This is a genomic window from Christiangramia forsetii KT0803 (genome assembly GCF_000060345.1).
GTDB lineage: Bacteria > Bacteroidota > Bacteroidia > Flavobacteriales > Flavobacteriaceae > Christiangramia > Christiangramia forsetii.
The window spans coordinates 2,075,542-2,306,227 of sequence record NC_008571.1 but is presented as its reverse complement, the minus strand read 5'-3'; the positions used below and the strand labels follow the sequence as shown (position 1 = coordinate 2,306,227).

The window sequence follows — 230,686 nt, the reverse complement described above, 5'->3', positions numbered from 1 at the left end:
TATTTTGAATAACTACTTCTTCGTTCGAATAGGATTCGATATAGTCTATAGCTATTATAAAAGAACGGTGGACTCTTAAAAATTTAGTTTCCGGAAGTTTTGTTTCAATAGAAGAAATTGTTTCCCGGGTAACTTTTGTGCCTTCCGATGTTTCAATTTTAAGATAATCGCTCAGGCTTTCTATCCATAGGATTCCGGAGAAATCTATCTTATGCATTTTCCGGTCTATCTTCACGAAGATAAAGTCGCCTGATTTTTTATTTTGAACTTCCAGGTCGTTTTGATCTAAATGCACTTCCTGAAAATTATGTACAGCATCCAGTAAACGATCAAAAGAAATAGGCTTCAAAAGATAATCTACGGCATGCAGGTCAAAACCATCAATAGCATATTCCCGATAGGCTGTTGTAAAGATGATCTTAATATTTTTATTGATCGACTTCGCGAATGATATGCCGGAAATACCGGGCATATTGATATCCAGAAATACAAGGTCGGTTTTATTCGAACTGATCATGTTAAAAGCCTCGGTAGCGTTTTTACAACGCCCAACAAGCTCGATATTATCAATTTTTGAAAGATGATTTTCCATGATATCCAGGGCAACATTTTCATCATCAACAATTACACATCTTATTTTATTTGACATCGGTTGGTAATTTGGAGGTATTTAAAATTAATTTAGCCTGGAAAAATTCACTATCATTTTCAAGCTTTAATTCATAATCTTTTTCATAAAGAATGTTTAATCGACGTTTTATATTATCCAGACCAATTCCTTCTGTTTCCGAGTTTTCTGTGCTTTCTGAAACCGAATTAATAATTTCAAACTTTAGATATTCTTCTTCTAATTTAATATGAATTGATATTTTGAGTTTTCCATCATTTCCTTTCCCATGTTTAAAACTATTTTCAACAAAGGGAAGTAAAAGCATTGGTGCAATTTTTATTTTTTCCGGGATCGGTTCACAATGAAATTCAATCTTTAAATCTTCCTGGAAACGTTTCATTTCAAGCTCTATATAATTCTGAATATGCTTAACCTCGTCTTCCAGTCTAACCAATGGCTTTTTTGTTTGATAGAGTATATAATCCAGGAGGTTGGATAGTTGCAGAATCATTTCTGGCGTAGATGGATTGTTAGCGAGACTTAAACCATAAATAGTATTCAGGGTATTAAAAAGGAAATGCGGATGGATCTGCATTTTTAGATACTGAAGCTCCTGTTCTTTTAGTTTTAGTTGTGCCTCCAGGATCCGGTTCTGTAATTCTTTATTTTTAGCAGAAGTTGCATAGTTATATTTCAGCAAACTAAATGCTGAAGCAATCGCGACCACCAGGTAGATCGTGATCATAATGTAAAAAATGCTTTTAGAAATCGGGAAATTATCGTTCCATTTTAGCCCAAAAGAAAGGACAAAACCATAGAAGGCAGAGACAATAATGAAAACTGCCGATATGATTAGTGTATACACTGAATAGAAGACGAATTTCAAATATTTTTCTGGAAGCAGGAATTTAGGAATGAGGTGGTAAATAAAAATATAAGTCGTAGAAATCGTAACCGGTAGAAAAAATGCCGAAAAAGTAAATTTGGTAGGATTGTTTGCACTTTCAATTCCAATAAAAAAGCTGAAGAAAATCAGAACGAAGATCCATAAAATTAAATGGATCAAAAGACGTTTTGCAGCCTGGATAATACTTTTCTTCGGTTTCATTAATGAATAAAAATGCGATTAATATTTTAAAGTTGAAAGTTTTTGCGACAGATTGCCATATTTGAAAGGTGGAAAGCATGAATTAAACGTAGTGGAATAAAAACTGGGTGAACACAGTGTTTTTTCAGTATGCCGGCGCATTTTAATAAAGCTACTTATATTATATTCTAGTTTTGCTCCTGTGTTAAAACCAAAATTATCAACCTGTACTAAAACAAATAGACTCAAAATGAAAAATCAGTTATCACTATTAATTGGAATTTTATTATTTAACTATGGAATTGGACAATCTAATAGTTCCATTAATGATCTAGAGGTTTCAGGAGCTCAAATTTCGGAAAAACAAGCTGATATAATTTTTGAGAAAACAAAAATTTTTCCAGACAATACGCAATTATCAATAGGTATTATTAAAAATGGCAAAATTTTATATTATGGAGTTAAGCGATCTGGGGACACGCTTCAGAAGGTTGATAATTATCATGATATATTTGAAATTGGCTCTTTAACGAAACTATTTACTTCTACTTTGCTGGCAAATTTTGTATTAGAAGATAAGATAAAACTAAAGGATCCTATACAGAAATATTTCAATTTTCAAGTAGCTAATGATCAGGTTACGGTATTGCAGCTGGCAAATCATACCTCAGGCCTTCCTAAGTTGCCTTCAAATTTAAATTTAGCAGCAGTTGATCAATCAAATCCCTATAAAGATTATGACGAGCAAAAATTAATAAAATATCTAACTAGCGAATTAGAAATCATTACAACTCCAGGGACTAAATATGAGTATTCCAATATTGGGGCAGGAATATTGGGATATCTTTTGGAAGTACAATCCCATTTAACCTACGAGGAATTACTTCAGAAGTATATCCTTTCCAAATACAATATGCATAATACCACTACAAATAATGATAAAATCAACTTGAAATTAGTGTATGGGCTTGACCTCAATGGAAAGAAAACTTCAAACTGGAATTTAAATTCTTTGGTAGCAGCCGGCGGCATCCTTTCAAATATAGAAGATCTTTCGAAATTCGCAGTTGCTCAGTTCAGCGATACGAATGAAGAACTTCATCTAACCAGACGTCCTACTTTTGAGCAACAGGAATATAAAATGGAAACCGGATTGGCCTGGAAAATCATTAAACCTGATGCCAACATAAATATATATGCTCATAATGGTGGAACAGGCGGTTATTCTTCCATGATCACTCTGGATACTAGGAATAAAAAAGGGGTGATTATATTATCCAATGTTTCAGCTTTTCATAATGATGCTAGGAATATAGATCAACTTTGTATCCAACTATTGAAAACACTTTATACAAAATAATTAAACAGAAAAACTTCAGATTATGATCTCATTATTTCTTTTTTTATTTCAGGGTCAGGGATTCTTTGGGCAACTTACATCTAGAATCCAGGAAGGAGGCTCATTTCAGATGACGCTTATTTTAATTTTATTTCTATTAATTATCTTTTTGATTGTTCGCTCAGTGATGAAATTAAAAGCTCCCTCTAATGTTTTTAAAAAATCGGTTTCCCTTGTTAATCAGGCAGCGCTTCTGGCAGTAGTTATAGGATTATTTAGTCAGTTAATAGGCCTTATTGGAGTATTTGATGCTTTTGAATCTTTAGGTAACATAAACCCGAGTCTCTTTGCAGGCGGTTTAAAATTGACATTATTGCCCCCGGTCTTTGGAGGATTTACTTTTATAATAGGCCGTACTGCAACATTTATACTGAATTGGCTCAGGGACGAAGAGCTGGATAAGGTGGCGATCCGGGCATAGATTCAATAGTTGGATTAACATGGCTCAAAATTTTTGTCCGTCGAGCGAAATTCTCTAGTTTACATTTAATAGCATAAAAGTTTTTACAGGAATCAAGCAATAGGCGTAGCCTTCTAGAAAGAGCGGGGAAATCACCGGCAACAAATGTGGCCGTGGCATTAGATACTATTTTTTATAGCCTATTTGCTTGCGGGGCTCTGAGTCTTTTTTCTTTTTAATGAGTTCGTCCAAATAGCTAAACACCAGTTCAATATTCTTGCCGTGGTTTGATAGTTTCTTTTTGATCTGCTCGATCTCTAATTTCAGGCTCAGGTGATCCACAAGCACTTCACGAATTTTGGTAAAAACACGAATAATTTGGATATTTACCTTGATGGCAGTGGGGCTATTCAACACGCTCGACAACATAGCAACTCCCTGTTCCGTAAATGCCATTGGTGCATATCGAGTCCCGCCCCATCTTGAGGTGCCAAATTGACTCCTCAAGTTATTGATTTCCTCTTCGTTCAGTTCAAACATAAAATCATCCGGGAAGCGTTCTATATTCCTGCGAACCTGTCTTTTTAGGTGCTTCGTCTCTACCTGATAAAGTTCAGCTAAGTCCCTATCCAACATCACTTTTTGATCCCTAATCAAATAAATTTTACTGCTAATGATTTCCTCTGGTATGCTAATATCTTTACCCATAAATGATAGTTCTGATTTCAAATATAATTACTTGATTCCATACATTTTCAGTTAAGTTAATCTACTGATAATATTTATTAAAATATTCTTCCTATAAATTATCGAGGTCATTCACAAAATAATTTTATGTATAAATGCCTACCTATAAAATTTATAGCTTTTATATCATTACATTCACTACATTTAAAAGTTAATTCTAAATACTAGAAATCATGGCAAAAGAAAAATCGCCTTCAAAGAATTCGGCTAAAAAAGAGCCGGTATTGAGTTTAAAAGAAAAGAGAGCTGCGAAAGCGGCTAAGAAGAAAAATAGAAGTTAAGTCGGATACTATTTAATTTTTCGTCAAGCTGAACTTGTTTCAGCTTCTCATTATACATAGAAATAAAGTAGAGATCCTGAAACAGGTTCAGGATGACGTATTTTAAGGAAAAGGTCATATTAAACCAAAAAGGAGCGCTTTTGCACTCCTTTTTTCTATTTCTTCCTTCTACGATTGGCGTTCTTATCACCCCGCGTTTTTGGTTTTTTATATTTTTGAGCAATCTCTCTTCTATAGGAACCGCCAAGATTTACCTTCTTATTTTTATCTTTTTTCTCATGAAAAGCAGGACCGGCTTCTTCAGTGACATTATGAGGATTATTGATTTCAATTGCCCTTGGTTTTTCTTCGGGGATCAATTCAGTAGCGATTTCTACTTCTTCCGGAAGATCATATTTAGGAACTTCAGTTTGCATTAATTCTTCAATAGCATCCAGATATTCCTGTTCCGCTTCCGTAGTAAATAACAACGACTGACCTTTTTTCTCGGCACGTCCAGTTCTACCAATCCTATGCATATAATTTTCAGGATATTGTGGGGTATCAAAATTCACCACATGAGAAACATTCTCTATATCCAGACCGCGGGCCATCACATCTGTAGCAATTAAAATCCGGGATAATCCTTCATCAAAATCACCCACGCTTTTTAATCTGTAATTCTGACTTTTTCCGGTATGTACAAGGCTTGTGTCGCCGGGAAATTCTTCACCAAGATTTTCATATAACCTGTCTGCAATCCGTTTATCTCCAATAAATATAAGCACCTTCTGATAGGTTTCCGTATCTGCGAGCAGGTGTTTCAGTAAATTCGCTTTCGTATAGAAATTCGGAATTTTATATCCTCGCTGGTCTATGTTTTCCAATGGAGTACCGCTTACGGCTACAGAGATCTTTTCCGGAGCTTTAAAATTGGTATCGATCATTTCCTCAACCGTTTCTGTCATGGTAGCCGAAAACATGATACTCTGCCTGTTTTTAGGAAGTAGTTCGATGATATTATTTACCTGAAATTTGAATCCGAGATCCAACATCACATCCACTTCATCAATCACAAATTTCTGGATAGACTTTAATTGAACAGCTCTTCTAAGCACAAGATCGTACAACCTTCTTGGAGTGGCTACCACAATATCGAGTCCCTGCATTAAATCCTGATGTTGCGTATTGATATTTACTCCACCATAGACTCCGGCAACTCTAAGATTGATATACTTTGCCAGTTTTTCGATCTCTTCAACTACCTGAACCACTAGTTCCCTGGTGGGAACCATGATAAGAATACGTGGATTCTTCTGTTCCGAATATTTAAGCATTCTTAATAATGGCAAAAGATAGGCGAAGGTTTTTCCTGTTCCCGTTTGTGCAATTCCAACCACATCTCTTCCAGACATGATAGAGGAGAATGCCTGTTCCTGAATTGGCGTTGGAGTCTGAAAATTCAGATCTTCCAGAGCATTGCGTAAGGGAGTATTTAAATTTAGGTCCTGAAAACTCAAAGTGTGAAGTTTTATTTTCTGCAAAGGTACGTTATGAAACTCAAAGTCTTACCTGCTTTTGTTAAGTAAACTAAATCGGGGCAAGCTCAGCTCATTTAAATCTCGATTATCGAGTAGAATTATTCGATGCTTATCGTATAGCCTGCGTTGAATTCATCTGCGGTGGTTAGTTCAATAATTCCTTCCTTATTTGTAAGGTTTTGATCGGTTCCTTCAATATCGGCAATTCCCAGCCAGGGTTCAATACATACATAGGGAGCACCGGGTTTTGCCCAGATTCCAAGATTTTTGAAATCTTCATATTTCACCGATAAAATTTTTCCACATTTCGCACTTACTAGATCCACCTTTTTAGACTTGATATTCTTGAAGATCAAGGCATCTTTATTAAAAATATCTTCAGTAAGTCTTATTTGATGTTCATTATCGAGAATCCCTTTAGTCCTGGAAGTTACGAGGCCTTGGTCATTAAGCAGATAAGTGCTTAAATCCATTTCCTGATCAAAAACCAGCGAATAATCTTCGATCTTCTCATTTTCAAAAAGCTGAATATTAAGGGCTGGATGTCCGCCTAAAGAGAAATAGATCGGTTTTTCGTCGAGATTGATAATATGATGATTTACCTCCAGGGATTTTTTATTCAGGGTAAAAGCAATTTTAAAATCGAATTTGAAGGGATACATTTTTAAAGTTTCATCAGAATATAACAGTTCAAAGACGAGCTGATTTTCTGATTTTTCTTTTAGTCGAATATTCTCATTGTGCCGAATGAATCCATGTTTTGGCATTTCATATTCTTTATTCTCAAAATGATATTTCCCATTTTGTAGTACACCGATCACGGGAAATAGGTTAGGTGCATGGCTTCCCCAAATTTCAGGATTGGCCTGCCATATATATTCTTTATGATTCTCTTTATTTAGAATACTGCAGAGTTCAGCACCGGTTTCTTTTACAGTAATTTTCAGGAATTCATTTTCAATAGTGTGTTTCTTCAAAACTGTCAATTTTTATTGAATATCCGTAAAGATTCTTAGAAATAAAAACAAGTTTAAAATTTCATATCGAGCGCAGTCGAGATACTTTTGTCTATTCTTCGACTGCACTCAGGATAACAAAACCACAAAAAGTCGGAAAAGACTAATATCCCTACTTATTTATTTTCGGTATTTTAGGCGAAAATAACCGAATGAAAAAAGTTTTAGCCTTCGCCGGCTCTAATAGCAGTACCTCTATCAACCAGCAATTATTAGATCATGTAGTTGATAGAATCCAGAGTCACGAGATTAAAATAATCAAACTAACCGATTACCCGTTACCTATTTTTAGTGAGGATATTGAAAAAAATGAAGGTTATCCCATCCACGCCACGATTATAAAGAATTTGATAGCTGAAAGTGATGCTTTAATTATTGCTGTAAATGAACATAATGGTGGTCCCTCAGCTTTTTTTAAAAACATAATTGACTGGCTTTCCAGGGTGAACAGGAATTTTCTGGAGCATAAAAAGATCCTTTTGATAAGTACTTCTCCCGGAAAACGAGGAGCTAGTTCCTCGCTGGAATACACGAAAAATATCTTCGGAAGATTTGGTGGGGAAGTGATAGAAAGCTTTAGTCTGCCATCTTTTAAGGACAATTTTCAGGATAGGAAAGTGACAAATGAAGTGCTGGATATGGGAATTGAAGAAGTGCTTACTACCTTTGCACATCAAATTGAAAATTAAGTGCGTACTTCCAGAATTTTTTCAGTTAAAGATCCTAAAAAGTTAAAAGAGCAGTTATTATCATGGAGCAGGCAGTTCAAGGAAATTGCCTGGCTGGATAGTAATGAATACGATTCCAAAACCGGAGAATATGAAGCTATTCTGGCAGTTGAAGCCTTCACGGCTATAAAGACCGACTATGTAAATGCTTTTGATAAACTTAAGGAATACCAGGAAACCACTGCCGACTGGATATTTGGCTATTTGAGCTATGATCTTAAAAATGATGTGGAAAATCTGAAATCTTCAAATTACGACGGACTACACTTTCCTGATCTTTACTTTTTTCAGCCGCAAAAACTGGTGTTTATAAAACAGGGTAAGATAGAGTTTCATTATTTACGAATGGTAGATGATGAAATTGAAGATGATCTTTATGATATTCAGAATTTTAAGGTTGAATCTGACTCTAAAAATATACCCGTAAAAGTGGAGGCCAGGATTTCCAAAGAAGAATACCTTGACAAGATAAGGTTGATGCTGAATCATATTCATCGCGGTGATATTTATGAAGCCAATTTCTGCCAGGAATTTTATGCTGAAAATGTAGAAATAGATGCTTTCAATATTTACAAATCTCTCAATGAGATTTCGAGTCCGCCGTTTGCAGCTTATCTGAAACTTGAAAATTTCAATCTTATTTCAGCTTCGCCCGAAAGGTATTTAAGAAAACGCGGCCAGGCATTACTATCTCAACCTATCAAAGGAACAGCCCGAAGAGCAGATAATATCGAAGAAGATCGTAAAATAGCCTTAGAATTAGCCGATGATCCCAAAGAACAATCTGAAAATGTGATGATCGTGGATCTTGTGAGAAATGACCTTTCAAGGATCGCTAGGAAAGGCAGTGTTAAAGTAGAGGAGCTTTGCAAAGTGTATGCCTTTAAACAAGTGCATCAGTTGATTTCCAGCGTTACTGCTGAGATTGCAGACGACATTCCGCCGGTAGAAGCTTTAAGGACCAGTTTTCCCATGGGAAGCATGACCGGTGCCCCTAAAATTTCGGCAATGAAGATCATTGAGAAACTGGAAGAATCTAAACGCGGACTGTATAGTGGCGCGGTTGGTTATTTTACCCCCAATGGAGATTTCGATTTTAACGTGGTTATACGCAGTATTATCTATAATTCAGAAAACAACTATTTGTCATTTTCAGTAGGCGGTGCGATCACTGCAAAATCTGATCCTGAAAAAGAATATGAGGAATGTTTGCTGAAAGCCAGGGCTATGCGTAAGGTACTTACCAATTTATAAAAGATTTCAGGGTTTAAAAATCTTTTATCTCTGGGGAATATTTAGGATAGGCATTTGTATCTTTGGGAAACAATGGAAAAAACCTTCAAGAATCTTGTTAAGACTGACTATCCTTATTTATGCGGAAGTAAGTTATTGCTTGCGGTAAGCGGAGGAGTTGACAGCGTGGTGCTGGCTCATTTATGTCTTTCGGCGAAACTGGATTTTACCATTGCTCACTGTAATTTTAATTTAAGAGGTGATGAAAGCGATGACGATGAAAAGTTTGTAGTAGATCTGGCTGATTTTCTTGAGGTTGAGGTGTACACCGAAAGTTTTAATACGCTTAAATTTGCTGAGAATAATAAAATATCTGTGCAAATGGCCGCCCGTGAACTCAGGTATGAATGGTTTGCTGAACTTAGTAATTCTGTTCAATTTGATTATACCCTCACGGCACATCATGCCAATGATAACCTTGAAACTTTCCTGATCAATCTTATCCGCGGAACCGGACCAGAAGGATTAACCGGTATAAAAAAAGAGAAAAATGAGATCGTTAGACCTTTACTTCCCTTTACCAGATCTGAAATTGAAGATTTCGCCAGGAAAAAGAATCTTAAATGGCGCGAAGACAGCAGTAATGCTTCAGATAAATATATGCGGAATAAGATTAGGCATCAGATAGTCCCTGTAATGGAGGAATTAAACCCTCAATTACTCGATGTTTTTTCAAGGACTCAGGAGCACCTTCAGGAGGGCCTGGACCTGGTAGAAGATTATATAAGTCTTTTATATCCAAAATTGGTGCAAAAAGACAAGTTTGGTTATGCTATAAATATTGAATTCCTTAAAAAAGTCCCGAACCAGAAACAGATCCTTTACCAGCTTCTTAAGTCCTTTGGTTTTACCGAGTGGAATGATGTTTATGATCTTATGGACGCCCAATCTGGTAAAATGGTGCTTTCAGATTCACATAGGCTCATTAAAGACAGGAAAAAGTTGTTGCTTACAGAACATTACGAAAAATCTGGTAATAATGAATATAATCTTTGTAAAGAAGAAGACCTGGTGATGATCCCTGGAATGGGGACTTTTCATATACACAAGGTTGAAAAAATAAGTAAAATTTCAGCAAGCTGTATTTATGTTCCGGAACGAAAACTGGATTTTCCATTGACCATCAGGAAATGGAAAAAAGGTGATTTCTTTTATCCCTTCGGAATGAATGGCAAAAAGAAACTAAGTGATTTCTTTAAAGATGAAAAATTCTCGTTGCCAGAAAAAGAACATACCTGGATCCTGTGCTCGGGGAAAGAGATAGTTTGGATCATTAACCATCGTGCCGATAATCGCTTTGCTGTAGAAAAATCAGATACTAAGATCCTGAAGATCTGTATTACTTAAATTCTAGTAATTATAGACCCTGAAACAAGTTCAGGGCGACGATCGTTGTTTTAGTTTGGAGATTTGAAATTGAAGGTTTCGTCATGCTGAACTCGTTTCAGCTTAATCTGTGGTGTGTGGCTGTCATTTCGACGAAGCACGGCGAAGGAGAAATCTCCTATTTTGATCTCAATTCTAAATGAGATCTCTCCTGTTGGTCGAGATGACAAATTCGACAAAAATTAGTGCATTCGTGGCATTTGATATTTAGTTGTTTCAGATCTATATACTGAAGAATTGAGCTTTAACCTTTATTTTCCTTTAGGTTTAAAAGGCGAATTTCTATCTTTAGGGACTTTAAAAAAAATCTGATAAATGAAAATCTTCAAATGCCCTCTGTTTTCAATACTTCTGCTGTTTGTGATGAATCCGGTTTTAGCCCAGTCGGAAACTGAATATGATGTAAAAACAAACTATAATAAGATGGAAGTGGACATCCCGATGCGGGATGGTGTAAAACTTCACACCACTATCTACACTCCAAAAGATACTTCACAGGAATACCCAATATTAATGCAGAGAACTCCATATAGTTCAAGGCCTTATGGAGAAGATCAGTTTAGGTCTAAAATTGGTCCTAACGAGATCATGATGAAAGAAGGGAATATCATTGTGTACCAGGATGTTCGTGGAAGATGGATGAGCGAGGGGAGTTATGATAACATGCGGGCTTATATTCCGAATAAAAAAGGAAAAGAGTTTGATGAAGCCAGTGATACCTATGATACGATAGAATGGCTAATCAATAATGTGGAGAATAATAATGGAAAAGTTGGAACCTGGGGAATTTCTTATCCGGGATTTTATGCAACCTATTCTTTACTGAGTGGACACCCGGCATTAAAAGCGGCTTCTCCACAGGCTAGTATCGGGGACTTCTTTTTTGATGATTTTCATCATAATGGAGCTTACCTTTTAAGTTACTGGAGAGCAACCGCAGTATTTGGATATCAAAAAGATAAACCAACAGATTCGGCCTGGTATGATTTCCCGAAATTAGGAACTGAAGATCAGTATCAATTTTTTATGGATGAAGGTCCGCTGAGTAATCTGGACAAGTATTACAAAGAAGACAATGAGTTCTGGCAACAATTGAAAGACCATCCCAATTATGATGAATTCTGGCAAAAACGAGGGATCGTTCAGCATATGAAGGATATTAAACCTGCTGTGATGATCGTAGGAGGATTATTTGACGCGGAAGATCTTTACGGCCCATTTGCCCTCTATAAAAGTATAGAAGAGAATAGTGATAACTACAATAGCATCGTTTTTGGACCCTGGAGTCATGGCGATTGGGCAAGAGAATCTGGTAGACAAGGTGTTGGGAATGTATATTTTGGTGATAGTATTTCTTCTCACTTTCAGAGGGATTATGAAACCGAATTTTTCAATCATTTTCTTAAGAAGAAAACTAAAGATATGCTAAGACTTCCGGAAGCACATATCTATGATACCGGCCTTAGACAATGGAATGATTATGCCGAATGGCCTCCGAAGAATACAACTTCAAAAACCTGGTATTTAGGGGATAACCAGGAATTTACGCAAACTCCAACCCAAAATAAAGAGGAGTTTGTAAGTGATCCTGAAAAGCCTGTTTCTTATAACAATGAAATAAAGATGGTATTTACTCCGCGTGAGTATATGACCGGCGATCAGCGTTTTGCTGCACGAAGACCTGACGTGCTGGTTTTTGAGACCGAAGTGCTGGAAGAAGACATGAAAATTTCAGGCCCGATTCAAGCGATGTTAAAAGTAGCAACTACAGGAACCGCCGCAGACTGGATTGTAAAAGTGGTGGACGTTTACCCTTCAGATGCAGAAAATTATGAGGAAACTATGCCTCATCTCAAAATGAGCAATTATCATATGATGGTAAGAAGCGAAGTGATGCGTGGAAGATTTAGAGATAGTTTTGAAGATCCGAAAGCTTTTGAAGCTAACAAAAAGACCGATGTAAATATCAAATTGCAGGGAATTAATCATACGTTTAAGAAGGGACATAAGCTGCAGGTGCAAATTCAGAGTACATGGTTCCCGTTGATTGATAGAAATCCGCAGACTTATGTAGATAATATTTTTGAAGCTGAAAAAGAAGATTTTCAGAAACAGACTCATACGGTTTATGGAGATTCAGCGATTAAATTTTCAGTAGTAAAATAAGATTAATAGGCTTTTAATGCATAGGTGAATACAAAAACATTCATTTGTAGAATGCTAAGCAATTAAAATGATAGTTAGATGAAATTGAATAATATATATATCCTCTTTCTTGGACTTTTCATTATTTCCTGTGGAAATGATCAAAAAGAGGGGAGTTATTCCGCAGAAGAAATGGAGAAAACTTCAAACGAACTGAATACTTATTTTGATAAAGAATTTCAAAAGGAAGTTGAAGAGTCTCCTATGATGCAGACTCGTTTTGGAATGAAAACCGATTATGGTAAATGGGATGATTTTTCTAATCTTAAATATGCCGAAGATCTTGAACAGGCCAAAGAACGCCTGGACTATCTTGATAAAGTAAATGTCGAAGCTTTAGACGACGAGACTAAATTAAGTTATGAGCTTTATCGAAGAGGGGTGAAAAATGAAATTGATGATTATAAATATCGGTTTTATGATTACCCTGTAAACCAAATGCACGGGTATCATGCAGAATTACCTGCATTTTTAATTAATATGCACCGCATAGATTCCATCCCAGATGCGAAGGCCTATATCTCGAGACTGGTTGGCATGGAAAAAGTGATGGGTGATATTATTGAACAACTTAAATTAAGGGAGCAGAATGGGATTGTACCTCCAAAATTTGTTTTCGATAGAACCTTAGATGCCTCCAGAAATATCATTAAAGGAAAGCCGTTTACGAAATCGGCTGAAGCAAGTACTTTAATGGAAGACTTTAATGCTAAGGTTGAAAAGCTCGATATCACAAAAGAACAAAAAACCGGACTCATCAGTGAAGCCGAAACTGCTTTGGTAGATCATGTTCAACCCGCATATAAAAACCTTGTAGAGTTTCTGGCCAATCAACAGCAGAGGGCTACAGAGGAGGCTGGAGTATGGAAATTTCCCAAGGGTGATGAATTCTACAACAACGCATTACAAAGGGTTACAACTACAAACCTTTCAGCAGATGAGATCCATGAGATCGGGTTGAGCGAAGTAGCGAGAATTCATGGGGAAATGGAAAAAATCATGGAAGAAGTTGCTTTTGAAGGCTCCCTGCAGGATTTCTTTGAATTTATGAAAACCGATGAACAGTTTTATTATGAAAATACTGACGAAGGCAAAGCGGCATACCTAAAGGAAGCTAAGAATGTTATTAATGGGATGAAGGCTAAACTTCCTGAACTCTTTAATACGATGCCGGAAGCAGATATCGTGGTTAAAGCGGTAGAGCCTTTCCGGGAAAAAAGTGCCGGAAAAGCATTTTATCAGCAACCAGCAATTGATGGCTCCAGACCTGGGACTTATTATGCAAACCTGTATGATATGAAAGCAATGCCAAAATATGAAATGGAAGCACTGGCTTATCACGAAGGGATTCCCGGTCATCACATGCAAATCGCCATTGCTCAGGAACTGGATAGTATACCAGAATTCAGAAAGTTCAGCTTTTTTACCGCTTATGTGGAAGGCTGGGGACTGTATAGCGAATATATTCCAAAAGAAGTGGGTTTTTATAAAGATCCATATTCAGATTTTGGAAGATTGGCCATGGAGCTATGGAGATCCTGTAGATTGGTAGTAGATACCGGAATCCATTCAAAAAAATGGACAAGGCAGGAAGGGATAGATTATTATAAAAAGAATACTCCCGCAGCTGAAAGTGCTTGTGTGAAAATGGTAGAAAGACATATTGTAATGCCGGGACAGGCAACAGCTTATAAGATTGGGATGAATAAGATTCTGGATCTTAGAGAAAAAGCAAAGAAACAGCTGGAGGATAAATTTGATATTAAAGAATTTCATGATGTCGTTCTAACAGACGGAGCTTTACCACTTACAATCCTGGAGTCTAGAGTAGATTCCTGGGTGAAATCAAAAAATAAATAATTTTGAGCGAGATCCAAAAATCTGATCTTAAGGTAATAGACCTTATCAATTCAAATAAATCCCGACTACAGATCCTGAATTACGGTGCAACTATCTTCAGTTTTAAGATGCATGATAAAAATGCAGATCTTATAGATCTGGTTGTTGGGCCAAGGCAGCCCGAAGATTATTTAACTACGGAGTATCGCGAGGAAAATAAATGTTTTGGAGCTACTATTGGAAGATTTGCCGGAAGAATTTCTGAAGGAAAATTTAAAATTGATGAAGATGAATATGAACTAGATCAAAAGAAAGAAGGGGTTCATTTACATGGAGGAGAGTCTGGGTTTCAGTATAAATTATGGGAAGTTGAGAGGCAAACAGAAGGAGAAAATCCTTCTGTAACTTTATCTTATACTAGTGAACATTTAGAGGAAGGATATCCTGGAAGACTTCAGGTTAAAGCGAAGTATACCCTTACTGAAAATGATGAAATAAAAATTTCCTATTCTGCCAAGAGCGATAAAGCTACAATTGTAAATATTACCAACCATTCTTATTTTAATCTGAATGGAGGCGGAAGCGTAAGTGATCATTTTATGCAGGTAAATGCATCCAAGATCTTAGAGCTGGATGAGAAGAACTTACCAACCGGAAACCTTACCAAGCTAAAAGAGAATCCTAAAGATTATAGAGAGAATAAACTTTTAGGCAATAGGGAGCTTGATGACGTATATGTATTGGATGTTATGGAAAATGAAGTACATGCACAATTATTTTCATCGTTAAGCGGTATTAAGATGAAATTGAGTAGTAATCAGTCAGTTTTAGTTATTTATTCACCAGAAGCTTTACCAGATTCCTGGACGTATTTAAGTCCTATAGATAACAAGTATCCCGCTGTGGCCATGGAGGCTCAAAATTATCCTGATGCGCCAAATTTCAGAAATTTCCCTTCAAGTTTGCTAAAGCCCGGTGAATTGTATGAAAACAACATCACTTTTACTTTTTCTGTAAAATAATAATTCTATATTTAAACGAAATTTTAAGAAATCATTATGATTGGAATTCTATCCTTTGTAGGTTTTACTGCCCTTGTTGCTATAATAGCTTATTTTGCAACTAGAAAAACTGATGAATCCACTAGTGACGGTTATTTCTTAGGAGGTAGAAGTTTAACTGCAGGGGTAATTGCGGGTTCCTTATTACTTACCAATCTATCTACAGAGCAAATTGTAGGATTAAATGGGAGCTCTTATGCCAACGGACTTTCAGTTATGGCATGGGAAACCTTGGCGGCAATAGCAATTGTTGTTACAGCCATTTTTCTTTTACCAAGATATCTAAAAGGAGGCCTCACCACGGTGCCTCAATTCCTGGCAGAACGATATGATGTGACTACTAAAACATTGACATCAGCATTATTTCTTACAGGTTATGTAGTGGTTCTTTTGCCAATTATTCTTTATTCAGGATCTGTAGCCATAAGTGGGATGTTTGACGTTCCTACCTTATTAGGCGTTTCTGATGATGCAGCCATTAAAATTTGTGTTTGGGGTATAGGTATTATAGGATCTATTTACGCTGTATTTGGAGGCTTAAAAGCCGTAGCAGTTTCTGATAGTATTAATGCTATTGGATTATTGATCGGGGGAATTTTAGTCCCGGTTTTCGGTTTGATCATTATTGGTGATGGAGCATTTTTTGAAGGTGTCACAACGCTGATGGAATCTAATCCTGAGAAATTCCAGTCTATGGGAGACGAGACCAGCCCCGTACCTTTTCATACTTTATTTACAGGAATGATGCTTGTACAGTTATTCTACTGGGGTACAAATCAGCAAATCATACAAAGGGCACTCGCAGCTAAGAATTTAAAGGAAGGTCAAAAAGGATTAATGCTTGCATCTTTCATTAAAATTTTAGGGCCACTTATCGTAGTGCTACCAGGTATTATTGCATTTCATATTTTCGGCGCCGATCTGGAAAACGGGGATGAAGCTTACCCATTACTGGTTAATAGGGTGCTTCCTGGATACCTGATAGGTTTTTTTGCAGCGGTAATTTTTGGAGCGATCCTGAGTTCATTCAATAGTGTTTTAAATAGTTCTGTTACTTTATTCGGAATAGATATTTACAAGCAGCATATAAATAAGGATGCAAACGAAAAGACCATTGTAAAATATGGTAAAATGTTCGGGATTTTTCTGGCGATAGCGGCAATGTTCATAGCACCATTTATTGCAGATGCTGGTAGTTTGTTTGAATATTTACAGGAAGTTAACGGTATTTACAGTATTCCTATCCTAACCATTATTGTAGTGGGTTATTTAACGAAATATGTTCCTGCAATTGCTGCCAAAATCGGACTTATATCTGGTTCTCTACTATATATTATTAGTCAGTTTGGACTTAAACCATACCTTATATCTAATGCTCTTGAGCATGCAAATGCTAGTGGAATCACTGATGTTGCAGAGTTAGCGGCAATAGAAGCAAGTGCATATCCTCACTTTCTGGATGTTATGGCGATATTATTTGCTTTGAACGTTGTGATAATGCTTGTTATAGGTAAGATATGGCCAAGAGAAACTCCATACTTACAGGAGCACACCAAACAGGTGGATATTACGCCATGGAGATTTGTTAAGCCTGTAGGTATTGCAATTGTGGTTATAGTTATAGGAGTTTATGCTTATTTTGCTTAAGCTCTTTTTAAAAAATCTCTAAGCTTTTTAAGACTACAAAAGTGCTTAGAGGTGTATCATACTTCTGAATAGTTTATTTCTTAGAAATTTCTTCTGGTAGAATCACGGTGTATAATGGAGGTTTCCAATGTATAATTGCTGAACTTTTCAGAAAGTTTTCCCTCTATTCGATCTACCATAGTTTCCAGTGCTAATTTGCCCTGATCCTGCGCATGCTGATCTACAGTGCTTAAAGAAGGGCGAAAGTGTTTGCTCATGGTACCATTGGTGAAGCCAATTACAGAAAGATCTTTGGGGATTTTATAACCTGCATCTAATGCACTTTTCATTACCAGTATCGCTCCCAGTTCATCTGAAGCCAATACGCTGTCAATTTCTTTTCTGGAAATAAGGCCTACCAGTTTTTTTTCTGGAAATTTTTCGGGATCAAAACTGATGACCTTCTCTTTGATATCCAGGTTTTTAAGGGCAGCCAGATACCCCTGTTTTCTTTCATTACTTACACTGGTATTTGATATACCTGAAAAGAAAGCTATTTTTTTACACCCTGAGTTGTATAGCTCCATGGTAGCCAATTCAGCCTGGAGCGAATCGTTAATTTGTATTTTATCACAAGAGATTTGATCCAAAACCCTGTCAAAAAGAACCAGCGGAACTTTATGATTGAAAAGAGTTTTAATATGATCTATATCCATTTTTGCCTGAGTTTCCTTTGAAAGAGACATGATAAGGCCATCTACCTGCCCGTTGATAAGCGTTTTAATACTTTCGGCTTCTTTTTGAATAGATTCGTTAGAAATACAAATAATAATACGATAGCCAAGCTCACTAGCCTTGGTTTCAATTCCATGAAGGGCTTCCGCGAAAAAATGAGGAAGAATTGCAGGAATAATAACCCCAATGGTCTTGGTATGGCTTGTTTTTAGATTTTGTGCCAGGACATTAGGAACATAATAGTTCAAATCTGCAAGTTCCTTTACCTTTTTACGAGTTTGAGGGCTTATCTCCGGACTATCATTTAAAGCTTTTGAAACCGTGCTAATTGAAACATTCAACTGTTTCGCGAGCTCTTTTAGAGTTACCTTTTTTTCCATCCCTTTATTTAAAATTATTTAGAATAATGCACAGGAGATAGCTCATTTAGCCTTTTTGCTGCTTGTTCTGCAGTAATATCTCGTTGTGGTCCCGCAAACATCTCGTAGCCCACCATAAATTTCTTAACCGTTGCCGAACGTAATAATGGGGGATAGAAACTCATGTGAAAATGCCATTCGGGATAGTCTTTTCCATCGGTTGGAATTTGGTGTATTCCGGAAGAATAAGGGAATGATGTTTCAAAGAGATTATCATATTTTATGGTAAGCTTTTTTAGAATTTCAGCATAGGCTTTTTCTTCTTCAGAATTTAATTGACCAATATGCTGAAGATGCCTTTTGGGAATGATCATCGCTTCAAATGGCCATACTGCCCAATATGGGATAAGGGCTACAAAATGCTCATTTTCTTCGAGAATTCTTTCATCTGCATCCAGTTCCTGTTTCAGATAATCTGAAAGCAGACTTTTTTTATTTTGATCCCAATATTCCTTGAATTTCACCGATTTCTTTAGTACTTCAGTGGGCACAGAGGACTGAGACCAAATCTGGCCGTGCGGATGAGGATTGCTACATCCCATGATCGCTCCCTTATTCTCGAATATCTGAACATAATTAATATTCTCTACAGCCCCCAATTCTTTATATTCCTTTTTCCACATTTTTACCACCCTGGTAATATCTTCAACTTCCATAAGCGGTAGGGTAAGCGAATGATCTGGAGAGAAGCATACAACTTTACAAATACCTTTTTCACTTTCGGCTTTTAATAATCCATCCTGAAAATCGATCTCCGGAGCGTCTGGCAGCAAGGAAGAAAAGTCGTTGATAAAAGAATACGGTTCCTTATAATCTGGGTTGGTGTCACCACTGGCACGTGTGTTTCCAGGACATAAATAACAGGAAGCGTCGTGAGTTTCTTTTTTTATAACTTTGGTTTCTTCGGTTTTACCCTGCCACGGCCTTTTTGTTCTATGTGGTGAAACCAGGATCCATTCTCCCGTTAAAATATTATATCTCCTATGTGGTGTATTATTCAGTTCAGTTTTCATTACTTATTTTTTAAAAATTTTAGTGCCTTCATCGGGATGAACGCTTATAGCATCTAATTTTATATTGAATTTATTGAAATATGCTGAAGACACCTCTTCGATATAATCATCGATTTTGTCTTTTTCAATAAGGTTGATTGTACAGCCTCCAAAGCCGCCACCCATCATTCTGGATCCATAGATAAACTCTTTATCTCTTGAATAGTCCACTAGAAAGTCCAGTTCCGGGCAACTAACTTCATAATTATGTTGAAGGCCTTCATGCGAAGAATACATTAAATCCCCGAAACTTTTTAAACTACCAGATTTTAATGTTTTTACAGCAGAGAGCACACGTTCATTCTCTTTTAAGACATAAAGGCATCTTTCGTACATTTTCCCGGTGAGTTGATCTTTAAATCGATTTAGTATCTCAAAGCTGAGGTCCCTAACCGATTTTATTTCCGGCATTTCTTTCTGTATAATAGCCACAGCAGCTTCACATTCTTCTCTTCGTGAATTATAATCGCTATCTGCCAGATTATGAGAAACATTGGTGTTTAACAGCAGTAGTTTGCAATCTTTAAAGTCGGCAGGAATAAATTCTGATTTCAGGCTTCTGCAGTCTAACAATATAATATGGTCTTCTTTGCTCATTACAGAGGAATACTGATCCATAATTCCGCAATTGGAGCCTACAAATTCATTTTCTGCCTTCTGAGATAATTTTACGATGTCCAGCTTATCGAGGCCAAGATCAAAGAGTTCATTAAGTCCACTTGCAATTCCACATTCCAAAGCGGCAGAAGAACTAATGCCGGCACCCACAGGAAGCCTGCTTTCTATTAAACAGTCAAAACCTTCCAGTTTGGAACTATGATATTGAAGTTCTTTTACCACACCTAAAATATAGTTTTCCCAGTCAGACCCTTTTTCAAAGGCTTTATCTAATTGAAATTCAAATCCCGTATTAAAAGTTTCGCTATAAATACGACAGAAATTTTCTGTATGATTTTTTTGAAATTTGAGTATAATCTTTTTATCGATAGCTGTCGGCAGGACAAAGCCTTCATTGTAATCTGTATGCTCCCCAATTAGATTGATACGTCCTGGTGATTCTACAACAACTTCCGATTTAAAATTGTCAAAAACATTTGGTTTTTCCTTAAAAGATCTAATGCTGCTCAACACGTTATTTTTTAATTTAATATCTTCAAATATAATAAACGTATAAAATACATTCATTATTATTTCAATAAAATTTTAGATTATCTATCTTTATCAAAATTAAAACTGAGAATGACTCAAGATAACAGTGATCTCTATCAGGTTAAAGAGAAAATGTATGTAGCGACCGACTGTATTATATTCGGATTCCACGAAGGAAAGTTGAAGCTGCTGGTATTCAAAAGGCGGGTAGAGCCATTAAAAGGGGAATGGTCTTTAATTGGAAGCTTTGTTCGCTTAGATGAAGATTTGGACGTTGCAGGACAAAGAGTTTTAAGTGAAATTACCGGGCTTGAAAATGTATTTATGCAACAGCTAAAAAGCTATGGAAAAAAGGATAGGGATCCCGGATATCGCTGTATTTCGGTGGCTCAATATGCTCTTATAAGAATAGACGAATATGATGAAAAACTAGTGGAAGAGCATGGCGCACACTGGTATGAAATAGATCTGTTACCTACATTAATATTAGATCATAATGAAATGGTACAGGATGCTTTGCTACAGCTAAAACAAAATGCAAGATACAAACCGATTGGTTTTGAGCTGTTGCCTGAAAAGTTCACCATTCCACAACTACAAAACCTATACGAAACTATTTATCAGCGTGAACTTGACGCAAGGAATTTCAGAAAAAAAGTTTTGTCGCTCAATGTTTTAGAAAAGTTGGAGGAAAAAGATAAAACTACCAGTAAAAGGGGAGCGTTCCTCTATAAATTCAATTACAAGAATTATCAGAAACTTTTAAAGTCCGGTTATAATTTTGAAATAGCTTAATCTGGCGTGAGAAATAATTTTTCTGAATAATAATTGTAATATTTACATTTATTATTAATTTTAGAAAAATAAATTTTATGGCAGACAAGATCAATAGGCGGAAATTACTAAAAAACCTGGGGCTTGGCGCAGGATTGCTAAGTTTTACAGGAGTTTCAGGTGTGTTTGCTTCCAATTTGGAACAAAAAAATAAATCTTCTGAAAAGATTTTTGGCTCCGGAAAAATAAATCATGCGGTATGCCGGTGGTGTTACCAGGATATTCCACTTCAGAAATTTGCCAAAGCTTGTGCAGCAATGGGAATCCAGGCGATTGATCTTTTAAAGCCATCTGAATGGGATATTGTTGAAAAAGAAGGACTTGAATGTTCTATGGCGACCGACGATTTTGCCAGTATCACAGAAGGTTTTAATGATCTGACGAACCATGCGCAGCTTCAGGAAAAATATAAAGGTCTTATAAGAAAAGCTTCGGAACATAACATAAAAAATGTGATCTGTTTTTCGGGAAACCGAAACGGAATGGATGATAAAACCGGAATTATAAACTGCGTAAAAGGCCTTACGCCGTTATTGGATTATGCAGAAAGCATGAACGTAAATCTGGTAATGGAATTACTTAATAGTAAAGTAGACCATCCAGATTATATGTGTGATCACACCGCATGGGGTGTTAATCTAGCTAAAGCTCTGGATAAACCAAATTTCAAATTATTGTATGATATCTACCATATGCAGATCATGGAAGGCGATGTGATTAGAACTATCAGAGAAAATCACGAATATATAAATCATTATCATACAGGCGGAAACCCCGGGAGAAATGAAATTAATGACTCACAGGAGCTTTATTATCCTGCAATAATGCGAGCAATTCACGCAACAGGGTTTGATGGATTTGTAGCCCAGGAATTTATTCCGACTTATGATGATAAACTTGCCGCACTTAGAGAAGGAATAGAAATCTGCGATATATAATTAGAAAAATTTTGAAGATGAAAAACCTAAAAGTGAATTTTAGATACTTATTTATTGCTTTTCTATTCTTTTCTTCAGGAATGATAGCCCAGAATGATGCTAAAGAAGATGTGTATGTAGATGAAGAAGGAATTATGCGATGGGGTGGAAGTAATGAGGAAGTTTATGGCTTTGGGGTGAACTACTCGGTGCCATTTGCCCATGCGTATCGTTCTGCAGAAAAGAAAGGACTGGATATCAAGGCTGAAATAGATAAGGATATTTATCATTTTTCAAGGTTGGGTTTTGATTTATATCGTTTGCATGTCTGGGATACCGAGATTAGCGATACTGAAGGAAATCTTATTGAAAACGAACATTTAGAAACTTTTGATTACTTATTGAATGAATTAAAGAAGCGAAATATCAATTTTGTGATCACACCTATAGCTTACTGGGGAAATGGCTGGCCGGAGCCGGATGAAGATACTCCGGGATTTTCCAATAAATATGGTAAAGAAGGAAGCTTAACAAATCCTGAAGCGATTAAAGCTCAACAGAATTATTTGGCTCAATTTCTTAATCATGTAAATCCTTATACGGGTGTGGCTTATAAGAGCGAGCCCAATCTAATCGCTTTTGAGGTTAGTAATGAACCACATCACAGGGGTACTCCGGAAGAAGTGAAGTCATTTATCAATAGAATGGTTTCGGCAATGCGTAAAAGCGGAACTGAGAAGCCCATTTTTTATAATGTAAGCCATAGCATTCAGCTTGCTGAAACTTATTTTACTTCAAATATTGATGGAGGAACTTTCCAGTGGTATCCAACCGGCCTTGGATTTCAGAAAGAATTAGAAGGGAATTTATTGCCAAATGTAAATGATTATAATATTCCATTTAATGATGTAATCGAAAAGAATAATAAAACGAAGCTGGTATATGAATTTGATGCGGCAGACGTGAACAAGTCTTATATGTATCCGGCGATGGCCAGAAGTTTCAGGGAGGCCGGAATCCAGATCGCTACCCACTTTGCGTATGATCCAACTTTTTTAGCCTATGCGAATACCGAGTATAACACGCATTATATGAACCTGAATTATACTCCGCATAAAGCCCTGGCCCTCATGATCGCTTCGGAGATCTTTCACGAAGTTCCAATGCGAAAAGATTTGGGAACCTATCCTGAAAGCCTTGAATTTGGAGATTTTAAGATCAGTTATGAGGGAGATGTAGCGTCATATAATTCAGGTGAAACTTTTATTTATACTAATACCAATACCATAAAACCGAAGAATATTTCTGAATTAAAGAAAATTGCCGGCCATGGCAGTTCGGAAATCATAAAATATCAAGGGAAAGGAGCTTATTTTCTGGATAAGCTGGAAGACGGAGTCTGGAGGTTGGAAGTAATGCCAGATCCTATTCTTATCAGGAATCCATTTGGGAGTAATAGTCTTGAAAAAACGGTTTCGGTAATTAGCTGGAAGGAGAATACGATGGAATTGAAATTGAATGATTTAGGTGAAAATTTTAAGATTTCTGGGCTAAATAAAGGAAATAATGTTTCTATGGAATCTGAAGGGCAAAAGTTTAAAGTTTCTCCTGGAACTTATTTAATTAAATCTGGCGGAAAAGATTTCGATATCGCTGACTATCAGCATGAATTAAATTTCGATCCTAAAGCATTTAAAGCCAAAGAAAGCACCGTAGATAAAACTTATTTAGTTCATGAAGCAACCAATATAGCAACGGCTGGCAGTGAACTGAAAATAGAAGCAACTGTGGTTTCAAATAACAAAGTGGAAAAAGTGGAAGCCTGGTTCCAAAATGGAAGTACTTACGAGTCTGTTGAATTAAAAGCAGCCAATAATTATGATTACTCCGCTAAAGTTCCAGAAAATCTTTTAAAGAACGGATTTTTGGAATATCGAATTATTGTTTCTACAGAGGAAAATAAAACTACTTTTCCGGGTGGGGTAGCGGGAAGTCCTGAAAACTGGGATTTTTATTCAGAAAAGCAATTCCAAACAAAAATTTTGAATGAAGACACTTCAATTAATCTTTTTAATGCCGCCAAAGATTCAGATAAAATGGTGATCAATTGGTCTCCGAAAAACAATCTGGTACCGATTAATGAAAATGAAGCTGAATTCCAGGTTGTTATTGATAGTTTATTTAAAGAAGATGTAGAGAATACCAATGCCGAGCCTATTTATGATTATTCTTTCAGATATAATTTTCAGGAAAAACTAGGAAGTAGATCAATTTTAGATAAACAGAAATTAGTGCTTACCGGAAGATCCCTTGGCGAAAATTCAGAAAAAGTGATGATTGCTTTGGTAATGGATAATGGCGCTTCCTTCGGGAAAATGATTCAATTAACCAATGAAATTCAGGATATAGAGATCAATATAGAAGATTTAAAACCGGTGAAAACAGTTACGTTACCAAGACCATATCCGGGATTTTTGCCTTATTATTTTGATCATTCTTATTCGGGTAAGCTGAAAATGGAAAACGTGGAAAGTATTCAATTTTCTATTGGTCCTGGAATAGAAAAGGATAAACTTCAGAAACCACATTCAGTTGGAATTAGAAGTGTAAGGTTGGAATAATTTCAATGATTAATAAACAACAGTAACCAATTAGGAATTAAAGATTTCTCACTCCGCTTCGCTACGAATCGAAATGACCTAGTTTAATGTGTTTTTGATTATAGAATCAATGTCATCTCGCCCCAAGGGAGAGATCTCTTTTGAGTTAGAATTGATCAAGAGATTTCTCACTCCGCTATGCTACGTATCTAAATGACAATTTTTAATAATAAAAAAGGCCCTCATATTGAGAGCCTTTTTTATCAGTTATAACAGTCCGGACGATTAACCACACTTAGAAGAACCACAGTCCTTACAGGTTAAACATCCTTCCTGGTAAATTAAGTTTGAAGAATTACAGTTGGTACATTTTTCCTTCTTGGCAACAGTACCATCAGCAATAAAACGCTTAAGAGCTCTTACCACACCATTTTTCCAGGTGTTGATAGACTCACTGTTTAATTGCAAACTATTAATAAGGTCTACCACATTATCTATAGACATTCCGTGACGCAGTGTACTGGAAATTAGTTTCGCGTAGTTCCAGAATTCTGGATTGAACTTGTGCGAAAGCCCTTCAATAGTTGTCTTATATCCTCGTTTATTTTCATATTGGAAATCATAACGAGAGGTGCCATCTTCATTTCTATTCTTAATAATAAGACCTTCGTTTACCCAACGCGGAATTAAAATTCCTTCTTCATCATCTGCAAATCCAGTAAAGATCTCATAAGGACGCCCATCCACTAAACCGATAAAGGCAATCCATTTATCTTTATTATTTTGGAAACGCACCACATCTGCGGTAAGTGTTTCAGGTCTTTTTAGAGGAAAATCTCCGGCAGTCTGTTCGTTTTCTTCCTTTTTCTCTTCGTTTGAAATCAATACTCCAGAACGCGATCCATCACGATAAACGGTGACTCCTTTGCAACCCGCTTCCCATGCTTCCAGATATAATTTTCCAACAAGGTCTTCGCTAGCATCATTAGGAAGGTTAATAGTTACACTAATGGAATGATCTATCCATTTTTGAACGGCTCCCTGCATTTTCACTTTGCTTAGCCAATCTACATCGTTAGAGGTTGCTTGATAATATGGAGATAATTTAACCAATTTGTCAAGCTCTTCCTGAGTATAATTTTCATTCGTATCATGACCATTGGCTCTCATCCACTCTTTAAATCTATGGTGGAAAACAACATATTCTTCCCAGGAATCCCCAACTTCATCCACGAAATCTACCCGGGCATTTTTATCATTAGGATTTACTTTTCTTCTTCTTTTATAAACAGGTAAGAATACAGGCTCAATTCCAGAACTTGTTTGCGTCATTAAGCTGGTAGTTCCTGTTGGGGCGATGGTTAGAAGCGCAATATTTCTTCTTCCATATTCCAGCATATCATAATAAAGCTTTTCATCTGCCTCTTTAAGTCTTAAGATGAACGGATTGTCTTTTTCTCTTTCTGAATCAAAAATAGAGAAAGCTCCTCTTTCTTTCGCTGTATCTACAGAAGCACGGTATGCTGCTAGTGCAATCTTTTTGTGAATATCTACTGAAAAATCAATTCCTTCCTTGCTACCGTATCTAATTCCAAGTCCGGCAAGCATATCTCCTTCAGCAGTAATTCCAATTCCGGTTCTTCTTCCTTCATCAGCTTTTTTGCGGATATTAAGCCACAGATTCTTTTCTACTGCTTTTACCTCTTCATTTTCCGGATCGGCATCGATTTTGGCAATGATTTTATCTATCTTTTCCAATTCAAGGTCAATAATATCATCCATGATCCTTTGAGCGGCACCAATATGTTTTTTGAAGAGCTCATAGTTAAAATGTGCTTTTTCAGTAAATGGTTCTTCTACATAAGAGAAAAGATTGATCGCTAGTAAACGACAGGAATCATAAGGACATAATGGAATTTCTCCGCATGGATTTGTAGAAACCGTTTTATAACCAAGATCATCATAACAATCTGGAACCGACTCATTAATTACGGTATCCCAGAAAAGAATTCCTGGCTCGGCAGATTTCCAGGCATTATGCACGATCTTTTTCCAAAGCTTATCTGCTTCAATATCTTTTGAAAACTTAGGGTCTTTACTGAAGACTGGATACGTCTGTGTGTAATTGCCGTTATTCTTAACAGCTTTCATGAAATTATCGTCGATTCTAACTGAAACATTGGCACCTGTAACTTTGCCCTGTTCCATTTTAGCATCGATAAAATCTTCAGCATCGGGATGGTTGATAGATACTGATAGCATCAAAGCTCCACGACGACCGTCCTGAGCAACTTCTCTGGTAGAATTTGAATAACGCTCCATAAAAGGAACAATTCCGGTAGAGGTTAAAGCGGAATTCTTAACCGCAGATCCCTTTGGGCGTATGTGCGAAAGGTCATGACCAACTCCGCCACGGCGTTTCATCAACTGTACCTGCTCCTGATCAATCTTCATAATCCCTCCATAAGAATCTGAAACTCCATCATTTCCAATTACGAAACAATTGGAAAGAGAGCCAACCTGGTAAGGATTCCCAATTCCAGCCATCGGGCTGCCCTGAGGTACAATATATTTAAAGTTCTTAATAAGGTCAAAAACTTCATCTTCACTCATGGAGTTCGGATACTTTTTTTCAACCCTGGCAATTTCTTTTGCGATACGCCTGTGCATATCATCTGGGGTTTGTTCGTAAATATTCCCATCAGAATCTTTAAGGGCATATTTATTTACCCAAACTCTGGCGGCGAGGTCGTCACCTTTGAAATATTTAAGCGAAGCTTCATAAGCCTGTTCCTGGGTATATGTTTGTGGAACGACTGATTTTTCTTGTACAGGCATATAAATGAGATTTTTAGGTTAGAAATTCGTTATTCGAGTGGTATAAAACTACACAAAGAATTGAGATAATTAACAATGGGTTTAAAAAAAGTTATCAATAAAAACATGTTAATATATTGATAATCAAACAACTAAAAAATTACTAACAATTAAAAGTTGACAAATAATGAAAATAATAAATTTACTTCCATAGATTTTATGTTTCATCTATAGTGAGGGATTAAGATTGAAATTCCAAACGAAAACTTCGAAAATATTATAAAAGAATAATAAATGTCAGGATGGAGAGGTAGACGGCATAGAAAAAAAGAGGCTCCGCATAGAGCGGAGCCTTCTTTGAATTAACACCTATGAAAATTCAAAATAAAAAGGTTTATTTCGTAATCGAGTAAATTGCATATCCGTTAGACGGAGCCTCGATCTGAACCATCCCATTTTCATCGGAGGTAGGGTTGTATGATGAATTACCGCTATAATCCATAAGGGTAATATTATTCCAGTTTGAACTAACAGTTCTTCTTTTTGTGTTATTACTGATGCTAATATATAGAATTAATCCAGGATTTGTACCTGTACCACTTCTTTTCATAACATATTCATCATTATCAACATAAAGAATTTCAGTTTCTCCTGTCGCGATACTATTATGAATAGCGATCATTTGTTTTATTTCATCCTGAAAATCAGCATTTTCGTAATCTGAATAAAAGATGGTTGGATATCCTGGATGGGTTAGAATATATGCGTAGGCTTTCAGTTTATTTTGAGAAGCGATATAATTATCTACATTATCATCTTTTTCGGTATCATGGTTTGCTGTAAAAGTAACGGCATTCTCTGGATCTGTTTTCCATAGCATATCTTTTTCAAGATTGGTAAGATCTTTAAATCTGTCCAAACTTTCTTCCAGTTTATAAAAAGTAGAAAAATCAAAAGCAGCTGAACCAGATGCTTCAATCCAATCTCGGAGAACATCTGGGTTTCCATCAAAATTTTCTCCTACAGAAAAGCCACCAACTTCAGCAAGCCATTCTTTTACTACCCAGGGTTCGAAACCTTTTACATAATCAAAACGCCAGCCATCAAAGCCCATTACATTCTTGTAGTATTTAGCTACAGAGTTTTCATCTTTCCAAAGCCAGTTTTGTACTCTGTCCAGGTGGTGATCTAAATTGGTTTCAGGATAAAATAAACTTCCTGGATCATACTCACTAACGCTATTAGGATAAAAATCTTCGTAAGTTCTATTGAACATACCAGAAGCATTCCCATTTTCTTCATTAAATAGGGTGTAAGTTTCATAGTCACGGTACGGATTATATTGAAGTCCGCCACCAGAGTTATGGTTAATTACAATATCTGCAATTACTTCCAGATCGTTATCATGGGCCGTAGCGATGAGATTTTCCAGTTCTTCACGAGATCCAAATCGGGTTTCCACGGTTCCCTGTTGTTCATAATTTCCAAAATCATAATAATCTGAAGGATCATATCCCATAGAAAATGGACCTGATTGCCCTTTGGATGCTACCGGAAGCCAGATGCGATCAACACCCGCATCTGCCCAGCCAGGTACTTTTTCTGAAAGGAGATCCCACCACTCAAAGCGAGGTTCTACGTCCCAGTAAAAAGCCTGCATCATTACTCTTTGATCATTATCAAAGGCAGCAAGATCTATCGCTTCGGGTTCTGCTGGAGTAGGTTGTTCTGTTCCTATTCCGTCATCTGTTGGATCTAAAGGATCGTTGTTATCATCGTCTGTAGAGCAGGAACTAAAAATTAAAGTTACTGCAAGCATGAAAACATTAAAATATTTTATTTTTTTCATTTTATAGAATTTTAGAAAAAAAAGGCTGTCTAAAAAAATGATTTTTCGTCATGCTAAACTCGGTTCAGCTTCTAAATTCGATTGACAATCAATCTCTTAAGATCCTGAAATAAATTCAGGATGACGATATTTTCACTTTTTGACAGCCTCTTTTAAAATTATGTTTTTTACGGTTCTAATGGAATGAATATATATCTTCCAGTCAGGTCATTAAACCATACTTCATAAGTTCCTGCAGAAGCCATAATGTCATCACCGGTGGCCTGACCGCTAGGGAAATTCTCTCCACCGCCCCAGCTAGTGTCCCATGCAAGATTTGCTCTGAATTTTAGAGGTCCATCTGTTAGTGTTACGCTTTCAGCATACCAAATATGAGAATCAAAATTTAATTGAGTGAGTTGAATATCTGGAGTAGGATTATCATCACCTGGCCAGCCAACAGAAGTTCCTGCTCCTACAAGACCAATTACATCATAAGAAGCTGCAGAACTTGCGTCAACCTCTTCAAAAGTATAGGTCATATCTTCTGTATTTACAGAGAAACTATAGTAAGCATCTGAATCTACAGGAAAAGCACTAGGATCTTCACCTAAAATTTCGCTGTTGGTAAAATTACCATCAGAAAGTCCCCATTGTGGTTGCCATGCTCCACGCATACTCAGTAATTTAAAGCCTTCAACCGCTGCTCCACCAGCAAAACGTCCTTGGAAATAAAATACATTATCATTCTCAGAGTCTCTGAAAAGAGGCATGTTATTATTGTTATTATCCCAGCCTGCTGCCGTTGCATCACCTACTAAAAATAAATTCATTTTAGTTTCCTCTTCCTCTTCAGAAGCTTCAGGTAGTGTAACATTTAAAGAAGCGGCATCAGAGATTTCTTCAAGAGCATTTCCACCATCAGTTCCGGCAAAAGCACGAACCCTGAAATAAATAACTCCTGTATTAGGCATCTCTTCTGTGGCAGGATCATTATCAAGTCCAGCATCTACAGCAAGAGACATCATTTGTGCAATGGTCACTCCAAGATTTGTTTCTGAAGTGGTTCCGATAACATCAAAACTTGAAAAATCCTGAGTTGCTGAACCCTGAAGTTCATAAGTAACCGTAGTTGGAGCTCCAAAATCTACTTCATTCCAAACGAACCTTTCAGCTAAATTAGTAGAAGAGGCTGCATTTAAGGTGTAGTTAGAAGCAAATGATGTTGTAAAATTAACACCTTCTGGATCTGGTTGCGCTGTAAATACCACATCATCATCATGTTCACAGGATGAAAATCCAATTACAGCGATCATCGTTAGTAAGAATATTGAAAGTTTTTTCATTGTTGTATTATTAATATTAGTAACCTGGGTTCTGTGTTAAATTTGTGTTTACTCCTAAATCTGCAGCCGGAATAGGCATAAGGTTTCTGAAAGATTGCGTAGTCGCTCCCTGAGGGACACCACCTTTGTAAGGCCAGATTCCATTTTCTGAAAATTGGTTGAAACGGATTAAATCTGTTCTTCTATGTGCTTCCCAGTATAATTCCCTTGCTCTTTCACTAAGTATGAAATCCAGGGTAAGATCTGAACCCGAAATAGTTTCAGCTCCTACACGTTCACGTAAATCGTTAATATAACCTACGGCTGTGCTCTGGCTTCCACCACCACCTCTTACAACAGCTTCAGCATACATCAGGTAAGCATCTCCAAGACGGAATAATGGAAAGTCTGTGTCTGGAAATTCTCCAGTAGCATCAGAGCCCTGGTTCCCGTCAACATCCACATTTTTATACTTGGTGACAGCATAACCATCAGTGAAACTTGAAATATCATTGATCTCTTTACTCTGTCCTTCTGAAAAGAACAGTGCTCTTTGATCTGCTACTTCTTCAATAGGATTATCGTTGTTGTCTAAAAACTTGTTTACCAAAGCAGAAGTGGTTCTAAGTCCTGCCCATCCACTATTTACTCCAAAGCTTTCCGGATCCATATCCCCACCAATGGATGCATGGATAATAAAAGTCATTCCCCCGTAAGATTGTGTCTTCTGACCATCAAAAGCAACTGGAAAAATAATTTCATTTTGAGCTCCATTCGAATTATTATCGGCAAGGAAAAGTTTTTGATAAGAATCTGATAGTTGGTAACTAGCATTGATCACCTTTTCAGTATATGTAATTACATCGCTATTTCTATCTTCACCAATATAGACTGGTGCATTTAAATAAAGCTTAGATAATAACATCCAGGCTGCACCTTGATCTGCTCGTGCATATTCATTTTGACCCGCAGCTATAAGATCGTCTTCGATATCTAATAATTCAGATTCTATATAATCAAACAAGGCCGGGCGTTCAATTTGTTCAGGCAAAAAGGCTCCAATAGGATCTTCTTCTGTAACAAAAGGTGGATTTCCGAAGAGATCCAGCGTATGATAATAAGATAGGGCTCTTAAGAAACGTGCTTCTGCACGATAATCCTGAATATTTGCTCTTGTCTCATCGTCTACGCCTCTGGAGTCAAGTAACTCTGGAGTAGTTTGTCTTAAGAACTCATTGGTTAATGCAACCTGATACAATAACCTGGAATACATGGTTCTTATAAATTCATTTCCAGAGGTCCAGTTTTGGGAATGTAGATCTTTAATCGTTCCATCATTCCATCCAATAACAGCCTCATCTGTAGTTAATTCCTGCATCATGAAGTATAACCTCATATATTGCGAAAATCCTTCATCAAGTCCTTCAAGATCGGGATCTCCAGCAGGTCCTTCCTGACCGCTTATCGCAAGTCCGGCATATAGTTTTGCCAGGAACTGCTTATAAGACTCGGAATCTTTGAATACTGTCTCTGCGGATTGCCTGTTATCTTCAGGCTGCAATTCCAGTTCACTTTCGCAGGACCAAACCATGATCGCCGCGAAGAGTGTTAGAAGAATTGGTTTTAATTTATGGTACATAGCTTATTTATTTTTATGTTACTTAAATTGAAAATTTACACCAAGAACGAAGGTTCTTGATCTTGGATAGAAGTTGTTATCTATCCCATTTGAAATTTCAGGGTCCAGGCCTTCGTAATCTGTAATAGTCAATATGTTTGATACAGTAACAGAAGGTCTAATGTCTATCTTTTCTCCAGGTATGAAGTATCCTAAAGAAAGATTATCCAGTTTCACGAAATCTGCGCTTTGCACATAGTAATCTGAGAAAAACTGACTATTCTGAAAGTTTGTTTCTAAAACATTGCTGTTAAGGTTTGAGTAATAGTCCTGCGGAGTTACCGTTCCTGCAGTAATAAATCCATTACTGGACTGTGCATTGTTATAAACATAGTTTCCAAAACTTCCTCTAAAGGTAAAGCTTAAATCAAAGTTCTTATAATTAAGCGTGTTAGTTAATCCCATAAAATAGTCTGGGGTCGCTTTTTTATAAGGTTGTCTATCTGCTTCTGTAATTTCATTATCTCCATTAACATCTACATAAGCCCCTTCAATAGGTTGTCCCTGATCATTATAAACCTGTCTGAAAACAAAGAATGTAGAAGGATCGTACCCGGCTTTCCATAACTGAATGTTGTTACCAACACCACCACCAATTCCTCCCTGAGGAATAAAGTAATCTGGATCATCGCCAAGAGAAAGCTTGGTGATTTCAAGATCCTGAAAAGATATATTATAATTTACACTCCAGTTAAAATCCTGGCTTCTTACCAAATCTCCATTTATGCCTACTTCAACACCGCGACTTACAGTTTCACCAACATTGGTCACCAGTAGATCTGAAAGGTTAGCACCTGCCGGAACAGGAACAGTAGCTAGAAGGTCGTTGGTTTCACGATAATAAGCATCTACGCTACCACTTAATCTATTGTCGAAAAAGCCAAAATCAATCCCTGCATTATAGGTCTCAAGTTCTTCCCATTTCAAATCCTCATCAAAATCTTCTGGTCTCAACGTATTAAAAAATTGATTTCCAAATTGATACTGAGCTCCGGAAATACTTGGGGTATAAACTCCGAAATAACCGTAGTTAGGGCCAATCTCCTGGTTACCGGTGATTCCATATCCAGCTCTTAATTTCAACTGGTTTAAAGTTTCAGAATCCTTTAAGAAATTTTCTTCATGAAGCTTCCATCCAATAGAGGCAGATGGAAAACTACTCCAACGATTGTCTGGAGAGAACCTCGAAGAACCATCCCTTCTATAACTAGCAGAAATCAGGTATTTATTGGCAATATCAAAACTTGCTCTGGCAAAATATGATTCTAAAGAGTTTCTGTTAATGTCAAAGGTTTCGGTAATGATATCGTTCGGATTTTCCCTGGTTTGACTTTGGATATAAAATTCCTGATACGAATGTCCTGCAGTCAAGTCTACCTCGGTATTTAGGAAATTTACTTCATCTTTAAAATTCAAATAGAAATCGAATAAGGTATTTCTATTAATTCCCGAGTAATCTTCATTATAAGGAGATTCTACATTGGTTACTGCTGCAGATGTAAATGGCCTGCGATTGTAACCATCATTTTCAGCGTAATCAAAACCTGCATTAGCATTAAATTTTAATTCCCTTAAAAATGGAAATCTATATTCCACATTTAAATTGGTGATATTACGCCTAGTCTCTCCTTGTGAGTCACGTAAATACAATAATGCTAGCGGATTTCTGGTAGCCTGATTTAAAGGAACTATATCTCCGTTGTCATTGGTTCTGTTGAATTCAAAATACCCTCCAAAAGGAAGACTGCTGTCATTTACAGACTGTGTTGGATCAAATCCAACGGCAGCACCAATTGCACCATCATCGGCAAATTCATTTTCATCAATAATACCTTTTGAAGTAAGGCTCAATTTAAGGCTGTTATCAAAAAGATCCTGGTTCAATGAGATATTTACAGCATTCCGTTTGTATAGATCTGTTCTAAGTACTCCTGTTTGTACGGTGTTGTTATAATTAACTCTAAAAGCAAAATTTTCAAAACCTTTAGAAATGGTAAAGTTTGAAATGGTTCCTACGGAAGTTTGATAAATCCTGTCCTGCCAATTTGTATTATCATCTCCAAGAAGAGAAGGATCTGTTCCTGGCTGATTTTCGATAAGTTCTCTAAACTGTGCAGCATCCAGAACATCTACTTTATCTGTGATGCTTCCTACAGATGCTTTAACATCTACTTCTACACTTAGATCGGTATTTTTCTTTCCAGATTTAGTGGTGATAAGTATTACCCCGTTGGAAGCTCTCGAACCATAAATAGAAGTTGCAGCAGCATCTTTAAGAATTACGAAGTCTTCAATTTCGCTTGGGTTAATAGAGTTTAATTGGTTTCTTACTCCCTGTACACCTCTTTGGTCTAATGGAATCCCATCTACCACAATAAGTGGTGAGTTATCTCCGGAAAGGGAAGAACCCCCACGAATTCTAATTTCAGAACCTGAACCGGGTGCACCCCCACTGGAGGTAATCCTAACTCCGGCAGATTTACCTGAAATTAATTGTTCTGGTGATACCACAGCTCCCTGATTGAATTCTTCAGGAGATATCTTTTCTACCGCTCCGGTAGCATCCTGTTCTGAAGTAGATCCATATCCTATTAGAACAACTTCATCCAGAGTAGCCTGATCTTCATCAAGCTGCACATCTAAAGTTGCCTGTCCCTCATAAGGGATCTCCTGACTAGCGAATCCTAGAAAGGAAAACTGTAGAATATCATCGGTTGCAACGTTTTCAATAGTATAATTACCATCAAAATCTGTGGTAGTACCATTGGAGGTACCTTTAACTATAACATTCACACCTGGAATTGGCAGGCCGGTCGAAGTCTCGATCACATTACCACTAACAGTGTTTTGGGCAAAAAAGCTCATCGGTAGCATGAACAGCAAAAACAATGTGCTTTTAATTAAAGTTCTCATAAATTTTCTATTGGTTTTTACTAAAAATTAACCTTATATTTTTACTTCCTGAGGTTAAATGTATGTAAATTCTGCAGCAAAAATCGGCGAGTCTCCACTATTACTGCGACGAAAACGTTTTCGTGTTGAAAACTTTTTTCAGTTAAGGAGTTCATAATTAAATTATAGTAATTTTGCTGAATTATAATTACTTGCCTATTTCAAAAAAGAATACTGAAACTAAATGAAGCCAAAACTTACTTTAAAAAAAATTGCGAAAGAATTGGATGTGTCAATTTCCACTGTTTCAAAAGCTCTAAGGGATAGTCATGAAATTGGAGAAGAAACTCGAGAAAAGATCAAAGCTTTCGCAAAGCACTATAATTATAAGCCTAATAATATAGCGCTTAGCCTTAAAAACAGAAAAACTAAAACAATTGGTATCATTATTCCTGAGATCGTCCATCATTTCTTTACAACGGTTATTAGCGGAGTAGAGAAGGTAGCTAATGAAATGGGGTATAACGTTTTTGTATGTCTATCAGATAACTCCTTTGATAAGGAAGTCCTGAATATGGAGATGCTCGCCAATGGTAGCACAGATGGTTTTATTCTTTCCCTTGCAAAGGAAACTATGCAAAAAGGGGATTATCATCATCTTGTAGAGGCAATTAACCAGGGAATGCCCTTAGTGTTGTTTGATAGGGTTGTAGATGATATTGCCTGTGACAAAGTGATCATAGATGATGTTACGGGTGGAAAAAAGGCGGTACAATATTTAATAAACTGCGGATGCCAGAATATTGCATTGATTTCTACCGTTGATTATGTAAGTGTTGGTAAACTGCGGACTCACGGGTATAAGCAGGCATTAGTCGAAAATAATATTGAAATTAATGAAGATCTTATTTTAAAGATCGAAGAAATAGAAGACAGTGAGGCTGAAATTGAAGAATTTCTAAAGAATAAAAAGGTTGATGGCGTTTTTGCTGTAAATGAGCATTTTGCCATTTCGGCTATTAAAACTATTCAGGAACAGGGAAAAAAGGTGCCCGAAGATGTTTCAGTAGTAGGTTTTACAGATGGAGAACTTTCCAAGCGATTTATTCCAAGTTTAACCACGGTAAGTCAGCATGGAATGAAGATGGGAGAAGAATCTGCCCGGCTTTTAATTGAAAAACTGGAGCGAACTCCAAGTGAAGATGATTACTACAAAACCATTATTGTAGAGACTGAATTGGTGACTCGAAATTCAACAAAATCAAAGAAATAAGTTGTTCGTTTCAAAAAAACTATATATTTGCCTTAGTTAAAATTTTATCAGAACTTATATTTTTACTTCCTACCTATTATAAGTTTTGATAAGTCTTAGTGCTTATCGTAGACCATTTAAAATCACGATATGCAAAAACCCCGTTTAAAGTTTTGGGATATCTGGAACATGAGTTTTGGATTCCTGGGTATTCAGTTTGGTTTTGCTCTTCAGGGCTCTACCATGTCCCGTATTTTCGAAACTCTGGGAGCAGAGAAAGATAATATTCCTTTATTATGGATCGCCGCGCCTCTTGCAGGTTTGATAGTGCAACCTATCATTGGTTATCTAAGTGATAACACCTGGCATAAAAACCTTGGTAGAAGAAGACCTTTTTTTCTACTTGGAGCGATATTGAGTTCCATAGCTTTGCTTTTAATGCCGTATTCTTCAGCCGTTTGGATGGCCGCCGGACTTTTATTAGTACTGGATGCTTCCATCAATATTTCCATGGAGCCTTTCCGAGCTTTGGTTGCCGATAAATTGCCAGATTCACAACGTAGCTACGGTTTTGTGATTCAAACACTAATTATTGGGATAGGTACCTGGATAGCGAGCAACCTGCCAAAATTCATGAATAACGTATTGGATATTAGTAATGAAGCCGCTCCGGGAGTTGTTCCGGAATCGGTAAAGGTTGCTTTTATTGTTGGAGCCGTAGTGTTTATAGGTTCAATTCTGGTTACCATTTTTACTACGAAGGAATATACTCCTGAAGAGATGAAAAAATTCGATCCGGATTCCGAAGAAGAAAAGGATGAAGGCATGCTGAAGACCATTCTTGGTACGTATGCTTTAATGCCTAAGATCATGAAAAAATTGGGAGTGGTACAATTCTTCTCCTGGTTTGCATTTTTTGCAATGTGGACTTTGGCTAATCCTGCATTAACCAGTCATATTTATAATGCACCAAAACCTCAAATTGAAGAATTTGCGCAACTGGATGCTGAAGGAAATATTCAATATGATGCAGACCGTGTGATCCTTTTTCAGGATGACCAGACAAGATTAGAATACTCTGAACGAGATAAAAGTTATAACGAGGCCAGTGATGATGTAGGTTCCAAAATGGGAATTTACGGACTGTCTTCCATGGCTTTTGCACTTCTGCTTACCTTCTATACTTCCAGATTTGCGATCAACAGAAAGATCGTACACATGGGAAGTTTGATTTTAGGAGGGATTGGCTTTCTGCTGATGTTCTTTATTCCCGGAGAACCAGATATGCTTTATATATGCTTCGGCCTGATCGGTTTTGCGTGGGGAAGTATTCTTTCCATGCCTTATGCTATGCTGTCAAGCTCCGTAGAATCTTCAAAAATGGGGTTAATGATGGGGGTATTTAATATGTTTATTGTGGTTCCACAAATTATAGCAGCATTGGGCGGTGTAGTTTTCCTTCAGAAATTAATTGGAGAAGAATCTATACATGCGATGAGCGTGGCCGGTATTTTTCTTTTACTGGCGGCATTTTCAAATTTATTAATAACTGATAGAAAAGCGATAAAATATGACCCAGCATAGAATGAATAATCATAAAGCATTCATATTCGATCTGGATGGAGTGATCGTAGATACGGCTAAATTTCATTTTCTAGCCTGGAGAAAACTTGCTAATGATCTTGGTTTTGATTTTACCGAAGAACAAAATGAACAGTTAAAAGGTGTTAGCCGGGTAGAATCCTTAAAAAAGATCCTCAAGTGGGGAGATAGGCAACTTTCCGAAGAAGAATTTAATAGACAAATGGCGCTTAAGAATGAAAATTATCTGTCTTATGTAGAAGAGATGGATCAGAAAGAAATTCTTCCGGGAGTCGAAAAAGTATTGAATTATTTAATAGAACATAATATTCCCTTTGCACTTGGTTCGGCCAGTAAAAATGCCAGAACCATTCTGAAGAAAATTGATCTGTACGACAAATTTGACGCTATTGTGGATGGTACAGATGTAAGTAAAGCCAAGCCAGATCCTGAAGTCTTCCTGATCGCCGCGGAAAAATTAAATACAGAACCTCAGAATTGTGTGGTGTTTGAAGATTCGGTGGCCGGAGTACAGGCAGCCAATAATGGGGAAATGACCAGTATTGGAATTGGTAATAAGAAAGTACTGGATGAAGCAGATTATATTTTTGCTGATTTTAGGGAGATTGAAATAGAGTTTATTGAAAAATTATTGAGAAACGAGAAGTAATGAATCAAGATTATATAAAACCTGATGCGTGGTCTATTATAGAAGAAGAGTTTGACCAGGGGAGAGTAAAATCTTCAGAAAGTCTATTCAGTATCGGGAATGGAGCCATGGGCCAGAGGGCCAATTTTGAAGAACAATATTCCGGTCCCAGTTTTCAGGGAAGCTATATAGGCGGAGTTTATTATCCGGATAAAACTAAAGTGGGCTGGTGGAAAAATGGTTATCCTGAATATTTTGCAAAAGTATTGAACGCTCCAAACTGGATCGGGATCAATGTTTTTGTGAATGAAGAAGCTTTAGATCTTAGTACCTGTGAGAAAGTGACAAATTTCCGCAGGGAATTGAATATGAAAGAAGGTTTTCTTGCCAGAAGTTTTGAAGCAACCTTGCCTAACGGAGTGGAAATTGAAGTGAAAGCCCTTCGTTTTCTTTCTATCGTGGATGATGAATTGGGTTCGATAAAGTTTGAAGTAAAACCTTTAAATGCAGATGTTACGGTCCGTTTTGATCCTTATCTGGACGGAAGTATTACCAATACGGATGCCAATTGGGAAGAACGTTTCTGGGAAACTCTGGAAGTGAAATCTGAACAGGAACGGGGATTTATAGTTTCAAAAACGCTAAAAACCGAGTTTCATGTAGGCACTTTTATGCAGTCCGAAATTCTTCTGAATGGAAATAAAGAGAAACTAACTCCTGAAGTGAAAACAGATGAAGACAGGCTTTCTTTCTCTTATTCGGTAGCCGCTAAAAAAGGTGAAACTGCTGCAATTATTAAGTATGCCGGATATGTAACCGATATGAACCATAAAAAAGCTGATCTTATTTCAGCTTCCGGAGGGGTTCTGGAAAAAGCTTTAGATAAAGGTTTTGATCAGCTTAAAAAGGAACAAAAAGAAGCCTGGGCTGCGATCTGGGAGATGGCAGATATCACCATTTCCGGAGATGTAAAAGCACAGCAGGGAATTCGTTTTAATATTTTTCAGTTGAATCAGACTTATTTAGGTAAAGATGAACGCCTGAATATTGGACCTAAAGGATTTACCGGGGAAAAGTATGGAGGAAGCACTTATTGGGATACCGAAGCTTACTGTATTCCTTTTTATATGGCGACCAAAGATCAAAATGTAGCCAGGAAATTGCTTACCTACAGGCATCATCATTTAGAGAAAGCAAAGGAAAATGCCAGTAAACTTGGATTTACTAATGGCGCCGCTTTATACCCGATGGTAACCATGAATGGCGAAGAAAGCCATAACGAGTGGGAGATCACTTTTGAGGAGATTCATCGTAACGGAGCCATGGTTTTTGCCATTTATAATTATGTGCGCTATACAGGTGACTTCAGTTATATTCCTGAAAAAGGATTGGAAGTGATGATCGCGATTGCCAGGTTCTGGCATCAAAGAGCAAATTTCAGCAAAAACAATAATAAATATGTGATTCTTGGGGTTACCGGACCTAATGAATATGAAAACAATGTTCATAATAACTGGTATACTAATTATATCGCAAAATGGTGTATCGAGTACTGTCTGCAAATGATAGATAAGGTAAAAGATGGCCATGAGGATGATTACCATCGCGTGATGGGACTCACTTCATTGAATGAAGGAGAATTGTCTAAATGGAAAGAAGTAGCTGAAGAAATGTATTTCCCCTATTCAGAAGAATATGGAGTGTACCTACAGCAGGACGGATTTTTGGATAAAGAGATCATTCCGGTTGCCGAAATGGATAAGAAACAACGACCTATCAACCAGAAATGGAGTTGGGACAGGATTTTGAGATCTTGTTATATCAAACAGGCTGATGTGCTGCAAGGTTTTTACTTTTTCGAAGATCATTTCAGCAAAGAAGATCTGGAGAAGCATTTTGATTTTTACGAGCCGCTTACGGTTCATGAATCTTCGCTTTCGCCCTGTGTTCACAGTATCCAGGCTGCAGGTTTAGGGAGAATGGAGCAGGCTTATGAATTTTATGTAAGAACTTCACGGCTGGATCTGGACGATTATAACAAGGAAGTAGAAGAGGGTTGTCATATCACCAGTATGGCCGGAACCTGGATGAGTATCGTAGAAGGTTTCGGCGGAATGCGTGTGGAGAATGACCAACTGTCTTTTAAACCTCAAATTCCTGAACAATGGAAAGCTTACTCGTTCAAAGTGAATTTCCGCGATAGAATTTTAAAAGTTGATGTCACTTCAGGTAAAACTGAATTTACACTGGAAGGAGAGGATTCTCTGGAAATTTTGGTTAACGGGAAACTGGTGGAGGTTTTACCGAATATACCTGTAAGTGCTTAAATTTTTTAAAGATTGCTTGTGTATCCGCAAAGTATCATAAAATCATAAATAGCGTCATTCTGTCCCGATAACTATCGGGATTGTTTCAGAACCTCATAAAACTAAGAATCAATAAGGTAGATTGAGACCCTGAAATCGAAGATTGGACAGCGTGAAATAAATTCAGGGTGACGAAACAACTATAGGACAAAAACCGGATATACAAAAAATTTTAAAATCTCTGTCAAACTGAGCCTAGTCGAAGTTTAAGGTAATTGAACTATAGGCCTTCGACTGCGCTCAGGCTGACAAATATTAATAGCTTTTAACGCAACCTCTTTTATTTATAAATTGAAATTAAGATGAAACAACTTTTGTATTTCGTATTTTTCATATTGAGTCTGAATGCTTTTTCGCAAGTAGAAAAAGTAGAACCGCCAAACTGGTGGGTTGGATTTGAAGATTCGAGTCTTCAATTAATGGTCTATGGCGATAATATCGGGAAAGCAACTCCTGCTATTGATTATAATGGAGTGAGTATAGAGAAAGTAAGCAAGGCTGATAGTCCGAATTACTTATTTATAGACCTCAAAATTTCTAAAGAAGCCAAACCCGGAAATTTTGATCTGATTTTTGAAATGCCTGACGGTTCTAAAGAAACCTATGATTATGAATTGGAAGCTCGTTCAAAACCTGCTGAGGATTATGTAGGATTTGACAATTCTGATGCTATTTATTTGATCACTCCAGATCGTTTTGCGAATGGCGATTCTTCCAACGATACGGATGAATCTTTAAATGAAAAAAGTATAGATCGCAATGATGATTATGCCCGTCATGGAGGCGATATTCGGGGAATTATAGATCATTTAGATTATATAGATGAAATGGGATTTACCGCCTTATGGTCTTCGCCTTTATTGATCAATGATATGAAGTCTGGTTCTTACCACGGTTATGCCATGACAGATTTTTATAAGGTAGATCCTCGTTTTGGAACTCTGGAAGAGTATAAAGAACTGGCCGAGAAAGCTGAAGAAAGGGGGATTAAGCTAATTATGGATCAGGTGGCCAATCATGCCGGGGTAGAGCACTGGTGGATGGAAGATCTTCCGTTTAGTGACTGGGTGAATTACCAGGAGCAATATGAGAATGGAGAGAAAATACCACATTCCAACCATCAAAGAACCGCAAATATGGATCTTTATGCTTCAAAAGTTGATAAAAATAGATTAAGCCAGGGCTGGTTTGTAGATACGATGCCAGATCTGAATCAGCGTAATCCCTATATGGCGAAGTATCTTATTCAGAATAATATCTGGTGGATAGAAACTTTAGGGCTTGGCGGGATTCGCCAGGATACTTATCCTTATCCCGATAAAGCATTTATGAGTGATTGGGCTGGAGCTATCATGACCGAATATCCAAATTTTAATATTGTTGGTGAAGAATGGAGCAATAATCCGTTATTGATAAGATATTGGCAGGATGGAGTGGATAATGGATATGATTCCAATTTAAGAAGCACCATGGATTTTGCTATGCAATCGAAAATCGTTGAAGGTTTAAATGAAGCGGAAGGATGGGAAAAAGGACTACACCAATTATATGCCGGTCTTTCCAATGATTTTGTATATGCTTCTCCCGAAAATATTATGATCTTTCCTGATAATCATGATATGAGCAGGATCTTTACTCAGCTAAAGGAAGATATTCCAAATACGAAGATGGCTTTGAGCTATTTACTGGTACTTCCCAGGATTCCTCAAATTTACTACGGAACAGAAATTCTAATGGAAAACACTGCCAAACCTGGAGATCATGGTTTAATTAGAACAGAATTTCCGGGTGGCTGGGAAGATAGTGAAGCCAATGCTTTTACCCGTGAAGGACTTTCCGAAGATCAAAAAGATATGCAGTCTTTTTTGAAGACGATTCTTAACTATCGTAAGAACAGTGATGCGATCCAAAATGGAAAAACCATTCATTTTGCCCCTGAAAATCAAGTGTACTTAATATCTAGAATTTCAGAAAATGAAAAAGTGGTATTGATCCTGAATAAGAATGAGAAATCTATAGAACTGGATCTGGAAAGATTTCAGGAATTAGGACTCGAAGGTTCTTCGATGAAAAATTTAATTTCAGGAGAAAAAATTCAGTGGGACGATTCGCTTCAAATACCTGAAAGAGGTCCGTATTTATTTTCTACCAAAATCAACTAAGAATTTATTAAAACGAAAAACAATTATCAATGAAAAAATTTGCGTTGTTAATCATGATATTCGGTTTGCTGATATCGTGTAAAAATGAAACTAATAAAAAAGATTCTTCTACGGAAGAAGTTAAGAAAGATAGTCTGGCACCGGTAAGTGACGAGATGATGGAAAGTGCGGTGATCTATGAAGCTAATATTCGTCAATATTCTCCCGAAGGCACTTTTGATGCGTTCACCAAAGATATTCCACAGTTAAAAGATTTGGGCGTAAAAGTGATCTGGCTAATGCCAATGTATCCAATTTCTGAAAAAAACAGAAAAGCTACCGGCGGGAAAGATGTTGAAGATATTGAAGATCCCGAAGAGCGCAAGAAATACCTGGGGAGTTATTATTCTATTTCAGATTATTCAGCGGTGAATCCGGAGCACGGAACGATGGAAGATTTTGACGAACTGGTACAAACGGCTCATGAAAATGGGATGTATGTGATCCTGGATTGGGTTGCAAACCATACCGGCTGGGATCATGCCTGGATCACGGAACATCCGGAATATTATACCAAAGGGAAGGACGGACAGATTACAGATCCCATAAATGACGAAACTGGAGAACCATGGGGCTGGACAGACGTGGCCGATCTAAATTTCGACAATGAAGAAATGCGTCAAAAAATGACTGATGAAATGTTGTTCTGGGTAAAAGAACACGATATTGATGGTTTTAGAGCAGATGCAGCGCATTCAGTTCCTACAGATTACTGGGAGTCGGCAGCAAAGACTTTAAACGAAGTGAAGCCATTAATTATGCTGGCGGAAGCTCAGGATCCCAAAGATCTTTTTCATAATGCCTTTGAAATGGGTTATAACTGGGAAGGTCATCATTTAATGAATGAGATCGCCCAGGGGAAGAAAAACGCGAAAGACTGGGATGATTATATGAAAAAGGTCGACACTACTTTTCAGAAAGATGACTTTTTAATGAACTTTATAACCAATCATGATGAAAATTCCTGGGCTGGAACGGTTAGAGAACGAATGGGAGATGCTTCAGAAGCTATGTTGGCAATGAGCTATACCATTCCGGGAATGCCTTTGATCTATAGCGGACAGGAATATGATATGGATAAGAGATTACTATTTTTCGAAAAAGACACGATTCCGAAGAAAAAAGGGAAAGTATATCCACTTCTTGAAAAACTGGGAGCATTAAAGAATACGCATACGGCTTTAAATGGCGGAAAAAATAAAGCGTCTTACACTGCTGTGAAAAATTCTGCTGAAGAGAAGGTTCTTTTATTTAAAAGGGAAAAAGACGGAGAAAGTCTCTATTATGTAGCAAATATGACCGATAAACCTGTTGCGTTTACTGCTGAAATGCAAGGTGATTTTATGGATTATATGAAGGACTCTGAACTATCAATTTCAAAAGATCAGAAAATGCAATTTGAGCCCTGGCAGTACAAAATTTTGATAAATAAGTAATTAAAGTCCTAAATAATTGAAAAAAGCCACTCGAAAGTGGCTTTTTTCATTAGTTATTAACCGAAAACGTTTTAGTTTTTTCCGAAATTAGGTTATCGGTTTGAAAGAGATTAGTTTTGAGTTCAATGGTTAAAAATATTAGAAACATCGCAGTTCTAACCTCCGGAGGAGATGCCCCGGGAATGAATGCTGCTATTAGAGCAGTAGTTCGTGCCTGTTCATTTTATAAATTGGAATGTACAGGTATTTTTAGAGGTTATCAGGGGCTTATAGAAGCCGACTTTGAACCTCTGGATGCACGTTCGGTTAGGAACATCATTAATAAAGGTGGAACTTTTCTGAAATCCACCCGTTCAAAAGAATTTCAAACAAAAGAAGGAAGAAAAAAAGCTTTCGAAAATCTAAAAGCTAATAATGTTGATGCATTAATAGTGATTGGTGGAGATGGAACCTTTACCGGTGCACAGCTTTTCAGTAAAGAATTTGGTTTTCCTACGGTAGGTATCCCTGCTACCATCGATAACGATATCAATGGTACAGATTATACTCTTGGGTATGATACCGCGCTGAATACGGTGGTAGAAGCGATTGATAAGATTCGTGATACCGCCAGTTCGCATAACAGGCTTTTCCTAGTGGAAGTAATGGGGCGCGATGCAGGAGATATTGCATTAAATAGTGGTATTGGTGCTGGCGCTGAAGAAATCCTTATTCCTGAAGAGAACCTTGGAGTGGAACGATTGCTGGATTCACTAAGAAAAAGTAAAAAATCAGGAAAGACCTCCAGCATTATAGTTGTTGCTGAGGGAGATAAAAGTGGAAAGAATATTTTTGAACTGGCTTCGTATATTGAAGAAAATATGGATGAGTACGAAGTGAGAGTTTCGGTTTTAGGCCATATTCAACGTGGTGGTGCACCAAGTTGTTTTGATCGTGTGCTGGCTAGCAAACTTGGAGTTGGAGCCGTTGAAGCACTCATGAAAAACAAGTCTGAAATTATGTTAGGAGTACATCATCAAAAGGTAGTTCATGTAGACTTGATTACCGCTATTAAAGGTGATGCCAAAATAGATAAAGAATTACGAAGGGTGGCAGACATCACTTCAGTATAATTAAAAACCAAAGAAAATGAGTACAAAAATTGGAATTAACGGATTTGGGCGTATCGGAAGAATTGCTTTTCGAATAGCAGCTCAAAATGAGAATGTAGAAGTGGTAGCTATTAACGATCTTCTTGATGTAGATCATTTGGCTTATTTGCTAAAATATGATTCAGTACATGGTAAATATAAAGGTTCTGTTGAGGTTAAAGACGGAAATCTTTTCGTTGACGGAAGCAAAATAAGAGTGACATCAGAAAAAAATCCTGCAGATCTTAAGTGGGGTGATGCTGGTGTTGAAGTAGTCATGGATTGTACAGGGATATTTACAGATCTTGACAATGCAAAAGCTCATCTTGATGCAGGAGCTAGAAAAGTAGTGATCTCTGCACCTTCTAAAACGGCACCAATGTTTGTAATGGGTGTTAATCATAAGGATGTAAAAGCAGATCAGAATATCGTTTCTAACGCTTCATGTACCACTAACTGTCTGGCACCACTTGCTAAAGTAATCGATGATGAGTTTGGTCTTGTTGAAGGGTTGATGACTACAGTACACGCAACAACTTCTACTCAGTTTACAGTAGATTCTCCTTCTAAGAAAAACTTTAGATTAGGAAGAAGTGCAATGGCAAATATTATCCCAAGTTCAACAGGAGCTGCAGTAGCGGTGACTAAAGTTATTCCTTCACTGAAAGGCAAGCTTACCGGAATGGCATTTAGAGTTCCAACTACAGATGTATCTGTGGTAGATCTTACGGTTAAAACTGAAAAGTCCACGAGCTATGATGAAATAAAAGCTGCTTTCAAAAAAGCTGCCGATGGAGATTACAAAGGTGTGATCTCTTATACTGAAGAAGAAGTGGTGAGCCAGGATTATGTATCAGATCCACATACCTGTAATTTCGATGCAGGCGCAGGAATTGAATTGAACGATAAGTTCTTCAAATTAATCGCCTGGTATGATAACGAATACGGATATTCGTCTAAATTGGTAGATCTTGCTGCTCACGTAGCAACTTTATAATATTTTTTAAATCTGCAACATATAGTTTGGATATATTTCCAGCTTTGTGTTGCAGATTTAAACTAATCATCTGAACACATGATATTAATTGCTGATGGGGGTTCCACCAAATGTGACTGGATACTTCTAAATAATGAAGGAGAACAGGTCTTTAAGACCAGAAGCAAAGGTTTGAATCCTGCTGTTTTTAAGGAAGTTATATTAGAAGAAAGGCTTGCTGAAAACCCTGAACTCGCCGAAGTAAGAGACACTATTGAGAAAGTTCATTTCTATGGTGCCGGTTGTGGCACTCCAACTCCAAGAGAATTACTTAAAAGTATTATAGCAAACTATTTTACCAATGCCGATGAGGTTTTAGTAATGGAAGATACTGTAGCTGCTGTACACGCTGCTACTAGTGAGCCTGGAATTGTATGTATTCTGGGGACGGGTTCCAATAGCTGCTATTTTGATGGAAAGCAGGTGATCCAGGCTGTAGATTCCCTTGGTTATATTTTGATGGACGAAGCCAGCGGGAATTATTTCGGAAAAAGACTTATCAGGGATTATTACTATAAAAGAATGCCTCCTGAAATCGCTGAAAAATTTGAGAAAGAATTTGATCTCAATTCTGATACCATCAAAATGCATTTGTACAGAAAGGATAATCCAAATACCTATCTGGCTAATTTTGCTGAATTCATTTTTACCAACGAACGGAATGGATATTTTTATAAACTACTGCATGAGGGATTAACCGATTTTGTACATTCACGGGTGATGATTTATCCGCAAGTCAATTCTGTTCCAGTACATTTTATCGGTTCTATTGCATTCTTTAGTGAAGATATTATTCGAGCGGTATTACAACCTTACGGGATTCAATTGGGAAATATTGTAAGAAGACCAATCGATGCATTAATAGAATATTATAGAAAGAACGTGCTAAAAATTTCATAAGCTCATTTTTCAATATTTATAGAAGCTCGCTAATTAGCGGGCTTTTTTTATTTAACGCTAATCCCACAAAAATTGCAACAATTAGGTTTAAACGTTAAATAATCAAAAATTTATGTTAAATTTCATGGCTAAAAATTGTGAAATGAAAAGTGCTTCAGAAGTAATTAATGTAAACAGCCCCCAAATAATGGAAGAGTGGGAGCGTCGTGTGGTAAAAGAAATTCCCGCGGCATCTATTTCCAGTAACCTGGCATTAAGAAATCAATTACCAAATGTTCTTGAAGATATTGCGGAAATTATAGAGAGATATGATGGTTCTATAGATATGGAAAGCCATGAAGAGTATGACGAAATTATTAAGAATAGTCTGGATCATGGCAGGCATCGGGCAACCTCTTCGAATTACACGGTAAAACAGATTCTAAGGGAATATGTGATTTTTCATAGAGTTCTTACTGAAACACTTATAGAGAAAGAGGTCTATACCAAGGAAGTTGGTATTATTCTCAAATATACTATGGAAACGGCCATGCTCACATCAGCAAGTTCTTTCACCGATTCTCTACAGGAAATGAGGGAAAAGCTTATTGGTACGCTTGCTCATGATATACGAAACCCGATTTCAGCCGCGTATTTTGCGCTGGATGTAATTGGGCTGGATGATGACAAAGAACGCATTGAAAATTTAAAAGCTATGGGATTGAGAAGTCTTAAAAAGTCGCTGGATCTTGTGGAGGGCTTGCTAGATGCCATTAGCGTAAAAGCAGGAGAAGGGATTACACTAAATTTTGAGGAAATAGACATATTAAAAGAAATCAAATGGGTTTCTAATGAGGCATCTGAGATTTATACGAATGAGATTATTCTTGAAAGCAAAGAAGATGAAATAAGAGGAGTATTTGATGGAACTGCAATTAGAAGGGTTGTTGAAAATCTTGTTACTAATGCAGTAAAATATGGTTCCCGAAAACACGCGATAGTAATTAGCCTTGAAAATAGCGAAAGTGAAGTTGTGATCAAAGTTCATAATGATGGAAATCCGATCACAGAAGAAAATCAGGCTGATATATTTAAATTCCTGAATAGAGGAAAAGAACCTCAAAATGTCGGATTGGAAAGCTGGGGAATGGGATTAACACTTGTGAAAAGCGTAGCTCAAGCACATGGGGGTAGCGTTGATCTGGAAAGCAATGAAGATCATGGAACTACTTTTTCTATCCTGTTGAAGAAGCACGAGAATAAGCCCGGTAAAATTCGTACTGAATTGAACTATTCTGAAAATTAAATCTATTTAAATAAATAATAAAGTGTAAATTTCCTACCAAGAGAAATTCAAAAAGACCCTGCCGTTTCTCATAAAAAAGATAATATGCTTATTAAGGTATATGGCAGTGCAGTGTATGGGGTGGATGCAACGACCATTACTGTTGAGGTGAATATTGCTTCTGGTATTGGTTATCATTTGGTAGGATTGCCCGATAATGCCGTAAAGGAATCCAGTTATCGTATTGCCGCCGCCCTTCAAAATAACAAGTTTAAACTTCCCGGAAAAAAGATCATTATTAATATGGCACCAGCCGATCTTCGTAAAGAGGGTTCTGCCTACGACCTCACTTTTGCCCTGGGAATCCTCGCGGCATCAAATCAGATTAAAGCAGAGAATATTTCTGAATATCTCATTATGGGTGAGCTTTCGCTGGATGGAAGTCTTCAGCCTATAAAAGGAGCTTTACCTATCGCTATTCAGGCTAAGAAAGAAGGTTTTAAAGGCTTTATTCTTCCCGAGCAGAATGCCCGTGAAGCAGGAATAGTTTCAGGACTGGAAGTTTATGGTGTAAATAATATCACACAGGTAATAGATTTTTTTAATAGTGGTCTGGAACTGGAAAGAACCGAGATTAACACCCGGGAAATTTTCTATGATAGTCTGAACGACTTCGATTTTGATTTTGCAGATGTAAAGGGTCAGGAGTCTATTAAAAGATGCATGGAGATTGCTGCTGCAGGAGGACATAATATTATTTTGATAGGTCCACCGGGGGCGGGAAAAACCATGTTGGCGAAAAGGCTGCCCAGTATTTTACCTCCTATGACTTTGCAGGAAGCTTTGGAGACTACTAAAATTCATAGTGTAGCGGGAAGAATAAAAGAGAATGTAGGATTAATGTCTCACAGACCTTTTAGAAGTCCGCACCACACCATTTCAGACGTAGCGCTTGTTGGCGGTGGCGCTTATCCTCAACCAGGTGAAATTTCCCTGTCGCATAATGGCGTATTGTTTTTAGATGAATTACCTGAGTTTAAACGGGGAGTTCTGGAAGTAATGCGGCAGCCACTTGAAGATAGGGAAGTGACGATCTCCAGGGCTAAATTTACGGTAACCTATCCCTCCAGTTTTATGCTGGTGGCAAGTATGAATCCAAGTCCTGGTGGATATTTCAATGATCCCGATACTCCGGGAACTTCTTCAGCATACGAGATGCAGCGATATTTAAGTAAAATTAGCGGCCCGTTGCTGGACCGCATAGATATTCATATTGAAGTTACTCCGGTTCCATTTGAAAAACTGAGTGAGGACAGAAAAGGAGAGAGTAGTGTTGAAATACGGGAACGGGTTACGGTAGCAAGAGAGATTCAGTCTAATCGTTTTCAGGATTTTGATAATATCCATTATAATGCGCAAATGGGCCCTAAACAGATCCGGGAATATTGCAAACTTAGTGATCCATCCAAAAAATTATTGAAAACAGCCATGGAGAGATTAAATCTTTCAGCCAGGGCTTATGACCGTATTCTTAAAGTCTCTAGAACCATTGCAGATATTGAAGGAGCAGAAAATATTCTTGAGAATCACATTAGCGAGGCAATTCAGTACAGAAGCCTGGACAGGGAAGGCTGGTTGGGTTAAACTATTTATAATAACACCAGGTTGTATCAAAATCAGTATCCTCACCAGCGGCGTAAACCATTATGTTTAACTGTAGACGTACATTCTTTTCTCAGTTAAAATTATAATGTCTCAGCGATATTCTGCTTCCATTCTGTAGTATTTAATTTTCGGCGTTTTCCAATAGGGGTTATAATTCCTGGAAGGGTCTGGATGTTTTACCAAAACTGCCTCCGAAGCATTTTTAAGAACGCTCAGTGAATCAATAACTAACTACGGTCCAATTTTTTATTCTATCAATCAGACTTAGCATTTCTATATACTGGTCGGTTGCTCTACCTCTTTGAACCTGGTCGATATTAGGAATATTAGTGTAAACAAAATCCTTTCTTAAAGTACAGGTAGAATTTGCCATTTTTGCGCATGCTGCGGCATTCTCCCTATTTGCCGAAATTTTTAAATTTTCAGCTTCCTTAAAATAATTAGCTAGTTCCATATTAAAATTATTATCTGCTGAATCTGGTTTTGTTAACGGATTTTCCTCCAATTTCAGAGCGGCTTCTAGGTTATTCAACCTAATAAATTCCCCCTACGGCTTGCCTCAGGGATAGTCGGTTTTAATAAATTTTTTATTTTATTCCTTTTCAGAATAAACCAAAGAGGGTTTTATTAATTTAAAACACTGGTAAGGACTCATCTTTCCAGCTGAGCATCACTAATAGAAGAAAAGAACTACACGAAAGACTCAAATAGCATAAAGCGACCGGCAAATTGAATTTAAATTCATAAGATACTTTTTAGTTTCTCTAAAGATATATTAGAATTACAACTAACTGTAGATCAGTTAAATGATAGTTTTGGGTTTTTCTGAAATCTCTATTCCAATTTTAAAATTAATTGAAACATGAATAATTAGTTGATACTTTATTAACTTAGATGTTTATCCTAAATTTCTATTTTTGAGTTATCTGAAATATCACAGCCAATAAATCGCCTAAATGAAAAGAATTATTTTACTTGCTATTACCTTGCTCGCAATTTCCTGTAAAGGTGATGTTAATAAGGATCCAGAGAAGAAAACAAATAATAATGACACGCTGAGTACGAAAGATATTCTTCCCGACGGCTTGATTCCTGCTGAGATGGTGGTTTTGGGTGAAAAAGAAGCGAATAGGCTCGTTGAACTTCCTCTAGGGTGCATAAATACAGAATACCCAAACAAGCTAGGACAAACACTTGAAAATAAAGAAGCAATGGGAGAGCCTCATGAGCTTCATCCTGCTTTTTACGGGTGTTTCGACTGGCATTCTTCGGTTCATGCACACTGGTCATTGGTGAGCCTTTTAAAGCAGTTTCCAGATTTAGAAAAGAAAGAAGCAGTTAGAGAGGCTCTTACCAAATCTCTTTCTGCTGAAAATATTCAAGGTGAGATTGCCTATTTTAAAAGAGAAGAAAGCACTTCTTACGAGCGTACGTACGGTTGGGCATGGTTATTAAAACTTTCTGAGGAATTAATAACCTGGGAAGATCCTCTTGGTACAGAATTATCTCAAAATTTGCAGCCGCTAACAAATTTAATTGTTCAAAAATATACTGAATTTCTTCCCAAACTGAACTATCCAATTAGGGTTGGGGAGCATACCAACAGCGCTTTTGCACTGGCATTTGCATATGATTATGCTAAAACTACAGAAAACTCTGAATTTTTAGAATTGGTGAAAAAGCGATCGCAGGATTTCTACCTAAAAGATGATGACTGTCCGGTATCGTGGGAGCCAGGAGGCTATGATTTTCTTTCACCATGTCTTTCTGAAATTGATATTATGAGGAGGGTTTTACCTAAAAATGCATTCAGCCTGTGGGTTGATGATTTTATGCCTCAAATAAAAGAGGAGGATTTTGAAATGGAAGTGGGGGAAGTATCAGACCGTACTGATGGTAAACTGGTTCACCTCGACGGACTTAATTTTAGCCGGGCCTGGATCTTTTACGGTCTTGCTAATCAATATCCAGATTCATTTGGACATCTTAAATCACTTGCTAATGAGCATGTCTCTTATTCATTCCCGAATGTTGTCGGGGATAGTTATGAAGGCGGCCATTGGTTAGGAACATTTGCAATTTACGCTTTACAGGAATCTGGGAACAAGGTTAAAGAGTGAAAAGTTTCTTCAGGAACTTAGGTCCGGGAATCTTGGTTTCAGCGGCATTCATTGGTCCGGGAACGGTAACCGTATGTAGTCTTGCCGGGGTTAATTTTGGATATGCACTACTCTGGGCTTTATTTATTTCCATTTTCGCATGTATCGTTCTTCAGGAAATGTCTGCAAGGCTTGGCCTTATTACCGGGAAAGGTTTAAGTGAATGTATACGTGGGGAACTCAAGAATCCTATACTTCGATTAATTATTTTAAGCCTGATTTTTTCAGCAATTGTCATTGGTAATGCGGCCTATGAGGCTGGTAATATCACTGGTGCGGTTTTAGGTATGGAAGCTGTATTTACCTCGGCCAGTTTTAAAATAGGAGCTTTAGATATTAATATTTGGAGTGTGCTAATTGGAGGAATAGCTTCTATATTATTGTTTTTAGGAAGTTATAAGAAACTTGAAAAAGTCTTTATTGCACTTGTTTTATTAATGAGTGTCGCTTTTATATTTACCGCCTTTCTTACCAAACCGGATCTTTCAGAAATTCTGAAAGGATTTATACCGGGTTCTTTTGGTGATGGCTTGCTAACTATCATAGCTTTGGTGGGAACTACGGTAGTACCTTATAATCTTTTTCTACATGCTTCCCTGGTGAGTGAGAAATGGAGTGGTTCAGAATACCTGGGTACGGTTAGGAAAGAACTGGTTTTTTCCCTGATGTTAGGAGGACTCGTTTCAATGGCTATTGTTATTTGTGCTGCAGCTTCCAATATTGAGAATATAGAGGATGTAGCAGATCTGGCGGCAGGATTAGAACCTTTATTTGGAAGTTCAGCAACTGTTTTCCTTGCTATCGGTCTTCTGGCAGCTGGAATCACTTCGTCTATAACCGCGCCTCTGGCAGCTGCTTTTGTAGTTAAAGGTTGTATGGGATGGAAAGGCGGAATGCAGTCGAAGAAATTTAAATCGGTTTGGATGACTATCATTCTTTTAGGGGTTATATTCTCATCTTTAGGAATAAAACCTGTTGAAATAATTCAGTTTGCTCAAATTGCCAACGGACTTGTACTGCCAATCATTGCAATTTTCTTATTTTGGATTGTGAACCAACGATCTGTTTTAGGAGAGAATAAAAATAACCTTATTCAGAATATTACTGGTTTTACAGTAATCGCCCTTTCAGTGTTTCTTGGGGCAAAATCTATTTTTAATGTAATTCAGAATTTATAGATGGAAAAGACAATTCATATTAATTGTGATCTTGGAGAAGGGAGGAAGTTTGATGAGCAGCTTATGCCGCTAATTTCTGCCTGCAATATTGCCTGTGGAGGTCATGCAGGTAATTTGGAAACCATGCATAGAACGGTAAGGCTTGCAATGGAAAATGATGTTGAAATTGGAGCTCACCCATCCTATCCCGATCGGCAGAATTTTGGCAGAAATCATCTGGAAATGTCTGAGGAGGATCTTAAACTTTCTATTGAAGGACAAGTGTTGAGTTTAAAACAGATTACGGAATCTGAAGGTGGAAAAATGTCACATATAAAACTTCATGGGGCACTTTATAATGATGCTGCCAAAGATGAAAATATTGCCAGGATGATCATTGAATGTCTTGAAGATTTAGATGAAAACTTCAAACTTTATGTGCCTTTAAAATCCAAAATATCGGAGCTGGCAATGGGGAAGTTTGAATTGATTTTTGAGGCATTTGCAGACCGTAATTATAACAAGAATTACAGCCTGGTCTCGAGGTCTGAAAATGATGCTTTAATTACTGAGAAAGAAGAAGTTTTTAAGCATGTTTTTTCCATGTATAATAATAGAAAAATCAGTACAGTTTCCGGCTTGGAATTGGAAGCAAAAGCAGATACCTTTTGCGTGCATAGTGACACCCCTTCTTCAGTTGAAATCATACGTTTTCTACATAAAAAATTTGCTGAAAAAGGAATAGGGGTAAAGAAGAATTAATGGTAGAGTTTCCAAAAATATCACTTCTGGGGGATCGTGGAATTTTGATTAATTTCGGTGGAAATATCAGTTCAGAAAACCTGAAAAAAGTCCTTTTTTATAAAAATAAAATTGAAAATTTAAGATTTAAACAAAAGGTTGAAGTAACCAACACATATAACTCGATATTAATAAGTTATATGTTTGGTATAGAAGATGTCTATAGTGAATTTTCGGAACTAAAAAAGGTATTAGAAGAAGCTAATATATCAAAAAAAAGCCAGTCTAAAATCTATAGGCTTCCGGTGTGTTATGATCAGAAATTTGGTCTTGATCTGAATTATATTTCCGAAGTAAAAAATATAACTCAACAAGAAATAATACGACTTCATACCACTCCTGTTTACCAGGTTTATTTTATTGGTTTTTTACCCGGATTTTTATATCTCGGGGGCCTTGACCCAAGACTTGAAATAGCACGAAAAAATACACCTCGTAGATCGGTTGAAAAAGGTGCAGTAGGGATAGGTGAAAATCAAACTGGAATCTATCCGAAAACCAGTCCCGGTGGGTGGCAAATTTTAGGCAATTGTCCCGTCAATCTATTCGATAAAAATTTGGACATACCGAGCCCATTTTCAGCCGGTGATAAAATTAAATTTGTGGCTGTTTCGACGGAAGAGTATTTAGAGATTAAAGAGGAAATTGAAACTGAAAATTATACGCTGAAAACTGAAAATTATGAAGGCTGAAATTGAAGTTTTACAACCAGGATTATTTTCAAGTATTCAGGATTTGGGAAGGTTCGGATTTCAAAAATTTGGGGTTCCGCATAGTGGAGTGATGGACAGATATGCTATGCGAATTTGTAATTTGATTTTGGGAAATCCTGAAGAAACCTCCGTTTTGGAAATTACCATGCAGGGTCCTCAGCTAAAATTTAATGCTCCTACAGCAATTTGTATTAGTGGTGCAAATCTTTCCGCTCAGTTAAATGAAAATCCTATTGAACAAAATTCTCTTATAGAAATTCAAAAAGGAGATATTCTGAAATTTGGAATACGAAAATCTGGTTTTCGATGTTATTTGGGAATTCTTGACGGTTTCCAATCAGAAGAATTAATGGGCAGTAAAAGTTGGTATGAAGGGCTTACTAATGATTTTCGATTAAAAAAGGGCATGAGATTATTTTACTCCTCGAAAATTTCTTCAGAAAGTAATACTCATTCCTCACTAAAAATTGATGTGAATTATCTAAATGATAATAAAGTGGAGGTTTATCCGGGACCTGAATTTGAAAAACTTACCGCCGAACAGCAAAAGCTTTTATTTGAAAACAATTTTAAAACGGATGAAAGCAGTAATAGAATGGCGGTACAAATGAAGGAAGAACTTCAGAATAATTTAGAGTCTATAACAACCAGTCCGGTTATGCCCGGGACAGTTCAGCTCACTCCATCAGGTAAGATTATCGTTCTTATGAGGGATTGTCAAACTACCGGTGGATATCCCAGAATACTTCAGCTTTCAGAAAAAGGAATACAGGTATTATCTCAAAAACTTCCCGGAGAGAAAATAAAGTTTATCAAGAAAGAATATCCTTTGTTGGAAAACAAATAAAAAAGTGCCAACTCGATTTGGCGTTATAGAAAAGACCCTACTCAGAACTATAACAAATCTCGTTAACACTTTTTTGCCCCAAAACACTTTAGCTTTACTAAAATGACTGAGACAAATATAGTTTAGAAGATCCCTTGTCAAAAGGGGAATTTTCCCCTTTATGATTTTTAGGGATGCATTTTATTCTTAATAATTCTATTTTTAACACCAGTACTATAGAAATACTAACCAAAATTTTTCAATGATGGAAAAACCAAACAAGTGTATTACCCGTGCAAGGGCCAGAGAGCTTTCTGTAAAATGGTGGGAAACCAGGGGGAGAGTTATTGAACAGTCTGAAAAGCATCCTGATGTTTGTGCGGTGAATTTTAGTATTGCCGAACTTGAGGAGTACCTGGCCTATGTAAAAGAAAATTCTCAAAATGTGAATGATCCCGGGATTACTATCTGGATGGGATCGTACGCAAAGAAAGAAGATAAGCCCAGCTTAAGCACCGTATTCCTTTCACCAACCAAAAAGAAAGCACCCGGAACTTATGAGGGGGACGAAAATAATTTTGAGGAAAATGAAGAAATAGATCCTTATAACCATGGGCAGGGAATGTGGCCTCCGGGAGTCTATTAAAATCATTGTGTTTATCTAAAGATTAATTATACTCCTACCTATTTAAATGCAGGAATACTTTGATTTTCTTATAACTAGAAAAGTCTATGTCACCCTTTTAATGGAATTACTGGCTGCCCTGGCGGGCAGTCTTTATCTCTATAAAAAGCAAAGAAATGAACAGCTTAAAAAACAGTTTGTCTGGTTCCTATTCTCGGTGTTCATTATTGATCTGCTAGGAGGCTATTCTATCTGGGCGTATTTTGATGATTATCAAAGCTTTCCTTTTCTAAAGGATTCCCTGTTTACCAGGAATTTTTGGTGGTTTAACATTGCTAGGACATATTTTATAGCGGCTTATTGCTATTTTTTACGTAAAAGGATTGCGAATAAACAAATCGCTTTTTATTTAAAGTGGGCGTTGGGGATTTTTATCGTATACGCGATTTTTAATATGGTCTTTAGCGGGCAGTTTTTTATTCGTTATATAACCGGAACGTTTACGATTGGAACCTTTCTTGTTGTAACCAGTGTTTTTGCTTATTTCTATGATATTCTTATAAGTGACAGACTTGTCGGTTTCTACGGAAACCTGTTTTTTTACATTGCTGTAGGTGTGCTTCTATGGTATCTTGTAATTCCCCCAATAGAGCTATATGTGAATTATTTTACAGAAGAGAATCAATTTTTTATAGAAGTTTTTGCTGCTGTACTACGCTACGCCAATATATTCATGTATTCCATGTTTGCACTTGGTTTTTACATAGATTATAGATATCGACGAAACACTGAGAATCCCTTGCCTAAAGATTAGTTTTTCAGTTTCTAAATCGTATTAGATAAATTATGTATACTTGTTAGCTTAATCCACTCCCAGAATGCTTCGTAAGGAAGAAATATTACTAATTATATACTTTATCCTGGTTATTCTTTTTCTGGCAGGATTTACAATATTATTCTTTGTCACTTATCAAAGAAGAAAAAATAAGCTGCTTCAGGAAAAATTTCAGGCTGAACAAAATTTTAAATCAGAACTTACCAATGCCCGTTTAGAAATACAGGAAACTACTTTAAAAAATGTTAGCTGGGAACTGCACGATAATATTGGGCAGTTATTGGCGGTAGCCAGCATTCAGTTAAATGTATTAAACAAGAAAGTTTCTGAAGAAAACCAAAGTGGGTTTAAGGAAGTAAAAGAGCTGGTAGCGAGTTCTCTTAAAGAGATCAGGGCTCTTTCAAGATCCTTAAATAATGAGGTGATCGACTATGTTGGTCTGGAAGCTTCAGTAAAAAATGAAATTGAACGTTTTAACAGGCTCGAGGTTGTTGAAGCGAAACTGGATATAGTAGGGGAGACTTATAACATTCCGCAGGAAGACAGTATCATACTTTTTAGAATATTACAGGAATTCTTTTCCAATGTTATTAAATATGCCGCAGCTTCTAAACTTGAGGTGAAATTTAGCTACGCTGCCAATTTACTTGAAATTACTGCTTTTGATAATGGAAAAGGTTTTGATATGGAGCATCAGGCAACAGGTTCGGGATTGTTGAACATGCGTAGCCGTGCAGAATTGATAAATGCCAATTTCTCTCTGAATTCTTCTATAGGAAAAGGAACTTCGTTATCTTTACAATATCCAACCAAGACCAATATAAATGAACAAAACGATCATAATCGTTGACGATCATAAACTTTTTGCGCAATCCCTTCAAATTCTGGTCAATTCGTTTGATGGTTTTGAAGTTATAGAAGTTTGTAAAAATGGAGAAGAGCTTGTGAATTATTTTCAGGCAGGAAATATGAAGCCAGACCTGGTTCTGCTAGATATGCGCATGCCAGTTATGGACGGCATGGCAACGATGCACTGGTTAAAAAAAAACCGTCCAGATCAAAAAGTACTTACACTCACCGTAGATCAGGAAGATGAAACCATCATTAAAATGTTGAGGCTTGGTTGCAGGGGCTATCTTCTGAAAGATATAGATCCTGAAGAATTTGAACATGCATTAAACGCTATAGATCGTAGCGGTTATTATTCCAATAAAACAATTTCAGAAGCCCTGAGCAAGGAAGAACAGAAGCAGAAATATGAAGAACTTACCGCACGGGAAATGGAGTTTTTAAACCATGCGTGCAGTGAACTTACTTATAAGGCAATTGCCGGTGAAATGAACCTAAGTCCAAAGACCGTAGAAAACTATCGCGAAAGTCTTTTTAGTAAGCTTCGCGTCAAAAGTAGGGTAGGCCTGGTAATCTTTGCCATTAAGGAAGGTATTTGTGAAGTTTGATAAATTAATTCAAATCTTTTAGAGACATTCAAAAAACTGCTAATTCTGCAGTATCTTCGTGACCAGAAAATATAAATTGTCGTGATAGATTCAGCAAAAATTGAACTTAGAAATTTACGTGTAAAAGACTATGAGGAGTTAAAGATTTCCATGGTGAAAAGTTATCAGGCCATGCCTGACGAATATTGGAGCAAGGGAGAGATCAAGACACTTGTAAATAAATTTCCAGAGGGTCAACTGTGTATCGTAATAGACAATCGAATTGCCGGTTGTGCCCTTTCTATTATTGTAGATTATGATAAGTTCGACGATACGCACAATTATGAAGAGATTCTAGGAGGGGAAAATTTCTCTACACATACAAAGAATGGAAATGTGCTGTATGGAATAGATGTTTTTATTCATCCTGAATTCCGAGGAATGCGTCTTGGAAGAAGACTTTATGAGGCCCGGAAAGAATTATGCGAGCATTTAAATTTAAAAGCCATCATTTTTGGAGGTAGAATTCCAAATTATGGAAAATATTCAGAAGAGCTTACTACGAAAAAATATATCGAGAAAGTAAAATTACAGGAGATCCATGATCCCGTACTTTCTTTTCAATTAAACAATGATTTTCATGTCAAGAAAGTGATCAAGGGCTATCTGCCGGGAGATCATGAAAGTAAAGAATTCGCCACCTTGATGGAATGGAATAATATCTATTATACCAAACCGCAAAAACTGGTAAATACTACTAAAACTGTAGTGAGGTTAGGATTGGTACAATGGCAAATGCGTCTTTTCAAAGATTATGATGCACTGGTTTCCCAAATTGAATTCTTTGTGGATGCAGTAAGTAATTATCAGAGTGATTTTATACTTTTTCCTGAATTGTTCAATGCGCCGCTTATGGCCCAGTTCAATCATTTATCTGAACCAGAGGCCATACGTGGACTTTCAGATTATACGGAAAGACTTTTAGAAACTTTCAGGGAATTTGCCATCAATTACAATATCAATATTATTACGGGAAGTATGCCCCAGGCAATTGGCGAGCATATGTATAACGTTGGATATTTATGTAGAAGGGATGGTAGTTATGAGCGTTATGAAAAATTGCATATCACTCCTGCGGAAGAAACTGCCTGGGGTATGAAAGGTGGCAATAAACTGGAAACTTTTGATACAGATTGTGGAAAGATTGGAGTTTTGATCTGCTACGATGTAGAGTTTCCTGAAGTTTCAAGACTTCTGGCGGAAGAAGGGATGAATATTCTTTTTGTACCTTTTATGACCGATACCCAGAATGGATATTCCCGTGTTAAGATCTGCGCACAGGCTCGGGCTGTAGAAAATGAATGTTATGTGGCTATGGCTGGATCTGTAGGAAATCTTCCCAAAGTTGATAATATGGATATTCAATATTCCCAAAGTGCAGTGCTAACTCCTTCAGACTTTGCTTTTCCGGTAAATGGGATAAAAGCTGAAGCGACGCCAAATACTGAAAGTACTTTGCTGGTAGATGTAGATCTCGATCTTTTAAAGGAACTGCATAACTTCGGAAGTGTACGTAATATGAAGGATCGCAGGAAGGATCTTTATTCTTTAAAGAAGAAAAAGTAAAGCATCTATTTATCATTCTTGTTAGGTTGTCATTCCGACGCAGGAGGAATCCAATCTATAATATAACAAGCTGTCATCTCGACCAACGGGAGAGATCTATTCTAAGTTAGAATCATGTTTCAGAGATTTCTCACTTCACTGCGCTTCGTATCGAAATGACAACTCTCTAAAATTTGTTATTTGAGCCATTGTTATTGACTGAAATATGTAATAATATTTTATGCTATTAAATCTTTTCCCGCTTTGCTTGTCGAAGTGCGCTTTGTCATCCAACCAACTTGCGTGAAAAATCTAATCTTAATCTGTAATATTTCAGAGATTTCTCACTCCGCTGCGCTTCGTATCAAAATGACCTGTGCTTTTCATTCTGACGAAAGGAGGAATCTTTTTCTCCTTTGATCATAAGCTTTAATATAATCCTACCGTAAAGATACCAAAATACGAAATCTTATACATTTTATGTCACATTGAGCGCAGTCGAAATGCCTTTTGTCTATCCTTCGACTGCGCTCAGGATGACAAAATTTATCGCAGGTGTTGAACCGGACAAGCTTTCTAATATTTCAGAATTCATCCTACGTAATTCCTACCTCTCCCATCCGGTTATTAGATCATAAAAAAAAGTCCCGTTTAGATTCACAGAAAAACATAATTATCGAAAATTCACTAAATGGCTTTTTGAAATATGAAAATCCTATTGAATCCGTAGAATTCTACATTTAAAAGAAAAACGACCCTCTCTGAAATACCATTATTAAATAATTGATATCTGGCTGACTATTCTCTCAAAAAATTTCAGCTATCGTAATTAAAAATTATATAAAATACTGAATATCAACCACTTAAACTGTAAATAATAAAGTTGAAAGTAATCTAACTATCTATTCCTATTACGTACTGCTGCCCCAAGACATTAATTTTAATAATTAGTTATGGATAAAACAGCAATGAACAACAAATATAGTAGTACAATAACACAAAGTGATTCTCAACCTGCCTCACAGGCGATGCTTCACGCTATAGGATTAAATAAAGAAGATCTCAAAAAACCTTTTGTGGGAATTGGGAGTACCGGTTACGAAGGGAATCCCTGTAATATGCACCTTAATGACCTTGCTAAAGAGGTGAAAAAAGGAACTCAGAATGCCGATTTAAACGGACTTATTTTCAATACAATAGGCGTTAGTGATGGGATTTCCATGGGAACGCCGGGAATGCGATTCTCACTGCCTTCCAGAGATCTAATCGCAGATTCTATGGAAACTGTTGTAGGAGGAATGTCTTACGATGGCCTGGTTACTGTAGTGGGTTGCGATAAGAATATGCCCGGTGCCTTAATGGCTATGTTGAGACTGAACAGGCCTTCTGTGCTGGTGTATGGCGGAACGATCGCTTCCGGTTGCCATAATGGTAAAAAACTGGATGTGGTGTCTGCATTTGAAGCCTGGGGCTCAAAAGTTTCAGGGGATATGCAGGAAGAAGAATATCAGCAGGTAATTGAAAAAGCCTGTCCGGGGGCAGGAGCCTGTGGAGGGATGTATACTGCAAATACAATGGCCTCCTCTATCGAAGCTTTAGGGATGAGTCTGCCGTTCAACAGTTCCAATCCTGCAACCGGACCTGAGAAAACTCAGGAAAGTGTAAAAGCAGGGGAGGCGATGAAATATTTGCTGGAGAATGATCTAAAACCAAAAGATATAGTGACCGCAAAATCACTGGAGAATGCAATTCGACTATTAACGGTGCTTGGTGGTTCTACCAATGCCGTACTTCATTTTCTTGCGATAGCAAAAGCTGCAGAGATCAATTTTGGATTAAAAGATTTTACAAGAATATGTGAGGAAACGCCTTTCCTGGCAGATTTGAAGCCTAGCGGGAAATACCTGATGGAAGATATTCACAGGATTGGAGGAATCCCGGCTGTGATGAAATATATGCTTGAAAAAGGACTGCTTCATGGCGAATGTATGACAGTTACCGGAAAAACGATTGCCGAAAATCTTGAAAATGTAAAGCCATTACCTGACGATCAGGATGTAATTCACCCTGTCGAAAAACCTATCAAAGCTACCGGACACATCAGAATTTTATACGGAAATCTGGCTTCTGAAGGCTCCGTTGCCAAAATAACGGGAAAAGAAGGATTGGAATTTCAAGGAAAAGCAAGAGTGTTTAATGGTGAATTTGAAGCTAACGAAGGGATTTCTTCGGGCAAGGTTCAAAAAGGGGATGTGGTCGTCATTCGCTATGAGGGTCCTAAAGGAGGACCTGGAATGCCAGAAATGCTGAAACCAACTTCGGCCATTATGGGCGCCGGACTAGGGAAAAGTGTAGCCCTTATCACCGACGGAAGGTTCTCGGGAGGAACTCATGGCTTTGTGGTGGGACACATTACTCCTGAGGCTCAGCAAGGCGGACTCATTGGTCTGTTGAAGGATGGTGACGAGATAAGTATTAATGCCGAGAAAAATACTATTGAGGCACATCTTTCAGCAGAAGAAATAAATAGAAGAAAAGAAGCCTGGAAAGCTCCCGCTTTAAAGGTGAACGGAGGAGTACTCTATAAATACGCAAAAACGGTAGCATCAGCTTCAGAAGGCTGCGTAACAGATGAATTTTAATACGGTGAATTATGCAGGTTAAAACAGCAAGTTTCGAGAAAATAAGCACAAAGGAAACCACCACGGTTTCTGGAGCCGAAGCAGTGATCAAATGTTTGCTTGAGGAAGGTGTAGAGACTATTTACGGTTATCCCGGAGGGGCGATTATGCCTGTCTATGATGAACTGTACAAATATCAGAAAGAAATTCACCACGTCCTTACCAGGCATGAACAGGGAGCTACACATGCAGCACAGGGTTACGCCAGGGTTTCAGGGAAAGTGGGTGTTGCGATTGCAACCTCCGGACCGGGAGCCACCAATCTGGTTACGGGAATTGCCGATGCGCAAATAGATTCTACGCCAATGGTATGTATCACCGGGCAGGTGGGATCTCATTTGTTAGGGAGCGATGCCTTCCAGGAAACCGATATTGTTGGTATTTCCACACCTATTACAAAATGGAACTATCAGGTTACAAAAGCAGAGGAAATTCCTGAAGTGATCGCCAAGGCATTTTATATTGCAAAATCCGGGAGACCGGGTCCTGTTCTGGTAGATATTACTAAAGATGCGCAGTTTGCCTCTCTTGAATTCAGTTATAAGAAATGTTCGGGAATTAGGAGCTATAAACCCTATCCTGATTTGAATCTTTTGGAAGTAGAACGAGCTGCAGAGGTGATCAATAATGCCAAAAAACCTATGATCGTTTGGGGTCAGGGAGTGATCCTTGGCGGGGCTGAAGAGCTTTTAAAAGCGGTTGTTGAAAAAGCTGGAATTCCGGCAGCCTGGACGATATTAGGACTTTCCGCATTGCCCACAGACCATCCGTTGAATGTTGGAATGGTAGGAATGCATGGGAACTACGGCCCTAATATGCTGACGAACGAATGTGATGTTTTGATCGCCATCGGGATGCGTTTTGATGATAGGGTTACTGGAAATTTAGAGAAATACGCAAAACAGGCAAAAGTGATCCATTTTGAAATTGATCCAGCCGAAATAAATAAAAACGTAAAGGCAGATTATCCTGTTTTAGGAGATGTAAAAGAAAGCCTGAAAGCATTGCTTGAACTTTTAGAGCAGAATTCTCATAAGGAGTGGCATCAAAAGTTCAAAGACCTGTATAAAACTGAATTTGAAAAGGTCATTAAAGGAAATCTTGATGTCAACAAGAAAGACCTGGGCATGGCTGAGGTAATTCAGCAGATCAATAATCAATCTAATGGAGATGCCATAATCGTTTCAGATGTTGGTCAGCATCAAATGTCAGCCTGTCGTTATTCTAAATTCAATAGCACGCGAAGCAATGTCACTTCCGGGGGATTGGGAACCATGGGCTTCGCCTTGCCAGCAGCTATCGGGGCCAAAATGGCCAAACCGGAAAGCGAGGTTGTGGCAGTGATAGGGGACGGTGGTTATCAAATGACCATTCAGGAATTAGGAACTATTTTTCAGACTAAAGTTCCGGTGAAAATCGTCCTTTTAAATAATGGTTTCCTGGGAATGGTAAGACAGTGGCAGCAGATGTTTTTTGATAAACGCTATGCTTCAACCACCATGGTAAACCCGGACTTTATAACCATTGCCAAAGGTTATCATATTCAGGCTAAACAGGTTACCGAAAGAAGTCAGTTAAAGGATGCAGTTGAGGAAATGATGGAAAGCGACGAAGCTTATTTCCTGGAAGTGAAAGTTGAACAGGAAGAAAATGTATTCCCAATGATCCCAACGGGAGCTGCAGTTTCAGATATATTATTAGAGTAATGGAAAAGAAAAATTATACAGTTTCAATTTATACCGAGAATAATCTTGGATTACTTTCCAGGATTGCAGCTATATTTTTGAAAAGACATATCAATATTGAAAGTATTACTGCTTCACCAAGTGAGGTGAATGAAGTAATGCGGTTTATTATTGTTGTTAATGTAACTGAAGAGCAGATCAAAAAGATCGTAGGCCAGATAGAAAAACAGATAGAAGTGATCAAAGCTTTTTATCATACAGATGTGGAAACTATATATCAGGAGACCGCACTTTATAAAATCAAATCTGAAGATTTTCTGGACGATCATAATATTCAGGATTTTATAAAAGAAACGAATGCACGAATCGTAACTGTGACCAAGAAATTCTTTGTAATAGAAAAAACAGGAAAACGGAGCGAGGTAGATGCGCTTTACGAAAAACTCAAACCTTACGGATTAATGCAATTTGTAAGATCGGGAACCATAGCGGTAACCAAAAACGAAATGCCAATATCAGGAATACTAGAAAAATTTAATACCACAAATTCATTATCATGACCAACTATTTTAACAGCCTTTCTTTACGTGATCAATTAGCTCAGCTTGGAACCTGCAGGTTTATGGAGCTGGATGAATTCAGCAACGAGGTGGCTGTCCTAAAAGATAAAAAAATTGTGATCGTAGGCTGTGGAGCCCAGGGTCTTAATCAGGGGCTCAATATGCGCGATAGCGGACTCGATATCTCATATGCGTTAAGGGAAGGAGCGATTAAAGAAAAGCGACAGTCCTGGAAAAATGCTACGGAAAATAATTTTAACGTAGGAACTTATGAGGAGCTTATTCCAAAGGCTGATCTTGTTATCAATCTTACGCCAGATAAACAACATACTTCGGTGATCAAGGCGATTCAACCTCATATCAAAAAAGATGCGGTACTTTCTTACTCTCATGGTTTCAACATTGTGGAAGAAGGAACGAAGATACGTGAAGATATAACGGTAATTATGGTCGCGCCAAAATGTCCCGGAACTGAGGTGAGGGAAGAATATAAAAGAGGTTTTGGAGTGCCGACTCTTATCGCGGTTCATCCGGAAAATGATCCTCATGGAATTGGCCTGGATTGGGCAAAAGCTTATGCGTATGCTACAGGTGGTCACAGGGCCGGAGTACTGGAATCTTCTTTTGTTGCTGAAGTAAAATCTGACCTAATGGGGGAACAAACAATGCTTTGTGGAGTTCTTCAAACAGGATCGATCTTAACTTTCGATAAAATGGTTGCAGATGGTGTGGAGCCAAATTATGCTGCAAAACTTATCCAGTATGGATGGGAAACAATTACTGAAGCCCTGAAACATGGTGGAATAACCAATATGATGGACAGGCTTTCAAATCCTGCAAAGCTTAGAGCGAATGAAATTGCTGAAGAACTTAAAGAGAAAATGCGTCCGCTTTTTCAGAAACATATGGATGATATAATTTCAGGAGAATTCAGCAGTCGAATGATGCGTGACTGGGCAAATGATGATAAAGAATTACTCACCTGGCGTGCCGAAACAGAGAATACCGCTTTTGAAAAAACTGAAGCCACTTCAGAAGAGATCAAAGAGCAGGAATATTTTGATAAAGGTGTGCTGATGGTGGCCTTTGTAAGGGCAGGTGTAGAGCTGGCCTTTGAAACGATGGTGGAAGCCGGGATAATTGAAGAATCGGCTTATTATGAATCACTTCATGAAACTCCGCTTATAGCCAATACCATTGCCAGAAAGAAATTATACGAGATGAATCGTGTGATTTCAGATACTGCTGAATACGGTTGTTATTTATTTGATCATGCTGCAAAACCATTGGTGAAAGATTATGTAAACTCACTTGAACCGGAAGTTGCCGGGAAGAAATTTGGAACAGATTGTAATGGTGTGGATAACCAGAAATTGATACACGTGAATGATGATCTTAGAAGTCATCCGGTTGAAAAAGTTGGAGCGAGATTAAGAACTGCAATGACCGCAATGAAGAAAATATACGCATAATGGATACGCTGCTGGAAAAGGATAAAATATATAAACCCACTGTAGAAGCAGTTAAACAAGCTGCTGAAAGAATTTCGAAAGTTGTTTTAAAAACTCCTTTGGCCGAATCTTTTACCTATAGTAATCGCTTTCAGGCAAACGTTATGCTTAAAAGAGAGGACCTCCAGCAGGTAAGGTCGTATAAAATTCGAGGGGCATATAATAAGATTTCCAGTTTGCCACCAGAACAACTCAAAAAAGGGGTTATTTGCGCCAGTGCCGGTAACCACGCCCAGGGAGTGGCTTTTGCCTGCAATAAACTAAAGGTAAAAGGGGTGATTTATATGCCTGGTACCACGCCAAAGCAAAAGGTAGAACAAACGGAGATGTTTGGTGGAGAGTGGGTTGAGGTAGTTCTTAAAGGAGATACTTACGATGATTCTTTTAAGAGTGCCATGAAGCAAATGCATGAACAGGGGATGGTCTTTATCCATCCTTTTGATGACGAGAAAGTGATAGAAGGACAGGCGACTATCGCTCTGGAAATTCTGGAGCAGGCTGCCACACCTGTAGATTATATTTTTGCACCCCTGGGTGGTGGCGGATTGCTAGCTGGTATTTCTTCAATGTTTAAAAAACTCTCACCAAATACGAAAATCATCGGGATAGAACCTGAGGGCGCTCCTTCCATGAAAACTTCTTTAAAAGAGGGTAGAGTGGTGGAGTTAGATAGCATTGAAAGGTTTGTTGATGGCGCTTCAGTTCAAAAAGTCGGGGCTCGTAATTTTGCTATTTGTAGAGAAAATCTGGATGAAATGATCACGGTGCCTGAAGGCAAGATCTGCCAGACCATTCTGGATCTTTATAACCAGGATGCGATCGTAGTGGAACCGGCTGGAGCAATGTCTATTTGCGCCTTAGACTTCTATGCTGAAGAGATCAAAGGAAAAAATGTAGTGTGCATCGTAAGCGGAAGTAATAACGATATAACAAGGACTGCTGAAATAAAAGAAAGAGCGCTGCTTTATGCAGGATTGAAACATTATTTTATAATCACTTTTCCACAAAGAGCAGGCGCTTTAAAAGAATTTGTGGCTAAAGTTTTGGGTCCGAATGATGATATCACCCATTTTGAATATTCCAAGAAGCACCATAGAGAAAATGGTCCGGCAGTAGTTGGGATCGAATTAAAAGATCCAAATGATTTTAATCCGCTGGTAGAGCGAATGAAAAAGAAAAACTTTTACGGAGAATATTTAAATGATAATCCAAACTTATTTCAATTTTTAATCTAGTAAACGCTTGTAAATTAAAAAATTATGTACATTTGGAATATGTTTTCGATAAAACAAATAATATTACCCCGTTTCAATTTTAGGCCCCGCCGCTTCTAGGCAGTGACCCAGAAACCCTTTTCCTTTTAATATTATTTGATTTTCCCATTTTGAATTACTTAAATAGCATAGCATATAAAATTATTATCAGAACCTCTTCTGATATCGCTCCTATGCGCCGCCGTTTCCCCCGTCGCACGTAAGTGTGTCTATATATCTATAGAACTTAGGTGAGTCCGGTTCTGCTCTCGAAAACCCAAATCAAAATAATTTAATTCAACATAAATTTTTAGCAGATGAAAATTCTCATTGCTAACAAATCTCATGCTTTTTATGCAGAGATTATTTGTAACACTATAGAAGAATCGGCTAAAGTCCGTGGGACAGGTATTGCCCGAAGAACTCCTGAATATATCATTGATAAGATGGAGAAAGGAAATGCTGTGATCGCTCTGGAAGGCGAGAAATTCGCCGGTTTCTGTTATATAGAAACCTGGAGTCATGAAAAATATGTGGCAAATTCCGGACTTATAGTGCATCCTGATTATAGAAATCATGGGCTTGCTAAAGAAATTAAAGAAGTGATTTTTGAACATTCCAGAACTAAATATCCGGGCTCGAAAATCTTTGGTATCACTACCGGTTTAGCCGTGATGAAGATCAATTATGAATTGGGTTATCAACCGGTGACTTTTTCAGAACTGACCGATGACGAAACATTCTGGAAGGGTTGTCAGGGCTGTAAGAATTATGATATTCTTACCAGGACTGAACGTAAAATGTGCCTTTGTACAGGTATGTTGTACGATCCCGATAAGAAGAAAGAAACTAAAAAGGAGAGAAAGCCAAAAAGTAGTTTTAATGACAAGGCTTTTAAAAGGTTAAAACACATTAAGCAAACGCTTTTTTATAAAAAGGAAAAGTGACCACTGAGTAAAAATAAAAGTTATTAGTGCATTCGTGGCAAAAAAATATAAAAATGAAAAAAGTAGTTATAGCATATAGCGGAGGATTGGACACCTCCTATTGCGCAAAATATTTATCTGAAGAAGAGAAATTTGAAGTTCATGCGGTCAGTGTAAACACCGGAGGATTTTCAGAAGAAGAAATTAAAAATATCGGTGAAAATGCAAAAAAGATCGGAGCAACCAGTTATAAGAATATCGATGCGGTCACTTCTTTTTATCAGAAGGTAGTGAAATACCTGATCTTCGGAAATGTGCTGAAAAATGATACCTATCCATTATCGGTTAGTGCAGAAAGGATTATCCAGGCGATAGAGATCGTGAATTATGCTAAAAAGATTGGAGCAGGTTATATAGCTCACGGGAGTACCGGTGCAGGAAATGACCAGGTGAGATTTGACATGATTTTCCAGATCATCGCACCTGAAATTGAAATAATAACTCCAATTAGGGATAAGCAACTCACCAGACAGGAAGAAATTGAATATCTTAAAAGTAAAGGTGTGCAGATGAATTGGGACAAGGCGAAATATTCAGTAAATAAAGGACTTTGGGGCACCAGCGTTGGGGGAGCCGAAACACTGACTTCAGAAAAAGCATTGCCGGAAGAAGCTTATCCTTCTCAGCTAAAAGATAAAGAACCTAAGCAGCTCAAATTAAGTTTTACTAAAGGAGAACTTACCGCGATTGAGGGAAAAGAAAATGCTCCAGAAAAAAATATAGAAATTTTTGAAAATATTGCTTCAAAATATGCCATTGGAAGGGATATTCACGTAGGGGATACCATTATAGGAATTAAAGGTAGGGTTGGATTTGAAGCTGCGGCCGCCTTGATCACCATTAAAGCACACCATCTTCTTGAAAAGCATACGCTAAGTAAATGGCAGCTGCAGCATAAGGATTATACTTCTACCTGGTACGGGATGCATTTGCACGAAGGCCTTTATCTGGACCCTGTAATGCGTGATTTTGAAGCTCAGTTACAGAGTTCACAAGACAAAGTGACCGGGGATGTATTTGTAACACTTAAACCTTATCATTTCTCATTGGATGGAATTAGTTCTCCAAATGATTTGATGAACAGCAACTTCGGAAATTATGGAGAGGAGAACAAAGCCTGGACCGCAGATGATGCGAAAGGATTTATCAAAATACTTTCCAACTCAGGAAAGATCTATCAACATGTAAATCAGGATTCATGATAGAAGCAGGAATTATAGGAGGCGCAGGGTATACCGCCGGAGAATTGATCAGGATCTTGTTACATCACCCGGAAGTAAACCTGAATTTTGTTTACAGTACTTCTCAACTTGGGAAATCGCTGTATAGTATTCACCAGGATCTTATTGGAGATACTGAAATTGAGTTTACCAGTAAGATCAACAAAGAAGCGGATGTTGTTTTTCTTTGTCTGGGACATGGGAATTCGAAAAGGTTCCTTTCGGAAAATAAGTTTTCAGAAAAGACGAAAATTGTAGATCTCAGCACCGATTTCAGGATGAAAGCTAATGATCATTCCTTTGTTTACGGAATGCCAGAACTGAACCAGGAAGAGATCAAAAATGCAAATTTTATCGCAAATCCTGGTTGTTTTGCCACCGCGATCACTTTCGCGGTTCTTCCTTTGGCTAAAAATGGATTGTTGAATGATGATGTTCATGTAAATGCGGTTACCGGGGCAACCGGGGCAGGAACTTCACTTTCAGCAACCACACATTTTACCTGGAGGGATAACAATTTTTCAGCCTATAAATCTTTTGAGCATCAGCATTTACAGGAAATTGGTCAGAGTTTTAAGCAACTGCAATCAGATCATACATCAGAAATCAATTTTATTCCAAATAGGGGAAATTTCTCCAGAGGGATCCATGCTACCGCTTATACCAAATTTTCGGGAGAACTTGAGGATGCAAAAAAGCTTTATAGCGAATTCTATAAGGATGCGGCATTTACTTTTTTAACCGACGAAGAATTGCATTTGAAACAGGTGGTAAATACCAATAAATGTTTGTTGAGGTTACAGAAGTTCGGTAACAAATTATTGATCACTAGCGTGATCGACAATTTACTGAAAGGCGCCTCGGGGCAGGCCGTACAGAACATGAATTTGATGTTCGGGCTGGAAGAGAAAATGGGCTTGAATTTAAAAGCGGGTTATTTTTAAGAGTGAAAAGTGAAGAGTGAGGAGTGAAAAGTAAAAAGAGGAAAGTGAAGAGTGAAAAAAAATGAAGAAAAATTCATTCTAGAGGGTCTCTGCGAGCGAAACGCAGTGTAGCGAAGTAGTCTCAGGTTGAGTAGTTTCAATCATGAGATTGCGTCGCTCCGTTTACACTTCGCTCGCAATGATATTTTAATAATTGAAAAGTAAAGTTAACAAGTCTCTGCGAAGGAGTGCAGCGACTGAAGCAGTCTCAAAATTAAGAGTTTCAATAAGGATGTTGCCGTGCCTGCTTAATGCAGGTTTGCAATGATATACAAAAATTGAATTATGAAAATAGCAATTATCGGTGCCGGAAATTTGGGAATTTCCATTGCGAAGGGATTAATCTTTAGCAATGCTTTTACCACCCTTTATCTGAGCAAGAGAAAAGTTGAGGATATTCAGGATTATTCCGAATATTCAAAGGTAACGGTAACTTCAGATAATCTGGAAGCTGTAAGAAATTCAGATATTTTGATCTTTGCAGTTCAACCCACTCAATTTGAGAAGATCCTTAAGGAAATTAAAGGAGAATTGACCGATAAGCATGTTTTGATCTCTACAGTAACCGGATTTAAAATTCCGAGGATGGAAAGTATTGTGGGGGAAGAGCATTTTATTATCAGATCTATGCCCAATACCGCGATTGCTGTAGGTAAATCAATGACCTGTTTATGCAGCAATGAAATTGGGCAAAAAAGGATCGCTATTGCTGAAGCTATTTTTAACCGACTTGGAAACAGTATCATTATTCCTGAAAATAAAATGCAGGCAGCAACGGTGATTTGTGCCAGTGGAGTAGCATTCTGGATGCGTTTGATACGTGCCACTACTCAGGGAGCAGTTCAACTAGGTTTTGATGCGAAGGACGCTCAGGAGCTCTCTATGCAAACCTGTCTGGGTGCGGCGAGTCTCTTAATTGAATCTGGCAAACATCCCGAAGAAGAAATTGATAAAGTGACCACACCTCGAGGATGTACTATTGAAGGACTGAATGAGATGGAACATAACGGACTCAGTTCTTCGCTTATCAAAGGAATTCAGGCCTCATTCAAAAAAATTAATAATATCTCAGATCAGTAAATATGGAATTATTTGACGTTTATCCACTCTACGATATCACGCCGGTAAAAGGAGAAGGCTGTTATGTTTTTGACCAGGCGGGGAAGAAATATCTTGATCTTTACGGTGGTCATGCTGTTATTTCAGTTGGTCATTCTCATCCGGAATATGTGAAATCGATACAGGATCAGGTCAGTAAACTGGCCTTTTATTCAAATTCAATTAAAAACCCATTACAGCAAGTTCTGGCAGATAAACTTGAAAAAGTTTCCGGGGTAAAGGATTATAGCCTTTTTCTATGCAGTTCCGGCGCCGAAGCGAATGAAAATGCCTTAAAAGTGGCTTCTTTTGAAACCGGAAAAGAGAGAGTTATTTATTTTGAAAATGCTTTCCACGGAAGGACTTCCGGAGTGGTTTCTATCACAGACAATGAGAATATCAAAGCACCATTTAATCTGAATCATAATGTTAAAAAACTAGCTTTTAATGACGCGGAATCCTTAAAAAGTGAAATTGAAAAAGGCGATGTAGCTGCAGTTATTTTTGAAGTGATCCAGGGAGTTGGCGGACTTGATGAAGCAGATTCAGAGTTTTACAAAAAGGCAGCTGATCTGTGTCAGAAAAACCAGGTCATGTTGATTGCTGATGAAGTTCAATCGGGTTATGGAAGAACCGGTGATTTCTTTGCTTTTCAGAAACACGGAATTAGGCCCGATATAATTTCTATGGCTAAAGGAATGGGTAACGGGTTTCCTATCGGCGGAATTTTGATCGATAATAAAATTCAGGCGAAATACGGAATGCTGGGAACTACTTTTGGCGGGAATCACCTTGCCTGTGCTGCAGGAATTTCAGTATTGGATATTATAACTAAGGAAAATTTGATGCAGAATGCTTCAGAAGTTTCTGAATTTGTAAAAGCTGAAGCTGCAAAAATTCCGCAGATCAAAAAGATAAAGGGTAGAGGATTAATGATCGGGCTGGAGTTTGATTTTGAAATTGCCGCTTTACGAAAAGAACTTTTGTTTGAACATCAGATCTTTACGGGAGCTTCTTCAAATAAAAAACTCCTTCGTATTCTTCCGCCATTGAATATTAGAACAGAACATTTCGAGGTCTTTTTTGATAGTTTGAAATCTGTTCTGTAAAACAATTAGGGAATGTCACATTGAGCGCAGTCGAAATGCTCTGGGCTTCGACTGCGCTCAGCCTGACAAAAAAGTAAATATAAGAATAACTATATCACATTATCAGAGATACACAACCTTAAAACTAGGGGTAATGTTTTGGGAAAATAATAAATGAATGTCACATTGAGTATTTCGACTTTGCTTAATACAGGCTAAATTCAAAATGCCTTGAAGCTTCGACTGCGCTCAGCCTGACAAAAAGTAAAAATATGAAGAACTACATCACCTTATCAGATATAGATAATCTGGAAAATCTAATTTCCGAAGCAAGAAGTCTGAAATCTAAAAATACAGTTCCCGATCTGGGAAAAGGAAAAACCCTTGGGATGCTTTTTTTTAATTCCAGTCTGCGTACCAGGTTAAGTACAGAAAAAGCGGCAAAACTATTGGGAATGGAGGTAATGACGATGAATGTAGATAAGGATGGCTGGACCCTTGAGTTCGAGGATGGGGCGGTGATGAATTCAGATAAGGCAGAGCATATAAAAGAAGCTGCTGCGGTGCTTTCTCAATATTGCGATATCATCGCGGTTAGAGCTTTTCCCGGATTAAAGAATAAAGAAAAAGACGAATCTGAACAGGTGCTGAATAGTTTTAAGAAATATGCATCCGTTCCGGTTATTAATCTGGAGAGCGCGACGGGACACCCGTTGCAGGCATTGACCGATGCAATTACTATTCAGGAATTAAAGAAGAAAGATAAACCGAAAATAGTTTTAAGCTGGGCTCCACATCCAAAGGCTTTACCACAATCTGTTCCGAATTCTTTTACTGAAATGATGCAGAAGTTGGATGTGGAATTTGTGATCACGAATCCCGAAGGTTATGATTTAAATCCGGAGATCAGGAAAGAAACACGGGTGGAGCATGACCAGGAAAAAGCTTTTGAAAATGCAGATTTTATCTACGTGAAAAACTGGAGCAGTTATGAGAATTACGGTCAGGTTTTGAATGTTGAAAAAAACTGGACGGTGAATCAGAAGAAATTGGAACCGTCTAACAATGCAAAAGTGATGCATTGCCTACCAGTTAGACGAAATATGGTTATTGCTGATGATGTTTTGGATTCTGAAAATTCAATCGTTATTCATCAGGCTAATAATCGAACATTTGCGGCACAAGCGGTATTGAAGCAATTGTTAAAAGATGAAGATTAATAATAGAAAGGTATCTAGTGGGAAAGTTTGTTGCACAAAAAAGAGTTGGGAGAAGAATAGGTAGGAATATTAGAATCTCCAGATATGTAATTTATAAGGAAACCTTAATAGACTTTGAAGAGCAAGCCTGGTCTTTTTTTGGAGCACTTTTCGGAATAGGTCTAATAGCTTTTGTCCAGTCACAATCTCTTTTCAGAATAGAAAATGTTCTTTTAATTGGTTCTTTTGGTGCTTCAAGCGTATTAGTTTTTGGAGCTATCCAGAGTCCACTGGCCCAACCACGAAATTTAATTGGTGGGCAGATTTTATCAGCGTTTATCGGGGTTTGTGTCTTTAAACTTATACCGAATATTATTTGGTTAACAGCTCCTTTGGCTGTTGCTGCCTCTATTGTCCTTATGCAGGTGACAAAAACATTGCATCCTCCTGGTGGTGCTACCGCATTAATTGCCGTAATAGGCACGCCCAATATTAAAGCTCTGGGATTTACTTATGTATTATCTCCTGTATTAACCGGAACACTTATATTATTTATAACTGCCTTAATTTTCAATAATCTGACTTCTAATCGAAAATATCCTACGAATTCGAGACTTACGAGGGTTTTTAAAAGTGCCAGATTGAGAATAGGTAAAAGTCCTAATAGTACTCACAGGGAATTAAAAAAAAAGTGTAGAAAACCAGAATCTTTAAAAATTCATTAAAAAGGAAATATGGGGAATAAGATACTTAAGGTTGTAAAAATAGGAGGAAAACTCATTGAAAATCCTGTCTTTCTGAATTCATTTTTAGAAGATTTCGTGGAAATGAGGGGCCCAAAGATCCTTGTTCACGGAGGCGGAAACAAAGCAACCGCAGTTGCCGGTAAACTTGGCTTTGAAACGAAAATGATCGATGGAAGAAGGATCACCGATAAAGATTCTATGGAGGTGATCACCATGGTTTATGGCGGACTTATAAATAAAAGTATCGTTGCAAAACTTCAGTCTAAAAAGCAAAATGCGATTGGCCTTTGCGGGGCAGATGGGAATGTTCTGATCTCGAAAAGGAGAGAGGTAAAAGAGATTGATTATGGCTTTGTAGGTGATATAGAAAAGGTGAATTCAGGTTTTATAGAGTCAATACTCAATCAAAATATGATACCTGTTTTTTCAGCAATATCATGTACCGAAGATGGAGTGTTATTAAATACGAACGGCGACTCGGTAGCTTCGGAAATTGCCATTGCCATGAGCAAATCATTCGAAACTCAGTTATATTATTGCTCAGAGAAAAAAGGGGTTTTAACCGATATGGAAAATGATCGTTCTGTGATTTCTGAATTAAATTCAACGTATTATAAGGAATTGGTGGAAACCAAAGTCATTAAAGACGGAATGCTGCCCAAACTACATAATTGCTTTGAGGCGATAAACAAAGGAGTTGCCACGGTTTTCCTGGGTGATTCAGAATTATTAAAAAAGAATGCTATTCATACCAAAATTGTAAAATGATGCAATTAGAGAAACTTCAGCAAGAAGCCATAGAATTACTTAAAAACCTGATTAAGACTCAGTCATTTTCGGGGGAAGAAGACAAGACTGCAGAACTGCTTGAAATTTGGTTTAAAAAGCATGAAATTCCTTATCAGCGCTATTTAAATAATGTGTGGGCAGTAAACAAAAATAACGACAAAGCTAAGCCAACATTATTACTTAATTCCCATCATGATACGGTAAAACCAAATTCGGCTTACACGAGAGATCCTTTTAAGGCAGAAATTGAAGATGGAAAATTATTTGGTTTAGGCAGTAATGATGCAGGAGGTTGCCTGGTGTCCCTGTTGGCGACTTTTACTTATTTATATTCGGAAGAAAACCTGAACCATAATATTCTTTTTGCAGGAACTGCGGAAGAGGAGATCAATGGAAAAAATGGGATTGCAGCCCTTCTTTCCAAGATACCTGAAATTGATGTAGCTATAGTAGGAGAACCCACATTGATGAATCTGGCTGTTGCTGAAAAAGGCTTAGTGGTTTTTGATGCCGTGGTAAAAGGAACTCCTTCGCATGCAGCCCACCCGAATTCAGATAATTCTATCTATAAGACGGCAAAGGTGTTGGAATGGTTTGAAAACTTTAAATTGGATAAAGTTTCAGAAAACCTGGGAGAAGTTAAAGTGACGGTCACTCAGATTCAAGCTGGCAGTCAGCATAATGTAGTGCCTGCGAGGGTTCACCTGGTAATAGACGTTCGGGTAAATGATAAGTATAGCAATGAGGAAATTGAGCAGATCTTAAAAGAAAAAGCTCCGGTAGATGAGATCAATGCGAGAAGTTTAAGGCTGAATTCATCATCAATTCCACTAGATCATGAATTGGTAAAAGCGGGAATTGACCTGAAAATGGAAACCTATGGTTCTCCAACTCTGAGTGATCAGGCGATGCTGAGCTGTTCATCTTTAAAATTAGGTCCGGGTGACTCTACCAGATCTCATTCGGCAGATGAGTTTATTTATGTAAAGGAGATTGAAGAAGGAATTGAAAAATATATAAGATTGCTGGAAAAGGCGCTAAAATAAACATTGCCACGGATGCACTAATAAATTTTTATGCGTGCATTAGTGGCAACATAAATGCACTTCGACAGGCTCAGTGCGACAGAGTTTATACTAAATAAGCTTGAAAATGGTCATTTCGAACGAAGAGAGAAATCTGAGATTCCTCAGTCGTCATCTCCTTCGGAATGACAATGAATGAAATAACAGTTTGATAATTGGATAGTTTATCGGAATAAGATTTTAATAAAATAGCCCGGATGCACTAATAAATGAGTATTCGTGCATTAGTGGCAAAGAATTTAAAAGCACTTCGACAGGCTCAGTGCGACAAAAATAAAAAGTACGTCAAGCTGAACTTGATTCAGCTTCTTTAGAGATCCTGGAACATACCGATAGTTATCGGGAAAGGATGACGAAATTGTATAGATAAGAATTAATTAATAGTTGTTATTTTCAACCGTAGTGAGAAATCTAAGATTCCTCAGCCGTAAATTCCTTCGGAATGACAAACAAAATAGAAAAATATGAAACTCTGGGATAAAGGTATTTCAATAGACAAACAGATAGAAAAGTTCACCGTTGGAAATGACCGTGAGTTGGATATGCATCTGGCTGAGTACGATATCCAGGCATCTAAAGCACATGCAAAAATGCTTGGAAAAGTCGGAATATTGGAAAAGGATGAGGTTGAAACAATTTTGACGGAATTAGAGGTTTTGAAGAAACAACTTGAAAATGGACTATTTCATATTGAAGAGGATTTCGAGGATGTTCATTCCAAGATAGAATTTGAACTGACTAAGAAACTTGGAGATACCGGAAAGAAGATCCATACGGCACGTTCGAGAAATGATCAGGTTTTGGTAGCTCAGCAATTGTATTTCAAAGAGAACCTACAGCAAATTTCAGAAAAGGCCAAAGAACTTATTGAGGTACTTTTAGGTCTGGCTGATGAACATAAAGAAAAACTGCTTCCCGGTTATACGCATCTTCAGGTAGCCATGCCATCTTCCTTCGGATTATGGTTTTCAGCTTACGCCGAACTGCTTATAGATGACCTTTACCTTTTGGAAGCGGGCTTAAAGATCGTGGATCAGAATCCGCTCGGTTCGGCAGCTGGTTATGGTTCCTCATTTCCGATAGACAGAGAATTCACAACTAGAGAATTAGGTTTTTCAACTCAGAAATTCAATGTGGTCGCTGCCCAGATGAGCAGGGGGAAGTGTGAGAGAACAGTTACTTCCAATATCGCTTCTCTGGCGAATACGCTTTCAAGATTGGCGATGGATATCTGTTTGTATATGAGTCAGAATTTTGATTTTATTACTTTTCCCGATGAACTGACTACGGGATCGAGTATTATGCCCCACAAGAAAAATCCCGATGTTTTTGAGCTGGTGAGAGGAAAATGTAATAAACTTCAGGCTATTGCCAATGAAATGATATTAATCACCAACAATTTACCTAGTGGTTACCACAGGGATTTTCAGCTAATTAAAGAGAATAGTATCTATTCGGTGGAAAATATGAAAGAAATACTGGATGTTTTCACTCATTCCATTGCGCAGATCAAAGTGAAGAATGTTGATCTGAAAGATGAAAAATATAAATATTTGTTTACTGTAGATAGCATCAATGAACTGGTGATCAATGGAAAGTCGTTCAGGGATGCTTATAAAATAATCGGGGAGCAGGTCCAGGATGGATCTTATAAAGCTACGGAAGGAATGCAGCATTCGCATTCCGGGAGCAAGGATAACCTGTCTTTAGAGAAAATCAGGGAGAAGAAGGAGGAGATTAATTTGAAAATTTGATAATTCGAAAATTCCAATTATCATTCCGACGATAGTAGGAATCCCATTGTCCAGGCTGAGATTCTTCACTTTGCTATCGCTTCGTTCTGAATGCCATACGATTGTCATTCCGACGAAAGGAGGAATCTTTTGTTAATGCGGAGATTCTTCGCTTCACTGCGTTTCGCTCTGAATGCCACATGATTCTCATATCGATGGATAAAGGAGTCTTTTATTAATTCAGAAATTCTTCATTCCGCTACCGCTGTGTTCTGAATGACACAAGATTGTCATTCCGACGAAAGGAGGAATCTCTTTGAAACTGGAAACATTCTTTACTCCGCTACCGCTGCGTTCTGAATGACGAGGCGGTTTCAACTATTTTTATAAAAAGCAAACCTCCTGAAGATAAAATCTTGCAGGAGGCAGCTCTCTAAACAAACATGAACTAATCTTTATATTATTGTCATCTGGCCAAGGTTGAGGTTTTCATTATTAATAATATGACCTTCAGTATCGCTGATCACACTTTCGAGAAAATCCCCAACTCTTTCGGTAGAGTAATGATTATCGGAGTTGAGATCATTAGTACAAACATTTAATTTGATACTTAATTCAACTGCCATCCTTACCGTTTCTGCTTCTTTCTTAAGGTTTAGATGATCCAGTAACATTGCTGCAGAAAGCACTGAGGCCAGAGGATTGGCAATTCCTTTCCCGGTAGCTTGTGGATATGATCCGTGGATTGGTTCGAACATCGCATTATCGGCTCCAATAGATGCAGATTCGAGCAAACCAATACTTCCGCCAATTACGCTGGCTTCATCAGAAATGATATCGCCAAACATATTTTCTGTAAGTATAACATCAAACTGTTTTGGATTTACGATCATTTGCATGGCGGCGTTATCCACAAATAAATAATCGACTTTTACTCCCGGGTAATCTTTTGCAATTTCAGTAACCGTTTTTCGCCAGAGACGAGAAGTTTCCAGAACATTCGCTTTATCTACAAGGGTTAATTTTTTCCTTCTCTTTTCAGCAGCTTTAAATGCCAGATGCGCAATACGTTCAATTTCTTCTACCGAGTAGGTACAAAGATCTGAGGCGCTTTTTCCATCTTCAGCAGTACTTTTTTCCCCGAAATAAATCCCACCAGTTAATTCCCGGTAAATTACCATGTCTGCACCTTCAATATTTTCAGATTTTAAAGGTGATTTATGAATGAGGTTTTCATATACTTTAACCGGCCTGATATTGGCAAAAAGGCCTAATTCTTTTCGTAGTTTCAGAAGCCCCTGTTCCGGTCTCACTTTTGCCGAAGGATCATTATCATACTTTGGATCTCCAATTGCCCCGAATAGCACAGCGTCAGATTTTTTACATAGTTCGAGTGTGGATTCAGGCAATGGATCCCCCAATAAATCTATTGCGACTGCACCCACTTCAGCTTCTTCAAAATTGAACTCATGATCAAATCTATCTGCAACGGCCTTCAGCACTTTAACTGACTGCTGCGTTATCTCAGGACCAATCCCGTCTCCGGGAAGTACGGCTATATTAAATTTCATTTTTTTCGGTTTAAATAGTTTCTTGCGGAACGTTCTCTTTTCCACGTCTTTTCTGTTCAAATTTTTTAATGGCTTCCAGTTTGCTTGTTAAAAAGTCTATATCGTCATAACCATTAATTAGGCAGGTTTTTTTATAGGAATCAATGTCGAAACTTTCAGATTCTCCAGAACTTTCAATTTTGATCTTTTGTGCTTCCAGATCGATACTGATCTTTTCATTTTGGTCTTTTTCTATGGCAACAAATAACTTAGTAAGAAATTCAGGGCATACCTGTACTGGTAGCAAACCATTGTTCAAAGCATTTCCTTTGAATATATCTGCAAAATAGCTGGATACCACCGCTTTAAATCCGTAAGCTTTTATTGCCCAGGCAGCATGTTCCCGGCTGGAACCACAACCAAAGTTATTTCCTGCCAAAAGTATGGAGCCGGAATATTTATCCTGATTCAATACGAAATCTTCAATAGGGTCACCATTTTTATCAAAGCGCCAGTCACGAAAAAGATTTTCGCCGAAACCTTCTTTGTCTGTTGCTTTTAGAAAACGAGCCGGGATGATCTGGTCTGTATCCACATTTTCTGCATCCAACGGTACCACAGTATCTTTAAGGGTTATAAACTTTTCCATTAGTTCAAGTTTTGTGTGTAGTCTGAAATTTTTCCTGAAATAGCAGTAGCTGCGGCAGTCAGAGGGCTTGCCAGAATAGTTCTGGAACCAGGTCCCTGTCTTCCTTCAAAATTTCTATTACTGGTGGAGACACAATATTCACCTTCAGGTATCTTATCATCATTCATAGCCAGACAAGCTGAACATCCCGGCTGTCTTAAAGTGAATCCCGCTTCTTCAAAAACCTTATCTAAACCTTCATCCTTTATTTGTTTTGCAACCTGCTGACTACCGGGAACAATTAAAGCATTCACATTTTCGGCTTTTTTCTTTCCTTTAATATAAGAGGCAGCCACTCTAAAATCTTCAATTCTGGAGTTCGTACAGCTTCCAATAAAAATATAATTAATGGGTTTTTCCAGTAAAATCTCTCCAGGTTTAAAATTCATATAAGCCAGCGCTTTTGCATCGCTCTTATTTCCTTCCACTGGAATAGCTCCTGTAAGTTTTATCCCCATTCCCGGATTGGTTCCGTAGGTGATCATAGGTTCTATATCTTCAGCTTCAAAAGAATACTCCTGATCAAATTCAGCACCTTTATCGGTTTTTAAAGTTTCCCAATAGACCTTCATTTTTTTAAATTCTGAACCTTTGGGAGCAAATTCCCGATCCTCCACATAATCAATCGTGGTTTGGTCTGGTGCTATGAGTCCGCCCCGGGCGCCCATTTCAATACTCATGTTACAAACCGTCATTCGACCTTCCATAGACATTTCTTCAAAAACATTTCCTGCATATTCGCAGAAATAACCTGTTCCTGAATTGGTTCCCAGTTTACTGATGATATACAGAATTACATCTTTTGGTAATACTCCATTTTTCAGTTTTCCATTTACATTTACTCTAAGTTTCTTAGGTTTTTCAACTAAAAGACACTGACTGGCGAATACCTGGGTAACCTGGCTGGTTCCTATTCCGAAAGCAATAGTTCCAAAAGCGCCATGAGTAGAGGTGTGGCTATCCCCGCACACAATGGTCATTCCCGGTTGAGTGATCCCAAGTTCCGGGGCCATCACGTGAACGATCCCGTTATAAGGATGCCCCAAACCATAAAGAGTAATATTGTTTTCTTCACAATTTTGGCTCAGTTCCTTCAGTTGTTTTCTGGATAATAGGTCCTTAACCGGAAGATGTTGATCCTGGGTAGGCGTATTATGATCGGCCGTGGCCACGATCTGTTCCGGACGAAAAACCGGAACATTTCTCTCCTTTAATTCATTAAAGGCCTGCGGGCTGGTCACTTCATGTATCAAATGTTTATCGATATATAAAATGTCTGGTCCGTTAGGGATGCTTTCTACCACATGGGAGTCCCATATTTTATCAAAAAGTGTTTTCTTCATGTTATGCAATCGCTCTGGAATTTCTTCTATAAAGTTCCATGATAATATGAATATCATTATCAGCAACTTCTTTCTTTTCGTCAGCAAAATTTAAAAATTCGCTATACACAATATCTAATTCCAGTTTAGTTAAATTATAACCCATTTTTTTCGCTTTATAAGCTAAAGCCGCTCTACCACTACGGGCAGTTAAAACAATAGCCGACTCGGTTACCCCGACATCGGCTGGATCTATAATTTCGTATGTTTCTCTATTCTTGATGACGCCATCCTGGTGGATGCCTGAACTATGCGCAAAGGCATTGGCACCGACGATCGCCTTATTTGGCTGGACGAACATTCCCATTTCCCTGGAGACCATTAAACTGGTATCATATAACAACTGAGGATTAATATCTGTATTCAACTGCAAATATGGATGCTGTTTTAAGATCATGACGACTTCCTCTAAAGCGGTATTTCCAGCACGTTCCCCAATTCCATTAATAGTACATTCAATCTGTCTTGCGCCATTTGTAATACCGGCAATCGCATTTGCGGTAGCAAGACCAAGGTCGTTATGACAGTGACAGGAAATAATTACATTTTCGATCCCCACCACATTCTCTTTTAAATATTTTATCTTTTTTCCATATTCCTCCGGAAGACAATAGCCTGTAGTATCCGGAATATTAAGCACCGTAGCACCATTTTTTACCGCTTCAGTACAAACTTTAGCTAAAAATTCATTCTCTGTTCTTCCGGCATCTTCCGCATAAAACTCAACATCGTCTACAAAAGTCTTTGCGTAGGCAACAGCTTCTCCAGCCCTTTCGATAATTTCAGGCCTGCTGGATTTGAATTTATATTTTATGTGAGAATCAGAAGTTCCTATTCCCGTATGGATTCTCGGCTTCCTGGCATATTTCAATGCATCGGCAGCTACTTTGATGTCGTTTTTAACGGCACGTGTTAATCCACAAACGCTGGCATTCTTAACCAGTTTAGAAATCTCGGTTACCGATTTAAAATCGCCGGGACTTGATACTGGAAAACCAGCTTCAATCACATCAACACCCAGCTCATCCAGTCGTGCAGCTATTTTTAATTTTTGTTCTGTATTCAGTTTGCAGCCGGGAACTTGTTCTCCGTCCCTCAATGTAGTGTCAAAAATTTCTACCTTTTCAGTACGCATATGAGATTTATTTTACTTTATCTTTATCTAAAGTATTGGAATCATAATGCTTTGATGCTCTATTAATAAATGGTGTTACGATACTAAAAGCTGATAATTAACCTTGCAAAGCCTTTGTTTGCAGTGTCTTATAAAATATTCATTTACAATGACCAATGACTTAACCGAAAACTTGTTTTCTTTAATAAAATCTTTATCGGCCTCAGAAAAGAGACAGTTTTCTCTTTATGTTGGAAGGGTTGGGGTGAATTCAGATTCTAAATTTCTGAATTTATATAAAGTCATGTTGCGTCAGAAAAAGTATGATGAAGCTGAAATTCTTAAGAGTACAAAAATCACCAAGCTTCAACTTTCTAATGTAAAAACGCATCTTTATAAACAGCTTTTAATATCTCTTCGGCTAAATCCTGCCCATCAGAGTATTCCTGTTCAAATAAGGGAACAGGTAGATTTTGCTTATATCCTTTATCATAAAGGATTATATCAACAGAGCCTGAAATTACTGGATAAGGTGAAAACCCTGGCACTTAATTATGAAGAAAAGAATCTCACCTATGAAATATTAGAGCTGGAAAAGATCATTGAGTCACAATATATCACCAGGAGTATGAGTAACAGGGCAGATATATTAATTAAGGAAACAGAAGAAATTAGCAAACTGAACACGTTGTGGGGCCAGTTGTCTAATTTGTCGTTAGAACTGTATTCAATTTTTTTAAAAAAAGGATATTGTAAAAGTCAGGAAGAGGCTGATGAGATTAAGGCTTACTTCAAAAAGAAATTACCAAATTATCATTATAAAGAATTAGGTTTCAGGGAGCGTCTTTGGCTCTATAAGGTGCATTTGTGGTATAGCTTTTTGACCCAGGATTTTCTCGGGTGTTATCGATATTCCATGAAATGGAAGGATCTTTTTATTGAATATAAACGTTTGATTCCCATCCACCCGGTATCTTATCTAAAAGGAAGTCATTATTTGTTAGAGTCTTTGTTCTATTTAAATCATACAGAACTTTTTGAACAAACCTTAAAACAGCTGGAAGATTCATTACGAGATCCTAAAATCCCTCATAATGATAATATTTCGGCACTCTCTTTTTTATATGTTTATTCGAATAAACTCAACCTTAGGTTTATGAAAGGGGAGTTCAGCAATTCAGAAGAACTTATAAATAAGATCATAGAAAAAATTGCAAAATTCCAGGACAGGCTGGATGCTCACCATATTATGGTTTTCTATTATAAAATTGCGTGTTTATATTTTGGGGATGGAAACCATAAAAAATGTATTGAATTCCTGAAAAAGATCATTAATAATAAATCGCTGGAAATGCGCCAGGATTTGATGTGTTTCGCCAGGATATTAAATTTAGTAGCACATTATGAAGCAGGCCTGGATTACCATTTAGACAGGCTGGTGAAATCTACCTACAAGTTCCTTATCAAGATGGACGATATGCATGGAGTACAAATAGCCATGATTAAATTCCTGAGAAAGTTACCTGATGTTTCTCCATTAGATATTAAAGATGAATTTAAAAAGCTACATGGCACTTTAAAGAAATTTGAAGATCACCCGTATGAAAGAAGAGCTTTTCTCTATCTGGATATTATCTCGTGGCTTGAAAGCAATATAGAGAACAGACCGGTGAAAGATATTATTATGGAAAAGAGTCAGGAATACTCAAGATAAAATTCAGGATTTGTCAGAAAGACGTCAGAACTTAACCAATATCCTTCAACTAAATTTTGCGGTTTTACTCATTAGTACTTCCGGAGTATTAGGCAGGTATATCACCCTACATCCGGTTATCACCATATTTTATAGATGCCTGATTGCCGTGATCGTTTTTTACCTTTTTTGTAGGTGGAAAGGGATCGACCTGAAAATTGAAAATAAACGCGACCTTTTAAAAATGATTTTGGGTGGAATATTAATGGGTGCCCATTGGATCACTTATTTCTTTTCCCTTCAATTCTCCAGTGTGGCGATCGCTTTATTATCCTTATTTACCTACCCTGTGATTACGGCTTTTTTAGAGCCTGTTTTGTTTAAGACCCGGTTCAATAAGGTTCATATCGCTTTAGGACTATTGGTTCTGGCCGGGATCTATTTTTTAAGTCCTGAGTTTGATCTTGAAAATGACTCCTTTCTTGCTATTATATTAGGAGTGACTTCAGCCGTTTTTTATGCCCTTCGGAATCTCTTAATGAAACGGGAAGTAGAAAGGTATAATGGGTCTGCACTTATGTTCTATCAGATCCTGGTGGTTTCATTCCTTCTGTTTCCTTCTGTTTTCTTCAGCGATATTGAAGCAATTGCGGGCCAATGGAAGCCATTGGTTATTCTTGCAGTTCTTACCACTTGTATTGGTCACACTTTATTTTTAAAAAGCTTTAAAAATTTCAGTATTACTGCGGCCAGTATTATGAGTAGTATTCAGCCGGTTTACGGGATAGGATTGGGAGCGATATTTTTAAGTGAAATACCATCTTTGAAAACACTGGTTGGAGGAACTTTAATAATTAGTGCTGTGATTATTGAAAGTTTACTTGCTGTTAGAAAGAAGTAGTTACTAATATAGATTTAAAACCTAATTTAAAACTTCACTGAAAGTGTCACCCTGGCTAATATCCCCAGATCTATAACCTTTCATAAACCATTTCATACGCTGTTCTGAAGTTCCATGGGTGAAAGAGTCCGGATTTACCCTTCCGCTAGTTCTTTTCTGAATTGCATCGTCGCCAACCGCATTTGCTGCACTTAGCGCTTCTTCGATATCACCTTCACTCAGATATTGCTGATTTTCTTTGGTCCAAACCCCAGCGTAAAAATCGGCTTGAAGTTCGAGTGCTACAGATAGTTCATTCGCTTCAGTTTTACTGGATTGCTGCTGAAGTCTTCGAACTTTAGTGGCAGTTCCCATTAAATTCTGAACATGGTGGCCAACCTCGTGAGCCATTACATAGACTACTGCATAATCACCACCCTGTGCACCAAATCGTTGTCTTAACTGGTCGAAAAAGCTAAGGTCCATATATATTTTCTGATCCGCAGGGCAGTAGAATGGTCCGCTGGCTGAAGATGCACCTCCGCATGCCGTTTGTACAGCGTCACTAAAAAGCACAAGGCCAGGTTCCTGATAATTCATATTATTTTCCGCGAAAACCTCATTCCAGACATCTTCAGTATCAGCAAGAACGGTAGCAACAAATTCTCCCATTTCCTCTTCTTCCGCCGTAAGCTCACGGGATTCAGTTTGAGAACTGCCGGAACCTTCCAGTTGTTGTAGAACCGACACGTCTCCATCGCTCAAAATAAACTGCGCAATGACGAAAATTACTCCTATAATTCCACCACCTGCAATTAGTTTTCCCTTGCCCGAACTTCCTCTTCGATCTTCTACATTACCACTTTGTCTTCTGCCACGCCATTTCATATGCTGATATTTTGCATTAAAAATACTAATTAAAACCTATGTGTGGAGGATTTTTTTAAACCGCGTCCCAGATAGGATCCGAAGGGGGAGGGGCAATGATATGAATAAACTCTTTTTTGACCGGATGTGTGAATTTTAGCTCTCTTGAATGTAAATGAATGCTGGCATCTTTATTACTTCGGTTAAAACCGTATTTTAGATCACCTTTTATAGGAGAACCAATAGCTGATAACTGACTTCTTATTTGATGATGTCTTCCGGTATGAAGATCTATTTCCAGTAAATAGTAATTGTCAAGCTTCTTTAGTAGTCTGTAATCCAGCATCGCTTTTTTGCTGTCTGGAACTTCGTTTTTATGAGCGTAAGATTTATTCTGCTTGGAGTTCCTTTTCATGAAATGCACAAGTTCCCCGGATTTTTCCTGCGGTGCATTTTTCACAATGGCCCAATAAGTCTTTTTTGCTTTTTTATCCTGAAATAATTTATTGAGTCTTGGTAAAGCTTTTGAAGTTTTTGAAAATAGCACAATTCCGCTGGTGGGTCTGTCCAGACGATGCACCACTCCCAGGTACACATTTCCGGGCTTTTTATATTTCTCTTTTAGATAAGATTTAACTACTTCGCTCAGGGGTTTGTCCCCGGTTTTATCTCCCTGAACAATATCTCCGGGACGTTTATTCACGATGATGATATGGTTATCCTCGTGTAGAACCTGAAGATTGTCCCTATTTGATAAAATTTTTTCTGAACCCAATATTTTGATAAGTTTTTAGAAGTTTTGTATAGATTCCGCAGAATCCAAATCAGATTTTTCTTACTTCTTACTTCTAACTTTGCCTTCGACTACGCTCAGGCTTACAGTATTGTAAATTCCACTTTTTTAATATTGTTCATCATCTGATGGAAATTTTCTACTCTTCACATCATCTCTGTAATTTTGAAAAGCTTTGGTCATTTCTCCATGTAGATCGGCGTAACGTCTCAAAAATCTGGGATTAAATTCATGGGTCATTCCCAGCATATCATGTACTACCAAAACCTGACCATCGACACCATTTCCGGCACCAATTCCTATAACCGGAATAGTGATACTTTCGGCTACTTCTTTAGCAAGTTCAGCCGGTACTTTTTCGAGCACAATAGCAAAACAGCCCATTTTCTCCAACAATTTAGCGTCAGACTTTAATTTTTCAGCTTCCTGTTCTTCTTTAGCTCTTACAGTATAAGTTCCGAATTTATAGATAGATTGCGGGGTAAGTCCCAAATGCCCCATTACCGGGATGCCGGCATGAATTATTCGTTTGATACTTTCCTTCACTTCCTTGCCACCTTCAAGCTTTACAGCGTGTCCGCCACTTTCTTTCATGATCCTTATCGCAGATCTAAGAGCTTCTTTTGGATCACTCTGGTAACTTCCGAAGGGCAGATCTACAACCACTAAAGACCGAGTGATCGCTCTAACCACACTGGTGGCATGATAGATCATTTGATCCAGCGTAATAGGTAAGGTAGTTTCATGCCCAGCCATTACATTACTGGCAGAGTCACCAACAAGGATTACGTCTATTCCTGCGCCATCAACAATTTGAGCCATAGTGAAATCGTATGCCGTAAGCATACTTATTTTTTCACCATTAGACTTCATGTCTACCAGAGACTTTACAGTGATACGCTTGTACTCCTTTTTTGCAACAGACATTTATTCAGATTTTAATTTGAGTAAAAGTAGTAAATTCGTTAACCACATTCAAAACTACTTCCTGATGAAAAAAATAATATTTGCCGTTATCATTCTATTGAATTTAACTGCATTTTCTCAGACCGAAGATTCTTTAAATTCCCCTAAAAGATTAGTACAGGATTTCTTTGAAGCTTTCCATGCTCAGGATACGGTGAAGCTGAAAAGTTTTGCTACAGATGGTGTTAAAATGGAATCGGTTTCTATGGATGCAGAAGGAAATACAAAATTAATTTCAGAAGATTATTCTAACTTTATTAAGAGTATCGCTTCAATCCCTTCTGAAGTATCTTTTGAAGAGAAACTTCATGAATTCAGAATAGAGGAAAATGGACTCCTGGCAACTGTTACAACACCATATTCATTTTATTATAACGGTAATTTTTCCCACTCCGGAGTGAACAGTTTTCAGCTGGTAAATTTTAATGGAAAATGGAAAATTGTTTATCTAATAGATACCCGATTAAAACAAAAATTATGAGAACAACAATCGTTAAAATTAAAACGCTAGCATTTTCAATTTTGTTTGTTGTTGTAGTTATTGGTTGTACCTCAAAAAATAAAGACTCAACTAAAGATACACAAAAGGTAACTTCTCAAAACCTCATTTCCACTGTAATTGATTCTATTAATTCAGAAATAAATAATGGAGACTATGGATTAATTGACCGTTTTATAGTCATACAAAATGACGAGGTTTTGGCAGATTTCAGATATAAGCAGGACTATGAAACTATTGCTCAAAAGTATGACACAACCAATCATCAATACAATTTCAATAGCACTGATTGGCATCCATACTACAAACAAAGTGAATTGCATACACTTCAATCTGTAACAAAAAGTATTACCTCAATCCTTTTTGGGATTGCCTTGGATTTAAATGAAGATTACAATGTTGATAATAAAGCAATGCCTTTGTTGACTGGTTATGATACTGACTTTCTAGATAAAAGAAAGCAAAATATATCTATTGAAGATTTGTTGACTATGAGAAGTGGCTTAAAGTGGAATGAGGAGACTGATCATAATGACAATACTAATGACTGTTTTTTATTAGAGTCAAGTGACCACTGGATAGAATATGTTTTAAGCAAACCTATGGATACCATACCAGGAACAAGATTTGTATATAATGGTGGCGGAACTGTTCTTTTAGGTAAAATTATTAGAACAATTACAGGCAAACGAATTGACGATTGGGCAGAAGAAAAATTATTCAAGCCACTCGGTATTACAGATTACTATTGGAAAGAAACACCTGATGGAGAAATTGATACAGAAGGAGGTTTATATCTTAAGGCAGAAGACCTGGCTAAAATTGGTTCATTGTTTTTGAACAAAGGGAAATGGAACAATAAGCAAATTGTATCTGAAAGTTGGGTCACAACATCCACAAGCCCTTTACTTAAAAACGTAAAACCTCAATGGCGAAGTGTTACAGGATACGGGTATCAATGGTGGATTCCTGAATATACGGATAATGGCAAAACCAGTATTTATTCCGCCAATGGATATGGAGGTCAGTATTTAATGGTAGCACCAGAACATAAATTAATAATTGTCTTTAATGGTTGGAATATAAATGATGAGCCAGAAAAGTCAACTTATAGAGCTTTGCAAGACAGAATAATTCCGACACTTAAAAAATAACTGGGTATAAGAACGCGTCTAAAACATAGCTAATAAGTGCTAAAACAAGGTTTGTGCTTACATGCAAAGACCAGCAAATTTTTAAATTCTGCTCTGTGTTTAATTCGAAAATCTAGCGTCTTTTTATGCGCTACGTTTCATGCACAAACCGATACCCGAACCAAAAAAGATTGTAATTAAATCAGAGTTGTCCGGTTAAAAAATTGAAGGTTACCGTTAGGCGGGAAATAACGGACATTTGAACTGGTTTCACCATTCAGGAGCATGCTATTGGAGTATAGGAATGTTTTTTCCTTTTCGAAAAATTAACACCAATATAAAATTCATTTTCAATTAGTTAAGATCAAGTCTAACTTCTTAAATCTATCAGCGAAGCGGTCTTACATCTTTTGTCGGACGACAATGCAATTAAATATCTTTAACACATCTAAAACCGGTATGTTCTAAGCCTGTGTCTGGTGCTGAACTCATTCTTGCTGAATTTCTATAGCCGGTACAATAGCTTTCGCTGCAAAGAAAAGATCCTCCACGAATCACTTTTTGCTGTTGCATATTGACGAATTCTTTAAAATAACCATTGGTTTGTTGATCTCTTATTGAATAGGCGTCCGGATAATAGGTATCCAGGCACCATTCCCATACATTTCCGGAAGTTTCATATAATCCGAAATCATTTGCAGGAAAACTTTTTACAGAAGCTTTTTTCTCAAATTCATCTTCAGTTGAATTCTGCCTGGGAAAGTCGCCCTGGAAGAAATTGACCATTTCTGAAGCTTTTTCAAAATCGTTGCCCCAGTGATAAATAAGGGTATCATTACCCGCACGATTGAAATATTCAAATTCCGCTTCGGTGGGTAGTCTTTTTCCAGCCCATTTCGCATAAGCCATAGCATCGTACCAGGAAACCTGAACTACAGGGTAAGTGTCTTTTCCGTCAATAGTACTATCGGGACCTGTTGGATTTTTCCAATTGGCGCCTTTTACAAACTTCCACCACCATTCAGGATTATATGGGTCAAAAACCAGGGCGCCGGCCTCATATTTTTTTCCTTTTATTTCAAATGAACGTTCGGCAGTAGTTACATAACCTGTTTCTTCCACAAACTCCCGAAATTCTGCATTGGTAACTTCAGTTTCATCCACCCATATAGCATCAATTTTTTCTTTGTGCCGTGGAAATTCGTCCGGTCTCGCCTGACTGCTATTTCCTCCCATCATATAGCTTCCACCTCTTAGTTTTATCATACCTTCTGTAGAAGTGGAATCTTCCCGAGTTTTTATAAAGGAAATCTCTCTAAGATAATTTTCGTGGTAATCACCAGTATCTATCTCGGGTTTTTGTTCAACAACCTGAACAGGTTTAGATTTTTTCTTATCATCGCAAGATTGGAGGGCGATAAAGCTGAAAAATAGAATAAGAAAAGATTTGAAATTTGATGGCATTTTGAAAGATTATGAATCAAAGATAATAATAAAAAAACCGGCAGATTCATATTATCATCTACCGGTTTCAATTCACGTAATTTTAAAATCTATGGTTTTAATACCACTCTAAATCTGGCCTTATTATCCATCATTTTTTTAAATGCTTCATTTACTTTATCCAACGGAAATTCTTCAATCATTGGTTTGGTATCTGTCATCGCACTGAATTTTAAGGTGTCTTCAGAATCCATAGCGGTTCCACTAGGCCAGCCCGCAGCCGATTTTCTTCCCATTAATAATTGCATTGGAGACACTTCAATGGGTTCTCCGGTAGCTGCCACCATTAATAATTTTCCGTCAATTCCGAGCCCGTCAACCACAGAGGTAATCGCGTCGCTGTGTGGAGCAGTCGCCAGAATTAGTTTGGCTCCTCCCAATTTTTGTAATTCTTCAGCGCCATCTTTTTCACCGGTATTAATAAAGTGATGAGCGCCGAGTTTTTTTGCAAGCTCTTGCTTATCATTACTATGAGAAACAGCCACTGTTCTCATGCCCATTTTTGCAGCGTATTGAATGGCCAGATGTCCTAAACCACCAATTCCCTGAACTGCCACTACATCACCGGCCCTAATTCCTGAATTTCTTAAAGCATTATATACCGTAATCCCGGCACATAGCAGTGGTGCTGCATCCGCTGAAGAAATCTCTTCAGGAATATTCGCGATCGCTTCTTTTGGCGCGGTCATATATTCAGCATAACCACCATCATAATGAATTCCGCTTACTTTTCCATTTTCACAATTTATAAAATCCCCGCGGCGACATGGATCACATTCAAAACAATGTCCGCCGTGCCATCCAACTCCTACGCGCTGGCCTTTTTCCCAATTAGAGACATTTTCGCCAACTTCTTCTACAATTCCTACAACTTCATGACCGGGAATACGTGGATATTCCAGTCCGGGAAAACCACCTTCTTTTACAAAATTGTCGCTATGACAAATTCCGCAGGCTTCAACTTTAATTAATACTTCATTTTTGGAAGGACTCGGTTTATCTACCTCTTTAATAATAAAATCGCCTCCTGCTTTTTCAATTACTGCTGCTTTCATATTTTTTTTGATTTTTAAAAATCCAATGAAATTCCTCTGAAAATTATGCTTCAAAACACAACCTTCAAAGGCTAATTTCGTAGTTCAATTTTTTTGAAAGTAGAAGTTACAAAATGAGTACCCGAAATGCCATAAGACTATGTTAAATGGGAAAGGCTGTAGGGAAGTAGTATAAGTAAGACCGTAGAATTGTTCATACTGTGCATTAGTATTGGCCAGATCATTCCTTTATTTTCCAGTTTAATTTTTCCGAAGAAAAAGCCTGCAATAATCCGTGGAAAGATCATGATAAAAAGAACAAAATCTAATTGAAAAGTATCTACATGATTATAGATATGGACAAATCCGAAAATGATCGCGCCCAAAATCCAGATACCAAAATAGTATCTGTGCAGCCAGTAACAGGTTCGCTGGTAATATCTTGTGGGAATGAGTTCTCCCAATGCATAATAGACCAGGAAAAGGCTCCCAAATAATAAAATATATTTTAGTGCCCAATGTGCTTCCTGCGGAATTAGAAAAAGACCAGCCATATAGATTAATGCACAGATAAAAATTTTCAGACTACGGGCGGTGGGTTTTAAAACACTCCTGAAAATACTTTCTTCAATAACAGGTGCGGCAATAGCTGCCAGAAAGATGAATTTTAACGGACTTTCCTTTAAAATTTCCAGAATTTCAATCTGCTCATATTTTTGAAGGTCGAGATCAAAAATGAAGGTATTTAGTATCTGGAGCACAAAGAAAAATAGAAAATAGCACAGGATCATGAGACCAAAGTTCCTGAGTAGATTCTTTAGTTTCAACTGAAAATTTTTATCCTTTAATACCTCCAAGTTGAAGTGTTGTATTAGCAGTCGCTTAAGCTAACTTTCACTGCAAGCCCACCTTCAGAAGTTTCTTTATACTTCTTATTCATATCTTTCGCGGTATCCCACATAGTTTCGATCACCTTGTCTAACGGAACTTTTGCTTTAGTCGCATCGCTTTCCAGGGCAATTTCAGCAGCGTTGATCGCCTTAATTGCTCCCATGGCATTTCTTTCTATACAAGGCACCTGAACCAATCCCGCAATAGGATCACAAGTTAATCCAAGGTGATGTTCCATAGCAATTTCGCTGGCCATAAGCACCTGCTCGGGAGTTCCACCAAGTAATTCGGTTAAGCCACCTGCAGCCATCGCTGAGGAAACACCAATTTCTGCCTGGCAACCTCCCATAGCGGCAGATATTGTAGCTCCTTTTTTGAAAAGGCTACCAATCTCCCCGGCCACCAGCATAAAGCGTTTCATATCTTCAAAAGTGGCTTCATGGTTTTCAATACACATATAATACATCATCACAGAGGGAACTGTCCCCGCACTGCCATTGGTAGGAGCAGTTACTACACGCCCTAAGGAAGCATTCACTTCGTTTACACTCAAAGCAAAACAACTTACCCATTTTAATATCTGGCGGAATTTTACTTCGGTTTGTCTAATAGCAGGAATCCAGTCTTCGACATTTGTATAAGCAGTTTCACCAATGAGTCGCTGGTGCATTTCAAAAGCGCGACGTTTAACATTAAGCCCTCCGGGAAGTGTACCTTCGGTGTGACAGCCAATGTACATGGACTCCAGCATGGTGTCCCAGATCTGCCTGAAATTAGCATCAATTTCTTCATCAGTTCTTAGCGAACGTTCATTTGCCAGAACAATTTCAGAAATAGGCTTATTTTCAGCTTTACAATATTGCTGAAGTTCGGTGGCCTTTTCAATAGGAAAAGGAAACTTCTGAAAACTCTTCATTTTCTTGCTGGCATTCTTTCGCTCCTTTTTTACCACAAAACCACCACCAATAGAATAGAAAGAAGAAGCTGTTTTTTTACCATTATCGAGGCAGGTTCTAAAAGTCATCCCGTTTGGGTGGAATTCAAGAAATTTTCGGTTGAACTTTATATCCTCGTTAAAACTAAAATTTATATCCCTTTCACCATTCAGCAACAGTTTTCCTGTTTCTTTAATCCTTTCAATTTCAGATTCAATAATAGCAATATCCATCGTCACAGGATCATGACCTAAAAGTCCGAGCAAGGTAGCAATATCCGTGGCATGGCCTTTTCCGGTAAGACTTAAAGAACCATAAAGATCTACATGAATCTTTTCAACTTTATTAAAACGATCCTTTTGTTTTAGCTCACCAATCCAACGTTGCGCAGCCCTCCACGGGCCTAAAGTATGAGAACTGGATGGCCCTACACCAACCTTCAACATGTCAAAAACGCTAATGCATTCAATTTTTCGCATTCAGAGAATAAATTTGAGTACAAAAATAGTGAATTGTGAAGGCTGCCCATAAAAAATTGCGGAAATTATATTCTTGTAGTTTCAGTTTAAAAAGTAACAATGACAAGCTGTGAGAGAAAAGTGACAACCTGTCAGAAGATTTGCGCTGGCATAATGATTGACTTCTTGTGACTGTAAAAAATTGATAAACTAACGTAAAAAACAAGTTATATAGTTATGAGTAAAGTAATTGGAATTGACTTGGGTACCACTAACTCCTGCGTTGCCGTAATGGAAGGTAGCGAACCAACGGTGATACCTAATGCTGAAGGAAAAAGAACCACGCCATCTGTGATTGCATTCGTAGAAGGCGGTGAGATTAAAGTTGGTGACCCTGCAAAGCGTCAGGCGGTAACGAACCCAACAAAGACCATTTCTTCCATAAAAAGATTTATGGGGAACAAGTATTCTGAATCTTCCAGAGAAGCAGGACGAGTACCTTATACTGTGAAAAAAGGGGATAACGATACTCCACGTGTAGAAATAGACGGTCGTCTTTATACTCCACAGGAACTTTCAGCAATGGTTCTTCAGAAAATGAAGAAAACTGCTGAAGACTATCTTGGACAGGATGTGACTGAAGCGGTTATTACCGTGCCGGCATATTTTAATGACTCTCAGCGTCACGCAACAAAAGAAGCTGGTGAGATCGCAGGTCTTAAAGTAAGAAGAATTATTAATGAGCCTACTGCTGCGGCATTGGCTTATGGATTAGATAAAAAATCTCAGGATCAGAAGATCGCTGTGTATGACCTTGGTGGTGGTACCTTTGATATTTCTATTCTTGAGTTAGGTGATGGTGTATTTGAAGTACTATCTACGAATGGTGATACGCACCTTGGTGGGGATGACTTTGATGAAGTATTGATAGATTACCTTGCAGATAATTTTAAGAAAGCAGAAGACATCGATCTTAGAAAAGACCCGATGGCACTTCAACGTTTAAAAGAAGCGGCAGAAAAAGCAAAGATTGAATTATCTTCTTCTTCTCAAACGGAAATTAATCTTCCTTATGTAACTGCAACTTCTAGTGGACCAAAGCACCTTGTTGAAACTATTTCCCGTTCTAAATTCGAACAGTTAGCTGCAGAATTAGTAACTAGATCTATGGAGCCTGTGAAAAAGGCACTTAGCGATGCAGGTCTTTCAAAAAGTGATATCGACGAGGTAATTCTTGTAGGTGGATCAACCCGTATTCCTAAGATTCAGGAAGAAGTTGAAGCTTTCTTTGGTAAGAAGCCTTCTAAAGGTGTAAACCCTGATGAGGTTGTAGCAATTGGTGCTGCGATACAGGGTGGTGTACTTACAGGAGACGTAAAAGATGTATTGCTTCTTGATGTTACTCCACTTTCTCTAGGTATTGAAACTATGGGAGGAGTAAACACGAAGTTGATCGAATCTAACACTACGATCCCAACTAAAAAGTCACAGACTTTCTCTACGGCGGCAGATAATCAGCCATCGGTTGAGATTCACGTACTTCAGGGAGAGCGTCCAATGGCGACAGATAACAAGACAATTGGTAGATTCCATTTAGATGGTATACCACCATCTCCAAGAGGAACTCCTCAAATTGAAGTGACTTTTGATATTGATGCCAATGGTATCATTAAAGTAAGCGCTACAGATAAAGCGACTGGTAAGTCTCAGGATATTCGTATCGAAGCTTCTTCAGGATTAACAGAAGAGGAAATCGAGAAAATGAAAAAAGAGGCTGAAGCAAATGCTGATGCAGATAAGCAGACGAAAGAGAAAGTTGATAAGCTGAATGAAGCTGATGCAATGATCTTCCAGACTGAAAAGCAGCTGAAAGAATTTGGCGATAAAATTTCTGAAGATAAGAAAAAGCCGGTAGAAGAAGCTTTAGAAGAATTGAAGAAAGCTTACGAAACCAAAGAGCTTGATCAAATCACGCCAGCTTTAGACAAGATCAACGAGGCCTGGAAAACAGCTTCAGAAGAGATGTATAAAGCTCAGGCAGAAGCTCAGGGCGGTGCAAACGGACAGCCAGGTGGACCACAACAAGGTGCAACCGGAGCTGAAGGTGGAGACGCCAAGAGTGGAGATGATGTAGAAGATGTAGATTTCGAAGAAGTGAAGTAAGCAGGACGTTGATTTTGCCAGAGGCAAAATCTTACGTATCGCTTATCCCGAGCAAAGCGAGGGATCTTCACTAAATAATACTAAAAGCACGATCTAAAAAGGTCGTGCTTTTTGTGTTTAGATTTTACAACAGCAAAGCTTTACGAAAAGCTTGCCCTAAACTTAGTCGAAGGCCTTATCCCGAGCAAAGGGAGGGATTTTCACTATATTATACTAAAAGCACGACCTTTTTAGATCGTGCTTTTTCAATCAGTTTGTGAAATATTTGAACTTTCTTCTGCGAAAGGATTTTCAGCATATTCTAGCCCTCTATAAGAAAAAGTGCTTTTCCGGTATTTTAACTATTCAATTCAGGTATTTCAGATCTAAAATAGAATTTTATTCAATTGGGGTAGTTTTTAAATGAAATCCCCCATACTATATGGTTAAAAAAATCATCAATTTTATTCTGCTACTAATAGCGATTATCCTATTATATCCCCGCCTCTATTTTTACCTCCCCATAGTGTGATAGATAGTTCTTAATTATATGATATTATTAGCTAACCAATACGGTAAAATTATGAAAACAATCAAAAGAGTCCTGGTAGGTATGCTGCTATTTACATCGCTGTTAGCCGGCTGTAGTAAAGAAGAGGATAGCATGATTAGCGAACCATCTACACAAAATGTATCTCTTGAATTTGGAGCTGTGCTCAACGACCTGGCCAATAAGGTCATGAACAAAACCATTCATAATCAATTACCCAACTGTAATAATGGCGTGCCGAAATTGGCAAGGATTACAGTTAGCTATAATGGAGAGGCCAGAACTGTAGATTTGAATATCCTAAGCGACGGAACTACATATTACACCGATTATTCAGAAGAACTGAAAATTCCGGTTAAGGTTAGTAGCGATGGAGATGATAGTAACGATTTTACTAAAGTGACTCTTAGCGAATTTTTAGTTTACGACGCCAATCCAGACAATGGAGGGAAATTAGTTTGGATAGCCCCAAAGGGAGATAGTGATTTTTCTGGGTATGTAGACAAACCGCTACCTTTCGATATTACTGTTCGCCCGGGCACTAAAAAGTATGTAGAACTGGAAGTACTTTGTTTTGATGAGAGAATGGCGAATGAATATGGTTACTTGTCCTTTGTTCTTACTACAGAAAAGTTATTTAACCTGTGTTTCTTCGCTAATTATTGCGATGATAACGGCAGACATTACCCAGCCAATTATAGTATTGATTTGTTTGTACTCAATGAGGATGGGGAACAAATCCAAATATATGCTGGCGGTGAACATGGTACAATGCCAGATATTGGACAATATGATGATGGCGAATATTTTGGCAGACCACTTTGCTTAGCGGTTCCGGGCCCACCAGATGGAGTGGCCGGTGATGAAGATTATCTTTTCTACACCATTATACCAGAAGACTGGGAATCACTGTACGGGAACATAGACAATATTCCGTTAGCTGCAGAAGGTTTAAACTGGAATGAGGTACAGGCCTTATATAATGATGATGGTGAGACCCAGGAATACATTCATATATTGATTAACTGTGAGGAAGTATCAGCTTGTGGCGAATTTGAAACTATTCCAGAATCATCTTTTTATGATAGTATTACTCCGGAAAATCCCGTTGATTATTTCGAAATTGTAACTTATTTAGATGAAATTATTTTTAGTTTTTCCCAGGGAGAATTATGTGCGGATGCTGAAGATATACCGAATTGTATCAACGAATTCGAAATGCTTATAGCTGAAGATGGTTTTGTAATAAGTTGTTTGCCCGCCGGTTGCTATACGTTTATCAGGCAGCAGGTAGATGGTGTAAATCAACTTATTACCAATGATGAGGAATTGCTCGAATTTTTAGGAATTATAGATTCTAAAGGTGATGCGTTATTATTAGCATTGGCTAATGATTATTACTGGAATATAAATGATATAGAGAACGGAGCTATTAAGGAGGCCTGTGATGGTTATGAATTAATAGTGAGTAAGATAGTTAGTAGTTGTACTCCCTTACAAATAGACAGGTTTCATTTGAGGATTACACATTCCGGCCAGATCATTATTTTAGATCAGGAGGTTATAGAATATGAGGAAAATATATGTATTTAATTCAGAAAGATTAAAAGTTAGCTGCAACCCTCACAAAAATTCAGGAAGAAGAAAAATGGAAAATATTCAAATAAAAGAAGTAACTTTTAAAGATATAGATCAACTACAACAAATAGGAAAACAAACTTTTACAGATACTTTTGGCTCTCAAAACTCTCCAGCTTTTATGGAAGAATATTTGAAGAAAAGTTTTTCCAGAGATAAAGTAAGTGAGGAAATATCAGATAAAAATTCAGAGATTTATTTCGCTGAAATTGATAAAAACATAGTAGGTTATTTGAAAGTTAATTTTGACCAATCACAGACAGAATTAAAAGATAGAAATGCTTTAGAAATTGAAAGGCTCTATGTAATTAAAAAATATTTAGGAAAAAAAATAGGACAAGCTCTTTACGATAAAGCAATTAATATCGCACGACATAAAAATCTTCAATACGTTTGGTTAGGAGTTTGGGAAGAAAATCCAAGAGCAATTCGATTTTATGAAAAAAATGGATTTGAAAAATTTGATAAACATATATTCGATTTAGGTGGAGATAAGCAGACTGATATTTTAATGAAAAAAGTCTTAAATTAAAGATATGTAGTAAATGGCAGCAGCTAACATCGATTCATCGCAAATACCGGGTAGTTTGCTGAAAATTGCTATTTTATAGACCTATTTTGAAAACAACTAAGCCGACAAATCCGCGTCCCAATTCCCGCAACTTGCGATAAACGCAAACCGTTATACAATCCTTCGGTGGAACCTTAGCTCAAAAATTTTGAACTAAGGTTCTTTTTTGAAACTTTTTACAAGAGACGTTTATTTCTAAAATCAAAATCAGGATGATGCCTGGTACTTATACCGGATCAGGCTTTTTTAATTCCTTAAAGGGGTGTCAGGTTGAAATAGTGAGAAGTTTTGTTACTGTATTAGGGTATAGATATAGACGAAATTAAAAATCACCAGGATGCTAAGGCTTATCAGGCAAAATATTCTGTAATTTTTTCCAGGCCGATCTTTTTCATTTAAATCATTCCCGGTAACAAGTTTATAGTTGAACCAGGCCAGAAATGGTGCTGAAAGAAATGAAAGTGCAGTAGCAAAATCTATTAGTACTGTAAAGGAGGCCGTAAAAAAATATAATATAAGCAGTGATAGAACTGGAATGATGAAAACATTTAGTTTATAATTTTTCCATTTCTCTGCTTTTCCCCATCCAGGTTTTTCTTCTGTAAATATTTCAGAAATAACTCGTGGAAATGCATCTGTAACCGCCAGGGTAGTAGAGAGCATCGCGATAAATGCGGCAATTCCTATGAGTGGTTTGCTCCAGTCTCCCAGTGTTTTTCCATAGAGATCTATCAATTGCCCTGAAAATTCCACTCCGCTACCAGAAAAGCTAACTCCGCTGCCAAACATAATTAGAGCTCCCATGATGAAAAACAAAAGACCAATGATCGCTGCTGCAAAATAACCGACATTAAAATCGAAAAAAGCCTCTTTTAATGTAGTTTTCTTTTTATTCCCGATTGCTTTCTCTTTGGTCCAGATGGAGTGCCATACTGAAGCATCCAAAGGAATGGGCATCCAACCCATAAAAGAGATAATAAAGGCAATCCCAACTTTATTCCAAACATCGGGTGTTTCTATGGCAATAGCATTCTCCAGTCTTCCGTCGCCAAAGGCCAGAATCACGGCTACTAAAGTTGCTAATCCCAGAAGGCTTACAATGGTTTTCATGGTTTTATCCAGTGCGGGGTATTTTCCAATTAAAAGCAGCGCTATGCAAACACCAATAATGATGAAACTCCAGTTAAATGTAGACCAGCCCATTCCGAATAACTTTTCAGCCAGCCCTGCAGTAACTATAGTAACCGCTGCCTGAATAATAAACATACTTCCCACGGTAATCGCTATAAATGTCCAGTAAGGGAATTTCCCCAGTTTTTTATAACCTGTTATTAAGTGATTTCCTGTTCCTGCAGCATAGCGTGGCCCAAACTCTAAAAAAGGATATTTGGTAATACAGGCCAGGATTAAAACCCATAAAAGTAAGAATCCATAATCTGCACCTGCTCGGGTGGCCTGTACTAAATGAGAAACTCCTATGGCGGCTCCGGCCAGAAGAAATCCAGGACCTAAGGTTTTAAAAATGGCGGTTTTTTGGGAGGATTTTTGCTTCATGGCTTTAATAGATTAGAGATTTCTCCTTTTGGTCGAAATGACATAAATACTTAATTTGAATCATTTAGAGAGAGCAAGACAACCGAGTAATATTCCAATTTAAGCAAATTTTGAGATCAATTTAGTATTTACTTCGTGTCCGCCTTTAAAACTCTCGATCTTTAAGTTTTTTGGAAATAAATTGTTCAATCTCTTTTTCTCTACTTTGATAATTCCATTTTCCAGGTACTTGTCTTCAGTACCGTAGATAAAAGTAAAATGAGTGTTGTCTAAGAAATTAAAATCCTCTGTTTCTAATTCCTGCGGAACTTTTCCCGAATGCATGATCAAATTCTTACACTGAATTTTTCTCCCGGCTACAAATCTGGTCGCTACAGAAACACCCTGGGAATAACCGAAAATATTGAAGTTTTCAACTTCATATAATTTTTCTGCTTCAAAAACAGCATCAAGGTAATTCAGCATATTTTCAATTTCAACTTCGGTATTTTCTTTGGTAAGCCAGGAGGCGCCCACATGACGATATTCTCCGTTTAAGTAATATTTTGACTGAGCCTGGGGAGCAATAATATAGTTTTCATCTGAATCTAAGTGCTTGAAATACTTTAGAAAATACCTACTCAAATAGCCAATTCCGTGGAAAACAAGCCAGACGGTTTTGGTTTTTTCGGTTTTCTCATTTAAGGTCGAGTAGGTGTTAGATATCTTGTAAGAAAGACTTTTCTCTTTGCTCATGGTTCTTTGCTGTTTTGTACTTTTACAAAGTAACCAATCTTTTAAATGATGACGAAGGAAGAATTGCTTGAGCTTTCAAAAAAAGTATGTAAAAATACGTTGATGGAAACTCTGGAAATTGAATTTACTGAAATAGGGGACGATTACCTTGTTGCTAAAATGCCAGTTAATTCAAGGGTTCATCAACCTGACGGAGTTTTACATGGTGGTGCCAGCGTTGCTCTTGCTGAAAGTGTGGGAAGCATGGCCAGTTATGTTTTCTTGGATACAGATAATTATTTTGTGCGAGGGATTGAAATTTCAGCTAATCATTTAAAAAGCATTAAAGAAGGCTGGGTTTTCGCGAAAGCGACTTTTATTCATAAAGGCAGAACTACGCAACTTTTTGAAATTAGGATTACAGATGAGGATGCAAACCTTATTTCTATTGTAAAACTTACCACCATAGCACTACCAAAGAAAGAGAAATGATTGAACAGGTCGATTTTTTTCAGAAGCTAAATAATCACGTACAGGATCAAAAAGCTTTTGTTGTTTATAGAAAACCCGGTTCGAATACCGTAAAATCCTTATTTCAAAAAGATACAGTTTCTCATAAGGTAAGTGATCTTTCTGAAAGCGGATTCGTTTTCGCTCCTTTTAATGCAGAAGCTGACTCTTATTTAATTCCGGCTGAAAATTCTAATTTTTTTGAATTTGAGTATCCCGCAGCATCTGTTTTGGATGATAGGTCTAACGAAAAAATGTCTTCGACAATAGATTTTGAATTTATGGAGAAAGATCAGAAAATTCATGAAAATTTGGTTCAAGAAGGGATTAATTCCATAAAAGAAGAGAAGTTTCAAAAGGTGGTACTATCCAGATCTGAAAGAGTTCAATTATATGATCCAGATCCCATAAGAATTCTTAAGAATCTTTTAAATAAATATGCTCAGGCTTTTGTTTATCTATGGTTTCATCCTGATACTGGTTACTGGCTGGGAGCAACTCCCGAAACACTTTTAAACGTGGAAAGAAACCGATTTAAAACCATGGCGCTCGCAGGAACGCAGATGTTTAAAGGGAATATGGACGTGGAATGGGAACCGAAAGAAGTTGAGGAACAAAAATTTGTTACCGATTATATTCTGGAATCACTTCAAAAAGCTAAAGGTGTAGAAAATATTAATGCTACAAATCCTTATTCAGCGATGGCAGGCAACCTGTTACATATTTGCACCGATATTTCTGGAAGATTAAATAGTCTGGATGATCTGGAAGAATTAGTGAAAACATTACATCCAACTCCTGCTGTTTGTGGATTGCCTAAAGAAAAAGCACTTCAGTTTATTCTGAAAAATGAAGATTATTCCAGAGAATTTTATTCAGGATATTTGGGAGAATTAAATATAAAATCTGAGAACAAAAGAAATTCTAATAGAAGAAATCAGGAAAATCAGCAATTCACAGCCATTTCAAAACAAACAGATCTATTTGTAAATCTAAGGTGTATGAAATTGAAAGATGGAAATGCCAGAGTTTATATTGGGGGAGGGATTACTAAAGATTCAAATGCTGCAGACGAATGGATGGAAACCGTAAATAAAGCACAGACAATGAAAGCAGTTCTTGTTAAATAAGTTCAAAAATTATCTTTAGACATGAGCGTGATGTAAACTAGTCATTGAACTTCCTGAGTTCAATAATTGTATTGTTATAATGTAGTTAAGATTAAAAATAAAACCTGAAGGTCATTCCGAACGAAGTATGAGGAGGAATCTTATTACTATAAGATTTCTCGTTATTCATACTTCACTCTGTTGAAATTACAAATTGATAATATCGAGTTCCCATTATAAAGTTGTTTTGGTATTTCTGGGCTTTCAGACCATTCTGTCTTGGAAATAGTCCATTTCAAGAAATTTTTTATTTGTAATTTTGGACTTCTATGAAGTACTCGAAAATTCCTGTTGCCCGCTCGGTGGTTGCTTTGTGCGTGGCAAAAGATATCAAACATGTGGTAATTTCTCCCGGTTCCAGAAATGCACCGCTAACCATAGGTTTTACGCATCATGATGAAATAACTCCTTACAGCATCGTAGATGAACGTTGTGCAGCTTTTTTTGCATTGGGACTGGCCCAGGAATTGAAAAAGCCTGTGGCTTTAGTATGTACTTCAGGGTCGGCATTACTTAACTATTATCCGGCAATAGCCGAGGCTTATTATAGTGACATCCCATTAGTGATCATTTCAGCAGATAGGCCAATTGAACGAATTGATATTGGAGACGGGCAGACGATCAGACAAAAGAATGTTTTTGAGAATCATATTCTTTATTCGGCTAACCTATATTCTGAACTTGTTCTGGAAAATCAGTCGCAAGATCCCAAACTTCAGCAAAAACAATTTGAAGCACAAAAGCATAATGAGCGGGAAGTGAATCTTGCCCTTAATAAAGCTATTGAGGAAAAAGGGCCGGTTCATATAAATGTTCCGTTTTATGAACCTCTCTATGATACTGTGGAGAATATAAACGTGAATCCTCTTCAAATATTTCCTGAAATTAAAGAAAGGCATTATTCTGAAAAGCAACTTCAGAATTATGCGAATGAATGGAACCGGGCTGAAAGGAAAATGGTGATTGTAGGAGTTGCCCAGCCGAATGCTGTAGAACAGAAATTTCTGGAGGGACTGGCGACCGACCCCAGTGTGATTGTTTTAACTGAGACAACCTCTAATTTACATCAGGAGCAATTTTTTACCAGGATAGATACTTTAATAGGCCCTATAGAAAAGGATGAAAATAGGGAGGAGTTATTTAATAGACTTCAGCCAGACATTCTACTCACTTTTGGCGGAATGATCGTTTCTAAGAAGATCAAATCTTTTCTGAGAAATTACAGTCCGCAGCATCACTGGCATATAGATTCAAAAAAAGCCTATAACACATTCTTCTGTCTAAATAAACATTTTGAAACAGATGTAAATTCGTTCTTTTCAGAATTTTTTCCGCTTACTAAAAGAACTGAAAGTGATTATGGTTCTTTCTGGAAAGACATTAAAGGAAAAAGGCAGCATAGACATGAAGATTATATGGCGGAGATTCCATATTCAGATCTAAAGGCTATGCAGGAGATCTATCAGAAAATACCAAAGAATTCGGTGTTACATTTTGGAAATAGTTCAACCATAAGATATGCCCAGCTTTTTGAATGGGACAAAAGTTTAAAAATTTATTGCAACCGGGGAACTAGTGGGATAGATGGAAGTGTTTCAACGGCGGTAGGAGCATCGGTAAGTTCAGAAGAGCCTGTAACAATTATTACCGGAGATCTTAGCTTTTTTTATGATAGCAATGCTTTATGGAACAATTATATTCCTTCAAATTTCAGGATCATTATTTTGAATAATAATGGGGGAGGGATTTTTAGAATACTTCCGGGAAATAAGAATTCGGAGAATTTTGAAAAATATTTTGAAACTACTCATAATTTGAAAGCAAAGCCAATATGTGATCTTTATAATTTTGATTATGAGAAGGCAAATTCCGAAGAAGAGATTCAGAAAGTGATGAAAGATTTCTATTCGGAATCTGGTAAGCCCAAGCTTCTTGAAATTTTCACTCCAAGAAAAATTAATGATGAAGTTCTCTTAGAATACTTCAATTTTATGAAATCTTAAACTTTGCCGAAAGTCTTATGAAATTCATATTTATTATATTGTGGGGAAGTTTAACCTAAAAAATAAATTATGAGTAAACTGGATGAAAAAGTAGGACAATATATTGATGATGTAAGGTCTAAAATTGGAGAAGATAATCCCGATGTAGATCTTATAAGAAAAATAGCTGCTTCTATGGGACCAAGCATTTATAATGCAGACGCTGAAACTGTTGCTGCTTCCAGTGAATCTGAGGTGGAGACAGTAAAGAAAAACTTTGTAATGAAGAAGCTGGGAGTGACCGACGAAGAAAAAGCTGATGATGCAATTAACCAGGTTCTTGAAAAATACGGAAAGTCCAATAGAAATAAATACCGAGTGGTTATCTATTATCTCCTTACCAAATATTTTGGAAAAGAGAGCTTGTACAATTAGTAGATAATTTATAAAATTAATCCGTTTTGAGTATAATTCTTAAAACGGATTTTTTTATATGTGATTAACAGTATCTTTGTACGCTAAATTTTAGTTTATGATCCAGTTAGGTGAATTTCACGATTTGATAATTATTAGGGAAACCGATCATGGTATCTATCTTGAAAATGAAGAGGGGGATGAGGTGTTACTTCCTAATAAATATGTTCCTGAAACCTGGATGGTTCACGATAAAATCAAGGTTTTTGTATATCTAGATCATGAAGAAAGACCTGTAGCTACTACGCTTAAGCCTAAGATTAAGCGTGATCAATTTACCAATCTCACCTGTGTTGAAGTAAGTAAATTTGGAGCTTTTCTGGATTGGGGGCTGGAAAAACATTTGTTCGTTCCATTCAAGGAACAAGTGATTCCCATGCAAAAGGGAGAAAAATATCTTGTTTTTTGCTACCTTGATCTGGAAACAGAGCGGTTAGCGGCTTCGTCAAAAGTTCACTCTTTCCTTGATAATTCGGTGTTAACTGTGAAACCATTTGACGAGGTGGATTTACTGGTTAGTAATCATACCGATCTGGGATTTAATTTGATCATCAACCAATTACATCTTGGTTTGATTTATCATGATGAAGTTTTTAAACCATTGCATATTGGAGATTCCATCAAAGGTTTTATTAAAAAGATAAGGGAGGATAACAAGATTGATATTACGCTTCAAAGACCCGGATATAGAAGTATTGAACCGAATGCTCAGAAAATATTGGACAAAATCAAAAATGCCGGCGGCTTTTTGGATCTAACCGATAAATCTGCTCCTGATGATATCAAGAGTAGGCTTCAAATGAGTAAAAAGAGTTTTAAAAAGGCAGTAGGGACACTTTACAAACAGCGATTAATCGAAATCAAAGAAGACGGTCTAATCTTAAAGGAAGAATAGGCTAATAATTGTAATTATAGGGATTGGTATATCTTCTGGAGCCAAAGCCACGTTGATTATAACTATTTAGAAATGTTGGATAATATGGATTCATAAATATATCATCTTTATCCCTCGTTCTAAGTTCTGCTGAAATTTCAAAAATTTTCTTTTCTGTTTTACGCTGAGGTAGAGGAGAACCTAGATCTACTTCTTGCTGAATACGATTTCTGTTCATTTTATCAATTGCTGCAAGCATGTCTATCTGATCATCCTGGATATGATTTTTTAAGTGTAAAAATGAACCATCGGGAAGGTTAAAATTAGACTGAGCCTGCCAGTTGAAGCTGAACTCCCTCCAGGTATTTTCAATACTTCTGTTACTAATCTCGAAATCTTCACGATCCCAGTATTCCTGAGCCTGTGCCAGAGTTCCAGTTAATAGCAGTATAAAAAGTAACCGAAGTTTCATTTAATTCTTTTTTGAGTTTACATCAAAAACAGTGCAAACTATATATTTCGCTTTTAGAAAATAGGAAATTCATAAAAAAAATGCCGTAGTATATTATTCTTCAAATCTAATAAACCTTTATTTTCGTGATGAAAATATACAATCTAAAGCCAATTATGAAAAAAATTATTTTTACCCTAAGTATTCTTGCTATCAGTTTAACTTCATTCGCTCAGGAAGCTGATTCTTTTGAAGGAAAGGCAGTAAAACTTATCAAGTTAACTGCTGGCCAGCAATTTGATATTATGACTGAGCCTATTGTTGAGATGGTTCCTGAAGAAGATCGTGAAGCATTTAAAAAGGAACTTGCTGAAAGCACACAAGGACTTTATAAGAAAATGGCGACTGTTTATACTGAGAGTTTTACGGAAGAGGAAATCGATGAAATCCTCGAATTTTATGCAACTCCTATTGGGAAGAAAATGGTGGCTGTAACTCCGGAACTTACTAAAAAAGGAATGGAAATTGGTCAGGCCTGGGGAATGGAACTTCAGCCGTTAATGGCAAAATATATGAAGTAATTTTTCACTTTAAAATAATGCCTGTTGGTTTATTCTGACAGGCTTTTTTTATTCAGCTTTCTGAAATGAATGGAAAGCTCTATTTTTACCTTAAAATAATTATCATGTCTAAAACTGACTGGAAAACAGTAAAGGAATACGAAGATATCACTTATAAGAAATCAGGAGGAGTTGCAAGGATCGCTTTTAACCGACCTGATGTTAGAAATGCATTTCGGCCTAAGACTACTTCAGAATTACTGGACGCTTTTCATAATGCTCATGAGGACACCTCTGTTGGAGTGGTATTGCTATCTGCAGAAGGGCCATCATCAAAAGATGGGAAATGGGCTTTTTGCAGTGGCGGAGATCAAAAAGCACGTGGTCATCAGGGTTATGTAGGAGAAGATGGGTATCACCGTCTAAATATACTTGAAGTTCAAAGGTTAATACGTTTTATGCCAAAGGCGGTAATTTGCGTGGTGCCAGGTTGGGCTGTTGGTGGAGGTCATAGTCTTCACGTAGTTTGTGATCTTACACTTGCGAGTAAAGAACATGCGATCTTTAAGCAAACCGATGCGGATGTAACGAGTTTTGATGCCGGGTACGGTTCAGCATATCTTGCAAAAATGGTAGGACAGAAGAAAGCTCGTGAGATCTTCTTTTTAGGTAGAAATTACTCAGCCCAGGAAGCTTACGAAATGGGAATGGTAAATGCTGTAATTCCTCATGATGAATTAGAAGATACGGCTTATAAATGGGCCCAGGAGATCATGGAGAAATCGCCAACTTCAATTAAGATGCTAAAATTTGCCATGAACATGACAGATGATGGTATGGTTGGTCAGCAGGTTTTTGCAGGCGAAGTTACCAGGCTGGCTTATATGACAGATGAAGCCAAAGAAGGCAGGGATGCTTTTCTGGAAAAAAGAAAGCCGAATTTTGATAAAAAATGGATTCCTTAAATTTCAGTATTCAGTACTGAGTAATTTGATTTAGAAATTTATAGTATATAATTAAGCTTTTCGGGCGAAGGTTGCGATCTTCTCTGCTATTTCTTCATAGACTTCTTCTTGTAGAAAATGTCTTGAGGAAAGTAAATGCGTTTCCTGTGAATCGGTGTATTTCTCTAACTCTTCTTTGTAATGGTCATAAGTAAGAGCGGGATCATCCTTTCCCCAAATAGCCTGAATAGGGTAATCAACATTTTTTAGAGCTTTCAGAATTTGCGCCTGAAACTTCTCAGTCTGATTGAAATTTCTCATGATCTTAAGAAAGGCTTTACCATCGTCTTTTCTTTTTAAAAGATCTACGTAGGCTTTTATTTCAGCAGAAGGAATTTTAGAGGTATCATTTACTCCCATTTGTGAAAACATAATTGGCCAGGTGGTATGAGTGATCGTTTTAAGCTCAATTTCTCCCAGCAGTTTCTTTTCAAAGGGGCGCATTACCAGAGGCTTATCAAAATTCTGAATATCTATCATTGAATTCAAAATGGTAAGGGAATGTACCTTTTCCAGATTTTTTGCAGCTAAGGCAAAGCCTATGGGAGCTCCAATATCATGAACCACTAAATGAAATTTATCAATGTTCAACTCTTTTAAACACTCAGCGAGAAAATCAGCAAAGTTATTAAAGTCGTAATTAAAATCTTCCGGCCTGTCTGCCAGACCAAGCCCGGGAAGATCTACAGATACACCACGAAAACCTTTTGCAGCCAATGAATCTATGACCTTTCGATATAAATAGGAGGAAGTAGGTACTCCATGTATACAGAACACAGCTTCACCACTCCCTCGATCTAAAGCAAAGGTTTTTATACCATTTACTTCTAAATATTTACCTGATCGCTCGTGGGTGCTTATTATATCTTTAATTTCCTCATTCATATCAATTCTTTTAAGACTTATCTAAAATTACGATTTTAGAAAGCTTTATATCAGAAGATAATTATAAGGTAAGGTTAAAATAAATAAAAGAGCCGCGAATAACTTCGCGGCTCTTTTAAATATATATCTATTTTGACTTATCTCAATTTTGGATATTTCTTTGGATTTGTTTCGTGCATAATAGCATAAACTTTTTCAAAAATATCTTCGGCTGAAGGTTTTGAGAAGTAATCGCCATCAGTTCCGTAAGCCGGTCTATGCTCTTTAGCGGTTAGCGTTTGAGGCTTGCTATCCAAAAATCTATACGCATTTTGCTTATCAAGAATGTTTTGAAGTATAAATGCTGAAGCTCCACCCGGAACATCTTCATCGATTACTAATAAACGGTTTGTTTTTTTAACACTCTTTACAATATCATGGTTAATATCGAACGGAAGTAAAGACTGTATATCTATAACTTCTGCATTAATATCGACTTCAGTTAATTCTTTAGCAACCTCTTCAACAATTCTTAGAGTAGAACCATAAGAAACCAACGTGATGTCCCTTCCTTCACGAACTGTTTCTGTTACGCCAATAGGTGTTTTAAGCTCTCCTAAGTTAGTTGGAAGCTTTTCCTTTAGACGATATCCATTTAGGCATTCTATGACCATAGCCGGAGTATCAAGCTCTAATAATGAATTGTAAAATCCGGCAGCTTTCGTCATGTTTCTTGGGACAAGCACATACATACCTCTTAAAAGGTTTAGGAAACCACCCATTTGTGATCCGCTATGCCAGATACCTTCCAGTCTGTGACCTCTTGTTCTAACAATAAGCGGTGCTTTTTGTTTTCCTTTGGTACGATAGTGTACGGTAGCAAGATCATCGCTCATGCCCTGAAGACAATACATTACGTAATCTAAGTATTGAATTTCAGCGATGGGTCTTAATCCACGCATGGCCATTCCGATTCCCTGACCTAATATAGTTGCTTCTCTAATACCTGTATCTGAAACCCTGAATTTTCCATATTTCTTTTGAAGTCCTTCAAGCCCCTGGTTTACATCACCAATTTCACCGGCATCTTCCCCAAAAATAAGAGTGTCAGGATGTTTGCTGAAGATAGCATCAAAGTTATCCCTTAAAATAATTCGTGCATCAACCTCTTGTGAATCATCATCATATTCAGGTAAAACCTCAATTTGAGTATCTTCTTCTTTGTATAAATGTGAAGAATAGTCGCTAAATGCTAATTCTGAAAAATCATTTAGCCAGTTTATAATGGCACTTTTTTCAGCAGTTTCTTCACCTATAAGATATCTTAGCGTTTTTCTAGCCGCAGAAACCAGGTCTTTCTTTAAAGGTTCTTTATTTCCAGCAACCTCTTTCTTAATAGAGTTAATGAAGTTTGAGTTAGAACTTGAAGTTGCCGTAGCCTCCAGAAGTTTAACCAACTCTTTCTGCTTTTTAAGAGTTGGATTCAAATAAGAAGACCAGGCACCTTGTTTAGCACCTCTAATTTCTTTTTTGATCTTTTTTTCGAGTTCATTTAATTGATCTGCAGTAGCAAAATCATTTTCGATCACCCATTCTCTAAACTTTAGATTACAATCGTATTCTTTCTCCCATTTCAGCCTATCTTCAGACTTATATCTCTCATGAGATCCTGAAGTTGAATGACCCTGTGGCTGTGTTAATTCAATTACATGAATAAGAACAGGACAGTGCTCCTTACGGGCAATTTCAGCTGCTTTTTGATAAGTGTCTACTAAAGCCGGATAATTCCAACCCTCTACAACAAGTATTTCGTAACCATCATTATTCTCATCTCTTTGAAAGCCTTTAAGAATTTCTGATATATTTTCCTTAGTTGTTTGGTGTTTAGCATGAACTGAGATCCCATATTCATCATCCCAGACATTCATTATCATTGGAACTTGAAGAACTCCTGCGGCATTGATAGTTTCCCAAAAATGACCTTCACTAGTACTAGCATTTCCAATGGTTCCCCAGGCAATCTCATTTCCTTTATCAGAAAAATTATCTGCCTTAAGGCCATCAACATTTCTGTAGATCTTTGAAGCCTGAGCCAATCCAAGTAAACGAGGCATCTGTCCTGCGGTTGGAGAAATATCGGAACTCGAATTTTTTTGTTCCATCAAATTCTTCCAATCTCCATTTTCGTCAAGGCTATGCGTCATAAAATGGCCACCCATTTGGCGGCCACCAGACATAGGCTCATTGTCTATATTGGTATCGGCGTATAAGCCGGCAAAAAGTTGTTGCGGAGTAAGTTCATTAATAGCCATCATAAAGGTTTGATCACGGTAATAACCCGATCTAAAATCCCCATTCTTAAAAGCTTTGGCCATAGCCAACTGTGGTACTTCCTTTCCATCACCAAATATTCCGAACTTTGCCTTCCCTGTAAGTACTTCTCTTCGTCCTAAAAGGCTACATTCCCTGCTAGTTACAGCAGTTCTATAATCTTCAAGTACTTGAGATTTGAATTCATCAAATGAAATTGAATTTTCAGTTTGTGTTTCGCTTTGCATGAACATAATTTTGAATGGTAACAAATGTAACGAAAAGTATGATTAAATACAATTCAAATTTTAGAGCAAAAATTGATAATAATATAATTTTAACCTTTATTTATTATTAATTTCAGAATTAAACACTTCAGTATTATGAATCTGTTGCTAATATCGAAATTACAGTAAGGATGTATTAACAAAATAATTTATCTGCTCAATACCAGCGCCTTGTAAACAGTCTTATAAGTGTATTGATATCTAATGCTACAATAAACCGGATTCTCTGGTCATAATCCGGTTGTCCAATTTCCCACCCTAGATTTGAGTAAACAGGAAAGAAGAGTTCAAAATAATCCTGAACCAGACTTACTCTTACCCCAGAATCGTACAAAAGTTTCCCGTTATCCCCCTTGTTTTTTACAATTCCCACATCTCCATAGGCATAGATCCATTTCCAGATATTAGTACTGGCATTTATAGTTCCAATCCATTCGTTGGCATATTCTGGTTGAAGTTGAGATTTGAAACCACCTTCAGCAACAATAATTTGCTGGCTGAAGAGACCACTTCCCTGGCTTCGACCGTAATAGTTATAATCAAATAAATAATCGGTGGGCCTGTCTAAGGCAAAACTGAAATAATCATTATCGCGAACATCATTGTATAAAAATGTACCCGCAAAAAACCGTACGTTAATTTGTCTGTTATTGGTGAATAATTTCCGGTATTCTGCCGTTACAGAAACCTTGCTGAATTTATCTGAAAGTTGATAATCCAGGGATGCAGTTAAGTGCTTTAGAAAGTTTGGATTACTATAGCTATAATTGACGTTTAAAACATTATAATCTGGAAAGAGTAATGGATCTTCGGGATTTTGGTCTCTCTTTACATTAATGTTTCTTATGGAAAGTCGTTGCCTTTCGTTACTTCTTAAATAAGAATTCCGGAAAGAGAATACCAGAAAGGGTGTAAATTTCTCGTAAAACAGATCATAGCCGTAGGAAAAACGCGAGCCACCAATTCCATAATAAATTAAATTGAGGTCTTTATTTTCAAATTGATGGGCATTGTAAAAGGAAGCGGAGCCTACCACAGTTTTACTGGTAAAACCGTATTTGGGTGTAATTGAAAAATTGAAGGTTTTGCTAAGAACGGTTTTGTTATATAATTTCGGGCCTATTGCTATACCGTCATAAAGGTTGTACTCAAATTCCGGCATAAAAAATATCTGATTATACCTTGGGTCTTCTATATCCTGAAATAATCTAAACTGAAGCGGTTTATTAAAAAGTTTATTTATCCCTTTATAATTATTTCTTTGATTAAACTCAGGGATTTCCTGTTCATAATTAAGGGCCAGACGGTCAATGTCATTATTCGGAATTTTAAGACTTTTTGTATCCCGTACTTTTTCAACCCATTCTTTGTAAACTATCTTATCATCTTTTAAACCATACAAGCTTACCGGCATCCCGTTATCACGAAGATTTTTTATGGTTACTTTTAATGAGTCCCGGAGCTTATCTACATTGCTAATCTTAAAATCGATTTTTTTATTGGTACTAACGTAATCTTCATAAAACCATGAAATATCTTTTTTGGCATATTTCTGAAGTAGGCGAACAAAATCTTCCTCTTTTACCGGCTTTAATTTATATTCAGAATAGAAATTAGAAATTGATTCTTTAACCGATTCATCCCCAAGAAATTCTTCCAGATATTTAATACCAACACCTGCCTTATAGGCATTTGCAATATTTTTATTGAACTTTACCAGCGAATCCTGACTTGTTGTAAGCGGCTGATCAATATTCATCCTGGCTACATTCATATACAGAAATTGATATTGATCATTAAACTCAAGATCTGCCGCATGAAACCATCTTAGGCCTATGACCTTGCTTAAGTTTCCTATTAATTTCATTTTTGGATAATACTCATCTACATAATCCATCATTAAGGAAACCATAATAGCATCTGTCACCCATTTCTCTTCTCTGGGATTTATAAAAATGGTATTGTCGAGATAATTACTGGTAATGGTCTTGAATAGCTTAATATCATATTGGAAACCATCGGGGAAAGGTCTTATAAATCCAGGAAGTTGATTAAGACCATAAACAGGACTATTTGAATAATCCTCCTGAGTAACGAAAATATTTTTATGAGGATATTCTCCAAGTCTTTTATTCAGAAAGTTAACCGTTCTTTCAAGAAGCATATTTTTAACATCAAACTGGATGTCTTCATCTGCTATATTGGTAATAACCTGATTTGAATTGGTTTTTATCGATTCAAAAATGAAGCTTTTGGTGAGGTACATCTTACTGTCTATACGATGATCTCCTTTAAAACGTATTGTTTTGTATCCCGGTTTTGTTTGCGTACTAATTAGATCCAGACTGGATGCGGCATAGAACTCTGTAGGGATATCAATAGATATATTTACTTTATGAGGTTTTACATATTGCAATCCAAGATCTTTATGGTTATAAAGCTTCCATCCATTGTCTAGTGGAGCAGGAAGCATATACCAGTACCTCAACTTATAGTTTCCCTCGTCATCTCTTCCGAAGCTGGTAAATTTGTCATCCGGGACTTTTACCTGATAATTTAAGCTTAGACTAATGGAGTCGCCAGGAGCCAGGGCATCCTTCAGTTTAATTCGAAGAAGATCTACTACATTTCCAGGCCTATCCCATTCTAAAGAATCACCAGATCTTTCACCGACCGAATGTATGGTAGTAAAACCTCGCTCTCTATCTTTTGCAAAATGAAAACGCCTTGCGTAATCTTCGGCAAAGCGTTTAGCTAAAAATGAAGTTTTAGAGCTGAAGGCATTATTCCAGTCATTTAAATAAATGCTTGTCAGCTCTCTTTCTTCGGTATTTACGAATGTGATTTCCTGATCTATTTGTATGGTATGAGTACTGTCTATAAGACGAGCATTCACATTGATGACATTCTGTGCAGAAAGCCATCCTGAAAACATAAATATAATCAGGGAAAGGAAAAAGTTTTTCAACTAGCAATAGGTTTAGTACTGATAAGCAATCAGGGCTAAATATAAACAAACTTTAATACCTTCAATAAAAGCCTTAACTAGAAATTAGGACTTAGATTATATTCATCGTAGAATTGATCAAGTATTTCTATCACCTCATCTTCAGTATCTACAACCTGAACAAGGTCTATATCTGCTTCGCTAATATTATTGAAACTATCTAATAAGGTTTTTTTGATCCAATCTGCAAGTCCTCCCCAGAACTCGCTTCCTACTAGAATGATAGGGAATTTGTCAATTTTATGAGTTTGTATAAGTGTGATCGCCTCAAAAAGTTCATCTAAAGTTCCAAAACCACCAGGCATTACTACAAAGCCCTGTGAATACTTTACAAACATGACTTTACGCACAAAGAAATAATCAAAATCCAGACTTTTATCATTGTCAATATATGGATTGTCATGCTGTTCAAAAGGTAGATCAATATTTAATCCAACAGAAGTTCCACCGGCAAGGTGCGCACCTTTATTACCAGCTTCCATAATCCCGGGGCCACCCCCTGTAATTACTCCGTAGCCGTGGTCTACTATTTTTTTTGCAACTCTTTCGGCAAGCTTGTAATATTTCATATCGGGTTTGGTTCTGGCCGATCCAAAAATAGATACGCAGGGACCAATCTGACTCAATTTTTCGTATCCATTTACGAATTCCCCCATGATCTTGAAAATAGCCCAGGAATCATTTGTTTTTATCTCATTCCAGGCTTTGTTTCTATTATGTGTCTTCATATTTATTTTTGGTTATTTTAATTCCTTTTTCAGGAACTTCGCTGTATAGCTTTTCTTATTTTTAATAATTTCTTCAGGAGTGCCAGTAGCTACAACTTCGCCACCACCTTTTCCGCCCTCATAACCTATGTCTATAATGTAGTCTGCTAACTTAATAACATCCATATTATGTTCAATGATTAATACGGTATTTCCTTTATTGGTTAGGCTGTTAAGAACATCCATTAAAACTCTAATGTCTTCAAAGTGCAAACCAGTTGTTGGCTCGTCTAATATATAGAAAGTATTTCCGGTATCTCTTTTTGAAAGTTCTGTGGCAAGTTTAATTCGTTGTGCTTCTCCGCCAGATAGTGTGGTAGATTGCTGTCCCAGACTAATATAACCAAGACCTACATCCTGAATGGTTTTCAGTTTCCTATAGATTTTTGGAATATTTTCAAAGAATGGAGTAGCTTCATCAATAGTCATTTCAAGAATATCTGCAATAGATTTTCCTTTATAGCGAATCTCCAGTGTTTCCCGGTTGAAACGTTTTCCCTGGCAGGTTTCACATTCGACATAAACGTCTGGCAGAAAATTCATTTCTATTACCCTAAGTCCGCCACCTCTGCAGGTTTCGCATCTACCGCCTTTTACATTGAAACTAAAACGACCTGGTTTGTATCCTCTTATAAGTGACTCAGGTGTTTTTGCAAAAAGGCTTCTTACTTCTGAAAATAGCCCGGTATAAGTTGCCGGGTTAGATCTTGGAGTACGGCCAATAGGACTTTGGTTGATATCGATTACTTTGTCAATATGATCCAGGCCTTTAATGCTTTTGTAAGGTTTAGGTACTTTTACCCCATTAAAATAGTGGGCATTCATGATCGGGTAGAGTGTTTCGTTTATCAGGGTGGATTTTCCACTACCTGAAACTCCCGTAACCGCAATCATTTTTCCTAAAGGGATACTGATATTTACCTTTTTAAGATTATTTCCTGTTGCCCCTTTTAGTTCTATTTTCTTACCGTTCCCTTTTCTTCTCTTCTTCGGAACAGGAATTTCTTTCTTACCACTAAGATAATCTGCAGTAAGTGTGTTGTGCTTTAATAATTCTGAAGGCGTTCCTTCACTTATAATCTCTCCGCCATGTTTTCCCGCCCTTGGGCCGATATCAATAACATGATCTGCTCTTTCGATCATATCTTTATCATGTTCAACCACAATAACAGTATTGCCTATATCTCGAAGTGACTCCAGAGAATTAATTAGCTTCTCATTATCTCTTTGATGAAGCCCGATACTGGGTTCATCTAGAATATAAAGTACTCCAACCAGTTGAGATCCAATTTGAGTTGCAAGTCTAATACGTTGTGCTTCCCCTCCAGAAAGTGATTTAGATCCGCGGTTAAGATTAAGGTATGTTAGTCCTACATCGAGGAGAAACTGAAGCCTCGTTCTTATTTCTTTTATAACCTCTTCTGCTATTTGTAATTGCTTTGCGCTGAGTTTTTTTTCAATTCCTTCAAACCAATTAAAGAGATCGGTAATATCAAGATGGGCTAATTCAGCAATATTCTTATTGTTGACTTTAAAATAGAGCGCCTCTTTTTTCAACCTTGATCCTTCACATACGGGGCATACCACTTTGTCCATATATTCTTTGGCCCATCTTCTTAATGAAGTTGAATCATTATTTCTATAAGTTGTTTCAATAAAAGTTGCTACGCCTTCAAAATCTATTTTATAATCCCTGGTTATTCCTAATGCTTTCGATTCACGAGAGAACTTTTCTTTCCCTCCATAGAGGATCATGTCCAGAGCTTCTTCCGGAACCTTTTTAATAGGATCATTCAAACTGAAATCAAACCTTTCTGAGATCAATTCTAGCTGGGAAAAGACCCAGTTCTTTTTTTGAGGTCCATGTGGTGCCAGACCTCCATTTTTAATCGATTTTGATTTATCTGGAATAATTTTATCAATATTCACGGTATAAAGGGTGCCTATTCCATTGCAATTAGAACAGGCTCCTTTTGGAGAGTTAAATGAAAAGCTGTTTGGTTCGGGACTGGGATAGCTTATACCGGTCGTAGGACACATAAGATTTCTGCTAAAATATCTAATGTTTCCAGTATCCTGTTCAAGGATCATTAGCGAATCATCACCATGATACATGGCAGTTTTAATACTTTCGTCAAGTCGTTTATCAGAATCTGGTTTGTTTTCTATCTTCAGTCTATCTATAACGATCTCGATATCGTGGGTTTTATAGCGGTCAAGCTTCATTCCCTTTTCAATATCAACTACTTCTTCATCTGTTCTAACTTTAATGAAGCCCTGTTTTGCGATCTGTTCAAATAATTCCCGGTAATGCCCCTTTCTACTTCTTACAACAGGCGCCAGAATACTAACCTTCTTGTTTTGAAATTTTTCCAGGATAAGATCTTTGATTTGAGAGTCGGTATAACTAACCATTTTCTCACCGGTATTATAACTATAAGCTTCAGCACCTCTTGCAAATAACAGGCGAAGAAAATCATAGATCTCGGTAATAGTACCTACAGTACTTCTAGGGTTCTTAGAGGTAGTTTTTTGTTCTATAGCAATAACTGGTGAAAGGCCTTCGATTTTATCTACATCAGGTCTCTCCAGGCTTCCTAAAAATTGCCTGGCATAAGCCGAAAAGGTTTCAATATACCGCCTTTGTCCTTCGGCATAGATAGTATCAAAAGCCAGGGATGATTTACCAGACCCTGAAAGACCTGTTATAACAACAAGTTTTTCTCTTGGAATATTAACATCTATATTTTTTAGATTATGAACCCGGGCTCCGAGTACTTCAATTCTATCTTCAGTTTTTGCCATAAATTTTTTCAAGGTGGCAAAGTTACTTATTGTATTATTATTTAGAAAGCTATTGTCAATCTACTGATGTTAAGATAGCTGTAAATTTTGACGCAATAGCTTACAGTAATTAAATTAAGCAGAAGAATTTAAAATATTAAAAAGGATTAAGGAATGATCTTTGGATCCTAAAATGTTGCTTTTGTCTTTTTTTTAACTATTTGAATGTCAGTATAATATTACTACAATTTTTACTGAATATAGGTGAAATCACCTATATTTGAGATACTCCAAAACCCCTATCCCAAATCTTGTTTTTTGAAAATTAAGGACATCTAATGACGTCTGGAATACATACCTAAGTATTCAAATGAAGATTATTAATATTATTAATTGTGGATTGAAGATGGATAAAAAACAACTTCTAATTGTAAGTAGGGATCAGGATCTTATAGATACACTTATCTCACAGGTAAATGCCAACTATGAGATCACCTCCGAAAAGTCTATTCATGTAGCTTACAATATTGCTCTCAATCTTTTACCGGATACTATTTTCTTTGACAAGACTTCTTACAATAAAACTTCGGACTTCAGAAATCTTAAAAACTTTAAGTCGACTCATTTCCTTGCGAAAAGTTTCCTTATAGTATATGGTAGAAATAAAGATCTACTGATCATGAAGAAAAGATATAAATCTTTGATAGATGAATATCTTCCCGAAAAGATGAAGATGGATCATATAGCTTCAATAATCCTAAAGAACAGTGCGCCAAAAAATTTCAATTACTGGCATGATTGCTTTATGGGGCTATTTAATTTAATGGCGCAGCCAATTGTTTTGCTACAGCAGAATAATATTATCGCTATGAATGATGCCTTCAAAAATACTTTCAGAATTGAAAATGCAGAGGGTTTGAAACTTACTGATTTGGTAAATATTGAAAATAAAGCAAAGGTAAAAACCAGTCTAAGGAATTTTGCTCGTGGCAAGCATATGAAAGCTGTGACCACCACTTCGTTATTGATTCATCATGACAAATTAAGAAATGCCAAGATCAGTTTTTCTAAGTTGAGCCGAAACATAACAGATCAATTCATTATGCTAATCGATTTTTCTGGAGAAGAATATTTTATGGATGATAATATCGGGACCCATGCAGATCAGGTTGAAAAATGTTTTAAAGAGAATAGTGAATTAACTGATTTCAGCTTTACAAAAAGAGAGAAGGAAATTATAGGACTACTTTGTAAAGGCTATAAGACAAAGGAGATATCAGATACCTTGTTTATTTCTCCTAAAACCATTGAAAAGCACAGATCAAATATTATAAAGAGAACCAACTCAGAAACGATACTAGAGAGTGTTATTTATGCTATTAATCATAATTTGGTAGATTTCCCAATGTCTTGAAAAATATAAAATACACTGTTAAATAGGTGTTTAATTTGAATTTATAGGGGAAAACCCCCATAACTTAAACTGAAGCACTTTTGTAAATTTACATAACTCAATATAGAATAGTCCCCCCTTAGATATATTGAACCTACACGTAGCCCCCAAATCTTATAGTTTTTTTTATTGATACATTTTTCTCCCATAGGGAGTGCTGTACATATATTTTATTAACCATTCTAAATATTTATTAACCAATACTGCTAATTATGAAAACTTAGTTATTCCTAAAGGCTACATAGTTGTAGCAATCCAATTTTAAAATACTGAAACTTATTCCTCGTGGACTATTGTACCATGAACGGAACAGATCGTTTATTATCCATTCTAAATATTTATTAACCAAAACTTTGTAATTATGAAAAGAATTAAAAATTATTTAGCGTTTTGCTCAATATTCGCGCTTTTACTGGCCGGATGTAGTAAAGAAGAGACTGGTGAAGTGCCGGGAGATCCGGCTTCTAATGCCACACTCTCTTTTGGAGCAATTCTAAATCAGGCTGAAAGAGCTCAGGCTGCACAAAAAGCTCATTTAGCTGATTTTCCAGTTTGTTCTGAAGCAACACCAGATCATGTACGTTACGTATTATCTGGTCCTGTAAACGTTGGAACATTGCAAAATCCTGCTGAAGTTGATATTAGTCCAAATCCAGGGGACTATGATGATGATGGAGAAGATGAGTTTTTCACTCTTGAATCTGATGACTTAGAGCTTCCGGAAGGTACCTATACCCTAGAATATTTCGCGGTCTATGACGATGAGGATAACCTAATATGGGTTGCTCCGCTAGCAGGCGAGGAATTAGCTAATTATGTAGATAATCCAATTTCTGCTGATGGATTCTTTTTGTCCGCAGGAACAAAAAAATATTTAGACGTAGACGTTTTATGTTATGACAAACGTATTGTTAATGAATATGGATATTTATTTTTTGAGCTTGAAACTTTCAAGGCCTTAGACTTCTGTATTTTCGGAAACTATTGTGATGAAAATGGACGTCACTTTGTGGCTTCTTACAGTGTAGATGTATGGGTTTACGAAGACGGAGCTAAAGGAGAACAACTTTATAACGATGTGCCAAATAATGTCGAAATAGTAGATGGGGAACCAACTGCAGATCCGGTATGTTTTGCTTTGCCAGATACTAGTGCAGATGATGAGTATTACTTTGAAATTACGCTGTTAAATGGACCTGGGTATACAAGTGATGATGCCGGTACTGTAATTCGTCAGGGTGTTATTACCGAGGCTGAAGTACGATCATTCTTTGATGGAGATGATAACCTTGATTACTACCACTTTAGAGAAGGTATAGAGGATTGTGGAGATGATAACGTTCCAATTTTCCCAGACCCAACAGATGAGGCAATGGTTTATAAGTCTTGTTTAAAGTCTTTAAATGATTCGGGAGTTGTTGCTTTTGTATATGCAAAACTAGAAGGTAACAAACTTACTACAAATACTTATGGTTTTGATACTACTCCAAACCAGATGCATCCTCAGCACATTCATGGTTTCGCAGATGATAGCAATGCTACTTGTCCTCCTGAGAGTGCTGCCGATGACGATGAGGATGGAGACGATAGATTTATTAGTATACCAGAAGGGGCACCATTTTATGGTCCAATACAGTTAACGCTTAATTATGCAGATGATAGTTTCCCAATGTCTGATGCTAATGGAAAATTTGAGTATGAAAGAGTGTTCATGCTTAGCGGCGAAACTAGAGGTTTAATAGATCCGTTGCAGCGAAAAGCAGTCGTGGTTCATGGTAGAATGGTAGATGGCGAATATGTAGCGACTTTACCAGTAGCATGTGGTCAATTAGAGAGAACCAATTAAGATTGAAAATTAACTGTGCAATGCCAGTCAAATCAAGTTGATTAACTGGAAATATTTCAGCAACAAGGATGGTGTTGCACAGTTTTTTTAAAAAGTTTAAAAATTTCTAATCAAATAAATTAATTATGAAAAATATCAAAAGCTACATCGCTTATCTGGCAGTTTTTGCACTGCTGTTTACTTCATGTAGTAAAGAAGAAGGAAATCCAGGAAATCTGGAGACCCCAGAGGTAGCTTCGTTGTCCTTCGCAACGGTGCTTAATGATCTTACCAGAAGTGCTGAAAAGGCACACTTGAATGATTTTCCAGTTTGTTCTGAAGCAACACCTTCATATGTAGTTGTACAAATTAGTGGTGAGGGATATGATGGTCCTGCCTCTTTAGAAATCCCACTGAGTGATACTCCCGGGGATTATGATGATGATGGAGAAGCAGAGTATTTCACTCTGGAGAATAGTAATCTAGAGTTACCAGAAGGAAACTATTTACTTAATTTCTTTGCTGTTTATGATTCCGGAGACAATTTAATCTGGGTTGCACCTTCTACAGAGGAAGAAGGAACACTTGCAAATTTTGTGAACAATCCACTTCCTTTAAATATAAACCTGGTAGCTGGAACAAAAAAATATGTTGATGTAGACGTGCTTTGCTATGATAAACGTATGGTAAACGAATATGGATATTTATTTTTTGAGTTAGAAACAAACACCGCTCTGGACTTTTGCTTTTTTGCAAACTACTGTATTGGAGATCGTCACTTTGTGGCAAATTATAGTGTAAGTATCTGGTTAGGTGTTGATGATGATGGTACACCGTTATATACCAATATTCCTGCACCAATTAGTGCTGAAGGGGAATTCTCTGCAGCTCCTTTATGTTTCGCATTACCATCTCCTCCTGAAGGAGTGGACGAGGATGAACCATATTTATATTATGAAGTTACTTTAGAACCATGGAATGGATATTATCCAAATCCTGGAGATGATGTAATTACTGGGACACTTAGTCTTAATGACATCGAGGCCAATTTTGATGGAGAAGATAATGTAGACTACGAGCATTTAAGATTTGGATGTGATCCAGATCAGAACGTTTGTCCTGGACAGGATAATGATGATGATGGTCTGGGAGCTAGCTGTGACAATTGTCCAGATGAATTCAATCCAGATCAAGCAGATTCCGATAACGATGGTTTAGGGAATGCTTGTGACAACTGTCCTGAGGATAGCAATCCAAATCAAACAGATTCAGATGAAGATGGAGTAGGTGATGAATGTGATATCTGTGATGAAGGAGATGATACTATTGATACCGATCAAGATGGTATTCCAGATGCTTGTGATAGATGTCCAACATTAGGTGGGACTGAGAACTTCTTTGGATGTCCTAGTGATCCATGTATTGAAGGCGATGATTCAGATGGTGACGGTTACAGAGGATTATGTGATAATTGTCCAGATGTATCTAATGTAGATCAGGCAGATTCAGATCAGGATGGTGTAGGAGATGCTTGTGATGAGTGTCCTGGATTTGATGACGGAGAAGATATTGACGGAGATGGTGTTCCTAATGGATGTGATGTTTGTGAGGATGGAGATGATACAGTTGATAGTGATGGTAATGGAGTTCCGGATGATTGTGAGAACACTAATGGTGGTGGAGCATGTGAAACAGCATTTATGTTTGGTAATACTCCCATTAATTCCTTCTCAAACGCAAATAGATGGGGATGGGCAGAAAATTTTGATCAGTCAGATGATACCGAGACCTATAAAATTTGGGCTGGTGCAGGTCAAAATGACTTGAGTAAAGGAACTCATGTTGGAAATGCAACGGTAACCTTAAATGGAGACGGAGATGTAGAATTATCTATAAGTCTATTTTCCGGATTTTCGCTGGATGAACTGCACGTAAATTTAAGTGAAGCTCAACCATCAGGGAATGTTGCGAAAGCTCCAGGACAATACAATAGAAATGGAGAGGTAAATGCCAACACACTTAACTACACTTTCGATTTCAATAATACAGATGGAGATTTCTGGATTATTGTTCATACAGTTACTTGTGGAATTAATGATTAAATAAAAATTTGCCAACCGGTATTCCGGTTGGCATTTTAATAAACTATTAAACCTAAGCTTAATTTTAAGCGGATTACAATTTTAACCATTCTAAATATTAATACTTAAAAATTTGAATTATGAAAAAAATTAGAAATTATTTGGCTTCAGTAATCATTATTGCTTTAGTCTTTGCCGGATGTAGCAAAGAAGAAAATCCGGGTACAGTTATATCCGATGATAATATGGCAAGCATTTCTTTTGCTACCGTTTTAAATGATCTAACAAATAGAGCACAGCTGGATAAAGCACATGTTAGTGGTTTTCCTCTATGTTCAGATGCAATTCCTTCCTATGTTATTGTAACAATAACCGGAGAAGGTTATGACGGCCCGGAAAATTTGGAAATTTCAGTAAGTCCAAATCCTGGAGATTATGATAATGACGGAGAGGCTGAGTATTTTACATTGGAAAGTGATGATTTAGAATTACCAGAAGGTACTTACATCCTTACAGATTTCGCTGTATATGATTCAGGAGATAATTTAATTTGGGTAGCACCTAAAGATGGATCTACATTGGCAAATTATGTTGATGATGCTCTACCAACAATTATCAACCTTTCTGCTGGAACTAAAAAGTATGTAGATGTAGAAGTTCTTTGCTATGACAAACGCATGGTAAATGAATACGGATACTTATTTTTTGAATTAGAAACCAATGTTGCACTAGACTTCTGTTTCTTCGCTAACTATTGTGATGAAAATGGACGTCACTTTACAGCTATGTACAGTGTAAACATATGGTACGGGACAGACAGTAATGGAGCAGTTTTATATTCCGGTGTTAGTCCTGAGGGACAACAAACAGACGCTGGTGAGTACTTCACAGAGCCAGTATGTTTTGCATTGCCAATGCCTGCAGATGGTGTAGAGGATGATGAAAATTATTTGTATTACGAAGTTTCTTTAATGCCATGGGATGGTAATTATGCAACTCCTCCAACAATTGTTGAGTCTGGGATGCTAAGTCTTGATGATATCGAGGCCAACTTTGATGGTGATGATGATGTAGATTACGAACATATTCGTTTTGGATGTGATGATGAGGATGGACCTCAATAGTATTTGAAATTTTGGTATGAAGGAGGTTGATGGATGATAATATAATTCATAACCTCCTTTTTCACCTTATATAATTAACCAAAACAATAATTATGAAAATCTTTTATAAACTAATAGCAAGTGCGTTATTTCTCTGTATTTTTTTTACCTCCTGTACCAAAGAAGAATCAGGATCGGTAGTTGAAAATGACAGTGAAGTGGCAACGCTGGCTTTTGGAACTTTTGTTAACGATCTCAATAAGCAGATGCAACAGGCGAAAGATCATCTCAGTGATTTTCCGGAATGTTCAGAGGCAGTTCCATCTTACGTTGAGGTAAGACTTACTGGAGAAGGTTACACCGGTCCTGAAACGATCGAAATAGCATTATCAGACACTCCAGGAGATTACGATGATGATGGAATAGATGAATACTTCACTTTAGAAAGTGATGAGTTGGAATTACCAGAAGGTACTTACATCCTTACAGATTTCGCTGTATATGATTCAGGAGATAATTTAATTTGGGTAGCACCTAAAGATGGATCTACATTGGCAAATTATGTTGATGATGCTCTACCAATAATTATTAACCTTTCTGCTGGAACTAAAAAGTATGTGGATGTAGAAGTTCTTTGCTATGACAAGCGTATGGTAAATGAATACGGATACTTATTCTTTGAATTAGAAACAAACCTGGCACTAGATTTTTGCTTCTTTGCAAACTTTTGTGATGCAAATGAAAGACACTTTACAGCAGCCTATACAGTTAATATTTGGTATGGTATAGACAACACAGGTGTTTCTCTTTACAGTGGAGTAGGTCCGGAACCAATGACAAATGATGATGGAGAATATTATACTGAACCAGTATGTTTTGCCTTACCGGAATTACCAGATGGCTTCGATGAAGATGATCCCTATGTTTATTTTGAAGCAACCTTATCTGACTGGGAAGAAAATTACGGAGATGTAGATCCCTTAATGATCTCAGGAACTTTAAGCTATAATGATATCATGGCTAATTTTGATGGGGAAGAAAATGTGGATTATGAACATTTAAGATTTGGTTGTGGAGAAAATGGTGGTGAAGTAGGTTGTGACATAAATGATCCAACATTAGATTGCGATGAGGACGGGATAGACAACGGAGATGAAAATGAAGGTTGTAAAAATGATCCTGATCCAGATTGTGGAAATGAAACATGTACAACACCCACTACCTGGTATGAAGATTCTGACGGAGATGGGTTAGGTAACCCAAATAATACTCTGGATGATTGTGAGCAACCAAATGGTTATGTCGCCAATAATGACGATTGTGATGATACAGCTCCTGGTATAGGTGAAGAAACTATTTGGTATTTGGATGCTGATGGAGATGGATTAGGAGATCCTAGTGTTTCTCAACTAGCATGTGAGCAACCAACAGGTTATGTTGATAATAATGATGATGTATGTCCAGATGATTCTTCAAACACTTGTAATAATCCTTGTGCTCAGGCAGGCGGAGATGATGACGGAGATGGAATCTGCAATGATCAAGATAATTGTGATTCAGTAAGTAATCCAGATCAGGCTGATTTTGATAATGATGATTTAGGCGATGTGTGCGATCCTGATATAGATAATGACGGAGTTCTAAATGAAGCTGATAATTGTGACAATACTGTGGCAGGTGCATTAATAAATAGCTCAGGATGTTCTATTTGCGATACACCATTAGATGCTTATTTAGAAGGTGTTTCTGGAACTACTACAGTCACCCCAACAGCTTATCCGTTGGAGTTTCTTAACGGAACGGAAGTAGGGAATATTATTATTTCAACTACCACATCAGACGATATAGAAATAGTTATTGGGACGTTGGCAGGTTCTGAAAGAAGTATATTGGGTTATAGTATAATAATTACTCAAAATGGAAGTGGTACCCAATATACAGCACAAATGATGATAGATCCTAATCTTTCAACTGATGCTATTTTAATTGAAGTGCCAGATAGCTTTGAAACTAGTGAGTTTAGTGCTCAGATCGAAGTTATACTATGTGATTTAGATATTTAAGCAATCTTAATTTAACCCGTCTCAATTATTAAACCGGGGGGTGACTAATTTTGCGGGTTAAATACTCATTCCATTGTGGAATGTGTGGAGCTGTCCGGATCTTTTCCGGACAGCTTTTTTTTTAGATAAAAAAGGCAATATTCTTTTCAGATTGAAAAATAGCTCTATGTTAGTAACTGTATTACAGTAATATACAAGTGAGAAAAGACTTACTTAATTTTCGTAATACACTATAAATACTATCGTTTTAGCTGTTCATTGACATAAAAAAGACTATAAAATGCTTCTATTCCATTTACTTTCAATTATAATGAAACTTAAATCTTTGTAAGAATTTAACTGTTAAAAAATTAACTTAAAATTCAGTTAATTTAAATGGTACAAACTTTGTAAACCACTGAATAAAAATTGTTTAAATATTATAAACTTAAAATTAAAAAAGACCTACTTATGAGAAAATTGAAATTATTCTTCTGGCTACCAGTTCTATCAATAATGGCTTGTAGCGATGACCCCGTTTCAGAAGATATTCAAGTTGAAAATCAAAACCAAATCACAACTTCTAACTCAAACGATCCTTTAGTTGAAATAGCATTCCCTGAATCTAAAGGTTCTATTACAGATATTTATTATACTGGTATGAAAATGCCGGTAGAAAATGTAAATGGAAAGTATATCTATCAGGGAGATATAATTATTCCAAAAGGGAAGTCTTCTAAAAGCCCGGTAAAACTAGTATTTGAAAAAGGTGAAGATGTTCCAGAGAATAAAAGTGTTGGACGAACTTCAGCATACTGGACAGATAACGTTGTCTACTATGATCTTGATGGTAGTTTGCCTGATAAAAATAGGGTGTACGACGCAATTAGCCATTGGGAGGCAAATACAAACCTGGAGTTTGTAAAGCGTTCAGGACAATCTAATTATATTTACTTTACCCCAGGCTCAGGATGTTCTTCTTATGTAGGGATGACTGGAGGGAGACAAGAAATTACGCTTGCCAGTGCTTGCTCTACAGGAAACACAATTCATGAAATAGGTCATGCGGTTGGTCTATGGCATGAGCAAAGCCGTGTGGACAGAGATAGACATATCACGATTCATTTTGAAAATATTCAAAGTGGTAGAGGATATAATTTTGAAACCTATGCCAGTGCCGGTTATGATGGTGAAGAATTTACTACCAATCTAGATTTTGGATCTATTATGATGTATAGTCCTTATTCTTTCTCTAAAAATGGAGAGCCTACTATAACTAGAGCTGATGGTTCATTATATAGTGCACAAAGAAGCTCACTGTCAAGTGGAGATGTTCAAGGAGTAAACTCCATGTATCCTTCTACAGATGGAGGTTCTGAGACAAATTATATTAATGGTGAATACTATACTATAAATGGCTTAACAGTTATGTATTACTATGATTATTGGTACTACGAAAGTCCATTTGGATTGAAACGAGTTGAGTTGATAAGAGGTAACTGGTTTTACATATAATTAAATCAATAAACCCTTGATTTTAATTTAAGATCAAGGGTTCTTTATGTGTAAATTAAAGTGAAAACCACAGTTGGTGTGGAATATTTGCACAATTAGCATTTTTAACTTCCATAATGACACTGTTTTCGAAAATCGATAAAGTGTAAATAATGATCAATTAACAACTATTAATTTTTACAGATTGAATTTTAATCCAAATCGAATTCAATCTGCTCTTTAAAACCTACTTATGAAAAACCTAAAAATTCTTTTGGCTATTCCATTACTGGCTTTTATTTCTTGTAATGATGAAAATGTTTCAGATTCTATTGCTGAGAAAAATCAAAATCAATCAGTTTTTATTGATGAGATGACTGAAATTGCATTTCCCAATGAAATTGGGGTTGTATCCGAAATTTACTTTGCAGGAAGAAAACTTTCTGTAGAAGAGTTGCACAACAAGTATGTCTATCAGGGAGATATTTTCTTACCCGAATCAAATATTTCAAAAACACCTGTAGATCTTATTCTTGAAGCAGGTCAAGAGCCGGTTTCAACAAATAAAAGTGTTGGGCGTACTAAAAATTTCTGGCCTGATAATATTGTGTTTTATGAAATTGATCCTTCTTTGCCTAATCAGCAACGAGTATCTGATGCAATAAGTCACTGGGAGAGCAATACTGCAGTAAAATTTGTGCAACGTTCTGCAGAATCTAACTACGTATATTTCACTCCCGGAGGAGGATGTTCTTCTTATGTTGGTATGGTTGGAGGAAGACAACCAATTACCCTGGCTGATGGATGTTCCACTGGAAATACAATACATGAAATTGGTCATGCCGTAGGATTATGGCATGAACAAAGTAGAGCAGATAGAGAGCAGACGATCTCAGTTCATTTTGATAATATCCTTTCAGGAAGAGAACATAATTTTTATACCTATGTAGAGGCAGGTTATGATGGTGCAGAATATACTGCAGGTTTAGATCTTGGATCTATAATGATGTATAGCCCTTACTCATTTTCTGCGAATGGCCAGCCGACCATTACAAGAAAAGATGGCTCATTATATTCTGTACAACGTTATTCTCTTTCCAATGGAGATATTGAAGGCATAAATGTAATGTATCCTGGAGAAGTTACTGAACCAGAGCCTACTGAACCAGAACCGACCGAGCCTGAACCAACTGAGCCAGAACCAACTGAGCCGGAACCAACAGAACCTGAGCCAACAAATCCGGAGCCAGAATATATCAATGGCGAATGGTATGTTATAGAAGGGGTTATGGTATTGAGAAATAATGATACCTGGTTTGTTCAAAAAGGCAAAAATCTTAAAGAAGTGGAACTTATTAACGGTAGATGGAGATTCGTTAAATAAGTTATAATTTTTTTTTAAAAAATTAAGGCCGGTTTATCCGGCCTTTTTAAATGACCTCAATTTCCTCAATTTTTATGTCTGAAAATTCAATAATTTCCTCAAAAAAAGATTCAAACTCCTCTTCAAATTCTTCGTAATACAGCTTTAATTCTTTTACAGCTAAATTCATATTAGACTTTCTCCCGGTTCGTCTGTTCATACCCGAAAGTACTTTCTCAATTCCATCAATTTCAGCATAACTTAATAACCAGTTATCACTTACCATATAGGGTAAAAAATTCTTCACTTTTACCGGTAGAATCTCAAAATTACTTTCAAGTAGCTTATAAAATTGTTCGGTATAATCTCTCAAAGGAATCTTTGAATACTGATTCCAATTTGCGGCTAGAAAATGATCATAAAAAATATCTACTATAATTCCACTATAATGACCATAGATAGGAAATAATCGTTGAGTACTTTGTTTAAATATTGGGTGGGTATCTGTATAGTAATCTATAGCCCGATGAAGTATAATTCCTTTTTGTAAATCTCCGGGGTATTTCAGGTACTTTTTTCCTTTAATAGAATCGGCCATGAAATTGCCGATTTTCACCTGTTCGTTGTCTCCAGATAAGTAAATATGCGCCAAAAAGTTCATTAGGGGAAGATACAAATTAAAGAATAACAGGGTTAATTTTTGTTAAGTTTTGGAGAGAAGAAATACAGCCATGTATATTTGCTAAATATGGGAAACCCTGCGTTTTCTTTATAAAGAAGTTATAAATATTAAATAGTAGGATGACATTAATAAAATCTATTTCAGGAATAAGAGGAACCATAGGCGGAAAGACTGGCGATAACCTAACCCCTTTAGACACTGTAAAATTTGCCGCTGCATATGGTAGCTGGTTAAAAAAGGAAACAGGAAAAAAAGAATTAAAAGTTGTAGTAGGGAGGGATGCCAGGATATCTGGTAGAATGATCCAGGAATTGACCATGAATACCTTAACGGGTCTGGGAATAGATGTTATAGACCTTGGTTTATCTACAACGCCAACTGTGGAAGTTGCAGTTCCTATAGAAAAAGCTGACGGAGGTATTGTTTTAACAGCCAGCCACAATCCCAAGCAGTGGAATGCCTTAAAATTATTAAACAATAAAGGTGAGTTTTTAGATGGTGATGCAGGTGCGGAAATTCTGAAAATTGCGGATACTGAAGGTTTTGATTTTGCTGAAGTAGATGATCTTGGTAAAATAACTACAATTGACAATTATATTGATAGACATATCAAAGAAGTTTTAGAACTAAGACTTGTAGATGCAGATAAGGTTGCAAAAACTAAATTAAAAGTGGTCGTAGACGCAGTTAATTCAACAGGGGGTATCGCTATTCCTGCTTTGTTGGAAAAAATGGGAGTAGAAGTGATTGAGCTCTATTGTGAGCCAAACGGTCATTTTCCACATAATCCTGAACCTTTAAAAGAACACTTAAAAGATATCTGCGAATTGGTTAAAAAAGAAAAAGCAGATTTTGGAATTGTGGTAGATCCAGATGTAGATAGACTTGCCTTTATAGATGAGAATGGAGAAATGTTTGGTGAGGAATATACTTTAGTAGCCTGTGCAGATTATGTGCTGTCAAAAACTCCCGGAAATACGGTAAGTAATTTATCTTCATCCAGAGCACTTCGCGATATCACCCAGAAGCATAATGGAAATTATGAAGCAAGCGCTGTAGGTGAGGTAAATGTAGTGCAGCTTATGAAAGACAATAAAGCAGTGATTGGTGGAGAAGGGAATGGAGGGATTATTTATCCTGAATCTCATTACGGAAGGGATAGTCTCGTAGGAACCGCATTATTTCTTACTTATCTAGCTGAAAAAGGAAAAAAAGTTTCAGAAATAAGAAATGAATATCCTTCTTATTTTATGAGCAAAAATAAAATTCAATTAACTCCAGACCTTGACGTAGATGGTGTGCTTAAAGCTGTTGAGAAAAGACATTTAAATGAGGAAATCTCCACGGTAGACGGTGTTAAAATTGACTTTCCTGAAAATTGGGTGCATTTGAGAAAATCTAATACAGAGCCGATCATCAGGATTTATACGGAAGCTAAATCTCAGCAAGAAGCCGATGATCTTGCCCAAAAAATGATCAAGGAAATAGAAGCTATTATAGCCTAATTTATAATTTCGGCATTTTTAGGAATGGACTCATTACGATGCTTCCATCGTTTATGGGTCCATAAATAATATTCAGGTTTGTTATAGATTTGCTCTTCCAGATATTCAACAAATTTTCTGGTAATAGCATGTTTAGGCTCATTTGGGGCGTCTTCAGTAATCGGTTTTAGTGTAGCCTGATAATAGCCACGTCCAACTTTTTCTACATGAAGATATACAACAGCCATATCCATTTTTCTTGCCAGCCTGTCTGATCCTTCAAAAACAGGTACTTTAATTCCCATAAAGTTTACCCAGGTCCTTGCTCTACTAAGTTTGGGGGACTGGTCTGCAATCATGGCGTAATTTCCCAGAATTCCTTTCTCTCTATTTTTGAGTATTACTTCGGTGGTTTTATTGGTAGTTATCAATGTACCGCCAAATCTGCCTCTGATCCTTTTTGCAAGGTCATCAAATTGCTTATTCTTGATTTTCTTGTATATCCCGTAAGTTCTATATTTCAGACCGTAGAGCTGTAGGGCATTTATCCATTCATAGCTCGCATAATGACCTAGCATCACTACTAAACTCTTATCCAGACTTTCAAGTTTTCTTAAATATTCTACGTTAGTAAAGGTGAAACGTTTCTCTATTTCCTTTTCAGAAATACTAATACTTTTTATCATCTCCAGAAACATGTCGCACATGTGCCTATAGAATTTTTTCCGAATCTGCTTTATCTCTGATTCTGACTTTTCAGGAAAGACCAATTCTAAGTTATCACGAACCGTTTTTCTTCTATAACCAATTACGTGATAGACTAATATAAATACCATGTCTGATACTATGTAAAAGATTCGAAAAGGTAAGATGGAAATAAGCCAGAGGATAGGGTAGATCAACCAAAAAACTAATCCTTGCATAAAAATTCTTTCCGCAAATATATGGTATATTTGAAATTAAACTTAAGGAAATATGGGAGAATTGAGCTTAGCAATGCTCGTAATCATAGGAGTGAATGTTTTAATTTCTTTTAAAGGTTTTAGTGATCAGGCTTTTTTTAATAAATATAAATTTAATGTAGCTGATATTAAGGGTGGTGCGAAATATCAGATTTTAACTTCCGGTTTTCTCCACGTGGATACCAGTCACTTGTTTGTGAATATGCTTACCCTTTATTTTTTCGCTAATGTGGTGATCTATGGGATCGGAACTACCGCTTTTTTACTAATCTATATTGGAAGCCTGCTATTTGGGAACCTGGTCTCATATTTTTTTCATAAAAAAGATTATCAATATACCGCTGTTGGTGCCAGCGGTGCGGTAATGGGAATTTTATATTCCGCCATATTACTGCAACCAGATATGACTTTAGGACTGTTTTTTGTTATTCCCGTTCCTGCCTATGTTTTTGGAATAGGCTACCTATTCTATACTATTTATGGAATGAAACGAAGAACTGATAATATCGGACATGATGCCCATTTTGGAGGAGCGACAGGAGGATATTTTCTTACTATGTTGCTCGCTCCCTGGGTTTTTGAGAGTCATCTTCTTATGGTTGCTCTTCTTGCGATTCCAATTGTAATATTATTTTTACTACAAAGAACGGGCTATATATAGTTTGGTATTCTTCTTGGTTATATTCAACCGAAACTAAAAACTATCTAAAATGAAAAAGTTATTTTTTGTAATGGCTATAATTGCCTCCACCTCAATTTTCGCCCAGGAAAATCTTGAAAAGGGAATGGTGAGTGTTACAGGAGAAGGTATCGTAAAAGTGGAGCCGGATGAAGTGCTCATAAAATCTAGAATTGAACATGAAGGTCCATCGGCAGCTGCTGTAAAGAAGCAAAATGATGACGTGGTAGATAAGGTGATTAAATATCTCAAATCCCAGGATATTGATGAGAAAGACATTAAAACTGAATATATAAATTTGAATAAGCAATATGACTATAATGACAAAACTTATAGTTACGTTGCGAATCAGGCAATTTCAATCAGATTGCGAGATCTTAAAGACTATGAAAAAGTGATGAAAGGTCTTTTAGAGAACGGTCTTAATAGAATCGATGGTATTCAGTTTAAATCTTCAGAAATGGAGAAATATGAAAAAGAAGCAAGGAAATTAGCGGTTTTGGATGCCCAGAATAGAGCGCGGGAATTAGCAGAACCTTTAGGTCAAAATATAGGTAAAGCAAAGTCAATAAGTGAAATGGATTATAATAGTTTCCAACCTGTTTACAGAATGGATGCAGCAGTAGAAATGAGCGCTTCAAAGGGCAGTCAGCAAACAATCGCACCCGGAGAACTGGAAATCAAAATAAAGGTAAATGTCGGTTTTGAGCTGAACTAATAAAAAAAGGCTGTCTAAAAAGTGTCATTCTGAATGAAATGAAGAATCGGAGAAAATCTTAAATATAGATTTTTCGACTTCGCTCAAAATAACATTACCTTCACTTTTTAGACAGCCTCTTTATTTTACATGAAATTATTCCTTATTGAATAAGTTCTCCAATTTTGTTTGCCAAAGCATCACCTCTTAAGTTCTTAGCAACGATTACCCCATTTTCATCAAGAACAAACATGGCTGGAATAGCAGTTACTTTATACTTCTTGGCTATTGGATCATTCCAGAATTGAAGATTAGAAACATGATTCCATTGCTCAAGCTTATCTTCTTCAATAGCCTTAAGCCATCGTTCTTTTTGGCCTGGTCTATCTAAAGAAACGCTGATAATATTAAGCCCCTGATCTTTATATTTATTGTAAGTCCTAACAAGATTAGGATTTTCTACCCTACATGGTTTACACCAGGCAGCCCAAAAATCTACGATGGTTACTTTTCCCAGGCTCTCACTTAGCGCTAATTCTCCACCATCTGGTGTAGGACCTGAAAATTCAGGAGCTTTACTGCCAATTTCAGCAGCCTTGGATTGCTCCAATGCTTCCTTAAGGTTTTGTGCCATAGGAGTCTCCTTAATACGGTCTGACACTTCAGCGTACATTTCCCTGACTTCTGCCGAAGAAAGTGATCTCATTTTTAGCATATCTGTTAACAGCATTACAGATAAATAAGAATCCTTATTCCTGTTGAATAATTCCTTTTTGAAATTTTCGTCGTTATCACGTAATTCAAGCTGAGTTTTACGCATGCTGCTAAGTTTAGCAGTATCTCTCGAGGTCATTGCCTGTCTCATATCCTGCTGCATACTTCCCATTTTCCGATTTAGTTCGTTTAAATGGTCTAAGTATTCAGAAAGGGCTTTGTTTTCTTTTCCACCTTTGATTCTGGTGTTTCTAAGGCTATCCTTATTAATTTCAAAATTAATTTTTTGATTTTCTGAAATGAAAATGACATTACCATTTACTCCTTCAAATCTCAGAAAGCTGAGTTTAGGGAGATCTTGTTCCCCCATATCAATTTCGAATTTCCCTTCTTGTACTGTTGTAGTATCAAGAGCTTTTGTAGAATTGGTAGATGCATCATATTCTGCTATATAAACCTGTTTGCCATCTTCCAATCCTGAAATGTTTCCACTCAGGAAGTAACCTTTATCCTCTTCGCATCCCACTAACACAAGCGCTAATGCCACAAAAAGTATCGATATTTTTTTCATTATAAGTTAGATTTTAAGCAAAAATAAAGAACTCAACTTTCATAGATGTTCAATATTTATAAATTATTGTTAATTTAAACAAGCTTCCCGTACTGAGGCTTCAATAACTTTTAATTTTACCTTAAATTATCCGGTTATGATGAAGCAGTTAAAAGATTTTCCTTTCGATATACATATAAGTTTTCATAAGGTCATTGAGCAATATGAAAAGGAAGTTAAAGAGATTGAAAGTAGTATTTCCAAAGAGTACATGGAGAATATGCTTAAATATATTTCTGACTATCCTGAATTAACCGAAGGATTTGAAGATCCTAAGCTCTTAAAGAAATTTAAGGAGCCTATCAAAATTCTGCTGGATGATCTATTTCCCAGTATTTTGACCAATAATGAAATAAAGGCAGCTGCTGTTCCCTTTCACAATATTCTTTTCAATTCTTCAAAAAGGTTAACCCAAATTTTGGAGAATGCCGGTGATAATTTTGAAATTTCATTCAGAAATATGAATGAAGAGCTTATTTATATTTTTGCTTGCATTCAGATTCTTAGACAATATTATAATTATGAGGTAGATATTTCCAGGCCAATGTATTATGATATTCCGGATAAAGAGGGGATAAAAAGGCATTATAGAATAGCCATGAATGCCGATTTTGTTGAGATATTCAAGAAAGATGATGCGCCTGAGATCACTCAAAAAGATGTAGATGTTCTCCTTCAAAATGTTGATGATCTAGAATTGTGGAAAGAAAAAATTCCGCCAAACAGCTATATTTTCAAAGGTTTCACCATCGTAAATCTAACCGATGTTACTATAGATGATGCTATTTCAGAATTAAAAACAACGTTACTATTTGAAGAGGTTAATGAAGCAGAAGAACTTCAGAAACTACAGGAGATTTTTAGATCTATTTATAAGATTTCAGATTTGCAGGTAGGCTTCACAGTCTTCAATCGGCGAGATATGGTTTTTGAACGTATGGAAAACGAATCTGCAAAAAGTTTTATCCTTGATGAAAAAATGGTGAATGATTGCGATACCGGGATTTGTGAACAAGGTTTCCAAAAATTGATTGATGATAATTCATATTTCACCATCTCTAATGTGGATAATTATATAAAGGATAACAACAATCTTCTTGCGAAAAATCTAAAGAAGAACAGTGTAAAGAGTTGTTTGTTGGCTCCTATAGCAAAAAACGGGAAATTACTGGGAATACTGGAGCTTGCTTCAGAAAGAAAGAATGAGTTGAATAGTATTAACGCCATCAAGCTAGATGACATTCTTCCTTATATAATAACTACAGTAGAAAGAAATAGAAACGATTTTGAAAATAGAGTGAAAGCGGTTATTCAAAGCGAATGTACCTCTATTCATCCCAGCGTTTTATGGGTATTTGAGAAGGAGGCTAAAAAATTTATAAAAGATCTTGATAAAGACGGATTGGCTTCTTTTAAAGATATTTCTTTTAAAGATGTCTACCCTTTATATGGTCAGATAGATATCGTGGCTTCTTCGGAAGCTAGAAATGATGCAATCAAGAAAGATCTATTAGATCAATTAGAAATTATTCTTGATATTATTAGAAAAGCCTATGATATTGAAGAATTACCAATTTATGACCAGGTAAAGTATAGAATTTCAGATTTTAAGGAAGAACTTCAGAATAAACTTAATGCCAGTAGTGAACAAAAGGTTTTTAACCTTCTTAAGAAAGAAGTGAATCCTTTAATGAGTCATTTAAAAAAGCAATCTAAAGATATTCGAGAGCTCGTTGAGGAATATACGGAAATGTTGAACCCTGAAACCGGTCTGGTTTATAATCATCGTAAGAAGTATGATGAAACGGTGCAGCAAATTAATAGAACCATGTCCAGATATATAGATAAAAAACAGGTTCAGGCACAGGGAATCTACCCACATTATTTTGAAAGATATAAGACAGATGGGGTAGACCACAATATGTATATTGGAGCTTCGATGGCTAATAAAAGACCTTTTAATAAAGTCTATTTATTTAATCTAAGGTTGTGGCAGCTTAGTACAATGTGCGAAATGGAAAACCGTTTCTATCAATTACAGGAAAATACACCAATTAAATTGGAGGCTGCATCTCTTATCCTGGTTTATAACAGCACGATGTCTATTCGATACAGAATGGATGAAAAGAAATTTGATGTTGATGGCACTTATAATGCGCGTTATGAGATCATTAAAAAACGTATAGATAAAGCCTTTGTGAAAGGTACAGAAGAGCGTGTTACCCAGAAGGGAAAAATGACAATTGTGTACTCGCAAAGTAGCGATGAAAGGGAATATCTTCAATATGTACAATATCTTCAGGCTAAAAATTACTTTGGGGAAGACATTGAATTACTGGATCTGGAAGATGTTCAGGGAGTGGTTGGATTAAAGGCAATTAGAGTAAATGTTTTATATTCCCCAGATCGCAACCATCCCGAAAACGTTTTTAATTATGAAGACCTCATGGAGGAATTACAGTGAGTAAAATGCAAAAATAAATGCGATTACAGAAACGATGATCCCTGTCATAAAAACAGTGTACGTAAGACGTAATAGAAAATATTTTCTATGCAATACTTTACCGAGTAAGTGCAGGTCCAGCATAAGCATCTCATAAACATAATCTTTATCTTTCAAAAGCTTGTTCATGCCCCATTTAAATTGTTCAAATGGCATTTTATGATAATTTCCGAAGAATAATAGGTTTACGTTTCTATTCTTAACCTGTTCCTTTGTGAATTCCCCACTAGTAACGTTTGGGCGCGTAGATAAGATTGAGAGAATTATTGACGCAACGCTAAAAAGAACTAAAATAAGGCTGGGAATAAGTAAATGCTTATTTGATTCAGCTTCCAGTTTTGGAATTAGATTTGCGAGAGCTAGTGAGATAATGATAGCGTTTACAGAGAGTAAAATGTTTGCCTTGGTATCTGCTATATCACTTAATTTTATGTGATTTCTTAAGGTGACGCGAAAAAGAGTTTGAATACTTCTTTCAGGATTCTCATTCTTATATTTCGCCTTCATCCTGGCCTTGTGTTCTTCCTTTGTTAATTTTTTCTCCTGTTTATTTTTACTTTCTATCAGCTCTAGAAGATTGTCTTCTTTCTTAGGCTTCCATTCAGCAAGAGCATGGTCTGTATAAAATTGATGTTTTTCAGTAAACACCAGGATGTTTTCTTCCAACCATTCGGCATTCGTGAAATTCTTGATATTATGCATTTCCAGCTCCTGTCTCAGAAATTCGCTGGTTTCTTCAAAATAATCTTTTCCAAAATGAGAAGAATCTGCATCCCTTATTATTTTTTCTTCCAGGCATTTAGGTGTGTTAGAGAATCTGGTAGCTAAGATATATTGCTTAACATTCGCAATAAGGTCTTCAGTGGCATTGTTGTCTTTAAGAAAAGATTCGGCAATTTCAACACTTTTTTCTTCATGCCCTTTATACGTATGAATGTACCCCGTATCATGCAACCAGGCCGCCAGTATTAGAGCCTCTTCCTCTTTAACATTAATTTCAGAATTATCGATTAATTCTTTAGTACTTTTAACCACCCGCTCTGTGTGCTGGTAGTTATGATAAATAAAGGTGTTTGGTAATTTTTCTTTAAATAATTCTTCAACAAATTTATCAGCTTTCTCTATGAGATTGTTCATACATATATTCTTAAATGCATCGACCAAATTACAAAAAAAATTGACCATTATTTTCTATGAAAAAAGTTAAACTTTTAGCCCCGTTTTTCATCTTGTCCCTTGTTTTTTCCTGTGCCACGGTGGAACCTAAATATAGAGATGGCGAGCCAAAGTCTGATTTTGGATATCCTGATAATAAAGAAATTGAAAAATCATTTTATCTACTTGGAGACGGTGGTTATTCTCCTCCTGGGGGGACATCCCTGGGACTGATCGCTTTTAAAACATTTTTAGATTCGGTTAACAAAACTGAAAATTACACCCTATTTCTCGGAGATAATATTTATCCGGATGGAATGCCACCGGAAGGAGCATCAGGTCGTGAAGCTGCAGAATATCGTCTGGACGCCCAACTTGATGCCATAGAAAATTATGAAGGTAAAGTAGTGGTGATCCCCGGAAACCATGACTGGTACAATGAAAAACTAAACGGCTTAGAGAGACAAAGAGATTATCTTAAAAGCAAGTTTGATGATATTTTACTTTGGAGTCCGGAAATTGGTTGCGGATTAGAATCTTTAGAAATTTCAGAAAACATTCAGCTTATTGTAATTGATTCTCAATGGTATCTGGAAGATTGGGATAAAAACCCAAAGATTAATGATAATTGCGCTCAGATAAAGACCAGGGAGGCTATGTTCTTGGAGTTAGAGTCAGAGATCAAAAAGAATCAGAATAAAACAGTTTTAATTGCTTTGCATCACCCGGTTTATACCAATGGTGTGCACGGGGGTCAGTATACAATAGATAGGCACATTTATCCTTCTCAAAAGAAGATCCCTTTACCTATTCTAGGCTCATTGGCTACTTTAATTAGAACTACTGGAGGAGTCTCCATTCAGGATGCTCAGAACAATCGTTATAAATCTCTCGCCAACAGGTTATCTATAATCGCTCAGGGATCAGAAAGGGTGATTTTTGCCTCTGGACATGAACATTCTTTACAGTATATAGAGCATGATAGTGTAAAGCAGATCGTTTCCGGTTCGGGTTCTAAAGCATCTTATGCGACTTTGAGTAATGATGGCGTTTTTGCATATAACGGACAGGGTTTTGCTGTTCTGGATATTTTTAAAGATGGTTCTTCATGGGTGAGTTTTTATGGGAATAAAGAGAATAAGCCAAAGCTACTTTTTCAAAAGGAAATTTTAGAAACCCCGGTTCCATTTGAATTTAAAGAATATCCTGATAGTTTTCCGCAGACAATTACAACGTCTATATATAAGGAAGAAGAGGATACCGATAAAAGCCCGGTACATGAGACAGTCTGGGGGGAAAGATATCGTGAGCTTTACGGGACTGATGTTACTTTAAAAGTGGCTGATTTAGATACGCTTTATGGAGGGCTGAAGGTTGTTCGCGAGGGCGGAGGCCACCAAACGGTTTCTTTAAGAGTAAAAGATAGTTTAGGTAGAGAGTATAATATTAGAAGAGTGCGAAAAGATGCATTATTATTTCTTCAAAATGTAGCCTTTAAAAATCAAGCTGTTGAAAATAAGCTGGAAAATACAGTTGCTGAAAATCTTTTAACCGATTTCTATACGGCTGCTCATCCCTATGGTTTCCTGGCTATTCCAGACCTAAGTAGTGCGGCTGGTGTGTATCATACGAACCCAAAAGTATTTTATCTGCCCAAGCAGGAGGCATTAGGAAAATATAATTCGGTACATGGAGATGATATTTACATGATTGTAGAAAGACCTGAAGAAGGTTGGAAGGGATATGAATATTTTGGAAATCCAGACCATGATATTGTAAGTACTTCAGATATGTTGGAAAGATTAAGAAGGGATGAAAAGTATATTCTTGACGAATCGGCCTATGTTAGAGCGAGGGTTTTTGATATGTTAATTGGTGACTGGGATCGGCACCAGGATCAGTGGCGCTGGGCTGAAATTGAAGATGCTGAAGGAAGACATTATTTTGAACCAATACCCAGAGATCGTGACCAGGTATTTTCAAATTTCGATGGTGCTTTTTTCGGAACTTTAAGAGCACTTACAGGATTTGCCAATCAATTTGCGGTCTATGGAGATGATATTAAAGATGTTGAGTGGTTTAATATTGCCGCCATGGGCCTCGATAGATCTCTTCTTCAGAATACAGGAAAAGAAACGTGGATGAAACAGGCTCAATATATTCAGGATAATATCTCAGATGAAGTCATCGCTGAAGCCTTTTCAAAGCTTCCGAAGGAAACAATGGGCGAGACTACTCAGGAGCTTATAGAGAATGTAAAAGGGCGTCGTAATAATATTGTAGATATTGCTGAACGATATTATGACCAATTATCCACGTTAGCCATTGTTACAGGTACAGATAAAGACGACTTCATTGATGTGATTCGTATGGAAGATGGAAATACACGGGTTACAATAACTAGAAATAAAGAAGGGGAGCGGGCAGAAAACCTGAGTGATAAGATTTATAAATTTGATGAAACAAAAGAGATTTGGGTTTATGGATTGGATGACGATGATAAAATCTTTGTAAAAGGTACGGGACCTTCCAAAATTTTTGTTCGGGTAATTGGCGGACAGAATAATGATAGTTATACGGTAGAAAATGGAGGTAACCTAAAGCTTTATGATCATAAATCATTACCTAATACCGTAAATGAGCTAAATAACGCAAAGCTTAGATTTACAGATAATTATGAGATCAATACCTATGATAAGGATAAAAAGACCTTTTCATCAGGTTCTATTCTTCCAGATCTAAGTTATAATCCTGACGAGGGATTTTCATTTGGTCTTGAATACGTTAAATCTGTAAATAAATTTAAAAGAAATCCTTTTACTTCACAGTATACTTTCTTTGGAGAATATCACTCAGCCACCAATGGTTTTGAATTGGCTTATGAGGCTGAATTTGCTAGTATTGTTGGAAATTATAATTTATTACTGGGGGTAAACTATACGAGTCCTAAATATTCAGAGAACTTTTTTGGTTTTGGAAACGAAACCAGGAATTTTGAAGATGAGTTGGATTTAGATTATAATAGGGTTGGTTTAAATGAATATGCAGCCAAAGCAGCTTTAGTGAATAAAACACCTTTTGGTAGTTTCTTCGGATTTACGGCAAGTTTTGAAGCGATAGAGGTACAGGATGATGAAGGAAGATATGTAACCGAAGATTTTGTAAGTGCAGCTCCAGATTTATTCGGAAGAAAATACTTTGCTGGATTAGACGCGATGTACAGGTATGAGAGTTATGATGATCTTCTAAATCCAACCAGGGGGATGCTTTTTGAATTGAATCTTGGAGCAAAAATGAATACAGCTGAACCTGACCGACAGTATGGATACTTTAAGCCGTACATGGGATTCTACAATGCACTAACGCGTAATAGAAAACTGGTAATAAAAACAAGAGCTGAAGCCCATATAAATATTGGCCAGGAATATGAATTTTACCAATCTGCTCAATTAGGGGCAGAAAGTGGTTTGAGAGGTTATAGACTGGAGAGGTATTCAGGTAAAAGTTCATTTGGTACAGGTGCCGATTTACGATATTCCTTTAACACCGTAAAAACAAGCTTTCTTCCCTTTCAATTGGGAGTTTATGGAGGTTATGATCTAGGTAGAGTATGGACGGAAGAAGGAAACAGTAAGGTTTGGCATGATAGCTATGGTGGAGGCCTTTGGATTAATAGTGCAGATGCTATTCAGGGGAAATTTAGCATATTTGCCGGAAGCGAGGGAGCACGATTCCAATTTACGCTAGGTTTAAAGTTTTAAGAAGTGAGAAAACGAGGAATGCTCATGTTTACTGATCTGATGAGTTTTTTATCCGAAGTGTAGCATAAGAATATACCAAAAAGGGACTATTTGAAAAGCAAAAGAAAGTTCATTCTGAATTTATTTCAGAATCTTTTTATAGCCTTGGTAATCAATTTAATTTAGAAGTTGATAAAAGTAAATAAGTTGAGCTTAACCTAAAACTGACTTTTCTTAGGGGCTCACTTTTATTCTATAAGGGTAAACCCTCTAAAGCTTTACTGGGGGTCTTAAATTTTCAAAGTTTGATAACGTACTCTAATTGTATATCAGTCTTTATTTTATAGTTGTTTCGTCACCCTAAATTTATTTCAGGGTATCAAAGTAGCTTATTGAATCTTAGTTTATGAAATTCTGAAACTAGTTTAGAATGACACTATTAATAATACTTTGCAGATAAAAAAATCTTAAAACGCTTCGCGGGTCTTGAGTGGAAGAATTTCACATAAATTTTATATGTTCTGCCGTTATAAAAACAAAACCTAAGAAGTGAATTTTACTAGATAATAAGTGCAATAAAAAAGCCTGTTCCAATAGAACAGGCTTTCTTGTTTTTAAATAGGATCTTAATTAATCCCCATTCTTATTAAGTGAAAGTTTATTAGTGAAATCAATTGTTCTAATTGGGAATGGAATATTAATACCTTTCGCATCGTAAGCTTTCTTAATAGCTATAATTGCCGTGTTTTGAGCAACTAAAATATCTCTATTCTTACTTACATCTGTCCAGAACCTCAAAACATAATTGATAGAGCTATCACCAAACTCCTGAAACATTAATTCCACTTCTTCATTTCCTCTTTGTGGAAAAATATCTTCAATAGTTTTAATGGTAAGATCTCGAACCATTTCAAGATCTGAAGAATAGCCAACTCCACAGTTTACAAATACTCGGGAGCGTGATGTTCTAGTGAAATTCTTAAAAGGCTCATCAATGATTTTACCGTTAGGAATCACTACATAATTATTGTCTGATTGCTTTATAACAATATTTCTAAGATTAATCTCCATCACAGAACCTGCAAAACCGTTAGTTTCTACCCAATCCCCAATTTGAAGCTCAGGTAAAAAGCTTAAGATCAAACCAGAGAACGTATTGTTTAAAGTTCCCTGAAGGGCAAGTCCAATAGCTAAACCAACAACACCAGCCGCTCCTAAAACAGAAGTTAATACGGTATCAAGATTCAATAAGCCTAAGGCGATAAAAAATCCAATCAGTATTATTATAGCTTTAATAACCTTGACCGCCATTTGACGGATGGAATCCTGCTTAATACTTTTATGGAAAATTCTATCAAATATCTTCCCGGCATATTTGGCAATAAATATAAATATGACGAAAACCAGAATGGCTAATAGGAAGTTTGGAAGACCTAAAATTATAGTGTCCATCCAACCTTCTAACTTATCCCATATACCTTTAATTGAATCTTGAATGTTGAAATCCTGCATAAATAATAGTAGTTATTTTTTAACGGGTTTATGTTGTTCACTTGTTTTCATCTTCCATGCATCCAGCATCCAACTGGTTTTTTCCAGTTCACGAATGTAAGCTCCTATAAGGTCTATAGTACCTTCATCACCTCCGGTATCTGCAACTTCTACCACTTTCCGCATTTGTTTTAAAAGAAGACCGTGATCATTCAGTAATAATTCAATCATTTTACTATCAGAAATATCTGATGGAGACTCCTTTAAGTTAGAGTCTTTCAGATAATCACTCATATTACTGGTTGGTTGGTAGCGTAATGTAAGAATTCTTTCAGCAATTTCATCAACTTTCAATTTTGCATCATCGTAAAGTTCTTCAAATTTCTCATGAAGATCGAAGAAATTCTTTCCGATAACATTCCAGTGGAAATTTCTAAGTTTTTGATAATATATATGATAATCGGCTAAAAGTACGTTGAGTTCTTCAACAGTTGTTTTTGTTTTATCTGAATCTAAACCTAAATAATTCATAGTTTTTATTTATTGTTTTTTTAATTTCTATTCAAAAATACGATGACATGATGATTTGCCCAATCATCATGAACGTTTTAATAGAAGTTTAACTTTGGCTAATCAAGTTCGCGATGATCCTTTAGGTCTAACTTTTTCATCATTTTTTTTGAAATCTGCCCACTCGAAATACCATATCCATCTACGAGGAGTCCTTTATGATTATCTGAAGTTGTAATGGCATAAAGTATAGCATTATCATCAGGATTACTCATACCTTCAAAACGTAAAACTTTATCCACTTCAAATTCTTCAGTTCCAAAAGTTTGTTCTTTAGATTTAATTTGAATTTCTTCATCAAGTAAATTAAAGTCTTCTTCGTATCCTTCTTCAAGTTTAAGCTTATTTATTGCTTGCGATAATGTCCCGTAATCTTTCATTTTAAATTGAATTTTATTTAAAATCAAATTACACTGAAAGCAGCATTTAAGCAAACACTACAATGGATTTAGGATAAGTTTAACTCCGTATTTACAGTGGAAAAACTGCCTATTTCTCATTTCGATTAGAGGTGAATATGCCTAATGGAAATACCAGTAATAAAAAGAAATACCAACCTGTAATATATCCAATAATGGTGATAACAGCCGCAAATATGTAAAACCAGTATGATTTTGGTAACTTCATATTATAATGATTATTACAACCAAAAAGATTAAGTACAATAACCAGTAAGGTTTTAAATTTAAGGGGTCTTTTCCGAATAAAAGTTTAGTTAGCTTAAAGTAGAATGATCTATTCTTCGCAATATGGTTGTATCCATGATTACTCAAAGATCTAAATATAGAATTTGAGTTGTATAATTGGTGCCATACCTTATTGCCTGAGTGCCATAAACTACGATAAGCCGAATCTGGCCCGCCGTAAATTTTTCCATCGGTTTCAATAAGTCTGCTGGCTTTCTTGAATTCTTTTATTGGAATATCAGGAAAATGACTGGCGTAATCTTGAAAGGTTTTAAAAACAATTTTTCCTTTTGTTTTCTCCTGCCACCTGGTTTTCCAGAATTTACAAAAACCACAATCACCATCCCAAATTAATATATTTTTAGGTGGCGGATTTTCAGTAATTTCAATCTTTTCGAACAAATCTAAATTCTTTTACTAGTAAAGGACTGAAAAATAAGTGTTGAAGTCAAATCGAAAATCTTTATTTGTGCCAATTCAGGATTTTTTTTAACCTTTATACTCAATTTCCCTATAGCTTATGAAAAGTAAAATAACTTTAAAAGAACTGGCAAAACTACTAAATGTAAGTATTTCTACAGTTTCTAAAGCTTTACATGACAGTTCCGAAATAAGTCCGAAAACTGCTAAACGGGTTAAAGAACTTGCAAGTTTACACAATTACAGGCCTAATCCTGTTGCAGTAAATCTAAAAAAGAGCAGGACGGGTACAATTGGGGTAGTGATCCCTAATATTTCTAATAGTTTTTTTGCGAGAGTGCTTTCTGGGATGGAAGCAGAGGCACAAAAGCATGATCAGCAAATAATCACTTATATTTCTAATGAGTCTTTTGAGCGGGAAAAGCAAATCTGTGATATGCTAACCTCCGGTATGGTTGATGGCGTTTTAATTGCGGTTTCTGAAGAGACGCAGAAAAAGCAGCAGTATGATCATTTATTCGCGCTTTTGGACTATGACATTCCAGTCGTAATTTATGATAGGATAAATTTAGGGCTACCTGCTGATAAGATTGGTGTTGATGATGAAAAGAGCTTTTTTGATGCAACTAAATTTTTCAGGGCAAAAGGTCTTGAAAAAATAGGTCTGGCCTCTGCAATTCATCATGTGGGAATAGGTCAGCTTAGAATAAAAGGTTATAAAAAAGCTTTAAAGGATGAAGGTGCTGCGATGATGGCCACCAGTACAAAACCTGATGATTTAAAGAAAAAAATAAGGGATCTTATTACTGAAAAGAAAATAGAAGCTTTGCTTTGTACAGATTTTGAAAGTGCAATCATGGCGACCAGAATAGCCTACGAAGAGAAAATAAATATTCCTGAAGACTTAAAGCTTATAGGGTATATAAGTAGAGAAATAGCTGAGTTTTTGACTCCCTCACTAAGTTATATTGAACAGCATCCACAAGAATTAGGTTCCAATGCTATTGAAATCTTAAATAATCGTCTGGATGGCAAATATGAATCAGGGAAATTTGAAGAAAAAATAATAGCAACCACTCTGATACATTTGGAGTCTACAAAGTTCTAAAATAATGGAAAAAGAAAATGCAATATTAATAACCGGAGGGGCTGGTTTTATTGGTTCTCATTTGGTTAGGCATTTTGTTAAAAAATATCCTGATTCTAAAATTTAAAATTTGTACAGTCTTGCATACATTCGTAGTCTTGAAATAGGATAGAACTTTAGAGTTTTTAGATCATTGTTTATAAATGCGAGTATTACTATTATGTATAGAAAAATATTTTATCGAGTACGTTTATTTTGAACAAAAAATCTATCTTATTGATGAAGCACAATATATCGCATTATAAAATTTTCACCAATTAGAGAAGAACCATTTAGAATTGGAAATAATTATTTCTAATATTCATTTCTCTTTAAACAATTGGCAAATGTCGAGGTTTGAGAATGCCCGTTCGAATGAAATAGGCTTCGGTTCTGGCCTATTTTCTGAAAATAGTTATATAATTTTTTTTCCCAGTTAACGCAATGGAAATACTCACGTTAGTGTTTTAGTATATAAAACATTGTTATTTTGGCAATTCTTTAGGGTGGACATTAAGCTTACTTCATTGAGAAATTTTATATTTGCCCACTGAAAACTGTTAAAACTTAACGTATTGATTACTGAATCTCAGAAAGAAAAAATTTCAGCTTCAAAAATTTTAGTTACTGGCGGAGCCGGCTTTATTGGGTCTAACCTTTGTGAAACCTTAATTGGTTTGGGAGCGAAAGTTCGATGTCTCGATAATTTTGCCACTGGCCATAGAAAAAACCTCGATCCTATTATCGAAAATTCATCTTTTGAATTGATAGAAGGAGATATAAGAGATATAGATACCTGTAAAATGGCATGTGAAGGGATTGACTACGTCTTGCATGAGGCTGCTTTGGGATCTGTTCCTAGATCTCTGAAAGATCCTAAAACAAGTAATGACGTAAATGTATCAGGTTTTTTAAATATGCTTATTGCTGTTAAGGAATCGGAAGTAAAAAGGTTTGTGTATGCTGCCAGTTCTTCTACTTATGGCGATTCAGAAAAATTACCGAAAATTGAAGATGAAATAGGAAAACCATTATCGCCTTACGCCATAACTAAATATGTGAATGAGCTTTATGCAGATATATTTCATAAATCATATGGAGTTGATTCCATAGGATTACGGTATTTTAATGTGTTTGGAAGAAAGCAGGACCCTAATGGAGCTTACGCCGCGGTAATTCCTAAATTCGTAATGCAATTTATGAAACATGAGAGTCCGGTAATTAATGGCGATGGAACTTATTCCCGCGATTTTACCTATATAGACAATGTGATCCAAATGAACCTTCTTGCGATAGTTACGGGTAATCCAGAAGCTGTCAACGAGGTTTATAATACGGCAGTAGGGGATAGGACAGATTTAGTTGAGCTTACACAAATTCTTAAAAAGCATCTTTCAGAGTTTGATCCTGAAATAAAAAATATAGAAGTAAAACATGGTCCTAATCGGGCGGGGGATATACCACATTCACTTGCTTCCGTAGATAAAGCTAAAAATTTACTTGATTATAAGCCAACTCACGCCATTGATGAAGGATTAAATGAGGCTGTTAAATGGTATTGGGAAAATTTGTAGTTTCTATTCTATAATTATTTTAGATTAAATGGAAAAACCATATAAAATTTTAGAATGGGATACGGACTTTTTTAATTTCAATGTTGCAGAAATTAAAAAGAATATTCTAAGCGATACCAGCTCAAGACAAAATATTCTTGAATCCATGGTTCGTGAGGAAATAAAATTAGCCTATTATAGTTCGGAAAAAAAGTTAGAATTAGAATTATCTCCAGATTTTGATGTAGACTTAATCATACATAGAGTACCGTTAGAAAGGAAGATTATTGATGAGTTTCCGATTCATCGAAAAATTAGCTTTTATGAAGAAGACTATCCGGACAATTCATTAATCGAATTAGCTCAATTAGCAGGCCGGCAAGGCAGATTTGGTTTAGATCCAAAAATAGCTCCGGAAGTTTGTGACGAGATATTTAAAAATTGGATTATAAATTCAGTTAATAAGAAGCTAGCTACCCACACTTTAGTTTATAAAGAGAATTCAGAAATTGTAGGTTTTGCGACAATTGATATAAAAGACGGAAAGGGAAGAACACCTCTATTTGCTGTTAAGAGGGAATATGAAGGTAAAGGTATTTCATTTGCTTTAATGAGAGCTATGGAATCAGTTTTAAAAAGAGAGGGCTGTCCAATCGTAGTAGGTGGCACTCAAAAATTGAACGAAAAAGCACTCAAGGTCTACAAAAGATATGGTTTGGTTCCGCAGAAACCTGAGTTTATTTATCACTTTTGGAATAAAAAATTATAGAATGAAAGAAAAAAAAATAGCAGTTATAGGGTTAGGATATGTAGGATTACCTCTTGCAAGATTGTTTGCCACTAAATATACCGTTGTAGGATTCGATATCAATAAAGCTAGGGTAGAAGAATTGATGAACGGTCATGATTCAACGATGGAAGTAGAGGATGATTTACTGCAGTCTGCGCTAATAAAAAAGGCTGATTTAAAAAATACTAAGGGTTTATTTTGTTCTTACGATCTTATCGATATTTCTGACTGTAATTTTTATATTATAACAGTTCCCACACCGGTAGATAAAAATAATCGTCCAGACCTTACACCTCTCTATAAAAGTAGTGAAACTGTAGCAAAGGTTTTGAAAAAAGGAGACGTAGTGATTTACGAATCCACAGTCTATCCCGGAGTAACAGAGGATGAATGTGTTCCTGTTCTTGAAAAACATTCTGGACTAGAATTTAATCAGGATTTTTTTGTAGGATATTCACCTGAAAGAATAAATCCGGGAGACAAAGAGCATACGGTTGAAAAAATTTTAAAAGTTACAGCAGGATCTACCCCGGAAATTGGAAAAGAAGTTAACGATTTATATGCTGAAGTGATAACTGCTGGAACTCATTTAGCTCCGACGATCAAAGTAGCAGAAGCCGCCAAAGTAATTGAAAATTCTCAGCGTGATATTAATATTGCATTTGTTAATGAATTAGCAAAGATTTTCAATATGATGGGGATTGATACTCAGGATGTACTGGAAGCTGCTGGTACTAAGTGGAATTTTCTGCCATTTCGACCAGGATTAGTCGGTGGACATTGTATCGGTGTAGATCCTTATTATCTTGCTCAAAAAGCACAGGAAATTGGATATCACCCTGAAATTATCCTTGCAGGTAGAAGGATGAATGATTCCATGGGGCAATATGTCGCTTCTGAACTAGTGAAGTTAATGCTGCAAAATGATATTAAGGTCAAAAACTCAAAAATTTTAGTACTAGGTATCACCTTCAAAGAAAACTGTCCTGATGTTCGCAATACTAAGGTCGTTGATGTAATTAAAAGTCTAAAAGAATATGGCGTAGATATTACTATATATGATCCTCTTGCTAATCCTGCTGAAGTAATGCACGAGTATGGGTTAGAAACAACAAAAAATCAACCAGATTCAAAATTTGATGCGATATTGTTAACAGTGGCGCATAAGGAATTCATTAGCCTGAATTTTGATGATTTAAAACAGCTAGTTTCTGTAGTTTATGATGTTAAAGGTGTATTGGGAGATAGATGTGATAGAAAGTTATAGACATCTCAAGTAATATTATTGTAAGAGTTAGAAATGAGTTGTTAAATTCTCAATATAAATTATTGAATATATTAAAATGAAAATTAAAAATATCTGTTGTATCGGTGCTGGTTATGTTGGCGGACCTACTATGGCTGTAATTGCTCAAAAGTGTCCAGAAATCAACGTCACCGTGGTTGATATTAATAAAGAAAGAATAGCGGCCTGGAATGATGATGATGTTGAGAATATCCCAATTTATGAGCCAGGATTATCGGCGGTAGTATTGGAGGCTAGGGGGAGAAATCTATTTTTTTCAACAGATGTGGATGAAGCAATAGATAAGGCAGATATGATCTTTATTTCCGTAAATACTCCAACGAAAACATACGGGATAGGAAAAGGAATGGCGGCCGATCTTAAATTTATTGAACTTTGTGCTCGCCAAATAGCAAAAGTTGCCAAGAACGATAAAATTGTTGTAGAGAAGTCTACCTTGCCAGTTCGCACGGCTGAAGCATTGAAAAACATCCTTGAGAATACCGGGAATGGAGTAAATTATCAAATTTTATCAAACCCTGAATTTCTTGCAGAAGGAACGGCGGTAGATGACTTGATGAATCCAGATCGGGTTTTGATAGGAGGAGATTTAGATTCTCCAAAAGGAAAAGAAGCTGTGAGGTCTTTAGTTGATATTTATGCACATTGGATTCCAAAGGAACGTATATTAACTACCAACGTCTGGTCTTCTGAATTATCTAAACTTACGGCAAATGCATTTCTGGCTCAAAGGGTTTCAAGTATAAATGCTATGAGTGAATTATGCGAAAAGACGGGAGCAGATGTAAATGAGGTTTCTAAGGCCGTAGGAATGGATACAAGGATTGGGTCAAAATTCTTAAAATCTTCAGTTGGTTTTGGAGGTTCTTGTTTTCAAAAAGATATTTTAAACTTAGTATACATTTCGAAATCTTTTGGATTACACCAGGTAGCCGATTATTGGGAGCAGGTAATAATTATGAACGATTACCAAAAAAAACGTTTCGCTTATAAAATTGTTCAAACGCTATTCAATACCGTTTCAGGTAAAAAAATAGCCATTCTAGGTTGGGCATTTAAGAAAGATACTAATGACACCCGTGAATCGGCAGCGATTTATGTCGCAGATTATTTACTGAATGAACAAGCAGAGATTGTTATATATGATCCAAAAGTAAAAAAAGAACAGATTTATGCTGACCTTGATTACTTGAATACTCGTTCTTCCGAGGAAAACCGTACCAAAGTGAAGGTGGTAAATACTCCATATGAAGCAACAAAGGAGGCTCATGCCGTAGCTTTATTAACAGAGTGGGATGAATTTAAAGATCTTAACTGGCAAATGATTTATGACAAAATGCTTAAACCTGCTTTTTTATTTGATGGCAGAAGATTATTGAAAAGAAAAACCAAAGAGGATATAGGTTTCGAATTTTATGCAATAGGAAATTAATTTATCATTATGAACATTTTAATTACAGGTGGTGCAGGATTTATAGGTTCACATGTAGTGCGATTGCTGGTTAATGAATATCCAGAATACAGCATATTTAATCTTGATGCGTTAACTTACGCTGGCAATCTTGAAAATTTAAAGGACATAGAATCAGAAAGGAATTATACTTTTTTGAAGGCTGATATCAATAACGCTCAGGAAATTAGTGATTTGTTCAAGAAATATAAATTTACTAAGGTAATACACCTCGCAGCAGAATCACATGTTGATCGTTCGATATCTGATCCTTTAATTTTTGTGAAAACAAATGTTATAGGCACCATGAACCTTTTAAATGCTGCATTAGAAAATTGGAAAAATGATTTTAAGGATAAGCTTTTTTATCATATTAGCACTGATGAAGTATATGGTACGCTAGGAGATACAGGATTATTTACCGAAACTACAGCTTATGATCCAAACTCTCCATATTCAGCTTCAAAAGCAAGTTCAGATCATTTTGTAAGAGCATATGGCGAAACTTATGGACTACCTTATATTATTTCTAACTGTTCGAATAACTATGGACCAAATCAATTTCCAGAGAAATTGATTCCACTATTTATTAATAACATAGTTAAAAAGAAGGCGTTACCTGTATACGGAGATGGTAATTATACAAGGGATTGGCTTTATGTAAAAGATCATGCTATTGCGATTGATCTTTTACTGCACCAAGGAAAAATTAAAGAAACATACAATATTGGAGGATTTAATGAATGGAAAAATATTGAACTGGTTCAGCTGCTCTGTAAAATAATGGATAGAAAATTGAATAGAACAGATGGTGACTCTGCTAAATTAATTACTTACGTTAAAGACAGGCCTGGCCATGATAAACGTTACGCTATTGATGCAAGTAAAATTAATGAAGAGCTTGGATGGAAGCCTTCTGTGACTTTTGAAGAAGGCTTGGAAAAAACGATCGATTGGTACTTATCGCATGAAGAGTGGTTAGATAATGTAACCAAAGGAAAATATAGGGAATACTATAATAAACAATATAAATAAAATCTATGAAAGGAATTATTTTAGCAGGGGGGAGTGGTACTAGATTATACCCTATTACGATAGCTGTAAGTAAGCAATTACTGCCAGTCTATGATAAACCTATGATTTATTATCCTTTATCGGTCTTAATGTTGGCAGGGATAAAAGATATTCTCTTTATTACAACTCCTAATGATCAGGAAGCGTTCAAGAAGTTATTGGGTGATGGTACCCATTTGGGCTGTAATTTTGAATATTCAGTACAGGAGGAACCCAATGGACTGGCTGAAGCATTTATTATAGGTGAGAAGTTTATTGGTAATGAAAAGGTAGCCTTGGCATTAGGTGATAACATTTTTCATGGGAATGGTCTTGTTAACTTATTAAGAAGTAAAACAGATGTCAGTGGTGCTTCGATTTTTGCGTACCCTGTAAAGGATCCTCAAAGATATGGCGTTGTGGAATTTGATAAGGATAAAAAAGTCAAAAGCATTGAAGAAAAGCCAAGTTCCCCGAAATCAAAGTATGCCGTACCTGGATTATATTTTTATGATAACAACGTAGTTGAATATGCTAAGAAGGTGACTCCCTCCGATCGCGGTGAAAAGGAAATTAGTAGCATTAATCAAATGTATTTGCAAAATGATGCCCTTGAAGTAGGAGTTATGACCAGGGGTATGAGTTGGTTTGATACGGGCACCGTAGAATCTTTAGATGATGCTACAGAATTTATTAGAGTGCTTCAGAATCGGCAGAGTACTATGATTGGCTGCATAGAGGAAGTAGCTTATTTAAGTAAGTTTATTGATAAAGGTTCACTGGCCAAACTTTACAAGCAATATGGTAAATCTAAGTATGGTGAATATCTAAAAGAAATGGGTGAAACTATTTTGCAGTAATTTCTGAATAATATCCGGATGGAGAGAAGATTGAACAAAATATTTTTAAAAAGTCTTTTAGAAAAGGAAAATTCAATTGTTACAACTGAAGAAGCTCTTAAGTGGATTAAGAGGCAGAATTCAATTATAAAAGTTGAGGTTGAACAAATTGCTTTTTCAGAATTAGAGAGTTGGGGATTTAACGATTCTTCTTTAAGTCATCATTCAGGAAAATTTTTTTCCATCGATGGACTTTCTGTAACCACTAATTATGGGGGGAAACACCAATGGAATCAACCAATAATTAATCAGCCTGAAATAGGATACCTCGGTTTTATCACCAAAGAGTTTAATGGCGTTCTACATTTCCTAATGCAAGCTAAAGTTGAACCGGGTAATATCAACTATGTACAATTATCACCAACATTACAAGCAACAAAAAGTAATTATTCAAGGGTACATAAGGGAAAGGCACCAGCTTATTTAGAATATTTTCAAAAGGCAACCCGAGAAAATATTCTATTGGATCAACTGCAATCAGAACAAGGTGGTAGGTTTCTAAAAAAAAGGAATAGAAATATTATAATCAATGTAAAAGAAGAACTCGAAGTTTTAGAGAACTTTATGTGGTTAAGCTTAGCTCAAATAAAAGAGTTGATGCTAATAGATAATATTGTTAACATGGACACCAGGACAGTTATCTCGGGAATACCATTGGGTAATTTTGAATACGAAAGTCTGAGTCTAGTAAGTTCTATTTCTGAAATTTCTTCCCACGAATTCAATAAAGGTCTTTTAAAATCCTGTGCGAATGATGCTAAGGGTATAAATACTTTAAATGATGTAATTCTCTTTATTACAAATCATAAGTGTAATTTTGAGTTAGATGTAACCAAAATTCCTTTATCTGCCTTAAATGATTGGGTTATTGACAATACTAGCATTCATCACATAGATCATAAGTATTTCGAAATTATCGCTGCCAAAATTAAGATTAGCAATAGAGAAGTTATTAATTGGACCCAACCAATGGTTAAACCAGCACAGGACGGAATCTGCGCTTTTATTTGCAAAAACATCAATGGTGTTTTACATTTTCTGGTTCAGGCAAAATTAGAATGTGGAAATTTTGATATAATTGAACTGGCACCTACAGTACAATCTTTGACAGAAAAATTTACTGCGAAATCTGAAAATCCTATTCCCTATTTGAATTATGTACTTGAAGCTACAGAAGATAAAATTTTATTTGACACATTGCAGTCTGAAGAAGGAGGTAGGTTTTATCGAGAGCAAAATAGAAATATGATAGTTTTTGCTGATAGCGGTTTCGCCGAAGAGATTCCGGATAATTTTATCTGGATGACATATAGCCAATTACAAACATTTATAAAACATAATAATTATATAAACATTCAGGCCAGAAGTCTTATGGCTGCATTATCCTTTAATTTATGTTAAAAAGTAGTTCGAAGATAAGAGTCGGAGTTTTGGGTGCTGCTAATATTGCAATGCGGTCTTTAATACCCGAGATCCAGAATCTGTCCGACAAATTTGAATTTGTTGGTTTAGCATCAAGGCACCCCAAAAATATGGAGGAAACTTCTTATGCCTACACTTTGTACGAAGGATATGAATCAATTCTAGAACAAAATATACTAGATGCAGTTTATATTCCTCTACCCAACTCACTGCATTACACTTGGGTAAAGAAAGCTTTAAAGAAAGGTTTGCATGTATTAGTTGAGAAATCTTTGGCTTGTGAATATGAAGAGGTTAAAGAACTTAATGAAATTGCTAAAGAATCCAATTTAGCTCTCGTCGAAAATTTTCAGTTTAGATTTCATTCCCAATTATCTGAAATAAAAAAAATCATTAATAATGGCGTAATTGGTGATATAAGAATTATTAGAAGTACCTTCTGTTTCCCTCCATTTACAGATTCAGATAATATTCGATATAAAAAAGAACTTGGAGGGGGTGCATTATTGGATGCGGGGGCCTATACCATAAAATTATCTCAAATACTCATGGGGCCCGAACTTTATATTACTTCTGCTAAGAGTAATTCTAATAGTAATTTTGATGTAGATATTTGGGGAGGGGGTACGTTGCAACAGAAAAATGGTAAGTTATTTTCGCAATTTTCTTTTGGATTTGATAATTTTTACCAGTGCAATTTGGAGGTTGTAGGTTCAAAAGGTAAAATGTATACCAATAGAATTTTCACAGCTAAAGAATCTTTCAAACCAAAGATTATTCTAGAAACAAATAAAGATGGCATGAGAGAAATTGAGTTAGAGTCTGATAATCACTTCAGGAATATGCTGATTTATTTTTATGAGTTGGTAACAGGTATTAAAGATAAAAATATTGAATATTCGCAAAATATCAATCAAGCTCGTCTATTAGAGGAATTTAAATCAAAGTCTAATGAATAGTAAAAGAAAATCAATTTTTGTTACTCAACCTTCCTTGGCTCCCTTAGAGGAATATACCGATTTATTAGAAGAAGTTTGGAAATCGGGAATTTTAACTCATAATGGTCCAAAGGTTCGAAAATTGGAAAAGGATTTAGAGAACAAATTGAATATTCCCAATTTTACTTTGGTTCTGAATGGCACTGTAGCATTGCAAATGGCAATAAAAGCTTTAGAGCTTAAAGGCGATATTATTACTACGCCATTCACTTGGGTAGCTACTATTAGTGCGATCAAATGGGAAGGTTGTAGTCCTGTTTTTTGTGATATTGATCCAGATACATTAAATATAGATGAAGAAAAAATTGAAGGTTTAATAACCAAAGATACTGTAGCAATAATGCCGGTCCATGTTTTTGGGACAGCCTGTAACGTAGAAAAAATTGAGAAGATCGCTAAAAAACATAATTTAAAGGTGATTTATGATGCCGCACATGCTATTGGAAGTTCCTACAAAGGAAATAGTTTACTTCAATATGGAGATATTTCTGCGACAAGTTTACATGCTACAAAACTTTATAATACTGGCGAAGGAGGGGCCTGTATCACAACCAGTAGTAGCTTAAGGAAAAAGGTGGAGAGAATTCGGTTTTTTGGGCATAATGAAGAAAAGGAAGTAGTAGAGGATGGATTTAATGGAAAAATGACAGAAATTCACGCCGCTCTGGGGATTGCCAATTTAAAATATTTTGATGATGTATTGAAAGATAGGAAAGAGAAGTATTTAATGTATCTAGATCTTCTAGGTAAATCAGAAAAACTGAATTTTCAAAAAATAAAAGAGAACGAAACCAATTATTCTTATTTTCCAGTAATATTTTCATCTGAAGAAGAACTTCTTAAGGTGGAAAAGGCTTTGAATAAGAACGAGATTTTTCCCAGACGTTATTTTTATCCTTCCGTTAATACATATTCGAAAATTTTAAATCATCAACCTACTCCCATATCAGAAGATATTTCTAAAAGAATAATGTGTCTTCCTCTTTTTTATAATTTAACCCCATTAGAGATAGAGTACATTGCAAAAATTATTCTAGAAAAACTTGAACATTAGATAGATGAAAAGGATATTGGTTATTATAGATAATCTTCAGCAATATGAAAAGATCCAATCTTTAATTAATAAGAAAAATAGAGCAAATTTAAATTTCGATTTTTATCATAGTAATGTTCCAACTGATATTTGGGATCATATAGATTTTAAAAATCAAAATAAAATTTTAGATGTCAACCAAAAGACTGATTGGATTTTGGAAAATTTCCATATGGTTGTATCAGTACACTGCTATCAATTCTTTCCTGCTAAATTAGTTAACGGAATTCGTTGTATAAATATTCATCCTGGGTATAATCCTGTTAATCGTGGGTGGTATCCACAGGTATTTTCTATCATCAATGATCTCCAGATAGGAGCTACTATTCACGAAATGGATGAAAAGTTAGATAATGGTCCCATTATATCTCGAAAATTTGTAGAAAAATTTTCTTGGGATACCTCTCTTACTTTATATAATCGTGTTTTAAATGCTGAAATGGAATTGTTACAAGAAAATTTTGATAAAATATTCGATGGTAATTATTTGACTAAAAAACCGGAAACTGGCGGTAATTTCTTTTCTAAGCGTGATTTTAAGGAACTGCTGGAAATAAATATGGATGAGACTGATACTTATAGAAATATTATAAATAGGCTTCGAGCTTTAACCCATGGCAGTTACAAGAATATGTATTATACTGATCCTGAATCTGGTAGAAAAGTTTATGTCAATTTATCTTTAATTCCTGAGGATGAAAAAGAAAAGGATTAAAGTTTCAGCGTGTATTATTACCTATAATCACGAGAAATTTTTAGAAAAATGTCTGGAATCGGCCATTGGTCAGAAATTGGACTTTGATTACGAGATTATAATTGGAGAAGATAAGTCTACGGATAATACACTAGCTATTTGCAAAAAATATGAACGTAAATATCCTGATCTTATAAAAGTTATTGAGCGAGATCAAAATCTAGGGATGGTGGGTAATTGGCTTTCAACCTTGAAGGAATGTGAGGGTGATTATATAGCGCTGTGTGAGGGTGATGATTTTTGGACGGATAGTCACAAGTTGGAAAAGCAGTTGAAATTACTATTGGAAAATGAAGATTATACAATATGTGGATCTAAAGTGCAAAGTTTAAATGAGTCGAAGGTTCGAAAAGAAAGTGAAGGAAAAATATATGGGGAAATAAACTTGGATCAGGTTTTAAGAAAAAATCAATTTACTACTTGCTCAGCCGTTGTTAAAAAATCAGCCCTGGATTTGCCTCCATGGGAGAACTTTAATGATTTCTTTACAGTAGATTGGCCTATATGGTGCAGTTTACTTCGATATGGAAAAGGTTATAATTTGGAGAGTGTGACTGCACAATATAACATTCATTCAGCGGGAGCAACTTCTGGTAGGAATAGAATTAACACTTTAAAAAATAAGTTAGAAGATAGGATTCTTATGATAGAAAATTTTCCAACTAAAAAAAATATTATCAAAAATTATGGACTGAAAATTATTTTTCATTATACATGGAAATCCTTATTAGGCCGAAAAGATTTTTATAATGCACTTCTAGAGAATAAAAAATTGGTAAAGTCTTATTTCCTTTACTAATATCTTTTGTATAATTCTTTTACTAATCTACGATTGGAATCAATATAAACAAAATTATGAAACCGGATGTTGGAGTTGTCATTGTAACCTACAATCGTTTGAATCTGCTTAAGATCACCTTATGTAAGGTGCTGGCACAAACTTTTAATAATACGGAAGTTCTTGTAGTGGACAATAACTCAACAGATGGTACTAGAGATTATTTAGATTCGCTGAGTAAGGTCAGTAAGTTACTATTGACAGAAAATATGGGGCCTGCAGGTGGATTTTACGAGGGTATTAAATATTTCACAGAAAAATCTGATGTGAAATATGTATGGTTGATGGATGATGATTTTTTTCCATTTAAATCATGTCTCGAAACTTTAGTTACTTCAGTAGATACTAATACCATGGTTTTTCCTTATATAAGAGAAAAAGATTTTATATCCAGAAGAGATCCTGGATGGTGGGGAGTCCTTATTCCAATTTCAATAATAAAAAAAGTAGGCTATCCCATGAAAGAATTATTCTTCTGGACTGAGGATTCTGAATATCTTTTACATAGAATAAGAGGCCAGTATAAATACAAAGCTAAGTGGGTATCTGCTGCTAAAGGAGTACATTTTACTAAGCGAGAAACAAATCATCGGCCTCCTTGGAAATTTTATTACGAAACCAGAAATATGCTATATATGCGTTTGTTTGAGAGGGAGATAACCATGAGAAGATCATTAAAACTGGTAAAAAGTTGGATGAAGCTATTGGGTAGTATCCTTTTAAAGGAAAATAACAAAAATGAAAAGTTGAAAATGTTTTTTCGTGGTACTAAAGATGGGATTCAGCGAAAGCTAGGAAAAAAAGTGGATCCAGTTTCAGGACAGTATTATTAGACTGTTAATATGCTTTCTCAAATCTTATATGATGCAGATACGGTTTATAAAATGATTAAATAAAGTGGTTTTGATAAAAAAAATTATTAGGAAGTATTTTACCAGTTTCGCATATTTTTATTCCTATTTGGGATATAGGGTTTTTATCTTAGTTGGGCTAAGCATATTCGTAGGTATTTTAGATGGTTTTGGTTTGACTATGTTCCTTCCTCTGCTTCAAATGGTTAATAATTCTTCTGAAGTAGATCCTGAAGCTTTAGGAAAACTACAATTCATAGTTGATTTTATCAACGATATTGGTTTTGATCTAAATCTGGTTTCTATACTAGCTTTTATGGCAATTTTCTTTTTGGCGAAAGGTTTGGTTCAGTATGCTTCTGGTATTTATTCAGTAAATGTTCGAGAATGGTTTATAAAAAATCTAAGATTAAATAATATTACTTGGTTGAATAACTTACGTTACAAATATTTTGTAATGTCTGATGTTGGTAGAATCCAGAATACTTTGACTGGAGAAGTAGACAGAGTAGCAGCTTCCTATTTCAATTATTTTAAGGCTTTGGAGTTTGGAGTTTTAGTGTTTGTATACATGGCCTTTGCTTTTAGAATTGATTCCCAATTTGCGATTTTGGTTACGGTAGGAGGTGTTTTAACTAATTTTCTATATAAATCCTTATATAAGAACACAAAAAATATTTCCAGGACCCTTACCGGTGAAAATAATGTATTTCAGAGCCTGGTGATCCAGAATGTAGCGAACTATAAATATTTGAAGGCTACAGGTTCTCTGGAATCTTATGGTAATAAATTGAGAGAGTCTGTAAATAAAATTAAAAAGAGTAATAAGCAGATTGGAAAATTGGATGCATTGTTATTTGCCGGAAAAGAGCCGATTTTAATATTCGTCTTAGTTACTGTAATTTACATTCAAACCTCTTTTTTTGGATCAGATCTTGGGCCTATTTTAATTAGTTTAATATTTTTTTACAGAGCATTAACCAATTTGATGCAAATGCAGACAAGGTGGAACAAGTTTTTAGCCGTTTCAGGATCCCTGGAAAATATGACAGCATTTGGAGAAGAACTTAAAGGAAACAAAGAAAGGAGAGGAGCACTCAAGCTTGAGCCACCCATTGAGAAAATGGAATTGTCTAATGTAGATTTTCACTATAAAAACACTCCCATTTTAAGGGATATCTCATTAAACATAAAAAAGCATGAAAGTATTGCTTTTGTAGGAGAAAGCGGTAGCGGGAAAACAACGCTGGTCAATATAATCGCAGGATTGCTGCCTATAGATAGTGGGAAATATATCCTTAATGGTGAAGACATGGAAAAAATTGATAATCGAAGTATCCAGAAAAAAGTTGGATATATTACCCAGGATCCTGTAATCTTCAATGATACTGTCTTTAACAATATTAGCTTTTGGGATGATGATAATAAGTCTAATAAAGAACGTTTTTGGCTGGCTGTAAAACAAGCATCTATCCTAAATTTTATTAACGAACTTCCAGATGGGGAGAATACTATATTGGAAAATAACGGGGTTAATCTTAGTGGTGGGCAACGTCAAAGAATTTCAATCGCTCGTGAATTATACAAGAATGTTGAAATTTTAATATTGGATGAAGCTACTTCAGCATTAGATTCAGAAACTGAAAAAGCTATTCAGGAAAATATTGATGAACTTAAAGGAGACTATACTATTTTAATCGTAGCTCATAGAATAGCGACAATTAAAAATGCAGATCGAATCGTAGTAATGAAGAAAGGGAAAATATCAAATGTAAATACATTTTCCAATCTAATTGACGAATCTCCTTATTTCAAGAAATTGGTTGAACTGCAAGAAATTTAAATGCTTATTTTAAATTAATTTCAAAAAACCTTAATGGCATTAAATTTAAATATAATTTTTCCTTTATTCCCATGCTAGTTTCTTAATGTATTGGTCAAATAGGTTGTTTGGTTACAGGATATTGTCACTGTTAAAATTAATTAAAAAAAAACCTAGATAACTTATAACCGTTTTAATCTCTTTACTTTTGAAGTTTAAAAAATAATTAAAAATATGTTTGATTTAACTGGTAAATCTATTTTAATAACCGGCGGAACAGGATCCTTAGGAAAAGCCTTAACCGCTCATATTCTTGGCAAACATTCGAATCTCAAAAAGCTAGTTATTTTTTCTCGCGATGAACAAAAACAATTTGAGATGGCACAGGATTATCCTGTTGAAAAGTATCCGCAAATAAGATTTTTTATAGGTGATGTTAGAGATGAAGCCAGGGTTAATAGGGCTTTAAAAGGTATTGATTATGTGATTCATGCAGCTGCTATGAAACATGTGCCCATAGCTGAATACAATCCTATGGAATGTGTTAAGACAAATATTATGGGAGCTGAAAACATAATCAATGCATCTCTGGAAACCAGTGTCGAACGTGTAGTAGCACTTTCAACAGATAAAGCTGCGGCACCTATTAATTTATATGGTGCTACTAAATTAGCTTCAGATAAATTGTTTGTAGCTGCCAATAATATAACAGGCTGGAATCCCATTAAATTTTCAGTTGTACGATATGGTAATGTAATGGGATCTAATGGTTCAGTAATCCCGTTTTTTCTCAAAAAAAGAAATGAGGGTGTATTACCAATTACTGATCCTACAATGACCAGATTCAATATTTCACTTCAGGGTGGAGTGGATATGGTAATGCATGCATTGGAACATGCCTGGGGTGGTGAAATTTTTGTTCCGAAAATTCCTTCTTATAAAATTACTGATATTGCCGAAGCTATAGGTCCAGATTGTGATAAACCGGTTGTAGGTATTCGTCCGGGAGAGAAAATTCACGAAGAAATGATAACCGATTCCGATTCTTATTACACATATGATTTAGGTAAATATTACACAATTCTTCCGGCTACTCATAAGTGGAAATTAGAGGATTTTATCGAGAAATTCAATGCGAAGAAAGTAGCACCAGGTTTTCAATATAATTCGGGAGAAAATGATGAATGGGAATCCGTAGAGGATCTCAGAGATTTAATAAAAGAACATGTAGACCCAACATTTGAAGTATAATATGAATCAACCAATTCCATACGGCCGCCAAAATATCACAGAAGAAGATATTGAAGTTGTAATTGAAACTCTGAAATCAGATTATCTTACTCAAGGTCCAAAAATAGCAGAATTTGAGGAATCTTTTGCTGCTTATGTAGACAGCAGATATGCGGTAGCGGTCTCCAATGGTACTGCAGCACTTCACCTTTGTGCGATGTCTTTAAATATACAATCAGGGGATAAAGTTATAACTACACCAATAACATTCGCTGCTTCGGCAAATTGCATAAGATATTGTGGAGGAGAGGTGGTATTTGCAGATATAAACCCAGAGACTTATCTATTAGATATTGATAAAGTGAGAGATTTATTAGAAAGTGCCCCGAAGGGAACTTATAAAGGTCTAATACCTGTAGACTTCGCGGGTAGAGCGGTAAATCTAGAAGAATTTAGAAATCTTGCTGAAGAATATAATTTATGGATTATTGAAGATTCATGTCATGCACCTGGAGGATACTTTGTAGATTCTAATGGCAATAAACAATTATGTGGTAATGGGCAATTTGCAGATTTAGCTATTTTTTCATTTCATCCTGTAAAACATATTGCATGCGGAGAAGGCGGCATGATTACCACCAATGACAAAAAGCTCTATGAGAAACTTCTGAAATTACGAACCCACGGGATTACCAAAAGTGAAGAAATTTTTGAGAATTCTATAGAATTCGCAGGAGGGGCTTCCGGGAATAGTACATTTCCAAATTGGTATATGGAAATGCAGGAATTGGGATATAATTATAGATTAACAGATTTTCAGGCAGCTTTGGGAACTAGCCAATTAAAAAGAGCTGACGAGGGACTTGAGAAACGAAGAATGCTCGCTGCAAGATATGATCAAGCCTTTGCTGACAAAAAATTTGCGAAGGGGCAGTCTGGAGTTATTGAGGGACATGCATATCATTTGTACGTGCTCGAAGTAGATGATAGGCTGGGCTTATATAATTACTTGCGGGAAAATAAGATTTTTGCGCAGATTCACTATATCCCATGTCATTTAATGCCTTACTATCGTGAACTGGGTTGGCGAGAAGGAGATTTGGCACAATCGGAAGAGTATTATCGTAATTGTATAAGTTTACCTATGTATCCAACTCTGGAAAAGAATGAACAGGATTTTGTGATAGATCACATTAACAATTTTTATGAAGTTGATTAAAAAGCTAGGTTTAGGAACAGTTCAGTTTGGACTTCCTTATGGTATTTCTAATAAAACCGGACAAACCAGCTCTATGGAAGTCAAAGAGATTTTAAATACAGCTAAAGCTTATAATATAGAAGTTTTGGATTCGGCGAGTGCTTATGGAAATTCCGAAAATGTTTTGGGTCAAAATGATTTATCTCCATTTCAAATGGTATCCAAATTTATGCCAGCCAGTATGGAATCTATTTCCATACAACTCGAGACAAGCTTAGAAAAACTCGGACTTGAAAAGTTACATGGGTACCTTGCTCACCGCCCAATGGATTTCTTGGAAAACCCTTCACAATGGGATGAATTATTGGAATTCAAAAGTAAATCTAAAGTGGATAAAATTGGGTTCTCTTTAAACGAACCAAAGGAGCTGGTACTCCTAATTGATAAAGGCTTTATACCAGATCTTGTTCAGGTTCCGTATAATTATTTTGACAGGAGATTTGAAATTCTTTTAAAAGATCTTAAAAAAGAAGGTTGCGAAATTCATACGCGATCAGCTTTTTTACAAGGCTTATTTTTCATGAATCCAAATAAGTTAGACAATTTTTTTGATGAAGTAAAGCGGCCCTTAAGCCAGTTACAAAAAAAAGAATTTTTAAATGGAGCTCTCTTAAAATTTGCCGTGCAACAACCATTTATAGATAAAATTATCATTGGTGTTGAGACTAATAAGCAGTTAATTGAAAATCTAACAAACTTGGAATTAGCTTCACAACTTCCAGAGTTACAATATAAAATAAATGATAATATTTTAATTCCATCCCGATGGCCAAAAAACTAAAAATAGGCGTTGTTGGTATGAGCGATGGGAATGGGCATCCTTATTCCTGGAGCGCCATATTTAATGGCTTTGATAAAGAAAAAATGGAGGATTGCCCTTTTCCTGCAATTCCTGAATATTTAGCGAAACAAAAATTTCCAGAAGCTAGTTTGGGGAACTTCGGTAAAGTCACCCATATTTGGACTCAGGATATAGCCACTTCAAAACATATTGCGGCAGCTGCGAAAATTGAAATTGTAGTAGAAAATCTTGAGGATATGGTCGGGGAAGTAGATGCTGTTCTATTAGCCAGGGATGATGCCGAAAATCACTATAAAATGGCTTTGCCATTTTTGAAATCCGGAATTCCTATTTTCATTGATAAGCCTTTGGCTTTATCTGTATTTGAAGCTAACAAAATTTTAGATGTACAGCAGTTTGAAGATCAGGTTTTTTCCTGTTCTTCTATTCGCTTTGCTGAGGAACTAAATTTGACAGACCAGGAAAAGGACAGTATTGGAGAAATAGTTCATGTAGAAGCAGCTATACCAAAAAAATGGGATACCTACGCTATACATTTAATAGAACCGATTGTTTCCCGTCTGCCTGAAAGAGGCGAACTACTTAATGTTAAGAGTATCCATAATCAACATCTTTCCAGTTGTATGATTGAATGGAAAAATACTACTGCGTATATTAAAGTTACCGGTAATATACCAATTCCTATAAAATTGTCATTTTATGGCTTAAAGGGTGTGATAGAAAAAGATTTTAGGGACTCTTATGCATGTTTTAAAAGTTCGCTTAAGAAATTTGTGAACTTAGTAAATGGAATTGAGAGTAATATCAACAGGGAGGAGACACTCGAAATAATTCAAATTTTAGAAAAAGGTAAAAGATGAAAAATATTTTAATTACGGGGGGGAGTGGTAAAGTAGGTTTTCAACTTGTCAGGCATTTTTTGGGCAATGGGTACAAGGTGATCACTACATCTACTAACCGAGAACGTTTTTTAGATAAAAAACATTCAGAATTATCGGGATATAACCTCGAGAATTTTAAAGTGATTGAAGTTGACTTTTCAGAGAACAGCGCTTTAAATTTAATTAGAACATTTATTCAATCCAACAAAATAGTCTTAACACATGTCATCCATAATGCCCGATCACTTAGGTTCTTAAAATTAGAAAACGATAAAACTATTTCTGCGGAAAATTTTTCCGGAGAATTATTTATGGATGTTGTTTTTCCATATCGGCTATCTATGGAATTGATTAATAATGCGTCTCATAAAATTGAGAATATAATTTTTATATCGTCCATGTATGGCGTAGTTGCTCCCACCCCATCCTTGTATGATAATTTTGAAGAATCATCTGCTGTGCATTACGGGGTTTCTAAAGCAGCCCAAATTCACCTAACCAAAGAATTGGCAGTTCGTTTAGCTCCCGAAATTAGGGTTAATTGTGTTAGTTTTGGAGGGATAAAAGGTAGGACGGATAAGGATTTTGAAAGCCGCTACAAAAATTTAACACCACAGCAAAAGATGCTGGAGGAGGAAGATGTAATAGGACCTGTTGATTTTTTGGTTTCTGATAATTCCAATAATATGACCGGGCAAAATATAAAAGTTGACGGAGGATGGACAATTTGGTAAATAGAAGAATTATTGCTGTAATACCGGCAAGGGGAGGTTCTAAAAGAATACCTAAAAAGAATATTATAGACATTGGCGGCAAACCAATGATTGCCTGGACTATAGAAGCGGCCCTGAAATCTAAATATATTGATCGTGTACTCGTAAGTACAGACGATGTAGAAATCGCTGAAGTAGCAAAGAAATATGGTGCCGATGTGCCGTTTTTACGAGATTCTAATTCAGATGATCACTCTCCTATAAGCCTTGCAACTATTAGGGCGGTGAGCCAGTGGGAAGAAGGAAGTTATGGAAAACCAGAAATTGTAGTTCAATTAATGGCGAATTGCCCTTTAAGAGATAGTGCGGACATAGATGAGGCAATTGAAATTTTCATTAAGAAAGGCAAGGAATATCAGATCAGTTGTTTTAAGTATGGATGGATGAATCCATGGTGGGCTCATAATTTGGATGCAAATAATATTGCAACCCCCATATTTGATAGCGAAGAAAGAATAAAAAGATCACAGGATCAGCCAGACCTTTATTGTCCTACCGGGGCGATTTGGATTGCTAATCGAGATAGTCTTTTTGAAACAAATAGTTTTTATGGTCCGGAATACAGCTTCTATCCCATGCATTGGAAAAAAGCAATTGATATAGATGAGTATGAGGATTTGGAAATGGCAGAATATTTTTTGAATCTGAATGAAAGATAAAATATATATAAGAGCAGATGGAAGTCCGGAAATTGGCTTAGGTCACATTATCAGGTGCTTTGCATTGGCCAAAATGCTCAAAGGCTCTTTTAATATACATTTCGTTACGAGATCCATTCCAAAAATTATCGAGACCACTTTCGTAGTTGAAGGATTTTCAGTGTCAAGAATTTCAGAAGAAGAAGAATTTTTCAATTTTCTGAACGGTGATGAAATTGTAGTGCTAGATCACTACGAATTAGATTCTACTTATCAAAAGAGAGTAAAAGAAATTGGAAGTAAATTGGTTTGTATAGATGACCTGCATGACAAAGTATTTTTTGCAGATTTAATAATCAATCATTCACCAGGTATTTCTCCAAAAGATTATCTAGCACAGCCATACACGAAATTTGCATTAGGCCCCGGGTATGCCTTGCTACGACCAGCTTTTCTCGAGGCTACCAAGGATAATAAAAAAATCGATGAAATCAAGCATGTATTAATTTGCTTTGGGGGTTCAGATTTTAAAAATCTCACAAAATCTGTTTTGGAAATAGTAGCTGAAAATGATATGATGGAAAGAATCTCGGTAATATTAGGCTCTGCTTATACTCACCATGAATCATTGAACGATATAGAAAAAAAGAACCCTAAAATTAAAATTTCATCTTCATTGAATGAGAATGAAATGCTTTCTGAAATTAAGAAAGCAGATCTCGCCATTATACCTTCCAGCGGTATATTACTTGAAGTTCTTGCAGGAGGCGCGATTCCGTTAATTTGTTATTATGCCGAAAATCAACAAAGATTATTTAATTATTTCAAGTATAGAGATTTGTTGCCGTCGTTTGATGCTAATAAATTCGATGGAAAAGAATTGAGTACTGTCATAGCAGACATCCAAAACAATAAAATTAAAATAGAAGAAATACCATTTCGTAAGGAATTAAGAAATGCTGCTAAGAACAATTTAAAAAAATTTAAAAAATTGGTCAATGAATGATGTAAATTTTATTGAAATAAATGAAGACGACCTTGAAACAATCAGAACGTGGAGAAATTCCTCTGAGGTAAGTAAATATATGTATACTGATAATCTAATATCCTCAGACCAGCAAGAGAGTTGGTTTAAAAAGATATCTCTAGAAAAAAATAGTAGGTACTGGATAATTGAGTATCAGGGAAGAAAACTTGGATTGGTATATATTATTGATATTGATACATATAATAGTAAATGTTTTTGGGGTTTTTATCTTGGAGATACTTCAATAAGGGGTGAAGGAATTGGTAAAAAAGTAGAATTTAACCTGCTTAATTATGTATTTGAAGACTTAAAATTGAATAAACTGTGCGGAGAAGTGCTCAGTTTTAATATTAGAGTTCTTGAAATGCATTCCAAGTTTGGTTTTAAAAAAGAAGGGCTTCTAAAACAACATGTTAAAAAAAATGGTGAATTTGTAGACGTAATAACTATTGGCCTTTTAAAAGATGAATGGAGGGATATTAAAGATGAGATCTACCGCAAAATTTATCAAACGGTATGATATGAGTAAAAAATATTAATATGGAATTTAAAGTCGGGGACAGAGCCTCTTTATCTAAAAGATTTTCAGAACATGATGTTTTGAGTTTTTCATCTACCTCTGGGGATGAGAACCCAATACACTTTGATGAAAATTATGCCTCAAAAAGTAGATTTGGGCAGAGAATTGTGCAGGGGCCTATGGTGATTTCTCTTGTTGGGGGAATACTGGGCAGCAAACTTCCAGGGCCAGGAACCATCTATTTGAGCCAGGAGACATCGTTTAAACAACCTGTGTTTATAGACCAAAAAGTAACTGCATGGGTGGAAGTGATTCATATCAGAGAGGATAAACCTATAATAACATTGAGGACCTGGGTGGAGAACGATGAAAAAGATATTGTGATAGAGGGAAAAGCTGTTGCTTTTTTTTTAAAGGAGATTAAATAAATTGCTCATTAGATAAATGTTACAAAACTTAAGGTCGATAAATGATCAGGATTGCACTTTGTTATTCAAATGGGTGAATGACGAAGAAGTCCGAAAGAACTCATTAGATAGTCAAAAAATAAAATGGGAGGAGCATAAATTATGGTTTAATAATAAACTTAATAGTTCACGTTGTGAAATTTTTATCTTTGAAAATGATAATTTACCTGTTGGACAAATTCGATACGATAAAAATACCAATGGAATTTGGGACATAGATTATTCAATTGATAAAGAATATAGAGGCTTGGGTTTCGGTAAAAGAATGGTTGAATTAAGTTTAAGTAGTGTATCAGGTGTGAAGAGGGCGGTGGTACAACGAAAAAATATTGCATCCTGTAAGGTTTTTGAAAAGTTGGGATTTGAGATGGACAAAAAAAATGATGAAATAATTGAATTCCTTTACAAATGAAAAATTACATTGTTCTTTCTGAAAAAGTTTGGCATGAAGAAATTTATTTTAAACTAAAAAACAATTTTCCGGAATTTAAATGGACTTTAATTAAAGAGAGAAATGACTTTTCCTACGAAGAGTTAAAGAAATTAGAACCTGAAAAAATATTTATACCGCATTGGTCATATATCATTCCGGCTAAGATTTTTGAAAATTTTGAGTGTGTAGTTTTCCATATGACAGATCTTCCATATGGCAGAGGCGGAAGTCCTCTTCAGAACTTAATAGTTAGAGGGCATACCCATACAAAGATTTCTGCTTTGAAAGTTGAAGAAGGACTTGATACAGGTCCTATATATTTGAAAAAGGATTTACAATTATTAGGTACCGCTCAGGAAATTTTTATAAGAACTACCACTATTGTGGAAAAAATGATTGGTGAAATTATAGAGAATGATTTAAGTCCAATAAAGCAAGATGGTGAAATAGTGGAATTCAAGCGGCGTAAACCCAAAGACGGGAATATGGCGGATCTCCAACAGGTTTTAGAAATTTATGATCATATAAGGATGCTTGATTGCGATGGATATCCTCTTGCATATATCGAATCTGAACATTTTCGCTTTGAATTTTCACGAGCTTCATTACAATCCAAAAAAGAAATTATAGCAGATGTTAGAATCATTAAGAAATAAAAGAATATTAGTTTTTGTCGCTCATCCAGATGACGAATTATTAGGTGTTGGAGCAACCATGCATAAGCTAATTCATGAATATGGTTGTAAAGTTAGAGCGGTTATTTTGGGAGAGGGTATTACCTCGAGATCGGATAATAGAGATACTGAGAAGTGGTCGGAAGAATTGAAAATTCATAGAGATAATATCGAGAGTGCCCGTTCCGTCATAGGTTACGCATCAGTAGGGGTTTATGATTTTCCCGACAATCGGTTTGATACGGTGGCTTTATTGGATATAATTAAGGTGGTAGAAAAAGAAAAAATGGATTTTCAACCGGAAGTTATATTTACTCATCATCTAGGAGATGTAAACATTGATCATCAAAAAACCTTTGAAGCAGTTTTAACGGCAATAAGACCTCTTAAAGAAGAAAATGTTCATACGCTGATTTCGTTTGAAACACCTTCTGGTACAGAATGGAGAGCAGCTACAGATCCAAAACACTTTATTCCTAATTTCTTCATCGAAGTCTCAGAGAGTAATCTGCAAGCCAAAATAAAAGGGATGGAAAGCTATGAATTTGAAAAAAGAAAATACCCTCATCCAAGATCTCCTGAGGCTCTAAAAATTCAGGCTCAACGTTGGGGTATCGTAGCAGGTAAAGAATTCGCTGAAGCTTTTTCAATTGTAAGAGTAATTAATTAAATTAGACTGAATCCATTTCCAGAAAAAATTTCCTATTAAAATATAGAACATGAAGATTAAAAATTTCAATATTGATCATAATAGTCCGGTATTTATCATAGCAGAACTATCTGCTAATCATAATGGTAGTCTGGATACAGCTATAGAAACCATAAGAGCTGCAAAAAGAACGGGTGCTAATGCAATAAAACTTCAAACATATACAGCAGATACTATGACCCTCGATGTACATAAACCAGATTTTATGTTAAGCCAGGGAACTATCTGGGATGGTAAATATCTTCATGATCTTTATAAAGAAGCTTATACTCCTTGGGAATGGCATAAACGTTTATTTGAAGTTGCTGAGGAAGAAGGTTTAATCTGCTTTTCATCACCATTCGATTCTACAGCTGTGCAACTGCTTGAAGACTTAAATGTTCCAGCCTATAAAATTGCTTCATTTGAGATCACGGATATTCCATTAATAGAACTTGTAGCCTCAAAAGGGAAACCCATTATTATTTCCACAGGGATAGCGGATTCTGAAGACATCGAGTTGGCCCTGGGGGCTTGTAAAAGAATGGGGAACGATGAGATAGTTCTATTAAAATGTACCTCCTCTTACCCGGCTCCTATAGAAGAAGCCAATATGATAATGGTAAGAGATCTAGCGGAACGTTATAATGTTATTTCTGGTTTATCAGATCATACTATAGGAGCTACTGTACCTATAGTATCTACCGTAATGGGAGCTAAAGTAATTGAAAAACATTTTATTTTAGATAAAAGTATAGGTGGGCCTGATGCCTCCTTTTCTATGGATGAAGCTGAATTTACAGAAATGGTGAAAGCTGTAAGAGAAGCTGAATCTGCAATTGGTAAAGTAGATTATAGTTTAACGGCAAAACAAAAAAAAGGCCGAGAATTTGCCCGATCTATATATGTTACTGAGAATATTAAAAAGGGCGAAAAAATAACTAGAGAGAATATAAGAGCGATAAGACCTGGATACGGTTTACATCCCAAGCATTATAATGATGTTCTTGGGAAATCAGCTAATGAAGATCTTGAAAGAGGAACTGCGTTATCATTAAATCATCTTGCTTAGAACTACAATATGAAAGTTATTTTCTTCTGTCCTAATATCCTAAGGGACGCTCATAGACATATATTTCAATTAGATCGACTTGTTAAGGAAGGATATGATATTGTTATGCTTGATGCAACAAAATTTTATGGAAACCAATCGACCGCTACAGAAGCTATAATTCTAAATAATAAGGTTGAATGTTCAAATGAAGAAGATTTTTATAATTTCAAGGAAAGTTTAGGCAAAGATTCAGTATTGTATGTAGCCTTCGATCAGTATATGAATTTTGCGGCTCCTATACTTCGAACTCTTGTAAGGAAACAGGATAAGGTTCTTTCATATCACACTAAAAGATTTTCTACAGCTCAATTTCCTACTAATAAGTTCAGAATTTTATTTGACAATGTTGTTAAGAAAATAGATAAAATATTACCGCTTCATTTCTTTGCACCTATCTATAGATGGAGATATAAAATTTTCATTCCGGATTATTATCTATGTAGTACCAATTACGTAATTCCAACCAAGGCATTTTTAACTATCAAAAAGGATAATAGAATTGTCGTACATGCAGATGATATCAATAATACTATTAACGATGCATCTTCAACGGTTCCAAAAAATTTGAAAACTGGTGTATTCTTGGATCAGGTTCTTCCATTTCAGGATCGTCTACATCCAAAAATCACCCCCCCAATTCCTTCAAATTATATTAAAAAATATTACACAAATCTGGAGAATACTTTATCAGAATTAAAACAAAGCTTGAAGCTAGATAGGGTGGTTATAGCGCTCCATCCAGATGCAGTTAAACTCGAGAAAGAATTGGCAGATAAATTTGATGGATTTGAAACCATGATAGGTTCAACAAACGAACTTATAAGTAATGCTGATATAGTCTTTGGGCATAGTAGCACAGCCTTGGGTTTTGCAGTTTTTTATAAGAAACCGGTAATTCTATTGAAGGATGAATTTTTAATGAAAGATTTTGACCTTATTAAAAAATTCACTTTATTCTTCGAAAACGCATTAGGTTTCAAACAAATTTACATGGATAAAATTTTCGAATTGCCAGAAAAACCTTTTCAAATCGATGAGGTGAAATATAACAATTACATCCGTAAGTTTTTAAAAGATAGTACTATTCAGGAAAATTCATATTATTATGCAATTGAAAAAATAAGAAAGGATTTGCAACGAAATGTATCCTGACTGAACTTAGAAGACGAGTATTTTTCAATTTTGTAAACTGGTTAAAAAGTATTGTTTCAATTTAGTGTTCATATTATAAACTAATTGAATATCCATCAATTTATGAGGGTTTTTACTTTAGATAATTTTCACTACTGAAAATCCTGATTTTCAGCCTAATAACAAAAAAAAGAGGTTTGGGCTTCTTTTTTTTCTAATGGGAGATAAGAAGTATAATGAGATCCAAGATGAATTAGTTTTCAAGTTAAATATGGATACAATACATTTATCTAACGTTGAATATAGATTATGAAATAGCTAGTAAGAGCTTATTTGCTGATAGTCATATCATTAGGGGGGCTAATATCTTTAAGAAGATATAATTTTTGCTATTTATGCAACTCATTAATTTGACCGTAATTAGTTTAGTTAATTTTTATTTAAATTTCACAAGCTTCTGCGCTGTCGGAGATATTAGGTTTATTAATCAATTCAAATTTTTGTTGGCTTTATAGGTTTATAAGATCAATCTCAGAAGTTGTGTGTGAATTGAATTAATAGTTTGATTTTTGTTTTTTAAATAGGAAGCCTTGGATTCATATATTGACCTACTCAAGATTTTATTGCCCGAACTACTGATCACGCATTTTGACCTTACCGGTCATCGTACAGATGGAGATACCTTACACCTGCATTTTGAAGAAAAGTTAAATACTCCCAGAGAGTTTTCCTCAAGCTTGATCATCGCCTATGGATTCCATAAGGAAATAACAATCCAGGATTTTCCTGTTCGTGGTAAAAAGGTATTTTTGCATATAAAGCGCCGTCGGTGGCTGAACAAGCAAAGCAAACAGGTTGTCCAAAGAGATTGGAACTTAGTAGCGCAGGGAACCCGTATGACCGCCGAGTTCGCTGCTTTTTTAAAAGCACTTGGTCAGTACTAAAGCCTCCGACTGCCATACTATTGGTGGATGTTACGGGGTAAGAGGAAAGAAGCTCCAACGCCAGTACAAAGACTACCTGAGTGACTTCAAGGAATGGAAGCATAAACCCCATGCAAAGCAGTGGCTGATCTTCCCCGAGAACATTACCTCTAAGTTGTCCATTGATGAGACGGCACTCTCCAAAGGAGAACTCTACAAGATCATCACTAACAAAAAGGCCAGGGGCAAGAAGGGCAGTATCGTGGGGATAGGTGCCAAGGTCGAACCCATCATAGAACAGTTGCTCAAAATACCAGCTTCCAAACGAGGACAGGTCAAGGAAATCACACTGGATATGGCCAACTCCATGAAAACCATTGCCAGAAAGTGTTTCCCTAAGGCCATACAGGTTACAGATCGTTTTCACGTACAAAAACTTACATTGGAAGCTTTACAAGATATTAGGATCAAGCACCGCTAGGATGCCATAGAACTGGAGAATGAGCAGATAAAACAAGCAAGGTTTAAATAGCAGCCCTTCACTCCAGAAACCTTCGACAACGGAGACACCAGAAAACAACTACTCGCCCGCAGTAGGTACCTCCTTTACAAAGCACCTTCAAACTGGACAGAAAACCAGTACGGGCGAAGTAAGATATTATTTGAACTTTACCCCGATATAGCACTGGCATTTACCCTTGTGCAAAGGCTAAGGGATATATTTAATAAAGCAAAGTCAATAGAAACAGCGTATACAGAACTTGCCCACTGGTACAAAGATGTAGAAGAAACAGGGTTTAAAGCATTCAATACAATTGCAAACACGATAACGCTCAACTACAGATCCATCTTGAACTATTTTATCAATAGAAGCACAAATGCTTCAGCAGAATCTTTCAATGCAAAGATAAAAGCCTTTAGAGCACAGTTTAGAGGAGTTAGAAATGTAGAGTTCTTCCTCTATAGACTAACCAATATTTTTGCATAAACACAACAATTAGGCTTGATCCTTCATAAGGCTCTAATTTAGGCATCCTAATTCTACTCAAATGTTCAGCTTCATTATTCCAGAAACATATGTGATATATTTCGCAAGACATAATAGTCTTCATAAATCTAAAAAATCATCCTACTTCTCGGCAATACTTTATTACTCATATGAGACTTATTTAAGTTGCGTAATTAAAACTGAAACAATATGATTTAATAAATCTTTGAATGAAATGATTCATATCCTTTTATGTTTTCCATATAATTAAGACATAAAAAAGCAGAGGTTGAAACCTCTGCTTTTGAAATAGAATCTGAAAATATTTCTAGACTCTTTAAAATAACTAATAATTATTCCGTAACAATGATCGAAATATCAGCAGAATCTGAACAATCACCTTCAGTTAATGTATAAGTACTGGTGTATATTCCAGTTTTATCATTTGCGTTTACATATCTTTTCGCAAGTTCTTCAATTGAAGGACTCCAAGTTCCTTGTCTACTAACCCCATTCCCTAAAAGTTTACCATAAAGAACTTTTAATCTCGAAACACTATTGTAATTTGATGAGATTTGAGAGGTAGTTAGATTAATTGAATTATCAGGTCCAGCATTTACAGTACAAACAGGATCAGTAACTTCATCCTCTACCACAGTTACAGCCAATTCAGCACTATCAGTACAGTTTCCAGAACCAACTGTATAGGTAGTTGAATAATATCCGGTTTTATCCTGAGCATTAGTATAGCGTGCTGCAATCTCTTCAATGGTAGGGTTGAAAGTTCCGTCGGTATTTACGCCGCTGGCAACTAGACTTTTATATAAAACTTTCAATCTTGAAATAGAGTTGTAATTGTTGTTGACCTCAGAAATTGTAAGAACAGTAGATGTGTTATCAGAACCTGCATTTATATTACATACAGGTACTACATTAACGGTTATCTCTGCAGAATCTGTGCAGTCTCCATTACTTACGGTATAGGTTGAGGTATAAGCACCAAATTTATCAGCAGAATTAACATAGCGTACAGCTAGATCTTGGATAGAAGGAAAGAATTCACCTGTGCCTCTAACATTTTTAGCTAATAAGTTGTTATATAATATTTTCAATCGTGAAACACTATTGTAATTAGCTTCGATTTGAGCAGGAGTTAAATCAATCGAATTATCTGGTCCAGCAAGATTGGAGCAAGCATCTGTAGTTGCATTTACCTCTTCAACCTGTTGATCGTTCAATTCCAGGCTCTCTGTAGAGCAGGATAGCATAGTAGCGCCTAAAAAGGCCATTAGTATTAATTTTTTCATAGTATAAATATTTAGATTACGAGCATCAAAAATAAGTGAGAAATATCATTTAAAGTTCTGTTTTCGAAATAATTAACATAGATATTCGTTGAATGGTATTAATTGTCGATAAGTTGCAGTTTGAGATACAAAAGATACTAATCTAGGCTTTCTTCATTTATCTCACTAATTAATTGGTCATACAGGATTTATTGAGCTAATATCTAGTAGGATATGAAAGTGAATTGGGTAAGTAAATTCTTTCTAAGCACCAGGTGGAAATGTATGTATTCACTATATTGGAAGCCTGATCATCCCCCTAAAATTAGGACAGTAAGTTAAGTTCAAAAACAACTTTAATTTTACTGTATTATGACACGAAGAAAATTCACCCCAAAGTTCAAAACGAAAGTAGTCCTTGAATCGCTAAAAGAGCGTCAAACGACTCAGGAACTCGCACAAAAATTTGAAATCACTCCGCAACAAATCAGTGCCTGGAAACGAGAATTTTTAAAAGATGCTGATGCGGTCTTTTCTAAAGGAAGTAAGTCTAAGAAATCAGAAGAAGAGGAAAAGAAAGACCAACTCCTTAAAGTAATTGGGGAGCTAAAAGTGGAAAATGATTTTTTAAAAAACGCCTTGCGATAAAACCTTTAAAGGAGCGTAGAACAATGATAAGCAAGGATCATTCAAAACTCAGCCTACAGCGACAATGCAGGCTATTGCAAATCCACCGCAGCGGAATTTATTATAAACCCCGCGGAGAAAGCACGCTCAATTTAGAACTGATGCGCCTGATGGATGAACATTATACCGATCATCCCTTTAAAGGTGCCAGGCGGATGCATACCTGGTTTACGATGGATAAAGGATATATGATCAATAAAAAACGTATTGAGCGTTTATATTCCAGAGTGATGGGGCTTCAGGCCATTATGCCTGGGAAGCATACCTCCAGACGCAATAAAGAACATAAGGTACTTCATAGAAACCCTAATTATATATCTAATCAATTTCTCAAATGACACCTAAGAATATTAGATTTTTATTTTGTATGTGTGGATATATTTATTAAACACTTTCTCAAATATGAGATAAACCAATAATATACATATTTCAATATATAATTTTTTGAGTACTAAGATTTAGATTCTTTAAGTACCCGCAATGTGATTGGAATAAGCAATTGTTACGCTGGGCAAGCTGAATTCATTCCTCACCAGTTAAAATTTAAATAGATAGAATTGATTATTTAGTGTTTGTTGATTTCTGAAGCATTTAGGTTAATTAGAAACTCGCTCGTCTTTCAATTTATTTAATTTCTTATGCATTTTACAAATAATTAAAATTCTAAAACCTAAAACATTCTCATCTAAAATAAGTGAGGTTCTATTTCTTGAAAGAAATTTTTTAAAATTGATAGGTAGAGATTGCTTAATTAATTTTAAAATATTCTTGTTCCTAATTTTTTCTTTTCCATTTTCAACCTTTAAATTTTTGATAACCTGGGTTAGAAAACCTTCGGGAAAAATAGTTTTGGCATAATGGGAAGAAAGCTCCTTCTTAATCAAATCTACCATATTTTTTTGCTTTACAATATTAACTACCAATCCGTTAGAGTCACGCTTGGCATATGGTACGTCAATATCTAGTTGGGTCATAATTTGCTTAAACAATTTTTTATTTGTACGCAGGTCGTCAGGTAATGCTCTCATTACATTAACGATCTTTCTGGATAGAAATGGATTTATTTGCTCAACATATGCAAACTTTAAATCTGCTAAAGCACTTTGGATGTAAGGTATTCTATATTGATGAAATATTCGATCTCTCCAAGTATGAATTGATTCATTGTTCTGTTGCAATAAATAATTTGGCTTTTCCTGCTCCAGATTTTGGATAAAATCATATTTTTTTAGATTTGAAAATTCAGAGCATAAAGTTAGGCCCATAAAACTGTTTACGATCAATGGGGAAAAAATCTTATTATATCCAAATACTTCATCGCCTCGAATAATTCCCTCAACTCCATTTTCATAAAGGTTTTTCCAAATTAAAAATCCATCTAAATAACCAGCTATGTGATCGATTCTCCCCTCACCATTTTTCAGAAATTTTTCTACTATTTCATTTACATTTTCATTAGTTAGTTCAGTAGGGAAAAATAGGTGTCTTGTATTTAGCTTACGGGCTACTTTTTGAGCAATTAATACATCACCCATTTCATCATTGATCGCATTTTTCTCTCCCCATGTAATCGTTTTAAATTTGTCTCGATTGGATCTGCTAAATTTTTTTAAAAGAAGTAAAATAGCCCGGCTGTCGTGGCCTCCAGACAGTGTTATATTCCAATTATCAATGTCTTTTATAGATTTAAATGTACTTGCTAATGCATCTAATAGCTTATTTTTTTGTTCTTTGTAAGCTAATTTTTGAGGCTCGAATTTTACAGGATTCACTTTAGAGTATAGCTCCCATTTAGTTTTGTCAATAATTACAGATCCATCTGCAGGAACTTTCTTGATTCTTTTGTCCCAAGAGCTAGATGGTCCTAAGGAGCCAGTGGAAATAATCCACGGTATTACAGATTTATCAAATTGAAAATCCCCAAGAAACTCTATAATACCTCTTTGTGAAGTAGATGCAATAAATATTTCATTATTAAAATAATACCATACACACCTAGTACCAAGATTATCACATACAACTTCTATTTTATCACCATCTGACCTAAAAATAGCATAATTCCCATCCGGATATTCTAATACAGGTTTATCCCAATTTTCAGTTTTATCAAAAAGCTTACCTAATAAAATATTAGCTCCGTCGGTCTTTAAATTTTTTGTGGGATTACTTACTCCATAGAAATTTTTTTCAGAAGTAAAAAGGAGCGTAGGAGCTAGATTAATATCATCGGGATTAAAATTATCGCATATACTTTTAATCTTTCTATTTTGAGAAGAATCTTCGCAGGGATTTCTAAAGTATACATATAATATTTTTGACATAGATGATAGATTTGATAAGTTATAATTTGGTGTTAAAGGGAATATAGACTTTGCAATGGTACAAATTTTATGGTAGGCTTAATGAGACTTATTTCTAACCGAATCTTCCTGAAGAATTCTTATCATTTTTATGATTACCATCAATCGGAAACCTAAAGTGGAAATATCCAGGGTAGAAGCTTGAAATGCTTTGCTCAACATTTTCTTAATTCGTAAGGGAAGAGCTTTAGATAGATATTTTTTTATCCATTGTTTTGGGGTTTTGGATTGCGATGTGGTAGGCTTTTTTAAGGTAGTTATAACTTCATTTAGAAAAGTCACTGGAAAAATATTTTCAGCATCCTTAGAATTTAATTCTTTTAAAATTTCCTCAGTCATATTTTCTTGTTTAAACAACTCTTCTTTGGGTCTGGTGGCTCCAACTTTTGCAAATTCTTCTTGATTGCCCAGGGAAATGAGTATTTTCTTTATAATTTTTTTTTCATTTCGAAATTTATCTGGATAATTTCTAATTTCTTCAACAATAGAATTGGCCAGTAATGGATCATACTGTTCAACATAGGGGAATTTAAGATCTGATAGAGCTGCCTGAATTATTGGAATTCTATAATCTGCCAATATGCGGTCTCTATACTGGTGAAGGTTCTCTGCAGTTTTTCTTTCTAGTTCTTCTGGAATAAATTGTTCTAAAGAATTTAGAAAATTGAGTTTTTTTAAATTCTCAAAATCAGAAATTAGTGAAAGCCCCATAAAGCGACGGATGTCTAATTCTGATGCGGGTTTGAGCCCACTAAATAATTGATTTCCCCTAAGAATACCTTCATAATTGTTTTCAAATAAATATTTCCAAATATCAAAACCATTCATATAAGATGAAATATGATCTATTCTTCCCTCACCATTCTTTAAAAAGCGTTCTAGAAGCAAATCTATAGGCTCGTGGGAGATTTTAGTAGAGAAAAATGAATGATCTGTTTGATAATTTAGAGCTAGATTTTTAGCAATATTTGCATCGCTGCCTTTTTCTTCTTCTGTATTTTTGATTCCCCAAGTGATAGTTCTTATTTTCTCCTTTTTAGATTTAAATTTATTTAATAACAATAATATTAATCTTGAGTCATATCCACCAGATAAAGATAAAGCCCATTTATTAGAGTCAAGATTTTGATTGTCTACGGCATTATAAATTTTTTCACTTAAATCCATTGATTTAAGATTTTCTCCTAGATCATAATTTACCGGTTGAAGTTCTAATTTCCAGTCAGATATTTTTAGAATCAAGCTAGTAGCCGGTGGAATCCTTTTTATTCTTGAGTCCCAGCTATATAATGGGCCTAATGATCCAGTGGAAATAATCCAAGGAATTACTCTTTCATCAAATTCAAAATTTGAAAGAAATTTGATTATTGCTCTTTGAGAAGTTGCACAAATTAGAATCTCATCATCATAATAATACCATATAGTTCTTGAACTTAATTTATCTGTAAAAACTTCTGTAAGCTCATTATTACTTCTAAAAATAGCATAATTTCCGTCTGGAAAATATTTCAATGGATTTGTCCAGTTTTTTTCTTTATTTAGAATATTTCCTAAAAGCACATTAGTGCCTTCAGTTTTTATCACACTTAAAGGATTTGATAAACTGCAAATTGTTCTCCCATTCTGGGAGCAATAGGATGGATTGGCATGAATATTATCAGGATTAAGTTCAGAAGTTATTTGCTTTACCTTTTCTGATGAATCATGTGGGATCTCTTTATTGCGATAAGTGATGTATAATATTTTTGACATTATTCAGGTTTCGTTGTTGATATCTTTACTATGCTAGAGTTTTAGATTAGCAGCCCTTCAGTAACCGTCTGGGAAAATTTAATTATGCTTAGCTCCTAATATATCTGTTAATATTTTCTCCTAGCTAGGGGATTGGGTGCAATTTAATATATTTGCCCAAAGATAAGCTAGCATAAATAACCTCTCCCTATATGAAGGTTAATTATTATTTGTTTGTAACAAATTTATGAGATCAACACTTTACAATTTTCTAGATCATTTTTCATCTATTTATCTCAAACGTCATTCATCAAAACTTAGAGTTCTGGCATATCATACTGTCCCTGACAATGTGAAATTTGAAGAACAGATTCAGTTTCTGATTTCAGAATATAATATTATTAGTATTGATACTTTGCAATTGGTTTTAAATGGAAAGACACAATTGCCAGAAAAACCTCTAATAATTACATTTGATGATGGTGATTTTTCAGTTTACAAGAAGGGACTGCCAGTATTGAAAAAATATCAATTACCGGCCATTCTCTTTATTATTACTGATTTGATAAATACTCAAGAAAATTTTTGGTGGAAACAGATAGAGAAACACTACCAAGACCAAGGAAAGACTTATTTGGAAGCTCGTAAGAAGGTTAATTCATTAAAACAAGTTCCGGAAAGAGAAAGGCAGAAATACCTCAGTAAAATCCCTCCCGTAGAATATCGCCAATTGAGCACGGAAGAACTTGAAGAACTAAGTGTTAACAGAGTTGCAATCGCTAATCATACCCATACTCATCCTATGTTGAATAACTGTTCTAATGAGGAGATAGAAGAAGAATTAAACCAAGTCCAAACGAGATTTGAAAAGTTGACGTTTGCTTATTTTAATGTGTTTGCATATCCTAATGGCAACTGGGATCATCGTACTGAAAAATTAATTCAAAGCAAAGGTATTTCAGTAGCTTTTCTATTTGATCATCAATTAAATAAAAAGAGTTTAAACCCTTTAAGGATTTCTCGTATAGCAGTTAATACAGATGATGATTTACCAGAATTTAAAGTGAAAGTATCAGGTCTTCATTCCAGGGTATTGTCCTTAAAAAAATCCTTATCTACTTGAACTTATGAATTTAAGCCCGATTAATTATTCAAATAATGTTCCTGAAATAGTTGCACTTCTCCGCACCAGTTTAAGTGATAACCATACTACGGAAAATTTTATCTGGAAGCATTACAATAACCCTTTTGGAAAATCCTATGGTTTATTAGCGTGGGATAAGCAAAAAATTGTTGGAGCAAGGATGTTTATGTTCTGGGAATTTCGTCAAGCGAACATAATATTAAGAGCAATACGTCCTGTAGATACTATCACGCATCCAGAATATAGAGGAAAAGGAATTTTTAAAAAATTGACCTTACAGGGGCTTGAAGACTGTAAGGGAGAATATGATTTTGTATTCAATACACCTAATACTAATAGCTTTCCCGGTTATATTAAAATGGGTTGGAACAAATACGATAGATATTTATTTTTTAAAATTGCATTAACGATTAATCTGAAAAGAAAAGGATCGATAAAACTTTTGGGTCAGAAAGAGTTTGAGTTGCAAAATATAGATCTATCATCCCCATATTTCAGGACTAATTTCTCCAGTAACTATCTGCGATGGCGCTATCTGGATGAAGTATATAAGGTGGCTAAATTTGAAAAAGATTCTATACAGTTATTATTGTTTTACAAATTAGAGAAGGTTAAAGGTGTGAAAGCTTTAATTATACAAGATATTCTTGGAGACTACCAAATGCATAAATCTGCGGTAACGTCCTTAGCAGCTTACATCAACGTGTATATTGTTTTTTATCTAAATACGCCATTGCTGAACCTTAATTTTTATATTTCGAAAAGAAGGCAGAATTCGATTGTAGTTATTAAGGGTGATAAAGAAAAAATACCTGCATCTTTAAGTTTCTCCGCTGGGGATTTGGAGGGAAGACTGTAATTTATAAGATCAAAAAACAATATCGTATGAAAGTTTTACTACTAATGAATTCGTTAGGTGCAGGAGGAGCTGAAAGGTCTATGGTTGAATTTGCCAAATTTCTTCATGACAAGCCAGATATTTCAGTATCGTTTGTATGCTTAGAGCGACGTAAAATTGGCTTGGAAGAAGAAGTTGAGGATTCTGGAATAAGAACACTATACTATAATGGTAAGAAGGGGTATAAATCAAAAAGTCAATTTCTCCTCAGAATTCTAAAATCAGAAAGACCGGATATCATTCATTCTGTTTTGGTAGACTCGAATATTGTTCTACGCTTTGCGCGGCTATTTTATAAAAGTGGTAGTGTAGTGCAGAGTCTGGTAAATACGCCTTATTCCCACGAACGTAAGAAAGATAATAAACTGCCCTGGCATAAATTTTTATTAGCAAAACAATTGGATAAATGGACGGCAAGAATGATTCCTGACATTTTTTATCATTCAATTACTAAGGAAGTTTTAAACCATTATATTCCTATATATCGGATAAAGAATAATTTTAGGGTAATATATAGGGGTAGGTATGAAAATAAATTTTTGGGAGTAAAATCAGAAAATAAAAGTTTCACTCTTATAAATGCTGGAAGACAGGAGTTTGCCAAAGCTCAAATAGACATATTAAAAGCTCTCAAGTATTTACGCAGTAAATATCAGTTAACAGATATAAAGTTTCAATTGCTGGGTAGACCCGGCCATTATACAAAAAAGATAAATGAGTTTATTACGGAAAATGATTTGGACGATCAGGTAGAAATCCTGGGATTTGTAAAAAATGTGGAAGAAAGATTAGTGAAAGCTGATGTATTCGTTTTCCCTTCCTATTATGAGGGTCTTGGCGGAGCGCTTATTGAAGCTTTTGCTGCAAAACTCCCCTGTGTTTGTTCAAACATACCTGTATTAAAAGAGGTGGTGGGGAACGAAAAAGGTGCGCTATTTTGTAGTCCAGGCGATTATCAGAAGCTTGGAGATAATATTTATCAATTATATAAAGATGAAAAGCTAAGAAAAGAGCTCAGTGACTATTCTTATGCAAATTTTGAAAAAAGATATAAGTTAGAAAAAATCAATACTGAAATGTTACAAATGTATAGGGATTTAATAAAATCAAAATGAAAATACTGCAGTTGGTAACAAAAAGACAGTATCGTGGCGCTGAAGTATTTGCTGCTAACCTGAGTAAAGAATTGCTTTTACTGGGACATGATATAATTTTTGTTGGCTTATACCGAAATGACAGCAATATATTGGAGGTTCCAGGCGCTCAGCATGAAGATTTGGTTAAAGCAGAAAAAACATTTTCGACTACTTTGATTAAGAATCTCGTAAAATTGATTAAGAGAGAACGCCCAGATGTTATACAGTGTAATGGTTCAGATACATTGAAATTTATGGTTGCAGCTTCTTTTTTTACTTCCTCTATTCCTATTACATATCGAAATATAAGTATGATAAGTGCCTGGTTGAACGGCTCTTTAAAAACCTTTATTTATAGAAAGATGTTTAAACGCATAGACCATGTAACTTCTGTAGGGACGGAAGCGGCTGAAGATTTTGCAGTAGCATTGCAATATCCTAGGGAACAGATTTCAGTAATACGAAGGGGGATACCTCAAAAAAAAATTGAGCATTCCAGTAGAGCCTCTATAAAAGAGGATTTTGGAATGAAATCTGAAGATAGGTTTGCCGTTCATATTGGCAATTTTAGTATAGAGAAAAACCATGAGTTTTTATTGGAGGTATTTGGAGAAATCAAAAAAATCAATAATCACTTAAAATTGGTATTGGTGGGAAATGGGGTGCTTTTTGAAAAAATTAAGAACAGTATAAAAGAATTTAATCTCCAGGAAACTGTATTTGTGACAGGTTTTAGAAATGATATTCCAGAAATTCTTGCCGCTGCTCATTGTTTTGTTTTATCCAGCAAAGTAGAAGGGGTGCCGGGAGTAATTCTTGAGGCAGCCGCTCAAAAAGTTCCTGCGGTAGCCACCAATGTGGGTGGTGTAAAAGAAGTTTTAATTAATGATCATACCGGTTTTATTATTAATGATTTTAATAGAGAAAAATTTGCTGAGAAAGTAATAGAAATTTTAACTAATGAAGCTTTGCAGTTAAAACTTGGTTCTAATGCTAAAAAAATGGTTGAGAAGGATTTTGATCCGGTTAAAAACGCCATAAAATTTGAAGATCTATATAGAAATTTAATGAGCGGTTCTAATGTGGCTCATTCTTAATTTTGGAGGTTTCTGGGAGATGTTAAAGTCTTATCAAATCTCTGGTTTTACGCTGGACTCTTTTTATTAATAATTAATTTTGAAGCTGGGTTTCAAATAAACAGCCAATTTCTATTGAATGAAAAAGATAAAAGTACTCCACATTATCAAATCATTGGGTCGTGGTGGAGCAGAGATGTTGTTGCCAGAAACGCTAAGACTTCATAATAAAGAAAAATTTGACTTCCATTATGTATATTTTCTTCCCTGGAAGAACCAAATGGTTGAGGAAATAAAGGAACAGGGAGGGAAAGTTATATGTATAGCGGCAAATAATAATCTCAGTTTACTCTCAAAGTATAATGATGTCGCTAAATACTGTAAGAATAATAAAATAGACCTTATTCATTCTCATTTACCCTGGTCTGGTTTTCTTTCGAGGCTTGTTTATAAAAAAACCGGCATACCTCTTATTTATACCGAACATAATATACAGGAACGCTATCACGTAGCAACTAAAAAATTAAATGCATTTACGTTTAATTGGCAAAGTAGAGCTATAGGTGTTTCTGCAGATGTTAGTAAATCTATATCGGAAAATATCAACCCGGATATTTCAGTACAAACCCTATTAAATGGAGTGAATACACAGAAGTTTAATAGAGATGAAAAAGAAGCAAGTATAATAAAAAAGAAATATCAAATCCCCCAGAATGCATTAGTAGTTGGCAATTTAGCGGTTTTTAGAGAACAAAAGGATCTAATTTCCTGGGTTAAAGCTTTTAAAACCATTAATCAATCAATGCCGGACGTATACGGTTTAATAGTTGGTGCTGGTCCAAAAAAAGATGAAATTCAGGAGCTTATCAAAGCATACAACCTGGAAGGAAGAATTATTCTACCGGGATTACAGACTAATACTGTAGCCTATTTATCTGCTATGGATATATTTATGATGAGTTCCCAGTTTGAGGGTTTGCCCATAGCTTTACTGGAAGCCATGAGCATCGGTTGTGCTATTGTTTCTACCAAGGCAGGAGGCGTCGTTGAAGTGATTAAACATAGCAAAGACGGTTTACTATGTGAAATTGGGGATATAGAGAAGCTTGCGGACAGTTGTATTGAATTATTACAAAAAACCGTTTTAAGAAAGAGGCTACAAGAAGCGGCGAGGGAAAGGGTGATTACCGCTTTTAGCCTGGTAAATATGGTTAATGAATTGGAGAAGTGTTATATTGAATTAATAAATCATAATAGGGGATAATTTACTTTAAATATGTGAAGTTTAAATAAATTTGTAGAGGTGCATGCCTTTAAATACTGACATATGTTCATATATGAAAGTAAATTTCTGGATTAAAATATGATTCTAATAAAACTCTAAAGATCTTCAATTTAACTCTTTAATGTCAAGTCTATTTGAGTAGTTCACATATTTAATTAGCATAACAAAAATTAAAGAATAATCATTATTTATGGAAATTAAGGAAGCTGATTTAAACGACATTCCTGAAATTGTAGAGGTCTTAAAAGCTAGTCTGGGAGAAGAACAACTAGAGCTATCAGAAAAAGTATGGAGGTACAAACATATTGACAATCCTTTTGGAAGTTCTGTTATATTAATAGCTAAAGAAGACAACAAAATTGTAGGTGTACGAGCCTTTATGCGTTGGCAATGGCAACATGGAGATAAGAAGTATCATGCTCTAAGGGCTGTAGATACAGCCACACATCCAAATCATCAAGGGAAAGGAATATTTAAAAAATTAACCTTAAGAGCTGTTGACTTCTCAAGGTCAAACGATGATAATTTTATTTTCAACACACCTAATGAACAAAGCAGACCTGGTTATTTGAAAATGGGATGGGAGCAGGTTGGTAATATACAAGTTGGACTGAGACCATCTTTGTCTTTTTTGAAATTTAAAAAAAAACAAAAATTTTATAAGATAAATAAAAATATTTCTAATTCTGAAATAAAAGAATTATGTACTAAATGGAATAAAAGACTAGAAGATAAACTGGGATTGTTTAATCCTAAATCTCCGGAAATACTTAAATGGCGTTATGAAAATAATCCCTTGCAAAAGTATGAAGTTATAGCAGGCCAAGGTTTTTACCTAGCAGCGTACCTAAAAAAAAGAGGTAAGTTTAAGGAATTTAGAATCGCTGAGTTTATTTATGATGAACAATTACTTTCATCAAAAGAACTCAGTAATATTATAAATAATATAGTAAATAATTTTAGCTGCCATATAATTAGTTATGCTCCAAACTTGCTAAGGTTAAGTGGAAAAAAAGGCCATTTCGGGCCGGTACTTACTTTTAATGCATTAAATATAAGTGATAAGGAAAAAGACTACTTTTTAGAAATAGATAACTGGAATAATAGCTTAGGGGATTTAGAATTGTTTTAATATGATAGGAGTTCTTTTTTTAATAATATTATTTTTTCTTGTTAATCAGGTAATTTTCAATGTTTACCAGAAAAAACATAAGTTCTTAGATAAGAGGAAAATGAATCTCCTTTATCTATATCATTTAATTTTCTTTGGTGTTTATTTATGGTATGCTTACAATAACCCTTCAGATTCAAAGGGCTATTACAATAACATTAATATTCACACTGGATCTTGGTTTGAATTATTTGGAACTGACACTGATTTTATAGATTTTTTAGCTTATCCGCTTAGAACAATAGGTTTTAGTTATGAAATGCTAATGCTCGCATTTGCCTGGTTGGGGTACCTAGGTTTTTTTTATGCTTATTTATTTTTTAGAGAAAAGATTCCTGTTAAAATAAAAGTTTTTAAGTCTATTGACTTGCTTACTCTTATTCTTTTTTTACCAAATATGCATTTTTGGACTGCTTCATTAGGGAAGGGATCCACTATATTCTTTGGATTAATGTTGTTTACATATGGAATCGTAAAGCCAGGTTCAAGAATATTGCTGTTAATTTTAAGTTCTTTTATAATTTATCATATTAGACCACATGTATTCATGTTCGTGGCTGTGGGAGCGGTAGCAGGATATATGAGTGGTAAAGAGAAAATTCCTTTTTGGCAGAAGACATTGGTGTTTGTATCTTTAATTGGAACATTAATTTTGGTACAAGACCAAATATTAGCAGTTATGGGTTTGCAAGGCTCTGAGAATTTAATCGAAGATTTTCAAACTCAATCTGAAGAACGCTCAGAAGATCTTAGTGATGCCGGTTCCGGTGTAGATATGTCCTCCTATCCTTTACCCCTCAAATTATTTACTTTTTGGTTTAGGCCTCTTTTTATTGATGCTCCCAATGTTCTTGGTTTGATAGTTTCAGCAGAGAATCTTATTTATCTTTTACTATTTTTTAAAATTCTAAAAAAGGACTTTATTAAATTTATCAAGAAATCTCCTGCGGTGGTAAAGATGAGTTTGGTAATTTTCTTTACAACCTCCCTGGCCATGACCTTTGTAATGTCTAATCTAGGTATTATAATGAGACAGAAGTCAATGGTAATGTATTATATTTTCTTTGTCATCTACTATTATTTGGCTCAGAAGAAATATGACAGAATACTCAAGATACGACGGCGTAAAGCGAAAAGAAAGGAAAATGTGATATCGCCAGTTTGAGATTTCACCTTATTCAGTGAATATTTGTTGATTTGCTAACTAGCTAAAATTTTAAAAGATACCAGGTTTTTTTAATATATAAATAAATGGTTTGTATATCTGCTCCTATATTTTTGGGTTAAGGTTTTATTTGTTGAAAAGTAGTTAAATAACTAACTATAGACGTTTCTATATATGGCGGTATATAATAATGGTGTTTAAAATTTAATGATAATATGAATAATGGAGCTTTGGTAATTTCCCTAGATTTTGAGTTGTTGTGGGGTGTTTTCGATAAGGTTAATTGGATAGAGAAAAAAGAATACTTTCTGAATACTCGAAAGCTTATACCTGAAATTCTTGAACTTTTTAAAGAATACAATATAGCTTGTACCTGGGCTACAGTAGGAATGCTTTTTAATTATGACTGGGATGATTGGAATTCCAATATACCTAAAATATTACCAGATTACGACAATTCGGCCCTATCATGTTATAGTTATGGACGAAAAATTCAATCTAAAGATAATCTAGCTTTTTGCTTTGCCCCCAATCTTATTACACAAATAAAAGATACACCGAAACAAGAAATAGCTACGCATACCTATTCCCATTATTACTGCCTTGAAAAAGGCCAGTCTATTAAAAGTTTTGAAGCTGACTTACAACAATCAATTAAAATGGCTAAAATATTTGGAGTAGATTTGAAATCCTTAGTTTTTCCACGAAATCAATTCAACGAAGAGTATATAATAATTTGTAAAAAATTCGGAATTCAAAATGTACGCTCTAATCCTACTGACTGGTATTGGAGGAATACAGAAAGTAACTCTTTATTAGATAAAATTTTTAGAACTGGTGATGCTTATATAGGTCTTAATAATAAGTCTTATAAATTTTCTGAAAAATCTGTAGCGGGTGATCTTCCTCTTTCTCAAAAAGCTTCTAGATTATTAAGGCCATATTCAAGCAATAAGAAACTCAACAATTTAAAATTGTATAGGATTAAGGAAGAAATGACTAAAGCTGCCCTGGCTAATGAAATTTATCACTTGTGGTGGCATCCACATAATTTTGGGAATCATCCGAAAGAAAGTTTGAATAATTTAGAGCAGCTTCTAATCCATTTCGATATTTTAAGAAAAAAATATGGCTATTTATCTCTCAATATGGTAGAAACGGGAAAGCTTATTGCGGATTGAAAAGATTTTCAGCTTTATACTTATATATTTGCAGGCTTTAATATTGATGTATGTGCGGAATTAACGGTTTTATTACTAAAGGAAAAATTAGTTCGGAAGATTTAAGAGAGCATCTTGAAGGAATGAATAATAAAATTATTCATCGCGGACCAGATCAGGATGGGTTTTTCATTGAATCGAATCAGAATTTTTCAGTTGCAATGGCAATGCGAAGGCTTTCTATTATTGATTTAGGAACTGGAACTCAACCAATATTTAATAAAACCGGAGAAATTCTTATTTTCTTTAATGGCGAAATTTATAATTATCTGGAGCTAAAAAATACTCTGCAACAAAAAAATCACATCTTTAAGACCACTTCAGATACGGAAGTGATCTTAAAAGCTTATGAAGAATGGGGGACGGAAAGTTTTGGGATGTTAGATGGAATGTTTGCTTTTAGCATTTACGATAAAACTAAAAACAAAGTTTTTATTGCAAGAGATTATTTTGGCGAAAAACCACTATACTATTCTAAAACTGGCAATCAAATAATTTGGGGTTCAGAACTAAAATCTATAGTGCAAAAAATTGATTGGAAGCCTCAGATTTCAAAGGAAGGTTTGAATCTATATTTTAGGTTAACCTATATTCCTGCACCATACTCCATTTATGAAAAAATCTATAAGCTCGAGGCTAATCATTATATCGAACTTACACTTGATACTTTTCAGCAGGAAATATTTCCTATTCAAAATAAACAGAGCATAAGCGTCGATAAAGGTATTTCATTCAAAGAAGCTAAATCAAAAACACACGATTTGGTGTTTGATAGTGTTAAAAGCAGATCTATAGCAGATGTACCTCTGGGAACCTTTCTTTCTGGAGGAGTTGATTCTTCAGTAGTTTCTTTGGCCTTATCTCAACAAGTACAGGGTAAAATTGATACTTTCTCCGTAGGTTTTGAAAAAAAATCATTTGATGAAACCGATAAATCGCGCACAGTTGCAAATCTTATTAATAGTAATCATCATGAATTTATTATATCTGCAAGTGATTTAAAGGAAAATTTAGATGAGATATTGCTCAATTTTGATGAGCCTTTTGCAGATTCCTCTTCGTTGCCCACTTATCTTGTAGCAAACAAAACCAGACAGCATGTAAAAGTAGCTCTGACGGGAGACGGAGGGGACGAGATTTTTGGCGGATATAATAAATATTATATCGGAAAAATGAATGAGCAATACTCAGCTATAATTTCAAAAAGCTTACATGATAATCTTAAAAAGATTGCAAATAAAATTTTAAGCACCAAAGATGATAGGCGGGGAAACCGATTTAAAGCGAGAAAACTCATTAATGCGGTTAATTATGAGGGAGATTTTTATTACAATATTATCTCTCTTGCTTTTCAAAATGAAGATTTGTCTCAATTGCTGAAAGCAAAATGGTTAAAATCTGAAATTTTTAATCCTTATAAAACTAAGACGCATGATAAAGCAAGTAGCTTAACAGACTTTAGAAGAATTGATAAAATTTTAAGTCTTGAGGGTGATATGCTTGTAAAAGTGGATCGAACGAGTATGCTAACCTCTCTGGAGTCAAGAGCACCATTTTTAAATAAAAAACTATGGGATTTTACAAGTCAGCTGCCGGAAAGTTATTTAATGAAAGGTTGGGATAAAAAATTTATTCTGAAAGAAGCATTTAAAGATTATTTCCCCAAACAATTTTTGAATAAATCAAAAAAGGGATTTGGTGTGCCCGTGGGAGATTGGCTAAGGGGATATTTGAAATCTGAACTAGAGTCATATGCGGAAGAAGATTTTTTGGAGAGACAGAATTTATTTCATAAAGAATTTATACAGAAGCTCGTAGGTTATCACCTATCAGGAAAACAAGACAATACCTTCAAAGTATGGGCATTTTTCTGTTTTCAAAAATGGTATAAAGAGACGTATCTAAATTTTTAAACCTGAGATAAATGATTATATAGATTCCGAATAGTAACATACAGCTAGACTATGAAAGTCTCACGAATTCTAGACAGAGAATATTATGATGCGTATACTTGCGGTTAAACTTATGCACATTGATTTAGAAAAAGGATTCAGTCACTCCTCCTGAAACTTAAAAACCCATATTTTTTCATTTTTCAGAAAAACCGTATTTTTTTATATTAAAAAGCCTATATAAGTTTCTGTTTGCTTTGTGATCTATTAGCGTCTCATAATTACTTGTTAATTTGATCATCCCCCTAAAATTAGGACAGTAAGTTAAGTTCAAAAATAACTTTAATTTTACTGTATTATGACACGAAGAAAATTCACCTCAAAGTTCAAAACGAAAGTAGTCCTTGAATCGCTAAAAGAGCGTCAAACGACTCAGGAACTCGCACAAAAATTTGAAATCACTCCGCAACAAATCAGTACCTGGAAACGAGAATTTTTAAAAGATGCTGATGCGGTCTTTTCTAAAGGAAGTAAGTCTAAGAAATCAGAAGAAGAGGAAAAGAAAGACCAACTCCTTAAAGTAATTGGGGAGCTAAAAGTGGAAAATGATTTTTTAAAAAACGCCTTGCGATAAAACCTTTAAAGGAGCGTAGAACAATGATAAGCAAGGATCATTCAAAACTCAGCCTACAGCGACAATGCAGGCTATTGCAAATCCACCGCAGCGGAATTTATTATAAACCCCGCGGAGAAAGCACGCTCAATTTAGAACTGATGCGCCTGATGGATGAACATTATACCGATCATCCCTTTAAAGGTGCCAGGCGGATGCATACCTGGCTTACGATGGATAAAGGATATACGATCAATAAAAAACGTATTGAGCGTTTATATTCCAGAGTGATGGGGCTTCAGGCCATTATGCCTGGGAAGCATACCTCCAGACGCAATAAAGAACATAAGGTATATCCTTACTTGTTGCGGAACTTGAAGGTAGATCGTCCCAATCAAGTTTGGGCAATCGATATTACTTACATACCGATGCGGAAAGGTTTTATGTACCTGGTAGCGATCATCGACCTGCATAGCCGCTATGTACTCAACTGGTCGGTATCCAATTCCATGGATGCCCAGTGGTGTAAAGAAACTTTAGAAGAAGCCATTGACGTACATGGCAAGCCTGAGATACTCAATACTGATCAGGGAAGTCAGTTCACCTCGGAGGTTTTTACTCATAGTGTACTCTCTAAGAACATTAAACTCAGTATGGATGGCAAAGGAAGGGCTATAGATAATGTGTTTATAGAACGCCTCTGGAGAAGTGTGAAATATGAAAGCATCTATCTCAATCCGCCAGAATCTGGAGTAGATCTTTACAAACAACTAGAAAACTATTTTGATTTTTATAACCATCGAAGAAGACATCAGGGAATAGAAAATGAAATACCCCTTAACCGATATTTAGAACAAGAAAGAAAAGCTGCCTAATAAATGAAAAATAGAACTTAATTTAGCAGCTAAGCTGTCCTAATAAATGGGGGTACTTCAATCTGACTTGTTTCTAAATTTTTGTATCTTAACAATCCTAAAATACCCATGAATGGGTATTTTTTATTTCTAAATTTAATTCTATCTTTATATTGTAATTAATTATGGATAAGTTTGATCCAATTATTAATTTCTGCTCATAAATCTATAACTATTTTATTTTAACCAGTTTTATTCTGGTCAGGGCATTTGTTATACTTAGCTATTTCTTATACCATTTTGCGGTTTAAAGATTCAAGTAAATCAAATACCAGGCTATTTATATGTTATGTCTAATACATATTTAATGGCTGAAATTCAGTCTCTGGTTAGCCGAAAACAGGGGAGAGTAGGCATTCATGTTAATAGATTTTATTATGAAAAAATTTAATTTTTACACCAAAATTTTTATGCTCATCAGTATTATATTTATTTTGAGTTGTACTCAGGATGAAATTAGGGATGATAGTGTAACAGATGAGTTGGAAGGAATTTATCTTAAAAACCCGCAATTACCCGAAGATCCAAATATATTAGTTGAAATTCTTCCACATTTTGATAAGAATGGATCAATCGATGGGTATTACTATTACGACCAGCCATTCCAGATATTCTCTTTAGAAAAAATAGAAGCTATAGACAGTGATTTGAATAAAATTTCAGCAACCATTACCAGCCTCGTAGGAGATAGAGATAATTTTGGTTATGGTGGAACAGCGGGACCTCCATGTAAATATTATAATCTGAGTACTCCAGAGGATAACGTGGGTAATTTTGACCGATTAATACGGGGATCTGTAGATTTGGAGAAGACTTGGGTACATGATTTTAGAGCAGACCCTCTCTTCTGTTCTGCTTTTGTAGCCGAGGAAGTTACAATTGGAATTAGAGAATATTTTAATGATGATGTTCAAACTATAACTATAGAAATTGATGGAGAAGAGATGAATTTTGTTCAAAATGGAATTTCCAGATGCCAGTATCCAATTATTCAAACTTTTAAATTTGTAGGTGAATCCGCTTCATTTGCAAATGATGGCTTAATTAATATTTCTGTGAAAGAAAATGGAGAAGAAGTGGCTTTAGATTATTCCTTGGTTACTGTGAAAGGTCACTGCGATAATATTGTGATCACAGGTTGCGATACAGGAGTACCGAATCAAACTCTTCTGGATGGGACAAAGATGGAAGATGCTATTTTAGCTCTTGAAGTTGGGGTAGAGAACCACGGCGATTTTGTAAAAGCTGTTACCGAACTTATAAACCAGTGGAAAAAAGATAATTTGATATCGGGTGAAGAAAAAGAACTCATCATGGACTGTGCAGGAGATTCCAGTATAGGGAAATAAATAACATAAAATTTTCAAAACCTTCTATTCCTAGTTTTAAGAATAGAAGGTTTTTCAATTAAAGCTTTGCTGGGATTTAAATAAAACTTCAAGGGAGTATTGGCCTAATTCACATCCTGGATAATAAATTTTTCCTCAACGTAAGTAATCTAAAGGTTGTCATTCTGAAAGATAATTCCCGTAATCCGGCCTATTGACACTAAATTATAACAGACATTAAATGTTTTTATAGAAATGACATTTATTATTAAGTGATGCTTACATTTTAATAAGTTCGATTTTCTTGAAGAATCTATTCTAGTTAGGTGTATTATAATATTTCTAGGTCTTGTTTTAGGATTTTTAATGTTTAAAATGTAATCCACTATAATGATTCTAGCGCTTACCCAGAAAAATGCTCCAAAAAAATTTGTTTCACGATTCAACGGTTTCGGTTATCGCCAGTTGGCGGAGTAGGGGAAGCGGATTTGTCGGCTTAGTATTAGTTTGTTGGTCAAGTTAATTATTTTCTTTCTAACGCTACCGTCTATTGGCGATTAACCGTTGTTAGGCTGCGTTATTTTCTAACGGTTTTATGTTATTGAATTCTTTCTCCTTTAAAGATTTTTCTTCTTCTAAATCGTAATCATCTTGTAAACCCAACCAGAATTTAGCAGTTGTTCCAAAATATTTTGAAAGTCGGAGCGCTGTATCTGCAGTTATTCTTCTTTTCTTTTTAATGATTTCACTTATTCTTGTTTGGGGAATAAATGTTTCTTTGGAAAGTCGGTATGCTGTAATTTCCATTGGATCTAAAAACTCTTCTTTTAAGATTTCTCCAGGATGTATGTTTTCAAGTTTTTTCATTTTTCTATTTTTTAAGTTTAATGGTAATCAACAATTTGAACCTCAAAAGCATTGTCATTTTCCCATTTAAACATTATTCTCCATTGTTTATTAATTCTAATGCTATTAAAACCTTCTAAATTTCCACGCAGCTTTTCCAAATGATTAGCTGGAGGAATTCTTAAGTCATTTATATTTTGAGCATTATTAACCATTCTTAATTTTCGTCTAGCTACGTTCTGAATATTAGCAGGAAGCTTTCTTGATTGTGTTCCATTCCAAATTTTGTCAGCTTCTTTGTCTGCAAATGATTTTATCACAAATAAACTTGTTTTGCGTTACTAACGTCAAAGATAAGTAAAAAATTAAAAATTAGAAGTTCTCAGCACGATAAAATTATGCTGCCTAACTACTTTTGGTTGCTTTATTCTGGAATATCAATTGTATAAGAAACTAATATTAATTATTTCATAACTTTTAATTTTTTTAGCCTATGAAAATTCTACTGAAATAAAACTAAGATTAGAAAAATTAAGTTCGTCCTCTGAAGTACCCCCATTTATTAGGACAGCTTAGCTGCTAAATTAAGTTCTATTTTTCATTTATTAGGCAGCTTTTCTTTCTTGTTCTAAATATCGGTTAAGGGGTATTTCATTTTCTATTCCCTGATGTCTTCTTCGATGGTTATAAAAATCAAAATAGTTTTCTAGTTGTTTGTAAAGATCTACTCCAGATTCTGGCGGATTGAGATAGATGCTTTCATATTTCACACTTCTCCAGAGGCGTTCTATAAACACATTATCTATAGCCCTTCCTTTGCCATCCATACTGAGTTTAATGTTCTTAGAGAGTACACTATGAGTAAAAACCTCCGAGGTGAACTGACTTCCCTGATCAGTATTGAGTATCTCAGGCTTGCCATGTACGTCAATGGCTTCTTCTAAAGTTTCTTTACACCACTGGGCATCCATGGAATTGGATACCGACCAGTTGAGTACATAGCGGCTATGCAGGTCGATGATCGCTACCAGGTACATAAAACCTTTCCGCATCGGTATGTAAGTAATATCGATTGCCCAAACTTGATTGGGACGATCTACCTTCAAGTTCCGCAACAAGTAAGGATATACCTTATGTTCTTTATTGCGTCTGGAGGTATGCTTCCCAGGCATAATGGCCTGAAGCCCCATCACTCTGGAATATAAACGCTCAATACGTTTTTTATTGATCGTATATCCTTTATCCATCGTAAGCCAGGTATGCATCCGCCTGGCACCTTTAAAGGGATGATCGGTATAATGTTCATCCATCAGGCGCATCAGTTCTAAATTGAGCGTGCTTTCTCCGCGGGGTTTATAATAAATTCCGCTGCGGTGGATTTGCAATAGCCTGCATTGTCGCTGTAGGCTGAGTTTTGAATGATCCTTGCTTATCATTGTTCTACGCTCCTTTAAAGGTTTTATCGCAAGGCGTTTTTTAAAAAATCATTTTCCACTTTTAGCTCCCCAATTACTTTAAGGAGTTGGTCTTTCTTTTCCTCTTCTTCTGATTTCTTAGACTTACTTCCTTTAGAAAAGACCGCATCAGCATCTTTTAAAAATTCTCGTTTCCAGGTACTGATTTGTTGCGGAGTGATTTCAAATTTTTGTGCGAGTTCCTGAGTCGTTTGACGCTCTTTTAGCGATTCAAGGACTACTTTCGTTTTGAACTTTGAGGTGAATTTTCTTCGTGTCATAATACAGTAAAATTAAAGTTATTTTTGAACTTAACTTACTGTCCTAATTTTAGGGGGATGATCACTCCTCACCAAGAACGCTAAATGCATAAGCTTAATTGTAAGTAGGGAGTAGGTAGGTATAATCAATTAAAAAGCTCTAATTTTGTGGACAAAATCGATTTATACTGGTGCAAAAATTAGTTAGAATTACTACGATTCCCCTTTCTCTGGAGAAACTACTTGAAGGACAATTAACGTTTATGAACCAGCATTATGAAGTTATTGCCGTTTCCGCTGATAGAAGGAGGTTAGAAAAATATGGCGTAAATAATAAAGTTCGAACGTTTTGGGTTGAAATGACCAGAGCTATTACTCCATTACAGGATATCCAGTCATTATGGCGTTTATATAGGTTTTTTAAGAAAGAAAAACCACTTATTGTGCATACACATACTCCAAAAGCCGGTATCTTGGGAATGTTAGCTGGTACATTAGCCAGGGTGCCCATTAGACTGCATACCGTTGCTGGCTTACCTTTAATGGAAACTACCGGAATTAAACGACAAGTATTGGACCACGTAGAAACACTAACTTATAAATTCGCTACACGGGTTTATCCTAATTCGTTTGAGTTAGAGAAGATTATCTTAAAGTTAGGCTATGCAAAAAAAAATAAGTTAAAAGTTCTGGGCAGGGGCAGTTCAAACGGAATTGATTCTACTTATTTTGATCCTGCAGATTTTAGTTCCTCCTCTAAAATAAAATTAAGAAAAGAACTTGATATTCTTGAATTGGATTTTATTTTCATCTTCGTTGGTAGGCTGGTAAAAGAAAAAGGAATTAATGAATTGATAAATTGCTTTGTAAGGTTGCATAAAATTAAACCAGAGATATCATTGCTTCTGGTAGGTCCTTTTGAACAGGACCTGGATCCAGTAGATAACAAGGTTTATGATTTAATGCATTCACACCCGAAAATTTTCCTTACAGGTTATAAGCAGGATGTAAGGCCTTATTTTGCAATTGCAGATGTTCTTGCTTTTCCCAGTTATCGTGAAGGATTTCCAAATGTAGTAATGCAGGCAAATGCGATGGGCCTTCCGGCTATTGTCACAAATATTAATGGCTGTAATGAAATTATTACTGAAGGAGAGAATGGTTTAATTATTCCAGTAAAAGAAGAAAATAAACTATATGCGGCGATGTTGAAGATGCTTAGCGATTCATCGTTGAGGGAAATGTTAGCTCAGAAAGCACGAAAGTTAATACAGATGGATTTTGAACGTGTGCAATTTTGGCAAATATTGTTAAAAGAATATAAAGAATTAGAAGACCTTAATAAACATGACTAAATTCGCCGCCGCAGGATAAAATTTAGTTCATTTCATCAGCAATTAATGTATAATAAAATTATTAAACCACTATTAGATTTTCTGGTTGCATTGTTAGGTTTGGTTATACTTAGTCCTTTATTAATCCTAATAACACTCCTACTTGCGATAGCTAACAGGGGCAAACCTTTCTTTTTTCAGAATAGGCCTGGGAAGTTAGGCGAAAATTTCAGAATTGTAAAGTTTAAAACAATGACCGATGCTAGGGATAAAGAAGGAAACTTATTACCGGATGCTTCAAGGTTGACTGCGATTGGAAAATTTGTGCGAAAAACGTCTATTGATGAAATACCGCAATTATTTAATGTTTTAAATGGAGATATGAGTATAATAGGTCCCAGACCCTTATTGCCAGAATATTTGGAAATTTATACAGAATCGCAAAGCAAGAGACATAATGTAAGGCCAGGAATTACGGGTTGGGCTCAGGTAAACGGGCGGAATGCAATTAGCTGGACTCAAAAGTTCAGTTACGATATCTGGTATGTTGAAAATATTTGTTTCAGTTTAGATTTAAAGATATTATTTCGAACAATTAGAAAAGTGCTAATTTCAGAAGGGATTAATACTGAGAATATGGCAACAACAGAACCTTTTAACGGAAAAAATTAATGGTTATATACGGTGCAAGCGGTCATGCTAAAGTAATTATTGATATTGTAAGATCTAACAATGAAAAAACGATTGATTTCATTTTTGATGATAATCATTCTATAAAGGAATTATTGGGTATTAAAGTTAGGCATAACTGGACTAATGAAATGCGGAAACGTCCATCGGTGATCGCTATCGGAAATAATATTATAAGAAGGAATATTACGGAAAAGTTTGAGAATGCCTTCTGTGAGGCTTTAGTTCATAAATCTGCAGTACTTTCCACGAATATCTTCATTGGAGATGGATCGGTTATTATGCCTAATGCGGTAATTAATTCATCTGCAAAAATAGGCGTTCATTGTATTCTAAATACAGGATCTATAGTAGAACATGATGTGGTTATTAATGATTTTGTTCATATTTCACCGGGTGTTACTGTTACGGGAAACGTTCAGATAGGCGAAGGCACTCAAATAGGAGCCGGGGCCACAATAATTCCTGGTATAAAAATTGGAAAGTGGGCCACTATAGGAGCCGGTGCAGTAATTATTAATGATGTTCCTGATTTCTCTGTGGTGGTGGGCAATCCCGGAAAAACCATAAAATTTAATAAGTTAGAAAATGAATAAAGATAAAATATGGCTTTCCTCCCCACATATGGGAGGTAATGAGCTTAATTATATCAACGAGGCATTCGCTGAAAACTGGATAGCTCCTTTAGGGCCTAATGTCACAGGATTTGAGAATGATATTAAGGATTACTTAATATCTGGAACCTCTGGTGAAGTTGAGGTGGCTGCATTAAGCTCGGGAACTGCAGCCTTACATCTGGCTTTAATTTTACTGGGTGTAGAAAGAGGGGATGAAGTGCTATGTCAAAGTATGACCTTCGCAGCCTCCGCAAATCCAATTACCTATTTAGGCGCTACCCCCGTTTTTATAGATAGCGAAGCTGATACTCTTAATCTATGTCCAGAGCAATTAGAAATTGCCATTAAAGACCGGATGTCTCAAGGGAAAAAGCTTAAAGCTATTATTGCCGTTCATTTATACGGCATGCCCTATAAAATAGATGAAGTTAGGATCATTGCAGATAAATATGGGATACCGGTAGTTGAGGATAGTGCAGAATCTCTCGGTAGTACCTACAAAGGGATAAATTGTGGAACCTTTGGAGATTTTTCAATTCTTTCTTTCAACGGAAACAAGATAATCACCACCTCTGGAGGAGGAGCTCTGATCACTAAAAATATAGATAGTAAGAAAAAAGCGATTTTTTTAGCCACTCAGGCCCGGGATGAGGCTCCACATTATCAACATAGTGAAATAGGTTATAATTATCGATTGAGTAATATTTCCGCAGGAATTGGCCGTGGTCAAATGGAAGTTCTGGACAAAAGAGTTAAGGGCAGGAGGGATATGTTTCAATTTTATGTAAATTTATTCCGTGATATTGCTGGGGTTAGAGTCTTTGAGGAACCCACTGAAGATTATTTTAGTAATCACTGGCTTACGATTATTAAGGTAGATGAGAATGAAACCGGTGGAGTAAGTAGGGAAGATTTAAGAAATTGTATGGATCTTGAAAATATTGAATGCCGCCCGCTTTGGAAACCGATGCATATGCAACCGGTTTTTAAGGACAAACCTTATTACGGCACGGGAATTGCCGAAGAAATGTTCAAAAATGGCTTATGTTTGCCAAGCGGTTCCAATCTTTTAAATAAAGACAGGGAGAGAATAGCGCAGACAATTTTAAATTGTTTGAAAAAATAGAATTTTTAAATTATGGGTAGAATAAATAGAGCCCTTAAAAATATTCTTACTGGTCCAGACAACGCTTTAGATATCAGAAATCTGAAATATCTTCCCCGTTGGGCTGTATTTTTAATTGATATAGGTCTGGTGTCTATATCAACTCTTATCACCATCTTCATACTTTTAGATTTATCTCCTTTTCAGTATACGTTATTGAGTTTTTTTGAAAAGGCTATAATTATAATAGCTACAAATATTGTTTTCTTCTATCTATTTAAAACCTATGCTGGTATAATAAGATATTCTTCTAATATTGATGCGTTAAAATTATTATTGGCTACATGTAGTGCTTTTTTAAGTTTATTGATAATTAATTATTTATCTTATTTTATAGTTGGGGAAAAGATATTTTTAATTGGAGGCTTACTAATTAATCTTTGGATTTCATTTTCCCTTCTTTTTTTATTTAGACTTGGGGTAAAGCAGGTTTATGAATATTTTAAAATTGTCCAAAAGAATGAATCTTTGATCAAAGCTGTAATTCTTGGAGTTGATGAAAATGCGATATCTATTGCAGGTGCTTTAGAAACTGAACATCCAAAAAGGTTCAAAATCGTAGGTTTTCTTACTCAGGATTCCCATAAACGTTTAAGAATATTAGGTAAGCCTGTATTGAGGCATACCCAAAAAATTCATAAAGAGGTTAGTTCGATGGGAGCAGACGCAATAATTTTCTCAGAAAACATTTTTACCCCCGAGGAGAAATTCAAGCTGGTAGAAGAATGTTTAGAACACGATATAGCTGTTTACAACGCACCCTTGGTTTCCTCCTGGGATGATAACCAGCCAATAGCCAATAAAGTCAAAACTCTTCAGATTGAAGATCTTCTGGATAGAGAGCCAATTCAACTAGAGGTTCAGAATAAAATTGATCAGTTAACTGGAAAAACTATTTTAGTTACCGGAGCTGCGGGTTCTATTGGAAGTGAAATTGTAAGACAGGTCGCAGAATATAATCCTAAAAAACTTATCATTCTTGATCAGGCGGAGACGCCTTTACATAATTTGCAATTGCAAATAGAGGCTAAATTTACCGACTTAAATTTTAAAGTGATTGTTTGCGATGTAGGAAATCAAAAACGCTTGGAATTAATGTTTCAGAATCAGTCTATAGATGTGGTGTATCATGCTGCTGCGTATAAGCATGTTCCGTTGATGGAAAGTAATCCGCATGAGGCAATATTTGTAAATATACATGGTACCAAAAACCTGGCCGATTTGGCGGTGAAATATCAGGTGGGCCATTTTGTGATGGTTTCAACTGATAAAGCTGTAAATCCAAGTAATGTTATGGGAGCCTCAAAAAGAGCTGCAGAAATGTATGTTCAATCACTTTACCATGATCAAATAAGATTAGACCAAAGCAATACTAAATTTATAACTACACGCTTTGGAAATGTTTTAGGTTCCAATGGTTCTGTGGTGCCACTGTTTAAAAAGCAAATAGAAGCCGGAGGGCCAGTAACAATAACCCATCCAGATATCATTCGGTATTTTATGACGATTCCTGAAGCCTGCCAATTAGTGCTGGAAGCTGGAGCTATGGGGAAGGGAGGAGAAATATTTGTTTTTGATATGGGGGAACCTGTAAAGATTATGGATTTGGCTATAAAAATGATTAAACTTGCCGGGTATCAGCCTAACAAGAATATAAAGGTTAGAATTACCGGTTTAAGACCTGGTGAAAAGTTATATGAAGAATTACTGAATGATGAATGTAAAACTTTACCAACGCATCATAAAAAAATTATGATAGGTCAGGATGTGGTACGTGATTATGAAATGATCAATGAGAAAATATTGAAAATCATAAAATCTGCAACTAAATTGAAAAACGATAAAGTTGTGGCAAAGTTAAAAGATTTAATACCGGAATTTAAGAGTAATAATTCTTTATATGAAAAGCTGGATAAACTTCCAGAATTAAAAAAAAATGATTAAAATTTATGAAAAAATTATTTGGGTTATTTGTTCTGGCGCTTTTTTTTACAAGTTGTGCTACAAAGGATGAAATAGTTTATTTCTATGAAGGTAAAGAATCTCTTGAAGGGCAAAAAAATCTCCTTAATTATGAGCCTAAAATTGAGAAAAATGATGTTCTACGGATCAATGTATCTTCATCTTCTATAAATGAAGAAATTGTTGAACCTTTTCAAATGAAAACTGGGGGCCAACAATCAGGTGGCGGGGGTGGTCAAAATTCATCGTTAACAGGTTATTTGGTAAGTCCTGATGGAATGATAAATTTTCCTGTCTTGGGAGAAATAAAAGTAGAAGGATTGACCAGAACAGAAATTCAAAAAAAATTGGAAAGAGAAATTGAAGTTTATGTCAAGGATCCAATTGTTGACGTACGAATAATGAATTTCAGAGTTACAGTATTAGGAGAGGTCGGAAGTCCTGGAAGGGTAGAGATACAAGATGGTCGAATTTCTATGCCCGAATTAATTGCGATGTCTGGGGATATCACCTATGATGGTAGGAGAGAGAATATAACAATCATAAGGGAGGAAAATGGAATAAAAAAAATTGGCCATTTGGATATGACAAAAACTAACTTATTTCAAAGTCCTTACTTTTATCTAAAGCAAAACGATATTGTGTATGTTGAACCTTCTTATAGGAGAGTGAAATCGGCAGGATTTTTCTCGAGTTATCAAGGTATAATTTCAATAGGTACAACCCTAATAAGTCTTTACTTGCTTGTAAATAGTCTCTAATTTATGGAAGAAATAAATGAATTCTCAGAAGAGCAAAATGAATCCAATTTTGATCTCAAAGCAGAGGTGTATAAGTATCTCGCCTATTGGCGTTGGATTCTGTTTGGTTTTTTGATAGGCGGACTAATCGCGTATTTATACAATAGGTATACCATATCTAAATTTCAAACAACTGCAACTATGATTGTAGTAAACGAAAAAGAGAATAATGCAATGAGTGCACTTCCATCGGGAGGTGGAACTATTTTAGCTTTGGATAATGATGGTTTACAGAGCCAAATTGAAAAATTGAAATCAAAGCAATTAGTATCTAGTGTAGTAGAGGAACTGGATCTAAATGTAGAATATCATATCGAAGGAAATATCATTACTGTTGAAGCTTATAAATCTAGTCCTATCTTAGTTGAATTTATTTCTAAAGATTCGTTAGTAGACATCTCCTCCATAAATATGTTTATAACCCCTACTTCAGATACAACCTATTTGCTTGAAAATGAAGATTTAAATTATTCTGCCGAACATAAAATAGGAGAAGTTGTAAAATTAATAGGATTGAAGTTTGTGATTCTTCCTAGATCAGGTAAAGAGGAAGGATCCTTTAAAAGAACAAGCACAGTAAATATTAGAACTTCTCCGGTTAAAGAAGTAACAAATAATCTTATTTCTAGTTTAATTATTGAACCTAAAGGTAAAGCGAAAGATATTTTAGAATTAAATATTGTTAATGAATCCAGTAAAAAGTCGGAAGATTTTTTAAATAAACTAATGCAACGTTTTAATGAAGAAGGTGTGCAGGACAAGCAGGAAGTTGCTGAGAATACTACAGCTTTTATACAGGAAAGACTTGAAATGATTACTACTGAATTGGATTCGGTAGAAGGTGGTATAGCTGATTTCAAAAGGGACAACCGAATTATGAGTGTTGAGTCCGGTGCCGCAGAATTTCAATCTAAATTTTCAGCAGCGGAAGAACAAATATTTGCCCTTGAAACTCAACTTCAATTATTAAGTTCGATTGAAAATCTGTTGGAACAACAAAATAAATATGATTTTTTGCCAGAAGTTGGAATAAATGAAGGAGGTATAACGGGACTAATAAACTCTTACAATACCCTTGTAATGGAGAGGAATTTGTATCTGAAAGGAGGTACGGAAAAAAACCCTATTGTCGAAACCTTAACAGAGCAGTTAGATTCTTTGAGGAATAATCTTTTTGAGAATATTTCTAGTACTCGACAAACACTAAATGTAAGGTTAAAAGAACTTGGACAGAGGGAGAATGTTGCGGTAGGACGATTTAGTAATTTTCCTGGACTTGAGAAGGGTATGAGAAGTATTGAGCGACAACAGCAAATTAAAGAACAGCTGTACCTTTTTTTGTTACAGCGACGTGAAGAAGCTGCAATATCTTATGCGGCTACAGCATCTGTGGCAAGAGTTGTTGATTCCGCATTTACTTTAGACCGCCCTGTAGATCCAGCACCTTGGTTAATTTTGATATCTGGATTTATTATAGGTTTGATTATTCCTGTCCTTATTATTTTAATTAAAAACTTACTAGATACAAAAGTTCATCATAAAGGAGATTTACAAGCTCTAATAAAAGCTGTGCCATTTATAGGTGAGGTGCCAAGGATTTCAGCCGATCAGAATGACGTAATTCACTTAAATGATCGATCACCACTAGCAGAATCTTTCAGGATTTTACGTACTAATCTAGCTTATTTAATTCAAAATAAGGATCAAGAGAAAGGAGACGTTATTTTTGTAACTTCAACGGTTAAAGGAGAAGGGAAAACTTTTATTTCCTATAATCTTTCGAGAACGCTAGCAAGTACGGGTAAGTCTGTTTTACTTATTGGAGCTGATATTAGAAACCCAAAACTTCATAGATACACTGAGGCTACGCCAGGAGCTAAAGAGAAAGGCTTATCTGATTATTTGTATGATTATGAAGTGACCGCTGCTGATGTAACCTCAGCTACTAATGAGAATGGAATTGATGTAGAGGTAATATTATCTGGACCAATACCGCCAAATCCTGCGGAATTATTGATGAATGATCGGATGGAGGAATTGGTAAGACAATCGAGAGAAAAATATGATTATGTAATTGTTGACACTGCTCCGGCTATGATTGTTACCGATACTCTTTTAATTAGCCAACTTGCAGATTATACATTATATGTAACCAGGGCTGATTTTACTGAAAAAAATCTTTTGGAATTTCCAAAGGATTTGAAGAAGCAGGGAAAACTTAAAGGCTTAGCTGTAATTTTAAATGATGTCGATTATTCCAAATTTTCATACGGTGCGCAATATGGCTATTCTTATGGATATGGATATGGTTACGGATTAGATAATGAAAGTAAATGGGAGCGCATGAAAAAAAGATTTTTCAATTAGCGAATAATCTTTGACCGTTATTAATAATCCTATTCAGAGATTTAATATGCTTTTTGGAGATTTTGATTGTTTTAATATTTTCAATATGGCTTAGTTTATGAGCATCACTGCTTATATAGTCAATCAAGTCATTTTCAATTAATCTTAGTGCTATTTTATGAATTCCTTTTCCGTAATGGTTTGATAAGGAAAGCATATTCAATTGAAAATTACAACCTCTGGACTTTATGTTTTTATATTTCTCTAAGTCTCTTGAATGCCAATAGGTATATCTTTCAGGATGAGCTAAGATTGGAGAAAATAAGTTGTTTTGTAAATTGAATAGTATTTGGTTAATGTTAATAGGAGGTTGAAAATAAGACATTTCGACTAATACTTTATTGTCTTTTATTGGTAATAAATTTTGATTTTCAATAATTTCTGTGAAATTTTGATCCATCATGTATTCTGCAGAATAATCTAAATGAGTTGATGTTGATAGATTTGATTTTAGTTTTTTGAATGCGTCCTCTATTGTTTCGATCGTGTTAGGATAATAGTCATTCATTACATGTGGTGTAGCAACAAATTTATTGATACCTATGTTTTCAAATTCCTTAATTAGCGAGATAGATTCTTCAACCGTCTTTGCACCGTCATCGATACCGGGCAATATATGATTGTGAAAATCAGTGATACCTCCTAATAAATCTACTAAATACGTGTTTTTTCCAAATATTGATACCATCATTACTATTTTACTTTCCAAAATTACATAATTTTAATTCTTATTAGTAATATTTGCAGTATTCCTAGATTTAACCCATGAGAATTTACTTTCTGATTATTATTATTTCTGTTCTAAGTTTATCCAGCTGTCTTGGGCAGGTTATATATGATCTCAATTTTGAAGGTCAAGCACAACTATTTTCTGAGGAAAAATCTCCTTTCTGGATGCATACAAATTCACGCGGTCGCGTAGATGAGAAAACCCATTTTACCGGTTTATTATCCTATAAAGCAACTATAGATCTTGAAGAGGAGAGACAGGCAGAATTTGGTTTAGGTGGTTTTTTTCGGGATGGTTACGATGATGGTTTCAAATTAGATGAAGCCTATTTCTCTTATTTAACTGCTAAGATAGGTATTGTAGTTGGAAAAAAGCAGCGAAACGATTTATTCAATAACCTTAGTGCATCCAATGAGAGTATCTTATGGAGTTTAAATGCATCTCCATTGCCAGGAATTCGTTTTTTTACTAGAGATCCTTTATTTATTAAAGGAGATTATGGACTAGGAATTATGGTTAGTCTGGAAGAATATATTATGAATGATGATCGCTTTATAGATAATACTCGTTTACATCATAAAAGTGGGCATATTGTTTATAGAAGTAAGAAAGGTTTTCAAATTTCATTGGGTGGTCAACATTTTGTTCAATGGGCCGGTTATTCTGAGGAATTTGGTGAATTACCGAACTCTTTTGATGCCTATAGAAGAATTTTTTTAGGCATGGCAAGTGAAAATGAAGTTGCTGGAGGAGAGGAGGTTAATGCTCTCGGTAATCAAATTGGTAGTTATGAACTTAAAATAAAAACAAAAATTAATGACGTTGATTTCCAGTTTTTATACAATCATATATTCGAAGATAACTCCGGTTTGAAAGGCGGGAATTTTCCCGATGGCCGATATGCTGTCTATTTTGAGGATAATCGTGATACCTTTTGGGGAAGCTCCTGGTTAAAAGCCTTTATGTACGAATTTTATTATACTAAAAATCAAAGTAGAGATCGTAAAAGTTCAGAGGTGGATGGCGCCGATAATTATTTTAACAATAACCTATATCAGTCTGGGTGGACCTATAGGAATCAGATATTGGGTGTACCCTTTATTTTATTAAATGAGGATACCAGGTTTAGAATAGGAACGAACATACTCACAGTTCATCATTTGGGTATAAAAGGGAAGGTTCTGGAAGAGTTTCCATATAGATTATTGTTGAGTTACCGAAAGAATTATGGTTTGAAAGATTCATTCATAAAACCTACAAAAGAAGTGTTTTCGACATTAATTGAACTGGAATTAATTAATTCCGATTACATTCTAAAAGCCCAGTTTGGTGCAGATATAAAATCTTATGATAGTTCAAGTTTTGGAGTAGGAATAAATTTCTCAAAGAAGATTTTTTAGTTCTCAACTAATTAATTTTTTGTACTTTCCACACACCTAAATCTATCATTCCAAAATTTGAACAAAGAAACTTCCAAAAATATTCGGGGGGCGCTGATCACTGTTTGTTATAAGGAAATTATAGTTTCCTATAATCGTGCTGCTGATCGTCTTTTCAGAAGTTTATATAATTATCAACTAGTTTCAGGAGGAAATTTCTCTTCTTGTTTTCCGGATGGTTTTGAAAATCTTCTTAAGGATAAAATAGCGTCCTGTAGAAAAGGTGAATTTCAATCATTTTCTATAAAAGAAAGCAATAAGGCACTAAATTGTTATTTATCTCCAGTATTGAATGCACAGGGTGAGAATGTACAGGCTTCATTGTCTATTGAAGAAAATGTATCAGATGCTTTTTTTAATCAAACCTTGAATTCTAACGAACTGGAGAAAGAATTAGATTATAGTAAGCAGATATATTCAAATCTATTCTACAATAACCCTGACGCTGTTTTCTCGTTCGATCTGGAAGGTAATTTCATAAATGCTAATAAAGCTTCAGCTAAGCTCGCTGAAACATCTATTAGCAGATTACTCGAAATGCATTTCCTGCCTTTAATTATCGAGGAAGATCACGCAATGGTTTTAAGTAAGTTTTCTAAGGCTCTTAAAGGTAAAAATCAGAATTATCAGGCCGGGTTTATAAGTTTAAAGGGCACGAAAAGAATACTTGAGATAAATAACTTTCCAATTATTTATAACGACAAGATCATTGGTGTTTACGGAATTGCTAAAGACATCTCAGATCAAAAATTAGCAGACAAAAAGGTTATTGAGGAGCGTCAAATGCTTCGTGCTATAATTGATAATATTCCCGATTATATTTTTGTCAAAGATAAGGAGCATAAGTCTATTTTGGCTAATAAAAAGTTTTATACCCAGGTGCTCGGGCATTCAATAGATCAAAGCAGTGAAGGTTATAATCCTATGGATTATTTTGATTTTGAAAAAGGAATCGAAATTATTGAAGATAATGATAGGGTAATGAATACCGGAAAACCGGTAATTAATCGCCAGGATCTGGTTACAAATTGTGATGGGAAGCAGGAAATGGTATTGCTTACCAAAGTACCTCTAAAGAATGAGGATCAGGAAACTATTGGTTTGGTAGGTATTGCTAGAGATATTACCCAGACATATCTTCATAACAAAAAGCAAGAGCTAATCTTCAAGATTATAAAGGCATTTGGAGATAAGCCAACTTTTAATGAAGCGATGATCAAAAGCTTAAAGGTATTTTGCAGAGATCTTGGCTTTGATTATGCTGAAGCTTATAAGGTTAGCATTAATAATCAGAAATTAGTAAGAACTGCCTTTTGGCCTTTAGACAGAGATCTTTCAGAAAAAGAAAATCCTGGAAATTCATATGTATTGGGAGAAGGCTTACCAGGAATGGTTTGGGAATCAGGTCAATTGCAAATTCTACGTCTAAAAGAGCAAACAGGATTGCTTAAGAATATGATTCTGGATGAGAATACCTCTATTAAAACCGCGGTTGGTATTCCCATTTTTTTCCAGGACAGATTGATCTCCATTTATTGCTTTGGATCCGTTAAGGATACTAAAAAAATTGAAGTGGAAGCTCTTGGCGATATTACATTACAAATTGCTTCTGCAATAGAGCGAAAAAGAAGTGAGGATCAATTAAATGATTTTTTCCAGTACTCACCAAACCTAATTGCCATTGTAGGGATGGACGGTTTTATAAAAAGAATAAATCCCACATTTGGAGAGAAATTTGGCTTTTCAGAATGTGAAATGTTAACCAAACCAGTTACAGAATTTATCCATCCTGATGATCTTGATAAAACCTCCAAGGCGATAGAAAATATTTCTAGTGATGGTTCAGATTTTGAATTAAGATGCCTAAAGAAAGATGGAGGTTATCTTTGGATTTCGTGGCGTTTCTCACGTTATTTTACTGAGGATAATGTGGTTTTTATGTATGGTACAGATATTACGCCACTTAAGAAAGTCCATGAAGAATTATCAGAAAATATTTTAGAGCGTAAAAAAGTTCAGAAAGAACTTGAAAATTCTGAACAGAAATATCGAAGTTTATTTGATGCAAGTCCTCTTCCAATGTGGGTTTTAGATAGAGACCAACTGAAATTTTTGAAAGTGAACAATACGGCTATAGACCTTTACGGATATACCGCGGAAGAATTTTCTAAAATGACTGTGAGAGATCTATGGGCGCCAAAACAAGAAGAAAGGATAGACACTATCGTTTCTAAAAATACTGATAGTTTTTTTCAGGTTAAGGTGGAGCATATCAAAAAAAATGGAGAAAGGATATTTGTAAATGTCAATAGTAATCCAATGATTTTTGCTGGCGTGAAAGCCCGAGTATCCCTTGTGAAAGATGTAACTGCCAGAATAAAAGCTGAAGAGCAATTATTTCATAGTGAAAAACGATTTAAAGCTCTAGTGCAGGATGGATCAGATTTAATCGCGATTGTAGATTCTAATTATGATTATATATATAATAGTCCGGCTTCCAAAGCTGTATTCGGATTGACGCCCCAAGAAATGGAAGGAACCAGTTTCCTGAATTATATTAATGAAGAGGACTTAGAGAATGTTTCTTCCGCTATGGCCAAACTGAAAGAAAAAAAGCGAATTCAGTTACCCTCCTATAGAGTGAGAAATTCAAAGAATACATGGAGTTGGATAGAAACAATTATTACTAATCTTAGTAATGACCCGGCAATTAAAGGAATTGTAATGAATTCCAGGGATATTACAGAATTTGTAGAACAGGAAAGGAAACTTTTAGACAGCCTGAAACGCTATGACATTGTTGCCAAGGCTACCAGTGACCTAATAACCGATTATGATATTCAGAAAGATGAAATGAAAGTTAGTGAAGCAGCAGCTGGGATGTTTGGATATTCTAAAGGTAAGAATGGAGTGTATTCTGGAGAATGGTGGGACAATAAAATACATCCTGATGATTATGAGAATGTGAAATTCCTGGCGAATAAAATGCAGGAGGAAGGAATGAAAAATTTAACTGTCGAATATCGATTTAAATGCGCAGATGGCTCCTATAAACATATTTTAGATCGTAGTTATCTTATATTAGATGATAAAGACAAGCCTAAGCGTATTATCGGATCTATGCAGGATATTACTGAAAGAAAACATCACCTTATTGCTATAGAAAATCATAACAAAAGATTGAAAGAAATTGCCTGGACGCAATCTCATGTTGTGCGCGCACCTCTGGCTAAGGTTATGGGATTAGTCGATTTATTGAAAAATTATAAGAATGATCTTGATAACGTTAATGAGATATTGGATAATATTTTAACTTCTGCTCATGAACTTGATACTATTATCAGGGAAATAGCTGTTAAAACCGAAAAAGAATTATAGCCCCAACCCCAAAATACCCTACCTATGTTACGAACATTAATTATTGATGACGATGAAATTGTTAGATTTCTTCAACAAAAAATGGTCACTAAGTGCGAATTGGATCCCGATCCATATGTTTTTAAAGAAGCACAGAAAGCTTTAGACTTCCTAGAAAATGATTCAGATAAAGAAATAGATTATTTAATTATGCTGGATATTAATATGCCGGGCATGACCGGGTGGGATTTTCTCAATAAACTAAAACTAGTTAGTGATAATGAAAGGTTTCATGTGGTTATGGTGACTTCGTCTATAGATAGAAAAGATAAAAGAGACGCTGCCGAAGATCCACATGTCGTAGATTTTATAGAAAAACCGGTTTCAGCAAGACATTGTTCTAAATTAAAAGGTATTGCTAAGTTGTCAGCCTATTTTGAGGAGAGTTGAGATCTAGCCTCTGTCTAATAGGGTCTGCATTTTTAATTTTTTCTTCAGCCCATTCTTTTTCTTCTTCATCTGCTTCGTCAGTATCTTCATTGATCACTTCAGCAGATGGTTCATAATTGAGCTTTATATACATAGGAAAATGATCTGAACCTACATTTTTTTCTCTGGCAATATCTACTAAAGTAAAGTCTTTGGTATGAAAAACATGATCTAAGGGCCATCTTAATAGGAAATACTTAGAATGGAATGTATTAAAAAATCCTCTTCCAATCCTTGGATCCATAAGTCCGCTTAATTTTTGAAAAAGCCTTGTAGTTCTGGACCAGGCGACATCATTAAGATCTCCAAAAACAAGAATAGAATCCTTTTCCACATCCACATCCCTTCCTAACATCAATAATTCGGCATCTCGATTGGTAGACGTATCACTTTCGGTTGGACTCGGAGGCATAGGGTGTAGACAGTGAAACCTTACTTTCTTACCGTTTCTAAGAATTACGAAGCCGTGAATAGAGGGAATATCTTCCTGAACAAGATATCTTACTTTTACCTCCTTCAATTCTAATTTTGAATAGAGATGCATACCGTAAAGATTATCTTTCGGTATTTTCACAGTATTCTTATAATCTTTTTCTAAAACTGAAAGTTCGTCCTCCCATCTTTTATCGCTTTCTAAAGTTAAAAGAATGTCAGGCTTCTTTTCATTTACAAGAGAAATAAGTTTATCACTTCTCTTATTAGGAGTAAGAACGTTACTCACAAGTATTGAAATCGTTGCCTGGGGGTCTGAACCTTTAAATGCCAGGACCTGTTTTCTTGAAATATAGGTATATGGAAATATTTTTTTGAACTGATATAGCAGACTTAAACTTAAAGCTCCAACCGCAATGAACTGCCATGTTTTTTCAAAATCGTAGAAAAATGCTGAACTGGTGATAACACAAATAATAAGGAAACTTATTTGTATCCTGGGGAAATCAAAACCTCTTATCCACCATTGGTCAAATCTAGTAAGCGATGCTAGCGTGGGAATGCACATCAAAACCGAAAAGAATAACAAAATTATTTCTCCAATTGTCATAGGAATTATCCTTTTTTAAAAGGTGTAGTTAAAACCAATACCTTTAGTATCTATACCGGTTCCCATCACATTAGTATCCACCGTTGGATATACATCCAATCTCTCATTTCCGATTTTATGAATTTCAGGCACGAAGATACCACAAGCTGCACCAATTCCAAAGCCAATTAAATTATCTGTGAGGAAATGTTTTCCGGCTTTCGTTCTTAAATAACCCACATATGCCGGTACCGCTACTGCTCCTGCCCAAACAAAGGGTACAGCAGAAGATTCTGGATTAAAATCCTGAAAAACCTTTGCCGTAAAAAATGTGGCTGCTGCAGTTGCAGCTGTATGACCTGCAAAGAAAGATCGCTGTGCATCAGAGTCTAATCTTTCTTCTATTGATAAATTTTTATTGTAAACTAATGGGCGGCTCTTTTCAATATTACCAGCCGTAAGAGTGAATAAAGCACCCGTGGTAGCCATAGTTTCTACAAACATTACCGAGATCTGTCCGAAATTATTTCTTTCATTTTCTCCTAAAAGAAACAATAAAGGCGTGGCAAATGAGGCATAGAATGGAATATAGCTAAGTTCATCGGCATTTTTAGAAAAATTTCCTATAGCATTTCGATTAATTCCCCAAATTTCATCCCTATTTAGATCATCAAGTTCAGCTTTGGTTAGATTAGGTTTATTCTGAATTGAGAGAACCCCTAAAACATTAAGGCCTACAGATCCAGTAATCCAGGCTCCGTCTTTCCATAATTCAGTCTTATAAGGAGAAACATTTTCCTGTGCAGTATGACTAAAGGAGATTAAACCAATAAATAATATATATAAATATTTCGTCATCTATTTTTTTTTCAAATCTCTTATATCCTTCGATAAAGGAGAAGTAATTAAGAAAAGTATAACAAGAAGCCCATATGAATCAAAATGTTTCCATTAACAAAAGTTTAGTTTGTGTTTAGATAAGTTGTTTTTACTTTCTGCTTGAAAAGAATTATTTTTAGGATATGAAAAGGAAAGCAGATAAGGAGATAAGAGGTTTTATATTTGATAAATATGACGCGCCTGAAATTTCTCCTTTTGATAAGTTATTCGAGATCTTTAAAGAGATCATTACACATACATCTGGCGATCTCGACGAAGCGATGGATTGGCTAAAACAGCTTGATGAAGAATATAAATTGACCGATGATGATTATACCCTGGATGATTTCGTAGAAGACTTAAAGAAGAAAGGATATATTAAGGAAGAAATGGATCAGGAAGGAAGTGGCAGTATGGCTATTACTGCCAAAACCGAAAGGGCCATTCGTCAGCAAGCATTGGAGCAAATTTTCGGAAAATTAAAGAAAGGTTCTTCGGGAAATCATAGAACAAACCAAATAGGTCGCGGAGATGAGCATACCGGAGATTTTAGGGCATACCAGTTTGGAGATTCTTTAAGCCGAATTTCGGTAACAGAAAGTTTAAAAAATGCTCAAATAAATCACGGGATTGGAGAATTCAGTATGTCTGAAGATGATCTGGTTGTAGAAGAAACTCATTACAAATCTCAGATGAGTACGGTGTTAATGATAGACATCAGTCACAGTATGATCTTATACGGTGAAGATAGAATTACACCCGCGAAAAAGGTAGCGATGGCACTTTCAGAATTAATCACCACCCGTTATCCTAAAGATACGCTGGATATTCTTGTTTTCGGAAATGATGCCTGGCCAATATCTATCGCAGAATTACCTTACTTAAAAGTAGGTCCATATCATACCAATACCGTGGCCGGTTTAGAATTAGCGATGGACCTTTTACGTCGTAAACGAAATACCAACAAGCAAATATTTATGATTACCGATGGGAAACCCAGCTGTATTAGAGAAAGGGATGGTAGTTATTATAAAAATAGTATGGGTTTGGATCCATATGTAGTAGATAAATGCTATAATATGGCAAGGCAGGCAAGAAAAGTCCGTATTCCCATAACCACATTTATGATAGCGCAGGATCCTTACCTCACAAGATTTGTTCAGGAGTTTACTGCAGCAAATCAGGGAAAAGCGTTTTATACAGGTCTAAAAGGGCTGGGTGAAATGATCTTTGAAGATTATGAGATCAACAGAAAGAAAAGAATTAGAGGCTAAGAAATAATTATATGAATAAAGAAAAAATAAAGAATCTTGGAGAGCTGAAAGAAGCTGGATACAAAAGCAAAAGTATCAAAGATGAACTTCGGGATAATCTTAAGCAAAAAATAAGAAATAAAGAAAATGCTTTTAAGGGAATTCATGGATACGATTATACCGTAATCCCAGAATTGGAAAGAGCTATTCTTTCAAGACATAATATTAATCTGCTGGGTTTACGAGGCCAGGCTAAAACGAGACTTGCCAGGTTAATGGTACAGCTTTTAGATGAATGGATGCCGGTTGTGGAAGGTTCAGAAATTAATGATGATCCTTTACAACCAATTAGTAGATATGCCAGGGAGCTTATTAATGAGAAAGGGGCTAAAACCCCAATTTCTTGGATACATAGGGATGAGCGTTTTTTTGAGAAATTAGCAACTCCAGATGTCACTGTTGCCGACCTGATCGGAGATGTAGACCCTATTAAAGCAGCCAATTTAAAGTTGAGTTATGCTGATGATAGGGTGATTCACTTCGGAATGATTCCACGTGCAAATAGAAGTATTTTTGTGATCAATGAATTGCCAGATCTTCAGGCAAGAATTCAGGTAGCACTTTTCAATATATTACAGGAAGGTGATATTCAAATTAGAGGTTTTAAACTGAGACTGCCCTTGGATATGCAATTTATTTTCACTGCGAATCCTGAAGATTACACCAACAGGGGAAGCATTGTGACTCCGCTGAAAGACAGGATTGGTTCACAGATTTTAACTCATTATCCGGAAGATATTGCCACTGCAAAGATCATTACCACTCAGGAAGCTCAACTGGATGAAAGACAAAAGGAATTTGTGCACGTTCCCGATATTGCCAGGGATCTATTGGAGCAGATTAGTTTTGAAGCACGAGACAGCGAATTTATAGATCATAAAAGTGGCGTTAGTGCGAGAATGAGCATTACAGCTTTTGAAAATTTATTAAGTACTGCGGAAAGGAGAGCCATTAGAAATGATGAAGAAAAAACCTTATTACGATTTGGGGATTTTCTTGGGGTGATCCCATCGATAACCGGAAAGGTTGAATTGGTTTATGAAGGAGAGCAGGAGGGAGCAGCTTTTGTTGCCCAGCAACTTATAGGAGATTCGGTAAAAACACTTTTTCCAGATTACTTCCCTGCGATTGAAAAGCTTCAGAAACCAGACGAAACTACACCTTATGATGACCTCGTGGAATGGTTTTTTGAAAGTTCAGGATTTGAATTACCTGATGATCTTACAGATGCTGAATATAAAGCAGAATTAGATTCCATAGAACCTCTAAATAAGCTGATAGAGAAATATCAGCCGGAAGTTAAAGATGAAGATAAATACTTCATAAAAGAATTTCTGCTTTGGGCGTTGGTAGAATATAAGAAGTTAAGCAAAAAGAGATTTTCAAAAGGGCTTCAATTCAAAGATCTTTATGGAAGCTATATTAGCGGACTTTAAAATCTATTTTTTAATCATTTGGGTATCCGTTGAAATGAAGATATACTTTTGTCTCCCTGAGCGCAGTAGAAGGGCTAAGAAACTATTTTCGTCAGCGCTTGATGTCACATTTTAGACATAGACTTTATATATCCAGGAATATTTACGGATTTAAATGAAATTAACTCCATAAAATAAAAATAACTGAAAGCGCAGTATATAATATTGCGCTTTTTCTTTAGATCATACTTGAAAAGTAAAGAGCATGAAAGTGAAAAAAGTAAAATTTCTTATCATAGGGGCGGGACTTAGCGGCCTGATTACTGCCAATGAATTACGGGAAAATGGAGAGGAAGATTTTATAATCCTGGAAGCAAGGAGTAGAACAGGTGGAAGAATTCTTACAAAAGAAGGGATAGATCTCGGGGCAACCTGGTTTCAGAAACAACATGTGTATACCAGCGAAGTATTAAGTAAATATAACCTGGATTATTTTGAGCAATTTAGTAAGGGAAAAAGTGTTTTGGTTTATAACAGCATGGCTCCGGCTCATTTATTTGAGAGTGATCCTAATGCTCCAGGTGCAAAAAGAATTTCTGGCGGGAGTGATTCTTTGATTCAAGCTCTAAGTAATCCTGTTGCGGCAAACTTGGAATTGGAATCTCCCGTAACCCATATCAAAATGCAGGATAATTTCTTAGAGGTAATGGTGCAAGGAGAAAGTTATCATGCAGAAAAAGTAATTATTTGTTTACCTCCTAAAATTGCTGAAAATATAGAGTACACTCCACCGCTGCCTGATAATTTGAAGGAGGTTATGCAAAAAACACATACCTGGATGAGCAATGCAATTAAAGTTGGGATTACCTATCCGGAAGCATTCTGGAAAAAGAAAGGATTGTCCGGGACTATTATTGGTCAAATTGGGCCGGTTATAGAATTATATGATCATTGTAATGCAGCTGAAAATGAATATAGTTTGATGGGTTTTGTAAATGAAGGTTTGCGCGAGGAAACAGCAGCTCATAGAAAAGAACGAATTCTAGCCTATTTAGAACAGCATTTAGGGCCTGAAGCTAGAAACTATAAAAATTATATAGAAAAAGACTGGGCGAAAGAAGAATATACCTCGGGGAAATCCTTGAAATCAGTTTATATGAGTCCTCAATACGGAAATTCTATTTTTAAAAAATCTTTCTTGGATGGGAGACTTTATTTTTCAGGAACTGAAACATCTCCCCTATATGGAGGTTACTTAGAAGGAGCCATCTATAGCGGATTAAATACCGCAAAAAAGATCTTATCTTAAAAATAAAAATCATCAATATCTGCATATCCGGTTTTTATCCTAAAAGTTATTCCGTCTCCTTGAAACCTGAGATGAAAATTTCTATCTGGCATAGACAATTGACGTATAATTTTTCTAGCAAATTTATCTTTTCAATAACTTCTTTTTTGCAAGTGTAGTGCTTCCCGCGGCGTAAAATTTTTGAAGCCTTGGAGAAAATTTAGCTGGGGAAGTACGATTTTAATTATGTGGCAACATAATTAAAAACACCTACAAAAAAGTGTCCTTTTTTTGGTTCGTTTTTTTGGACAAGCAAAAAAATGAACAATCTTAAAAACCAAACAAATCATCATCGACCTAAGGGAGATTTTTTTAAATCCACGAAAAAAGGTCAATGCTAATCTATTTTAAGGTCTCAAGTTACTGTTATGTTTACTAGTGTTCTGAGATTTTGAAACAAGTTCAGAATGACGTTCTTTCTCAATTATAGGTCACATTCCGGATATTCAATTCATCAATATGTTAGCGCCTTAAATCTGATTAATATCCTAATTGAAGAAATGGTTTTTATCAGATAAAAAGGAGTAATTTCGCGGCTTATAAAAATTGAATTATGAAGCGCGTTAATAAATACAAGAAGTTATTTAGTGTGGAAGATAAAATTGATCTGAAACAGCTTAAAACTAATTATAGAAACCTGGTTAAACAATGGCATCCAGATAAATTCCAGGAAGGGGAAGAAAGCCATATCCAGGCTGAAATTAAAAGCAAAGAAATAATTGATGGCTATCATTTCTTAGTTAGTATTGCGCCAGAAACTAAAGCTGAAAATTTAGAGGCCTATACTAAAACTATTTCCGAAAGTGGAATTTATGATTTTCAGCATAAGGGGAATGTTCTGGAAGTTTCATTTTTAGATGGAACTACCTACGAGTATTTCGGAGTAAACAAAGCGCTTTATATTAAATTGATCAATTCTCCAAAACAAAATCGCTTTGCTAAAAGGAACATTTTTAATTCCTTTTTGTATAGAAAATCTAAGAAGGATATGGAGCTTCAGGCGGTATAGATTAGTTGGTCTAAAGTAATAAGCGCTGGAATATGGAGAAAAAAGCGATTTATGCGGTAATTTTATGTGCTATACTCGCAGGTAATAATGGTTTGTTGATCAAGTCAATGAATAGCATGTCTACCGGTGGGATAGCCTGGTTCAGAACTGGAATTCCTGTATTGTTTTTAATCCCATTTTTGATAAAGGATAAAGAATTCCATTTTAGAGGGAATACAAAAAAAATGTTTTTGGCTTCTTTTATCAATGCCATTAGAATGTATTTATATCTTCTAGCTTTCATATACACCTCTATTGGCAATGCGGTGGTCCTTTTTTATACATACCCGTTATTTGTGACGGCAATAGAGTATCTTTTTTTCAAACAGAAGTTGCAAAAAGCGCAAACCGGATTTTTAGTTCTTGCATTTATTGGTATTGTAATAACCTATTTAGGGAAACCTTTTAGTTTTGCTTCTAATGATTTTATTGGAATGTTATCTGCCATTGGCGCTTCTATAGGATACGCGGTTACCGTAATTCTCTTTAAATCTGAAACTCCAAATTATAGTAAGAATCAGCTTATTTTTTATCAAAACTTAATTGGCGCACTGGTCTTTGTTCCTTTTCTGGCATTTTTACCGGATGTGGAATTACCACAAATCGGGGTTGGAATTTTGTATGGATTGCTCATAGGAATCGTTGTGTTTAAACTGTTCTTTTATGGCCTTAAAGAATTAACCGCTGCTACAGCTACTACTTTAATGTATCTGGAAGTCGTGAGTGCAATCGTTCTGGGATATTTTGTTTTAGATGAAAAATTGAGCTGGAATATTTTAGCTGGAGGTAGTCTAATTCTTATTAGTAGTTTCTTTATATCTAAACTGAATAGAAAAAAGGTGCAGGAATCTTTAAGTACGTCCGCTTCCTGACTTTTGGAAATTTTAAAACAGCAATAAAATTCCTGACATGGTAAACATATCAAGAAATATAGACTTCAATAGACTTTCATTTAATTTTTGAATATATTTTTTCAAGGGAAATTAGCTAGAATAAAATTCAGCAATTAACATATTGGATCACCTTTATTTCGTGCTATTCGCCTTAGTGTTCATTTGCAAATAATTAAAAATCAACCCGATAATTTACATTATCGGGTTTTTTATGGACTCATTTTATCAATCTCGTAATTCTCAACTTCATTTTAATAAAAAGTTTTGCTCCTAGGATTATTTGAATACCTTTAAATAAGATTTCGAGGAAAAACTGTGAAAAAACTTCAAAAAAATATCAATATTATTACCGGAAGAATTTCTTTCCGCTGTATTACTATTGATATTACCATGACTGGTATTACCCCTTGTGGGGTCCTTGATATATAACTTTCGTCCGTACACCTGTATCTTTAATTTATTAATTTTTAAAAATAATTTCAGTTATGCATATCCTGAAATTTGGCGGTTCATCCCTAGCCACTCCTGAACGTATAAAACTAGTAGCCAAAACTATCCAGAAACATCTAGAAAATGATACTGTTGTAAGTGTCTTTTCTGCATTTGGAGGAGTTACAAACGACCTTTTATTAATGGCTGAATTGGCCGAAAAAGAAGATGACTCCTATAAAGCGATTCTGGCAAAAAATGAGAAGAGACATTTTGAAGCAGTAAAAGAGCTCATTCCGGTTACTGCTCAGAGTGCAATTTTGAGTAAAGTAAAAAATCAGTTTAATCGCCTTGAAACCCTGTATGAGGGAGTTTTTCTTTTAAATGAACTATCTGATAAAACAAAACATGTTATTTCAGGTTTCGGGGAAATTTTAAGTTCGCTGATAATTTCTGAATACTTCAAAAGCCTGAAAGTAGATAGTTTGTGGGTAGATTCTCGGGATCTTATCGTGTGCAAGAACGTAAACGAAAAAGTTCAGGTAAATTATACCAAAACCAACTTTAATCTTACCGAATTCTTTAAAAAGAATAAGTCCGAATTATTTATTGTTCCTGGATTTGTAGCGAAAAATGATTTGGGAGTTCCAAGTACATTGGGACGTGGAGGATCAGATTTTACCGCTGCAATTATTGCCGGAGCATTGGAAGTTGATCAGGTTTTAATTTATACCGATGTAAATGGCATGTTTACCGCAAACCCGAATTTGGTTCCGCAGGCTTATGCGTTAAAAAACATCTCTTATGAAGAGGCCATGGAACTTTCTCATTTTGGAGCAAAAGTGCTATATCCACCTACGTTACAACCATTACTGGATAAGAATATTGAAATATATATAAAAAATACTTTTGAACCAGATAACCCGGGAACCCTAATTTCAAAGTCAAGCGAAAGAAATTTTAGATGGGTTACCGGAATTACTCATATAGATTCGATTAAACTTTTGAATATAGAAGGAAGTGGAATGGTTGGTATTCCGGGCTTTTCCAAAAGATTCTTTGAGATCCTTTTTCAGGAAAATATCAATGTAGTTTTAATTACCCAGGCATCTTCAGAACACAGTATCTGTATTGCAGTAAAAGATGATGAAGCTGAAAAAGCTAAGGAAGCCCTGGACGAAGCATTTGAAGTTGAGATAGGCTATAAAAAGATCAAACCTGTAGAAATTGAAGATAATGTCTCAATTATCGCACTGGTTGGAGACCGTATGAAAAGCCATCATGGTCTTAGCGGAAAAATGTTTAGTGCCCTCGGTAACAATAATATCAATATTAGGGCGATTGCTCAGGGTTCTTCTGAAAGGAATATCTCTGCCGTAATTTCTAAAAAAGATGTAGTGAAAGCGCTGAATACGCTTCATGAACAATTCTTTGAGGTGCCTTCAAAAGAATTGAATTTATTTATTACCGGAGTTGGGAATGTAGGTGGAAAATTATTAGATCAACTTAAAAAGCAGGAACAGTATCTTCTTGATAAGCTTAGGTTAAAGGTTAGAGTTTTAGGGCTTTCCAATTCAAGAAAAATGCTTTTTGATGAAGATGGAATAGATTTACAAAACTGGGAAGGAAATCTGGCTCAGGCAGAAACAGCCGATAAGCAAAAATTCTTTGATAAAGTAAAAGAGCTGAATCTCCGGAATAGTATTTTTGTAGATAATACTGCGAGTCCTGATATATCAGGTTGGTATAAAGATTATCTGGCAAACTCAATTTCAGTGGTTACCTGTAATAAGATTGCCTGTGCCGATGCTTTTGAGAACTATCAAAATCTGCAAAATTTAACCAGGGAGTATGGCGCTTCTTTTTTATATGAGACGAATGTTGGAGCGGGATTGCCTATCATTGATACGTTACAGAACCTTGTTGCATCCGGTGATAGAATTACAAAAATTCAAGCAGTACTGTCTGGAAGTTTAAATTTTGTTTTTAATAATTATGACGGTTCAGAACCATTTTATAAAGTGGTTGAAACAGCAATGAAAGAAGGTTTTACAGAACCTGATCCTAAAATAGACCTTAGCGGAGTAGATGTTGCGCGTAAAATTTTAATCCTGGCTCGTGAAAGTGGTTTACAACTTGAGCTGGAAGATATTGAAAGAGATGATTTTCTGTCTCAGAAAAGTCTTAATTCTGAAAGCAATGAGAAATTCTTTGAGTTATTAAAACAGGATGAAGCAGAATTTAAAAAGATGTATCAAAATGCTGAAAATAATAAATCTGAATTAAAATATGTAGCGCAGTTAGAAGATGGTAAAGCAAAGGTTGGACTGCAGGAAGTTGGTGCTCAGCATCCATTTGCAAATCTTAGCGGAAGCGATAATATTGTGCTGTTTTTTACAGAAAGATATCCTGAACAACCACTTATTGTAAAAGGAGCCGGAGCTGGGGCTGAAGTTACCGCTTCGGGAATATTTGCAGATATCATCAGAATCGGAAAAAAATAGCTATGGAAGAATTAAAAATTTTTGCACCGGCTACGGTAGCTAATCTCTCCTGCGGTTTTGATGTTTTAGGTTGTTGCCTGGATTCTGTAGGCGATGAAATGCTTATTAAAAAGAATGATCTTAATGAGGTTCGCATAACAAAGATTACCGGTCAGGATTTGCCATTGGAAACAAATCTAAATGTAGCTGGAGTTGCCGTAAAAGCACTGCTTAAGAAACTGGATTCAAATCAGGGATTTGATATTGAAATTTCAAAAAGGATCAAACCCGGAAGTGGTATAGGCAGTAGCGCTGCAAGTTCTGCCGGAGCTGTTTTCGCTGTAAATAAGTTGCTGGAAGAACCTTATAAAGTCAAAGAACTTATTCCTTTTGCCATGCAGGGAGAACTGCTTGCCAGTGGTAACGCTCATGCAGATAATGTCGCACCGGCATTGTTAGGGGGATTCAGTCTTGTAAGAAGTTATTGTCCTTTAGAAGTTTTGAGCCTGCCTGTACCTCCAGATTTGAGAGTGGTGGTGCTACATCCTATGATAGAAATCAAAACAAAAGATTCACGATCTATTATCAAACAAAACGTAAGTCTGAAATCTGCGATTAATCAATGGGGCAATCTGGGCGCTTTGGTTAGCGCACTTTATACCGAAGATTATGAATTGCTGGGAAGAAGTCTTCAGGATGAAATTGTAGAACCGGTACGATCTATTTTAATACCTTATTTTCAGGAGCTTGATAAACTGGTAGCTGAAAATGGAGCTTTGGGATTCGGAATTTCAGGTTCTGGTCCTTCAGTATATGCATTGTGTAAAGGAGATGAGAATGCCCAAAAAGTAAAAAATGCTATTGAAGTATTCTATTCCGATAAAAACATAGATTTTGACCTGCATTTATCATCGATCAATAAACAAGGAGTGAAAATATTATGAACTATTTCAGCTTAAATAACAGGGAGCATACCAGTAATTTTGAAAATGCCGTGGTTCGCGGATTGGCTCCGGACAAGGGACTTTATTTCCCGGATAAGATTAAAAAACTTCCTGCCTCTTTTTTTCAAAATATTGGAAATCTGGATAGAACTGAGATTTCCTTTGAAGCAATTAAAGCATACGTAGGTGATGAAATTCCAGATTCAGCGTTAATAGATATTATTAACGAAACGGTAGATTTTGAATTTCCGATTGTTGATGTAAAAAAGAATATTGGAAGCCTGGAACTTTTTCATGGACCTACCCTTGCATTTAAAGACGTAGGAGCCAGGTTTATGGCGGGTAGTTTAGGGTATTTTATCAAAAAAGGGAACCTGGGAAAAATCACTGTTTTGGTGGCTACTTCAGGAGATACCGGTGGAGCAGTAGCTAACGGATTTCTTGGTATTGAAGGAATAGATGTGGTCATACTGTACCCAAAAGCTAAGGTGAGTGAAATTCAGGAAAAACAGCTTACAACTTTAGGTCAAAATATTACGGCTCTGGAAGTTGATGGTAATTTTGATGATTGCCAGGCGATGGTAAAAAAAGCTTTTCTTGATTCTGAAATTACAGATCATAGAAAACTTACCTCGGCGAATTCTATTAATGTGGCGAGATGGCTACCGCAAATGTTCTATTACTTTTTTGCTTATAAACAGTTGAAGGAAATAGACAAAAAATTAGTGTTTTCGGTTCCAAGCGGGAATTTCGGTAATATCTGTGCTGGCTTGCTAGCTCGGGAGATGGGATTACCCATAGATCATTTTGTCGCTTCAAACAACGCCAATGATACCGTTACCAATTATCTGGAAACTGAAGAGTATAATCCGAAACCTAGTGTGCAAACTATCTCCAATGCTATGGATGTAGGAGATCCTAGTAACTTTGTTAGAGTTCTTAAATTATTTAAGGACAAACATGCTAATCTAAAAGAACATTTTTCGGCATATAGTTTTGATGATGAGAAAACGAAACAAGCTATTAAAGAGGTGTATTCAGAAACAAAGTATGTGATGGATCCTCATGGTGCGGTTGGTTATCTTGGATTGAAAAAATTCCTGGAAAGTAATCCTGAATATCACGGTACTTTCCTTGAGACTGCACATCCGGTGAAGTTTTTAGAAACTGTAGAAGCTGCCATTAAGAAAAAGGTAGAGATTCCAGATTCTATTAAAGGCTTAATGGATAAACAAAAAAAATCCCTTCAAATCAGCAATTATGATGAGCTGAAAAATTATCTTCTACAATAGAATAAAGCTGTCTCAAAAGTTTGAAATACGTCATCCTGAATTTATTTCAGGATCTCAACAAAAAGCTCATCAATATTAATTAGAAGCTGAAACAAGTTCAGCTTGACGAAAAATGAACTTTTGAGACAGTTTTTTCTGATCTAATATTTAGCAGGATTTTCTCCCGGTAAGCTATTCTGAATAAATTCTCTTAGATCGTCATTCGCTTTTTTAAGATCATCATTTCTAAGATACATCATATGGCCGCTGCGGTAACCTTTAAAGCTAAGGCGGTCTTTCATTTTCCCACTAGGATCAAGCTGCCACATAGAGTATTTCGCATTGAAATATGTGGTAGCACCATCAAAATAACCAGACTGAATTAAGACGTCCAGGTTTGCATTTTGAGCCATTGCCTGTCTTAAGTTTTCGCCGCTATTATTTCCACTTCTATCCCATGGATGAACAGGACCGAACATATAGTATTTAAGATCGGTCTTAAAGTTTAATTCTTCTCTTAGGTAATAATTGATGGCCGGAGTGAACGAATGCAACCAGGAAGTTAGTTCAGCGTTGTAATCTGGATTATTACCGGCATCTTTAGAATCAAGTCCGCGATATCGGGAGTCCAGACGGCCTACAGTATAACCTTCTTTTTCCCTTAATAGCTCTTTCCAGAAATATCTAAAAGGTACTTCCAGATTATTCTGAAGGATCACCTCTTTCTTTATCCCTGAATAATAGGCCATTTTCTCAGCGACTTCCTGTCTTTTAGAATTCTCATTAAAACCTCCTTTTACTAAAACAGGTAGTAATTCATTGATCGCATAATTCTCCACTTCTGGCAATAATTCATCAAGATCTTTGTTTTGCAATTCTAAAGGTAGCGCTTTATGGTACCATGCAGCTGCGGCGAAATAAGGAAGTCGGTTGGCAATTTCTACCGGTCCTTCACGATCCAGGCCAATCTCGGTAGGAGAAACCAGGATCACTCCATTTAAATACATCCACTGGCTGTTTTGTAATTCCAGTGCCAGACCTGAAACTCTGGTAGTACCGTAACTTTCTCCAATAAGATATTTTGGCGATAACCATCTGTTTTTTCGAGTAACAAAAGTGTTTAGCCATTCTGCCAAATATTCAATATCAGCCTGCACCCCAAAGAATTTTTCTCTGTCAACTTTTCCTTCAGCATCAGGAATAGGTCTGGAATAGCCAGTATTCACAGGGTTTACATAGACAATATCTGCCACGTCAAGAATGGAATGTGGATTTTCCTTAATTCCATATGGCTGAATTGGGAATCCCTCATCATCTATTTTTAAAACACGAGGACCCGTATAAGCAATGTGCATCCAAACGGAAGCAGATCCTGGACCGCCATTAAAGGAGATCACTAAAGGACGATTTTCGGTATTTTTCACACCTTTTTTGGTGTAGTAAGTATAGTAAAGACTGGCTATAGGGTTTCCATCATTGTTCCAAAGTGGCATCATCCCGGTTTCGGCTGTATAATCTATAGATTTGCCATTAATGTTTACTGAATGCTGTGTGGTTACGGCTGTGTCTACCGGAATTTCAACCTTTTGTGCTTGAACTTCAATTATGGAAATAGATAAAAGAAGTAGTAATAAGTAAAGTTTTCTCATTTCAAATTATGGATTCTGAATTTTTAAAATTTAGTTCTTATTATTTAAGTTTTCGTCACGAAATATGATCACATAGCTAAGCACTATTGCACCCACGGCAGCCAATAGGAAAAATAACATGGCCAGGCCGGGATAGCCAAAGATCGTAAAGTCTGATGGCACCTGCATAAGCATGGAGGCTCCAATGATCATGGAAGCTATAATAAGCCCTAGCGTAATACGGTTTGCTACTTTCTGAAAACCATCGGTAACTCTTTTCTCGTCAATAGCATCGATCTTTATTTTGAATTCATTGTTCGCCAGATTCTCTGAAATTTGATTCATTCTTTCTGGCATCTTTTCAATAAAATGCTTGGATTCAATAAGCGTACTAAAGAAATTCTCAGGTTTTAACTCGCTGAGCATTTTCTTACGCATAATCTCATGCACATTACGTTGAATAGCTGCACGCAGATCAAATTCCGGATCCAGCATCGCCACGATCTGGTCAAGATTTAATAGGATTTTTCCGAGGATATTAATTTCAACCGGAAGTTTAATGTGGGTACTAAGTGCTAGCCGGTTTAGTTGAATTAAAATTCTTCCTGTTTGAAGATCTTTAGCCCGGCTGTGCTCACTTTCCATGATCACATCGCTCACCGTTTTTGAAAATTGTTTCTTTTGAGATTCTTCTGTTAGTTCGCTCATTTTTAGAAGGGAATGAGCCGTCTTCTCCCCGTTGCTCTGACTAATAGCTAATAGAAGTTCAATAAGATTTTCCTGAAGTTTAGGACTGAACCTGGCGACCATCCCGAGGTCTATAAGAGCGATCTTATTATCATCGGTAAATTTGATATTTCCGGGATGTGGATCTGCATGAGCAAAGCCATCGTTGATGATTTGCTGTAAATAAGCTTCTACGAGTTCTTCAACTAATTCAGAAAAATCATTTTCCATTTGGCGTAATGGGGAAAGAGATGTGATCTTCTTTCCGCTTACAAATTCCA

189 protein-coding genes and 2 pseudogenes (2 of these 191 running past the window's edge) are annotated in these 230,686 nt (G+C 35.9%); 137 read left to right on the top strand and 54 right to left on the bottom strand.

Annotated elements, in window-relative coordinates; translation table 11 throughout:
- Positions 1–649 carry the 5' portion of a LytR/AlgR family response regulator transcription factor gene (locus GFO_RS10175; protein ID WP_011710032.1) on the bottom strand. The gene continues 65 nt to the left of window position 1, outside the view, so 649 of the gene's 714 nt are visible here — the first part of the coding sequence; its start codon is at positions 647–649; the stop codon falls past the left edge of the window.
- The gene (locus tag GFO_RS10170) at positions 639–1,718 is read right to left on the bottom strand and encodes a sensor histidine kinase (RefSeq protein ID WP_011710031.1); all 1,080 of its coding nucleotides are present in this window, start codon (positions 1,716–1,718) and stop codon (positions 639–641) included. The genes GFO_RS10175 and GFO_RS10170 overlap by 11 nt, the downstream gene beginning before the upstream one ends.
- A gap of 229 nt (positions 1,719–1,947) precedes the next feature.
- Between GFO_RS10170 and GFO_RS10165 the strand changes: the two genes are divergently transcribed.
- Together GFO_RS10165 and GFO_RS10160 are read left to right on the top strand one after the other, a co-directional pair.
- Complete coding sequence (locus GFO_RS10165; protein ID WP_011710030.1) at positions 1,948–3,057, top strand: serine hydrolase domain-containing protein; 1,110 nt, start codon at positions 1,948–1,950, stop codon at positions 3,055–3,057.
- 22 nt (positions 3,058–3,079) lie between these two features.
- Positions 3,080–3,517, top strand: coding sequence for a hypothetical protein (locus GFO_RS10160; protein ID WP_011710029.1), 438 nt, complete (start codon positions 3,080–3,082; stop codon positions 3,515–3,517).
- 165 nt (positions 3,518–3,682) lie between these two features.
- Here the strand turns inward: GFO_RS10160 and GFO_RS10155 are convergent, their stop codons facing one another.
- From GFO_RS10155 to GFO_RS10145, 3 genes are all read right to left on the bottom strand, one after another.
- The gene (locus tag GFO_RS10155; protein WP_229664733.1) at positions 3,683–4,225 is read right to left on the bottom strand and encodes an ORF6N domain-containing protein; all 543 of its coding nucleotides are present in this window, start codon (positions 4,223–4,225) and stop codon (positions 3,683–3,685) included.
- Between the two features lie 454 nt (positions 4,226–4,679).
- The gene (locus tag GFO_RS10150; protein WP_041250090.1) at positions 4,680–6,023 is read right to left on the bottom strand and encodes a DEAD/DEAH box helicase; all 1,344 of its coding nucleotides are present in this window, start codon (positions 6,021–6,023) and stop codon (positions 4,680–4,682) included.
- 119 nt (positions 6,024–6,142) lie between these two features.
- Positions 6,143–7,021 (bottom strand): aldose 1-epimerase family protein, encoded by an 879-nt coding sequence (locus GFO_RS10145; RefSeq protein WP_148264614.1) that lies wholly within the window; start codon positions 7,019–7,021, stop codon positions 6,143–6,145.
- A gap of 191 nt (positions 7,022–7,212) precedes the next feature.
- Between GFO_RS10145 and GFO_RS10140 the strand changes: the two genes are divergently transcribed.
- The 7 genes from GFO_RS10140 to GFO_RS10110 all read left to right on the top strand — a co-directional run bounded on the left by GFO_RS10140 (position 7,213) and on the right by GFO_RS10110 (position 17,219).
- Entirely contained in the window at positions 7,213–7,749 is a 537-nt protein-coding gene (locus tag GFO_RS10140; protein WP_011710023.1) for an NADPH-dependent FMN reductase, read from the top strand.
- Positions 7,750–9,042, top strand: a complete 1,293-nt coding sequence (gene pabB, locus GFO_RS10135; protein WP_011710022.1) for an aminodeoxychorismate synthase component I — start codon at positions 7,750–7,752, stop codon at positions 9,040–9,042.
- A gap of 72 nt (positions 9,043–9,114) precedes the next feature.
- Positions 9,115–10,428, top strand: coding sequence for a tRNA lysidine(34) synthetase TilS (gene tilS, locus GFO_RS10130; protein WP_011710021.1), 1,314 nt, complete (start codon positions 9,115–9,117; stop codon positions 10,426–10,428).
- Positions 10,429–10,782: 354 nt separating this feature from the next.
- Positions 10,783–12,633: a CocE/NonD family hydrolase gene (locus tag GFO_RS10125; protein ID WP_011710020.1), complete on the top strand. Its 1,851-nt coding sequence runs from the start codon at positions 10,783–10,785 to the stop codon at positions 12,631–12,633.
- A gap of 78 nt (positions 12,634–12,711) precedes the next feature.
- Positions 12,712–14,532: a DUF885 domain-containing protein gene (locus tag GFO_RS10120; RefSeq protein ID WP_011710019.1), complete on the top strand. Its 1,821-nt coding sequence runs from the start codon at positions 12,712–12,714 to the stop codon at positions 14,530–14,532.
- Positions 14,533–14,534: 2 nt separating this feature from the next.
- Positions 14,535–15,533: an aldose epimerase family protein gene (locus GFO_RS10115; RefSeq protein ID WP_011710018.1), complete on the top strand. Its 999-nt coding sequence runs from the start codon at positions 14,535–14,537 to the stop codon at positions 15,531–15,533.
- 36 nt (positions 15,534–15,569) lie between these two features.
- On the top strand, positions 15,570–17,219 hold the full coding sequence (locus GFO_RS10110; RefSeq protein ID WP_011710017.1) for a solute:sodium symporter family transporter: 1,650 nt from the start codon (positions 15,570–15,572) through the stop codon (positions 17,217–17,219).
- A gap of 80 nt (positions 17,220–17,299) precedes the next feature.
- Here the strand turns inward: GFO_RS10110 and GFO_RS10105 are convergent, their stop codons facing one another.
- Genes GFO_RS10105 through galK form a run of 3 tightly spaced genes read right to left on the bottom strand, consistent with a single transcriptional unit; the run spans position 17,300 to position 20,589 of the window.
- Positions 17,300–18,313 carry a LacI family DNA-binding transcriptional regulator gene (locus GFO_RS10105; RefSeq protein ID WP_011710016.1) on the bottom strand — a complete coding sequence of 338 codons (1,014 nt, stop codon included), beginning with the start codon at positions 18,311–18,313 and terminating at the stop codon, positions 17,300–17,302.
- Positions 18,314–18,327: 14 nt separating this feature from the next.
- The gene (locus tag GFO_RS10100) at positions 18,328–19,365 is read right to left on the bottom strand and encodes a UDP-glucose--hexose-1-phosphate uridylyltransferase (RefSeq protein ID WP_011710015.1); all 1,038 of its coding nucleotides are present in this window, start codon (positions 19,363–19,365) and stop codon (positions 18,328–18,330) included.
- Between the two features lie 3 nt (positions 19,366–19,368).
- A complete protein-coding gene (gene galK / locus GFO_RS10095) occupies positions 19,369–20,589 on the bottom strand; it encodes a galactokinase (protein ID WP_011710014.1) in 1,221 nt (406 codons plus the stop codon).
- Positions 20,590–20,643: 54 nt separating this feature from the next.
- Here galK and GFO_RS10090 point away from each other — a divergent pair, with 54 nt between their 5' ends.
- From GFO_RS10090 to GFO_RS10080, 3 genes are all read left to right on the top strand, one after another.
- Positions 20,644–21,348, top strand: a complete 705-nt coding sequence (locus GFO_RS10090; RefSeq protein ID WP_011710013.1) for an NUDIX hydrolase — start codon at positions 20,644–20,646, stop codon at positions 21,346–21,348.
- A gap of 77 nt (positions 21,349–21,425) precedes the next feature.
- Positions 21,426–22,325, top strand: a complete 900-nt coding sequence (locus GFO_RS10085) for a hydroxypyruvate isomerase family protein (protein ID WP_011710012.1) — start codon at positions 21,426–21,428, stop codon at positions 22,323–22,325.
- Positions 22,326–22,342: 17 nt separating this feature from the next.
- Positions 22,343–24,925 carry a glycoside hydrolase family 5 protein gene (locus tag GFO_RS10080; RefSeq protein WP_049792105.1) on the top strand — a complete coding sequence of 861 codons (2,583 nt, stop codon included), beginning with the start codon at positions 22,343–22,345 and terminating at the stop codon, positions 24,923–24,925.
- A gap of 264 nt (positions 24,926–25,189) precedes the next feature.
- Here GFO_RS10080 and GFO_RS10075 read toward each other — a convergent pair whose 3' ends face one another.
- The 5 genes from GFO_RS10075 to GFO_RS10055 all read right to left on the bottom strand — a co-directional run bounded on the left by GFO_RS10075 (position 25,190) and on the right by GFO_RS10055 (position 35,465).
- A complete protein-coding gene (locus GFO_RS10075; RefSeq protein ID WP_011710010.1) occupies positions 25,190–27,742 on the bottom strand; it encodes an adenosylcobalamin-dependent ribonucleoside-diphosphate reductase in 2,553 nt (850 codons plus the stop codon).
- 373 nt (positions 27,743–28,115) lie between these two features.
- Positions 28,116–29,570, bottom strand: a complete 1,455-nt coding sequence (locus GFO_RS10070; RefSeq protein ID WP_011710009.1) for an alpha-amylase — start codon at positions 29,568–29,570, stop codon at positions 28,116–28,118.
- A 167-nt stretch (positions 29,571–29,737) separates the two neighbouring features.
- A complete protein-coding gene (locus tag GFO_RS10065) occupies positions 29,738–30,895 on the bottom strand; it encodes a SusE domain-containing protein (protein WP_011710008.1) in 1,158 nt (385 codons plus the stop codon).
- Positions 30,896–30,911: 16 nt separating this feature from the next.
- Entirely contained in the window at positions 30,912–32,513 is a 1,602-nt protein-coding gene (locus GFO_RS10060; protein ID WP_011710007.1) for a RagB/SusD family nutrient uptake outer membrane protein, read from the bottom strand.
- 18 nt (positions 32,514–32,531) lie between these two features.
- Positions 32,532–35,465, bottom strand: a complete 2,934-nt coding sequence (locus GFO_RS10055; protein ID WP_011710006.1) for a SusC/RagA family TonB-linked outer membrane protein — start codon at positions 35,463–35,465, stop codon at positions 32,532–32,534.
- 223 nt (positions 35,466–35,688) lie between these two features.
- On the opposite strand from GFO_RS10055, the gene GFO_RS10050 reads away from it, so the two are divergent.
- The 11 genes from GFO_RS10050 (at position 35,689) to GFO_RS10000 (ending at position 50,903) form a co-directional block, all read left to right on the top strand.
- Positions 35,689–36,717, top strand: a complete 1,029-nt coding sequence (locus GFO_RS10050) for a LacI family DNA-binding transcriptional regulator (RefSeq protein ID WP_011710005.1) — start codon at positions 35,689–35,691, stop codon at positions 36,715–36,717.
- Positions 36,718–36,846: 129 nt separating this feature from the next.
- Positions 36,847–38,280, top strand: coding sequence for an MFS transporter (locus tag GFO_RS10045; RefSeq protein WP_011710004.1), 1,434 nt, complete (start codon positions 36,847–36,849; stop codon positions 38,278–38,280).
- On the top strand, positions 38,267–38,947 hold the full coding sequence (gene pgmB, locus GFO_RS10040) for a beta-phosphoglucomutase (RefSeq protein ID WP_011710003.1): 681 nt from the start codon (positions 38,267–38,269) through the stop codon (positions 38,945–38,947). Before GFO_RS10045 ends, pgmB begins: the two co-directional genes overlap by 14 nt.
- Complete coding sequence (locus GFO_RS10035; protein ID WP_011710002.1) at positions 38,947–41,253, top strand: glycoside hydrolase family 65 protein; 2,307 nt, start codon at positions 38,947–38,949, stop codon at positions 41,251–41,253. The genes pgmB and GFO_RS10035 overlap by 1 nt, the downstream gene beginning before the upstream one ends.
- Before the next feature lie 341 nt (positions 41,254–41,594).
- Positions 41,595–43,454: a glycoside hydrolase family 13 protein gene (locus GFO_RS10030; protein WP_011710001.1), complete on the top strand. Its 1,860-nt coding sequence runs from the start codon at positions 41,595–41,597 to the stop codon at positions 43,452–43,454.
- 29 nt (positions 43,455–43,483) lie between these two features.
- Positions 43,484–44,929, top strand: coding sequence for an alpha-amylase family glycosyl hydrolase (locus GFO_RS10025; RefSeq protein ID WP_011710000.1), 1,446 nt, complete (start codon positions 43,484–43,486; stop codon positions 44,927–44,929).
- 125 nt (positions 44,930–45,054) lie between these two features.
- Positions 45,055–46,041 carry a 6-phosphofructokinase gene (gene pfkA, locus GFO_RS10020; protein ID WP_011709999.1) on the top strand — a complete coding sequence of 329 codons (987 nt, stop codon included), beginning with the start codon at positions 45,055–45,057 and terminating at the stop codon, positions 46,039–46,041.
- Positions 46,042–46,057: 16 nt separating this feature from the next.
- On the top strand, positions 46,058–47,056 hold the full coding sequence (gene gap, locus GFO_RS10015) for a type I glyceraldehyde-3-phosphate dehydrogenase (protein WP_011709998.1): 999 nt from the start codon (positions 46,058–46,060) through the stop codon (positions 47,054–47,056).
- Between the two features lie 78 nt (positions 47,057–47,134).
- Positions 47,135–47,995 (top strand): hypothetical protein, encoded by an 861-nt coding sequence (locus GFO_RS10010; protein ID WP_011709997.1) that lies wholly within the window; start codon positions 47,135–47,137, stop codon positions 47,993–47,995.
- Positions 47,996–48,137: 142 nt separating this feature from the next.
- The gene (locus GFO_RS10005) at positions 48,138–49,280 is read left to right on the top strand and encodes a sensor histidine kinase (RefSeq protein WP_041250339.1); all 1,143 of its coding nucleotides are present in this window, start codon (positions 48,138–48,140) and stop codon (positions 49,278–49,280) included.
- Positions 49,281–49,364: 84 nt separating this feature from the next.
- Positions 49,365–50,903: a YifB family Mg chelatase-like AAA ATPase gene (locus tag GFO_RS10000; protein ID WP_011709995.1), complete on the top strand. Its 1,539-nt coding sequence runs from the start codon at positions 49,365–49,367 to the stop codon at positions 50,901–50,903.
- A gap of 241 nt (positions 50,904–51,144) precedes the next feature.
- On the opposite strand, the gene GFO_RS09995 is transcribed toward GFO_RS10000, so the two are convergent.
- The gene (locus GFO_RS09995) at positions 51,145–51,456 is read right to left on the bottom strand and encodes a hypothetical protein (RefSeq protein WP_011709994.1); all 312 of its coding nucleotides are present in this window, start codon (positions 51,454–51,456) and stop codon (positions 51,145–51,147) included.
- 424 nt (positions 51,457–51,880) lie between these two features.
- Here GFO_RS09995 and GFO_RS09990 point away from each other — a divergent pair, with 424 nt between their 5' ends.
- The 25 genes from GFO_RS09990 (at position 51,881) to argH (ending at position 79,719) form a co-directional block, all read left to right on the top strand.
- Entirely contained in the window at positions 51,881–53,044 is a 1,164-nt protein-coding gene (locus GFO_RS09990; protein WP_011709993.1) for a DUF2891 domain-containing protein, read from the top strand.
- Positions 53,041–54,261 carry an Nramp family divalent metal transporter gene (locus GFO_RS09985; RefSeq protein WP_011709992.1) on the top strand — a complete coding sequence of 407 codons (1,221 nt, stop codon included), beginning with the start codon at positions 53,041–53,043 and terminating at the stop codon, positions 54,259–54,261. The genes GFO_RS09990 and GFO_RS09985 overlap by 4 nt, the downstream gene beginning before the upstream one ends.
- The gene (gene pxpA, locus GFO_RS09980) at positions 54,262–55,002 is read left to right on the top strand and encodes a 5-oxoprolinase subunit PxpA (protein ID WP_011709991.1); all 741 of its coding nucleotides are present in this window, start codon (positions 54,262–54,264) and stop codon (positions 55,000–55,002) included.
- Positions 55,002–55,733 carry a 5-oxoprolinase subunit PxpB gene (gene pxpB, locus GFO_RS09975; protein ID WP_011709990.1) on the top strand — a complete coding sequence of 244 codons (732 nt, stop codon included), beginning with the start codon at positions 55,002–55,004 and terminating at the stop codon, positions 55,731–55,733. The genes pxpA and pxpB overlap by 1 nt, the downstream gene beginning before the upstream one ends.
- The gene (locus tag GFO_RS09970; RefSeq protein ID WP_011709989.1) at positions 55,723–56,601 is read left to right on the top strand and encodes a 5-oxoprolinase subunit C family protein; all 879 of its coding nucleotides are present in this window, start codon (positions 55,723–55,725) and stop codon (positions 56,599–56,601) included. Before pxpB ends, GFO_RS09970 begins: the two co-directional genes overlap by 11 nt.
- A gap of 241 nt (positions 56,602–56,842) precedes the next feature.
- Positions 56,843–57,226 carry a hypothetical protein gene (locus GFO_RS09965; RefSeq protein WP_011709988.1) on the top strand — a complete coding sequence of 128 codons (384 nt, stop codon included), beginning with the start codon at positions 56,843–56,845 and terminating at the stop codon, positions 57,224–57,226.
- A gap of 46 nt (positions 57,227–57,272) precedes the next feature.
- Entirely contained in the window at positions 57,273–58,019 is a 747-nt protein-coding gene (locus GFO_RS09960; RefSeq protein WP_011709987.1) for a hypothetical protein, read from the top strand.
- 64 nt (positions 58,020–58,083) lie between these two features.
- Positions 58,084–58,890, top strand: a complete 807-nt coding sequence (locus tag GFO_RS09955; protein ID WP_011709986.1) for a sensor histidine kinase — start codon at positions 58,084–58,086, stop codon at positions 58,888–58,890.
- Positions 58,865–59,497, top strand: coding sequence for a response regulator transcription factor (locus GFO_RS09950; protein ID WP_011709985.1), 633 nt, complete (start codon positions 58,865–58,867; stop codon positions 59,495–59,497). Before GFO_RS09955 ends, GFO_RS09950 begins: the two co-directional genes overlap by 26 nt.
- An 81-nt stretch (positions 59,498–59,578) precedes the next feature.
- Positions 59,579–61,102 (top strand): carbon-nitrogen hydrolase family protein, encoded by a 1,524-nt coding sequence (locus tag GFO_RS09945; RefSeq protein ID WP_011709984.1) that lies wholly within the window; start codon positions 59,579–59,581, stop codon positions 61,100–61,102.
- 932 nt (positions 61,103–62,034) lie between these two features.
- A complete protein-coding gene (ilvD, locus tag GFO_RS09940; protein WP_011709981.1) occupies positions 62,035–63,723 on the top strand; it encodes a dihydroxy-acid dehydratase in 1,689 nt (562 codons plus the stop codon).
- Between the two features lie 11 nt (positions 63,724–63,734).
- Positions 63,735–65,468 carry a biosynthetic-type acetolactate synthase large subunit gene (gene ilvB / locus GFO_RS09935; protein WP_011709980.1) on the top strand — a complete coding sequence of 578 codons (1,734 nt, stop codon included), beginning with the start codon at positions 63,735–63,737 and terminating at the stop codon, positions 65,466–65,468.
- Positions 65,468–66,007, top strand: coding sequence for an acetolactate synthase small subunit (ilvN, locus tag GFO_RS09930; protein ID WP_011709979.1), 540 nt, complete (start codon positions 65,468–65,470; stop codon positions 66,005–66,007). Before ilvB ends, ilvN begins: the two co-directional genes overlap by 1 nt.
- Positions 66,004–67,479: a ketol-acid reductoisomerase gene (ilvC, locus tag GFO_RS09925; RefSeq protein ID WP_011709978.1), complete on the top strand. Its 1,476-nt coding sequence runs from the start codon at positions 66,004–66,006 to the stop codon at positions 67,477–67,479. Before ilvN ends, ilvC begins: the two co-directional genes overlap by 4 nt.
- A complete protein-coding gene (ilvA, locus tag GFO_RS09920; RefSeq protein WP_011709977.1) occupies positions 67,479–68,753 on the top strand; it encodes a threonine ammonia-lyase IlvA in 1,275 nt (424 codons plus the stop codon). The genes ilvC and ilvA overlap by 1 nt, the downstream gene beginning before the upstream one ends.
- Before the next feature lie 335 nt (positions 68,754–69,088).
- The gene (locus GFO_RS09915; protein WP_011709976.1) at positions 69,089–69,718 is read left to right on the top strand and encodes a GNAT family N-acetyltransferase; all 630 of its coding nucleotides are present in this window, start codon (positions 69,089–69,091) and stop codon (positions 69,716–69,718) included.
- A 53-nt stretch (positions 69,719–69,771) separates the two neighbouring features.
- Entirely contained in the window at positions 69,772–70,959 is a 1,188-nt protein-coding gene (locus GFO_RS09910; RefSeq protein WP_011709975.1) for an argininosuccinate synthase, read from the top strand.
- Complete coding sequence (argC, locus tag GFO_RS09905) at positions 70,956–71,921, top strand: N-acetyl-gamma-glutamyl-phosphate reductase (RefSeq protein WP_011709974.1); 966 nt, start codon at positions 70,956–70,958, stop codon at positions 71,919–71,921. The genes GFO_RS09910 and argC overlap by 4 nt, the downstream gene beginning before the upstream one ends.
- 324 nt (positions 71,922–72,245) lie before the next feature.
- Positions 72,246–73,040, top strand: a complete 795-nt coding sequence (gene proC, locus GFO_RS09900; RefSeq protein ID WP_011709973.1) for a pyrroline-5-carboxylate reductase — start codon at positions 72,246–72,248, stop codon at positions 73,038–73,040.
- Between the two features lie 2 nt (positions 73,041–73,042).
- On the top strand, positions 73,043–74,167 hold the full coding sequence (locus GFO_RS09895; RefSeq protein ID WP_011709972.1) for an aspartate aminotransferase family protein: 1,125 nt from the start codon (positions 73,043–73,045) through the stop codon (positions 74,165–74,167).
- Positions 74,168–74,418: 251 nt separating this feature from the next.
- Positions 74,419–75,366, top strand: a complete 948-nt coding sequence (locus GFO_RS09890) for an N-acetylornithine carbamoyltransferase (RefSeq protein WP_011709971.1) — start codon at positions 74,419–74,421, stop codon at positions 75,364–75,366.
- Between the two features lie 17 nt (positions 75,367–75,383).
- A complete protein-coding gene (locus tag GFO_RS09885; protein WP_011709970.1) occupies positions 75,384–76,070 on the top strand; it encodes an HPP family protein in 687 nt (228 codons plus the stop codon).
- Between the two features lie 9 nt (positions 76,071–76,079).
- Positions 76,080–76,859, top strand: coding sequence for an acetylglutamate kinase (gene argB, locus GFO_RS09880; protein ID WP_011709969.1), 780 nt, complete (start codon positions 76,080–76,082; stop codon positions 76,857–76,859).
- The gene (locus GFO_RS09875) at positions 76,859–77,926 is read left to right on the top strand and encodes a M20 family metallo-hydrolase (protein ID WP_041250337.1); all 1,068 of its coding nucleotides are present in this window, start codon (positions 76,859–76,861) and stop codon (positions 77,924–77,926) included. The genes argB and GFO_RS09875 overlap by 1 nt, the downstream gene beginning before the upstream one ends.
- 503 nt (positions 77,927–78,429) lie before the next feature.
- On the top strand, positions 78,430–79,719 hold the full coding sequence (gene argH, locus GFO_RS09870) for an argininosuccinate lyase (protein ID WP_011709967.1): 1,290 nt from the start codon (positions 78,430–78,432) through the stop codon (positions 79,717–79,719).
- A gap of 434 nt (positions 79,720–80,153) precedes the next feature.
- On the opposite strand, the gene leuB is transcribed toward argH, so the two are convergent.
- The 4 genes from leuB to GFO_RS09850 are packed head-to-tail and all read right to left on the bottom strand — an operon-like array spanning position 80,154 to position 84,453.
- Positions 80,154–81,269, bottom strand: a complete 1,116-nt coding sequence (leuB, locus tag GFO_RS09865; protein ID WP_011709966.1) for a 3-isopropylmalate dehydrogenase — start codon at positions 81,267–81,269, stop codon at positions 80,154–80,156.
- A 10-nt stretch (positions 81,270–81,279) separates the two neighbouring features.
- Entirely contained in the window at positions 81,280–81,897 is a 618-nt protein-coding gene (gene leuD / locus GFO_RS09860) for a 3-isopropylmalate dehydratase small subunit (RefSeq protein WP_011709965.1), read from the bottom strand.
- A complete protein-coding gene (gene leuC / locus GFO_RS09855) occupies positions 81,897–83,279 on the bottom strand; it encodes a 3-isopropylmalate dehydratase large subunit (RefSeq protein WP_041250336.1) in 1,383 nt (460 codons plus the stop codon). Before leuC ends, leuD begins: the two co-directional genes overlap by 1 nt.
- A 1-nt stretch (position 83,280) precedes the next feature.
- The gene (locus GFO_RS09850; RefSeq protein WP_011709963.1) at positions 83,281–84,453 is read right to left on the bottom strand and encodes a 2-isopropylmalate synthase; all 1,173 of its coding nucleotides are present in this window, start codon (positions 84,451–84,453) and stop codon (positions 83,281–83,283) included.
- 148 nt (positions 84,454–84,601) lie between these two features.
- Here GFO_RS09850 and GFO_RS09845 point away from each other — a divergent pair, with 148 nt between their 5' ends.
- Both GFO_RS09845 and GFO_RS09840 read left to right on the top strand, forming a co-directional pair.
- Positions 84,602–86,146, top strand: a complete 1,545-nt coding sequence (locus GFO_RS09845) for a hypothetical protein (RefSeq protein WP_011709962.1) — start codon at positions 84,602–84,604, stop codon at positions 86,144–86,146.
- A 10-nt stretch (positions 86,147–86,156) separates the two neighbouring features.
- The gene (locus tag GFO_RS09840; protein ID WP_011709961.1) at positions 86,157–87,026 is read left to right on the top strand and encodes a DMT family transporter; all 870 of its coding nucleotides are present in this window, start codon (positions 86,157–86,159) and stop codon (positions 87,024–87,026) included.
- 21 nt (positions 87,027–87,047) lie between these two features.
- On the opposite strand, the gene ypfJ is transcribed toward GFO_RS09840, so the two are convergent.
- The 3 genes from ypfJ to panB form a co-directional block, all read right to left on the bottom strand.
- Entirely contained in the window at positions 87,048–87,893 is an 846-nt protein-coding gene (ypfJ, locus tag GFO_RS09835) for a KPN_02809 family neutral zinc metallopeptidase (protein ID WP_011709960.1), read from the bottom strand.
- Between the two features lie 55 nt (positions 87,894–87,948).
- Positions 87,949–88,647, bottom strand: coding sequence for an RluA family pseudouridine synthase (locus GFO_RS09830; RefSeq protein WP_011709959.1), 699 nt, complete (start codon positions 88,645–88,647; stop codon positions 87,949–87,951).
- Between the two features lie 126 nt (positions 88,648–88,773).
- Complete coding sequence (panB, locus tag GFO_RS09825; RefSeq protein WP_041250085.1) at positions 88,774–89,592, bottom strand: 3-methyl-2-oxobutanoate hydroxymethyltransferase; 819 nt, start codon at positions 89,590–89,592, stop codon at positions 88,774–88,776.
- A 64-nt stretch (positions 89,593–89,656) separates the two neighbouring features.
- Here panB and GFO_RS09820 point away from each other — a divergent pair, with 64 nt between their 5' ends.
- Together GFO_RS09820 and GFO_RS09815 are read left to right on the top strand one after the other, a co-directional pair.
- A complete protein-coding gene (locus GFO_RS09820) occupies positions 89,657–90,112 on the top strand; it encodes a hypothetical protein (protein ID WP_041250084.1) in 456 nt (151 codons plus the stop codon).
- Positions 90,109–91,284 carry a serine hydrolase domain-containing protein gene (locus GFO_RS09815; RefSeq protein ID WP_011709956.1) on the top strand — a complete coding sequence of 392 codons (1,176 nt, stop codon included), beginning with the start codon at positions 90,109–90,111 and terminating at the stop codon, positions 91,282–91,284. The genes GFO_RS09820 and GFO_RS09815 overlap by 4 nt, the downstream gene beginning before the upstream one ends.
- Before the next feature lie 408 nt (positions 91,285–91,692).
- On the opposite strand, the gene GFO_RS09810 is transcribed toward GFO_RS09815, so the two are convergent.
- From GFO_RS09810 to GFO_RS09795, 4 genes are all read right to left on the bottom strand, one after another.
- A complete protein-coding gene (locus tag GFO_RS09810; RefSeq protein ID WP_011709955.1) occupies positions 91,693–92,727 on the bottom strand; it encodes a formylglycine-generating enzyme family protein in 1,035 nt (344 codons plus the stop codon).
- 89 nt (positions 92,728–92,816) lie between these two features.
- Positions 92,817–93,821, bottom strand: a complete 1,005-nt coding sequence (locus GFO_RS09805) for an alcohol dehydrogenase (RefSeq protein ID WP_011709954.1) — start codon at positions 93,819–93,821, stop codon at positions 92,817–92,819.
- Positions 93,822–93,958: 137 nt separating this feature from the next.
- The gene (locus GFO_RS09800; protein ID WP_148264613.1) at positions 93,959–94,627 is read right to left on the bottom strand and encodes a CPBP family glutamic-type intramembrane protease; all 669 of its coding nucleotides are present in this window, start codon (positions 94,625–94,627) and stop codon (positions 93,959–93,961) included.
- A gap of 44 nt (positions 94,628–94,671) precedes the next feature.
- On the bottom strand, positions 94,672–96,105 hold the full coding sequence (locus GFO_RS09795; RefSeq protein WP_011709952.1) for an L-serine ammonia-lyase: 1,434 nt from the start codon (positions 96,103–96,105) through the stop codon (positions 94,672–94,674).
- Positions 96,106–96,321: 216 nt separating this feature from the next.
- Between GFO_RS09795 and dnaK the strand changes: the two genes are divergently transcribed.
- From dnaK to GFO_RS09780, 3 genes are all read left to right on the top strand, one after another.
- A complete protein-coding gene (gene dnaK / locus GFO_RS09790; protein ID WP_011709951.1) occupies positions 96,322–98,247 on the top strand; it encodes a molecular chaperone DnaK in 1,926 nt (641 codons plus the stop codon).
- Positions 98,248–98,809: 562 nt separating this feature from the next.
- Positions 98,810–100,369 (top strand): hypothetical protein, encoded by a 1,560-nt coding sequence (locus GFO_RS09785; RefSeq protein WP_148264612.1) that lies wholly within the window; start codon positions 98,810–98,812, stop codon positions 100,367–100,369.
- A 55-nt stretch (positions 100,370–100,424) separates the two neighbouring features.
- A complete protein-coding gene (locus GFO_RS09780; protein ID WP_041250333.1) occupies positions 100,425–100,946 on the top strand; it encodes a GNAT family N-acetyltransferase in 522 nt (173 codons plus the stop codon).
- A 330-nt stretch (positions 100,947–101,276) separates the two neighbouring features.
- Here GFO_RS09780 and GFO_RS09775 read toward each other — a convergent pair whose 3' ends face one another.
- Both GFO_RS09775 and GFO_RS09770 read right to left on the bottom strand, forming a co-directional pair.
- Entirely contained in the window at positions 101,277–102,539 is a 1,263-nt protein-coding gene (locus GFO_RS09775) for an Nramp family divalent metal transporter (RefSeq protein ID WP_011709947.1), read from the bottom strand.
- Between the two features lie 99 nt (positions 102,540–102,638).
- Complete coding sequence (locus GFO_RS09770; RefSeq protein WP_011709946.1) at positions 102,639–103,274, bottom strand: alpha/beta hydrolase; 636 nt, start codon at positions 103,272–103,274, stop codon at positions 102,639–102,641.
- 48 nt (positions 103,275–103,322) lie between these two features.
- Here GFO_RS09770 and GFO_RS09765 point away from each other — a divergent pair, with 48 nt between their 5' ends.
- The 5 genes from GFO_RS09765 (at position 103,323) to GFO_RS09745 (ending at position 108,283) form a co-directional block, all read left to right on the top strand.
- Complete coding sequence (locus tag GFO_RS09765) at positions 103,323–103,745, top strand: PaaI family thioesterase (RefSeq protein WP_041250082.1); 423 nt, start codon at positions 103,323–103,325, stop codon at positions 103,743–103,745.
- Positions 103,742–104,893, top strand: a complete 1,152-nt coding sequence (locus GFO_RS09760) for a chorismate-binding protein (protein ID WP_011709944.1) — start codon at positions 103,742–103,744, stop codon at positions 104,891–104,893. The genes GFO_RS09765 and GFO_RS09760 overlap by 4 nt, the downstream gene beginning before the upstream one ends.
- A 308-nt stretch (positions 104,894–105,201) precedes the next feature.
- The gene (gene menD, locus GFO_RS09755) at positions 105,202–106,935 is read left to right on the top strand and encodes a 2-succinyl-5-enolpyruvyl-6-hydroxy-3-cyclohexene-1-carboxylic-acid synthase (RefSeq protein WP_011709943.1); all 1,734 of its coding nucleotides are present in this window, start codon (positions 105,202–105,204) and stop codon (positions 106,933–106,935) included.
- Between the two features lie 69 nt (positions 106,936–107,004).
- Positions 107,005–107,349: a DUF2853 family protein gene (locus GFO_RS09750; protein ID WP_011709942.1), complete on the top strand. Its 345-nt coding sequence runs from the start codon at positions 107,005–107,007 to the stop codon at positions 107,347–107,349.
- Between the two features lie 97 nt (positions 107,350–107,446).
- Positions 107,447–108,283 carry a CvfB family protein gene (locus GFO_RS09745; protein WP_011709941.1) on the top strand — a complete coding sequence of 279 codons (837 nt, stop codon included), beginning with the start codon at positions 107,447–107,449 and terminating at the stop codon, positions 108,281–108,283.
- A 1-nt stretch (position 108,284) separates the two neighbouring features.
- Here the strand turns inward: GFO_RS09745 and GFO_RS09740 are convergent, their stop codons facing one another.
- Positions 108,285–108,734: a hypothetical protein gene (locus GFO_RS09740; protein ID WP_011709940.1), complete on the bottom strand. Its 450-nt coding sequence runs from the start codon at positions 108,732–108,734 to the stop codon at positions 108,285–108,287.
- Between the two features lie 155 nt (positions 108,735–108,889).
- Here GFO_RS09740 and GFO_RS09735 point away from each other — a divergent pair, with 155 nt between their 5' ends.
- Entirely contained in the window at positions 108,890–109,294 is a 405-nt protein-coding gene (locus GFO_RS09735; protein ID WP_041250081.1) for a DUF2059 domain-containing protein, read from the top strand.
- 104 nt (positions 109,295–109,398) lie between these two features.
- Complete coding sequence (locus tag GFO_RS09730) at positions 109,399–110,238, top strand: 1,4-dihydroxy-2-naphthoyl-CoA synthase (RefSeq protein WP_041250080.1); 840 nt, start codon at positions 109,399–109,401, stop codon at positions 110,236–110,238.
- 51 nt (positions 110,239–110,289) lie between these two features.
- Here GFO_RS09730 and GFO_RS09725 read toward each other — a convergent pair whose 3' ends face one another.
- The 5 genes from GFO_RS09725 to uvrA all read right to left on the bottom strand — a co-directional run bounded on the left by GFO_RS09725 (position 110,290) and on the right by uvrA (position 120,317).
- Positions 110,290–111,162 carry an alpha/beta fold hydrolase gene (locus GFO_RS09725; protein ID WP_011709937.1) on the bottom strand — a complete coding sequence of 291 codons (873 nt, stop codon included), beginning with the start codon at positions 111,160–111,162 and terminating at the stop codon, positions 110,290–110,292.
- Between the two features lie 137 nt (positions 111,163–111,299).
- Positions 111,300–113,699, bottom strand: a complete 2,400-nt coding sequence (locus GFO_RS09720; protein WP_041250079.1) for an alpha-ketoacid dehydrogenase subunit alpha/beta — start codon at positions 113,697–113,699, stop codon at positions 111,300–111,302.
- 196 nt (positions 113,700–113,895) lie between these two features.
- Complete coding sequence (locus GFO_RS09715) at positions 113,896–116,706, bottom strand: gluzincin family metallopeptidase (protein ID WP_229664734.1); 2,811 nt, start codon at positions 116,704–116,706, stop codon at positions 113,896–113,898.
- Between the two features lie 77 nt (positions 116,707–116,783).
- Positions 116,784–117,473 (bottom strand): LOG family protein, encoded by a 690-nt coding sequence (locus GFO_RS09710; protein WP_011709934.1) that lies wholly within the window; start codon positions 117,471–117,473, stop codon positions 116,784–116,786.
- 12 nt (positions 117,474–117,485) lie between these two features.
- Complete coding sequence (gene uvrA / locus GFO_RS09705; RefSeq protein WP_011709933.1) at positions 117,486–120,317, bottom strand: excinuclease ABC subunit UvrA; 2,832 nt, start codon at positions 120,315–120,317, stop codon at positions 117,486–117,488.
- A 349-nt stretch (positions 120,318–120,666) separates the two neighbouring features.
- Here uvrA and GFO_RS09700 point away from each other — a divergent pair, with 349 nt between their 5' ends.
- The 7 genes from GFO_RS09700 to GFO_RS09670 all read left to right on the top strand — a co-directional run bounded on the left by GFO_RS09700 (position 120,667) and on the right by GFO_RS09670 (position 131,678).
- Positions 120,667–121,710, top strand: coding sequence for a helix-turn-helix transcriptional regulator (locus GFO_RS09700; RefSeq protein WP_011709932.1), 1,044 nt, complete (start codon positions 120,667–120,669; stop codon positions 121,708–121,710).
- Between the two features lie 400 nt (positions 121,711–122,110).
- On the top strand, positions 122,111–123,595 hold the full coding sequence (locus GFO_RS17300) for a hypothetical protein (RefSeq protein WP_011709931.1): 1,485 nt from the start codon (positions 122,111–122,113) through the stop codon (positions 123,593–123,595).
- Positions 123,596–123,720: 125 nt separating this feature from the next.
- Complete coding sequence (locus GFO_RS17295) at positions 123,721–125,676, top strand: thrombospondin type 3 repeat-containing protein (RefSeq protein WP_011709930.1); 1,956 nt, start codon at positions 123,721–123,723, stop codon at positions 125,674–125,676.
- A gap of 119 nt (positions 125,677–125,795) precedes the next feature.
- A complete protein-coding gene (locus GFO_RS09685) occupies positions 125,796–126,779 on the top strand; it encodes a hypothetical protein (protein ID WP_011709929.1) in 984 nt (327 codons plus the stop codon).
- Positions 126,780–126,871: 92 nt separating this feature from the next.
- The gene (locus GFO_RS17885) at positions 126,872–128,821 is read left to right on the top strand and encodes a thrombospondin type 3 repeat-containing protein (protein WP_011709928.1); all 1,950 of its coding nucleotides are present in this window, start codon (positions 126,872–126,874) and stop codon (positions 128,819–128,821) included.
- Between the two features lie 450 nt (positions 128,822–129,271).
- Complete coding sequence (locus tag GFO_RS09675; protein ID WP_011709927.1) at positions 129,272–130,315, top strand: M12 family metallopeptidase; 1,044 nt, start codon at positions 129,272–129,274, stop codon at positions 130,313–130,315.
- Between the two features lie 232 nt (positions 130,316–130,547).
- On the top strand, positions 130,548–131,678 hold the full coding sequence (locus GFO_RS09670) for a M12 family metallopeptidase (protein WP_011709926.1): 1,131 nt from the start codon (positions 130,548–130,550) through the stop codon (positions 131,676–131,678).
- Positions 131,679–131,724: 46 nt separating this feature from the next.
- Here the strand turns inward: GFO_RS09670 and GFO_RS09665 are convergent, their stop codons facing one another.
- Positions 131,725–132,318, bottom strand: coding sequence for an acyl carrier protein phosphodiesterase (locus GFO_RS09665; protein WP_041250078.1), 594 nt, complete (start codon positions 132,316–132,318; stop codon positions 131,725–131,727).
- 140 nt (positions 132,319–132,458) lie between these two features.
- Here GFO_RS09665 and glmM point away from each other — a divergent pair, with 140 nt between their 5' ends.
- Positions 132,459–133,844 (top strand): phosphoglucosamine mutase, encoded by a 1,386-nt coding sequence (gene glmM / locus GFO_RS09660; RefSeq protein ID WP_011709924.1) that lies wholly within the window; start codon positions 132,459–132,461, stop codon positions 133,842–133,844.
- On the opposite strand, the gene GFO_RS09655 is transcribed toward glmM, so the two are convergent.
- Positions 133,841–134,746, bottom strand: coding sequence for a lysophospholipid acyltransferase family protein (locus tag GFO_RS09655; protein ID WP_011709923.1), 906 nt, complete (start codon positions 134,744–134,746; stop codon positions 133,841–133,843). The genes glmM and GFO_RS09655 overlap by 4 nt on opposite strands.
- 52 nt (positions 134,747–134,798) lie before the next feature.
- On the opposite strand from GFO_RS09655, the gene GFO_RS09650 reads away from it, so the two are divergent.
- Positions 134,799–135,446 carry a rhomboid family intramembrane serine protease gene (locus tag GFO_RS09650; protein ID WP_011709922.1) on the top strand — a complete coding sequence of 216 codons (648 nt, stop codon included), beginning with the start codon at positions 134,799–134,801 and terminating at the stop codon, positions 135,444–135,446.
- A 49-nt stretch (positions 135,447–135,495) separates the two neighbouring features.
- The gene (locus GFO_RS09645) at positions 135,496–136,182 is read left to right on the top strand and encodes an SIMPL domain-containing protein (protein WP_011709921.1); all 687 of its coding nucleotides are present in this window, start codon (positions 135,496–135,498) and stop codon (positions 136,180–136,182) included.
- Positions 136,183–136,324: 142 nt separating this feature from the next.
- Here the strand turns inward: GFO_RS09645 and GFO_RS09640 are convergent, their stop codons facing one another.
- Positions 136,325–137,446: a TlpA disulfide reductase family protein gene (locus tag GFO_RS09640; RefSeq protein WP_011709920.1), complete on the bottom strand. Its 1,122-nt coding sequence runs from the start codon at positions 137,444–137,446 to the stop codon at positions 136,325–136,327.
- A gap of 136 nt (positions 137,447–137,582) precedes the next feature.
- Here GFO_RS09640 and GFO_RS09635 point away from each other — a divergent pair, with 136 nt between their 5' ends.
- On the top strand, positions 137,583–139,949 hold the full coding sequence (locus GFO_RS09635; RefSeq protein WP_011709919.1) for a cell surface protein: 2,367 nt from the start codon (positions 137,583–137,585) through the stop codon (positions 139,947–139,949).
- Here the strand turns inward: GFO_RS09635 and GFO_RS09630 are convergent.
- Positions 139,941–141,125: a Pycsar system effector family protein gene (locus tag GFO_RS09630; RefSeq protein WP_041250077.1), complete on the bottom strand. Its 1,185-nt coding sequence runs from the start codon at positions 141,123–141,125 to the stop codon at positions 139,941–139,943. The two genes, GFO_RS09635 and GFO_RS09630, sit on opposite strands and share 9 nt — an antisense overlap.
- Positions 141,126–141,181: 56 nt before the next feature.
- On the opposite strand from GFO_RS09630, the gene GFO_RS09625 reads away from it, so the two are divergent.
- The gene (locus tag GFO_RS09625) at positions 141,182–144,904 is read left to right on the top strand and encodes a metallophosphoesterase (RefSeq protein ID WP_011709917.1); all 3,723 of its coding nucleotides are present in this window, start codon (positions 141,182–141,184) and stop codon (positions 144,902–144,904) included.
- 609 nt (positions 144,905–145,513) lie between these two features.
- Here the strand turns inward: GFO_RS09625 and GFO_RS09620 are convergent.
- The 5 genes from GFO_RS09620 to GFO_RS09605 all read right to left on the bottom strand — a co-directional run bounded on the left by GFO_RS09620 (position 145,514) and on the right by GFO_RS09605 (position 148,032).
- Positions 145,514–146,395, bottom strand: a complete 882-nt coding sequence (locus GFO_RS09620) for a mechanosensitive ion channel family protein (RefSeq protein WP_011709916.1) — start codon at positions 146,393–146,395, stop codon at positions 145,514–145,516.
- 12 nt (positions 146,396–146,407) lie between these two features.
- Positions 146,408–146,905 (bottom strand): Dps family protein, encoded by a 498-nt coding sequence (locus tag GFO_RS09615; protein ID WP_011709915.1) that lies wholly within the window; start codon positions 146,903–146,905, stop codon positions 146,408–146,410.
- A 98-nt stretch (positions 146,906–147,003) separates the two neighbouring features.
- Positions 147,004–147,324 carry a hypothetical protein gene (locus GFO_RS09610; RefSeq protein WP_011709914.1) on the bottom strand — a complete coding sequence of 107 codons (321 nt, stop codon included), beginning with the start codon at positions 147,322–147,324 and terminating at the stop codon, positions 147,004–147,006.
- A 109-nt stretch (positions 147,325–147,433) separates the two neighbouring features.
- Positions 147,434–147,571 carry a hypothetical protein gene (locus GFO_RS17975; protein ID WP_011709913.1) on the bottom strand — a complete coding sequence of 46 codons (138 nt, stop codon included), beginning with the start codon at positions 147,569–147,571 and terminating at the stop codon, positions 147,434–147,436.
- Positions 147,568–148,032 carry a thiol-disulfide oxidoreductase DCC family protein gene (locus tag GFO_RS09605; protein ID WP_011709912.1) on the bottom strand — a complete coding sequence of 155 codons (465 nt, stop codon included), beginning with the start codon at positions 148,030–148,032 and terminating at the stop codon, positions 147,568–147,570. The genes GFO_RS17975 and GFO_RS09605 overlap by 4 nt, the downstream gene beginning before the upstream one ends.
- A 118-nt stretch (positions 148,033–148,150) precedes the next feature.
- Between GFO_RS09605 and GFO_RS09600 the strand changes: the two genes are divergently transcribed.
- The 31 genes and pseudogenes from GFO_RS09600 to GFO_RS09455 all read left to right on the top strand — a co-directional run bounded on the left by GFO_RS09600 (position 148,151) and on the right by GFO_RS09455 (position 177,552).
- Positions 148,151–149,158, top strand: a complete 1,008-nt coding sequence (locus GFO_RS09600; RefSeq protein ID WP_011709911.1) for a LacI family DNA-binding transcriptional regulator — start codon at positions 148,151–148,153, stop codon at positions 149,156–149,158.
- Positions 149,159–149,162: 4 nt separating this feature from the next.
- Positions 149,163–149,261 (top strand): annotated as a pseudogene (locus GFO_RS17660) (NAD-dependent epimerase/dehydratase family protein); the annotation flags it as partial.
- 490 nt (positions 149,262–149,751) lie between these two features.
- Positions 149,752–150,750 carry an SDR family oxidoreductase gene (locus GFO_RS09595; RefSeq protein ID WP_011709909.1) on the top strand — a complete coding sequence of 333 codons (999 nt, stop codon included), beginning with the start codon at positions 149,752–149,754 and terminating at the stop codon, positions 150,748–150,750.
- 28 nt (positions 150,751–150,778) lie between these two features.
- A complete protein-coding gene (locus tag GFO_RS09590; RefSeq protein ID WP_011709908.1) occupies positions 150,779–151,498 on the top strand; it encodes a GNAT family N-acetyltransferase in 720 nt (239 codons plus the stop codon).
- Position 151,499: 1 nt separating this feature from the next.
- On the top strand, positions 151,500–152,786 hold the full coding sequence (locus GFO_RS09585) for a nucleotide sugar dehydrogenase (protein WP_011709907.1): 1,287 nt from the start codon (positions 151,500–151,502) through the stop codon (positions 152,784–152,786).
- A gap of 76 nt (positions 152,787–152,862) precedes the next feature.
- A complete protein-coding gene (locus tag GFO_RS09580) occupies positions 152,863–154,257 on the top strand; it encodes a nucleotide sugar dehydrogenase (RefSeq protein WP_011709906.1) in 1,395 nt (464 codons plus the stop codon).
- Positions 154,258–154,266: 9 nt separating this feature from the next.
- Positions 154,267–155,310, top strand: a complete 1,044-nt coding sequence (gene rfbB / locus GFO_RS09575; RefSeq protein WP_011709905.1) for a dTDP-glucose 4,6-dehydratase — start codon at positions 154,267–154,269, stop codon at positions 155,308–155,310.
- 5 nt (positions 155,311–155,315) lie between these two features.
- The gene (rfbA, locus tag GFO_RS09570; RefSeq protein ID WP_011709904.1) at positions 155,316–156,188 is read left to right on the top strand and encodes a glucose-1-phosphate thymidylyltransferase RfbA; all 873 of its coding nucleotides are present in this window, start codon (positions 155,316–155,318) and stop codon (positions 156,186–156,188) included.
- 18 nt (positions 156,189–156,206) lie between these two features.
- Positions 156,207–157,628 (top strand): NDP-hexose 2,3-dehydratase family protein, encoded by a 1,422-nt coding sequence (locus tag GFO_RS09565; protein WP_011709903.1) that lies wholly within the window; start codon positions 156,207–156,209, stop codon positions 157,626–157,628.
- Positions 157,622–158,608, top strand: coding sequence for a Gfo/Idh/MocA family protein (locus GFO_RS09560; RefSeq protein ID WP_011709902.1), 987 nt, complete (start codon positions 157,622–157,624; stop codon positions 158,606–158,608). The genes GFO_RS09565 and GFO_RS09560 overlap by 7 nt, the downstream gene beginning before the upstream one ends.
- A complete protein-coding gene (locus GFO_RS09555; protein ID WP_011709901.1) occupies positions 158,601–159,701 on the top strand; it encodes a DegT/DnrJ/EryC1/StrS family aminotransferase in 1,101 nt (366 codons plus the stop codon). Before GFO_RS09560 ends, GFO_RS09555 begins: the two co-directional genes overlap by 8 nt.
- Before the next feature lie 4 nt (positions 159,702–159,705).
- On the top strand, positions 159,706–160,455 hold the full coding sequence (locus tag GFO_RS09550) for a dTDP-4-amino-4,6-dideoxyglucose formyltransferase (RefSeq protein ID WP_011709900.1): 750 nt from the start codon (positions 159,706–159,708) through the stop codon (positions 160,453–160,455).
- Complete coding sequence (locus GFO_RS17290; protein ID WP_011709899.1) at positions 160,436–161,293, top strand: glycosyltransferase; 858 nt, start codon at positions 160,436–160,438, stop codon at positions 161,291–161,293. Before GFO_RS09550 ends, GFO_RS17290 begins: the two co-directional genes overlap by 20 nt.
- Before the next feature lie 56 nt (positions 161,294–161,349).
- Positions 161,350–162,165: a glycosyltransferase family 2 protein gene (locus GFO_RS17285; RefSeq protein ID WP_011709898.1), complete on the top strand. Its 816-nt coding sequence runs from the start codon at positions 161,350–161,352 to the stop codon at positions 162,163–162,165.
- Between the two features lie 64 nt (positions 162,166–162,229).
- A complete protein-coding gene (locus GFO_RS09535) occupies positions 162,230–164,026 on the top strand; it encodes an ABC transporter ATP-binding protein (protein WP_011709897.1) in 1,797 nt (598 codons plus the stop codon).
- A gap of 213 nt (positions 164,027–164,239) precedes the next feature.
- Positions 164,240–165,256: a UDP-N-acetylglucosamine 4,6-dehydratase (inverting) gene (gene pseB / locus GFO_RS09530; RefSeq protein ID WP_011709896.1), complete on the top strand. Its 1,017-nt coding sequence runs from the start codon at positions 164,240–164,242 to the stop codon at positions 165,254–165,256.
- A gap of 1 nt (position 165,257) precedes the next feature.
- Positions 165,258–166,454, top strand: a complete 1,197-nt coding sequence (pseC, locus tag GFO_RS09525) for a UDP-4-amino-4,6-dideoxy-N-acetyl-beta-L-altrosamine transaminase (RefSeq protein WP_011709895.1) — start codon at positions 165,258–165,260, stop codon at positions 166,452–166,454.
- Positions 166,441–167,274: an aldo/keto reductase gene (locus GFO_RS09520; protein WP_011709894.1), complete on the top strand. Its 834-nt coding sequence runs from the start codon at positions 166,441–166,443 to the stop codon at positions 167,272–167,274. Before pseC ends, GFO_RS09520 begins: the two co-directional genes overlap by 14 nt.
- Positions 167,259–168,155, top strand: a complete 897-nt coding sequence (locus tag GFO_RS17280; RefSeq protein ID WP_011709893.1) for a Gfo/Idh/MocA family oxidoreductase — start codon at positions 167,259–167,261, stop codon at positions 168,153–168,155. The genes GFO_RS09520 and GFO_RS17280 overlap by 16 nt, the downstream gene beginning before the upstream one ends.
- Positions 168,152–168,910, top strand: a complete 759-nt coding sequence (locus GFO_RS17275) for an SDR family oxidoreductase (protein ID WP_011709892.1) — start codon at positions 168,152–168,154, stop codon at positions 168,908–168,910. Before GFO_RS17280 ends, GFO_RS17275 begins: the two co-directional genes overlap by 4 nt.
- A complete protein-coding gene (locus GFO_RS09505) occupies positions 168,895–169,608 on the top strand; it encodes an acylneuraminate cytidylyltransferase family protein (RefSeq protein WP_011709891.1) in 714 nt (237 codons plus the stop codon). Before GFO_RS17275 ends, GFO_RS09505 begins: the two co-directional genes overlap by 16 nt.
- A complete protein-coding gene (gene pseG, locus GFO_RS09500; protein ID WP_011709890.1) occupies positions 169,598–170,593 on the top strand; it encodes a UDP-2,4-diacetamido-2,4,6-trideoxy-beta-L-altropyranose hydrolase in 996 nt (331 codons plus the stop codon). The genes GFO_RS09505 and pseG overlap by 11 nt, the downstream gene beginning before the upstream one ends.
- Positions 170,586–171,134 carry a UDP-4-amino-4,6-dideoxy-N-acetyl-beta-L-altrosamine N-acetyltransferase gene (gene pseH / locus GFO_RS09495; RefSeq protein ID WP_011709889.1) on the top strand — a complete coding sequence of 183 codons (549 nt, stop codon included), beginning with the start codon at positions 170,586–170,588 and terminating at the stop codon, positions 171,132–171,134. Before pseG ends, pseH begins: the two co-directional genes overlap by 8 nt.
- A 20-nt stretch (positions 171,135–171,154) precedes the next feature.
- Positions 171,155–171,562 carry a MaoC family dehydratase gene (locus GFO_RS09490; protein ID WP_011709888.1) on the top strand — a complete coding sequence of 136 codons (408 nt, stop codon included), beginning with the start codon at positions 171,155–171,157 and terminating at the stop codon, positions 171,560–171,562.
- Between the two features lie 16 nt (positions 171,563–171,578).
- A complete protein-coding gene (locus GFO_RS09485; RefSeq protein WP_011709887.1) occupies positions 171,579–172,013 on the top strand; it encodes a GNAT family N-acetyltransferase in 435 nt (144 codons plus the stop codon).
- Positions 172,010–172,690: a formyl transferase gene (locus GFO_RS09480; RefSeq protein ID WP_011709886.1), complete on the top strand. Its 681-nt coding sequence runs from the start codon at positions 172,010–172,012 to the stop codon at positions 172,688–172,690. The genes GFO_RS09485 and GFO_RS09480 overlap by 4 nt, the downstream gene beginning before the upstream one ends.
- Positions 172,668–173,378, top strand: a complete 711-nt coding sequence (locus GFO_RS09475) for a PIG-L deacetylase family protein (RefSeq protein WP_011709885.1) — start codon at positions 172,668–172,670, stop codon at positions 173,376–173,378. Before GFO_RS09480 ends, GFO_RS09475 begins: the two co-directional genes overlap by 23 nt.
- Before the next feature lie 49 nt (positions 173,379–173,427).
- Positions 173,428–174,468: a pseudaminic acid synthase gene (gene pseI, locus GFO_RS09470; protein ID WP_011709884.1), complete on the top strand. Its 1,041-nt coding sequence runs from the start codon at positions 173,428–173,430 to the stop codon at positions 174,466–174,468.
- A gap of 9 nt (positions 174,469–174,477) precedes the next feature.
- Positions 174,478–175,662 (top strand): hypothetical protein, encoded by a 1,185-nt coding sequence (locus GFO_RS09465; RefSeq protein ID WP_011709883.1) that lies wholly within the window; start codon positions 174,478–174,480, stop codon positions 175,660–175,662.
- A 602-nt stretch (positions 175,663–176,264) separates the two neighbouring features.
- Positions 176,265–176,585 (top strand): ISAon1 family transposase N-terminal region protein, encoded by a 321-nt coding sequence (locus tag GFO_RS09460; protein ID WP_229664738.1) that lies wholly within the window; start codon positions 176,265–176,267, stop codon positions 176,583–176,585.
- Positions 176,572–177,552: pseudogene (locus tag GFO_RS09455) on the top strand (ISAon1 family transposase). Before GFO_RS09460 ends, GFO_RS09455 begins: the two are co-directional and overlap by 14 nt.
- A gap of 353 nt (positions 177,553–177,905) precedes the next feature.
- Here the strand turns inward: GFO_RS09455 and GFO_RS09450 are convergent.
- Positions 177,906–178,859 (bottom strand): hypothetical protein, encoded by a 954-nt coding sequence (locus GFO_RS09450; protein WP_011709879.1) that lies wholly within the window; start codon positions 178,857–178,859, stop codon positions 177,906–177,908.
- A gap of 351 nt (positions 178,860–179,210) precedes the next feature.
- On the opposite strand from GFO_RS09450, the gene GFO_RS09445 reads away from it, so the two are divergent.
- Together GFO_RS09445 and GFO_RS09440 are read left to right on the top strand one after the other, a co-directional pair.
- Positions 179,211–179,486: a transposase gene (locus GFO_RS09445; RefSeq protein WP_011709878.1), complete on the top strand. Its 276-nt coding sequence runs from the start codon at positions 179,211–179,213 to the stop codon at positions 179,484–179,486.
- A gap of 23 nt (positions 179,487–179,509) precedes the next feature.
- A complete protein-coding gene (locus GFO_RS09440; protein ID WP_011709877.1) occupies positions 179,510–179,863 on the top strand; it encodes an IS3 family transposase in 354 nt (117 codons plus the stop codon).
- 258 nt (positions 179,864–180,121) lie between these two features.
- On the opposite strand, the gene GFO_RS09435 is transcribed toward GFO_RS09440, so the two are convergent.
- Positions 180,122–181,846: an asparagine synthase-related protein gene (locus GFO_RS09435; RefSeq protein ID WP_011709876.1), complete on the bottom strand. Its 1,725-nt coding sequence runs from the start codon at positions 181,844–181,846 to the stop codon at positions 180,122–180,124.
- 78 nt (positions 181,847–181,924) lie between these two features.
- Positions 181,925–183,637, bottom strand: coding sequence for an asparagine synthase-related protein (locus GFO_RS09430; RefSeq protein ID WP_011709875.1), 1,713 nt, complete (start codon positions 183,635–183,637; stop codon positions 181,925–181,927).
- A 226-nt stretch (positions 183,638–183,863) separates the two neighbouring features.
- On the opposite strand from GFO_RS09430, the gene GFO_RS09425 reads away from it, so the two are divergent.
- The 12 genes from GFO_RS09425 to GFO_RS09370 all read left to right on the top strand — a co-directional run bounded on the left by GFO_RS09425 (position 183,864) and on the right by GFO_RS09370 (position 197,479).
- Complete coding sequence (locus tag GFO_RS09425) at positions 183,864–184,739, top strand: polysaccharide deacetylase family protein (RefSeq protein WP_011709874.1); 876 nt, start codon at positions 183,864–183,866, stop codon at positions 184,737–184,739.
- Between the two features lie 4 nt (positions 184,740–184,743).
- Entirely contained in the window at positions 184,744–185,619 is an 876-nt protein-coding gene (locus GFO_RS17270; protein ID WP_011709873.1) for a GNAT family N-acetyltransferase, read from the top strand.
- A gap of 26 nt (positions 185,620–185,645) precedes the next feature.
- The gene (locus GFO_RS09415) at positions 185,646–186,773 is read left to right on the top strand and encodes a glycosyltransferase family 4 protein (RefSeq protein ID WP_011709872.1); all 1,128 of its coding nucleotides are present in this window, start codon (positions 185,646–185,648) and stop codon (positions 186,771–186,773) included.
- Positions 186,770–187,891: a glycosyltransferase family 4 protein gene (locus tag GFO_RS09410; RefSeq protein WP_011709871.1), complete on the top strand. Its 1,122-nt coding sequence runs from the start codon at positions 186,770–186,772 to the stop codon at positions 187,889–187,891. Before GFO_RS09415 ends, GFO_RS09410 begins: the two co-directional genes overlap by 4 nt.
- Positions 187,892–188,009: 118 nt before the next feature.
- Positions 188,010–189,134 carry a glycosyltransferase gene (locus tag GFO_RS09405; RefSeq protein ID WP_011709870.1) on the top strand — a complete coding sequence of 375 codons (1,125 nt, stop codon included), beginning with the start codon at positions 188,010–188,012 and terminating at the stop codon, positions 189,132–189,134.
- 211 nt (positions 189,135–189,345) lie between these two features.
- Positions 189,346–190,287, top strand: a complete 942-nt coding sequence (locus GFO_RS17265; protein ID WP_011709869.1) for a GNAT family N-acetyltransferase — start codon at positions 189,346–189,348, stop codon at positions 190,285–190,287.
- 100 nt (positions 190,288–190,387) lie between these two features.
- Positions 190,388–191,491 (top strand): hypothetical protein, encoded by a 1,104-nt coding sequence (locus tag GFO_RS09395; RefSeq protein ID WP_229664739.1) that lies wholly within the window; start codon positions 190,388–190,390, stop codon positions 191,489–191,491.
- 215 nt (positions 191,492–191,706) lie between these two features.
- Positions 191,707–192,672 (top strand): polysaccharide deacetylase family protein, encoded by a 966-nt coding sequence (locus GFO_RS09390; RefSeq protein WP_011709867.1) that lies wholly within the window; start codon positions 191,707–191,709, stop codon positions 192,670–192,672.
- Between the two features lie 50 nt (positions 192,673–192,722).
- A complete protein-coding gene (gene asnB / locus GFO_RS09385; RefSeq protein WP_011709866.1) occupies positions 192,723–194,624 on the top strand; it encodes an asparagine synthase (glutamine-hydrolyzing) in 1,902 nt (633 codons plus the stop codon).
- A gap of 337 nt (positions 194,625–194,961) precedes the next feature.
- Entirely contained in the window at positions 194,962–195,237 is a 276-nt protein-coding gene (locus tag GFO_RS09380) for a transposase (protein WP_011708813.1), read from the top strand.
- Positions 195,234–196,091 (top strand): IS3 family transposase, encoded by an 858-nt coding sequence (locus GFO_RS09375; RefSeq protein WP_262489192.1) that lies wholly within the window; start codon positions 195,234–195,236, stop codon positions 196,089–196,091. The genes GFO_RS09380 and GFO_RS09375 overlap by 4 nt, the downstream gene beginning before the upstream one ends.
- Positions 196,092–196,507: 416 nt before the next feature.
- Complete coding sequence (locus tag GFO_RS09370; protein ID WP_148264610.1) at positions 196,508–197,479, top strand: hypothetical protein; 972 nt, start codon at positions 196,508–196,510, stop codon at positions 197,477–197,479.
- 546 nt (positions 197,480–198,025) lie between these two features.
- Here GFO_RS09370 and GFO_RS09365 read toward each other — a convergent pair.
- The 4 genes from GFO_RS09365 to GFO_RS09350 all read right to left on the bottom strand — a co-directional run bounded on the left by GFO_RS09365 (position 198,026) and on the right by GFO_RS09350 (position 200,039).
- Positions 198,026–198,325, bottom strand: coding sequence for a HigA family addiction module antitoxin (locus GFO_RS09365; RefSeq protein ID WP_011709863.1), 300 nt, complete (start codon positions 198,323–198,325; stop codon positions 198,026–198,028).
- Positions 198,326–198,342: 17 nt separating this feature from the next.
- Entirely contained in the window at positions 198,343–198,624 is a 282-nt protein-coding gene (locus tag GFO_RS09360; protein ID WP_011709862.1) for a type II toxin-antitoxin system RelE/ParE family toxin, read from the bottom strand.
- A gap of 285 nt (positions 198,625–198,909) precedes the next feature.
- On the bottom strand, positions 198,910–199,767 hold the full coding sequence (locus GFO_RS09355; RefSeq protein ID WP_262489192.1) for an IS3 family transposase: 858 nt from the start codon (positions 199,765–199,767) through the stop codon (positions 198,910–198,912).
- Positions 199,764–200,039, bottom strand: coding sequence for a transposase (locus GFO_RS09350; RefSeq protein ID WP_011708813.1), 276 nt, complete (start codon positions 200,037–200,039; stop codon positions 199,764–199,766). The genes GFO_RS09355 and GFO_RS09350 overlap by 4 nt, the downstream gene beginning before the upstream one ends.
- Before the next feature lie 167 nt (positions 200,040–200,206).
- Between GFO_RS09350 and GFO_RS09345 the strand changes: the two genes are divergently transcribed.
- From GFO_RS09345 to GFO_RS09315, 7 genes are read left to right on the top strand one after another with little or no spacing between them, the layout of a single operon-like run.
- Complete coding sequence (locus GFO_RS09345) at positions 200,207–201,373, top strand: glycosyltransferase family 4 protein (RefSeq protein ID WP_011709861.1); 1,167 nt, start codon at positions 200,207–200,209, stop codon at positions 201,371–201,373.
- A gap of 45 nt (positions 201,374–201,418) precedes the next feature.
- Positions 201,419–202,024: a sugar transferase gene (locus GFO_RS09340; protein ID WP_011709860.1), complete on the top strand. Its 606-nt coding sequence runs from the start codon at positions 201,419–201,421 to the stop codon at positions 202,022–202,024.
- Entirely contained in the window at positions 202,024–202,638 is a 615-nt protein-coding gene (locus GFO_RS09335) for an acetyltransferase (protein ID WP_011709859.1), read from the top strand. The genes GFO_RS09340 and GFO_RS09335 overlap by 1 nt, the downstream gene beginning before the upstream one ends.
- Positions 202,631–203,785 (top strand): DegT/DnrJ/EryC1/StrS family aminotransferase, encoded by a 1,155-nt coding sequence (locus GFO_RS09330; RefSeq protein WP_011709858.1) that lies wholly within the window; start codon positions 202,631–202,633, stop codon positions 203,783–203,785. Before GFO_RS09335 ends, GFO_RS09330 begins: the two co-directional genes overlap by 8 nt.
- 12 nt (positions 203,786–203,797) lie before the next feature.
- On the top strand, positions 203,798–205,768 hold the full coding sequence (locus GFO_RS09325; RefSeq protein ID WP_011709857.1) for a polysaccharide biosynthesis protein: 1,971 nt from the start codon (positions 203,798–203,800) through the stop codon (positions 205,766–205,768).
- A gap of 5 nt (positions 205,769–205,773) precedes the next feature.
- Positions 205,774–206,547, top strand: a complete 774-nt coding sequence (locus tag GFO_RS09320; protein ID WP_011709856.1) for a polysaccharide biosynthesis/export family protein — start codon at positions 205,774–205,776, stop codon at positions 206,545–206,547.
- 3 nt (positions 206,548–206,550) lie between these two features.
- Positions 206,551–208,953 (top strand): GumC family protein, encoded by a 2,403-nt coding sequence (locus GFO_RS09315; protein WP_011709855.1) that lies wholly within the window; start codon positions 206,551–206,553, stop codon positions 208,951–208,953.
- Here GFO_RS09315 and GFO_RS09310 read toward each other — a convergent pair.
- A complete protein-coding gene (locus GFO_RS09310; RefSeq protein WP_011709854.1) occupies positions 208,946–209,701 on the bottom strand; it encodes a tyrosine-protein phosphatase in 756 nt (251 codons plus the stop codon). The genes GFO_RS09315 and GFO_RS09310 overlap by 8 nt on opposite strands.
- Positions 209,702–209,757: 56 nt before the next feature.
- Here GFO_RS09310 and GFO_RS09305 point away from each other — a divergent pair, with 56 nt between their 5' ends.
- Genes GFO_RS09305 through GFO_RS09295 form a run of 3 tightly spaced genes read left to right on the top strand, consistent with a single transcriptional unit; the run spans position 209,758 to position 214,968 of the window.
- A complete protein-coding gene (locus tag GFO_RS09305; RefSeq protein ID WP_011709853.1) occupies positions 209,758–211,122 on the top strand; it encodes a capsule assembly Wzi family protein in 1,365 nt (454 codons plus the stop codon).
- 57 nt (positions 211,123–211,179) lie between these two features.
- Positions 211,180–214,539: a PAS domain S-box protein gene (locus GFO_RS09300; protein ID WP_011709852.1), complete on the top strand. Its 3,360-nt coding sequence runs from the start codon at positions 211,180–211,182 to the stop codon at positions 214,537–214,539.
- A gap of 24 nt (positions 214,540–214,563) precedes the next feature.
- Entirely contained in the window at positions 214,564–214,968 is a 405-nt protein-coding gene (locus tag GFO_RS09295) for a response regulator (protein WP_011709851.1), read from the top strand.
- Here the strand turns inward: GFO_RS09295 and GFO_RS09290 are convergent.
- Positions 214,937–216,049 (bottom strand): endonuclease/exonuclease/phosphatase family protein, encoded by a 1,113-nt coding sequence (locus tag GFO_RS09290; protein ID WP_011709850.1) that lies wholly within the window; start codon positions 216,047–216,049, stop codon positions 214,937–214,939. The genes GFO_RS09295 and GFO_RS09290 overlap by 32 nt on opposite strands.
- A gap of 15 nt (positions 216,050–216,064) precedes the next feature.
- Positions 216,065–216,886, bottom strand: coding sequence for a phosphatase PAP2 family protein (locus GFO_RS09285; RefSeq protein ID WP_011709849.1), 822 nt, complete (start codon positions 216,884–216,886; stop codon positions 216,065–216,067).
- Positions 216,887–217,050: 164 nt separating this feature from the next.
- Between GFO_RS09285 and GFO_RS09280 the strand changes: the two genes are divergently transcribed.
- From GFO_RS09280 to thrC, 8 genes are all read left to right on the top strand, one after another.
- Complete coding sequence (locus tag GFO_RS09280; protein ID WP_011709848.1) at positions 217,051–218,181, top strand: vWA domain-containing protein; 1,131 nt, start codon at positions 217,051–217,053, stop codon at positions 218,179–218,181.
- 11 nt (positions 218,182–218,192) lie between these two features.
- Entirely contained in the window at positions 218,193–219,656 is a 1,464-nt protein-coding gene (locus tag GFO_RS09275; protein ID WP_011709847.1) for an AAA family ATPase, read from the top strand.
- A 244-nt stretch (positions 219,657–219,900) separates the two neighbouring features.
- Entirely contained in the window at positions 219,901–220,944 is a 1,044-nt protein-coding gene (locus tag GFO_RS09270) for a flavin monoamine oxidase family protein (RefSeq protein ID WP_011709846.1), read from the top strand.
- 592 nt (positions 220,945–221,536) lie between these two features.
- Positions 221,537–221,992 carry a KTSC domain-containing protein gene (locus GFO_RS09265; protein WP_011709845.1) on the top strand — a complete coding sequence of 152 codons (456 nt, stop codon included), beginning with the start codon at positions 221,537–221,539 and terminating at the stop codon, positions 221,990–221,992.
- 32 nt (positions 221,993–222,024) lie between these two features.
- Entirely contained in the window at positions 222,025–222,903 is an 879-nt protein-coding gene (locus GFO_RS09260) for a DMT family transporter (RefSeq protein ID WP_011709844.1), read from the top strand.
- Positions 222,904–223,409: 506 nt separating this feature from the next.
- Complete coding sequence (gene thrA / locus GFO_RS09255) at positions 223,410–225,857, top strand: bifunctional aspartate kinase/homoserine dehydrogenase I (protein ID WP_011709842.1); 2,448 nt, start codon at positions 223,410–223,412, stop codon at positions 225,855–225,857.
- Positions 225,858–225,859: 2 nt separating this feature from the next.
- Positions 225,860–226,780, top strand: a complete 921-nt coding sequence (locus GFO_RS09250; protein WP_011709841.1) for a homoserine kinase — start codon at positions 225,860–225,862, stop codon at positions 226,778–226,780.
- Positions 226,777–228,072, top strand: a complete 1,296-nt coding sequence (thrC, locus tag GFO_RS09245; protein WP_011709840.1) for a threonine synthase — start codon at positions 226,777–226,779, stop codon at positions 228,070–228,072. Before GFO_RS09250 ends, thrC begins: the two co-directional genes overlap by 4 nt.
- A 140-nt stretch (positions 228,073–228,212) precedes the next feature.
- Here the strand turns inward: thrC and GFO_RS09240 are convergent, their stop codons facing one another.
- Positions 228,213–229,700, bottom strand: a complete 1,488-nt coding sequence (locus GFO_RS09240) for a S10 family peptidase (protein WP_011709839.1) — start codon at positions 229,698–229,700, stop codon at positions 228,213–228,215.
- 30 nt (positions 229,701–229,730) lie between these two features.
- Positions 229,731–230,686, bottom strand: partial view of an AarF/UbiB family protein gene (locus GFO_RS09235; protein ID WP_011709838.1) — the 3' portion only. It continues 715 nt past the right edge of the window; only the last 956 of its 1,671 coding nucleotides appear in the window; its start codon lies beyond the right edge, outside the window — the gene reads right to left on this strand; the stop codon is at positions 229,731–229,733.

Bases quoted from the DNA above. Each gene is read 5' to 3' on its own strand.
- GFO_RS09565 (WP_011709903.1), top strand. From the start codon at position 156,207: ATGGAGAGAAGATTGAACAAAATATTTTTAAAAAGTCTTTTAGAAAAG.
- pseC (WP_011709895.1), top strand. From the start codon at position 165,258: ATGAATCAACCAATTCCATACGGCCGCCAAAATATCACAGAAGAAGAT.
- pxpA (WP_011709991.1), top strand. From the start codon at position 54,262: ATGGAAAAGACAATTCATATTAATTGTGATCTTGGAGAAGGGAGGAAG.
- pseG (WP_011709890.1), top strand. From the start codon at position 169,598: ATGAAAGATAAAATATATATAAGAGCAGATGGAAGTCCGGAAATTGGC.
- GFO_RS10165 (WP_011710030.1), top strand. From the start codon at position 1,948: ATGAAAAATCAGTTATCACTATTAATTGGAATTTTATTATTTAACTAT.
- GFO_RS17885 (WP_011709928.1), top strand. From the start codon at position 126,872: ATGAAAATCTTTTATAAACTAATAGCAAGTGCGTTATTTCTCTGTATT.
- GFO_RS10080 (WP_049792105.1), top strand. From the start codon at position 22,343: ATGAAAAACCTAAAAGTGAATTTTAGATACTTATTTATTGCTTTTCTA.
- GFO_RS09350 (WP_011708813.1), bottom strand. From the start codon at position 200,039: ATGACACGAAGAAAATTCACCTCAAAGTTCAAAACGAAAGTAGTCCTT.
- GFO_RS09325 (WP_011709857.1), top strand. From the start codon at position 203,798: ATGGGTAGAATAAATAGAGCCCTTAAAAATATTCTTACTGGTCCAGAC.
- GFO_RS09740 (WP_011709940.1), bottom strand. From the start codon at position 108,734: ATGAAACTTCGGTTACTTTTTATACTGCTATTAACTGGAACTCTGGCA.
- GFO_RS09810 (WP_011709955.1), bottom strand. From the start codon at position 92,727: ATGCCATCAAATTTCAAATCTTTTCTTATTCTATTTTTCAGCTTTATC.
- pseB (WP_011709896.1), top strand. From the start codon at position 164,240: ATGTTTGATTTAACTGGTAAATCTATTTTAATAACCGGCGGAACAGGA.
- GFO_RS09490 (WP_011709888.1), top strand. From the start codon at position 171,155: ATGGAATTTAAAGTCGGGGACAGAGCCTCTTTATCTAAAAGATTTTCA.
- GFO_RS10110 (WP_011710017.1), top strand. From the start codon at position 15,570: ATGATTGGAATTCTATCCTTTGTAGGTTTTACTGCCCTTGTTGCTATA.
- ilvD (WP_011709981.1), top strand. From the start codon at position 62,035: ATGGATAAAACAGCAATGAACAACAAATATAGTAGTACAATAACACAA.
- GFO_RS09760 (WP_011709944.1), top strand. From the start codon at position 103,742: ATGATTGAACAGGTCGATTTTTTTCAGAAGCTAAATAATCACGTACAG.
- GFO_RS09480 (WP_011709886.1), top strand. From the start codon at position 172,010: ATGAAAAATTACATTGTTCTTTCTGAAAAAGTTTGGCATGAAGAAATT.
- GFO_RS09585 (WP_011709907.1), top strand. From the start codon at position 151,500: ATGAAAGAAAAAAAAATAGCAGTTATAGGGTTAGGATATGTAGGATTA.
- pfkA (WP_011709999.1), top strand. From the start codon at position 45,055: ATGGTTAAAAATATTAGAAACATCGCAGTTCTAACCTCCGGAGGAGAT.
- GFO_RS10075 (WP_011710010.1), bottom strand. From the start codon at position 27,742: ATGCCTGTACAAGAAAAATCAGTCGTTCCACAAACATATACCCAGGAA.
- GFO_RS09960 (WP_011709987.1), top strand. From the start codon at position 57,273: ATGCAGGAATACTTTGATTTTCTTATAACTAGAAAAGTCTATGTCACC.
- GFO_RS09970 (WP_011709989.1), top strand. From the start codon at position 55,723: ATGAAGGCTGAAATTGAAGTTTTACAACCAGGATTATTTTCAAGTATT.
- galK (WP_011710014.1), bottom strand. From the start codon at position 20,589: ATGAATGTATTTTATACGTTTATTATATTTGAAGATATTAAATTAAAA.
- ilvC (WP_011709978.1), top strand. From the start codon at position 66,004: ATGACCAACTATTTTAACAGCCTTTCTTTACGTGATCAATTAGCTCAG.
- argH (WP_011709967.1), top strand. From the start codon at position 78,430: ATGAAACTCTGGGATAAAGGTATTTCAATAGACAAACAGATAGAAAAG.
- GFO_RS09640 (WP_011709920.1), bottom strand. From the start codon at position 137,446: ATGAAAAAAATATCGATACTTTTTGTGGCATTAGCGCTTGTGTTAGTG.
- GFO_RS09240 (WP_011709839.1), bottom strand. From the start codon at position 229,700: ATGAGAAAACTTTACTTATTACTACTTCTTTTATCTATTTCCATAATT.
- GFO_RS09560 (WP_011709902.1), top strand. From the start codon at position 157,622: ATGTTAAAAAGTAGTTCGAAGATAAGAGTCGGAGTTTTGGGTGCTGCT.
- GFO_RS17295 (WP_011709930.1), top strand. From the start codon at position 123,721: ATGAAAAATATCAAAAGCTACATCGCTTATCTGGCAGTTTTTGCACTG.
- GFO_RS09405 (WP_011709870.1), top strand. From the start codon at position 188,010: ATGAAAAAGATAAAAGTACTCCACATTATCAAATCATTGGGTCGTGGT.
- GFO_RS09815 (WP_011709956.1), top strand. From the start codon at position 90,109: ATGAGAACAACAATCGTTAAAATTAAAACGCTAGCATTTTCAATTTTG.
- proC (WP_011709973.1), top strand. From the start codon at position 72,246: ATGAAAATAGCAATTATCGGTGCCGGAAATTTGGGAATTTCCATTGCG.
- GFO_RS10050 (WP_011710005.1), top strand. From the start codon at position 35,689: ATGAAGCCAAAACTTACTTTAAAAAAAATTGCGAAAGAATTGGATGTG.
- GFO_RS09805 (WP_011709954.1), bottom strand. From the start codon at position 93,821: ATGAAAGCAGCAGTAATTGAAAAAGCAGGAGGCGATTTTATTATTAAA.
- GFO_RS17300 (WP_011709931.1), top strand. From the start codon at position 122,111: ATGAAAAGAATTAAAAATTATTTAGCGTTTTGCTCAATATTCGCGCTT.
- GFO_RS10170 (WP_011710031.1), bottom strand. From the start codon at position 1,718: ATGAAACCGAAGAAAAGTATTATCCAGGCTGCAAAACGTCTTTTGATC.
- GFO_RS09555 (WP_011709901.1), top strand. From the start codon at position 158,601: ATGAATAGTAAAAGAAAATCAATTTTTGTTACTCAACCTTCCTTGGCT.
- pgmB (WP_011710003.1), top strand. From the start codon at position 38,267: ATGACCCAGCATAGAATGAATAATCATAAAGCATTCATATTCGATCTG.
- GFO_RS09845 (WP_011709962.1), top strand. From the start codon at position 84,602: ATGACCAATGACTTAACCGAAAACTTGTTTTCTTTAATAAAATCTTTA.
- GFO_RS09770 (WP_011709946.1), bottom strand. From the start codon at position 103,274: ATGAGCAAAGAGAAAAGTCTTTCTTACAAGATATCTAACACCTACTCG.
- GFO_RS09910 (WP_011709975.1), top strand. From the start codon at position 69,772: ATGAAAAAAGTAGTTATAGCATATAGCGGAGGATTGGACACCTCCTAT.
- GFO_RS09340 (WP_011709860.1), top strand. From the start codon at position 201,419: ATGTATAATAAAATTATTAAACCACTATTAGATTTTCTGGTTGCATTG.
- GFO_RS09415 (WP_011709872.1), top strand. From the start codon at position 185,646: ATGAAAGTTTTACTACTAATGAATTCGTTAGGTGCAGGAGGAGCTGAA.
- leuD (WP_011709965.1), bottom strand. From the start codon at position 81,897: ATGGAAAAGTTTATAACCCTTAAAGATACTGTGGTACCGTTGGATGCA.
- GFO_RS10000 (WP_011709995.1), top strand. From the start codon at position 49,365: ATGCTTATTAAGGTATATGGCAGTGCAGTGTATGGGGTGGATGCAACG.
- GFO_RS17280 (WP_011709893.1), top strand. From the start codon at position 167,259: ATGGCCAAAAAACTAAAAATAGGCGTTGTTGGTATGAGCGATGGGAAT.
- GFO_RS10055 (WP_011710006.1), bottom strand. From the start codon at position 35,465: ATGAGAACTTTAATTAAAAGCACATTGTTTTTGCTGTTCATGCTACCG.
- pseH (WP_011709889.1), top strand. From the start codon at position 170,586: ATGAATGATGTAAATTTTATTGAAATAAATGAAGACGACCTTGAAACA.
- GFO_RS09670 (WP_011709926.1), top strand. From the start codon at position 130,548: ATGAAAAACCTAAAAATTCTTTTGGCTATTCCATTACTGGCTTTTATT.
- GFO_RS09645 (WP_011709921.1), top strand. From the start codon at position 135,496: ATGAAAAAGTTATTTTTTGTAATGGCTATAATTGCCTCCACCTCAATT.
- GFO_RS09260 (WP_011709844.1), top strand. From the start codon at position 222,025: ATGGAGAAAAAAGCGATTTATGCGGTAATTTTATGTGCTATACTCGCA.
- GFO_RS09785 (WP_148264612.1), top strand. From the start codon at position 98,810: ATGAAAACAATCAAAAGAGTCCTGGTAGGTATGCTGCTATTTACATCG.
- GFO_RS09250 (WP_011709841.1), top strand. From the start codon at position 225,860: ATGGAAGAATTAAAAATTTTTGCACCGGCTACGGTAGCTAATCTCTCC.
- GFO_RS09630 (WP_041250077.1), bottom strand. From the start codon at position 141,125: ATGAACAATCTCATAGAGAAAGCTGATAAATTTGTTGAAGAATTATTT.
- GFO_RS09720 (WP_041250079.1), bottom strand. From the start codon at position 113,699: ATGCAAAGCGAAACACAAACTGAAAATTCAATTTCATTTGATGAATTC.
- GFO_RS09710 (WP_011709934.1), bottom strand. From the start codon at position 117,473: ATGAAGACACATAATAGAAACAAAGCCTGGAATGAGATAAAAACAAAT.
- panB (WP_041250085.1), bottom strand. From the start codon at position 89,592: ATGTCTGTTGCAAAAAAGGAGTACAAGCGTATCACTGTAAAGTCTCTG.
- GFO_RS09475 (WP_011709885.1), top strand. From the start codon at position 172,668: ATGTTAGAATCATTAAGAAATAAAAGAATATTAGTTTTTGTCGCTCAT.
- ilvB (WP_011709980.1), top strand. From the start codon at position 63,735: ATGCAGGTTAAAACAGCAAGTTTCGAGAAAATAAGCACAAAGGAAACC.
- menD (WP_011709943.1), top strand. From the start codon at position 105,202: ATGAAGTACTCGAAAATTCCTGTTGCCCGCTCGGTGGTTGCTTTGTGC.
- GFO_RS09685 (WP_011709929.1), top strand. From the start codon at position 125,796: ATGAAAAAAATTAGAAATTATTTGGCTTCAGTAATCATTATTGCTTTA.
- GFO_RS09635 (WP_011709919.1), top strand. From the start codon at position 137,583: ATGATGAAGCAGTTAAAAGATTTTCCTTTCGATATACATATAAGTTTT.
- GFO_RS09315 (WP_011709855.1), top strand. From the start codon at position 206,551: ATGGAAGAAATAAATGAATTCTCAGAAGAGCAAAATGAATCCAATTTT.
- GFO_RS10090 (WP_011710013.1), top strand. From the start codon at position 20,644: ATGACTCAAGATAACAGTGATCTCTATCAGGTTAAAGAGAAAATGTAT.
- GFO_RS09440 (WP_011709877.1), top strand. From the start codon at position 179,510: ATGATAAGCAAGGATCATTCAAAACTCAGCCTACAGCGACAATGCAGG.
- ilvA (WP_011709977.1), top strand. From the start codon at position 67,479: ATGGATACGCTGCTGGAAAAGGATAAAATATATAAACCCACTGTAGAA.
- GFO_RS09890 (WP_011709971.1), top strand. From the start codon at position 74,419: ATGAAGAACTACATCACCTTATCAGATATAGATAATCTGGAAAATCTA.
- GFO_RS10070 (WP_011710009.1), bottom strand. From the start codon at position 29,570: ATGAAAAAAATAAAATATTTTAATGTTTTCATGCTTGCAGTAACTTTA.
- GFO_RS09520 (WP_011709894.1), top strand. From the start codon at position 166,441: ATGAAGTTGATTAAAAAGCTAGGTTTAGGAACAGTTCAGTTTGGACTT.
- asnB (WP_011709866.1), top strand. From the start codon at position 192,723: ATGTGCGGAATTAACGGTTTTATTACTAAAGGAAAAATTAGTTCGGAA.
- GFO_RS09725 (WP_011709937.1), bottom strand. From the start codon at position 111,162: ATGAATGAGGAAATTAAAGATATAATAAGCACCCACGAGCGATCAGGT.
- GFO_RS09600 (WP_011709911.1), top strand. From the start codon at position 148,151: ATGAAAAGTAAAATAACTTTAAAAGAACTGGCAAAACTACTAAATGTA.
- GFO_RS09965 (WP_011709988.1), top strand. From the start codon at position 56,843: ATGATGGAAAAACCAAACAAGTGTATTACCCGTGCAAGGGCCAGAGAG.
- GFO_RS10065 (WP_011710008.1), bottom strand. From the start codon at position 30,895: ATGAAAAAACTTTCAATATTCTTACTAACGATGATCGCTGTAATTGGA.
- GFO_RS09820 (WP_041250084.1), top strand. From the start codon at position 89,657: ATGAAAAAAATAATATTTGCCGTTATCATTCTATTGAATTTAACTGCA.
- thrA (WP_011709842.1), top strand. From the start codon at position 223,410: ATGCATATCCTGAAATTTGGCGGTTCATCCCTAGCCACTCCTGAACGT.
- thrC (WP_011709840.1), top strand. From the start codon at position 226,777: ATGAACTATTTCAGCTTAAATAACAGGGAGCATACCAGTAATTTTGAA.
- GFO_RS10035 (WP_011710002.1), top strand. From the start codon at position 38,947: ATGAATCAAGATTATATAAAACCTGATGCGTGGTCTATTATAGAAGAA.
- GFO_RS09445 (WP_011709878.1), top strand. From the start codon at position 179,211: ATGACACGAAGAAAATTCACCCCAAAGTTCAAAACGAAAGTAGTCCTT.
- GFO_RS09380 (WP_011708813.1), top strand. From the start codon at position 194,962: ATGACACGAAGAAAATTCACCTCAAAGTTCAAAACGAAAGTAGTCCTT.
- ypfJ (WP_011709960.1), bottom strand. From the start codon at position 87,893: ATGAAATGGCGTGGCAGAAGACAAAGTGGTAATGTAGAAGATCGAAGA.
- argC (WP_011709974.1), top strand. From the start codon at position 70,956: ATGATAGAAGCAGGAATTATAGGAGGCGCAGGGTATACCGCCGGAGAA.
- GFO_RS09365 (WP_011709863.1), bottom strand. From the start codon at position 198,325: ATGAAAAAACTTGAAAACATACATCCTGGAGAAATCTTAAAAGAAGAG.
- GFO_RS09425 (WP_011709874.1), top strand. From the start codon at position 183,864: ATGAGATCAACACTTTACAATTTTCTAGATCATTTTTCATCTATTTAT.
- GFO_RS09275 (WP_011709847.1), top strand. From the start codon at position 218,193: ATGAATAAAGAAAAAATAAAGAATCTTGGAGAGCTGAAAGAAGCTGGA.
- GFO_RS09700 (WP_011709932.1), top strand. From the start codon at position 120,667: ATGAAGATTATTAATATTATTAATTGTGGATTGAAGATGGATAAAAAA.
- GFO_RS09550 (WP_011709900.1), top strand. From the start codon at position 159,706: ATGAAAAGGATATTGGTTATTATAGATAATCTTCAGCAATATGAAAAG.
- GFO_RS09750 (WP_011709942.1), top strand. From the start codon at position 107,005: ATGAGTAAACTGGATGAAAAAGTAGGACAATATATTGATGATGTAAGG.
- GFO_RS09320 (WP_011709856.1), top strand. From the start codon at position 205,774: ATGAAAAAATTATTTGGGTTATTTGTTCTGGCGCTTTTTTTTACAAGT.
- GFO_RS09450 (WP_011709879.1), bottom strand. From the start codon at position 178,859: ATGAAAAAATTAATACTAATGGCCTTTTTAGGCGCTACTATGCTATCC.
- GFO_RS09330 (WP_011709858.1), top strand. From the start codon at position 202,631: ATGAATAAAGATAAAATATGGCTTTCCTCCCCACATATGGGAGGTAAT.
- gap (WP_011709998.1), top strand. From the start codon at position 46,058: ATGAGTACAAAAATTGGAATTAACGGATTTGGGCGTATCGGAAGAATT.
- GFO_RS09265 (WP_011709845.1), top strand. From the start codon at position 221,537: ATGAAGCGCGTTAATAAATACAAGAAGTTATTTAGTGTGGAAGATAAA.
- GFO_RS09950 (WP_011709985.1), top strand. From the start codon at position 58,865: ATGAACAAAACGATCATAATCGTTGACGATCATAAACTTTTTGCGCAA.
- GFO_RS09290 (WP_011709850.1), bottom strand. From the start codon at position 216,049: ATGACAATTGGAGAAATAATTTTGTTATTCTTTTCGGTTTTGATGTGC.
- GFO_RS09780 (WP_041250333.1), top strand. From the start codon at position 100,425: ATGGAAAATATTCAAATAAAAGAAGTAACTTTTAAAGATATAGATCAA.
- GFO_RS09735 (WP_041250081.1), top strand. From the start codon at position 108,890: ATGAAAAAAATTATTTTTACCCTAAGTATTCTTGCTATCAGTTTAACT.
- GFO_RS09465 (WP_011709883.1), top strand. From the start codon at position 174,478: ATGAAAGTTATTTTCTTCTGTCCTAATATCCTAAGGGACGCTCATAGA.
- GFO_RS10060 (WP_011710007.1), bottom strand. From the start codon at position 32,513: ATGTACCATAAATTAAAACCAATTCTTCTAACACTCTTCGCGGCGATC.
- GFO_RS09435 (WP_011709876.1), bottom strand. From the start codon at position 181,846: ATGTCAAAAATATTATATGTATACTTTAGAAATCCCTGCGAAGATTCT.
- GFO_RS10085 (WP_011710012.1), top strand. From the start codon at position 21,426: ATGGCAGACAAGATCAATAGGCGGAAATTACTAAAAAACCTGGGGCTT.
- GFO_RS09955 (WP_011709986.1), top strand. From the start codon at position 58,084: ATGCTTCGTAAGGAAGAAATATTACTAATTATATACTTTATCCTGGTT.
- rfbB (WP_011709905.1), top strand. From the start codon at position 154,267: ATGAACATTTTAATTACAGGTGGTGCAGGATTTATAGGTTCACATGTA.
- dnaK (WP_011709951.1), top strand. From the start codon at position 96,322: ATGAGTAAAGTAATTGGAATTGACTTGGGTACCACTAACTCCTGCGTT.
- GFO_RS09410 (WP_011709871.1), top strand. From the start codon at position 186,770: ATGAAAATACTGCAGTTGGTAACAAAAAGACAGTATCGTGGCGCTGAA.
- GFO_RS09650 (WP_011709922.1), top strand. From the start codon at position 134,799: ATGGGAGAATTGAGCTTAGCAATGCTCGTAATCATAGGAGTGAATGTT.
- GFO_RS10045 (WP_011710004.1), top strand. From the start codon at position 36,847: ATGCAAAAACCCCGTTTAAAGTTTTGGGATATCTGGAACATGAGTTTT.
- GFO_RS10025 (WP_011710000.1), top strand. From the start codon at position 43,484: ATGAAAAAATTTGCGTTGTTAATCATGATATTCGGTTTGCTGATATCG.
- GFO_RS09915 (WP_011709976.1), top strand. From the start codon at position 69,089: ATGAAAATTCTCATTGCTAACAAATCTCATGCTTTTTATGCAGAGATT.
- GFO_RS10100 (WP_011710015.1), bottom strand. From the start codon at position 19,365: ATGAAAACTGAACTGAATAATACACCACATAGGAGATATAATATTTTA.
- GFO_RS17275 (WP_011709892.1), top strand. From the start codon at position 168,152: ATGAAAAATATTTTAATTACGGGGGGGAGTGGTAAAGTAGGTTTTCAA.
- GFO_RS09620 (WP_011709916.1), bottom strand. From the start codon at position 146,395: ATGCAGGATTTCAACATTCAAGATTCAATTAAAGGTATATGGGATAAG.
- GFO_RS09285 (WP_011709849.1), bottom strand. From the start codon at position 216,886: ATGACGAAATATTTATATATATTATTTATTGGTTTAATCTCCTTTAGT.
- GFO_RS10010 (WP_011709997.1), top strand. From the start codon at position 47,135: ATGATATTAATTGCTGATGGGGGTTCCACCAAATGTGACTGGATACTT.
- GFO_RS09615 (WP_011709915.1), bottom strand. From the start codon at position 146,905: ATGAATTATTTAGGTTTAGATTCAGATAAAACAAAAACAACTGTTGAA.
- GFO_RS09395 (WP_229664739.1), top strand. From the start codon at position 190,388: ATGAATCTCCTTTATCTATATCATTTAATTTTCTTTGGTGTTTATTTA.
- GFO_RS09270 (WP_011709846.1), top strand. From the start codon at position 219,901: ATGAAAGTGAAAAAAGTAAAATTTCTTATCATAGGGGCGGGACTTAGC.
- GFO_RS09875 (WP_041250337.1), top strand. From the start codon at position 76,859: ATGCAATTAGAGAAACTTCAGCAAGAAGCCATAGAATTACTTAAAAAC.
- GFO_RS09655 (WP_011709923.1), bottom strand. From the start codon at position 134,746: ATGCAAGGATTAGTTTTTTGGTTGATCTACCCTATCCTCTGGCTTATT.
- GFO_RS09335 (WP_011709859.1), top strand. From the start codon at position 202,024: ATGGTTATATACGGTGCAAGCGGTCATGCTAAAGTAATTATTGATATT.
- uvrA (WP_011709933.1), bottom strand. From the start codon at position 120,317: ATGGCAAAAACTGAAGATAGAATTGAAGTACTCGGAGCCCGGGTTCAT.
- GFO_RS10140 (WP_011710023.1), top strand. From the start codon at position 7,213: ATGAAAAAAGTTTTAGCCTTCGCCGGCTCTAATAGCAGTACCTCTATC.
- GFO_RS17270 (WP_011709873.1), top strand. From the start codon at position 184,744: ATGAATTTAAGCCCGATTAATTATTCAAATAATGTTCCTGAAATAGTT.
- GFO_RS09990 (WP_011709993.1), top strand. From the start codon at position 51,881: ATGAAAAGAATTATTTTACTTGCTATTACCTTGCTCGCAATTTCCTGT.
- GFO_RS10005 (WP_041250339.1), top strand. From the start codon at position 48,138: ATGAAAAGTGCTTCAGAAGTAATTAATGTAAACAGCCCCCAAATAATG.
- GFO_RS10120 (WP_011710019.1), top strand. From the start codon at position 12,712: ATGAAATTGAATAATATATATATCCTCTTTCTTGGACTTTTCATTATT.
- GFO_RS09430 (WP_011709875.1), bottom strand. From the start codon at position 183,637: ATGTCAAAAATATTATACATCACTTATCGCAATAAAGAGATCCCACAT.
- GFO_RS09580 (WP_011709906.1), top strand. From the start codon at position 152,863: ATGAAAATTAAAAATATCTGTTGTATCGGTGCTGGTTATGTTGGCGGA.
- GFO_RS09295 (WP_011709851.1), top strand. From the start codon at position 214,564: ATGTTACGAACATTAATTATTGATGACGATGAAATTGTTAGATTTCTT.
- tilS (WP_011710021.1), top strand. From the start codon at position 9,115: ATGGAAAAAACCTTCAAGAATCTTGTTAAGACTGACTATCCTTATTTA.
- GFO_RS09675 (WP_011709927.1), top strand. From the start codon at position 129,272: ATGAGAAAATTGAAATTATTCTTCTGGCTACCAGTTCTATCAATAATG.
- GFO_RS17265 (WP_011709869.1), top strand. From the start codon at position 189,346: ATGGAAATTAAGGAAGCTGATTTAAACGACATTCCTGAAATTGTAGAG.
- GFO_RS09590 (WP_011709908.1), top strand. From the start codon at position 150,779: ATGGAAAAACCATATAAAATTTTAGAATGGGATACGGACTTTTTTAAT.
- GFO_RS09625 (WP_011709917.1), top strand. From the start codon at position 141,182: ATGAAAAAAGTTAAACTTTTAGCCCCGTTTTTCATCTTGTCCCTTGTT.
- rfbA (WP_011709904.1), top strand. From the start codon at position 155,316: ATGAAAGGAATTATTTTAGCAGGGGGGAGTGGTACTAGATTATACCCT.
- GFO_RS09280 (WP_011709848.1), top strand. From the start codon at position 217,051: ATGAAAAGGAAAGCAGATAAGGAGATAAGAGGTTTTATATTTGATAAA.
- GFO_RS17285 (WP_011709898.1), top strand. From the start codon at position 161,350: ATGAAACCGGATGTTGGAGTTGTCATTGTAACCTACAATCGTTTGAAT.
- ilvN (WP_011709979.1), top strand. From the start codon at position 65,468: ATGGAAAAGAAAAATTATACAGTTTCAATTTATACCGAGAATAATCTT.
- GFO_RS09895 (WP_011709972.1), top strand. From the start codon at position 73,043: ATGGAATTATTTGACGTTTATCCACTCTACGATATCACGCCGGTAAAA.
- GFO_RS09745 (WP_011709941.1), top strand. From the start codon at position 107,447: ATGATCCAGTTAGGTGAATTTCACGATTTGATAATTATTAGGGAAACC.
- GFO_RS09665 (WP_041250078.1), bottom strand. From the start codon at position 132,318: ATGAACTTTTTGGCGCATATTTACTTATCTGGAGACAACGAACAGGTG.
- GFO_RS10160 (WP_011710029.1), top strand. From the start codon at position 3,080: ATGATCTCATTATTTCTTTTTTTATTTCAGGGTCAGGGATTCTTTGGG.
- GFO_RS09505 (WP_011709891.1), top strand. From the start codon at position 168,895: ATGGACAATTTGGTAAATAGAAGAATTATTGCTGTAATACCGGCAAGG.
- GFO_RS10125 (WP_011710020.1), top strand. From the start codon at position 10,783: ATGAAAATCTTCAAATGCCCTCTGTTTTCAATACTTCTGCTGTTTGTG.
- GFO_RS09850 (WP_011709963.1), bottom strand. From the start codon at position 84,453: ATGCGTACTGAAAAGGTAGAAATTTTTGACACTACATTGAGGGACGGA.
- pxpB (WP_011709990.1), top strand. From the start codon at position 55,002: ATGGTAGAGTTTCCAAAAATATCACTTCTGGGGGATCGTGGAATTTTG.
- GFO_RS17290 (WP_011709899.1), top strand. From the start codon at position 160,436: ATGAAAAAGAAAAGGATTAAAGTTTCAGCGTGTATTATTACCTATAAT.
- argB (WP_011709969.1), top strand. From the start codon at position 76,080: ATGGGGAATAAGATACTTAAGGTTGTAAAAATAGGAGGAAAACTCATT.
- GFO_RS09765 (WP_041250082.1), top strand. From the start codon at position 103,323: ATGACGAAGGAAGAATTGCTTGAGCTTTCAAAAAAAGTATGTAAAAAT.
- leuC (WP_041250336.1), bottom strand. From the start codon at position 83,279: ATGAAGAAAACACTTTTTGATAAAATATGGGACTCCCATGTGGTAGAA.
- GFO_RS09775 (WP_011709947.1), bottom strand. From the start codon at position 102,539: ATGAAGCAAAAATCCTCCCAAAAAACCGCCATTTTTAAAACCTTAGGT.
- GFO_RS17975 (WP_011709913.1), bottom strand. From the start codon at position 147,571: ATGAAGTTACCAAAATCATACTGGTTTTACATATTTGCGGCTGTTATC.
- GFO_RS09795 (WP_011709952.1), bottom strand. From the start codon at position 96,105: ATGCGAAAAATTGAATGCATTAGCGTTTTTGACATGTTGAAGGTTGGT.
- glmM (WP_011709924.1), top strand. From the start codon at position 132,459: ATGACATTAATAAAATCTATTTCAGGAATAAGAGGAACCATAGGCGGA.
- pseI (WP_011709884.1), top strand. From the start codon at position 173,428: ATGAAGATTAAAAATTTCAATATTGATCATAATAGTCCGGTATTTATC.
- GFO_RS10105 (WP_011710016.1), bottom strand. From the start codon at position 18,313: ATGGAAAAAAAGGTAACTCTAAAAGAGCTCGCGAAACAGTTGAATGTT.
- GFO_RS09390 (WP_011709867.1), top strand. From the start codon at position 191,707: ATGAATAATGGAGCTTTGGTAATTTCCCTAGATTTTGAGTTGTTGTGG.
- GFO_RS10030 (WP_011710001.1), top strand. From the start codon at position 41,595: ATGAAACAACTTTTGTATTTCGTATTTTTCATATTGAGTCTGAATGCT.
- GFO_RS09610 (WP_011709914.1), bottom strand. From the start codon at position 147,324: ATGAAAGATTACGGGACATTATCGCAAGCAATAAATAAGCTTAAACTT.
- GFO_RS09485 (WP_011709887.1), top strand. From the start codon at position 171,579: ATGTTACAAAACTTAAGGTCGATAAATGATCAGGATTGCACTTTGTTA.
- leuB (WP_011709966.1), bottom strand. From the start codon at position 81,269: ATGAAATTTAATATAGCCGTACTTCCCGGAGACGGGATTGGTCCTGAG.
- GFO_RS09370 (WP_148264610.1), top strand. From the start codon at position 196,508: ATGAAAAAATTTAATTTTTACACCAAAATTTTTATGCTCATCAGTATT.
- GFO_RS09305 (WP_011709853.1), top strand. From the start codon at position 209,758: ATGAGAATTTACTTTCTGATTATTATTATTTCTGTTCTAAGTTTATCC.
- GFO_RS09730 (WP_041250080.1), top strand. From the start codon at position 109,399: ATGTCTAAAACTGACTGGAAAACAGTAAAGGAATACGAAGATATCACT.